Consider the following 230,686-nt stretch of genomic DNA (forward strand, 5'->3'; position numbering starts at 1 on the left):
CTCACCCGTTCGCCACTAATCAGGGATGCAAGCACCCCATCATCGTTCGACTTGCATGTGTAAAGCACGCCGCCAGCGTTCGTCCTGAGCCAGGATCAAACTCTCCGTCAAAAACAAACCCCAACCCGAAGGCGGGAATCCATACAACGGGAATGACCCCAACAAAAACCCCACACCACCCACTGACGAGAAGATGCGAGGCAAAACAATCAAAACCACGACCAACCAGACACAAAGATCCGACCAGCCGAATGGCATCACATTCACAAACACACTGTTGAGTTCTCAAACAACACACCACACCAGCAAGCCAACCCCCACCAGGAGAGCCAGCCCCACCGGGGCAACTTCTCAAACTTACACCCCCCAGACCAGACCGTCAAACCGAAGTCCGACCAGATCCAACCCGAACGAGTGACCCCGCGACAGTGGAACCGCATCAGCGGCTCTTCGCTTGGGATTCACGGTCAGCCCGTCCCTCTCGGTCCGGCTCGCTTCCCCGTGTGACAAGAACATTACGTCACCGGCGGCAGGCTGGCAAAACGTTGCAGTTCCGCCGATCGCCGGTCCGCGCCGGCGAGCTCGGCCGCTGTCGCGGGAGGCGGTTTGCCGCGTCGTTCCGCCGCTTCGAGGCGTCGCGCGACGGCGACGGCCGGTGCGCTGCGCCGTCGTCGGCGTGGCCACGACTTCCTGTGGCCTGCGTCACCGGTGCGCAGACGACGGCGGGCGTCGGCGCCAATGGCACCGACGCCCGCAGGACGCTGTCTGCTGGAGGCAGCGCGCCGGCCTACTCGAGGATCGCGCCTCGCGAGGCGGACTGGACGAGCTTGGCGTACTTCGCCAGGACACCGCGGGTGTACTTCGGCTTCAGCGGCTCCCACCCGACCTTGCGCGCCTCGAGCTCCTCTGCCGGCACCACCAGGTCGAGCGTCTTGTTCGCGACATCGAGCCGGATGCGGTCCCCGTCGTTCACGAACGCGATCGGTCCGGCGTCGACCGCCTCCGGAGCCACGTGCCCCACGCACAGGCCGGTGGTGCCACCGGAGAACCGACCGTCGGTCAGCAGCAGCACCGTCTTGCCGAGCCCGGCACCCTTGATCGCCCCCGTGATCGCCAGCATCTCCCGCATCCCGGGTCCGCCCTTGGGCCCCTCGTAGCGGATGACCACGACGTCGCCGTCCGTGATCGTGCCGTCCTCGAGGGCGTCGAGCGCCGCCCGCTCGCGCTCGAACACGCGCGCGGTGCCCTCGAAGACGTCGTCGTCGAAGCCGGCCGACTTCACCACCGCCCCCTCGGGCGCGAGCGACCCGTGGAGGATCGTGATGCCACCCGTGTGGTGGATCGGGTTGTCCATCGCCCGCAGGATCTTGCCGTCGGGATCGGGCGGGGCGATGTCCGCCAGGTTCTCCGCGACCGTGCGCCCCGTGACCGTCAGCGCGTCACCGTGCAGCAGCCCCGCGTCGAGCAGGGCCTTCATGATCACGGGAACGCCGCCGATGCGGTCGACGTCGTTCATCACGTAGCGGCCGAACGGCTTGAGGTCGCCCAGGTGCGGCACGCGCGCCGCGACCCTGTCGAAGTCCGCCAGCGTGAGCTCGACCTCCGCCTCGTGCGCGATCGCGAGCAGGTGCAGCACCGCGTTCGTCGAACCACCGAACGCCATCACCACGGCGATCGCGTTCTCGAACGCCTCCTTCGTCATGATCTGGCGCGCCGTGATGCCGCGGCGAAGCAGCTCCACCACGGCCTCGCCCGACTTGCGCGCGAACATGTCCCGGCGGCGGTCGGCCGACGGCGGCGCCGCCGACCCCGGCAGCGACATCCCCATGGCCTCGGCCACGGACGCCATGGTGTTGGCGGTGTACATCCCGCCGCAGGCACCCTCACCCGGGCAGATGGCGCGCTCGATGCGGTCGAGGTCGCCCTTGCTCATCAGTCCTCGCTGGCACGCGCCCACGGCCTCGAACGCGTCGATCAGCGTGACGTCCTTCTCGGTGCCGTCCTCGAGCTTGACCCAGCCCGGCATGATCGAGCCGGCGTACATGAACACCGAGGACAGGTCCAGCCTCGCGGCGGCCATCAGCATCCCGGGCAGCGACTTGTCGCAGCCCGCCAGGAGCACCGAGCCGTCGAGGCGCTCGGCCGAGATCACGGTCTCGACCGAGTCAGCGATGATGTCGCGCGAGACGAGGGAGAAGTGCATCCCCTCGTGGCCCATCGAGATCCCGTCGGAGACGGAGATCGTGCCGAACTCGAGCGGGTAGCCGCCCCCGGCGTGCACCCCCTCCTTGACCGCCTTGGCCAGCCGGTCGAGCGACAGGTTGCACGGCGTGATCTCGTTCCACGAGCTGGCCACGCCGATCTGCGGCTTGACCCAGTCGTCGTCGCCCATCCCGACCGCGCGGAGCATCCCGCGCGACGCCGTCGCCTCGATCCCGTCGGTCACCTGCCGCGACCGCGGCTTGATGTCTGGCTTGTTCTCGACCTCGTCACGCACCGTCTCGCTCATGACCCCACTCTAGGAACGCCGACGCCCCCGCGACAGCCCGTCTCGTCGGGCGTGTCTCGGGGGCGGGCGCGGGGGCGTCCGGGGCGAGCGGTCAGCGCCGGATCAGGGAGACGTCCCGCACCGCGCCGCGGTCGGCCGACGTGGCCATCGCGGCGTAGGCCTGCAGCGCGGGAGAGACGTAGCGCTCGCGGTCCACCGGCTGCCACGGGTGCTCGGAGGCCTCCATCCTGGCGCGGCGCTCGGCGATGACGGCGTCGGGCACGTTGAGGCGGATGAGCCGCGTGTCGACGTCGATCTCGATCTCGTCGCCGTCCTCGATCAGGGCGATCGTCCCGCCGGCCGCCGCCTCGGGCGAGACGTGCCCGATCGAGATGCCGCTGGAGCCGCCGGAGAACCGGCCGTCCGTGATGAGGGCGCAGACCTTGCCCAGGCCGCGGCCCTTGAGGAACGACGTCGGGTACAGCATCTCCTGCATGCCCGGACCGCCCGCGGGGCCCTCGTAGCGCACGACGACGACGTGTCCCGGCTTCACCTGCTTCGTCAGGATCTTCTCCACCGCCTCGTCCTGCGACTCGCACACCAGCGCGGTCCCCACGAAGTGGAAGACGTCGGGGTCGACACCGGCGGTCTTGAACACGGCGCCGTCGGGGGCGACGTTGCCGCGCAGCACGGCCAGGCCGCCCTCGATCGTGTACGCGTGCTCGAGGTCCCTGATGCAGCCGTCAGCCGCGTCCGTGTCGAGGGTCTCCCAGCGGTTCGACGTCGAGAACGCCTGCGTCGTGCGCACCCCGCCGGGCGCCGCGTGGAACAGCTCGACGGCGCGCTCGCTCGCCTTCCCGCCCCGGACGTCCCACTCGTCGAGCCAGGCCCGCAGCGTCGGGGTGTGAACCGAGGTGACGTCGTGGCTCAGCAGCCCGGCGCGATCGAGCTCGCCGAGCAGCGCGGGGATGCCCCCGGCGCGGTGGACGTCCTCCATGTGGAACTTCGGGTGGTTGGGCGCGACCTTGGACAGGCACGGCACACCGCGGCTGATGCGTTCGATGTCGGTGAGGTCGAAGTCGATCTCACCCTCCTGCGCCGCCGCGAGGATGTGCAGGACCGTGTTGGTCGAGCCGCCCATGGCGACGTCGAGGGCCATCGCGTTGCCGAAGGCCTCCTTGGTCGCGATGCCGCGCGGCGCGGCGGAGTCGTCTCCGTCGTCGTAGTAGCGGCGCGCGAGGTCGACGATCGTGCGGCCCGCCTCGAGGAACAGCTCCTTGCGCGCCGTGTGCGTCGCGAGGGTCGACCCGTTCCCCGGCAGCGAGAGGCCGAGCGCCTCGGTGAGGCAGTTCATGGAGTTCGCCGTGAACATGCCCGAGCACGAGCCGCACGTGGGGCAGGCGTTCTCCTCGACCTCGGCCAGCGCGGCGTCGCTCACGGCGTCGTCGGCCGCATAGTTGATCGCGTTGACGAGGTTGAGCGGGGTCTTCGCGACGCCGTCGGCCACCACGGCCTTGCCGGCCTCCATCGGGCCGCCGGAGACGAAGATGACGGGGATGTTCAGGCGCAGCGCGGCGTTCAGCATGCCGGGCGTGATCTTGTCGCAGTTGGAGATGCAGACGATGGCGTCGGCGCAGTGCGCGTTGACCATGTACTCCACCGAGTCCGCGATGAGGTCGCGGCTGGGCAGCGAGTAGAGCATGCCGCCGTGGCCCATCGCGATGCCGTCGTCGACGGCGATGGTGTTGAACTCCTTCGCCACTCCCCCGGCCTCGACGATCGCGGAGGCGACGAGGTCGCCCATGTCCTTGAGGTGGACGTGACCGGGGACGAACTGCGTGTAGGAGTTCGCGATGGCGATGATCGGTTTGCCGAAGTCGTCCGCTCCCATGCCCGTCGCACGCCAGAGGGCGCGTGCGCCCGCCATGTTGCGACCGTGGGTGGAGGTGCGCGAGCGCAGGGGACGGGACATGCGGTGCTCCTTCGGCAGCTCCGGGCGACGGGTGCAGACGTCGCTGCCGGACGCCGCCGGCCGAACCTACGCCTGCGTAGGTCCGACGGCGGACGACGTCCGCCACGTGGTCCGCGTCAGCGCGGACCGGTCGAGATCAGCCGGATCTCGGACAGCACGAGCATCGAGATCGGTGCGTAGACCGCGGTGTACAGCAGCGCCAGCAGCACGAAGTGCGTCAGCGTGAACCCGACGAGCTCGCCGACCTTGCCCGGCTGGCGCAGGTGCCTGCCCAGCTTGGCCAGGAGCCGCCACGGCAGCACGATGTCCCAGCTGTTCAGCCGGATCATCCGCCCCATCCACACACCGACGCACGCGAGAAGCAGGATCCCGGCCGCCACGGCCCAGGTCCACGCGGGAGGCGAGGTCGGGAGGCCACCCCGGAGGTCGAACCCGAACATCAGGAACGTCTGCACGAGCGACAGCGACACGATGGCGTTGAGGATCCCCGACATCGTCAGGGTGAGCGTCATGACGATGTCGAACCACATCGGGACGCCGTCGCCCTCCTTGCGGTGGGAGAAGTTCAGCTCGGTGATGAGGTAGGCCGCGTTGGGGAAGAACGCGACGAACACGATCGTCGCCAGGACGAAGGCCGTCGGTCCGACCCACGCCAGCCCCGGATCGTCGTTCACCGGGATCTGGGCCAGCAGGACCACGACGAATCCGATGATCGCGAGCGCGATGGGGACGTTCGAGAGCACGATGTTCAGCAGCATCGGCTTGTACAGCGGCGTCCTGAACCGCTTCGCGCGCAGCACGATCAGCAGCCCCGCGTAGAGGTTCACGCCCAGCACGCACAGCGCCCCGACGACGACGGCCTGGCCGGTCGCGAAGATCACCCCGGCACCACCCAGACGTGGTCGAGGGCGGCGAGACCGAACGGCACGGGGGCGGCGCCCGGACCTGCCGCGTCCTCGGGGTCGCCCGAGGCGTCCTCGTGCGGACGGGGCGCGACGAACATCAGGGCGGAGGCGCCGTCGCGGTCGGTCACCAGGACGTGCTCGCCCGGGACGACCCGCACCTGCGCGAGCCGCTGCAGGAGCTCGGGGTCGGCGTCGGACACGCGCGTCACGACGCCGCACTCCCCCGCCGCCAGGTCGCCGAGGTGGCGCGCGGCGGGGATGGAGATGACGCCGTCGACGGTCGGGATCGGGTCGCCGTGCGGATCGTGCGTGGGGTGACCGAGGTGGTCGTCGATGCGGCGCTCGAGCTCGTCGGAGATCGCGTGCTCGAGGACCTCGGCCTCGTCGTGCACCTCGTCCCACGAGTACCCGAAGGTCTCCACCAGCAGCGTCTCGACGAGCCGGTGCCGCCGCACGACGGCCAGGGCGGCGCGCCGCCCCTGCGGCGTGAGCGCGATCTGGCCGTACCGGGCGTGGTCGATCAGCCCGGCGTCGGCGAGCTTGCGCACGCCCTCCGAGACCGTGCCCGCCGTGACGCCCAGGCGCGCCGCCAGCTCCTTGACGCTCAGGGGTGTGGAGGACCACTCCTGCGCGTTCCAGACCACCTTGAGGTAGTCCTGGGCGACGGCGCTCAACGTCTCCAGCGGGGAGGCGTGCGAGTCGGTCATGCTCAGCCCTGCACCCGCTCCAGGACCAGCTCCCGCACGCGCCCGGCGTCGGCCTGGCCGCGCGTGGCCTTCATGACCGCGCCGATGACCGCACCGATCGGTCCGAGGTTGCCGCCCCGGATCTTCTCGGCGATGTCGGGCTGGGCCGCGAGCGCGGCGTCGATCGCCTCGAGCAGCGGGCCGTCGTCGGAGACGATCTCGAGGCCGCGCGCCGCGGCGACGGACTCGGGGTCCCCCTCGCCAGCCAGCACACCCTCGAGCGCCTGGCGCGCGAGCTTGTCGTTGAGCCGTCCGGAGTCCACCAGCGCCTGCAGCTGGGCGACCTGGGCCGGGGTGATCGCGAGGTCCTCGAACGCGACCTCGGCGGCGTTCGCGACCCGCGCGAGCTCACCCATCCACCACTTGCGAGCGGTGGCCGGGCTCGACCCCGCCAGCACGGTGGCCTCGATGAGGTCGAGGGCGCCGGCGTTGACGACGTCACGCATCTCGGCCTCGGCGAAGCCCCACTCGCCGTCGAGACGACGGCGGCGCGCGGCCGGCAGCTCGGGCAGCGTCGCGCGGATCTCCTCGACCCACTCGCGCGACGGCGCGATCGGGACGAGGTCCGGCTCGGGGAAGTAGCGGTAGTCCTCGGCGTCGGACTTCACGCGACCGGGCGAGGTGCTCGCGTCGCTCTCGTGGAAGTGACGCGTCTCCTGGACGACCAAGCCCCCGGCGTCGAGCACCGCGGCCTGTCGCGAGACCTCGTAGCGCACCGCGCGCTCGACGCTGCGGAAGGAGTTGACGTTCTTCGTCTCGGTGCGCGTGCCGAGCGGGCTGTCCGCACTCGCGCGCAGCGAGAGGTTGACGTCGGCGCGCACGTTGCCGCGCTCCATCCTGGCCTCGGAGACGTCCAGCGCCCGGAAGATGTCGCGCAGCGTGCGGACGTAGGCGGCCGCGACCTCGGGGGCGCGCTCACCGGTGCCCGGGATGGGGCGCGTGACGATCTCCACCAGCGGGATGCCGGCGCGGTTGTAGTCCACGAGCGAGTACTCGGCGCCCTGGAGGCGGCCGTCGTGCCCGCCGACGTGGGTGTTCTTGCCCGCGTCCTCCTCCATGTGCGCGCGCTCGATCTCGACGCGGACGACCTCGCCGTCGGACAGCTCGACGTCCAGCCAGCCGTCGAACGCGATCGGCTCGTCGTACTGCGACGTCTGGAAGTTCTTCGGCACGTCCGGGTAGAAGTAGTTCTTCCGGGCGAAGCGGCACAGCGGCGCGATCTCGCAGTTCAGCGCGAGACCGATCTTGATCGCCGACTCCACGGCCTTGCGGTTCACGGCCGGGAGAGCGCCGGGCAGGCCGAGCGAGACGGGCGTGACCTGCGTGTTCGGCTCGGCGCCGAAGGTGACGGGGGCGCCGTCGAACATCTTGGTGTTCGTGCCCAGCTCGACGTGGACCTCGATGCCGAGCACGGGGTCGTAGCGGCGCACGGCCTCGTCGAAGTCGACGAGGGCGACGGCGGTGCGGGACGGGCTGGTCATGAGGTCACCTCAGGGATGCGGTCGAGGATCGCGCCCTGCGACGCCTGGAAGTGGTGCTCGAGGGCGGCGCCGACGCGGTACAGGCGGTCGTCCGCGCGAGCGGGCGCGAGCACCTGGATGCCGATCGGGAGGCCGGCGTCGTCGAGACCGTTGGGCACCGAGATGCCGGGGACGCCGGCCAGGTTGGCCGGGATGGTCGCGACGTCGTTGAGGTACATCGCGAGCGGGTCGTCGAGCTTCTCGCCGAGCTTGAACGCGGTCGTCGGGGCCGTCGGGGAGACGAGCACGTCGACCTTCTCGTAGGCGGCGGCGAAGTCGCGCTGGATCAGCGTGCGGACCTTCTGCGCGCTGCCGTAGTAGGCGTCGTAGTAGCCCGCCGACAGCGCGTAGGTGCCGAGGATGATGCGTCGCTTCACCTCGGCTCCGAAGCCCTGGCCGCGCGTCGCGGCCATGACGCGCTCCGCCGTGACGGGACCCTCGGTCGGCTCCACCCGCAGGCCGAACCGCATGCCGTCGAACTTGGCCAGGTTGCTGGAGGCCTCGGCGGGCAGGATCAGGTAGTAGGCGGCGAGCGCGGCCTCGAAGGACGGGCAGGACACCTCCACGACCTCGGCACCGGCGGCCTCGAGGTCGCGCACGCTGCGCGCGAACGCCTCGCTGACCTCGCGCTGGTAGCCCTCCCCCGCCAGCTCCCTCACGACGCCGACGCGCACGCCCGTGAGATCACCCGTACCACCCAGGCGGGCGGCGTCGGCGTAACCCGTGGCCGCCTGCGGCAGCGACGTGGAGTCGCGCGGGTCGTGGCCGCCGATGACCTCGTGCAGCAGCGCCGCGTCGAGCACGGTGCGCGCGCACGGACCGGCCTGGTCGAGGCTGCTCGCGAGCGCGATCAGGCCGTAGCGCGAGACCGAGCCGTAGGTCGGCTTGACGCCGACCGTGCCCGTGACGGCCGCGGGCTGACGGATCGAGCCGCCCGTGTCCGTGCCGATCGAGAGCGGCGCCTCGAAGGCCGCGAGCGCCGCGGCGCTGCCGCCGCCCGAACCACCGGGGATGCGCGTGAGGTCCCACGGGTTGTGCGTGGGGCCGTAGCCGGAGTGCTCCGTGCTGGAGCCCATCGCGAACTCGTCCATGTTGGTCTTGCCGAGCATCGGCAGGCCGGCGGCCCGCAGCTTCTCGACCAGCGTCGCGTCGTACGGCGGGATCCAGCCCTCGAGGATGCGCGAGCCCGCCGTCGTCGGCGTGCCGCGCGTGACCACGACGTCCTTGACCGCGATCGGGACGCCCGCGAGGTGGTGCAGCGGGGTGCCGGCGGCGCGGGCGGCGTCGACGGCGCCGGCCTGGGCGAGCGTGTCGGCCGCGTCCACGTGCAGGAAGGCGTGGACGGCGCCGTCGACCTCGGCGATCCGGTCCAGGTGCGCCTGGGCGACCTCGACGGCGGAGACGTCACCGGCCGTCAGCAGGTCGGCGAGGCCGGCCGCCGTGGTGCGGGTGAGGTCGGTGTCGCGCGCGCTCATGCCTCCTCCCCCAGGATCTGCGGGACGAGGAACTTGCCGTCCTGCGACGCCGGTGCCGCCGCGAGCACGGCGTCGCGGTCGACGACGTCGGACACGACGTCCTCGCGGTAGACGTTCGTCAGCGGGATCGGGTGGCTGGTCGCGGGAACGTCGGCCGTGGCCAGCTCGCTGACCTTCTCGACGGCGTGGGCGATGACCTCGAGCTCGCCGGCGAACTGCGTGAGCTCGTCCGGGGTCAGGTCGATCCGGGCGAGTGCCGCGAGGCGCGCGACTTCCTCGGAGTTGAACGTGGGCATGGACAGGAGTCTAGAGGGGGCGGGGGTGCGGCACCCCGCGCGCCCGGCTGCGCTTCTCGTAGTCCGCCGCTCTGAGCGGCGGACGTCCCTCGGCACCTTCCGCCCTCCGTACCGCGACGCGGATCCGGGCCGCCGAACCGCTGCGGCCCGAGCTACCAGCCACTCACAGCGGTGAGCGAGTCACCACCGACCGCTCGTCCGATCCCGCGCGGGTCGTCCTGCCAGGCGATCAGCGCCCGCCGCCGCACGCGCGCGGCGGCCGTGGCCTCGGACGACGGCACGCTTCGTGCGGTGGCCAGAGGCTTCCACCCGACGGCGTCGAGCGCTCCGAGTGCCGATGCGACGACGAGCGCCGGTTGTGTCGCGTCCTCGTAGGCCAGGCGCACCGTGGGGAATCCCCGAGCGAGACCCGCGACGTCGCGGCGCCGGTCCCGGCGGTACTCGCCGCGACCGCTGTGGTAGGCGAACCCGTCGATCTCCATGATGAGCACCCCCTCCACGAGGAGGTCCACCTCCCCCACCCCGGCGATCGTCAGGCCCGCCCGCACCCGAAGCCCGTGGCGGCGAAGTGCCAGCCGCACGCTCGTCTCGATCCACGAGCGGCAGGCCGGGTCCACGAGGTCGAGCAGGAGGGCTGCTCGTCGCGGCGAGCGTGCCGAGACGATGCCGAGCACGTCGTCGACGTCCGCCTTGTCGAACCGGCCCGCGACGGCGTCGAGCGCCGCCACCGCGGGCTCGAGCGGCAGGCACTGCACCGCGCGTGCCGCAGCCCAGCGGGACGCCGCCGTGCGGGGACGATCCGCGAGACCGACGTCCTCGTGGTGACGCACGAGGCCGGCGCCCGGGATGCGTGCGGTACCGCGGTGCCGTGGGACCGAGCAGTGGATGATCGAGGCGTCGCCGGGGACGTCGACCCCGTCGGCTCGCAGGGCGCTCACGCACGACACGACCCCGGCCAGCCGAGCGGCCGCCAGCAGGTCGCGCGGTGCACCGGGGAGGGAGTACAGGCCCGTGCCCTCCCGGTTCAGCCGGCCTTCGCGCTCCAGACGCGCGAGCTGCGAGCGCTGCGCTCCGAGCTCCGAGAACCTGGCTGAGCCACCGAGGTCGGCGAGGCGGCTGAGGACGTGCACGAGAACGAGGGTGGCACCGGACGGCTCGCCCGTGCTGACGCCCTGTGGACAACACTGCGTCCGGGAGAGTCCGAGCGGGACAGCCGCTGGCGCACAAACGCCGCTGTGAGCGGCTGGCATGACGATCGGGACGTGTCGAGCGGCGACAACAGGCCGATCTTCCCCGGCCCTCGCCGCCGGACCGGTGGTCAGCCGCTCACAGCGGCGGTCCCGGTCGGCCCGGGCCTCGGGCGGTCGTCGGACCTCGGGCGGTCGCGCGTCAGCGGAGGCCGGTGCGGCGCTTGATGCGGCGCCGCTGCGCGAACCAGCCGACGACCACACCCACCACCACCAGGATCGTGTACACGAGCCACGCCGGCGCCGTGAACGTCCTGGTGAACAGGTAGATCGAGATGTCGGCCGTGTTCTGCACGATGAAGACGACCGCGAGCACCGCCAGCAGCGCCGGGAACCAGTACCTCCTCGCGATCGCCCCGATGCCGGGGCCGGAGTCGGGCTGCTGCTGGGTCATGGGTGGAGCCTCTCGACGTGGTGGCGGCGCTGCGACCTCATCGTGGCACCGGGGACCGGTGCGCGCCCGTGGACGGACCGACGGTCGTCGGCACGAGCCGGACGCGGGTACCCGGTCGCACCTGCGCCAGGCGATCGAGCGACGCGCGCGTGAGCGCCGCCACCACCGGGTAGCCGCCGGTCAGCGGGTGGTCGGGCCCCATCACGACCGGCTCGCCCGACGGCGGCACCTGGACCGCCCCGGCGACGAGTCCCTCCGACGGGAGCTCGGGCGACGGACGGTCGCCGGCAGGCCCGCCGACGCCGGTCGTGGCGCGGTGCACCCTCGCCCCCTCCAGCCGCACCGCGACGCGATCGCACCGATCGCTCACCGTCCAGACCTGCGAAGCGAGGTCCCCCAGAGCATCGGTCGCGAAGTCCTCCGGCCGGGGCCCCGGCAGAACCTCCAGGAGCACCTCCGTCGGCGGGCGCGCACCGGCGTCACCGGCCTCCGCCGACCCCACCTTCGCCACTCCCACCGTCGCCGCCCCCGCCGCCGGCACCGGCGGACGCAGCGGCGTCGCGACGTCGTCACCCACGGGCAGCTCGTCCCCCGACGCGAGCGGCGCAGGGCCGAGCTCGGCCAGCGTGTCGCGCGCCCGCGAGCCGAGCACGGGCTCGACCGCGAAGCCGCCCCGGACCGCGACGTACCGGCGCACGCCGTCGCGCGCCGCCCCCACGGTCAGGACCGCCCCCGGCACCAGCGTGAACGGTCGGCGGGGAGCGACCGCGAGACCGTCCACGCGCACGTCGCCGCCGGCGCCGGTGACCGCCAGGACGCACGCGCGCCGCGCCCGCAGCACGAGGGGCCCCAGCAGCAGCTCGATCGTGGCCGCCCCCGGCGCGTTGCCGACCGCCGCGTCGGCGGCCAGGTGCGCCCCGACGTCGAACGCGCCCGACGGCGCCACCCCCAGCCGTGCGTGGCCCGGCCGCCCCGGGTCCTGCAGGAGCGCCAGACCCGTGACCTGCTCGACGACGATCACGCGTGCCCCCGACCGACGTCCACGAACCGCACCGTGTCGCCCGGTTCGATCAGCGCCGGCCGCGGTCGCGCCAGGTCGAACAGCACCGCGCCGGTCCGTCCGAGCAGGTTCCAGCCGCCCGGGCTGCTGCGCGGGTAGACCGCCGTCATGTCGGCCGCGAGCGCCACCGACCCGGCCGGCACGCGCGTGCGCGGCACCGCGAGCCGCGGTGTCGCGAGCACGGGGTCGAGCCCCGCCAGGTAGACGAAGCCGGGCGCGAAGCCGGCGAACGCCGCGGTGTAGGCCGTCCCCGCGTGCCGGGCGACCACCTCGGCCGGCGTCAGCCCGGATGCCGCCGCGACGACGGCGAGGTCCGCGCCGTCGTAGACCACCTCGATCACGATCTCGCGACGCGACCCCGCCGTCGCCGCCCCGGCCTCCGGTGCGCCACGGGAGGACAGGTCGGCCGCGAGGGCAACGGCCACCCGCTCGTCCGCGCACCGCACGAGCAGCGTCCTCGCCGCGGGGACGACGTCGACCACCCCCGGCAGGCCCACCACCTGGGCCGCGAGGGCGTGCGCGACGGCGGCCGCGGGCACGTCCACGAGAACGTCGCGCTCCCCGTACCGACGACTACGCATCGATGAGGAAGGACCGCAGCGCGACCCCGGCGTCGGCCAGCCCCTCGCGCGCGGCTCGGGCGAGGAGCACGGCGTCCGGCGAGTCCCCGTGCACGCACAGCGTGCGCACGCGTCGGGCGAGCTGCGCCACCCGCCCCGCCACGGCGTCCGGATCGGTCAGCACGGCACCGGGCTCGGAGCGCGGCACCAGCGTGCCGTCGTCCGCGTAGGCCCGGTCGGCGAAGCCCTCGGCGACGAACGGCACGCCGTTCTCGACCGCGACCCGCTGCAGCGCCGACCCGGGCAGGCCCAGGACCGGCAGGACCTCGCCGAGCGCCGAGCGCGCGGTCCCGATCACGACGTGCGCGACGTCGTCGTCGATCATCGCGGTGGTGTAGAGCGCGCCGTGGGCCTTGAGGAAGCGCACACGCGTCCCGACGGCGTTCGCCTGGGCCTCGAGGTCGCGCACCTGCCCGAGGAGCTGGGTCAGCAGCGTCTCGGGCGCGACCTCGAGCCGGCGCCGGCCGAAACCGGCGTGGTCGACGTAGGAGGGGTGGGCGCCGATCACGACGCCGCGGGCGTGCGCGAGCCGCGCCGCCTCCCGCATCGAGGCCGCGTCGCCGCGGTGGCCGCAGCACGCGATCGAGGTGCTCGTGACGACGTCGAGGATCGCGGCGTCGTCACCGACCCCCTCCCCGAGATCGGCGTTGAGGTCGACGGACACCGCCGCGAGCGAGGTCACCCGGCCGCGTCCGCCTGCTCGAGCAGCGCGAGCAGCGCGTGCGCGTAGGCGTCCACCGGGCTGGCGGCGCTGAACGCGTCGTCCTCCCCGGTGACGGCGTCCACGACGTGCACCTCGTAGCTGGCGTCGTCGCGCGTGAGGGCGACGAACGTCTGGCCGAGGAGCTCGCGCAGCTGGTCCTCGCGGGGCAGCCAGAGGGTGTCCTCGACCGCGACGGAGTCGAGCGCCCACTCCGTGGTGCCGTTGAAGCCGAGGACCTGACCGCCGGGGTAGGAGTGCACCTCGACGGTCAGCTCGGAGATCGCGAACGACTGACCCTCGAAGGCGTCGCCGGGGATGGTGAAGGAGTCGCCCGACCGGGGCTGCCAGCGCAGCCCGGCCCGTTGCAGTCGCTGGGCAAGCGCGAGGGAGATCACCTCGCCAGTATGCCCGGGCGCGCCTGTGAGTGGACTGTCAGTGGCCCGCGACGGCCTCGCCGCGCGCGACCATCCCCGCCTCGTTCGAGAGCTTGACCTCCTTGAGGAACAGCGCGAACACGAAGCCGACCAGCACGAGCGGGATCAGGTACCAGAAGCTCGGCGCGAGCGCGTTGGTGTACGCGTCCACGACCTGGGCGCGCACGTCGTCGGGCAGGGCGGCGACGACCGACGGCGTCAGCCCGGCCTCGCTGCCGCCGCCCTCACCGATCCCGGTCGGGAAAGCGCCTGAGAGGTTCTCGGTCAGGCGCGAGGTGAAGATCGTGGCGAACAGCGCGGTGCCGACGGCGGCGCCGATCTCGCGGAAGAAGTTGTTGGAGCTGGTGGCGACGCCGATCTCGCTCGGGTCGACCGAGTTCTGCGTGGCGAGCACGATCGTCTGCATCACCAGACCCATGCCGGCGCCCATCACGAAGATCATCGTGCCGAACAGCACCATCGACATGTCGCCGGTGATGCGCGTCAGCCAGATCATGCCGAGCGCCGTCGTCGCGAGCCCGACCACGGGGAAGATCTTGTAGCGGCCGGTGCGCGTGATCGCGATGCCGGACCCGATCGCCGTCGCCATCACACCGACCATCATCGGCAGCAGCAGGAAGCCGGACTCCGTCACCCCGGCGCCGGTGGACATCTGCAGGAACGTCGGCAGGAACGCGAGCGCCGAGAACATCCCCATGCCGAGCACGAACCCGATGATCGTCGCGATGGTGAAGGTCGAGTTGCGGAACAGGCGCAGCGGGATCAGCGGATCGGGCACGCGCGTCTCGACCACCACGAAGGCGACGACGGCGGCGACCGTGGCGAGGGCCAGGGCGATCAGGCGTCCGTCGCCCCAGTCGTAACCGACCTCGGCCCCGACGATCGACTCCCAGCTGGTCAGCAGGACGATGCCCGACGTCGCGAGCACGATGAGGCCGCCACCCGCGTAGTCGAACGGCTTCGGGTTGCGCCGGCTCGGGAGCTTGAGCGCGATCCACGCCACGACGATCGCGGCGATGCCGATCGGGATGTTGATCCAGAACGCCCAGCGCCACCCCGGACCCTCGGTGAACCAGCCGCCGAGCAGCGGACCGATGACGGCCGAGACGCCGAACAGCGCACCCATCGGTCCCATGTACTTCCCGCGCTCCCGCGCCGGGACGATGTCGGCGATGATCGCCTGCGACAGGATCATCAGACCGCCGCCCCCGAGGCCCTGCACGCCGCGCCACGCGACGAGCTCGCCGAACGAGCCGGCGAAGCCGGCACCGGCCGAGCCCAGCGTGAACAGCGCGATGGCGACGATGAACGGCCAGCGGCGCCCGACGACGTCGCCCACCTTTCCGTACAGGGGCATCACGATGGCGATGGCCAGGATGTAGGCGGTGATGACCCAGCCCTGGTGCTGGACGCCGTCGAGCTCGCCGACGATCGTCGGCATCGCGGTCCCGACGATCGACTGGTCGAGCGAGGACAGGAACATCGAGGCCATCAGGGCCCCGAAGATCACCCAGACGGTCTTCTGGGTCAGGACGATCGGCGCCCGATCCGGGGAGGCCCCGGGTGAGGTGACGGTCTGGACGCTCTCAGACATGACGTGCTCCCTGCTTCGTGGTGCCGGTGCTGGTGGGGGTGGTGGGGGTCGCCAGCAGCCGGAGCTGGGCGACGACGTGGGTGAGGTGGTCGGTGGGATGACCGCGGCGGTCGTCCTCGATCCAGGCGATGGCCGCGGCGCGGAACAGGCTCATCAGCACGGTGGCCGCGACGCGGGCGTCGGTGCCGGAGGGGTGCTGCGCCTCGCGCTCGAGGATCAGGTCCTGCAGCTCGACGCGCTGGTTCTCGATCCAGAAGACGTGGCGCTCGAGCAGGCGCGGCTCGCGCTGCACCAGCGCCATCAGCGCGTCCAGCTCCTCCGAGGTGATCCGCGGGTCGTCGGCGACGGCGCGGAGCACCTCGGTCGCGTCCAGGAGCAGGTCACCGGTCGGTCCCCCTCCGACGAACGTCTCGCGCACGTGCGCCGTCACCCGGAGGTCGTCCAGCGCATGGCCGAGGACGGCGTCCTCCTTGGTGGCGAAGTAGTTGAAGAACGTGCGCGGGGAGACGCCGACGGCGGCGCAGATCTCCTCGACGGTCACGGCGTCCAGCCCGCGCTCGAGCACCTGGGCGCGCGTGCGCGCGACCAGCGCATCCCGGCGTTCGGTCTTCTTGCGCTCGCGCAGGCCCGTCTCCGTCATGGAGTAATTGTTGCAGTCGCTGCATAGTTGCAGCCAGTGCATATCCGGTGACATCGGTCACCGGCACGGGTGCGCCGCTAGTCTCGGGACATGACCAGCCCAGGGACGTACGGACCGGGCACGAGCGCCGTCACCGCCGTCAGCACCATGACGGATCCGCTGCACCACACCCGCACCCCCGGTGCGGGGCTGCGGCCCCTGACCGCGCTGATCGCCACGCTCACGCTCGTCGGCGCGTTCGTGGCCGTGGGCTGGCGCTGGTCGCAGGACGGTGCGGCGGCCTGGGAGCTGCTGTCGGCGTGCCCCGCGGCGGACGTCGCGTGTCCCGTGCAGCCCACGGTCCGGCAGGCGCTGCTGGACCCGCTGCTGCTCGGCGCGGGGATGGTCGCCCTGTCCGTGGGCGCCCTCGTCGACGCCCGACGGCGACCGGTCACCGGTCTGCTGCTCGCCGTCGGCGCCGTGGCGCTCGGCGCCCTGGCGGTGGGGTCGTGAGCGGCCAGCACCCCTACCGGCAGCAGCCGGGTCAGGGGCAGCAGCCGTACCGTCAGCAGCCGGGGCCGCAGCGGCCGCAGCAGCGGCCGGGCCAGAATCCGCAGCAGCAGCCCGGTCCCTACCGGCAGCAGCAGCCCGGTCCCTACCGGCAGCAGCCACCGTCGTCACCCCGACCCGCGCAGCCCTACCGCGGGCAGCCCGACCGCGTGCAGCCCAACCCCGCGCAGCCCACCCCGGTGCAGCCCATCCCCGCCCCGCAGCACCAGAGCACCTACGGCGTCGCACCACCCCTGGTGCAGAACGTGTCGCTGGGCGGCAGCACCGACCGTCGGGAGCCCTTCGGAGCGCTCGTGGCGCTCGGGGTCTTCCTGCTCGCGCTGAGCGTCGTCGTCCCGTTCCTGCTCTTCCTGCTGACGGCGAACGGTCCCTCCGGCTTCGAGGCCGACCCGGTGTGGACCCTCGCCGTCCCCGCCGCGACCGCGGTGCTGACGTTCGGGTTCGCGGCCCGCGCCGTCGCCAACGGCGGCACCCGGCGTCGACCGCTGCGGGCGCTCGTGCACCTCGTGCTCGGCTGCGCCGTGCTGGTGCTGGCGGTCTCGTCGACCGTCGACGCCACGGGCATCCAGTTCGTCAGCTACTGAGCCCGTCGACCGGCGGTCAGGCCAGCTGCTCGGCCATCGCCAGCGCCGCCTCGGCGGTGTCGCGCAGCGTCAGCCCCGCCGCCTCCGGTGACAACGTGCCGAGCCCCGGCCGCGCGGTCAGCGTGAGCGACAGGTCCGTCGTGGCGAGGCCGAGGGATCGCCACCGGTCGAGCACCCCGCGCGCGGCGGCGCCGGCGTCGGGCCGGACCTCGGCGCTCCGGTGCGGGACCGACGCCGCCCACACCCGGCCGCCGTCCTCGACGGTCTGGGCGAGCGCCTCCCAGCCCGGCCGGTCCAGCGCCGTGACGTCGAGCGCGAGGGCGTGCGGTCGCGCCGACGCGGCGGCGGTGATCGCACCCGCGTCGGGCGGCACGACCACGACGCACCGGTGCGGCGCCCACGCCGCCACCAGCAGCCCGAGCTGCGCCGTGACGCGCTCGACCTCGGGCGGCCGCAGCCGCCCCGAGCCCACGAAGGTGCGCACCCGACCGGTCAGCACGTCCGCCAGGAGCGGCTCGTGGAGCAGCACGGTGCCGACCCCGGCCTCGGCAGCCGCGTCCTGCTGCCGATCGCCCTGCTTCAGCGCCGTCGCCGCGGCGCGCGTGCCGCTCACGGCGGCGGCGATCGCCTCCAGGTGGCGCGCCACGCCGACCCCGAGGGACTCACCGATGTCGGAGGTCGCCTCGGCGTCGTCGATCACGCGCTCCCCCACCGGCAGCCAGAGCGACGCCGCGAGCGAGAACGGTCCCAGCACGGGCGCCGCGACCGGGCCCTCGTAGCCGGCCCCCGCGAGCGCGAACGACTCGACGTCGTCGGCCAGCACGCGCCCCGCCCGCACGAGCTCGGCCGACGGAGCGCCGGACAGCCGCCAGCCGTGCGGTTCGAGCGACGCGGGCAACGCCTCGAGCATGGACAGCGTGCGGCCGATCGGCGCGGCCCACGGACCGCGCGCGGGGAGCACCGCGAGGTGCGGCAGACCGGCGATGCCCGCCGGCGCCTCCGCCAGCGTGCCGAGGATCGTCTGGTGCGCGGCGAACGGGTCCTCGCCCGGCCAGGCGCCGAGCCCGGAGATCGTGAGCGTCATGCGGTCGCGCCGGAGCTGGACCCGAGGGCGGCAGCAACGGCGGCGGTCCCGCGCGTCCGCTCCGCCGCCCGCCGCCCGGTCAGGGCCACGGTCGCCTGCCCGAGCACGCGGTCGCCGTCGTAGACCACGATGCTCTGCCCGGGCGCCAAGCCGCGGAGCGGGGCGTGCAGCCGGACGAGCAGGTCGTCGCCGTCGCGGCGCACGGAGGCCGCCTGCGGCTCGCCGTGCGCCCGCACCTGGACCGTGACCTCGAGGTCACGGTCACCGTCGTCGGCCCCCTCGCCGTCGACCGCCGTCCCGGGAGCGAGCCAGACGACGTCGCCGCCGACGACGTCGCTCACCGAGAGCAGCTCGTCCGCCCCGACGATCACGCGGTTGGCGGACGTGTCGACCTCGAGCACGTAGCGCGGACGGCCGTCGGCCGCCGGGCGGGGCAGGTGGAGCCCCCTGCGCTGGCCGACCGTGAACGCGTAGGCGCCGTCGTGCGTGCCGACGACGTCGCCGCCCTCGTCCACGATCTCGCCCGGCTGCGACCCGAGGTGGGAGCGCAGGAAGCCCTGGGTGTCGCCGTCGGCCACGAAGCAGATGTCGTAGGAGTCGGGCTTCGCGCTGACGCTGAGCCCGCGCGCGGCGGCCTCGGCCCGCACCTGGTCCTTGCTGGTGACGTCGCCGAGCGGGAACAGCGAGCGCGCGAGCCGATCGCGACCCATCACCGCCAGCACGTAGGACTGGTCCTTGAGCGGGTCGTGGCTGCGGTGCAGCGACGGCGTGCCACCGGCGTCGTGGGTGATGCGCGCGTAGTGCCCCGTGGCCACGGCGTCGAACCCGAGCGCGAGACCGCGGTCCAGCAGCGCGGCGAACTTGATGTGCTCGTTGCAGCGCACGCACGGGTTGGGCGTGCGCCCGGCGGCGTACTCGGAGACGAAGTCGGCCACGACGGTCTCGGTGAACTCCTCCGAGAGGTCCCACACGTAGTACGGGATGCCGAGCACGTCGGCGGCGCGGCGGGCGTCGGAGGCGTCCTCGAGCGAGCAGCAGCCGCGACTGCCGTTGCGGTGCTGGGCGCGGCTGCGCGAGAGGGCCATGTGCACGCCGACGACGTCGTGGCCGGCGTCGACGGCGCGCGCGGCGGCGACCGCGGAGTCGACTCCCCCGGACAGGGCGGCAAGAACACGCATGGGAGCCAGTCTACGAATCGTTGTGACCTTGTGACCGGTCCGGACGCCCTCCGGGCGGGAGGCACCCCCGGGGCGCTGGAATCCTGGAGGCATGGCTCATCCCCTCGTCCGGCTGGCCGACGGCACCGTGGTGCAGGTCGGTCCGCTCACCGGCACCCAGGTCTGGACGATCCCGGGGCGGTCGCACCGGCCGCTGCCCGTCCAGGTGAGCGACGCCGTCGCCGTCGCCCCGGAGGACCACGGCCGGCTGTGTGCGTTCTGCCAGGACCGCTACCTGGAGACGACGCCGGAGAAGGCTCGCCTGGTGCGCCGGGGCGAGGAGGTGCTCGTCTCGGAGCGGCGCTCGGCGCAGCGCCTGTTCGACGACGTCGCCGACGTCCGCCGGTTCGCGAACCTGTTCGAGATCGTCCCGGCGTCCTCGTGGCGCACGAACCACGGCTTCGTGGCCTCGGCCGACGTCGCCGCCTGGGCGCGCGACTACCTCGCCGACCCGATCGGTCGCGATCACGTGCTGTCCCTGGCGCACGCGCGCGAGAGCGCGGGCGGGGTGCTGGCACCGGCCGCGCGCGACGAGGTGGCCCTGGTGCAGGTGACGGAGGACTTCATGTCCGGATCGCACGACGTCGTCGTCGCACGCCGCCACCTGCGCGAGGACGCGGTGACGACGGCCGACCTCGCCTCCGCCGGGACGCTCACGCCGACCGAGCACGCTGACCTCATCGACTTCACGGTCGAGGCGCTGCGCGACGTCTACGCGCGCCAGCCCGCCGCGCGCTACGTCTCGGTGTTCCAGAACTGGCTGCGGGCCGCCGGCGCCACGTTCGACCACCTCCACAAGCAGCTCGTCGGCATCGACGCCTACGGCCCCCAGACGCAGCGCGAGATCGCGATGCTGCGCCAGGACCCGCACCTGTACTCCCGCGCCGTCATCGATCTGGCCCGCGGCGAGCAGCTCGTCGTGGCGGCGAACGACGGCGCCGTCGCGGTGGCCGGGGTCGGGCACCGCCACCCGAGCATCGAGATCTACTCCACGGCGCCGGTCCAGCTGCCGTGGGAGCACGACGCCGGCCAGCGCCGCGCGGTCTCCGACCTGCTGCACGCCGTGCACGCCGCCACCGGCGCGCAGGTGGCGACCAACGAGGAGTGGCACCACCGACCGCCGGACGTCGTGGAGCCGATGCCGTGGCGCATCGTGCTGAAGTGGCGGCTCCAGGTGCCCGCCGGGTTCGAGGGCGGCACGAAGATCTACATCAACACCATCGACCCGTGGGCGCTGCGGCAGCGCGTGGTCGACGAGCTGCTCGCGCTGCGCGAGCGCGGCGCGATCGCGCCGGTGCGGATCGGCGCGGAGTGCTCGCGCGAGGACAGCCGGTTGCGCTACGCCGATGCCTGAGGCCGTCCCACCGCTGGTCCCGCACGCCCCCGACCCCCCGTTCGTGACAGGCTAGGACCATGCGCATCGTCCTCGTCGGAGCCACCGGCAACACCGGCACCGCCCTGCTCCGCGCGGTCGCCGACCGCGGCAGCGTCACCCACGTCGACGCGGTCTCGCGCCGCGGCCCCGGGCGGCTCCCGGCGTCCGACGGCGTCGCCCAGGTCGCGCACCACGCGCTCGACGCCGCCGCCCCCGCCGGATCGCCCGACGCCGAGCGGCTGGCCGAGCTCGCCGCCGGTGCCGACGCCGTCGTCCACCTCGCGTGGTCCGACGAGCGGCGCGCCTCGCGCGCGACGGCCGCCAACGTCGCACTGGCCCGCGGCGTGATGCGGGCCGCGCGCGGCGCCGCGCAGCTCGTCGTCGGCTCGTGCGCCACCGTCTACTCGGCCTCCTACTCCGACGACCCGCGCGACGAGGACTGGCCGAGGGACGGCGTCGCCGGCGTGTCCGTCTCGCAGGACAAGGTCGGGCTCGAGCGGCTCGCCGACGAGTTCGAGCGCCGCTCCCCCGGTGTCGTCCTGACCCGCCTGCGCCCTGGCGTCGTGCTCCAGGAGTCGGCGGGCGCCGAGCTCGTGCGCCGCCACCTCGGACCGCTCGTGCCACGATCCGGGCTCGGCCACGACGTCCCGTTCCTGCTCTGGCCGGAGGGCCTGCGGCTCCAGGTCAGCCACGCCGACGACGTCGCCGCGGCCTACCTCTCGGCCGTCGAGCGACGCGCCCCCGGTGCCTACAACCTCGCCTCGCGCGAGGTGCTGCACGGCGAGGAGGTCGCCTCTGCGATCGGCGCCGCCCGGGTGGTCACCGTCCCCGAGGCGATCGCTCGCGCCGGGCACGAGGCCGCGTGGTGGACCAGGCTCGTGCGCGCGCGCCCCGACTGGCTGACGGCGCTGCAAGCCGTCCCGGTGCTCGACGTCGCGCGCGCCGAGAAGCTGCTCGGCGTCGTGCCGCAGTGGTCGGCGCGCGACGTGCTGGAGACCGCGGCCCGGGGCATCGCCCACCGCCGCGAGGGGTGGACGCCGGCGCTCTCCCGTCGGCGCGCCCCGGGTCCCGACCACCTCTGACGCCGGAGCGTCCCTGCGGGCGGCGCCGCGGTCCCGCCGCGCGTCAGCGCCGGATGCCCGCCACGGCGCGCGCCCGCTCGACCGCCTCCGGCAGCACCGCCAGCACCCGCTCGACGTCGGCCGCGGTGCTCGTCCGCCCCAGTGTCAGCCGGAGCACACCGCGCGCGGCGCGCTCGTCGTCGCCCGCCGCGAGCAGGACGTGCGAGGGCTGCGTGACACCCGCGACGCACGCCGCCCCGGCTGACGCCGCCACCCCGGCGCTGTCCAGCGCGAACAGCAGCGCGTCGACGTCGACCCCCTCGATCGACAGGTGCACGTGACCGGGGAGCCTGGCCTCCCCGGCCGGACCGTTCAGGCGCGCCCCGGACACGCGGGCGAGCGCGCCGCCCGCGAGCGTGTCCCGCAGACCGGTGAGCCGCACGCGCTCGGACTCGAGTGTCGCCACCGCGTGCTCGACGGCCACGGCGAGCGCGGCCGCGAGCGCCACCGGGACCGTGCCCGAGCGCACACCCCGCTCCTGCCCGCTCCCCAGCACGATCGGGGAGAGCGGCAGCGTCCGCTGCACGAGCAGGGCGCCGATTCCCGCGGGGGCACCGAGCTTGTGACCCGAGAGGCTGAGCGCGTCGAGCCCGCTGCCGGCGAAGTCGACCGGGACGTGGCCGACGGCCTGCACGGCGTCGGAGTGCACGGCGACCGCGTGGCCCCCGTACCGCCGCACCAGGGCGACCACCTCGTCGATCGGCTGGATCGCACCCGTCTCGTTGTTGGCCCACATCACGCTGACCACGCTGGTGCGGCCGGCGTTCTCGGCGAGCTCGACCTCGAGCGCGCCCAGGTCCAGCACACCGGACCGGTCGACGCCGATCAGCGCGGTGCTCGCGCCGTCGTCGGCCAGGGCGTGCACCGCCTCGAGCACGGCGTGGTGCTCGACGGCGGACGCCACCGCCCGGTTCCGGCCGGGGTCGGCGCGGTGCGCGGCGCGGTGGCTTCCCACCACGGCGAGGGTGTTCGCCTCGCACCCGTTGCCCGTCAGGACCACCTCGGCGCTCTCGGCCCCCAGCGCGTGGGCGATCCGCTCGCGCGACGTCTCCAGGCTGGCCCGCGCGCGGCGGCCGTCCGCGTGCAGCGACGAGGGGTTGCCCAGGACCGCCGCCTCCCGGACGAACGCCTCGAGCGCGGCCGGCAGCACCGGCGTCGTCGCGGCGTGGTCGAGGTAGGTCACCAGTCGCCACCCCCGCCTCGTCCGGACCCGCCCTGCCGCCCCTTCTTGACGGCGCCCCGCTGCTTCTTGGCCGTGAGACGGCGCTCCTTCGAGCCGCGGGTCGCCCTCGTCGCCCGACGGCGCGGACCGGGCGGCGCCGCCGCGGCCTCGACCAGCGCCGACATCCGCAGGTGCGCCGATCGCCGGTTCGCGAGCTGGTTGCGGTGCTCGCTGGCCGTGACGACGAGGACGCCGTCCACGAGCCGGGCGGCCAGCCGCTCCAGCAGCCGCTCGCGCAGCACCGGGGTCAGCGACGGCGAACCCGCGACGTCGAACAGCAGCTCCACGCGGCTGTCAGCCGTGTTGACCCCCTGACCACCCGGGCCCGAGGACCGCGAGAACCGCTCGGTCAGCTCCCCGCCCGGGACGATCACGGACGCGGTCACCCGCAGGTTCTCGGCCACGGCGCGGGCTCAGCGCGCCCGGCGGGCGGCGATCTCGTCGGCGGCCTGCAGCAGCACGTCGGCCGCGCTCCCGACGACGGCGAAGTCGGCGATCTCCATGATCGGCGCGTCGGCGTCGATGTTGATCGCCACGATGACCTCGGACGCCTGCATGCCGAGCCGGTGGTGCGGCGCGCCGGAGATGCCCGCGCCGATGTACAGCCGCGGCGAGATGATCGTGCCGGTCTGGCCGACCATCGTCTCGTGGCCGATCCAGCCGTCCTCGACGATGTCGCGCGTGGCCCCGACGGCGCCGCCGAGCGCGTCCGCGAGCGCCTGGACGGGGGTGAGGTCGCCCTCGAGCCCGCGACCGCCCGCGACCACGACGGTGGCGTCGGCGAGGGCCGGTCGGCCGTCGCCCGCGTGCTCGGTGCGGCTCAGGACCTCGACGTCGCGCCCGACGACGTCGGCCTCGGGCAGCGGCACCAGCGTCAGCTCGACCTCGTCGGCGGGCGGCGGCTTGGCCAGGACGACGGCGGGTCCGACGACGGCGCACGAGACGTCCCACGTGCCGCCCAGCTCGCGCTTGTGACCGACGAGGCGGTCGCCCTCGCGCTCGAGGGCGTGCGCGTCGACGACGAGGCCGGCGCCACGCGCGTGCGCGACGAGCGCGGCGAGCTCCTTGGCCCGGTGGGAGGAGGCCAGGACGAGGGTGTCGGAACCGGCGGCGTCGAGGTGGGCCACCAGCGCGGCGGCCTGCCGGGCGGAGGTCCACGCGGCCTCGAGGGTGACGACGGCGACGTCGCCGGCCCGGGCCGCGAGCGCCACCAGCGCCGAGGTCTTGGCCCTGTCGATGCCGTCGATGCCGCCGACGACGGCCACGGTGATCGTGCTCATGCGGACACCTCCACGAGGCCGCGCGCGACGAGGAAGTCGACCAGCTCGGTGCCGGCGCTGCCCGTGTCGGTGACGACCTGCACGGGGGGCCGCGGCGGCCGGGGGCGGGCGTCGGCGATCGTGGCGCGCGCGCCGGCCACGCCGACGTCGTCGGTCGCGAGACCGAGGTCGGCCACGGTCAGCGTGCGCAGCGTGGCCTTGCGGGCGGCGAGCATCGTGGCGAAGCTCGGCACGCGCAGCGCGGCGATCGTGTCGGTGACGCTGACGACGGCGGGCAGCGACGTGCGCAGCTCCTCGCTGCCGTGGTCGGTGGCGCGGGTGATCGTGGCGTGGGCACCGCCCGCGCTGGCGAGGGTCCCGTCGCCCGCGTCGATCGCGACCGTCGCGGAGTAGGAGGCGATCGGCCAGCCGAGCTCGGCCGCCACCAGCGCGGGGACCACGGAACCGAGGCCGTCGAGCGCGGACATCCCCGCGACGACGAGCGCGACCGGATCCTGCGGATCCTCGCGCTCGAGCAGGCGGATCGCGGCGGCGAGCACGCGCGCCGTGCCGACGACGTCGGAGCCCGCGAGCGCGTCGTCGCACACGTGGATCCCGAGGGCGGCACCGACCTGGAGGGCCTTGCGCGCAGCGGCCGAGGCCTGCTCCGGCCCCATCGTGATCGCGACGAGGCTCGCGCCGAGCGCGTCCGCCGAGCGCAGCGCCGTCTCGAGGCCGCCCTCGTCCAGCTCGTTCAGGACGGCCGTGGTCGGCGTCCGCTCCAGCCGACCGTCGGAGGAGAGGCTCCGGTCGGAGGAGATGTCGGGAACCTGCTTCACGAGAACGACGACGCGCATCCCCCTAGCCTGCCACCCTGCACGCCCGGGTCGGCTGCGTGCGTCAGACTTCGGTCATGGAGAGCACCGCCACCGACGAGACACCCCTGGCCGACCGGGAGACAGCGACGACGGCGACGGCGACCGCTGCGACGGCCGGACCCGCCGCCCCGGCGGCGCAGGGCGCCGCGAGCCTCGCCCGACCGGGCACGCACGTCGTGGGTGACGGGATCGACGTCGTCGTGTCGGCGTCGCAGGCCTCGGCCGTGGACCTCGTGCTGCTGGGCGGGGACGGGACGGAGGTCGACGGCGAACGCCGGGTCGGCCTGCTGCGCGCCCGGCACGGCCTGTGGCACGCGCACGTCCCCGGCGTCGTGCCGGGCGACCGCTACGGGTTGCGCGTGCACGGCGAGTGGAACCCGGCCGCCGGCCAGTTCCACAACCCTGCCAAGCTGCTGCTCGACCCCTATGCGCGCGGCGTCGAGGGCGAGGTCGCCTACGTGCCGGAGATCTTCGGCCACCACGTCGACGACGCCCGCGCGACCCACGGCGGTCTCGAGGTCCGCGACGACCGCGACAGCGCCCCGTTCGTGCCGCACGGCGTCGTGCTCCCGCCGACCGATCCGGCCGAGAGCGCCGAACGGCTGCGACGCCGTCCCCGCGTGCCGTGGCAGCGCACCGTCGTCTACGAGGCGCACGTGCGCGGCTACACGCTGCTGCACCCCGACCTGCCCGAGGAGCTGCGCGGCACCTACGCCGGGCTGGCGCACCCCGCCGTCGTGGAGCACCTGGTGGCGCTCGGCGTCACGACACTCGAGCTGCTGCCGATCCAGTCCTTCGCGACCGAGCACGCCATCGCGGCCCGCGACCTGCCCAACTACTGGGGCTACTCCACGCTCGGCTACCTCGCGCCCGAGCCGAGCTACGCCACGGCCGCCGCGCGCGAGGCGGGGGCGGGCGCCGTCGTCGCCGAGGTCAGGGCCATGGTCGACGCGCTGCACGCGGCCGGGATCGAGGTCGTGCTCGACGTCGTCTACAACCACACGTGCGAGGGCGGCACGGACGGACCGGTGCTGAGCCTGCGGGGCCTGGACAACACCGGGTACTACCTGCACGACGGCGGCTCCCCCGCCCGCTACGCCGACGTCACCGGCACGGGCAACTCGCTGGACTTCCGTCGTCAGCGCGTGGTGCAGCTGACCCTGGACTCGTTGCGCTACTGGGCGGGCGAGATCGGCGTGGACGGCTTCCGGTTCGACCTCGCCGTCACGCTCGGGCGGCGCGCCGGGGAGTTCGACCCCGACCACCCGTTCCTGGTCGCGCTCGCGAGCGATCCGGTGCTGGCCGACGTCAAGCTCATCGCCGAGCCGTGGGACGTCGGCCCCTCGGGGTGGCGCACGGGGCAGTTCGCGCCGCCGATGCACGAGTGGAACGACCGCTTCCGCGACAGCCTGCGCCGGTTCTGGCTCGCCGACGCCCGCGCGCTCGCGCAGGGCGGCCACGGCACGCCGCACGACATGCGCGACCTGGCCACGCGTCTGTCCGGCTCCGCCGACATGTTCCACCGCCGGGACCGCGGCCCGACGGCGAGCATCAACTACGTCACGGCCCACGACGGGTTCACCCTGGCCGATCTCGTGGCCTACGACCACAAGCACAACGAGGCCAACCTCGAGGGCAACCGGGACGGCAGCGACAACAACCTGTCCTGGAACCACGGGGTCGAGGGGCGGATCGAGCCCGGCAGCCCGGGGTCGGAGGTGCGGCCGGTGCGCCGTCGCTCCATCCGCAACGTGCTGGGCACGCTCCTGGCCGCCTCGGGGACGCCGATGATCACGGCCGGCGACGAGTTCGGTCGCACGCAGCGCGGCAACAACAACGCCTACTGCCAGGACTCCGCGATCTCGTGGGTCGACTGGGACCTGGAGCCGTGGCAGCAGGAGCTGCTCGCGACCACGCGGTACCTGATCGAGCTGCGCCGCGAGCACCCCGTGCTCCGCCCGGCCAGGTTCGCGTACGGCCGCCCCCGGTCCAACGACCCCCTGACGGACCTGGCGTGGTTCAGCGAGGACGGCGGCGGCGTCGAGGGGGACGCGTGGCACGACCCCCACCGCCGGGTGCTGCAGATGCGGCGCGCGGCGGGCGCGGCCGTGGATCCGCGCTCGCTCGACGGCGTGGCGACCGACGGCGGACGCGACCTGCTCGTCGTCGTCAACGGCGCGCTGAACGACGTCGAGGTGGCGCTCGCCCCTTCCCGCACCGACGGCTGGTCGCTGGTCTGGGACTCCTCGTGGGACCACCCCGACGAGATCGCGGAGGCCGAGACGGCGGGGGTCGTGGACCTCGACGCCGGCACCGTCGTCGAGGTCGACGCCCTCAGCGTGCGGTACTACCTCTCGCGGTGAACCGATGAGCGAGCCGACCTCCGTCACCCACCTGAACCGCAAGCAGTGCGAGCGGTTCTTCCGGCGTCAGGGGCTGCCCCTGCTCGTGGACTCCCACAGCGTGGGGCGCGACGTCTTCGGACGGTCGGCGTCGTTCCTCGTCGTCGTCGTGCTCATGGAGACCGTCACGCTCGTGGACCGCCAGTGGGACTGGTGGGAGAACCTGCTCGCCGTGGTCGGCGGACTCGCGGCGGTGCTCGGGCTGTACGCGCTCCTGAACGTGGTCCGACGCCGCCACCCGCTGACCGCCCCGCAGTCGATCGGGTGGCCCGAGCTGGCGTTCTTCGTGCTCGCGCCGCCCGTGGTCGCCCTGGTGCTGGCGGCGGGGTGGCGCGTCGCCCTCGCCCTGGCGGTCGGCAACCTGGTGCTCCTGGCGGCCGTGCGCGTGCTGGTCGGCCTCGGTCTGCTGTCGACGCTCGGCTGGGGCCTCTCGCGCCTGGCCGACGAGCTCGGGTCCTCGCTCCGCCGCCTCGTCCGGCTGCTGCCGCTCGTGCTGATCTTCTCGATCGTGCTGTTCTTCAACACCGAGGTCTGGCAGGTGTTCGACCGGATCTCCGGTCAGGCGGACATCGCGCTCGCCCTCGTGTTCCTGGCCCTGATCGTCGCGCTGACGGCCGTCGGCGCGCGCCGCGAGGCCGATGCCGTCATCGCGGACGCCGCACCCCACGCCTCCGCCGCCGCGACGACGTTCACCGTTCCGCAGCGGCGCAACCTCGTGGCGATGGTGGCCGCGTCCCAGCTGCTCCAGGTGCTCGTAGTGAGCCTCGCGACCGGGGCGTTCTTCGTGCTGGTCGGGGTCCTCACCATCACGCCGGAGGTCAGGGAGGCGTGGTCGATCACGGGCGGCACCTGGCTGCGGCGCGACATCCCGTTCCTGGGCACCACGCTCATGATCGACCAGACCCTCGTGCGCGTCGCCGTCGCGCTCGCGACGTTCAACGGGCTCTACTACGCGATCAACGTCCAGGTCGACGCCGTCTACCGCACCGAGCTGATCGAGGACGTCACGGCCCAGCTGCACGACGTGGTGCGCGTCCGCGAGCACTACCTCACGCTGCTGCGACCCTGATCTCGCGAGGGCTTCGCGCTCCCGTCCTCGCGCGCGCTCGCGCGATCTGTGACTGAATGTTCAGCATGGCGGCGACGGCGTACCTGACCGGACTGGGCAGCTACCTGCCCGGAGAACCCGTCGAGAACGACCAGGTCGCGAGCCGGCTCGGGGGGGTGGACCGCCGCACCGAGGCGATCCGGCGCCGCATCCAGCGCGCCAACGGCATCCGCCTGCGCCACTACGCGATGGACTCGGACGGCCGCACCACCGAGCTCAACGAGGAGCTCGCCGTGAAGGCGCTGACCGCGGCCCTCGCCGACCGCGGGATCGGCGCCGAGCAGCTGGGCATGCTGGCGTGCGCGACCACCCAGGGCGACCTCCTCGTCCCCGGCTTCGCCTCGATGGTGCACGGCCGTCTCGGCGGCGGACCGATGCAGGTCCTGACGGCGACCGGCGTCTGCGCGTCCAGCATCGCGGCGCTCGACGCCGCCGTGGCCAAGGTGCGGCTCGGCGACCACGCCCGCGCCGCCGTCGTGGGATCGGAGCTGTCCAGCCGCTGGCTGCACCAGCGACGCTTCACCGGGGTGGCGGACCACCTCGACGCGCACTTCCTGCGCTGGATGCTGTCCGACGGTGCGGGCGCAGCGATCGTCGAGATGCAGCCGCGGCCCGACCGCCCCTCGCTGCGGGTCGACTGGGTCCGGCAGGTCTCGCTCGCCCATGAGCACGACGTCTGCATGCGCGCGGGACTCGCCGGCTCCGAGCTCGTGGCGGGGCAGACGTGGCAGGACTACGACGACGTCGCCACCGCCGAGCGCGAGGGCCTGCTCCAGATCCGGCAGGAGACGTCCGTGCTCGGCGCGCTCGCCGAGGCCGGGCTGCGGCAGTTCGAGGACCTCGTCGACCTCGGCCTGATCGACCTGCGCCGGCTCGACCACGTCATCTGCCACTACAGCACGAACGCGTTCCGCGACGTCGTGTTCGACGCGCTGCGCACCCGCGTCCCGGGTCTCGACGAGGACCGCTGGTTCTCCAACCTCGAGACCCGCGGGAACACGGGGGCGGCGTCGATCTTCGTCGCCCTCGAGGAGGCGTGGCGCACCGGCCGGCTGCAGCCGGGCCAGACCGTCCTGCTCGCCGTGCCCGAGTCCGGCAGGTTCTCGTTCGGATTCGCCCACCTGACCGTCGTCGCCCCCCGCACGCCCCGCCGATCGCCAAGGAGCCACGGATGACCGCCACGACCAGCACGAGCCTGAGCGGGTACGCCCCGCCGGCGCGCGACACCCGCCCCCTGCCGGAGCGCCTGGACGAGGTGTGGGCGGACCTCGAGCGGCGCCTCGCGGACGTCCCGATCCTGCGAGCGCTCGCCGCGGGGGACGTCACGCTGGAGGACTACCACCGGCTGCTGCACAACCTCCGCCAGCAGGTGGTGGACGGGTCGCTGTGGATCGCGCGCGCCGCGTCGAACTTCGACGTCGAGCACTTCGACCTCCGGTCCGCGGCGATGGCGCACGCGCAGGAGGAGCACCGCGACCACCTGCTGCTGCAGCGCGACTACCTCGCGATCGGCGGATCCCTGCAGGAGCTGCGCGCCGGCCGGAAGAACATCGGTTCGCAGGCGCTGTCGGGCTACATGTTCTCGATCGCGAGCGGGCCCAACCCCGTGGCCGCGCTCGGGGCGATGTTCGTCATCGAGGGCCTCGGTGCTCAGAAGGCCGGCGAGTGGGGCCGCAGGTTCGCCGACGTGCTCGGGCTGGCCGACAGCCAGGTCCACTTCATGATCTACCACGCCGAGGCGGACGTGGAGCACACCGGGACCATGGAGGGATTCCTGACCTCCGACCGGCTCGACGCCGACGCGCAGGACGCGATCGTGTCCTGCGCCAGGGTCGTGGCGCGGCTCTACGTCATGCAGCTCACCGAGCTCGACGAGATCTGAGGGCGACGCCGTGCCTCCCGAGTTCGTCAGGTCCGACCCGAGCATGTGGGAGGCGATCCACGCCGACCCCTCGATCCCGCTCGCCAAGCCCGTCGTCCGGATGATCATCGACGACCAGCGCCGCATCTCCCGCCGCTGGCTCTACCCCTACGCCCGGTTCTTCTCGCGCATCCTGGTCACGGCGCTGTCGCTGATCAAGCGGATCGCCCCGGGCCGCTGGATGTCGCTGACCACCATGGACCGCCTGTGCCTGTGGTTCCTGCGCCGGTTCGTGGCGCCGGACGCCGTCGAGCTCCTCATCCGACACTTCGTGGTCGAGACGAACCTCGTCAACTTCATCATCCGCAACACCGCCACGACGATGGAGCCCGTCACGCTGCGGCCGACGACGCTCGCCGGGCTCGGCGAGAACGCCGTCGTCGAGCACGACATCAACGTCTACGACGTGCTGATCTCGCTGGAGAAGGTGCGCGTGGACGCGCCCGACCAGATCGACTTCAGCCAGCTCGACGTCCCGACGCTCGATCCCGAGCGCCGGCAGCGCCGGATCATGCGCCTCGACATCCAGACGGCGCTCTGCTTCATGAACGTCCCGTTCTGCATCGCCCTGAGCCTGGAGGAGTTCCGCCGGGCGATCCACTCGCTGCGGTTCGACGACTCCTTCCTCGAGATCCTCGCGGTGATCACCGAGGACGAGACGTTCAAGCACTGGAAGATGGGCGGGCTGAGCCTCTGGATGGACACCAACGTCGACGTCCCGCACCTCGTCTACCGGCACGCGCTGGTGTGCGAGTACGCGCACGCGCACCTGGCCTCGATCGCGCGCCGGAACGGCGTCGACCCGGGCTGAGGGCGCGCGTCGTCCACAGGGGCAGAGAGGGGTCTTGCCCGGCGACGTCGTCGCTCGGCACCGTGGTCGCGTGGCCGCCACCCTCACCCCGGACCAGCGAGCCGTGCTGAACGCCCTCACCGCGGAGCAGTGCGGCGTCGTCTCGCGCTCGCAGCTCCTGGCTGCCGGGCTCCCCGGCGAGTTCGGGAGCAACCGTGTCGCCGCTCGTCGCTGGCGAGCCGTCCTCGACGGCGTCTACCTCACCCACACCGGCACGATCGGGTTCCGGGAGCGTTGCTGGGCCGCGCTCCTCCACTGCGGGCCGGGGTCCGCGCTCGCGCGGGGGACAGCCGCGCACCTGCACGGGATCGAGCGTTCGCCGTCGACGACCATCGCCGTCGTCGTTCCGCACGGCCGACGCATCGTCGCGCCCCCCTGGATCGCGGTCGTGCGCCAGCGCCGACCGATCGCCTGGGGCGGCCAGCCCGCGCGCACCACGGCCGAGGTCACGGCGCTGGACCTGTGCGACCTCACCGACGACGTCGACCGCGTCGTCGGTCTCGTCACGGCGACGGCCCGGCTGCAGCGCGGCACCGCGCACCTCCGGCGCGAGCTGGCCCGCCGGCGCGGTGTCCGCCACCGCGGGGTTCTGCGCGACCTCCTGGCGGAGCACGGTCTGGAGTCCGTGCTCGAGAACCGGTTCCTGCGCGACGTCGTGGGGGCGCACGGTCTGCCTCGTCCCGTGCTGCAGCGCGCCGACACCGTCGAGGGGCGCTCGATCCGGAGCGACGCCGTCGTGGAGGAGTACGGCGTACGGGTCGAGCTGGACGGGCGGATCCACGAGACGAGGACGGACGAGGACGTGTGGCGCGACGACTGGGTGGCCGTCGACTCCGGACACCTGACCCTGCGCCTGCGCTGGCGGCACGTGCTCGGTCGCCCGTGCCGCAGCGCCGCCCTGGTCGCGCGGGCCCTGCGACGTGGCGGGTGGACGGGGAACATCGGACCCTGCGGCCCGGACTGCCGGGCCGTCGACGCGGCCCCGTCACGCTGATGACTGCTCGTGGGGAGGTTCTGCGTGCTCCGAGCACGCAGAACCTCCCCACGACGGCGCACACGGGCGTTCTGCGCTGCCGGGCCGAGGCGCCGGCGGCGGCGCCGACCGCGCGCCGACGTCAGGATGGGTGACCGCAGGGACCCGCGCGACTAGGTTCGTGCTGTGACCTCGACGAACCCGACGACTCCGAAGCCCACACCCCACACCCCCATCGGACGCATCCCCGTGGTGGACGTCGCCCCGACGGCCGAGAACGGCAGATGGCCCACCAAGGCCGTGGTCGGGGAGGTGGTCCCGATCCGCGCGACCGTGTTCCGCGAGGGGCACGACGCCGTCGCCGCCACGATCGTCCTGACCCGCCCCGACGGGTCCGTCGCCTCCACCGCCCGCATGGCCTGCACCAACCCCGGCCTCGACCTGTGGGTCGGCAGCGTCGTCCCCGACGCCGAGGGTGACTGGACCTTCCACGTCGAGGGCTGGTCGGACCCGTGGGGCACGTGGACGCACGACGCCGACATCAAGGTCCCGGCCGGGATCGACGTCGAGCTCATGCTCACCGAGGGCGCCCTCCTGCTGGACCGCGCCGCCGCCGCCGGCGCCGGCACCACCGCTGCGGGCCCCCGCGTCCTGGCCGACGCCGCCGCCGCGCTGCGCGACCTCACCTCCCCCGCGCTCGCGCGGCTCGCCGTCGCCCGCAGCCGCGAGGTCACCGACACGCTGGCCGCGGCCCCGCTGCGCGACCTCGTCACCTCCGGCGCCGCCTACCCGCTCCGCGTCCACCGCGCCCGCGCCCTGGCCGGCGCCTGGTACGAGCTGTTCCCGCGCTCCGAGGGCGCGTGGCAGGACCCGGACACGGGCGAGTGGCGCTCCGGCACCTTCGCGACGGCGAGCGAGCGCCTGCCCGCGATCGCCGAGATGGGCTTCGACGTCGTCTACCTGACGCCGATCCACCCCATCGGCAGCACGAACCGCAAGGGGCCGAACAACACCCTGGTCACGACGCCGGGCGACCCCGGTTCGCCGTACGGCATCGGCGCCGCCGAGGGCGGCCACGACGCCATCCACCCCGACCTCGGCACGTTCGAGGACTTCGACGCCTTCGTGGCCACCGCCCGCGGGCTCGACCTCGAGATCGCGCTCGACATCGCGCTCCAGGCCTCCCCCGACCACCCGTGGGTCACCGAGCACCCGGAGTGGTTCACCACGCGCGCCGACGGCACGATCGCCTACGCCGAGAACCCGCCCAAGAAGTACCAGGACATCTACCCCCTGAACTTCGACAACGACCCCGAGGGCATCTACGTCGCCATCCGCGACATGCTGCTGCTCTGGATCGAGCACGGTGTGACGGCGTTCCGCGTGGACAACCCGCACACCAAGCCGCTGGACTTCTGGGAGCGGATCCTGCAGGAGATCCACGCCGCCCACCCCGACGTCATCTTCCTGTCCGAGGCGTTCACGCGCCCGGCGATGATGCGCACGCTGGCGGCCGTCGGGTTCCACCAGTCCTACACCTACTTCACGTGGCGCAACACGAAGGAGGAGGTCGAGGAGTACCTCGCGGAGGTCTCCGGCGACTCGGGCGCGCTCATGCGACCCTCGTTCTGGCCGACCACGCACGACATCCTCACGCCGTACATGCAGCAGGGCGGGACCGCGGCGTTCGCGATCCGCGCGGCGCTCGCGGCGCTCTCCAGCCCCACGTACGGCATCTACGCCGGCTACGAGCTCGTCGAGAACGTCCCGCGCCCCGGCGCGCAGGAGCAGATCGACAACGAGAAGTACCAGTACGTCAACCGCGACTGGGAGCAGGCCGACCGCCTCGGCATCGCGCGTCTGCTCGGCGTCCTCAACGACGTCCGCCGTCGGCACCCGGCGCTGCAGCAGCTGCGCAACCTCACGCTCCACCAGACCTCGGACTCCTCGATCGTCGCGTTCTCCAAGCACCTGAGCGCGCAGGACTCCCCCACCGGAGAGGCGGACACGGTTCTCGTGATCATCTCGCTCGACCCCTTCACCACCCGCGAGGGTGTCGTCACGCTCGACCTCGAGGCACTGGGCCTCGCGGGCGCCGACGCCGGAACCGGCTTCACCGTGCACGACGAGATCACGGGGGCCGAGTGGGAGTGGGGCAGGGAGAACTACGTCAGGCTCGACCCGCGCGGCGCCGTCGCCCACGCCCTGGTGGTGCACGCGTGAGCGCCGACGTGTCGCCCGTCTCCCTCGTGGACGCCCGCAGCGACGACAACGAGTGGTACCGCACCGCGGTCTTCTACGAGGTCGTGCTGCGCGCCTTCGACGACTCCGACGGCTCGGGGTCGGGTGACATCAAGGGCCTGATCCGCCGTCTGGACTACCTGCAGTGGCTGGGTGTGGACTGCCTCTGGCTCCCGCCGTTCTTCCCGTCCCCGCTGCGCGACGGCGGCTACGACGTCGCCGACTACACCTCGGTCGCCGGTCAGTACGGCACGATCGAGGACTTCGAGCTCCTGGTGAAGGAGATCCACGCGCGCGGCATGCGCATCGTGATCGACCTCGTCATGAACCACACGAGCGACGCGCACCCGTGGTTCCAGGCCTCGCGCAACGACCCGCAGGGTCCGTTCGGCGACTTCTACGTGTGGAGCGACGACAACACCGCCTACTCCGACGCGCGCATCATCTTCATCGACACCGAGACGTCGAACTGGACGTTCGACCCGGTGCGCAAGCAGTACTTCTGGCACCGCTTCTTCTCCCACCAGCCCGACCTGAACTTCGAGAACCAGGCCGTGCAGGACGCGATGTTCGACTCGGTGCGGTTCTGGCTGCGCACCGGCGTGGACGGCTTCCGCCTCGACGCGGTGCCCTACCTGTTCGAGGAGGAGGGCACCGACTGCGAGAACCTCCCGCGCACGCACGAGTTCCTGGCCGATCTGCGCGCGATGGTCGACGCCGAGGCCCCCGGCACGCTGCTGCTCGCCGAGGCCAACCAGTGGCCGCAGGACGTGGTGGCCTACTACGGCACGGCCGAGCGGCCCGAGTGCCACATGTGCTTCCACTTCCCCGTCATGCCGCGCATCTACTACGCGCTGCGCGACCAGCGGGCGACCAACATCCGCGAGATCCTCGCCGAGACGCCGGACATCCCGGTCGGTGCGCAGTGGGGCACCTTCCTGCGGAACCACGACGAGCTGACGCTCGAGATGGTCTCCACCAACGAGCGCGCGGCGATGTACGGCTGGTACGCCGAGGACCCGCGGATGCGCGCGAACGTCGGCATCCGCCGTCGCCTCGCCCCGCTGCTCAACAACAGCCGCGCGGAGATCGAGCTCGCGCACTCGCTGCTGATGTCGCTCCCGGGCAGCCCGTGCCTGTACTACGGCGACGAGATCGGGATGGGCGACAACATCTGGCTCCCGGACCGTGACGGCGTGCGCACGCCGATGCAGTGGACGCCGGACCGCAACGCGGGCTTCTCCCCCGCCGACCCCGGCAAGCTGTACCTGCCGCTCGTGCAGTCGCTCGTCTACCACTACAACTCTGTCAACGTGGAGGCCAACCAGGCGCAGCCGACCTCCCTGCTGCACTGGGTGCGCGGCCTGCTGGCCGTGCGCCGTCAGCACCCCGTCTTCGGCCGAGGCGAGTTCATCCCGCTGCCGTGCGACGAGGAGTCGGTGCTCGCCTTCCTGCGCCGCGACCCCGGACCCGGTGGCGAGACCGTCCTGTGCGTGGCGAACCTCGCCAACACCCCACGCACCGCGACCATCCGCATCCCCGACACGGCCAACGCCGTGCTGGTGGACCTGTTCGGGGGATCGACGTTCCCGCCCGTGGTCCCGACGCCGGAGGGTGGCGGCGCCGTCATGCTCACGTTCGGTTCGCGCGACTTCTTCTGGCTGGAGGTCACCCGTGGCTGAGGTCCACCGCACCACCATGGAACCGAGCCGCATCGAGCTCCTCACGGCCTGGATGCCGCAGCAGCGCTGGTACGCCGCGAAGGGCAGCACGCCGTCGCTACGCATCGTCGGCGGCTACCGGCTCGACGACCCCGCCGGCGAGGTGGGCGTGCACGTCGCGATCGTCGCCGACGACTCCGGTCCCGCGCCCGTCGTCTACCAGGTGCCGCTCACCTATCGCGGCGCCGAGGCGCCCGAGCTGGCGCACGCGCTGGTCGGCACGACCGAGCACGGCGTCCTGGGCACGCGCTGGGTCTACGACGGCGCGCACGACCCCGTGTTCGCGGCGACGTTCCTGGACCTGCTGACGAGCCGCGCGCACGCGCAGTCGCCGTCCCTCAGCGACACGCCGGAGCCCCGCGTGGCCGGGCACACGCCGGGCGACGCGTCGCACCTGCGCCTGTCCTCGCACGCGGTCCTGTCGGGTGAGCAGTCCAACACCTCGCTCATCTGCTCGCTCGTCTCCGACCCGACCGGCACCGTCATGCCGCCGGTGATGGTCAAGCTGTTCCGGGTGCTGGCGGCCGGGGACAACCCCGACGTCGTGGTCGCCGGGACGCTCAGCGGAGCGGGCTCGCCCTACGTCCCGGCCGTGTTCGGCCACGTCAGCGGCGTGTGGACCGATCCCTCGGTCGCCCCCGATGACTCCGACGACGGCGACGCGCCCGTCCTCGCGGGACACCTCGCCTTCGCACAGGAGTTCCTGCCGGGGGTCGAGGACGCGTGGCGCGTCGCGTCCCGCGCCGCCGCGGCGGGTGAGGACTTCACGGGTGCCGCGCGCGAGCTCGGCGTCGCGACGGCCGGCATCCACCGCGGACTGGCCGAGAGCCTGGGCACCCTGCCCACCGGCGAGCTCGAGCAGGAGCGCCTGGTCGCCGGCATCCGTGCGCGCGCGAGCGCCGCCGTCGCCGAGGTCCCTGCCCTGGCGACCCACCGCGACGCCGTCGACGCAGCGCTGACCGAGCTGGCCGAGCTGCGCACCTGGCCCCCGCTGCAGCGCGTCCACGGCGACTACCACCTGGGTCAGGTGCTGCACGCGGGCGACCGCTGGCTCGCCATCGACTTCGAGGGCGAGCCGCTGCGCCCGCTCGCCGAGCGCACGCTGCCCGACCTCGCGCTGCGCGACGTCGCGGGCATGCTGCGCTCGTTCGACTACGCCGGCGGCAGCGCCGAGCAGGCCGGCGGCGACTCCGCCCGTGCCTGGGTCGCCGCGGCCCGCGAGGCGTTCCTCGGGGGCTACTCGGGCGCCGCGGGGATCGACGTCGAGGAGACGCACGGTCCCCTGCTGCGGGCGCTCGAGCTCGACAAGGCGCTGTACGAGGCCGTCTACGAGCACCGCAACCGACCCGACTGGCTGGGCATCCCCCTGGCCGCGCTGAGGCGGCTGCTCGCTCCGGCCGAGGAGAGCGCACGGCACCACGGGTCCGAGGACGATCTCGGATCCGCTCCCCACCCGATCGACGGAGCTGACATGCCTGTGTCCGAGTCCCGCCCGCCCCAGCCGCAGCCCGTGGACCACGCGATCCTCGGGGCGATCGGCCGCGGTGAGCACCCCCTGCCGCACGACGTCCTCGGCGCGCACGTGCTCGACGGCGTCGTCACGTTCCGCACGCGCCGACCGCTCGCCGAGTCGGTCACCTACCGCGTGCTGCAGGCCGACGGGGACGTCGTCGACGTGCCCGCCGAGCACGAGCTCGACGGCACCTGGGTGGCGGCGGTCGCGTCGGAGACGGTGCCGGACTACCGGATCGAGGTCGTCTACGACGGCGCCGCGTCCGTCGTCGACGACCCCTACCGGTTCCTGCCCACGCTGGGCGACGTCGACCGGCACCTGCTGGCCGAGGGTCGGCACGAGCGCCTCTGGGAGGTGCTCGGCGCCCACGTCCGCACCTTCCCGAGCGCGCTCGGTGAGGTCCGTGGCGCGTCGTTCGCGGTGTGGGCCCCGAACGCGAGCGCGGTGCGCGTGATCGGAGACTTCAACGGCTGGGACGGCCCGTCCGGGTCGATGCGCTCGCTCGGCTCCACGGGCGTGTGGGAGATCTTCGTGCCCGACGCCGGCGAGGGTTCGCGCTACAAGTACGAGATCCGCTACGCCGACGGCTCGTGGCACCAGAAGGCCGACCCGATGGCGCGCGCGACGGAGGTTCCGCCGTCGACCGCCTCGGTCGTGGCGCACGACTCCTACGACTGGGAGGACGGCGCCTGGATGACCGCGCGCGCCGCCTCCGACCCGCACTCCGGCCCGATGTCCATCTACGAGCTGCACCTGGGCTCGTGGAAGAAGGACCTCACCTACGTCGACGCCGCCGACCAGCTGGTGGAGTACCTGACCTGGCTGAACTTCACGCACGTCGAGCTGATGCCGCTGGCCGAGCACCCGTTCGGTGGCTCGTGGGGCTACCAGGTGACGTCCTACTACGCGCCGACGTCGCGCTTCGGCAGCCCCGACGAGCTGCGCTACCTCATCGACCGCCTCCACCAGGCCGGCATCGGCGTGCTCCTGGACTGGGTGCCGGCCCACTTCCCCAAGGACTCCTGGGCGCTGGCGAACTTCGACGGCACGCCGCTGTACGAGCACCCCGACCCGCGCCGCGGCGAGCAGAAGGACTGGGGCACGCACGTCTTCAACTTCGGCCGGACCGAGGTGCGCAACTTCCTCGTGGCGAACGCGGCCTACTGGCTGCAGGAGTTCCACGTCGACGGGCTGCGCGTGGACGCCGTCGCCTCCATGCTCTACCTGGACTACTCGCGCGAGGCCGGCGAGTGGCTCCCCAACGTCTACGGCGGCCGGGAGAACCTCGAGGCGATCTCGCTGCTGCAGGAGGCCAACGCGGTCGCCTACCGCGTGGCCCCCGGCTCGGTCATGATCGCCGAGGAGTCGACCTCGTTCCCCGGCGTCACGACGCCGACCAGCGCGGGCGGTCTCGGCTTCGGCCTGAAGTGGAACATGGGGTGGATGAACGACACCCTGCACTACCTCTCCGAGGACCCGATCAACCGCCGCTACCACCACGGCGAGCTCACGTTCTCCCTGGTGTACGCGTTCTCCGAGCAGTTCCTGCTCCCGCTGAGCCACGACGAGGTCGTGCACGGCAAGGGGTCGCTCTACGGCAAGATGCCCGGCGACCACCGCCAGAAGCTCGCCGGCGTGCGCGGTCTGCTGTCCTACCAGTGGTCGCACCCGGGCAAGCAGCTCATCTTCATGGGCCAGGAGTTCGCGCAGAGCGCGGAGTGGAACGAGGAGCGCGGCCTCGACTGGTGGCACATGGACGACGGCGGCCACCGCGGCGTCGCCGAGCTCGTGCGGCGGCTGAACGAGGTCTACCGCGACCACCCGGCGCTGTGGGCGGACGACTTCTCCCCGGCCGGGTACCAGTGGCTCGACGCGAACGACGGCGACCACAACGTGCTCGCCTACCTGCGCACCGACGGTGACGACGTCGTCGTGGTGGTGCAGAGCTTCTCCGGCGAGACGCACGAGGGCTACCGCGTGGGGCTGCCGTTCGGCGGCCGGTGGACCGAGATCCTGAACACGGACGCCGAGCTGTACGGCGGCCACGGGGTCGGGAACCTCGGCGTCGTGGAGGCGGTCGAGGAGCCGTACCACGGCCGCTCGCACTCGGCCACGCTGCGCGTGCCCGCCCTCGGCGCGGTCTGGCTGACGCCGGAGCGCTGACGGTCACGCGGGCGAACGACGAACGCCCCGCCTCCTTCGGGAGGCGGGGCGTTCGTCGTACGGTCCGTCGGTGCCGGCGTCGGTGCCGAACGGTCAGAACAGCGCGAGCGCCAGGTTGCGCCGCGCGGCGCGGATCTCGTCGGCCTGCGGGTCCACCAGCTCGAAGAGCTCCAGGAGTCGCTTGCGGGCCGCCTCGCGGTCGGCCTCCCGCGTCGCGCGGACCACGGCCACGAGCCGGTCGAACGCCGCACCCACGCGTCCGGCCGCCATCTCGATGTCCGCGGCGTGCAGCTGCAGGTCGAGCGCGGTGGGACCCATCGCCTCGGCCTTCTCGAGGTCGGAGACCGGGTCCGTGACGCCGTCGAGCCGCTTCATGAGCGTGACCTGGCCCAGGCCGGCCTTGGCGTCCTTGTCGATCGGGTTCTCGTTCAGGACCTGCTGGTACGCGGCGGCCGCGGTGTCGTAGTCGCCCGCCTCGATCGCCTCGTAGGCCTTCGCGAACAGCGGCGGCAGCTCGGGCTCGGGCTCCGGCACGTCGGTCGGGTCCTGCTGGGCCGGGCCGGCACCGGCGACGACGCCGGTCACGCCGGCCTGCGCGGCCGCCGCGAGCACCTGGTCGAGCACCTGGTCGACCTGGTCGGGTGCCGGCGCGCCCTGGAACAGCGGGAGCGGCTGACCCTGGATCACGGCGACGGCGCACGGCACGCCCTCGATGCCGAACGCCTGCGCGATCTGCGGCTGGGTGTCGGCGTCGACGCGGGCCAGCACGAAGCGGCCCGCGTAGCGCACCGCGGCCGCCTCCAGCAGCGGCGTCATCTTCTCGCCGATCGCGGTCCGCGACGCGCCGATGGCGACGACGACGGGCACGGTCGCCGAGCTCTCGACGATGGTCTGGAAGGACTCGGTCGTCATGTCCACGATCAGGCCGTCGGGCGCCGACGCGCGCGTCGCCGCAGCGGCGGCCGCGGCCTTCTCCTGCGCCGGGGTCGGCTTCTGGAGCGAGGACAGGTCGATCGCACCGCGCGGGTCGAAGTGGGGCTGGGTCACGGCTGGGCCTCTCTCGGGGAACGACGGGACGGCGGGGGTGGCGTGCTACTCGGTGCGCGCGACGGACGCGAGCACGCGCTCCACGCCGAGGAACTGGAGCTGGGCGTCCGGGCTGCTGGCGGGCGGCACGTAGACGGTCACGAGGTGGCGGTAGGTGGCCGAGGCCGCAGCGTCGACCGGACCAGGCGCGTCCAGCACCGCCCAGGAGTCGGGCAGCGGGAGCGTGGAGCCCTCGACGGTCTTGCGCAGGGTCTGCGTGATCTCGACGGTGCCCATCACCAGGGCCCCGCCGTCGGCCGTGGCGATGGCGAAGTCGGGCCCGGCGGAGGTGGCGCTGGTCGACAGCTCACCGGCGACCGCCACCCCCTGGCGCAGGCCGTCGACCTCGGCGTTCAGGAACGCGCGGTAGGGGTCGTCCGCGAACTCGCCCGCGAACTCGCTCGCGGGGTTGGCCATGACGTCGGCGAGGCGGGCCAGGGCGTCGGCGGGGGTCACCTTCAGCTCGGCCTGGTCGTCGGCGATCGGAGCGGAACCGATCTCCGCGGTGGCGAACGTCGGTGTCGGGACACCCGGCAGCAGTCGCGACCACGACACGAGCTGGTACTCGGCGCGCGGGTCCTCCTGCACGAGGCCGTAGTAGTGGCGCACGGTGCTGTCGGCGACCGGCTCCGACACCGCGAGCACCGAGCGCGGCCACGAGTCGGTGGCCGTCACGACCAGCACGTCCGAGTCGGTCGTGAGCGAGAGGGGCAGCTCGGCGCCGCCCGTGGCCGTCTGCAGCGCGTACTGCGTCTGCCGGAAGTCGATCGCGGGCGACGCGACGCGCGCGCGCATCTGCTCGACGTCGCCCGAGGTGTCGGCGGCGGAGACCTGCTCCTCGACCTGGTCGAGGATCTCCTGCGCCCGCTCCTCCGACACGGCCGGTGGGGCGAACTCGGGTGCGGGCTCCGGCGTGAACGTGGGTGCCGGCTCCTCGGCGCAGCCCGCGAGCAGCGCGGTGGCGGCGAGCAGCGCGGCGCCGAGGATCGGGCGACGACGTCGTGACGTGCTCATCGGTGCTCCTCGTTGTCGTCGGTGGGCTCGGGCTCGGGCTCGGGCTCGGGCTCGGGCTCGGCCTCGGGCTCGGCGTCGGTCTCGGACTCGGTTTCTGTCGGCAGCGGCTCGGACGACGTCGTCACGCCCCACCGCTCGCTCCAGGTGACCTTGGCGACCGGGGCGACCGCGTCGTCCTCGGAGCGCGTCCCGCCGTCGGTCTCGGCAGCCTCGACGTCGGAGTCGGCGTCGGCGTCGGGGCTGCCGACGGACTCCCCGTCCGCCCGCAACCACGTCGGGTAGGACTCCGGGTCGTCCGGAGCCTTGCCCGTACCGTCGGCCGGCGCGATCTCTGAGGCGATGCGCTCGACGTCGACCGCGGCCAGGCGGTCCCGCAGACCGTCGTACGCGCCGGGCCCGTCGCCCACCTCGGCACCGGACTCGCGCAGCTCGCGGCGCTGGCGGCGCGTCAGCACGGCGGTCTCCGCCGTCGGCGGATCGCTCGGCTCGCCGACCAGCGGCTGCTCGGGTCGCACGGCCGCGAGCACGGTCGTGTCGGCATCGTCGTCGGTGCTCTCGCCCTCCACCACGGCGGGCTCGGCATCGCGACGGCGACCCGGCAGAGCGAAGAAAGACCAGAGGATCAGGCCCAGCCCGAGCACGACGCCGGCGATGCCACCCGTCAGCAGGGGCTGGTAGTAGGGCGTGGTCACCTCGCGCTGCCACGTCAGGGACACGGTCGGGGCGGGGCCGTCGGCGGCGTCGCGCACGATCAGGAGCGTCTGGCGACCCGTCGTGGGGACGTCGTAGGCGAAGGCCAGCTCACCCTCGCCCTCGCGCGTCTCGAGCCACATGTCGTTGCCGACGGGGCTGGGCAGGTCCGCCGTGACGCCGTCGACGTCCTGCGTCACCATCGTCTCCCAGTCCACGACGTCGACCAGGCGCTGCTGCGCGGCGTCCGCGAGCCAGCCGTCGACGTCGACGTCGCGACCCGTGATGACCGTCACCTGCTGCGCGGGGTCGGCCGCCGTCACGACGACGTCGACCCGGTCGTCCACGATGCCGGCGACGCCGGGCTCGAGGACGACGAACGGGACGTCGGCCGAGGGGGACGTCGCCGTGACCGTGTCGGAGGTGCGCCACGACGTCGCGGAGAGCACGCCGAGGACGATCGCCGTGGCCCCGAGAAGGGTCACCACGATGCCGATGATGCGACGGGCCATGGGTGCCACGTCCTTTCCGGACCTGCGCCGAGCAAGCACTGCTGGATGTCGGATGCGCACGCACCGGGGCGTGCGCGCGACCCAGGGTACCCGCGCCCCCTGGGCACCAGGCCTGTCGGGGGCGGCCGATAGGCTGGGGATCACGGTTCCTGCTCCCCACTCCTGCGAAGGACTCCTCCCATGACTGACGAGCACGCCGACTTCCCCGTGGTCCTGCGCGGGTACGACCGCGCCCAGGTGGACCAGCACGTGAGCGACCTCGCGCGGGCGCTGAACGAGGCCCGCCGCCAGGTCGAGGCGTCCGACGCCGAGTCGCTGCGACTCTCGGGCCAGCTCTCGGAGACGCAGCGCGCGCTGAGCGAGACGGAGGCGCCCACCTACGCCGGTCTGGGCTCGCGCATCGAGCAGCTCCTGCGCTCGGCGGAGGAGCAGAGCACCGACGTCGTGACGCAGGCCACCGGCAAGGCCTCCACCATCACGTCGCGCGCCGAGGGCGACGCCACGCAGCTGCTGGACCGCGCCGAGCGCGAGGCCGCCGACGTCCTGGCCGCCGCCCGCTCCGAGGCCGACCACCTCACCACCTCCGCCGCCGCCGAGTCGGAGTCCGTGCGCAGCGCCGCGGCGCTGACCGCCGGCGAGCTCGTCTCGTCCGCCGAGCGCGAGGCGCGCGGCATCCGCGGCGCCCTGGACACCGAGGTGGCCGAGCGCCGCGCCACCCTCGAGCGCGACCTGGCCGCCCGTGAGTCGCTCGTGCTCCGCGAGACGACCGAGCTCCGCGTCGCCGCCGAGGCCGAGGCCCGCGAGGTCGTCGCGACGGCGACCGCTGCGGCGCGCGTGCTGCGCACCGAGGCCGAGACGTACGCCCAGGTCACGCGCGACGGTGCCCGCGCCGAGGCCGACGACCTGCTGGCGCAGGCCCGTCGCGCCGCCGAGAGCGCGCTGACGCAGGCGCGTGACGAGGCCGACGTGCTCGTGGAGGTCACCGCGACCGCCAAGGCCGACGGCGACCTGGACATCGCCCGGCGCCGCGAGGCCGCCGAGGCGGAGAACGGCGCCATCCACGGCGCCGCGAAGGCCGCGGCGGACCAGCTGCTGGCCGACGCCGACGCCCGCGTGGCCGACGCCGAGCAGCGCGTGGTGGACGCGCTCGCCCGGGCCGAGGCCATCACGACGGCCTCGGAGGCGAGCGCTCGCACCACGCTGTCGACCGCCCGCGAGCAGGCGACCCGCATCGTCGAGGACGCCGACGACCAGGCCGACCGGACCACGGCCTCGGCCACCGAGGAGGCCGACCACCGCCTGAGCTCGGTGCGTTCGGAGGTTGCGGACCTCGAGCGCCAGCGCGAGGCCATCACGGCCTACCTCGACGAGCTGCGCGGTCTCCTCGGCTCGAGCACGGTGCCCGACGCCAGCCTCATCGCCAAGGCCGACGAGGCCGCCGCGGCGCTGGAGGAGGCGAAGGCCGAGGCCGGGAGCGACGAGACCGACCCCGACGAGTCCGACGAGGCCGACGACGACGAGTCCGACGCCGAGGTCACCGAGCACGCCGAGACCGACGAGTCCGTCACCTCCACGTCGCGCTGACGTGACCCCCGACGACGCCACCACCCCCTGGGCCCAGGGCCGCCGCGAGGCGGCCCTGGAGCTGGAGCGGCGGCTGAACGAGCGCAAGGCGGCGGAGTCCGCGAAGGCCCAGTCGATGATCGACGCCTTCCTCGCGACCGCCGGGACGTCCGCCACCGAGCCGGAGCCGCTCGCGGTCCAGGGCTACCGCGGCGGGCGCGCCCGTACGACGCTGCGCGGCTGGTACCTCAAGGCCGACCACTCGGTCGCCCTCGGCACCGACGGCGGGTTCTACGTGCTGCGGGCGGACCTCAGCCTGCGCGAGCGGCTGCGCGGCTACACGCCCTCGCCCGTGCCCCCGCCGCTGATCGTGGGCGAGGGTGGCGGCGACGGCGAGACCATCGACATGTCGGCCGCCCTGGAGCGGCACCGCCGGAGCTGACCGCTCGACCTCGCGGGCGGCCCGCCCGACGGCGACGAGGTCACACCAGGCAGCGCCGCCAGAAGGTGGCCAGCAGCTCCGCCGTCGTCGAGGGGTCCTCGGTGGCCGTCATGTGGCCCGCTAGCGGCACGACCACGAGCTCGACGTCCCCGCCTCCCGACCGGATCGCGCTCGCCATCGCCTCGGCGTCGGCCTGCGTGGCGATCTGGTCCTCGGCGCCCCGCACCACGAGGCCGGGCACCGCGAGCCGCTCGAGCACGTCGAAGCGGTCGGGACGCGCGGCCATGGCCCGCTGCGCCCAGGCGATACCGGCCGGCGGCGCGGCGGCGAGCCGCGCGCGGTGCTCCTCGACCACGTCGGGCTCGTGCTCGAGCGCGGTCTCGCCCAGCAGCGTCGTCAGCATGGGGGCGACGGCGTCGGCCCCCGCCTCGCCGAGCGCCGCCTCGGCCACCCGCAGCCGGTTGGCGCGCGCCTCGTCGGAGTCGGCCGAGGCCTTGGTGTCCAGGAGCGCCAGTCCAGCGATCCGACCCGGGTGCCGGTCGGCCACGGCCAGGGCGATGTAGCCGCCCATCGACAGCCCGACGAGCACCGCGCGGTCCACACCCAGCTCGTCCAGGGTCGCGACGACGGCGTCGGCCGCCAGCTCGAGGCCGGGTTCGCCGTCGGGCACCTCCGAGCGCCCGAACCCCGGGGCGTCGAGCGCGATCGAGGGCACGCCGTCGTCCACGAGGTCCTCGACGACCTCGTCCCACATGCTCCCGTCGAACGGGAACCCGTGCAGCAGCACGAGCGGGACGGGCGGGAGACCGTTCTCGACTGCGTCGGTCATCATGATCCTTCGGTGGCGGTGGACGCGGTGGTGACGCTGCCGTCCCACTCGCGCGGGAGCGGCAGGGCGTCGGGATTCACGACGGCGAGGATCTGCTCGAGCACCCACGTCACGGCGGACTCCCCCACCCACAGGTGCTTCATCCCCTCGCCGGCGATCACCGTCGCCTGCGGAACACGCGCGAACCGCTCGCGCGCCTCGTCCGGGCGGAGGTAGTCGTCGAGCTCGGGCACCAGCACGATCAGGGGCTTGCCGAACGCCGCCCAGGCGTCCAGATCGGCGTCGGTGGCCCGGTGCAGCGGCGGGGAGAGCAGGATCGCGCCCTCGATGCTCGGGTCGGCGCCGTGCTTGAGCACGAGCTCGGTCCCGAACGACCAGCCCACCAGCCAGCGGTGCGGCAGGTCGTGGAACTCGCCGTGCTCCAGCAGCGCGGCGACGTCGAAGCGTTCGGCGTCGCCGCCGTCGAACTCCCCCTCGCTCGTGCCGCGGGGGGAGGACGTGCCGCGCGTGTTGAAGCGGACGACGGCGACGTCGGCCAGCGCGGGCAGGCGCCACGACGCCTTGCGGTAGACGTGGCTGTCCATGTAGCCGCCGTGCGTGGGCAGCGGGTGGAGCGTCAGCAGGGTGGCCACGGGCGTCGCGGTCGCGGGTCGCGCGACCTCGCCCACCAGGGTGAGGCCGTCAGCGGTGTGGAGCTCGATGTCCTCGCGCGCGGCGGGCAGGATGCTCAGGGGTCCGATCGTGGTGCTCATCGCGCCCCAGCCTACGGCGCGCGCTCGAGGTCACGCAGGCCCACGGCGTCGGCGATCGTCGCGAGCTGGACGCGGGCGAAGACCTCGGGTTCACCAAGCGGGTCGCGACCGAGCTGCCCGAACACCTCGGAGCTCACCGCGCCGAGCAGGGCGGTCCAACCCGCGATCACCTGGGCGACCGCGGCGGGCGCCACATCCTCGTCGAGGCCCCCCTCGACGTCGCCGCCGATCACACGCAGCTCCGCGGCGAGCGCCGTCGGCAGCGCCGGACCACCGCTCAGCGGTCCCACGACGGCGGCCACCTCGCCGCGCGCGAGCGCGGCGCTCAGGATCGCGCCCAGGCGGAGCACGACCCGGGTGCCCTCCGGCGTCGTCTCCTGGGGCGGTGCGCTGTACCCGGGGACCGGGGAGCCGTACAGCAGCGACCACGCCGCGGGGCGACGGATCGCCCAGGAGCGCAGGGCGTGACTGGCGGTGAGCCACTGCACCCGCCCCGGGGCGGCCTCACCACCCGGCAGGTCCGCGAGCGCCCGCTCGACGTCGTCCGCCAGGTCCCGGTAGCCCTCCGTGATCAGCAGCGTGAGCAGGTCGTCGCGGCTGGGCACGTAGCGGTAGATCGCCGACGAGACGATGCCGAGCTCGCGCGCTATCGCGCGCAGGGACAGCGCCGCGGCCCCGTGCTGCTCGAGGTGCTCCCACGCGAGGCGGCGGATCTCGGCCAGGGTGCGGACGCGGGCGAGCTCGCGCGGTGTGCTCATGGACCCATGATGCCCAATGTGAGCAGTGCTCTTGCGCACCGGCTCGCCGCGGGCCTATCTTCCACATGAGAGCACTGCTCACATTCACGACAGGGAGACGCACATGTCCGCTTCGAGCACCCCCACCCCCGCACCCCGCACCACCCCCGATGCCGTCGTCATCGGCTACGGCCCCGTCGGCGCCGGACTCGTCGACCGGTTGCTCGAGTCGGGTGCGCGGGTCCGCGTCCTCACGCGGTCGGGCTCGGGGCCCGCGACCACCGAGCGCGTGCGGGCGGACGTCCTCGATCCCGACTCCGTCGCGCGCGCCGTCGGTGACGCCCCCGTCATCCACATGGCCTTCCACGCCCCGGCCTACTCCGCGAAGGTGTGGGCAGACACGCTTCCTGGCATGGAGCGGAACGTGCTCGACCACGCGCGGCGCACGGGCGCCACCGTGGTGGCGCCCGAGAGCCTGTACGCGTTCGACGCCGACGGCGGCCCCATCACGGCCGCGACGCCGCTGCGGCCGCGCAGCCGCAAGGGTGAGGTCAGGAAGGCGCTGCTGGCGGCCAGGACGGCGTCGAGCGTCCGCATCGTCTCGGTGGTCGCGGGCGACTTCACCGGACCGCGCGTGCTGGCGGCGCACGCGGGAGACCGGCTGCTCGAACCGCTGCTGGCCGGCCGGACGCTGCGGCCCGTCGGGGATCCCGACCTGCCCCACGCCTTCACGCACGTCCCCGACCTCGCGCGGGCGATGATCGCGGCCTCCGCGCTGGCGGGTGCCGGTCACGAGGTCGTCATGGCGCCGAGCGCCGGGTCGATCACGATGCGGGACCTCGCCGGTGCGATGGCGACGGCGGCCGGCGTCGAGATGCCTCGCGTCGCGCCGATGAGCCCGGCTCTCCTGCACGCCCTGGGACTCGTGGTGCCGAGCCTGCGCGAGATCGCCGAAGTGGCCTACCAGTTCACCCAGCCCTTCGAGGTGGACGCGAGTGCGGGCGAGGCGCGCCTCGGCGTCGTCGCGACGCCGTGGCCGCAGGCGGCGCGGGAGACCGTGGCGTGGTGGCGCGATCGACGCGCCGTCCTCGCGTCCTAGCCGCAGCGCCCGCCAGAAGGGTCGCTCAGCGCGCGACGCGCGCGACGTCCCACACGGGCTCGTCGCTCGCGGTCACCGTGCCGGCGCCGTCGAACACGAGGAACCGGTCGAGGCCGCGCGCGAACCAGCGGTCGTGCGTGACGGCCACGACCGTGCCCTCGAACGCCGCCAGCCCCGCCTCGAGCGCCTCGGCCGAGGCGAGGTCGAGGTTGTCCGTCGGCTCGTCGAGCAGCAGCATCGTGGCTCCGGAGAGCTCGAGCAGCAGGATCTGGAACCGTGCCTGCTGCCCGCCCGAGAGCGAGGCGAAGCGCTGCTCCGCCGACTTCGCGAGTCCGTAGCGGTCGAGGACGCGGGAGGCCTCCTCCCGGGCGCGGCCGTGCCGGTGCGCGTCCCCGCGGTGCAGGATCTCGAGCAGGGTCCGCTCCAGCAGCTCCGGGTGCTGGTGGGTCTGCGCGAACCAGCCCGGCCGCACGCGCGATCCGAGGCGGACGACGCCGGAGTGCGCCACGCGCTCCGGCTGCACGTCCCCCACGGGCCGGTGCTCGACGTCGGGGTCGGAGCCGCCCGCCGCGAGCAGACGCAGGAAGTGCGACTTGCCCGTGCCGTTCGCGCCCAGGATCCCGATGCGCTCGCCGTACCAGAGCTCGGCGTCGAACGGCCGGGCGAGGCCGGTCAGCTCGAGTCCCTCGACCACGACGGCGCGCTTGGCCGTGCGGCCGCCCCGCAGCCGCATCGTGACCTGCTGGACCTCCGGCACGGCCTCGGGCGGGCCGGCCTTCTCGAACCGCGCCAACCGGGTCTCGGCCGCCTGCAGCTTGGCCGCCATGGTGTCCATGACGGACGCCTTCGTGCGGTACATCAGCACCAGCGCCTTGAGCTTCGCGTGCTCCTCGTCCCAGCGACGGCGCAGCTCCTCCAGCCGCGCGTTCCGGTCCTCGCGCGCCTGCGGATAGGTGCGGAACGGCCCGGGGTGCACCCAGAGCGTCGCCCCTGCGGCGCCGGGCTCGAGCGTCGCGACGCGTGTGGCGACCTGGTCCAGCAGCTCGCGGTCGTGGCTGATGAGCAGCACCGTCTTGCCGCACTCGCGCAGGGCCCGCTCGAGCCAGCGCTTGCCGGGGACGTCCAGGTAGTTGTCCGGCTCGTCCAGCAGCAGGACCTCCTCCGGCCCGCGCAGCAGCGCCTCCAGCACCAGGCGCTTCTGCTCGCCACCCGAGAGCGTCGAGACCCGACGGTGCTCGGCGCGGTCGAACGGGAGGTGCATGGCCGCCGTCGTGCACATGTCCCAGAGCGTCTCCTGCTCGTAGCCCCCGGCGTCGGCCCAGTCGGCCAGGCCCTGCGCGTAGGCCATCTGGGCGGCCTCGTCGTCGATGGTGAGCATCAGCTCCTCCGCCGCGGCGAGCGCGGCCCCCGCGACCCGGATCCGTTCCGGCGAGACGCTGACGAGCAGGTCGCGCACGGTGGTGTCGTCGCGCACGGACCCGATGAACTGGCGCATGACGCCGAGCCCACCGGTGCGCACGACGGCGCCCTCGTCGGGGTCGAGGTCGCCCGCCAGGATGCGCGAGAGCGTGGTCTTGCCGGAGCCGTTCGGGCCGACGAGCGCCATCCGGTGGCCCTCGCCGACGCGCAGGTCGACGCCGCCGAGCAGCGGACGGCCGTCGGGGAGGGAGAAGGTGATCTGGCTGAGGTCGATGTGGCCCACCCGAGCACTGTGCCTGACGGCGGGGCTCGCCGTCACCTCGATTGCCAGGGCCGGCCCGTGGTGCTCAGCGCCGGGTCGGTCGTCGTCCCGCGCGCCAGCACGACGTGTGCCAGTGGCGCCGGTCCTCGAGACCGGCCTGCGCCCCGAGGAGGTGGTCGTCGGGCCAGGCCACGACGTGCGGCGTCGCGGGCGGGATCATCTGGTCGCACCCGGGGCAGCGGTAGGACTTCTCGCTCCCACCGACACTGCGGACCTTCCAGGCGTGGCCGTCGTCGGTGGTCTCACCGCGGGTCCAGCCGCGGGTGAGCTGGTCGACGTCGAGCGGCACGTGCTCGCTGCCGTACGCGCGCTTGCTCGACCGACGACCCATCCCCCGAGCCTACGCGGCACCCCACGACCGCGGCCCGCCGCCCGCCGCCCGCCGCCCGCCGAGAACGCTCCGTGCGACTCGAACGACACCGTCGAGCCGCACCCGCCGTTCTCACCGCCGCCTCCCGATGCCGAGAACGCTCGGCGCGGCTCCAGGGCAGACGTCGAGCCGCACCCGCCGTTCTCAGCGAGGGGTCCGACGTGTCGGCGGGTCCGCACGAGGGCGGCCGGGCGGCCGGGCGGCGCGCGCCGGCGCCGCTCAGAAGAGGCGCGAGTCGGGGTCGTCGACGCCGCGCATCGCGTCGTAGTCCAGCAGCAGGCAGTCGATGCCGCGGTCGGTCGCGAGGGTGCGCGCCTGCGGCGCGATGCTCTGCGCCGCGAGCACGCCGCGCACGGGCGCCAGGTGCGGGTCGCGGTTGAGGAGCTCGAGGTAGCGCGTGAGCTGCTCGACCGCGTCGATGGTCGCGCGCCGCTTGATCTCGACGGCGACGTGGCGGTGCGTGACGCCGGACGGCGTCGCGACCTCCACCTCGATCTCCACCACTCCCCCGGCGCCGGCCGATGCGGTGGCCGACGACGTCCCGGCCGACGACGGCACCCGCACCATCAGGTCGACGGGACCGATCGCCGTCGGGAACTCGCGGCGCACGAGCGTGTGGCCCGCGCCCACCAGCTCGACCTGCTCGGCCAGCAGCTTCTGCAGGTGCGCCTCGACGCCGTCCTTCTGCAGGCCGGGGTCGACGCCGAGCTCGTGCGCGGAGTCGTGCGCGACGTCGTGCAGCGAGACCACGAGCTTGTCGTCGGTCTTGGTGGCGGTCACGGTCCAGACGGCCGTGACGCCCTGGGCCGCCTGCTCCGGCGTCGGCTGCGACACCTTCAGCGTGCAGGGCGGGCTCATCCAGTTCAGCGGCTTGTACGACCCGCCGTCGGAGTGGACGAGGACGGAACCGTCGGCCTTCACCATGAGCACGCGAGGCGCGAGCGGCAGGTGGGCGGACAGCCGTCCGGAGTAGTCGACGGCGCAGGTGGCCACGACGATTCTCACAGCGGAAGCTCCCTGGGGGGTTGGGACTCGAGCCACGAGGACAGTCCCGAGTACTGACCGGCGCGCATGGCCAGCACGAACTCGTGGCCGTCGACCTCGCAGGCGACCTCGAAGATGCGCGTCGCGGTGACGGCGGCCTCGGGGTCGCGCGCGTCACGGCTCACGACGTGGAGCCGCGCCCGCGGCCATGACTGGCCGGGGCGCGGGTCCAGGGAGACGAGGCGGTACCAGTGCAGGGCGTCGGCACCGTAGTGCGCGATCCCCGAGGCCCATCCCGTCGGTGTGCGCAGGGCGCACTCGAACGATCCGACGCGCAGCCCGAGGGTGCGCAGCCGGAGGTAGAACGCTCCGGCGCCGATGAGCCCGATCGCGCCCGCCACGGCGAGCGCGATCACGAGGGCTTCCGGCACCGGCGAGGCTCAGTCCTGCGAGTCGACGACGACCGTCACCGCGTCGTCGTCGAAGGAGACGAACCCCGACGTGACGGCGAACTCCTCGGACGACCCTGCGGCGGAACGGACGCGGACCGTGCCCGCACGCAGCAGCGACAGGACCGACTCGTGACCGGGCAGCAGCCCCATGTCACCCTCGGCCGCCGGCACGCTGACACCCGCCGCCGTCCCGGACCACAGCGTGCGGTCCGGGGCGACGATCTCGACGGTCAGCTCTCCGCGTCCGGCCATCAGCGCAGCTCGGACTGGATGCGGGCCCAGTTGCGCTCGAGGTCCTCGAGGCCACCGATGTTGAAGAACGCCTGCTCGGAGATGTGGTCGAACTCGCCGTCGGCGATCTTGCCGAACGCCTCGACGGTCTCCGTCAGCGGCACCGTGGAGCCCACGACGCCGGTGAACTTCTCGGCCATGTACGTGTTCTGCGAGAGGAACTGCTCGATCCGGCGCGCACGCGCGACCGTGATCTTGTCCTCCTCCGAGAGCTCGTCGACACCGAGGATCGCGATGATGTCCTGCAGCTCCTTGTTCTTCTGCAGGATCGACTTCACGCGGGTCGCGGTGCGGTAGTGGTCCTCACCGACGTACTGCGGGTCGAGGATCCGGCTGGAGGAGGCCAGCGGGTCGACGGCCGGGTACAGACCACGCGACGCGATGTCGCGCGAGAGCTCGGTCGTGGCGTCCAGGTGCGCGAACGTCGTGGCCGGGGCCGGGTCGGTGTAGTCGTCCGCGGGGACGTAGATCGCCTGGAGCGACGTGATCGAGTGACCACGCGTCGAGGTGATGCGCTCCTGCAGCAGACCCATCTCGTCGGCCAGGTTCGGCTGGTAGCCCACGGCCGAGGGCATGCGGCCCAGCAGCGTGGAGACCTCGGAACCGGCCTGCGTGAAGCGGAAGATGTTGTCGATGAACAGCAGCACGTCCTGCTTCTGGACGTCGCGGAAGTACTCCGCCATCGTCAGGGCGGACAGCGCCACGCGCAGACGCGTGCCCGGCGGCTCGTCCATCTGACCGAAGACGAGGGCCGTCTTGTCGAAGACGCCCGCCTCCTCCATCTCGACGATGAGGTCGTTGCCCTCACGGGTGCGCTCGCCGACACCGGCGAACACCGACACACCACCGTGGTTGAGCGCGACGCGCTGGATCATCTCCTGGATCAGCACGGTCTTGCCGACGCCGGCGCCACCGAACAGACCGATCTTGCCGCCCTGGACGTACGGGGTCAGCAGGTCGATGACCTTGATGCCGGTCTCGAACATCGTGGTCTTCGACTCGAGCTGGTCGAAGTCGGGTGCCTTGCGGTGGATCGACCACCGCTCCTTGATCTCGAGGCTGTCGGCCGGCACGTTGAGCGGCTCGCCGATCACGTTGAACACGTGACCCTTGGTGACGTCGCCGACCGGGACCGTGATCGGGCCGCCGGTGTCGCGCACCTCGGCGCCACGGACGAGACCGTCCGTGGGCTTGAGGGCGACGGCGCGCACCAGGTTGTCACCGAGGTGCTGCTCCACCTCGAGGGTGAGCTCGACGGCGTCGCTCTCGCCCTCGCCCTGGCCGGCCAGGTCGATGGTCGTCTTGAGCATGTTGTAGATCCCGGGCAGCGTGCCCGAGGGGAACTCGATGTCGACGACGGGGCCGATCACCCGGGCGATACGTCCGGTACCGGCGCCGACAGTCGTGGGAGCCTCAGCGGCTTGCGCAGTCATGGTTGTCCTTGTCAGTTCTCAGCGTCGGTGGATCAGCCGGCGAGAGCGTCGGCCCCGGAGACGATCTCGCTGATCTCCTGGGTGATCTCCGCCTGCCTGGCCGAGTTGGCCAGTCGGGTGTAGTTGCGAATGATGTCTTCGGCGTTCTCGGTCGCCGTGTGCATGGCGCGCTGGCGCGAGGCCAGCTCCGAGGCGGCCGCCTGGTGCAGCGCCGTGAAGATCCTCGCGAGGATGTAGCGCGGCAGAAGGGCGTCCAGCACGACCTCGGGCGACGGCTCGAAGTCGTACAGCGGCAGCGGCTCCTCGCCCACCGGGGCCACCCCGTCCACGACCTCCAGCGGGAGGATGCGGACCACGCGCGGCTCCTGCGTCACCATCGACAGGAAGCGCGTGTAGACCAGGTGGATCTCGCTGACGCCGCCGGCGTCCGCGGGAGCCCGGAAGGCCTCGAGCAGGGTGTCCGCGATCTCCTCGGCACGCTCCAGCTGCGGGGCGTCGGAGTTGCCGAGCCAAGTCTCCTTGATGTCCCGGTTGCGGAACGTGAAGTACCCGACGCCACGGCGACCGGCCACGTACAGCTCGGGTTCCTTGCCCTCCTCCGTCAGACGCGTGATGAGGCGCTCGGCCTCACGCAGCACGCTGGCGTTGTAGGACCCGGCCATGCCCCGGTCCGCCGTCAGCACCAGGATCGCGACGCGGTTGGTGTCGGTGCGGTCCGAGGTGAGCGGGTGGTCGACGGACGCGTGGGTCGCGGCCGCCGACAGCGCCCGCGTGATCGCACGGGAGAACGGTGCAGCGGCCTGGGCCTGGTCACGGGCCTTGCCGATCCGCGAGGCAGCGATGAGCTCCATGGCGCGGAACATCTTCTTCAGCGTCTGGGTCGACTTGATCCGCTGCTTGTAGACGCGCTGCTGACCTGCCACGGCTCAGCCCCGCTTCTGGCGGACGATCTGCTCCTGCTCGACGTCCAGGCCCTCGTCGTCGACCGGCTCGTTGCTGCCGAGCAGGTCACCGTCGGAGGTCTGGAACGTCGGCGCGAAGGCCTCGATGGCGCTCTTCAGCGCCTCGACGGCGTCGTCGCCGAGCTTGCCCGTGGAGGCGATGGTGCCGAGCACGTCGGTGCTGCGACGGATGTGGTCGATGAGCTCGCGCTCGAACCGCAGCACGTCGGCGACGGGGACGTCGTCGAGGTAGCCGTTGGTGCCGGCCCAGATCGCGACGACCTGGTCCTCCACCGGGTACGGCGAGTACTGCGGCTGCTTGAGCAGCTCGGTCAGACGCTCACCGCGGGCCAGCGCCTGGCGCGAGGCCGGGTCGAGGTCCGAGGCGAACATCGCGAACGCGGCCAGCGAGCGGTACTGCGCGAGCGTCAGCTTCAGGGTTCCGGAGACACCCTTCATCGCCTTCACCTGGGCGGCACCACCGACGCGCGACACCGAGACGCCGACGTCGACGGCGGGGCGCTGGTTGGCGTTGAACAGGTCCGACTGCAGGAAGATCTGGCCGTCGGTGATCGAGATGACGTTCGTCGGGATGTAGGCCGACACGTCGTTGGCCTTGGTCTCGATGATCGGCAGCCCGGTCATCGAGCCGGCGCCCAGCTCGTCGGAGAGCTTGGCACACCTCTCGAGCAGACGGGAGTGCAGGTAGAAGACGTCACCCGGGTAGGCCTCGCGGCCCGGCGGACGGCGCAGCAGGAGCGACACGGCGCGGTACGCCTCGGCCTGCTTGGACAGGTCGTCGAAGACGATCAGGACGTGCTTGCCCTCGTACATCCAGTGCTGACCGATGGCCGAGCCGGTGTAGGGGGCGAGGTACTTGAAGCCGGCGGGGTCGGACGCGGGAGCGGCGACGATCGTCGTGTACTCCAGGGCACCGGACTCCTCGAGCGCGCCGCGCACGGCCGCGATGGTCGAACCCTTCTGACCGATGGCGACGTAGATGCAGCGCACCTGCTTCTCGGGGTCGCCCGAGTCCCAGTTCGCCTTCTGGTTCAGGATCGTGTCGAGCGCGATGGCCGTCTTGCCGGTCTTGCGGTCGCCGATGATGAGCTGACGCTGGCCGCGACCGATCGGGATCATCGAGTCGATGGCCTTGATGCCGGTCTGCAGGGGCTCGTGCACGCTCTTGCGGGCCATGACGCCGGGCGCCTGAAGCTCGAGGGCGCGGCGGCCCGTCGTCTCGATCTCGCCCAGACCGTCGATCGGAGCACCGAGCGGGTCGACGACGCGGCCCAGGTAGCCGTCACCGACGGGGACGGAGAGGACCTCACCCGTCCGGCGGACCTCCTGGCCCTCCTGGATGCCGGTGAACTCACCGAGGACGACCACACCGATGTGGCGGACGTCGAGGCTCAGCGCGAGCCCCAGCGTGCCGTCCTCGAAGGTGAGGAGCTCGTTGGCCATGGCGCCGGGAAGTCCCTCGACCTCGGCGATGCCGTCGGCGGCGAGCGTGACCCGACCCACCTCCTCGCGCGCGTCCGTCGTGGGCGTGTAGGAGCTGACGAACGTGTCGAGTGCAGCCCTGATCTCCTCGGGCCTGATCGTGAGCTCAGCCATCGGTTCCTTCTCTCGTCTTCGCGTCGGGCGCGGGGTGTCTGGGGTGAGCGCTCAGCCGGCGATGCGGCGTCGGGCTTCGGCAAGCTTGGACAGCACGGTGGCGTCGACGACCTCGGCACCCACCTGGATGCGCATGCCACCCACGATGCTGGGGTCGACGCCCACGTTGACGTGGACCTCGGTGGAGTAGATGCGCGAGAGCGTCGCGCTCAGGCGCTCGACCTGGGCCGTGGTGATCGGCGAGGCGACCAGCACCGAGGCGACGACCCGCTTGCGACGGGCGGCGGCGATCTCGGCGATGTGCGACAGGCGCGTGGTCACGGACCGCTGGCGCAGCGCGCCGACCGTCCGGCGCACGAGGACCTGCGACTCCGGGGCGACCTGGCCGTTGAGCAGCTGGTCGGCCAGTGCCGTGCGGCGCTCGGCCGCGACGTCCGTCGAGGCCAGGGCGACGCGCAGGTCGCGCTCGTTGCTGAGGATGCGGCCCAGACGGAACAGGTCGTCCTCGACGCGGAGCAGGTCGTCGCGCGACTCGGCGGCGACGAGCACCGCGGTGGTGCCGAGCTCCTCGAGCGCCTCGGCGAGGTCGGCGTCGGCCGACCAGCGAGCACGCGCGAGACCGGCGACCAGGTCGACGACGTCCGCGTGCACCTGCGTGCCCAGGAGCGTCGTGGCCAGCTGGGCCTTGGCCTCGCCGGACCGGGTGGGGTCGGTGAGCGCGCGACGCAGGGAGGTCGAGCCGTCGAGCGCGTCGACGACCGAGAAGATCTGCTCCCCGATCTCGCGTGCCCCGTCACCCGCGGCGTCCAGGATCGGCGCGAACCGCTCCCTGGCCGACGCGAGGGATGCCTCGCTGGTCGCCCGCATCACTTCCCCGTCTCTGTGGTGGTGGCGGCCGGCTGCGTGCCGGCGTCCACGGCCTCGGACGAGCGCGAGGTCTCCTCGAGCTCGGCCAGGAACCGGTCGATCACGCGCGACTGGCGCGCGTCGTCGGTGAGCGACTCGCCCACGATCCTGGAGGCCAGGTCGGTCGCGAGCGATCCGACGTCGGCCCGCAGCGAGACGAGCGCCTGCTGACGCTCGGCCTCGATCTGGCGGTGGGCGTTCTCGACGATGCGCTGGGCCTCGACCTGGGCCTTCGACTTCGCCTCGACGACGATCTCGTTGCCCTCGCCGTGCGCCTCCTCGCGGATGCGTCCCGCCTCCTGGCGGGCGGCGACGAGCTCGGCCTGACGCTCTGCCTTGGTGGCCTCGGCCTCCGCCTGGATCTTGGCGGCGTGCTCGAGCCCGCCCTCGATCTTGGCGGAGCGCTCGTCGAGCAGCGCCGTCATCTTCGGCATCAGGTACTTCAGGAAGAAGAACGCGATGACACCGGTGACGACGAGCGACCAGATGATGTCGTAGTCGGCCGGGATGAAGACGCCGATCCCCGCGGGGGCGCCACCCTCCTCCGCGGCCAGCAGCTGGACGCCGCCCATCAGATGAAGAGGAAGCCGGCGATCAGACCGAGAAGCGCGAGCACCTCGACGAACGCGACACCGATGAACATGTTGGTGCGGAGCGTGTTGGCGACCTCGGGCTGGCGAGCCATGCCCTCGAGCGCCTTGCCGATCAGGATGCCGAGGCCGATGCCCGGGCCGAGGGTGGCCAGGCCGTAGCCGATGGTCGCGATGTTGCCGGTGAGCTCGGCGTAGTTGTCCATGGGTGGTCCTTCCTTGGGCGGCGGGTCCGTGCCCGCCGTCGATGGGTGGTCAGTCGTTCGAGCTGGTGGAGCGTGGAGCTCAGTGCGCGTCGTCCTCGGACATCTGGATGTAGACGGCAGCGAGAAGAGTGAAGATGAACGCCTGGAGGAACCCGACGAAGATCTCGAAGAGCGTGATGCCGAACCCGCCGACGAGCGTCATCACGCCGGTGAGCGGGATCAGCCCCCCGCCCTCGAAGAAGAGGAAGTGGGTCGCGGCGAAGCACAGCACGAGCATCAGGTGCCCGGCCATCATGTTGGCCAGCAGTCGGAGCGCCAGCGTGAGCGGGCGCAGGACGAAGACCTGCAGGATCTCGATCGGCGTGATGAGCAGGTACATGATCGGCGGCACACCGCTGGGGAACAGGCTGATCTTGAGGTAGCCCGGACCGTGCTTGCGGAAGCCGGCGACGATGTAGGTCACGTAGACGATGATCGCCAGCACGACCGGCAGGCCGATCACCGAGGTTCCACCGATGTTGAGGAACGGGATCACGCCGGCGAAGTTCATCGCCAGGACGATGAAGAAGAGCGTCGTCAGGAGCGGCAGGTACCGACGCCCGGCCGTCTTGCCGAGGACCGACTCGACGATCTGCACGCGGACGAAGTCCAGCGCGAGCTCGACGATGCTCTGGGCGCGGCCCGGGACGAGCTTGGCGTGGCGGGTGGACAGCCACAGCCACAGGATCAGCAGCACGGTGACGATGACGCGCACCAGCTGGATCCGGTTGAACTCGAACGGCGTGCCGTCGAAGAAGATTGCCGGAGGGAAGAACTCGGAGATGCTCGGAGCGTGGAAGCCCGAACCAGAGTCGGTCTCGGCCATGAGAGGTCCAGCCGCGTTCAAAGGTCTCCCCGGGTCTTGTGATGGAGGCGCAAGGCCCAGCAGCGGTGCGGCGACGCACCGTGCCGTGCTGATTCCGTGATGGATTCGCAGGTCTGTCGACCACCCTACCGGATGTTCACGACCCCTTCACGCCCGCGCGGGCCTCGGGATCGACCACCGGCACCCTGGCCGTCATGACGGCTCGCATCTCGATCACCAGCGACGCCAGCACGATCGCGGCGAGCGTGCCGGCGAGCACGTACCGGTCGTAGAAGTCCAGGCCGCGCAGCACCGCGAGCATCGCGACGATGACGACCATCTTGGCGAGCCAGCCACCCAGCACGGCAACCGCGAGGAACTGCGGCGACCGCCCCTCGCTGACGAGCATCGTCACCACGGTGGTCGCGCAGAAGATGACGCCGACGACGCCGCCGAGGAGCGCCCCCCACAGGCCGGTGGACCCGACGGTCACCAGCCCCACGACCGCGGCCAGCACGGTCACGCCCACGGTCACGACGGCGACCTGGCGCAGGATGCGGGAGAGCACGCCCTTGAGCGTGGTGGGGACGGTCGAGACGGCGGGGGCAGGACTGGTCACTCCCCTACTCTCCCACGGGTCAGACGCGGGTCTCGGGGCGCGGGGACTCGGCCGGGGGCCGCTCGGCGGTGCGGACGTGACGCGAGGACGCCCGCGGCCGCGTCCGCCGCACCGGCAGCGGCACGATCGTGAGCACGATGCCGACGACCACCACGACGGTGAGCGCGATGACCACGGTCCGGAGCGGAAGAAAGGCCAGCGCGACCGCCCCGAAGGCGAACACCGTGGTCCAGGCGTAGAGGATCACGACCGTCCGGCGGTGCGAGTGCCCCCGCGCCATCAGGCGGTGGTGCAGGTGCAGACCGTCGGCGGCGAACGGCGACTTTCCGGCCGCCACGCGTCGCACGACGGCGAACACCAGGTCGATGAGCGGCACGACCATCACCGCCACGGGCAGCAGGATCGGCAGGAAGGCCGGGAACCCGACGAACTCGGTCAGCTGCTGCGACGCGCCGGGGTCGATGTTGCCGGTGACCACGATGCTCGCTGCGGACACCGTCAGGCCCAGGAACATGGCGCCGGAATCGCCCATGAAGATCGAGGCCCTGAAGAAGTTGTGGGGCAGGAAGCCGAGGCAGGCCCCGACCACCGCCGCGATCACGAGCGTGGCGAGGTTGGAGTAGTCCGACTCGGTCGAGCGCGTCAGCAGGTAGGTGTAGACGAAGAAGGCCGTGCCCCCGATCGCGATCAGGCCCGCGGCGAGACCGTCGAGCCCGTCGACGAAGTTCACCGCGTTGATCGCCACGAGCACGACCAGGAGCGTGATCGCCAGCAGCATCCGCGGCGACAGGATCGCGATCGAGTCGAACAGCGGCACCGTGATGAGCTGCACGCCCTGCCAGACCATCAGCCCCGCGCACAGGATCTGCCCGACCAGCTTCGTCATCCAGTCCAGGTCCCAGATGTCGTCGGCAGCGCCGAGCAGGCAGATGAGCCCGGCGGCCGCAAGGATCGCCCAGGCCTGGGACGAGATCGTGAACGCGTCGCCCAGGAAGTCCGTCCGCGACGCGATCAGCAGGGCGACGGCGAAGCCGGCGAACATCGCGATCCCGCCCATCCGCGGGGTCGGGACGGCGTGCACGTCGCGGTCGCGCAGCGGGGTCACGGCGTTGACGCGCCGCGCCAGCACACGCACCAGCGGCGTCGCGACGAACGTGACGGCCGCGGCGACGACGACGACCAGCAGGTAGATCCTCACCCGGCAGACCGCCCGGGGCCGGGGTCGGCGGCCGGTGACTCGTCAGCGAGGGACTCCCCGGCGACCGGCTGGTCGACGACGGCCTCCACCTCGACCGCCGGCTCCTCCTCGGCCACCACGCGCAGGTGCGGGACGACGGCGGCGAGCCGCTCGCGGTCGATCGCTCCCTCGCGCACGATCGTCAGGCTCGGACCGGTGGCGTCCACGATGGTGGACGCCTGGCCGCCGGGCGCCTCGCCGTCGTCGAGGTAGCGGGCGACCCTCGCGCCCAGCTGCGCGCTCGCCTCGGCGGCGTTGGTCGCCGCCGGCTTCCCGGTGCGGTTGGCGGAGGAGACCGCCAGCGGGCCGGTGGTGCGCAGCAGGTCCAGGGCCACCTCGTGGTCGGGCATCCGCAGCGCGACCGTGCCGGCGGTCTCGCCCAGGTCCCACGTCAGCGTCGGCTGCGCGCGCACGATGATCGTCAGCGCCCCGGGCCAGAACGCATCGGCCAGCGCCTTCGCGGCGGGCGGGACGTCGACGGCGAGCACCTCGAGCATGGTCGGCGACGCCACCAGCACCGGCGGCGGCATCTGCCGGCCTCTGCCCTTGGCTGCCAGGAGGGCGGCGACGGCGTCGGCGTCGAACGCGTCGGCGGCGATGCCGTAGACGGTGTCGGTGGGCAGGACGACGAGGCCACCGCTGGACAGCACGGCGGCTGCCTCGGCGATGCTGGCGGAGCGGTGCTCCGGGACGCACGACAGGTTGGTCACGGCCCCGATCCTGCCACGCCCGCAACGCCGGGACACGGTGACCTGGCAGGCTCGGGGCGTGCCAGACCCCACCCCGCTGACCCGCCCGAGCACGGGCGTCCGCCGCCTGCTGCTGACGGGAGCCCTCGCGCTCAACCTCGTCACGATGTACGCGCCGAGCCTCCCGGCGCAGGTCGAACCCGCCGTCGACCTGCGGCTGGACCTGCTGGGACACGCCGCGAGCTTCGCGGCGCTGACGTTCACCGGGCTGCTGGCGGGGGTCCCGCGCCGGCTCCTGCTCGTGCTCGTGGCGCTCAACGCCGTCGCGAGCGAGCTGATCCAGCACCTCCTGCTGCCGCGGCGCACGGGCGATGTCACCGACCTGGCGGCCGACGCCGTCGGGATCGCGCTGGGGCTGCTGGCGTGGCGGACGTGGGAGCGGATCAGGGCGCGACGGCGCGCACGCCGCGCGGCCGGGACGTCAGGTCCTCGAAGCTCGTCACCTCGGTGAACCCGGCGTCGGACGCGATCGCGCGGACCGCCTCCGCCTGCACCTCGGCGTGCTCCATCACGAACACTCCCCCGGGGCGCAGCAGCCGTCGCGCGGCGAGCACGACGGCGCGCGGCACCTCCAGGCCGTCCAGGCCCCCGCCGTAGAGCGCCAGGTCGGGATCGAAGTCGCGGACCTCCGGCTCGTTCGGGACGGCGTCGGGCGGGATGTACGGCGGGTTGGACACGACGACGTCGACCGTGCCGTCCAGATCGGCCAGCAGCGCCGGGTCGCGGACGTCACCGAGCTCGGTGCGGAGCGCGGAGGACCCCGCCAGCGTCTGCGCGTCGCCGTTGCGGCGGGTCAGCGCGACCGCCTCCGGCGAGGCGTCCACCGCGACCACCCGGCTGGCGGGCACCTCGACGTCGACCGACACCGCGATCCCGCCCGCGCCGCAGCACAGGTCGACGACCAGCGGGTCGCTCCCCCGGGCCGCCACGGCCAGCGCCGCGTCGATCGCGTGCTGGGCGACGACCTCGGTCTCCGGCCGCGGGACGAACACGCCGGCCTCGACCCGCAGCGTAATGTGCCGGAACACCGCGGAGCCGACGATGTGCTGGAGCGGTTCGCGCCGCCGTCGTCGATCGACGAGCTCGGCGAACTCCTGGCGCAGCGACGTTGGGAGCGCGGCGGGCGCGTAGGCGAGGTGCGGGACGCCGAGCGCGTACGCGGCAAGGGCGCGCGCGTCGTGCTCGGGCGAGGGGACGCCGGCCTCGGCGAGGATGGCCCCCGCCCCGCGCACCAGCGCGCGCAGCTCCGGGTTCACGCCTCGCCCGCGGCCGCGAGCTGCGCCGCCTCGTCCATCTCGATCGCGGAGGCGACGAGGGCGTCCAGGTCGCCGTCGAGCACCGTGTCGAGGTTGTACGCCTTGAAGGAGGTGCGGTGGTCGACGATGCGGTTCTCGGGGTAGTTGTAGGTCCGGATCCGCTCCGAGCGGTCGACCGTGCGCACCTGACTCCGGCGCGCCTCGCTCGCGGCCGCTGCCGCCTCCTCCTGCTGGGCGGCGAGGATGCGGGCGCGCAGCACGCGCATGCCGGCCTCGCGGTTCTGCAGCTGGCTCTTCTCGTTCTGCATCGAGACCACGATGCCGGTGGGCAGGTGGGTGATGCGGACGGCGGAGTCGGTGGTGTTGACGCTCTGGCCACCCGGGCCGGAGGAGCGGAAGACGTCGATGCGCAGGTCGTTCTGCTCGATCTCGACCTCGCCCTCGTCGTCCGCCTCGGGGAGCACGAGCACGCCGGCGGCCGAGGTGTGGATGCGGCCCTGCGACTCCGTCACGGGCACGCGCTGCACGCGGTGCACCCCGCCCTCGTACTTCAGGTGGGCCCACACGCCGTCCAGCTGGTCGGCACCGCCGGCGGCGCCGCGCGACTTCACGGCGAGCTGGACGTCCTTGTACCCACCCAGGGCGGAGTCCGTGGCCTCGATGATCTGCGTGGACCAGCCGCGCCGCTCGGCGTAGCGCATGTACATCCGCAGGAGGTCGCCGGCGAACAGCGCGGACTCCTCGCCGCCCTCGCCCGCCTTGATCTCGAGGATGACGTCGCGGCCGTCGTCGGGGTCGCGCGGGACCAGCACGCGGCGCAGGCGCTCGGCCGCGGCGGCGGCCTGCGCCAGCAGCGTCTCGTGCTCGGCGGCGAACTCCGGGTCCTCGTCGGCCAGCTCGGCCGCCGCCTCGGCGTCGGCGACGGCGGCGCTCCACGCCCGGTAGGCGCCCACCACCTGGCCGAGCTCGGCGTAGCGCCGACCGACCTTCCTGGCGCGGCCCGGGCTGGCGTGCAGCTCCGGGTCGGCGAGGTCCTGCTCGAGCTGGGCGTACTCCTGCAGCAGCCCGTGCACGACGGCGAAGTCCTCGCTCACGGCATCTCCTTGCGACGGGCGGCCTCGCGGCGGCGTCAACGGTCAGTCAGTCGGTCGGTCAGTCGGTCGGTCGCGGTGCGACACCGCGGGGGAAAGACAAAAGCGAGCGCCGGCACCCCAGGGGTGCCGGCGCTCGCCGAGGTCGCTAGTTGGCGGCCTTCTTGCCGAAGCGGCGCTCGAACGCCGCGACGCGACCACCCGTGTCGAGGATCTTCTGCTTGCCCGTGTAGAACGGGTGGCAGGCGCTGCACACGTCGGAGCTGATCTTGCCCGACTTCTCGGTGCTGCGGGTGGTGAAGGTGCTGCCGCACGTGCACGTCACCTCGGTGACGACGTACTCGGGGTGAATACCGCTCTTCATGGTGTCCTCCTGTTAGGGGTGCTGCCGGGTCGCCACGTCGGGTGCGCGGGGCGTGAACCGGGAGCCAACGGTCTATCTTGCCAGATGTTGCGTGCGGATCCGTCCCTGTTCGCCAGGGGAGGATTCAGCCGACCAGCTCGTTGGTCTGGTTGGCCACCGACGGCGTGGTCTTCTGCACGGTCATGAGGAACTCGGCGTTCGTCGGGAGCTCACGGACCTTGCCCAGCAACAGCTCGAGCGCGGGCTGCTGCTCGAGACCACCCATGATGCGGCGGAGCTTCCAGATGATCTTGAGCTCGTCGGCGGCCACGAGGATCTCCTCGCGGCGCGTGCTGGAGGCGTTGACGTCGATCGCCGGGAAGATCCGCTTGTCCGACAGGTGCCGCGACAGACGCAGCTCCATGTTGCCGGTGCCCTTGAACTCCTCGAAGATGACCTCGTCCATCTTGGAACCGGTCTCGACCAGGGCCGTGGCCAGGATCGTGAGCGAACCGCCGTGCTCGATGTTGCGCGCCGCCCCGAAGAACTTCTTCGGCGGGTACAGCGCCGAGGCGTCCACACCACCGGAGAGGATCTTGCCCGACGTCGGCGCCGCGAGGTTGTAGGCCCGCGACAGACGCGTGAGCGAGTCGAGCAGCACGACGACGTCCTGGCCCAGCTCCACGAGACGCTTGGCGCGCTCGATCGCGAGCTCGGCGACGATCGTGTGGTCGGACGGCGGACGGTCGAACGTCGAGGCGATGACCTCGCCCTTGACCGTGCGCTCCCAGTCGGTGACCTCCTCGGGACGCTCGTCCGCGAGGACGATCATCAGGTGGACCTCGGGGTTGTTCGTGGTGATCGCGTTCGCGATCTGCTGCATCACGATCGTCTTGCCGGCCTTGGGCGGCGCCACGATGAGACCGCGCTGACCCTTGCCGATCGGTGACACGAGGTCGATGATCCGCGCCGTGATGGCCTGGGGCTGCGTCTCGAGCCGCAGGCGGTGCTGCGGGTAGAGCGGCGTCAGCTTGCTGAACTCGGGACGCTGGCGCGCGCGGTCGGCCGGCAGGCCGTTGACCGTGTCCAGACGGACCAGCGCGTTGAACTTCTGCCGGTTGCCCTGGCCGCTCTGGTTGTTCTGCTGCTCACCCTCGCGCGGTGCGCGGATGGCGCCCGTGACGGCGTCGCCGCGGCGCAGTCCGCTCTTCTTGACCTGGGTCAGCGGCACGTAGACGTCGTCGGAGCCCGGCAGGTAGCCGGAGGTCCGGACGAAGGCGTGGTTGTCGTTGACGTCCAGGACGCCGGCGACCGACACGAGCACGTCGTCGTCGGAGAGCTCGACCTCGTCGTACGTCAGCGGGGCCTCGCCGCGGCCGCCGCGGCGCTTGGTGGTGCGGTCACGATCGCGGTCGCGGAAGCGGTCGCGGCCCCGACGGCGACGGCCACCCTGCTCGTCGTCGTAGATCTCGACCGTGCGCTGCTCGGCCTGACGCTGGCGGTTGCCGTTCTGGTTGCCATTCTGCTGACCGCGCTGGCCCTGCTGCCCCTGGCCACCCTGCTGTCCACCCTGGGGGGCGTCCTCGCTGCGGGGCTCGGGCAGCTTGATGTCGTCGAGGGCCGGACGGCGGTTGCCACCCTGGCCGTTCTGGTTCCCCTGGCGACGGCCACCCTGGCGTCCGCCGTCGGGCTGCTGCTCGGAGCGCGCCGGCTGGTCCGCGCGGTCGCTGCGGTCGGTGCGCTCGCTCGCCTGCGCGGGCGCGCCACCGCCGTCGGCGACGCGCTCCCGACGGGAGCGGCCGCGGCGGGGCTCGCCGTCGGACTGCTCGGTGCGGGGCTGCTCGCTGCGCGCGGGCTCGCTGCCCGATGCGGCCTGCGGGGCCGCGGCTGCGGGGGCCGACGCGGCGGGCGCCTGCTCGACGGCCGGGCTCTCCGCGGCGGCGGAACGAGCCGTGCGCGGTGCGCGACCGGCCGCGGGCGCCGAGGCGGCGCCGTCGCCGCCCCTGGCCGAGCGGATCGCGGTGACGAGGTCGCCCTTGCGCATCTTGGAGGTGCCGGCGATGCCGAGGCCGCCCGCGAGCTGCTGCAGCTCGGCGAGACGGAGGGTGCTGAGGGACCCACCGCGCGAGGCGGCGGTGTCGGTGGTGTCTGTCACGAGTGTCCTTTGCGGGTGCGTCGCGGTGACGCGGTGTCGTGGAGAGGTGGGACCGGTGTGCCGCAGGTTCGGGGCATCAGGTCGTCCGCACAGCACGGTGCTTGAGAGGGCGTGTCGGCGCCATCCGGGAGCGGCCACGGGCGGTCACGACCTCGTTCGTCAGCTCTGATTCATCAGATCTGTGACGACACGTCGAGGGTGCGACCACGGTGGAGATGCGGTGGGATGCCGCGCGGTGCAGTCCCGAGACTACACCGCGGTGGCGCCCGTGCGGTCGACCGGCAGCCGCACGGCGCGCCACCCGCGTGCGACGACGGCCGCCTCCAGCCGCTCGGGCACCGTCCCGAGCACCAGCACGGTCGGACCCGCCCCCGAGATCACGGCGGGGTGGCCGGCGGCACGGAGCGCGTCCAGCAGCTCCGAGGAGTCCGCGAGCACCTCCCGTCGGTAGGGCTGGTGCAGCCGGTCCTGCGTCGCGGTCATCAGCAGATCGCTCCGGCCGCCGAGCGCCAGCACGAGCAGCGCGGTGCGGGCACCGGTGAACGCGGCGTCGGCGTGCGGCACGACGGCGGGCAGCACGCCGCGGGCCACGGTGGTGGCGAGCGCCGTCGTCGGGATGAAGGCCGTGCACACGAGGGTCGGGTCGACCTCGAGCCGGACGGCGTCGACGGCGCGCGTGACGTCCCCGTCCCCCGCCGCGCCCCGGTCCGGCGTCCACGCCAGCGTCGCCCCGCCGAGCACGGCGGCGGCGGCGTTGTCGGGATGGCCCTCGAACTCGGTCGCGACGTCGAGGACGACCTCGTCCGCGAGCGCCTCCGGCTCGGAGATGAGGCCGCGGGCCGCGACCAGCCCCGCCACCACGGCCGCGGCCGAGGACCCGAGCCCGCGGCCGTGCGGGATCCGGTTGAACGCGGTCAGGTCGAGACCGACCTGCGGCGCCCCCGCGAGCTCGAGCCCGGTGCGGATCGCCCGCACCACGAGGTGCGCCTCGCCGTCGGGCACCGTGTCGGCGCCCTCGCCGCGGACCGTGGTGCGGGTGGCGCCGGTGGTGGCGTGCACCTCGACGACGTCGTGCAGCCCGAGCGCGAGGCCGAGCACGTCGAAGCCCGGGCCCAGGTTGGCGCTCGTGGCGGGCACCCGCACCCGCACCGAGTCGGTCGCGATCCGCATGCTCAGACCAGCTGCAGCGCGTCCGCGACCGCGGCGGTCGTGGACGCCACGACGACGGGGTCGATGACGGTCTCGCCCAGGGCGGTGGCCGTGTCCTTGAGGCCGTTGCCGGTCACGGTGCACACGATCGTGGCGCCCGCGGGGACGTCGCCCGCGGCGGCGCGCGCCAGGAGCCCGGCGACCGAGGCGGCCGAGGCCGGCTCGACGAACACGCCCACCTCGCGCGCGATGAGCGCCTGCGCGTCGAGGATCTCGGCGTCGCTGACCGCGTCGATCCGACCACCGGAGTCGTCGCGCGCGGCGACGGCGAGCGACCAGGACGCCGGGTTGCCGATGCGGATCGCGGTGGCGATGGTCTCGGGGTTCTCGACCGGCTCGCCCTTGACGAAGGGGGCGGCGCCGTCGGCCTGCACGCCCCACATGCGCGGCGTGCGGGTCGCGTACCCGGCGGCCGCGTACTCGCGGTAGCCCATCCAGTACGCCGAGATGTTCCCGGCGTTGCCGACGGGGAGGACGTGGATGTCCGGGGCGTCCCCGAGCGCGTCGACGATCTCGAACGCCGCCGTCTTCTGCCCCTGGAGGCGGTAGGGGTTGACCGAGTTCACGAGCGCGACGTCGGGGCGCTGACCGAGCTCGCGCACCACGCGCAGCCCGTCGTCGAAGTTGCCCTCGAGCGTCACCAGGGTCGCACCGTGCACGATCGCCTGCGCGAGCTTGCCCGCGGCGATCTTCCCCGCCGGCAGCACGACGGCGCAGGGCAGCCCGGCGTGCGCGGCGTACGCGGCCGCCGAGGCGGAGGTGTTGCCGGTGGAGGCGCACAGCACGAGCGCCCCGCCCGCGGCGGCCACCTTGGAGACGGCCATCGTCATGCCGCGGTCCTTGAACGACCCCGTCGGGTTGGCGCCCTCGACCTTGAGGTGCACGCGGGCGCCGACGCGCTCGGACAGGGCCGGCGACTCCACGAGGGGTGTCCCGCCCTCGCCGAGCGTGATGACCGGCTCACCCGGTTCGACGGGCAGGAAGTCGGCGTACTCGGCGATCAGACCTCGCCACTGGTGGGCCATCAGGTGTCTCCTCGGTGGGGTTCGACGATGTCTCAGGGACGTTCGACGCGGTACGCGGCCAGCAGCTGCTTCACGCCGTCGGTGTGGCGCAGCGCCTCGACCGTCCGGCTCAGCGAGGCCTCGTCGGCCTCGTGCGTCACGACGGCCAGGGTCGCCGTGCCGGCGTGCCCGACCTGCTGGCGGACCGACTCGATCGAGACGCCGTGGTCGGCGACCGTCGTCGAGACGTGCGCGAGCACACCGGGCCGGTCGTCGACCAGCAGCCGGATCTGCAGGCGCGCCACGACGTCGGCGTCGCTCGCCAGCGGCAGCGCCGCGTGCGCGCTCTCGGCCGGGGCGCGGCCGCCGTGCGTGCGGTGACGCGCGGCGGCGACGACGTCGCCCAGCACCGCGCTCGCCGTCGGGGCGCCGCCGGCACCGGCGCCGTAGAACATCAGGCGGCCGGCGGCCTCGGCCTCGACGACGACGGCGTTGTACGCCCCGCCGACGCCGGCCAGCGGGTGCGCGAACGGCAGGATCGCGGGGTTGACCCTGACCGAGACCGACTCCGCGGGCTCGCCGGCGGCGTCGGTCGTCACGATGCGCTCGGCGATCGCGAGGAGCTTGATCACTCCCCCGGTCTCGCGCGCGGCGACGATGTCGGCCGCGCTGACGGCGGTGATGCCCTCGCACGCGACGTCGGCGAGCGCCACGCGCGTGTGGAAAGCGAGCGAGGCGAGGATCGCGGCCTTCGCGGCGGCGTCGTGCCCCTCGACGTCGGCCGTCGGGTCGGCCTCGGCGTAGCCGAGCTCCTGCGCCTGCTTCAGCGCGACGTCGAAGTCGAGGCCGCCGGTGGTCATCTCGTCGAGGATGAAGTTGGTGGTGCCGTTGACGATGCCGAGGATCCGCTGCACGCGATCGCCCGCGAGCGACTCCCGCACGCCGCGCACGACGGGGACGGCACCGGCCACGGCGGCCTCGAACAGCAGGTCGACGCCGGCCGCGTCGGCCGCGGCGTAGAGCTCGGGTCCGGAGGTGGCCAGCAGGGCCTTGTTGGCGGTGACGACCGAGGCGCCCGCGGTGAGGGCGGCGAGCACGAGGTCGCGCGCCGTCGTCGTGCCGCCGAGGAGCTCGACCACGAGGTCGGCGTCGGCGAGCAGCGCGTCGGCGTCGGTCGTCAGCAGTCCGGTCGGCACGGCGGGGTCGCGCGGGGCGTCGACGTCGCGCACGAGGATGCCCGTGAGGCGCAGCCGCCGGCCGACGCGCTGGCCGAGGTCGTCGGCCTGCTCGGTCAGGAGTCGCACGACCTGCGTGCCGACGGTGCCGCACCCGAGGATCGCGACCCGGAGGTCGGGGCGCTGCGGGGCGCTGTCGGGCGCGTCGGACACTTCGAACTCCTCGAGCAGGGGTGGACGGGAGGCTCACGATACGACCTCGTCCGCGGGCGGTGCCCGGCCGTCTCAGCCCAGGTCGAGGGCGAGCAGGTCCGCCACGCTCTCGCGGCGCACGATCGGTGTCGCGACACCGCCGGCGACCGCCACCACGCCGGGACGCGGCACGAGGTTGTAGGTGCTGGCCATCGAGCGGCCGTAGGCGCCCGTCACGGCGACGGCGAGCAGGTCGCCGGCCGCGACGTCGCCGGGGAGCGCGACGTCGTGCACCACGATGTCACCGCTCTCGCAGTGCTTGCCCACCACGCGGCAGCGCACGGCCGGGGCGGTCGAGGACCGCGAGACGATCTCGGCGTGGTAGCTCGCGCCGTACAGCGCCGGGCGGATGTTGTCGCTCATGCCGCCGTCGACCGAGACGTAGGTGCGGGTGCTGCCGTCCTCCGTGCGGACGGGTTTGACGGTGCCCACCGTGTAGAGCGTGACGCCGGCGGGTCCGATGACGGACCGGCCCGGCTCGATCGAGAGTCGCGGCAGGGGCGCGTCGCCCTCGCCGAGCTCGCGGGCGGCGTCCGCGAGCGCCGACACCATCTCCTTCGCGGCGCGGTCGGGGTCCAGCGGGACCTCGCCGGGCAGATAGGCGACGCCGAAGCCCCCGCCCAGGTCGAGCTCCGGCACGAGCACGCCGGTGCGCCGGGCGACGGCGGCGCGCAGCCCCATCACGGCGCGCGCGGCGACCCCGAAGCCCGCGGGGTCGAGGATCTGCGAACCGATGTGGGAGTGCAGCCCGAGCAGCTCCAGCTCGGGACGCTCCAGGACCGCCAGCACCGCGACCAGCGCGGGCGAGTCACCGCCGTCGGGCGCGGCCAGCGACAGCCCGAACTTCTGGTCCTCGTGCGCGGTGGAGATGTACTCGTGACCGCCGGCGTGCACCCCGGTGGTCACGCGCACCATGACGGGGGCGCGCACGCCCAGCGCCCGGGCGGCGTCGGCGACCCGGGTCACCTCGGGCAGCGAGTCGAGCACGAGGCGCCCGATGCCGCTGCGGAGCGCCAGGTCGATCTCCGGCTCGGACTTGTTGTTGCCGTGCAGCCCGATGTCGCGCGGTGCGACGTCCGCGCGCAGCGCCGTGGTGAGCTCGCCCAGGCTCGCGGTGTCGATCCGGAGCCCCTCGGCCGTCATCCAGCGGGCGACGGCGACGCTCAGGAACGCCTTGCCGGCGTAGTAGACGTCGACCTCGGTCCCGGCCTCGGCGCACGCGGCCGCGAAGGCGTCGCGATAGGCGCGGGCGCGTTCGCGGGCGTCGAGCTCGTCGAGCACGTACACGGGCGTCCCGCCGGAGGCGGCCAGCTCGGTGAGCGCGACGCCGCCGATCTCGACGGATCCGTCGGACGTGCGGCGTGCCGTGGCGGGCCAGGGGGTCGGCATCGCCGTCATTCAGAAGTCCAGACCGTTGTAGAACCCGAGCGCGTCCTCCGCGTCCTCGGAGACGACGACGTACACGCCGTCGGTGCCGGCGTGCCAGACGACGGTCACGAGGCCGTCGTTGTTGTACGTCCAGTACGTGCCGAGCCCCGTGTCGGGGAAGACGACACCCGTGTCCACCGCTGTCCCCAGCTGGCTCGAGATCGCGGTCGCCGCGGCGAGCGCCTCGTCGGCCGTGGCGAAGGTCGAGGCGGTCAGGGTGACGTCCGCCGTCCCGCCGGTGTAGAGCGCGGTGAGGGACTCCGCGGCGCCGGCCGGCGGGAGCGGGTTCTCGACGAGACCCTGCTCGTCCAGCAGGTACGTCACTCCCGTGGGGCCGCTCTCGGAGAACTCGCCTCCGTTGACGGAGGCGGGGATCAGCGCGGCCAGGCCGGTCGCGGCCGACTCGGTCGCGGACGTGGCCGGGGCGGTCGGGGTGTCCTCGCCGCGGTTGACCAGCAGCAGCACGGCGACGGCGATCGCGGCGGCCACGACCAGGCCGAGGACGACCCAGAGCAGGCGACGGCGGCCGCGCTCACGCGTGCGAGCCCCGGGGTCGTGCCAGCCGGGGGCGAGGGCGGTGGGATCGCCGGGGTCGGTGGACGCGGCGACCACGTCGTCGCCGGAGACGTCGTCGGCGTCGTTCGCTGCGGGCGCGACGCTGTCGTCGAGCGATCGGGAGGCTGCCGACGTGCCCCACGACAGGACCGGCGCGGTCGCGGCGGCGGGGGCGACGCCGTCGACCCGGGTCCCGTCGGTGGCGGACTCATCGCCGTCCTCGGGCTTCGGGGTCCACGCGACGTCGGACCCGTCGGCGCGGGACTCGACATCGCGGGGCTCGGCGGCGTCGGACTCGGCAGGGGTGGTCGGCACCGAGGCGGCGGCCGCCGCACGCTCGGCGCGTCGCGCGCGACGTTCGCGCAGCTCGCGGCGAGTCATGCCGACCGTGACGTCGTCGTCCTCCGGACCCTCCTTCGGCGCTGCCGGTGCGGCGGGGTCGTCGGTCTCGGTGGGCGCCGTGGGCTCGGCCCCGGCACCGTCGACCGCGCCCGGCAGGTAGGAGGACTCCTCCCCCTCGCCGGCCGTCAGGTACCCGTAGGGATCGGACGTCGACCTCGTCGTCCGATCGTCCTCTCGCGGTCTCTCGCTCACGGTCGTCCTCCAGCGCTCATCGGAGCCACCCTAGGCGATGGGGGACGTCCGGGGCCGTTCAGCGTCGACGCGAACCGCTGGTAGGCTCGATCGTCGTCGTCGGAGTACCGTTCGACGCCGGTTCGCCTCCGTAGCTCAGTGGATAGAGCGTCTGCCTCCGGAGCAGAAGGTCGCTGGTTCGAATCCAGTCGGGGGTACCACCATCGGGCCCGGTCGCACGCGACCGGGCCCGTCTCCGTCCCTCGGCGTCGAGCGGCCGTGCCGCCTAGGCTGGTGCCATGCCCACCCCCCTCCCCACCGGTTTCCAGCACGTCCTGCACGACCCCGTCGCGGGGTCGACAGCCGTCGTCACCGAGGTCGGCGCCTCGCTGCGCCACTTCGACGTGGCGGGTCGCGACGTGATCGTCTCCTACCCGCAGGAGGACCTCTCGCCCGCCGGGCACGGGGCGATCCTGGCCCCGTGGCCGAACCGCCTCGCCGACGGCGCCTACAGCTTCGACGGGACCGACTACCAGGTGCCGATCACCGAGCCCGCGCGCTCGACGGCGCTGCACGGTCTGGCCATGCACGAGCGCTGGACCCTGGCGCACCTCACCACGACCGAGATCGTCCTGACGCTGAGCACCGTCCCGATCGCGGGCTACCCCTGGCCGCTGCTGCTGTCGGCACGCTACGAGCTGCGCGGTGCCGAGCTGACGATCACGGTGAGCGCGACGAACCTGGGCGAGACCGACGCGCCCTACGGCATCGGGTTCCACCCCTGGCTCTCCCCCGGCGACGGCGGCCTCGACGCCGCGACCCTGCGCCTGGACGCGAGCCGGTGGGTCCGTCCGGACGAGCGGCTGCTCCCGGCTGGTGTCGAGGACCTGCCCGAGGCGTTCGACTTCCGCAGCGAGCGCGTCGTGGGCGCCACCGACCTCGACGACGCGTTCCTCGCGCCCGTCCGCGACGCCGACGGTCTCTCGTGGATCCGCCTGACCGGGACGGACGGCCGCACGTCCGCCGTCTGGATGGACGAGTCGATGGACTCCTGGCAGGTCTGCTCGGGTGACCACATCGGCGCGGTCGACTACCGCCGCCGCGGGCTGGCCGCCGAGCCCATGAGCTGCATCGCCGACGCCTTCAACACCGGGGAGAGCCTGGTGCGGCTGGCCGCTGGCGGCGGCTCCGATCCCGCCGCGAGCACGCACACCGTCCGCTGGGGCCTGTCGCTGCTCTGACGGCCGGCCGTCGGACACCGACGCGAGAACGAGCGAGGCCCGCACCCCCCCGGGGGGTGCGGGCCTCGCTCGTGGCTGCTGCGGTCAGGCGCAGACGGCGCCGGTGGTCGTGACCGGGGTGGCGTCGTTGGCGCGCAGCCACGCCAGCGGGTCGACCGCGCTGCCGTTGGGGTCCTCGACGTTGCCGATGTGGATCTCGAGGTGCAGGTGGGGGCCGGTCGAGTTGCCGTTGTTGCCGACCTCGCCGATCACGTCACCGACCTGGACGACGTCGCCCTCGGAGACGAAGACGCCGTCGTCGAACATGTGGTTGTACCAGATCTCGACGGTCTCGCCGTCGATCTCCGAGCGGATGGCGACCAGGTTCGGGCTGCGGCCGGCGAGACCGCCGCCGGCGTGCACGACCTCGCCACCGACGACGGCGCGGATCGGGGTGCCGAGCGGGGCGGCGAAGTCGGTCGCGTAGTGGAACGCGCCCCAGCGCGCACCGAAGCCGGAGCTGACGCGGTAGACGCCCTCCTGCACCGGCATGCTGAGCGTGAGGTGCTCGGTGGACTCCATGGCCGCGAGCGTGCCGTTGGGCAGGTCCGTCGCCGGCTCACCGCACTGCGGGAGACCGGTGCGGCCCTCGCTGCGGCTCGCGGCGGCGGCGCCGCGGACGTCGGCGAGCGAGTCGGCGGCGAGGAGCGTGGCGGTCTCGTCGACCGGGGCGGCGGCCACGGTGGCGGCCGAGGCGTCCGCGAGCGGATCCTCCGCGACGACGGCGGCGCCGGCGACCTCGAGCGCGGCCGCGCCGTCGGCGACGACGAGCGTGTCGAGCGCGCTGCTGTCGGCCAGCGGAGCCTCGACGACCTCGGGCTCGTTCGAGCCCTGGGCGATCGCGTGGATCGGGGTGACGACGGTGGCCACGCCGAGCGCGGAGAGCACCGCGAGGCGGGGCACCCACTGGCGGGGGCCGTGCGACGCGGCGGCCTGCGGCGTCCGCGTGCCGACGCCGGCTCCGCCACCACCGGCGAGGCTGGTGGGGACGGGGGGTGCGCCCTCGACGACGGCGCGCGGGGCGGGCTCCGTGAGCGAGGCGGGCTTCGGCGTCGAGACGACCGCGACCGGCGCCGTGACGGCGGCGCTGCTCACCGTCGAGGACTGCGTCAACGAGCTGAGGGTGAGGGCGACCGACGCGAAGTCGAACTCGAGGTCGACGGGCTGCTCGGCGGGCTCGGGTCCCTCGGACGCGTCCTGCTGCAACGAGACGGCGGCGCTCGACGGCGCCTCGACGTCGGCGTCCAGCCCGGCCTCGCGACGCGTGGCGGCGCGCAGCTCGCGACGGGTCAGCGATCCGCCGCGGGCGGTGAGCACGGCGGCGGCGAGGACCTCGCCGGCCGTCTGGCGCTCGACGGGGGCGGCGGAGCTGACGGCGATGCCGAACGCCTCACCCTGACGACGGCGCAGCTCGCGACGCGTGAGCGGCCGCGTGGTCGCGCCTGCGGGATCCGCGGGGGTGAACACCGTCTGGACGATTACGGGCTGGAAGGACTCGGCCGCGGCGTCGGCGACGACGACCGAGGCGATGTGCGGGCCGTAGCCCGGGATCCCGGCCTGCACCGGCGTGGCGGAGGACGCGAGGGGGGAGGCTGACCGGTCCGCGCCGGCGGAGGCGAGTCGTCGGGCGCGTCGAGTGGTCGGGGACGGGGTCCCGGGCTCGGCGACTTCCACTGACGACACGCTCACTCGTCCTCCGGTTGCTCAGCTGCTCTGGGGGGCCGTGCACACTTCGGTCACGGCGGGACGTCCCTCGTCCAGGTCACGGGCGGCGCGGGGGACGCGCCCGGTGGGTCCGGGGGACGGCTTGATCACGAAACCATAACGCGCCGTCGCGCTCCTGCCAAACGGGTGCGGCTCACCTCACAGGCGTCCCCAGGGCCTGCGCGAAGCGTCCACATCACGCCCCGCCCGTCCCCTCGTCCGGGTGGGGGCCGTGTGCCAGTCTGGGTCGATGACCACTCCCAGCCCCGCCAGCGGTTCCAGCAGCAGCGCCTCCAGCGGCGGCGAGAGCGGGGTGCGCGTCCTCGTGGTGGAGGACTCCCCCGAGATCGCCACGCAGGTGTCCCGACGCTTCACGGCGGAGGGCTGGGAGGTCCGCGTGGCGACGGACGGGCCCGGCGGCGTCGCCGGCGCCCACGACTTCGCACCCCACGCGATCGTGCTCGACGTGATGCTGCCGGGCTTCGACGGGCTCGAGGTCTGCCGCCGCATCCAGGCGGACGACACGCGCGCCGTCCCCATCCTCATGCTCACGGCGCGCGACGACGAGACCGACCTGCTGGTGGGCCTCGGCGTCGGGGCCGACGACTACATGACCAAACCGTTCTCGATGCGGGAGCTGGTCGCGCGCGTCAAGGCGCTGCTGCGCCGGCACGAGCGCACCGCGCGCGTCGCCGTCGCCGACACCTCCACCGCCGGCGGACCGCCGCCGCTCGAGCTCGGCGACCTCGTGATCGACCGCGCGCAGCGGCGTGTGAGCCGTGCCGGTGAGGAGGCGCACCTGACGCCCACCGAGTTCGACCTGCTGGTCTGCCTGGCGACGTCGCCGCGGACCGTGCTCACGCGCGAACGCCTGCTGGAGGAGGTGTGGGACTGGGTCGACGCGAGCGGCACGCGCACCGTCGACTCCCACATCAAGGCGCTGCGCCGCAAGCTCGGGTCCGACCTCGTGCGCACCGTGCACGGGGTCGGCTACTCCCTCGAGCCCCCGACCGAGTGATCGTGGCGACGACGACTCCGCCGTCGCGCGCGGGCGCGCTCGCGTGAGGGAACGGACGAGCGTGCGGCACGCGCGCGAGGTGCCGGCGCTGCGCTACGCCGTCGACGTACGGCCGCTGGACCGCCTGACGTCGATCCGGATCAAGCTGGGCGTCGTCATCGCCGCCTCGGTGCTGGTCTCGGCGATCCTCGTGTGGGCCGGGCGCAGCTACGGGGCGCGCTGGTACATGACCTTCCCCGTGGCGATCCTGCTCTCCCTGGTCGTGACGCAGCTCCTCGCCCGCGGCATGACCTCGCCGCTGCGCGAGATGACCGCGGCCGCCCGCGCGATGTCGGCGGGCGACTACGACATCAGGGTGCGCACCACGAGCCGCGACGAGGTGGGGCAGCTCGGTCTGGCGTTCAACGCCATGGCCGCCGACCTCGCCTCGCTCGCCGAGGCGCAGCGCGCCATCGTCGCCAACGTCTCGCACGAGCTGCGGACGCCGATCGCGGCGCTGCGGGCGCAGCTGGAGAACATGGTCGACGGCGTCACGCAGCCCGACGAGGAGGCGCTCACCTCGGCGCTGGACCAGACCGAACGACTCACCAGGCTCGTGACCTACCTGCTCGACCTCTCACGCCTCGAGGCGGGCGCCGCGGGCCTGCACCTGCAGCGCGCGGGGGTGCTCGACGTCGTCGAGGAGGTCGTGGCCGCCGCCTCGCACGCGGCGCGCGCCGCCGGCCGCACCGTGACGTGGGACGTGCAGGTCCCCGAGGACCTGTCCTTCCGCGTCGACACCGAGCGGCTGCACCAGGTGCTGCTGAACCTGCTGTCCAACGCCTCGCGGCACTCCCCCGCCGGCGGCACCGTGGTGGTCGCCGCCCGCGCGTCCGGGACCGACGTCGTGATCGACGTCGTGGACGAGGGGCCCGGCATCCCGGCGGCCGAGCGGGCGCGCATCTTCGACCGGTTCGAGCAGGGCAGCAACCGGCTCGCCGTCGACGGCACGACGTCCGGCGGCACCGGCCTCGGGCTGGCCATCGCACGCTGGGCGGTGGGGCTGCACGGCGGGACGCTCGACGCCGTCGCCCCGGCGCCGCCGAGCACGGGGGCGACGCTGCGCCTCGTGCTGCCCGCCGACGGTCCGCCCTCTCCACGGCGCGAGTCCGCGGCGGCCTGACCTGCGCGTTGGGCAACTTTGCCCCAGCCTTGCCCGCCGTATGCCAACCTGGGACGAAAGTCCTGGTCAGAGGCGTGATCGATGGCCGAAACTGCCCCCTCGTGGCACCTGCGGACACCTCCGAGGGCCTACCCTGGAAGGCGGCTCGAACAGACGACGGCGATGGAGTGAGCGAGCGTGGCAACCGATTCCCAGACAACCCCGACGACGGCCGATTTCGGCGCGAACGAGTGGTTGATCGACGAGCTGCGCGATGCGTACGCCGCCGATCCCTCCTCGGTCGACCCGAAGTGGCGCGAGTTCTTCGCAGCCGAGGGCGGGTCGACGACGGGAGCCCCCGCCGCGAAGCCGGCGGCGACGCCGGTGGTGACCCCCGCCGAGGCGACCGCGAAGGCAGCGGCGCAGGCACCGGCCCCCGCTGCGGCCCCGGAGCCCGCTGCGGCCCCGGAGCCCGCGTCGGCCCCGAAGCCCGCTGCGGCTCCCCAGGCCGTCGCCGACCCGCACACCGACCCCCGCGCCCAGCTCGACCCGCAGGACGTGCGCGCGGACCTGCCGCCCGCCTACCCGCAGCCGGCCACCGCCCCGTACGTGCCGGGCGACGACCGCCCCGCGACGAGCCCGCTGGGTGACGGTCAGACGACGAAGCTGCGCGGACCCGCCGCCCGCGTCGTGGTGAACATGGAGTCCTCCCTCGAGGTCCCCACGGCCACGAGCGTGCGCGCCGTGCCCGCCAAGCTGCTGGTCGACAACCGCATCGTCATCAACAACCACCTGGCCCGCACGCGCGGCGGCAAGGTCTCCTTCACGCACCTCATCGGCTTCGCCGTCGTCGAGGCGCTGGCGGACCTGCCCGAGATGAACGCGAGCTACCGCGAGATCGACGGCAAGCCCGGCGTCTACCGGTCCGAGCACATCAACTTCGGCCTGGCGATCGACCTCGCCAAGCCCGACGGCACGCGCCAGCTCCTGGTCCCCTCGGTCAAGCACGCCGAGTCCCAGGACTTCGCGCAGTTCTGGTCCGCCTACGAGCAGCTGGTCAAGAAGGCCCGCGGCGGCAAGCTCGCGGTCGAGGACTTCGCCGACACGACGATCTCGTTGACGAACCCCGGCACCATCGGCACGGTGCACTCCGTCCCGCGCCTGATGCAGGGGCAGGGCACGATCGTCGGCGTCGGCGCGATGGACTACCCCGCCGAGTTCCAGGGCGCCTCGCCCGAGACGCTCGCGAACCTCGGCATCTCCAAGGTGCTGACGCTGACGTCCACCTACGACCACCGCATCATCCAGGGCGCGCAGAGCGGTGACTTCCTCCGCCTCATCCACACCAAGCTGATCGGTGAGGACGGGTTCTACGACCGCGTCTTCTCGGCCCTGCGCGTGCCGTACGAGCCCGTCCGCTGGCGCACCGACATCGTCGAGGACCCGACGACGGCGCTCGGCAAGCCCGCCCGCATCGCCGAGCTGATCCACGCCTACCGCTCGCGCGGCCACCTGATGGCCGACACGGACCCCCTGGCCTACCGCCAGCGCCGTCACCCCGACCTCGACGTCGCCAACCACTCCCTCACGCTGTGGGACCTGGACCGCACGTTCCCCACGGGTGGCTTCACCGGCAGGCCCACCGCGCCGCTGCGCGACATCCTGGCGCGGCTGCGCGACTCCTACTGCCGCACCATCGGTGCCGAGTACATGCACCTGCACGACCCGGTCCAGCGCCGCTGGCTGCAGCAGAAGCTCGAGGGCGGGTGGCCCAAGCAGTCGCCCGAGGCGATCCGACGGATCATCTACAAGCTCAACCAGGCCGAGGCGTTCGAGACCTTCCTGCAGACGAAGTTCGTCGGGCAGAAGCGCTTCAGCCTCGAGGGTGGCGAGGCGCTGATCCCGCTGCTCGACACGATCCTGGGCGGCGCGGCCGACGCCGGGCTCGAGGGCGTCGGCATCGGCATGGCGCACCGCGGTCGCCTCAACGTGCTGGCCAACATCGCCGGCAAGTCCTACGGGCAGATCTTCAACGAGTTCGAGGGCAACGCCGATCCCAAGACCGTCCAGGGTTCGGGCGACGTGAAGTACCACCTCGGCACCGTGGGCGAGTACACCGCCGCCACCGGGGCGACGACGTCGGTCTACCTCGCCGCCAACCCGAGCCACCTCGAGGCCGTCGACGGCGTGCTCGAAGGTGTCGTGCGCGCCAAGCAGGACCGCATCGACCTCGGTGGCGACGGCTTCTCCTGGCTGCCGATCCTCATCCACGGCGACGCGGCCTTCGCCGGCCAGGGCGTCGTCGTCGAGACGCTGAACCTGTCCCAGCTGCGCGGCTACCGCACCGGCGGCACGGTGCACGTGATCATCAACAACCAGGTCGGCTTCACGACGGGCGCCTCGAGCTCGCGCTCGACGCTCTACCCGACCGACGTGGCCAAGGGTCTGCAGATCCCGATCTTCCACGTCAACGGGGACGACCCGGAGGCCGTGGCGCGGGTCGCCCGCCTCGCGTTCGAGTACCGCGAGGAGTTCCACAAGGACGTCGTCATCGACATGGTCTGCTACCGCCGCCGCGGTCACAACGAGGGTGACGACCCCTCGATGACCCAGCCGGTGATGTACAGCCTGATCGAGGGCAAGCAGAGCGTCCGCACGCTCTACACGCAGTCGCTCATCGGCCGCGGCGAGCTCTCGGCCGAGGAGGCCGAGCAGGCGCTGGCGGAGTACCAGGGCGAGCTCGAGCGGGCCTTCCGCGAGACGAAGGAGGGCTCGGCCGCGGCGTCGGGCGACGACGAGGGCCGGCGCGGCCTCGAGGTTCCGGAGTCGCAGCGCGAGGACGCCGGCACGATGGTCGGCTGGAGCACGGCCGTTCCAGAGAGCGTGCTGACCCGGATCGGCGAGGCGCACCTGTCCCCGCCCGAGGGCTTCGCCGTCCACCCCAAGCTCGCGCAGCTGCTCGAGCGTCGCGCCACGGCCTCGCAGGCCGGCGGCATCGACTGGGGCTTCGGCGAGCTGCTGGCGTTCGGCTCGCTGGTGATCGAGGGCACCCCGGTGCGTCTCGCCGGTCAGGACTCGCGCCGCGGCACGTTCGTGCAGCGCCACTCGGTGCTGCACGACCACCGCACGGGCGCCGAGTGGACCCCGCTGTCCTACCTCTCGGCCGACCAGGCCAAGTTCATGGTCTACGACTCCTCGCTGTCGGAGTTCGCGGCGGTCGGGTTCGAGTACGGCTACTCGGTCGAGCGACCCGACGCGCTCGTGCTCTGGGAGGCGCAGTTCGGGGACTTCACCAACGGTGCGCAGACGATCGTGGACGAGTTCCTGTCGGCGTCCGAGCAGAAGTGGGGCCAGCGCTCCTCCGTCGTGATGCTGCTGCCGCACGGCTACGAGCACCAGGGCCCCGACCACTCCTCGGCACGCATCGAGCGGTTCCTGCAGCTCTGCGCGGAGAACAACATGACGGTCGCGCAGCCCTCGACGCCGGCGAACTACTTCCACCTGCTGCGCCGCCAGGCCTACGACCGTCCGCGCAAGCCGCTGATCGTCTTCACACCCAAGCAGCTGCTGCGCCTGCGCGCGGCGACGTCGGCGGTCGAGGACTTCACGACCGGCACGTTCCGCACGTCGATCGGCGACACGGTGGACCCCGGCAAGGTCGACCGTGTGCTGATGTGCTCCGGGCGGGTCTACTACGACCTTCTCGCCGCTCGCACCAAGGGTGAGCACGGCGCGGACGAGCGCACCGCGATCGTCAGGCTCGAGCAGCTCTACCCGCTCGACTCCGACACGCTGCGCGAGGTCATCGCGCCGTACGACGGCGCCGAGCTCGTCTGGGTGCAGGACGAGCCCGCCAACCAGGGCGTCTGGCCCTACCTGGCCGGTATCACGTCGCGCAAGATGGACGGTGTCCCGGTCCGCCGGGTCTCGCGCCCGTCGTCGGCCGCGCCGTCGACCGGATCGGCCAAGGTCAGCCAGGCCGAGGCGCTGCAGCTGGTGAAGGACGCCTTCGCCCGCTGACCACCGCGTCACCGCACGCGCGGCCGCCTCACCCCTCGGGGTGGGGCGGCCGTTCGCGTCGCCGGTTGCCGTGGCCGCGTCGCTCGGGGGCGGACGACGACGGCGGGCGCGCGTCAGACCCCGCGGAACCGGGCCCGGTAGGCGCGAGGCGACAGCCCGAGCGTGCGGGAGAAGTGCTGGCGCAGCAGCGCCGCGTCGCTGAACCCTGCGAGCCTGGCCACGTCGTCCAGGCCCTCCTCCCCCTGCTCGAGGATCTCCTGCGCCCGCGCGAGCCGCATCCGGCCCACCCAGGCCGCCGGCGTCGTGCCGGTCTCGGCCCGGAACCGCCGAGCGAACGTGCGCGGCGTCAGGAGCACGCGGCGGGCCAGCGCCTCCACCGAGAGGTCGGTCGCCGGATTCTCGCTCGCCCACCCCAGCAGCGCCGCGAAGCTGTCGCTGGAGCACTCCGGCACCGCGTGGTCGATGTACTGCGCCTGGCCGCCGTCACGGTGCGGCGGCACGACCATGCGGCGGGCGATGTTCGCCGTCGGGGACGCGCCCAGCTCGGAGCGCACGAGGTGCAGGCAGGCGTCGATGCTCGCCGCCGTCCCGGCCGAGGTGATGATGCGGTCGTGCTCGACGTAGAGCACGTCGGGGTCGACCTCGACGTCGGGGTGGCGGGCGGCGAGCGCGGCCGTGTAGAGCCAGTGCGTCGTCGCCCGCCGACCGTCCAGCAGCCCCGCGAGGGCGAGCGCGAAGGCGCCGCTGCACAGGCTGACGATCCACGCGCCGCGGGCGTGCGCGGCCCGGAGCGCCTCCAGCACGGACTCCGGGACCTCGGTGCCGGCCGCGTACGGGGCCATCACGACGGCGTCCGCCCCGTCCAGGTCCTCCAGGCCGTGCTCGACGAGGACGTCGAACCCCACCTTCGTGGCCAGCCGTCCGGGCGTCGGGGTCACCACCCCGAAGTCGAAGACCGGTCCCCCGGTGTCGCGTCGGTCGATGCCGAAGACCTCGGCCGCGGCGGAGAGCTCGAACGGCGAGACGGTCGGGAGCGCGATGACGCGCACCTTCAGGAGGCTCATGCCCCGATCGTCACACGCGGCATGGCAGAGATCAAGCGTTCTGTGTCAGTTCTGCCACTGGTGACTTGAATCGCGCGAGAGGAGCATTACTGCCATGACTACTGCACTGATTCTCCTCGTCCTCCTCGGCCTGCTCTCGCTCGTCGGCATCGTCACCCACCTGGTGCACGAGGTCCGCCTCGACGGTTACGGCATCCGCCCCGCTCCGCCGTCGCACCACGCCTGGGACGACGGCCTGCGGCCCCGCCTCCCCTGACCCGTCGGCAGGCCGGCAGCGCCGGTGGGGCGGCGAGCGTGACGGCAGATGGCACGATGGGCTGGTGGTGGACCTGACGCAGGACGTGCGGCGACTCTTCGTCGTCGGGGACGAGCTCGTGGCCGGCTTCGGCGACCCGCGGGCGCTGGGCTGGGTCGGTCGGGTGGTCGCGCGGTCGAGCCCGCAGCAGCTGCTGACCTTCACCCTCCCGGTCGCCGGCGAGACCACGACGGCCCTCAGCGCGCGCTGGGAGGGCGAGGTCGCCCGACGTCGCGGCAACGCCGAGGGCGCGCTCGTCATCGCCCCGGGTGCGCACGACCTGGTGGTCGGCACCTCGATGGCCCGCAGCCGTCTCAACCTCGCCAACGTGCTGGACAAGGCCGATGCGCTGCACCTGCCGGCGTTCGTCGTGGGGCCGCCGCCCCGCACCGACCTCCCGGGAGACGCTCAGGCGGCGCTGTCGACGGCGTTTGCCGACGTCTGCCTGCGACGGCGGGTCCCCTACGTCGAGACCTACCAGCCGCTCGCGAACCACGAGCAGTGGCTCGCCGACCTCGCCTCGACCGACGGCGTCCACCCCGCGCAGGCCGGACACGGACTGCTGGCGTGGCTGGTGCTGCACCACGACTGGGCCGGGTGGATCGGGACGGTCGTCGAGGAGGTCTGAGCCGGCCGACTCACGCGGCAGCCCTCAGGCCACGCGCACCACGATCTTTCCCCTGACCCGGCCCTCGGCCAGGTCGCCCAGGGCGTCCGGCACGTCCTCGAGCCCGACGACCCGGTCGACGAGCGGACGCACCCCCGTGGTGACGAGCAGCCGCTGGACCCGCTCCAGCTCCCCCCAGGTGCCCATCGTGGAACCGACGACCCGCAGCCCGCGGAAGAACATCCGGTTGAGGTCGGCATCCGCCGACGCGCCGGTCGTCGCCCCCGCGACGGCCACGACGCCACCGGGCCGGAGCGACCGCAGCGAGTGCGCCCACGTCGCCTCCCCCACGGTCTCCACGACGGCGTCGACCTGCTCCGGGAGCCGCTCCCCCGCGGCGAAGCTCGCGTGCGCCCCGAGCGCGACGGCGGCCGCGCCCCGTTCCGGCTCGCGCGCCGTCACCCAGACCCGCAACCCCGCGGCCCGCGCAAGCAGGATGCTCGCCGTCGCGACACCACCGCCGCTGCCCTGCACCAGGACCGTCTGACCGGGCCGCAGGTCGGCGGCCGTGAACAGCAGGCGGTAGGCCGTGAGGTAGGCGGTCGGCAGGCACGCCGCGTGCTCCACCGACAGGTCGGGGTGCCGCGGCAGCGTGTTGCGGGCCGGTACCCACACCTCCTGCGCCAGGGTTCCCGGGTGCTTCTCGGAGAGCAGCGTGCGGCGGGGGTCCAGCGTCTCGTCGCCGTGCCAGTCGTCGGCCGACACGACGCCGTGCACGATCACGGGGCTGTCGTCGTCGAGCAGCCCGGTCGCATCGGTGCCCAGCACCATCGGGAGCCTGTCGGCCGGCAGACCGACGCCGCGCAGCGACCACACGTCGTGGTGGTTGAGGCTCGCCGCCTGGACGCGGACGCGGACCCATCCCGACGGCGCCGACGGTGGCGCCAGGTCGACCACGGCGGCGCCGGAACGGGGGTCGGAGGCGTTCTGGTCACGGACGACGACGGCTCTCATCGGGCCACCGTACCCACCGTCCGCCCGTCTCCCGCGCTGCAGGCCGACCGGCCCGCCCGAGGACGGGTCCGGATGCACGAACGGCCACCCGAGGGTGGCCGTTCGATCGCGATCACGTGTGATCAGGCGTTGGGGCGCTTGCCGTGGTTGGCCGCGCTGCCCTTGCGAGACTTGCGCTTGCGTCCGCGCTTGCTCATGAGAACTCCTCGGATACGTCGGTTGTGACGGACCATCGTCCCACACCGGGGGCGAGGTTCCCGACCGGCGGTCAGATGCTGCGGCGCACCGTGATCTGGCTGACGATGCGCAGCCGCAGCTCGTCGGGAGCCCGGGACGAGCAGGCGCGGCGAACCAGGAGGCGGACGTGCTCCTCGACGTCGGCGGCCTCGAGGCACGGTTCGCACGTCTCGATGTGGGCCCGGACGATCTCGGCGTCGGGCTCGGACATCGCGTGGTCCAGGAGCTCGGCGAGGTGCCCGAGCGCGTCCCGGCACTCGTCGCTCAGCGGCTCGCCGGCGCCCTGGTCCACGCGGGGAAGAGTGGTGTCGCTCATGATCCGACCCTCATCCCGAGATCGCGTGCGTGGTCGGCGAGCAGCGTGCGCAGCTGGCCGCGTCCGCGGTGGAGGCGGGACATGACCGTCCCGATGGGGGTGCCCATGATCTCGGCGATCTCCTTGTAGGCGAAGCCCTCGACGTCGGCCAGGTAGACCACGAGCCGGAAGTCGTCGGACAGCTGGGCGAGCGCGTCGCGCACGACCGAGTCACCGAGGCGGTCGAGCGCCTCGACCTCGGCCGAACGCAGCCCGTTGCCCGTGTGGGAGGCCGCTCGCGCGATCTCCCAGTCCTCCACGCCGTCGGAGTCCGACTGCAGCGGCTCGCGCTGCTTCTTGCGGTAGGAGTTGATGTACGTGTTCGTGAGGATGCGGTAGAGCCACGCCTTGAGGTTCGTCCCCGGGCGGAACTGGTGGAAGGACCCGTACGCCTTCGCGAACGCCTCCTGCACCAGGTCCTCGGCGTCCGAGGGGTTGCGCGTCATGCGCATCGCGGCGCTGTAGAGCTGATCGAGGTGCGGGAGCGCATCCGTCTCGAACCGCAGCGTGCGCTCGGCGTCCGTCTCGGTCTCCCGGACGTCCTTCTCGGCAGGGGCTTCCGCTGCGTCGGCGTCGGTGGCGGGAACGGCCGTCTCGTCGGCCACGACGGGCGGTGCCACGCGGTCGTTGGCGACGTCGACGGCGTCCGACGCGTTCAGCGCGCCGACGGCACCGTTCGCGGCGTCGGTCCCGGGGTCGTTCGAGGTGGCGTTCATCATCCACCAGCCTACGGCGGCGAGGTCGTCGACGGCGGCACCGGCGGCGGCGGCGCCCCCGAGCGCACCCCTGGTCGGCGGGGACGGTCTCGTCATGGTCTGCTCGCTCACACCTGGGCCAACGCGGCACCGACGGCGGTCATTCCCCGGGCCCGCCCCGACGAGCATCGGACCGCCGCGCCGCCGCTCGTCCTCGACACCACGACGATGCCGGGACGACGCCGGGAGGCTCGCCTTTGACGTCGTCGTGCGGTAGGCATGTTCCATGATGCTGCGACGCGTTGCGCGACCCCTGCTGGCCTCCGTCTTCGTCGCGGACGGATGGCGCGCCGTGCGCCACCCCTCGGCCGAGGTCGAGCACCTCCCCCAGGCGCACGCCACCCTGACGTCCCTGGCCGACAGGGCCCCGCTCCCCCTGAGCGCCGACCTCATCGTGCGTGCCGCCGGTGCCGCCAAGATCGTCGCGGGCGGTCTGCTCGGTCTCGGCGTCGCCCCGCGCGCCGCGGCCACCGTGCTCTCGGTGCTCCACCTCCCGACGGTCGCCGCCGCCAACCCGTTCTGGAACTCGCACGGCGAGCAGCGCAAGGAGCAGCTCGTCGGTTTCCTCCGCGACTCCGCCGTCCTCGGCGGTCTGCTGCTCGCCGCGGCGGACACGGCCGGCAAGCCGTCGCTGGGCTACCGCCTCGACACGGCCCGCCACCACGCCGCGGACAAGGCCACGACGTCGGCCAAGCACGCCCGGCGCACCGCCAAGATCGCGAAGGTCGCCGCTCGCCAGACCGTCGCTCGCGTACCCGACAAGGCGAAGCTCGCCCTGCACGAGGTGACCGACCGCGGCTGAGTCGGCCGACGCCCCCGGCCGCGACGCGACTACCCTGGCTCGCGTGACCGATCAGCCCTGGGCAGCCCCGCACGCCGACCGACCCCTCGACGCCCTCGTCGCGGTCCCCGGGTCGAAGTCGCTGACCAACCGCTACCTCCTGCTCGCGGCCGTGGCCTCCGAGCCGACGCGTCTGGTCGCGCCCCTGCACTCGCGGGACAGCGCGCTGATGATCGAGGCGCTGCGCGCCCTGGGGGCCGGCATCGTGGTGGAGCCGGGGGGCGACGTCGACGTCGCCCCGGCCGGGACGATCCGTGGCGGCGCCAGGATCGACTGCGGGCTCGCCGGAACCGTGATGCGGTTCGTCCCGCCGCTGACCGCGTTCGCCGACGGCGACGTGCACCTCGACGGCGACGAGCGCGCCCGCGAGCGCCCGATGGACGGCGTGATCGACGGCCTCACCGGCCTGGGCGTCCGGGTCAGCCACGACGGCGCCCCCACCCGGACGCTGCCGTTCACCGTGCACGGACAGGGCGCGGTGACCGGCGGTGACGTCACGATCGACGCGTCCGTCTCCAGCCAGTTCGTCTCCGCCCTGCTCCTGGTCGCGCCCCGGATGCTCACCGGCCTCGACCTGCGCCACGTCGGCGATCGACTGCCGAGCAAGCCCCACATCGACATGACGCTGGAGGTCCTGCGCGCCCGCGGCGTCGACGCGCGCGAGGTTGGGCCGGGGCACTGGCGCGTCGAGCCGGGCCCCGTCGCGGGCGGCCGGATCCTCGTCGAGCCCGACCTGTCCAACGCCGGCCCGTTCCTGGCGGCCGCGCTCGCGGCCGGCGGCACGGTCCGTGTACCGCACTGGCCCGCACGGACGACCCAGCCCGGTGACGACCTGCGCGAGATCCTGGCCAGGATGGGCGCCGTCGTCGACCTCGCCGCGGACGGCACGCTGAGCGTGACGGGGACCGGCGTCGTGCACGGCCTCGACCTCGACCTGACGCGCGCGGGCGAGCTCGCCCCGACGATCGCCGCCCTCGCGGCCCTGGCCGACTCCCCCACGCGACTGCGCGGCATCGGCCACCTGCGCGGCCACGAGACCGACCGGCTCGCGGCGCTCGTCACCGAGATCACCCGCCTGGGCGGGGAGGCGCGCGAGCTCCCCGACGGCCTCGAGATCATGCCAGCGACGCTGCACGGCGGTGTCGTGGAGACCTACCACGACCACCGGATGGCGACCTTCGGGGCCGTCATCGGCCTCGCCGTGCCGGGCGTCGAGGTGCGCGACGTCGCCACCACCGCCAAGACCCTCCCCAACTTCCCGGGCATGTGGCGGCGCATGCTCGGCTCGGGCGAGGTCGCCGCGGCGTGAGGGCGGCCGACTACGACGAGTCCGACGTCCGGGTCCGACCCGCCCGCGGCGGCAGCCGTCCACGCACCAAGCAGCGGCCCGCGTACAAGCAGGCCGTGGACGGGTTCGTCACCGGGGTCAACCGCGGCCGGTACGACGTGCTCGTGGCCGGTCGCGCCGTCACGGCCGTGGCAGCCCGCGAGCTCGGACGCGGTGGCGTCGTGGTCGGCGACGACGTCGCCGTCGTCGGGGACACCACCGGTGGGCCGGGTTCCCTGGCCCGCATCGTGCGCGTCGCCGAGCGGCGGACGCTGCTGCGCCGATCCTCGGAGGACGTCGGCGGCATCGAGCGGGTGCTGGTGGCCAACGCCGACCAGCTCGTCGTCGTGACGGCGCTCGCCGACCCCGAACCGCGGACCCGGATGGTCGACCGCTGCCTCGTGGCGGCGTTCGAGGCCGGGATGGACACGCTGCTGTGCCTGACCAAGTCCGACCTCGCCGATCCCGACGTGTTCCTCGCCCACTACTCACCGCTCGACGTCCCCGCGGTGGTCACCCGGCGTCGGGACGGGGAGATCCTCGGCCAGGACGAGGTCGCCGCGCTGCTGCGGGACCGCGTCTCCGTGCTGGTCGGTCACTCCGGGGTCGGCAAGTCCACGCTCGTGAACGCCCTGGTGCCGGACGCGTCGCGCGCCGTCGGCCACGTCAACGCGGTGACCGGACGCGGCCGCCACACCTCGACGTCAGCCGTCGCCCTCGCCCTCCCCGACGGCGGGTGGGTGATCGACACCCCCGGCGTGCGCTCGTTCGGGCTCGGCCACGTGCACGTCGACGACGTGATCGCCTCGTTCGCCGACCTCGCCGAGGTCGTGACGGCCTGCCCGCCCGGGTGCACCCACCTCGCGGGCACGGCCGGCTGCGCGCTGGACACCTGGCTCGCCCGACCGGAGGTCACCGAGCGCGAGATCGCGCGGGCCGAGTCCCTGCGGCGCCTGCTCGTCTCCCGGCTCGGCGACGCCGAGCCCGAACCCACCGCCTACGACGGGATGCACCAGCGATGACGACCCCGTACGAACCCGCCACCGAGTTTGACGCGCCTGCGCCTGCGCCCGCGCCCGAGCCCGCGCACGCGTCGGTCGCTGACGACCTGACGCTCGCCCTGCTGATCGCCGACGCGCTCGACGCCGTCACCCTCGACCGGTTCGGCGCGCTCGACCTGCGGGTGGACGCCAAGCCCGACACCTCCCCGGTCTCCGACGCCGACCTCGCCGCCGAGCGCACCGCGCGCGAAATGCTGGCGCGTCACCGTCCCGACGACGTGATCCTCGGCGAGGAGTTCGGCGGCGCGGTGGCCGCCGCGGGGCGGCAGTGGATCATCGACCCGATCGACGGCACCAAGAACTTCGTCCGCGGCGTCCCCGTGTGGGCCAGCCTCATCGCGCTCGCGGTCGACGGCGAGGTCGTCGTCGGCGTCGTCAGCGCCCCCGCGCTGCACCGGCGCTGGTACGCCGCCACGGGCTCCGGAGCCCACCTCGTCGTGGCCGGTGGCGCGCCGCGCCGTCTCGGGGTGTCCGGCGTGGCCGAGCTCGGCGACGCGTCGCTCTCCTACGCCAGCCTGGGCGGCTGGGCGGCCCGCGGCGAGCTCGACGCGTTCGTCGCCCTCCTGGGCGAGTGCTGGCGCACCCGCGGCTACGGCGACTTCTGGTCGTACATGATGGTCGCCGAGGGCAGCGTGGACGTGGCGTGCGAGCCGGAGCTCGAGGTGTACGACATGGCGGCGCTGGTGCCGATCGTGATCGAGGCAGGCGGGACCTTCACCTCGCGGGCCGGCGCGGTCGGTCCCTGGGACGGCGACGCCGTCGCCACCAACGGCGTGCTGCACGCCGCCGTGCTGGAACGGATCGGTCGGTCCTAGCCCTGCGTCCTCGACGAGGCGACCAGGGACGCGCGCTCGGAGGGGTCGAACCACAGCAGGTCGATCTCGGCCAGCTCCTCGAACGCCGTCTCGTCGGTCAGCGCCGCCCGGACGGCGTCGGCCGCCTCCGGCTCGTCGACGTGGAGGCTGACGAGCGCCGACCACGGCGTGGCCGGGATCTCTCCGACGACGCAGCCGAGATCGGCGGCGTCCTGGCCCGCGTCCGCGGACGGCACCGTGAACGGGGTGGACGCCGGCAGCTCCAGGGCGAGAACGACCCGGCGGTGCGGACCGGAGCCGGCTGACAGCCGCAGCGCGGCGAGGTCGGCCGCGGACAGGAACGCCGACAGCTCCAGCCCCTCCTCGTCCTCCTCGGGCAGCGCGGCCCGCAGCGCGGGGGTCACGGCGCACGCGAGCCTGGGCCCGATCTCGGGCAGCTCGAGATCGGCGAGGACGGCGGGCACGTAGAGGCGCATCAGGCCAGTCTGGCACCACGACGGCGGCGCGGCCGCGGCGCCGTCGCCGGATCGGGCGAGAGGTGGTCGGCGAGGGCGACGTAGGCCCGGCGGGCCGCCGACCGGGCAGCCACCTCGCGCAGGCTGACGCCGGCCAGCAGCGCGTCGTCGAACACCGCGTCCTGCGGCACCCGCGCAACCGGCGACGCCCCGAGGAACCGTTCCAGCGCCTGCGCGACGGCGTCGCCACCGCTGCCGGAGCGGCCGCCGCGCACCCGCGTGGCGAGAAGATGGCGCGGCGCGTCCACCCCCGCCTCCTCCAGCTCCGCCACGGCCTGGACGGCGCGCCGCACCCCCACCGGGTCCGAGGCCACGGTGAGCACGACGTCGTCCGCCGCGTGCAGGGCCGACCTCGTCGCCGCCCACCGGTCCGCGCCGCGCGGCGGTGGCGGCTCGAGCCCACCCCCGACGTCGACGACCACCCACGCGGCGCACCGTCGCAACGTGCGCCAGACCAGGTCGAGATGGTCGGGGGCGAGCTCACGCCAGCGATCGGCGCGCGTCAGCCCCGAGACCAGCACCACCCCCGACGGGAGCCGGCGCGCCCGGTCGCGCACGGTCGACGCCTCGAGCGTGCCGTGCCCGGCCGCCCGGCACAGCGCCGCCAGCGCGGCCGTCTCCTCCACGACGCCGAGCGCCTGGGTCAGGCTGGGCGCGAAGGAGTCGGCGTCCACGAGCATCGTCGGCGCGCGCGTGGCCAGCTCGCTCGCGAGGTTGACGGCGGAGGTGCTGCGCCCGGGGGCGCCGTGCGCCCCCCACACGACGACGAGGCGCGCGTCCGGGGCGAGGAGGTCGCCCGGGTCGTCGGGAACGCTCGTGGCCCGACCGGCCCGCCAGCCGAGCTCGCTGCCGCGACCGACCGGATCGGTGGCGACGGCGGTCTCCTCCGCACGCCGCGAGCACCTCCGTGACCACGGCCACCAGCCGGTCGCCCAGGCCCTCGCCGTCCGGGACGACGGCGTCCGCACCGATCGCGAGGGCCCGGGGTGCGTCGCGGCTCGGGACCACGAGCACGGTCGCGAGCCCGCAGCGCCGCAGGTGGGAGGTTTTCGACGCATCGACCCCGCGCCCGAGGTGAAGCACCGCGAGGTCACCGATCCCGGCCTCGGCCGCGGCGGAGAGCTCCGCGAGATCCGCGCACCGCCGCACCACGCGCGCCGGGCTGCCGGGTGCCTCGAGGCGTGCGACGACGGTGGGCTCGTCGGGTCCCGGCAGCCAGACCAGCGCGCCCGCGCCCACGATCAGCTGCCCGGACGTTCGACGAGGGTCACGCTGCCGCCGTCGGCCTGCGCCGCCAGCACGGCGGCCACGGCGTCGACGTCGACCAGGACGCGCGCGACCGTGCCGCTGCCGGACCGCAGCATCCCCGAGTCCTCCTCGATCCCCAGCACGAGAACCCCGTCGGCGAGCTGGCTCGGAGGAGCGTCGTCGAGCCGCGGAACCGCCCAGAGGTCGACCAGGACACCCGGTTCGAGACTCACCCCCGCCGGGACGGGCACCGTGACGGGTCGGCCGTCGACGTCGGCGGCCACGCCGAGCGCGGCGGCCGGGACGAGCTCGCCCGCCCCCACGAACGACGTCACGACGGCGTCCCGCGGCAGGTCACCCGCCCTCAGGTAGACCTCGGCCCCGCCCTCCCAACCGACGGCGACGGCCCGCAGGTCGTCGGCCGTCAGCACCGCCCCCGGGGCGAGGTCGTGCCGCGCGACCCACATCTCCTCGCCCGAGGCGGCTCGCTCCAGCGCCCAGCTCCCGAGGGCCACGGAGGCTGCGACGAGCACGACCCCGACACCGAAGCGCGGACTGCGCCACGCGGGCGGACGGCGCGAGGTGACCGCCGCCTGGATCTGCTGCTCCGTGCCCGGGCGGTCACCGGGGCGGTCGACGCGACGCACCACGTGCTTCTCCCTGCTGCTGGCCTCGTGAGTCCGACATGGTCCCACGAGGAGGTCCACCCCGTGGGACTTTTCCACAGACGTTCTCCGTCGGCGCGCACGGCGAGACGGCAGGTGCGATGCTTGGGTCATGCCCGAACGGATGCTGACCCTTGCCGATGTCGCCGAGATCCTCGACATCACCGTGCCCACGGCGCGCTCGCTCGTCCGTCAGGGAGAGATCCAGGGTTTCCAGGTCGGCGGACGCGGCATGTGGCGTGTGGAGTCCAAGGAGCTCGACGCCTACATCGAGCGCGAGAAGGCGGCAGCGGCAGCTCGCCGCACCACCTCCTAGCATCACCCGTCAGCAGCCCGACCCGGCGCCGGCTCCTGCGACCGCCGTCATCTGCTCGCTCAGAGCGCGACCGACGTGACCGCCGGGAACGGAACGGCGATCGTGGTGCCGTCGTCCTGGGCCACCTCGAGGTGATCGAGGCCGACCGCCTCGACCCTGCCCACCACCGTTCGCCCCGCGACGACCACGCGCACGGGCACCTCCTGGGACGCCAGTCGCCGCAGCACGTGGGCGAGCGAGAGGCGTGACTCCGCCGCACCCGGATCGGGTGCCGTGCGACCGGCACCGTCGACCCACCTGATCGCCCCCGACGGCACCAGGACGTCGCGGACGTCCGTCCGCAGCACGCACCAGGAGCGCGTCGCCTCGATCACGGTGCCGGTGTGGCTGCCCCCGTCGACGCCGACGACGAGCCGGTGACCGACGCAGCCTCGGAGGCGATCGGCCAGCAGGATGCGCCCGCGCTCCGCCTCGCCCAGCTCCGCGACCTCCTCCTCCTCGCGCCACCGGTCCTCGGCCTCCGCCTGGGACTCGAGGTCGTCGAAGAGCTCCTGCCACCGCATCGCTGCACTCTTCCACAGCCCTTGACTCGGTGGTGAACGGTTTGACATCGTGACGCAGTACCAAACGGCCTCAAACACCCGGAGACACGATGCCTCACCCCCGTCTCGTCGTCGCACGCACCCGGCCGACCCTCGCCCGCACCCTGCGAGTCCTGCTGAGCCTGGTCGTCGCCGGCATCGGCACCGGTGTCGGTCTCGCGATCGCTCTCACCTGGGATCCCGCAGCAGCCACCGTCGAGGCGCTCGTGGTCCAGGCGATCCGCGTCGCGGGCATCGGAGCCTGCGCCTGGTACGCCCTCGCGGCACTCGTCTCGACCGTCACGCTGCTCGTCGAGGGCGCGGGCGGGACGTGGCGGACGGGCAGACGGGTGCTGGCACGGTGGGGTCCGCGCCTGGTGCGGCACGTGGCCGGCGCCGGCGCGGTCGCGGGACTCACCCTCGTCGCACTCGTCGCACCCTCGAGCGCCGTCGTGCCCGACAACCTCACCGTGCCGCCGGCTCAGGACGCGCAGGCCTCGCGCGAGACGTCCGGCGGCGGGAGCGAGCGTCCGACGTCGTCACCCCAGGGCGGTCCGGAGGCCGTCGAGGACCGGTCCGTCCGCCAGCTCGACGACCACGTCGTCGAGGTCGGACAGCACGGCGTCGCACCGCTCGCCGTCGCGGCCGTGGAACCGAGCTCCGAGACCGTTGCAGCATCGGAGCCCCGGCCGATCAAGGCCACACCGTCGGTCACACCCGCTCCGCCCGCCCCGGCGCCGCTCGACGCGCCCTCGGACCCGCCCCGGGCAGCCGCACCCGTGCCGACCGACCTCGTGGTCGACATTCCCACCGTGAACGCCCCCGCCGCGGGGTCCGACGGTCACCCCTACACCGTTCGCCCCGGCGACTCGCTGTGGCGCATCGCGGCGGAGCACGACCGGGCAGGTGAGCCGGGCGCCGGTGCCTCGTGGCGCGACTGGTACGACGCCAACGCCGACGTGATCGGGCCCGATCCCGACCTCATCCATCCCGGGGCGGTGCTGACGAGCCCGACCGCCGGCCCCGTCGCCCCTCTCGACACGACCTCGCCCCACGAGTAGGAGCAGCCATGTCCGCACTTCCGCTCGACCCCGACGTCGCCGCCCAGCGCGTCCCCGCCCCGCCCCCGCTGCCCCTGCACCCTCGCCCCGTGCGACGACCGGCGACCGCGACCGACACCTCCGAGCCGGCACCGACGGCAGAGGCAACGCCCTCGCCGCCCACGACGGCCGCCGTCGAGCTCGCGGATCCGGACCGGTGGTTCGGCGCGATCGCCCTGGCGGTGGTCGAGGTGCTGGCGGGCGGGCGGGCCGCGCAGCAGCTCGTCCGCTGGGTCACCCCCGAGATCTACGGCGCCGTGGCACGCCGCGCCGGCCTCCGGGTGCGCCTGCACGGTCGACCGGCGCGACCGGCGCACGGCCGCGTGCTCTCGGCGCGCGCCACCATCACGGAGAGCGGTGCGGTGGAGGTGTGCGCCGTCATCCACGACGGCCGCCGCGTCCGCGCCGTCGCCGGGCGCCTCGAGCTGTTCCGCGACCGCTGGCGCGTGATCGAGCTCCAGGTCGGCTGACCGGTCGCCGCCGCCACCGTCGCGCGCCGGAACGAGCGACGGCCGGATCTCGAGAGGTCTCGAGATCCGGCCGTCGGTGCGCGCGAGGCGCCGGGGATCAGCGCTTCTTGGCCTGCTTCGCGGCGCGGCGCCGCTCCTCGCGGTTCACCGAACCGTCCGCGGAGTCGTCACCCGGCTCGGCGGCCGCGGCGGGTCGGCGAGCCGCACCGCGCGACGAGCCGGACACGAAGGCCGACCCGTCCTCCGACGGCGCCGAGTACTGCAGGTTCGAGGGCCGCTGCGGCGCCTCGAGGCCGAGGTCGTCGAGCTGGGCCGCCGGCGCCGGAGCGGCCTGCCGAGCAGCGGTGCGCGTGGCGGTCGCCGGTGCCGCAGCGGCCGGGCCGTCGGCGTCGGCGGGGGTCGCCTGCTCCGACGGCGAGGCGCCCGAGGCGTCCTCCGCGCCCTCGACGACGTCGACCGACTCCACCGGCGCGCCGGTCGTCGTCGTGACGGCCGCGGGCTCCGGGGCCTTCACCTCGAGGTGGAAGACGTAACCGACGGCCTCCTCCTTCACGGCCTCGTTCATGGCGTTGAACATCACGAAGCCCTCGCGCTGGTACTCCACCAGGGGGTCGCGCTGCGCCATCGCGCGCAGTCCGATGCCCTCCTTGAGGTAGTCCATCTCGTAGAGGTGCTCGCGCCACTTGCGGTCCATGACCGAGAGCACGACCCGACGCTCGACCTGGCGCATGACGTCGGAGGTCAGCTCCTCCTCGCGACGCTCGTAGGCGAGCCTCGCGTCGGAGAGCACCTCGCGCAGCAGCGCCTCGCGCGTGAGGCGGTTCTTCCCGCCGGCCGACTCCACGATCTCGTCCACGGTCAGCGAGACCGGGTACAGCGGCTTGAGGAGGTTCCACAGCTCGTCGAGGTCCCACGTCGCCGCGTCGTTGTCCGCGGTCGCGGAGTTGACGGTGTCGGTGATGACGTCGTCGATGAAGCCCTCGACCTGGTCCTCGAGGTTCTCGCCCTCGAGCACCCGGCGGCGCGTGCCGTAGATCGCGGCGCGCTGGCGCGACAGGACGTCGTCGTACTTCAGGACGTTCTTGCGGATCTCGAAGTTGCGGGCCTCGACCTGGCCCTGCGCGCTGGCGATGCCGCGCGAGACGATCTTGGACTCCAGCGGCACGTCCTCGGGGTAGGACGACGAGCTCATGAAACGCTCGGCGAGACCCGAGTTGAACAGGCGCATCAGATCGTCCTGCATCGAGAGGTAGAACCGCGACTCGCCGGGGTCGCCCTGACGGCCGGAGCGACCGCGGAGCTGGTTGTCGATGCGGCGCGACTCGTGACGCTCCGTGCCGAGGACGTACAGACCACCGAGCTCGACGACCTCGTCGTGCTCGGCCGCGACCGAGGCCTTGGCCTCCTCGAGCGCGTCGGTCCAGGCCGCCTCGTACTCCTCCGGGGTCTCGGACGGGCTGAGTCCGCGGTCGGCGAGAGCGTCGACGGCGAGGTGCTCGGCGTTGCCGCCGAGCATGATGTCCGTGCCTCGCCCGGCCATGTTGGTCGCGACGGTGACCGCGCCCTTGCGGCCCGCCATCGCGACGATCGCGGCCTCGCGTGCGTGGTTCTTGGCGTTCAGCACCTCGTGCGGCACGCCCTGGCGCTTGAGGCGCACCGCGAGCACCTCGGACTTCTCCACCGACGTCGTGCCGACCAGGACGGGCTGGCCCGCCGCGTGCCGCTCGACGATGTCCTCGACGACCGCGTTGATCTTGGCGTCCTCGGTCGTGAAGACCAGGTCGGGCTGATCGATGCGCTGCATCCCCCGGTTGGTGGGGATCGGCACCACACCCATCTCGTAGGTGTTCTGGAACTCGGCCGCCTCGGTCATGGCCGTACCCGTCATGCCCGAGATGCGGTCGTAGAGACGGAAGTAGTTCTGGAGGGTGATCGTGGCGAGCGTCTGGTTCTCTGCCTTGATCTGCACGCCCTCCTTGGCCTCGATCGCCTGGTGCATGCCGTCGTTGTAGCGACGCCCGGCCAGCACGCGACCGGTGTGCTCGTCGACGATGAGGACCTCGCCCTTCAGGACCACGTAGTCCTTGTCGCGCTTGAACAGCTCCTTGGCCTTGATCGCGTTGTTGAGGAACCCGATTAGGGGGGTGTTCAGGGACTCGTAGAGGTTCTCGATGCCGAGGTGGTCCTCGACCTTCTCGATCCCGGGCTCGAGCACGCCGACGGTGCGCTTCTTCTCGTCGACCTCGTAGTCCTCCTCGCGGTCCATCCGTCGCACGACCCTGGCGAACTCGGCGAACCACTTGTTGGTGTCGCCCGAGGACGGCCCCGAGATGATGAGCGGCGTCCGCGCCTCGTCGATGAGGATCGAGTCGACCTCGTCGACGACGACGAAGTTGTGACCGCGCTGCACGAGCTCGTCCGTCGACCACGCCATGTTGTCGCGCAGGTAGTCGAACCCGAGCTCGTTGTTCGTGCCGTAGGTGATGTCGGCCGCGTAGTGGGCGCGGCGCTCCTCGGGCTTCTGGCCCGAGAGGATGACGGCGGACGTCATTCCCAGGAAGCGGTAGACGCGCCCCATCAGCTCGCTCTGGTAGCTCGCGAGGTAGTCGTTGACCGTGACGACGTGGACGCCCTTGCCCGAGATCGCGTTCAGGTACGCGGGCAGCGTCGCGGTGATGGTCTTGCCCTCACCGGTCTTCATCTCGGCGATGTTGCCGAGGTGCAGCGCCGCGCCACCCATGACCTGGACGTCGAACGGTCGCTGACCGAGGGTGCGCTTGGCGGCCTCGCGAACGACCGCGAAGGCCTCCGGGAGCAGCGCGTCGAGGCTCTCGCCGTCGGCGTGCCGCGAGCGGAAGACGTCGGTCTCCTCGCGCAGCTCCGCGTCGGTCAGGTCCGAGAACGAGTCCTCGAGCGTGTTCACCTGGGCAGCGATCCCGTGCAGCTTCTTGAGGATGCGGCCCTCGCCCATGCGAAGGACCCGGTCGAGGATGGAGGCCACGCTTTGCTCCCAGGTTGGTGTCAGGCCCACGGCGGCGGGCCTCGCGCCCCCGACACCGGAGACGCCCACCCATCGTAGGCGTCCTCGCCCGCCCCGGCAGCACGCGACGACGGGCGCCGGATGTCTCCGGCGCCCGTCGTCGTCCAGCACTGCTCGCTCTCTCGCTCGAGCGAGAGAGCGAGGGCGGCCTAGCTGTTGGCCTCGGCCTGGGCGTCCAGGCGGATCACGCCGTAGGTCCAGCCGTGCCGGTGGTAGACCACGGCGGGCTGGCGCGTCTCGGTGTCGATGAACAGGTAGAACGGGTGACCCGCCGCCTCCATCTCCTCGATGGCGTCCTCGACGGTCACCGGCGACGTGCGGTGCACCTTCTGGCGCACCACGACCGGCGAGTCGCCGAGCTGGCTCTCGACGGCGACGTCGGTCTCCGTCGGTGCGACGATGCGGTCCTCGGCCTCCTCCTCGACGGCGGCGTCCAGCGCCTCGAGCGCCTCCAGACCGTCGTCGGCGGCCGGGATCGCCCGGCTGTCCCGACGGGCGGCCTTGCCCTTCTTGCGGTCGTGCGAGCGGCGGAGCCGCTCGAGCAGCTTGGTGGCGGCGGCGTCCAGCGCCGCGTACCGGTCGGAGGCACTCGCCTCGGCGCGGACCACCGGCCCCTTGTCGCGCACCGTCAGCTCGATGCGCTCGCTCGAGGCGGCCTGCCTCGGGTTGGGCTCGTGGGTGATCTCGACGTCGACCCGCTGGGCGTACGGCGCCAGCTGAGTGACCTTGGACAGCTTGTCCTCGACGTGCTCGCGGAACCGGGGTGCAACCTCGGTGTGCCGACCGACAACGACGATTTCCATGGCTTACCTCCGTGGATCGCCTGGCTCGCTGGCCAGGGCGTGTGTGCGTGGATCCACCCTCACGGGTGGAGGACGACGGGCATCACCCCCAGCCCGGGCGCTGCTCGCCGACCGCCGCGTCGTCGCGATGTGGTCGTGGTGCGCTCCATGAATCGACGTTAGTCCACCCGCGGCCGAGATGGCATGCGCGACGGCCCGCCCGGGCTCCCGGCGGCGGCGAGGACGACCGCACCGAGCACCTCCCCGCCGGCCCGGGCGACCGCAGATCGGCACCGTGCCAACGTCTCGCCGGTCGTGAGGACGTCGTCGACCAGCACGATCCCGCGGACGGCCATCTCGAGGAGTGGGACGACGCGGGCGTGTCGCCCCCGTCCCGGACCGGGACCCGTCGCTCGCCCTGACCCGCCACCGACGTGGTGGGTCGAGCGGCCGCGGCTCGCCAGCGCGGTCACCACGCGGGACGGCGTCCCCCGCTCCGCGAGGCGGCGCGCGACGGCGTCGGCCAGACCCGTGACCGAGGGCCGCCCGCGCAGCGCGCGGCCCACGCGCGAGGGCGCCGGCACCACCCAGACCTCCTCGACCGGGGCACGGCCGACGGAGGTCGTCCCTGACCACCCGCCGGCGTCGAGCCAGGCGTCCACGACCCCCGCCAGGGCGGCGCTCAGCACCGGGTCGAGGTCGCGGCGGCCACCCAGCTTCCACGCCAGCACCGTCCGCCGCAGCTCCTCGCGATAGACGCCGAGCCCCCAGACCGGCAGGCCGTCCGGCAGCGCGGGCGCGGCGCCGTCGAGGCGCCGGGGCGGACCCAGGGCGGAGCGGCAGCGCCGGCACAGCGTCACGTCCCACGCGTCGCAGCCTGCGCACGCGAGCGGGACCAGCAGGCGCGCGACCTCGGCGGCGAGCGCCCCGGCGGCGGCGGTGGCGACGCGGAGGCCGTCGGGAGGACGGGGACGGGCACGCGTGGTGGGCACGGGACCAGGGTGCTCGGCGAGGTCGCCGACGAGCCGTGGCCCGCGACGAGCCCGGTGATCGGGCCCGCCCGCGTGCCCGGGGGACAGCCGATCCGGCCGCCGGCGCGTCAGCCGGCGAACGCCGGGTCGGTCACCCCCGCGACGATCTCCTCCCACCGGAGCGAGACGCGCAGCAGGAGACGCCCCTCCGCCGTCGCCAGGTAGAGCTCGCCGAGCCCGTTGCCGGCGGCGATGGAGACGGCCTGGGCCGTCGTGGAGACGGGGGCGACGGGGCCGGTCACGAGCGCCGTGCGCACGCTGGGGGCCGAGCCCGGCTCCTGCGAGGCCAGGACGGCGACCTCGGTCGCCCCGGTCCAGACCACGCCGAGGCCGCTCGCCAGGTCGCCCACGAGCACCGGACCGGGGACGAGACGCAGCGGCACGCCGTCGCCGTCGCGCACGACGGCCACGATCTGCACCTGGGCGGCACCGTCGCGCTCGCTCATCACGACGGCGCGCGCGCCGTCGCGCGAGACGCGGACCTCGGTCACGCGGCCGGTCAGCACCTCGGCGTCGACCTGGACCACGGCTCCCTCGGGCGTCACGGCCGTCAGGACGCCCGCGTTGTCGCGCTCCCCCGTCAGGATCCAGCCGAACCGGTCCTGGCTCGGCGGCAGCAGCTCCCGACCGCTGGTGAGCACCGTGAACGTGCCGTCCGGCGCGATGTGGAGGAGCCGGCCGTCGCCCTGGAGGACCGCGACGCCCGCGTCCTCGTCGTAGGCGGGGGCCGGGCGGCGCAGATCGGCCAGCCCCGGGGGTGGCGCCTGCGGGGGCTCCTCCGGTGCGGTGCCGGTGTCGGCCGGGTCGGGGGCATCGGTGGCCTCGGGCGACGCCGGAGCGTCCGGGCCGGCCGGGTCGGCCGCGTCGCCGTCGGGCGCGACCCCGACGTACGCCTCGACGTCGTCCCCGTCCACCCGCACCAGGACCCCGTCCGCGAGCGCGACGAGACGGTCGGGGACCCGGGCGACGAGCGCGGGCGCCACGGCACCGGTCGACGGCTCGTACGGATTGCCGTCCAGCCAGAGCGAGACGCCGAGGATGCCGGGGATCGAGGTGAGGGTGGCCTTGACCTGGGCGAACAGCAGATCGCGGTCGGCCGCCGACAGCCCCGCCGCGCCCGTCAGGCGGACCTCGGCCTGGGCGTCGTCCTCGGTCACCACGACGCCCGCACCGAGCTGCTCGAGCGTGGTCCCGAGCGGGACGCGCGTCGAGACGCCGGACTCCAGCCAGTCGGCGGGTCCGGCCAGCAGGCGGTCGAGCGCGTGCGAGACGGCGTTGCGGGTGGGGACGAAGCGGACGTCCGGCACCAGGGCGCTGAGGTCGGGCGTCAGGAACATCACCGGGACGGGCCGGAACACGTTCCCGAAGGCGACCTCCGGGAGCAGCAGACCGCTGGGGACCGAGTCGATGCGCCACTGGCCCGACACCCTCACCAGCTCGTAGCTCAGCTCCGACTCCGCCCGCGAGGTCGAGGCGGTGTAGACACCGCGGTCGTCGACGTCCGCGACGGCGTCGATGCCGAGCCGGACCTGCACGCGGTCGAGGCCCTCGAGCTCGTCCGACCCCAGCGTCGCCGGTCCGTCCGACGGCGTCGCCTCCTGCGGCGTCCCGGCGGCCGGATCGTCCGACGACGGCGCGGCCCCCTCGGGCAGGGTCACGACGGGCAGCTGGGGAGACTCGTTCGCGGACACGACGACCTGGGCCAGCGGCGTCCACCCGCTGCTGGCGGCCTCGGTGAGGAACGATCGCGCGACCTCGAAGTCGTTGTCCCCCGACAGGCCGGCGGCCCCGGCCTGGAGGAACCCCTCGATGATCTCGGTCGGACCCGCGCCGAGCACCGGACCGCTCGCTTCGTAGCGGATGGTGCCGTCCGTCGGGGACTCGGTCAGGCCGACCTCGACCGGTCCGGAGGTCGGCAGCGACGTGCAGCCGGCGAGCGCCAGGGCCAGGGCCACCGCGAACGCCCCGGCCCGCGGGGTGCGACGCCGTCGGGGTGACGGTCTCATCGTGCCTCCTCCGGCGTTCCCGCGAGGTCCGGCACCGAGGCCGGGGACGGGCCCAGCAGCTGGTTGGGCAGCTCCGGCACGACCTCCTCGCGCACGAGCGGTCCGGGTGAGTGGACGACCCGGACACCGGCGCGGCGGGGCAGGGTCAGGCGGAAGGTGGCGCCGACGCCGGGGCTCCCCCACGCCTCGAGGTCGCCGCCGTGCAGCCGCGCGTCCTCGAGCGCGATCGCGAGGCCGAGCCCCGTCCCCCCGATCGTGCGGGCGCGCGAGGGGTCGCCGCGCCAGAACCGGTCGAAGACCTGCTCGCTCTGGCGCGTCGTCATGCCCACGCCGTGGTCGACGACGCTGATCGCGACCGCGCGCGCGTCGGCGCGGACCACGACCTCGATGCCGCGCCCCTCGGCGTGCTCGATCGCGTTGGCCAGGAGGTTGCGCAGCACGCGTTCGACGCGGCGCGGGTCGATGTCGGCGCGGCACGCCTCCTCGGGCTGCTCGACGCTCAGGTGCGACCCCGTGCGCTCGGCGAGCGGTGCCGCGAGGTCGACGGCGCGCCGCACCACCGTGCGGACGTCGAGGTGCTCGACGTCGAGGATGGCGGCCCCGGCGTCGAACCGCGAGATCTCCAGGAGGTCGGCGAGCAGCGCCTCGAACCGGTCGACCTGCGTGTGCAGGAGCTCGGCCGAGCGGCGCGTGACGGCGTCGAAGTCGCCACGCGCGTCGTAGATCATCTCCGACGCCATCCGGATCGTCGTGAGCGGTGTGCGCAGCTCGTGCGAGACGTCGGAGACGAACTGCTGCTGCACCACGGACAGCCCGGCGAGCCGCTCGAACTGCTCCTGCAGGCTGTCGGCCATCTCGTTGAAGCTGCGCCCGAGCAGCGCGAGCTCGTCGCGGCCCTTCGTGGTCATGCGCTCGTCCAGGTGCCCCGAGGCGAGCCGCTCGGCGGTGCGGGCGGCGAGCTGCACGGGTCCGAGCACCTGCCGGGTGAGGTAGAGCGCCATCGCGGCCAGCAGCCCGAGCAGGACGAGCGCCGCGAGGGCGAGCGTCTGCTGGATGAGGACGACGGTGGCCTCCTCCGGCTCGAGGCTGTAGACGAAGTACAGCTCGTACGGCCCGACGACGGGCGGGGCGACGACAGAGCCGACGACGATGCCGGGGCGGTCGCTGCCCGCGGGTCCGAGCTCCACCGCCTGCCAGTGCTGCGCCCCCGTCTCCCGCACGGCCGCGCGCAGGTCGGGGCTGAGGTCGACGCTCGTCCCGACCGTGAACGTGATGAGCGAGGTCACCGGGGTCTCGGTCGGGCTGCGGCGCAGCAGGGTCCCGACGGCGCCGGAGCCCGAGCTCTGCGTCCGCCGCACGATGTCGTTGGCGACCGTCTGCACGAGCGCGGGGGTCGAGGCCGTGGAGGCGTCGAACTGCTGCTGCACCAGGCCGGTCCGGGTGGCGGCGTCGGCCAGCGCCTCGTCCACGCGCTGCTCGTACAGCGTGTCCCGCACGCGCTCGGAGAGGTAGGCGCTGATCAGCACGAGCGCGACGATCCCGACGACCGTGGTCACCGCGAGCACCCGCAGACGCAGCGAGCTGCCCCACGCCACGCGCAGGCGACGCAGGCGCTGCCCGAGCGCGCCGCGCCGCCACCAGCGCCGCACCCCCGCCGTGAGCGCCGTCGGGCCCCGGCGGCCGGGGGCGGGCGTCGCGACCGGCGCGCCCCCGGCCGTCACGAGGTGGGCGTCCCCGCCCGGTAGCCGACACCGCGGACGGTGACGACCACCTCGGGGTGCTCGGCGTCGCGCTCGATCTTGGCGCGCAGGCGCTGCACGTGGACGTTGACGAGCCGCGTGTCGGCCTGGTGGCGGTAGCCCCAGACCTGCTCCAGCAGGGCCTCGCGGCTGAACACCTGCCACGGCTTGCGCGCGAGCGCGACCACGAGGTCGAACTCCAGCGGCGTCAGCGCGATCGTCTCGCTGCCGCGCATCACCCGGTGGCCGGCGACGTCGATCGTCAGGTCGCCGATCTGGAGGCGCTCGGAGGCGTCGTGATCCTGCCGGCGCAGGCGGGCCCTGACCCGCGCGACGAGCTCCTGCGGCTTGAAGGGCTTGACCATGTAGTCGTCGGCGCCGGCCTCGAGCCCACGCACGACGTCGACCGTGTCGGAGCGCGCGGTCAGCATCACGACGGGTGTGTCGGCCAGGCGACGGATCTCGCGGCAGACCTCGATGCCGTCCTTGCCCGGCAGCATCAGGTCGAGCAGCACGAGATCGGGGTTGGACTCGTTGAACACCTCGATGGCGTGCTCGCCGTCGGGGCAGAAGGCCGCCTCGAACCCCTCCGAGGCGAGCACGATGCCGATCATCTCGGAGATGGCGGGGTCGTCGTCGACCACGAGGATGGTGGAGGTCATGCCCCCTATCGTGGCACCCATGAGCTCACCTCGCGGCTGGGGAGAACCGGCGCGCCCCTCGCCCCCTCCCTCGGAGCCGGCGGGCGTCGCCCCGACGGCGCCCCGCGCGATGGGTCTGGGCGACCTGATGGAGCGCGTGATCGGCAGCATCCGGACCGTGCCGCGCTCCACCTGGCTCGTCGGCGCCGCCGTCGTCGCGGTCGTCGGGGCCCTCGAGCTCCTCGCCGCGCGCGTGCTCCCGTTCGGAAGCCTCACGGACGTCGTCCTGGGCGAGCGGTTCGGCGACCAGGAGTGGTACGAGCAGACGGGCCAGGAGGTGCGGCTGCTGGCTGCCTCGGCCCTGACCTCGGCGCTGACGGCCGTCCTGGGGACCGTCGCCACGACGCTCGTGGTCGGCTGGACCGCCCGCGCCCTCGTGCTGCACGACGCCGGCGCCCCCGCCCGGATCCGGGACGTCTGGCGCGGGCTGCGCCCCCGTGTGGCCGGCCTGCTCGGTCTGGTGCTGCTGCTCGCCGTCGTGGTCGTCCTCGCGCTGGCCGTGCCGGTCCTCCTCGCCGTGCTCGTCGGGGCGGCCGCGGGCTCGCCCGGTGCCGCGGTCGGCGCGGGGCTCGTGGGCCTGGCGGTCGCCGTCGCGCTCCTGGTCCGCTTCGTGCCCGCGCTCGTGGTGAGCCTGCCCGCGCACGCGAGCGCCGACCGCACCGGCGCCGGGACGTCGCTGCGCCGCGCCGTCGCGCTGACGGCGGGCGAGCGCTGGCGCCTGGTCGGCATCTGGCTGCTGACCGTGATCGTGCTCGGCATCACCGCCGGCGTGATCGGTTCGCCGTTCGCGGGCATCGGTGCCGCGGTGGGTGGGGACGACGCCGCGACGTGGAGCCTGCTCGGCTCCGTCGTCGCGTCAGCCGTGACCGCCCCGCTCGGCGCGCTCGTCCTCGCCCTGGTGCACGGGGAGCTGGCGCAGCGCCGCGGCACCGAGCCCGGCCGCCAGGACTGAGGCCACCAGCACCGCGATCACGACCTCGGCCGTCCGGTCGCCGTCACCGAACGCCAGCGAGCCGATCAGCAGCGACACCGTGAAGCCGATGCCCGCCAGGCACGAGACGGACCCGATCGCGCGCCACGTCACTCCCGGGGCCAGCGATGCGCCCGTGAACCGGCACAGGAGCCACGTGGAGGCCGTGATCCCCAGCGGCTTGCCCACCACGAGCCCGAGCACGATCCCCCACGCGACGGGGTCGCGCAGCGTCGCGCCCAGGAGCGCGGGATCGATCCGCACACCGGCGGCGAACAGCGCGAAGAGAGGGACCGCGAGCCCGGCGGAGATCGGACGCCACACGTGCTCGTAGCGCTCGGCGAGGCTGCCCGCACCGTCGTCCGCCGGCACGTCGGGGGCAGCGCCCGGCGAGCGCGCCGGCACCGCGAGTCCGATCGCCACCCCCGCCAGCGTGGCGTGCAACCCCGCGTTGAGGGTGGCGACCCAGGTCGCGACGCCCAGCACCACGAGCACCGGTGGCAGCCACGGCGCCCGTGCGACGCGTGAGCGCAGCAGCAGCGCGACGAGCGCGACGCCGGCCACCGCGCCGAGCAGCCACGTCCAGGAGACGCCGTCGGAGAACCCGACCGCGATGATGAGGATCGCCAGCAGGTCGTCGACGACCGCGAGCGTCAGCAGGAAGGCGCGGATCGCGAGCGGCAGCCCGGGCGCCACCAGCGCGAGGACGGCGACGGCGAAGGCGATGTCGGTCGCCGTGGGGATCGCCCAGCCGGCCACGTCGCCCCCGGGTGCCACCAGGTTGGCGCCGAGGTAGATCAGCGCCGGGGCCGCCATCCCGCCGATCGCGCCGACGACCGGCACGACGGCGGTGCGCAGGCGCCTCAGCTCCCCCACCTGGATCTCGCGCGTCAGCTCGAGCCCGACCACGAGGAAGAAGATCGCCAGCAGGCCCTCCGAGGCCCAGTGGGCGACGTCGAGCGTGACCGGGCCCGCGGTGAGCTCGGTGCCGGCGAGCCTGGCGAACCAGGTCCGCGTGGGGCCGTTGGCGAGGACCAGGCCGAGGAGCGCGGCCGCGACGAGGAGGATGCCGCCCGTCCGCTCGGCACGCAGGGTGTCGAGCAGGTTGCGGCGACCCCCGGGACCGGGCGGGGCGAACGGGGTCGGCTGCTGCGGGGGGTGCGAGTGGTTCACGGGTGCTCCAGGGGTCGGGGACGTCGTTGCCGACCAGACTTCCCGGCGCACCGGGGACCATCCTAGTAGCGGTAGTGATCGCTCTTGTACGGCCCGGCGACGTCGACGTCGATGTACTCCGCCTGCTCCTTGGTGAGCTCGGTGAGGTCGGCGCCGAGCGCCTCGAGGTGCATCCGGGCGACCTTCTCGTCCAGCTCCTTGGGCAGCCGGTGGACGTCGGGCGTGCCGCCCACGGCGACCTGCAGGTACTCGGCGTCGGTGTGCAGCTCGATCTGCGCCAGGACCTGGTTGGCGAACGACGCGCTCATGACGAAGCTCGGGTGGCCGGTCGCGTTGCCCAGGTTGAGCAGCCGTCCCTCGGACAGCACGATGACGCTGCGCTCGGTACGCTCGGTGCCGTCGGGGGCGACGTCGGCCGGGAGGGTCCACTCGTGGACCTGCGGCTTGATCTCGGTGCGCACCACACCGGGGAGCGCCTCGAGCCCGGCCATGTCGATCTCGTTGTCGAAGTGACCGATGTTGCCGAGCACGGCCTTGTTCTTCATCGCCGCGACGTCCTGCGCGGTGACGACCGCGACGTTGCCCGTCGTCGTGATGACGAAGTCGACCTGGCCGATGACGTCGGCCAGGCGCGCGACCTGGTAGCCGTCCATCGCCGCCTGCAGGGCGCAGATCGGGTCGATCTCGGAGACGATCACGCGGGCGCCCTGGCCGCGCAGCGACTCGGCCGCACCCTTGCCGACGTCGCCGTAGCCGACGACGAACGCGACCTTGCCGCCGATCAGGACGTCCGTGGCGCGGTTGAGGCCGTCGGGCAGGGAGTGACGGATGCCGTACCGGTTGTCGAACTTCGACTTCGTGACGGAGTCGTTGACGTTGATCGCCGGGAAGAGCAGGTCGCCGGTCGCGGCGAGCTGGGCGAGGCGGTGGACCCCCGTGGTGGTCTCCTCGCTGACCCCGCGGATCGAGGCCGCGAGCCGCGTGAAGCGCTGGGCGTCCTGCTCGAGCGAGCGGCGCAGCGTGGCGAGGAAGACGAGCTTCTCGTGCGAGAACCCGCGGTCCCCGGGGACGGGGTCGGACTCCACGGCGCCGCGGCGCTCGGCCACCACGCCCTCGTGGACCAGCATGGTGGCGTCCCCGCCGTCGTCCAGGATCAGGGTGGGGCCGACGTCCTGCCCCGTCTCGTCGTCGATCCACCGCAGGATCTCGTCGGTGCACTCCCAGTACTCCGGGAGGGTCTCGCCCTTCCACGCGAACACGGAGACGCCGCGCGGGTCCTCGGCCGTGCCGCCGGTCTCGGGGCGTCCGACGACGACGGCCGCCGCCGCCTCGTCCTGCGTGGAGAAGATGTTGCAGCTCGCCCACCGCACCTGAGCGCCCAGCGCCGTCAGCGTCTCGATGAGGACGGCGGTCTGGACCGTCATGTGCAGCGATCCCGCGATGCGGGCACCGCGCAGCGGCTGGGCGTGCCCGAACTCCTCCCGCAGCGCCATCAGGCCGGGCATCTCGTGCTCGGCGAGGCGGATCTGGTGCCGCCCGGCCTCGGCCAGGGACAGGTCACGGACACGGTGCGCGAGGGGGAAGGTCACGGCTCACGAGCCTACTGCGCCGCGCCCCGGGGCATTCCGGCGGGCTTGCATAACGAAGGCGTAACGATCGTCACAACGCTTCGCCGCAGGTCAGCGGGGGTGCGCGTGAGATCGATCTCGTCAAAGGGCACCATTCACCACAATGCTGCCTTTGCGCATTCTTGGTTCATGGTTCACGGTGGATGCAGACCACAAGGGACCAGCCCGGCGCACGACGTCGGGCTCGCTTGGCACGCCCGCTTCACGGAATCCAGCACGCAGAAGCGACCCGCAGGGGTCAGGGCTGTGTCCGGAAGGACGCAACACATGACCGAGAACCACACGGAGATCCGCGCCGACGGCGCGTACAAGGTGTTCGGACGGCGAGGGGCCGAGGCGGTCCGCCGTCTCCGCTCCGGCAGCACCCGCGACGAGGTCAAGCCGCTCGGCACCGCCGCGGTGATCGACGCCTCCTTCGAGGTGCGCAAGGGCGAGATCTTCGTCGTCATGGGGCTGTCGGGCTCCGGCAAGTCGACGCTGATCCGCATGCTCAACGGGCTCTGGCGACCGACCGCCGGCTCGATCCACCTCGGCGACGACGACCTCGCCACCGTCTCCCCCGCCCGGCTGCGGGAGATCCGCCGCACCAAGGTGTCGATGGTGTTCCAGCACTTCGCGCTGCTGCCGCACCGCACCGTGCTCGAGAACGCCGCCTACCCCCTGGAGATCCAGGGGGTGCCGAAGGAGCAGCGACGGGAGCGCGCCCTGGAGGCGCTGCGACTGGTCGGCCTCGCCGGCTGGGAGGACTCCGTGCCCGGGGCCCTGTCCGGCGGCATGCGCCAGCGCGTCGGGCTCGCCCGCGCCCTGGCCGCCGACACGGACGTGCTGCTCATGGACGAGGCGTTCTCCGCCCTCGACCCCCTGATCCGCCGGGAGATGCAGGAGCAGCTGCTCGAGCTGCAGAGCTCGCTCGGCAAGACGATCGTCTTCATCACGCACGACCTCAACGAGGCGATGTTCCTCGGCGACCGCATCGCCATGATGCGCGACGGCCGGATCGTCCAGATCGGCACCGCCGAGCAGATCCTGTCCGAGCCGGCGGACGACTACGTCGCGCAGTTCGTCGCCGACGTCGACCGCACCCGTGTGCTGACGGCCTCGTCGGTGATGCGCCCCTCGCGCGTGGTCGTCTCGATCTCGGGCGGTCCGCGGCTCGCGCTGCGCACCATGGAGGAGAACGCCGCCTCGGCCGCGTTCGTCACCGACCGCAACCGCGTCTTCCACGGCACCGTCACCGACACGGCGGTGCTGGACGCGCAGCGTCGGGGGGACGCGGACCTGAGCGCCGTCGTCGAACCGGACACGCGCCAGGTCCACCCCGACGCCCCGATGTCGGAGATCTTCGCTCCCGCGGCCGAGTCGGTGCTGCCGGTCCCGGTGGTCGACGACGGCGGCCGGCTCGTCGGCGTCGTCCCGCGCGTCCGCCTGCTCGAGGCGATGTCGCAGACCACCTCCCTCGACGCCACGCCCAGCACGGAGGACTCCCTGTGAACGACCCGATCATCCGCATCCCCGTCGGCTCCTGGGCCGAGTCCGCCGTCGACTGGCTCACGTCGACCTTCTCAGGGCTGTTCGCGTTCATCAAGACCGTGCTCGGTAGCGCCTACGAGGGCCTGGACCAGATCCTGACCGCGCCGCCGTTCTGGGTCGTCGTGCTCGTGCTGGCCGGACTCGCCTGGTGGGTCAAGAGCTGGAAGATGGCGCTGGGCACCGTGATCGGGCTCGTGCTGATCCAGACCATGAACCAGTGGGACAACGCGATGCACACGCTCGCGCTCGTCCTCATCGCGACCGTCATCGCGCTGGCGATCGCCGTTCCTGTCGGGATCCTGGCGGCCCGCAACGACGCTGTCTCGCGGGTGATCCGCCCGGTGCTCGACCTCATGCAGACGCTGCCGGCGCTCGTCTACCTCGTGCCGATGGTGCTCATCTTCCTCACGGGCGCCGTACCCGGGCTCGTCGCCACGATCATCTTCGCCATGGCCCCCGGCGTCCGGTTCACCGAGCTGGGCATCCGGCAGGTGGACCGCGAGGTCGTCGAGGCCGGCGAGGCGTTCGGCGCCTCCTCCGGTCGCATCCTGCGCCAGATCCAGCTGCCGCTGGCCACCCGCACGATCATGGCCGGCGTCAACCAGGTCATCATGCTGGCCCTGTCCATGGTCGTGATCGCCGGTTTCGTCGGCGCCGCGGGACTGGGCTCCGACGTCACCCGCGCCCTGTCGAGCATCAACATCGGGCTCGGCTTCGAGGCGGGCCTCGCCGTCGTCATTCTCGCGGTCTACCTCGACCGCGTCACCTCCGCCCTCGGCACGCGCTCCGCCGTCGCCAAGGCACAGACCGCGGCGTCCTGACCGACGCCGACCGCCGCGCACCCCTCGGGTGCGCGTCCCCAACCAGAGCTGACGGCAACGTCAGCCGAAGGAAGGTAGCAACCATGACCGTCTCCACCCGCCGCCGCACCCTCGCGGCCGTGGCCGCAGCGGCCCTCGGCCTCACCCTGGCCGCCTGCTCCACCGACGACGCGGGCTCCGGCTCGACGTCGGACGGCTCCGGCTCGGCCTCCTCCGAGGACGAGACCACCGTCCGCATCGGCATCCCGTCCGGCTGGGACGAGGGCATCGCCGTCTCCCACCTGTGGAAGGCCGTGCTCGAGGACGAGGGCTACACCGTCGAGACCCAGACCGCCGACATCGGCATCCTGTTCACCGGGCTCGCCGGTGGCGACTTCGACCTGATGTTCGACGGCTGGCTGCCGCTGACGCACGCCTCCTACTGGGAGCGCTACAGCGAGGACCTCACCGACCTGGGCGTCTGGTACGACGACGCCAAGCTGACGATCGCCGTCAACGAGGACTCCCCCGCGCAGTCGCTCGAGGACCTGGCCGCGATGGCCGACGAGTACGACAACCGGCTCGTCGGCATCGAGCCGGGCGCCGGTCTGACCGAGACCACGATCGACGCCGTCATCCCCGAGTACGGCCTCGAGGGCATGGACTACATCACGTCCTCCACGCCCGCGATGCTCGCCGAGCTCTCGGCCAAGGCCGACAGCGGCGAGAACATCGCCGTCACGCTGTGGCGCCCGCACTGGGCCTACGACGCGTTCCCGGTCCGCGACCTCGAGGACCCGGCCGGCACGCTCGGCGAGGCCGAGGAGATCCACACGTTCGGCGCGGCCGACGTGATGGAGCGGTTCCCGGAGCTGTCGACCTGGGTCGAGGCGTTCGAGCTGTCCGACGAGCAGCTCTTCGAGCTCGAGAACATGATGTTCAACGACGACGCGTACGCCGACGACCTCGACGGCGCGGCCGCCGCGTGGCTCGACGCCAACCCGGACTTCGTGACGGACCTCAAGGAGGCGGCGCAGGCCTGACCTTCGCCGCGCCGCGCTCCACCAGCACCACCAGCACGACCAGCACCACCTGACGCCGAGTTCGGGCTCTTGTCGCGAGTTCGGGGATCTGATCCCCGAACTCGCCCGCAGAGCCCGAACTCGGCGTTCGTGCGCCACCGAACTGTCCCCAGTGGACGACGGCGGCACTCCCGCAGGCTGGCCGATGACCCGCTGACACGCGCGGGGCGAGGACCACCACGCTGACGGACATGGAGCCTCGTGACTCGTGGGACGGACTCGCCTCGCCCAGCCGTGGCCTGACCATGCAACCCCGGCACCTTCCCGACCTCGTGCGGGCGCGCGATCTGCGGCAGCTCGTGTCGGAAGGTCGCGATGACGCCGGCCCCCTGGTCCGCGTGCGCCGAGGGGTGCTCGCTCCGGCGACCCCGCCCTCAGCGCCGAGCACGACTGAGAGCCCGGCCGCGCGGGGGGTCGACGACGTGCTGAGACATGCTCGGGCGTTCGAGAGGGTGGCGGGGGCGAGGTTCGCGTTCAGCCGCACCACCGCAGCCACGTTGCTGGGCTGCTGGGTGCTGCGCCCGGGCCTGCCGGTGCACGTCACGCAGGAGACGCGGTCGAGCACGTCCGCGGAGGATCGCCGTCTGGTGGTCCGACACCGGCAGCACGTCCCCGACCGTGACCTGCGGGTGCACGACGACGTCGTCGTGACCAGCATCGAGCGCACGGTGGTCGAGTGTGCCGCGACCCTGCCGTTCACGGCGGCGGTCGTGCTCGCGGACTCGGGACTGAGACTGGGGGCCGACCGCGCGGTCATCGAGGACCTTCTCGCCTCCCTCGCGGGACACCGGGGCATCCGCAACGCCCGCGCGGCGATCGAGGCCGCGACGAGCGTCGTGCACTCGCCGGGCGAGTCGATGGTCCGGGCCGTCGCGCTTCGCGCCGGGCTCCCCGCGCCGACACCGCTGCACGTGGTCGACACCGACCTCGGCCCCCAGGAGCTCGACATCGCCTGGGTGCACGAGCGCGTCGCCGTCGAGATGGATGGGGCAGTCAAGCTCGTGGGGCTCGGCGAGGCTGACCTGACGCGCCGGCTGCACGCAGCGATGGAGCGGCACGACGCGCTCACCCGCGCGGGCTGGGTGATCCTTCGCGTGACGTGGGCGATGGTGCTGCGCGAGGCCGAGCTGGCGAGACGCCTCACCCGCCTCGTCCGTCACCGGCTGGTCTGAGACTCACCCTCGACTCCGCCGGTCTCCAACCCGGTCACCGCCGAGTTCGGGACTTGTCGCCGAGGTCGGGCCTTCCTCGAGCCCACCAACGCCGAGTTCGGGACTTGTTGCCGAGTTCGGGGCGCTAACGCCCGAACTCGGCAGTAAACCCCGAACTCGGCGGATCGAGCCGTTGCCGGCGCGGCCGCAGCGGTGCCACAGCGCGGCGCCGGGGCGGCGCCAGGGCCGCCGGCGCGCGGGCGTCAGCCGGCGACGGCGTGGCGCAGGTCCGGCTCCAGGTAGATGACCCGCGCGATCGGAACGGCTTCGCGGACGCGCCGCTCCGCGCCGTCGATCGCCTCGGCGACGTCGGCCGCCGTGGCTGCGGACGGCACCTCGATCTTCGCCACCACGAGCAGCTCCTCCGGACCGAGATGCAGCGTCTTGAGGTGGATGATCGACGTCACCCCGCCACCCACGAGCGCCTCCCGCACCGCCGCGACGACGCCGGGTCCAGCGCTCTCGCCGAGCAGCAGCGACGCCGTCTCGCGCGCCAGGATCGCGGCGATCGCCACCAGCAGGAGCCCGATCGCGGCCGACCCGATCGCGTCCCACCTGCCGTCACCCGTCACGAGCGTCATCGAGACGCCGAACCCCGCCAGCACCAGGCCGACCAGCGCCCCGAGGTCCTCCAGCAGGATGACCGGCAGCTCGGGCGACTTCGACGTCGTGATGAAGGACCACCAGGACTGCTCGCCCTTGCTCGGCCGCGACTCGTGCACCGCGGTCCGCAGCGAGAAGCCCTCCATGACGATGGCGAGGGCGAGCACGGCGAGCGGCACCCACCACCAGCGACCCTCGATGGGGTGGGGGTCGGAGAACTTGTGCCACGCCTCGTACAGCGCGAAGAGCCCACCGAGGGTGAAGAGCACGATCGAGACGACGAACGCGTAGAAGTAGCGTGCCCGGCCGTAGCCGAACGGGTGCTCGGCATCGGCGGCGCGTACCGCCCGACGCCCGCCGAGCAGCAGCAGGAGCTGGTTGCCGGAGTCGGCCACCGAGTGAACGCCCTCGGCGAGCATCGAGGACGAACCCGTCAGCGCCCAGGCGACGAACTTCGTGACGGCGATACCGAGATTCGCTGCCAGGGCCGCGATGATCGCCCTGTTTCCACCCTTGGTCGACATGTCGATCCCTCCCGAAGGCGCACCGTGCGCCGTCGAGGATCGTAGACCTCGCTGGGCGAGATCCCGCCGACCCGCCCGGCCGACCGGGCCGGGTCGCCTCGGGACGAGCCGCGGCTCAGGCCTGGAGGGTGCGCGCCTCGTCCGCGAGCAGGACGGGGACGCCGTCGCGCACCGGGTACGCCAGCGGCGACTCGGCGGAGGTGTTGCGCAGCTCGGGGGTGCCGTCGGGGGACGTGCCGTCGACGAGCTCGGTGCCGGTCACGGGGCAGCGCAGCGACTGCCTGACCCAGTCGTTCGTGGTCATGGTCACTCTCCTCCGTCCAGCACGCGCAGGTGACCGCGGCGCCGGGGGGTGCTCGAGGCGGGCGGCTCCTCGATCGGGGGCCGTCCCTGGGCGGGGGGTGTCGCGCGGCGCGGGACGCTGCGCGAGGCCTCGCGGACGGCGTCGGCCAGCGCCACGAGGTCGTCGGACGTCGGCGCTGCCGGCGTCAGGTCGACGTCGAGACGCACGACCTCCCAGCCGCGGGGAACGGTCAGGCGACCGGCGTGCGCACCGCACAGGTCGTAGGAGTGCGGTTCGGCGTGCGTGGCCAGCGGGCCGAGCACCGCCGTGGAGTCCGCGTAGACGTACGTCAGCGTGGCGACGGCGGGCTGCGCGCACGTGGCTCGGGTGCACTGACGGGCGGGTCTCACACGTGCCAACCTACCCCGTGGGTGCGCCGACGTCGCACCGCCGCCACCGGGCTACCGTGAGGTCATGGCCTCCCCCGCACCACGTCCCACCGGTGGCACCGACGTCGGGGACCTCGCCATCCCGTCCCGCCGCGGCGCCCGACGGCGCGACCGCCGCGGTCGTGGCGTGCGCGGCCCGCTCCTGCCGCCCGGCATGCCCGCCGCGCGCAGCCGCGCGGAACGGTTCGACGACGCCGTCCTCGAGGTCGTCGAGGCGCTCGAGCGACGCTGGGAGCAGCAGCTGCGCGGCGTGGAGTACGCCGTGGAGGACGTGCCGCCGTCGGATCCCTCGCCCTGGGAGCACGGGGTCCCGCTCGGCCGCTACTTCGCGGCGGACCCGGTGGCCGGCCTGACCCACCGGATCGTGCTGTACCGGCGCGTGGTCGAGGAGCGGGTGGACGACCCCGAGATGCTGCGCTCGCTCGTGCGGGAGGTCATCGTGGAGCAGGTGGCGCAGCTGCTCAACCGGCGGCCCGAGGAGGTCGACCCGGGCTACCGGGGCGACTGAGCGCGACCCGTCAGCTCCCCGAGATCGTGATCGCGGCGGAGCGTTCCACCTGCGGATCGGCCTGCGCGGCGACGACGGCGATGAGCTCGCCGAGCACGTCGCCCCAGGACAGGACGGTCGAGGAGCTCACCGGGCCGGTCGAGTCGAGCAGCACGCCGGCGACGCCCGAGCCCAGCCCCGACACCTCCAGCGCGGTGCTGCCCCCCGCCGCGACGGCGATCTCCCGGGCCGAGACCACCTCGCCCGTGCCGTTCACCGCCGTCACCGTGACGTCGGCGTCCGTGTCCTCGCCGTTGCCGACCACGAGCACGGCGCGGTCCACGAGAGAACCGAGTCCGGGCACCGCGACGGCGGCGGCGGTCGCGCTCGGCACGGCCGGCAACCACGCCCTGTCGACGACGGGCACGTCGGGGTCCTCGGGCGCGGGGTCGCCGCGACGCACCAGCATCGCGCCGGCGACGACGGGGTCCTGCGCCGTCACCTGCAGCGTGAACGTCCCGGCCGGCGAACCGGCGAGCGAGACGTCGGCGACCGCTCCGGGCTCGATCACGAGCCCGGCCTCGTCGGTGAGGGACGTGGCACCCTCGGCACCGAGCAGGTCGAGCTGCACCGTGGTGGGCTCGTCGTTCGGGTTGAGGATGCGGACGAGGCTGGGGTCCTCCTCGTCGACCGTGGTGGTGGTCAGCACGACGCCGGGCAGCAGCTGCGTGAGCGCCGGGGCCGCCGTCGGGGCGACGACGTCGGTCCCCGCCGGCGTGAGCCCGGTCAGCTGGGACGTCTGGACCGTGGGGCTGACCTGACCACCCGTGGCGGTCACGAGGATCGCGAGACGCTCGACGTCGGGCACGGTGGCCTCGAGCGCCTGCGTCACCTCCTGACCGGCAGGCACGAGGATGCTCGTGCCCCCGACCGCCACCTCGCCGACGGCGTCCCACGCCCTGATCGTGACCGTGGCCGCCGTGGCGCCGACGTTGCGCAGGCTGAGGACGGCGGAGGCACCCACCAGCGTCGTGCCGCCGACGAGCCAGGACGAGGTCGCCGCCGCCGGGCACGTGGCCGCCGCGAGTCCGCGCAGGTCGCCGGAGTCGGCGCGCGAGACGCTCGCGGCCGCGGCGAACGCGGCCGCCGTGGCGGTGGGCTCGGCGCGCAGCACGCTGGAGCCGGTGGGGGCGACGAGCTCGCCGACGAGGGCGTCGGCGCTGCCCGACAGCTCCAGCGGGGCGGCGCCGTCCGAGACGAGCGGGGCGAGCGTGGCGGCGGCGGGGTCGTCGGCGCGCGGGACGACGAGCCCGCGCACGGCGGCCGTGGTCGCCGACGCACCACCGAGCTCGGTGTCGGTCCCCCCGGTCGCGCCGCCGGGGAGAACCCCGGGTCCGGGGCACGCCAGCGCGACCTGGGTCGGCGGGACGGCGACGGCGAGCGGGTCGGACGACGCCGGGGCCGCGCGATCGAACAGACCGCCCCCGAACGCGACACCACCGGCGAGGGCGAGCACGAGGCCGCCCGTGAGGATCGATCCGGCGCGGCGCAGCGCCGAACGGTCGCGGGGCGCGCGAGCGGCCCTGGCGGCCCTGGCCTCGCGCGGCGTGCGCGCCGGGCGAGGCGCGGGCTTCTGCTTCTCCTCGGTCCCCGGAGAGGCCACTGCGGTCGCGGCGGCGCCGGGCTCGTCCGCGGCAGGTGCGGGAGCGGGCCCCTCGAGCTCGCCGGGCTCGGCCTCGACCGACTCCTTCGGCTCCGGGTCCGACTCGGGGTCGGCCTCCGTGGCCTCGGGCTCGGGCTCGGGCTCGATGGCCTCGGGCTCGGCTGCCTCGGGCTCCATCTCAGGCTCCGGCTCGGGCGGCGTGGCCGGCGGCGTCAACCGGTAGGGCGACGCCAGGGACACCGCGTCCTCCCCCGGGCCGGACCCGGGCTCGCGCCCCTCGTCGTCGCGCTCGTCGCGCTCGTCGCGCTCGTCGCGCTCGTCGTTCTGGTGCGTGTCGCGGGTCATGCGTCCTCCCCCGGGCTGCGGCGGCGGGTCGGCAGGGCGAGCAGCCCGGCCAGTCCCAGCACCACGATCTGGCCGACGGTCCAGAGCATCCGCAGCGGGTCGACGTAGCTGATCGTCAGGGTTCCCTCGGCGCCGGCCGGCAGGGTGAACGCCTGCCGCCAGTCGAGGTCGGTGGTCTCGAGGCGTCGCCCCTCCAGCGTGGCGCGCCACCCCGGGTGGGCGCGCTCGGCGAGGACGACGAGACGGTCGGCGTCGGCCACCCGCACCTCGCCGCCCGCCCGGACGGTGCCGGACGTCAGCCCGCCGACCGGGAGGTCGCGGCTCGTGACGTCCACGTCGGGCGACGGCGTGACGCCGTCGGCCAGCAGCACGCGAGCCCGCGCCACGCCCGAGTCTGCCGTGACGCGCCAGATCGTCCCGGAGGCGTTGGAGGTCACGCGCTCGAGACCGGCCGTGCCGTCGAGGCTCGAGACGAGCTCGGCGCGCGCCGTCGGATCGACGCCGGGGCGCCACGAGGCGTCCTCCGGTGGGACGACGACGACGGCGATGCCGTGCTCGACGAGCGCGGGTGCAGCCTCGTCCGCCGCGACGGACAGGCGCGCGACGGCGACGGCGAGCGCCTCGTCGGCGGCGTCCGGCACCGTGACCGTGGGGCGCAGGAGGTCTCCCTCGAGCGAGAACGGCGCGACGCTGGTCTCCAGCAGCTGCGGTCCGTCGCTGCGCCAGACCTGGAGGTCGTAACCGGTCGTGGTGGGCGCGAGCGAGAGCACGCGGGCCGAGGCGGCGGACGCCTGCACCTGGCGTCCCAGAGCCGGTACCGGCGAGTCTCCGCGCGGCTGGACCTCCAGGACGGCGGGGTCGCTGCGCACCGACCAGGTCCACGCGGTCGCGGCGGCGGCGGGGGCGATCGCGACGACGACGGCCACCACCGCGAGCACCGGCTGGCGCCAGCCGAAGGTGTTCTCGCCGAGCACGCCCTGCAGCCCCTCGGCCGCGACCACGGCGGCCACGAGGAGTGCGAGCAGCAGGAGCGAGACGGCGGGGCCCGACCAGGCCGTCACGGCGATCTCGGTGCCCGTGAGCAGATCCAGGCTGACGCCGACGGGCACGTGCGTGACGGCGACGGCTCCGGCGAGGGCGACGGCGGCGAGCACCCAGGCGATGCGGATGGCCCGCGCCCGGGCTCCGCCGCGCAGCAGCGCCAGCACCGCGCCGAGGACGACCGGTCCGGTGAGCAGGAGCGGTCCGACGGCGCCGAGCGCGTCCAGCTGGGACGGCAGCAGGTCGCTGCCGCCGGGCCAGAGCAGCAACTGCTGCCACGGCGCGACGTCGTCGCCCGGCAGCGGGCGGCCGGGCTCGGAGAGGAGCAGACGAAGCACCGACTCCCACGACGACGCCTGGGCGTCGGACCCGACGGCTCCGAAGGGCGCGGTGAGCCAGGGGCCGACCAGGGCGATCGCGGGCAGCAGGACGAGCACGAGGCGGCCGCGACCGGCCTGGGTGCCGCGCGAGGCGCGCGGGAGCGTGAGGACCAGCACGAGGACGACCACGACGCCCAGCGGCAGCAGCAGCGGCGCACCGGCGCACGCGATCGCGAACGCGAGACCGGCCGCGGCGGCGGCTCCGATCGAGCCCTGGGCCCGAGCGGGGCGGCGCCCGGGACGGGGCGGCGCGACGGCGGCGCGCGGCGAGGCGCCGTCCGCATCGTCGTCGTCGTCGACCTCACCGGGTACGGCGTGGACGCGTCGCGCGCCGACCATCCCGCCGAGCACGACGTCGCGGCGCTGCACCCCGAGCGCGCGGGCGACGCCGAGCGCCACCCATGGCAGGGCGAGGTGGGCGAGGATCGACCCGATCCGGCCCTGCGCGAGGGAGATCAGGAGCGTCGGCGTGAACGCCCAGACGGTGGCGGCCCAGGCGCGCGCCGCGAGGCCGCGGGTGGCGGCGCCGGCGGCGAACCACGCGCCGAGCGCGGCCAGCGGGATCGCCCCGACGGTCAGCACCGCGACGGTCGCCGAGACGGGCGTGCCCCAGAGCCCGCCGATCAGCGTGGTGAGGAACGCGAGCACCAGGGCGAGCGGTTGCGGCAGCACCGCGTGCCCGTCGCCGACGGCGAGCCAGGGCGACGTCGCCAGGGTCCAGAGCTGCGACGCCCCCGCGTCCACGGGCAGGAGCGCGCCGCCGATGAGGGCGCCGTCCAGAGCCCAGCGGCCGACCGTCACGGCCGCCACCCCCACGGTGATCACGAGGACGGCGAGCAGCGCGAGACGACGGCGACGGTTGAGCGAGGCGACCTCGGCCTTCTCCAGCTCGCTGCGGGCTCGGCGCGAACGGCGCAGCGCCGAACGCTGCAGCCGGGTGTCGCGCCACGCGGCCAGCTGCGTGCCGACACCGACCTGCAGCGGCGCGAGGACACGACGCGGGACGACGGCGGTGCGCGTCGCCTGCGCGCGGGCGCGGCTCACGGCCGACAGGTGTGCCGCCGTCGCGAACGGGGCGCGCAGCTCGCCGCCGATGAGCGCGAACTCCTTCGTCGCCACGCGCGCGAGGGCGCGCACCGGGGCGAGCAGGAACATGCCGAGGAAGGCGAGGACGGCGCCGACCGGCGAGGCGCCGACCAGGCGGGCGTGCAGCACGGCGCGGCGGCGTGCCGGCCAGCTGCGCACGGGTTCGTGCGGGGCGTCGACGGCGGCCTCGCCGTCCTCCGGGTGGCGCAGCCAGGCGTAGCTCGCGCGGGCGTGACGCACGACAGCGGCGGGGACCACGACGGCGCGGTGCCCCGCGAGGCGGGCTCGGCGGGCGAGGTCGGCGCCGTCGCCGTAGGGGCCGAGGGCCGGGTCGGGTCCCTGCAGCGCGTCCCACACGTCGCGACGGACGAGCATGCCGGCGGTCCCGATGGCCAGGACGTCGAGGCGGTCGTCGTACTGACCCTGGTCGATCTCGCTCTCCTCGAGCGCCGTGAACCGGCGCCCGGACCGCGTCAGACCGACGCCGACGGAGATGAGCTCGTCCGGGGCGGTCCACTCGACCTGCTTGGCTCCGGCGACGACGATCGAGGAACCCTGCTCGACGGCGCGCAGCTGGGCCGCGAGGGCGGTGCGGGCGGGGGCGCTGTCGTCGTGCAGCAGCCAGAGCCACTGGCCGTCGACGGCCGGGTGGTCCCGGACCGCCGAGCGGACCGCGGCGCCGAACGTGGCGGCCCCCGCGGTGGCGACGACGTCGACGTGGGCGAGCCCCGCCGTCGTGGCGGCCTCACGGACGTCGGACAGGGCGGTCGGGTCCCAGACCGCGAGCACGAGGCGCTCCGGCGCGACCTCCTGCGAGGCGAGGGCCTCGAGGGTCTCCGGCAGCCAGGGGGTGACCCCACGGGTCACGAGAACCGTGAGCACCGAGCGGGGCTCACGCACGGGGGCGACTGACGACACGGCGACCGTTCGTCAGACCGCGCGGCGCTTCAGCTTGCGGCGCTCCCGCTCAGAGAGGCCACCCCAGATGCCGAAGCGCTCGTCCTTCTCCAGCGCGTACTCGAGGCACTCGCCCCGGACGTCGCACGACACGCAGACCTTCTTGGCCTCGCGCGTCGAACCGCCCTTCTCCGGGAAGAAGGCCTCGGGGTCGGTCTGTGCGCACAGCGCACGCTCCTGCCACCCGAGGGCGCCTTCGCCCTCGAACGGTCCGGAGTTGATCTCGCTCCAGGCGGACGGAGAGGACAGCGGTCCCTCACCGAGGATGTTCCACATCCGCGCCTCCTTAAGATTGTGTTCGCAACCGCACCCCCTGCGCGGCGCTCGTTGAATTACACGCGTGTCATCCCCACTGCGTCAAGCCGGTTGGTGGTATCTATCACGACTCGCTCGGCGTGTCGGGCGGGGATCGCCGTAGGTTCGGACGTATGAGCATCGAACCCACGACCCTGTACCGCCGGCTCCTTGACGACGGCGCCTCCCCCCGCCTCGCGTGGTCCTCGTCCGACGGCGAGGCCCTCGAGCTCTCCGGACGCGTGCTGGCCAACTGGACGGCCAAGATCGCCAACCTCCTGGTCGAGGAGGCGGACGCCGAACCCGGCACGCGCGTGCTGCTCGACGTCCCGGTGCACTGGCGCAGCCTGGTGTGGGCGCTGGGAGCGTGGGTGGCGGGAGCGACCGTGGTGACGGACGTGGCCGGTGCGGATGTGGACGACGACGCGCCCCACCACGTCGACGTCGTCGTGACGACGCGGCCGGAGGCGTGGTCGGGTCGCGCCGACCTGGTGGTCGCCGTGACGCTCCCCTCGTTCGCGCTGCGCTGGACGGGCGCGCCGCTGGGTGAGGCGATCGACGGGTCCGCCGACGTCGCCGCCCAGCCCGACGCCCTCGGACCGGTCGCGCCGGGCGAGCTGGACGCCGTCGCGCTGCGCTTTGGCGGGGTCGAGGTGACCTTCGCCGAGCTGGCGGCCGGGGACGGGGCGGGGCCGGAGGACTCCCTCGGCGGTGTGCTTCTGCGGGCGGCGCGCGCGCTCGGGGGCGACGGCGTCGTCCCCCTCCGGGGGTGACTGCGGTCGTTGCCTAGACTCGGGGGCGGTGCGCCCCGCCCGGGTCGGACCGCCCCCGCCGTGGAAGGTCGTCGCATGAGAGTTCTCGTCACCGGAGCCGCAGGGATGCTCGGTCAGGACCTGTGCGCTCGGCTGGCGGGCGAGCACGACGTCGTCGCGGCTGATCGCGACACGCTCGACATCACCTCAGAGCGTGCGGTCGACGCTGCGGTCCGCGACGTCGACGTCGTCGTCAACTGCGCCGCCTGGACCGCCGTGGACGACGCGGAGACGCGCGAGGCAGACGCCTTCCTCCTGAACGCCGTCGGCCCGCACCTGCTCGCGCGCGCCGCGAGCGCCGCCGGGGCACGGCTCGTGCAGATCTCCACGGACTACGTCTTCGACGGCGCCGCGACCGAGCCCTACGCGGCCGACGCTCCGGTGCGCCCCGCCTCCGCCTACGGCCGCACCAAGGCCGCGGGCGAGTGGGCGGCGCTCCAGGCCGACGCGCTCGTCGTGCGGACCGCGTGGCTCTACGGCGCCGGCGGACCGAACTTCCCGCGCACGATGGCGCGGCTCGCGTCCGAGCGCGACCGGCTCACCGTGGTGTCCGACCAGGTCGGTCAGCCGACGTGGACGGTCGACGTGGCCGACGTCGTGACGCAGCTGCTGGAGACCGAGGCGCCGCGCGGGGTCTACCACGCGACGTCGTCGGGGAAGGCCTCGTGGTTCGAGTTCGCCCAGGAGGTCGTGGCCGCCGTCGGGAAGGACCGCTCCATGGTCGCGCCCGTGACGAGCGCCGAGTTCGTCCGGCCGGCGCCACGTCCCGCCAGCTCCGTGCTCGCGCACGACTCGCTCGTCGCGGCCGGTGTCGAACCGATCGGCGACTGGCGCGGGCGCTGGGCGCTCGCGGCACCCTCGATCGTCGGGTGACCGCCGCGCGCGGACCGGCGCCGGGCGCGCACCCGCCCGCATGGGCCAGACTGTCCTCATGAAGGGCATCATCCTGGCCGGTGGATCCGGCACCCGACTCCACCCGATCACGCAGGGCGTGAGCAAGCAGCTCGTCCCCGTGTACGACAAGCCGATGATCTACTACCCGCTGACGACGCTGATGCTGGCAGGCATCAGGGACGTGCTGATCATCACGACCCCGCACGACGCGGAGTCCTTCCGCCGGCTGCTCGGTGACGGCTCGCAGTTCGGCATCTCGATCAGCTACACCGTCCAGGCCGAGCCCAACGGACTGGCACAGGCCTTCGTCCTCGGCGCCGACTTCGTCGGCATCGACTCGGTGTCGCTCGTGCTCGGCGACAACATCTTCTACGGTCCCGGACTGGGCTCGCAGCTCCAGCGGTTCTCCGACATCGACGGTGCCTCGGTGTTCGCCTACCAGGTGGCCGACCCGACGGCGTACGGAGTGGTCGAGTTCGATGCGGACAACCGCGCGATCTCCCTCGAGGAGAAGCCCGCCCACCCGAAGAGCGACTACGCGATCCCCGGCCTGTACTTCTACGACAACGACGTCGTGGCGATCGCCCGTGACCTCGAGCCCTCCGCGCGCGGGGAGTACGAGATCACCGACGTGAATCGCGCCTACCTCGAGCAGGGACGCCTGGGGGTGGAGGTCCTGCCCCGCGGCACGGCCTGGCTCGACACGGGGACCTTCGACTCGCTCGCCGACGCCACCAGCTTCGTCCGCACGGTCGAGGCCCGGCAGGGCATGAAGATCGGCTGCCCGGAGGAGGTCGCCTGGCGTCGTGGTTTCCTCGACGACGACGGTCTGCGCGAGCGGGCCGAGAAGCTCGTCAAGTCCGGCTACGGCGAGTACCTGCTCAAGCTCCTCGCGTGAGCGCCACCACGAGTCCGACCTCGCTGCGCCCCGGTGCTGCGACTGCACCCGGACGCGCCTGGCTCCGACCCGTGGCGTTCGACCCCCGCAACAACAGTCTCAACCTGATCCGGTTGGTGCTGGCGCTCCTCGTCCTGGTCTCGCACACCTTCCCGATCGCCGGGTGGGGTGACGGACCGATGTACGCGGACGAGAACCTCGGCGGCTGGGCCGTCATCGGGTTCTTCGTCCTCTCCGGCTACCTGATCATGGGCAGCCGGGTGCGGACCGACGCCGGCACGTACCTGATGCACCGGGTCGCGCGCATCTTCCCGGCCTTCCTCGTGTGCCTCGTCGTCACGGCGCTCGCTTTCGCGCCCATCGGGTACTGGCGGCTGAACGGGACTCTGTCGGGCTTCCTCACCACGGCGAACACTCCAGCCAACTACGTCTTCGCGAACTCCTTCCTGCGCATGTCGGACTACAGCGTCGCCGGTACGCCCGGGGCGGTGCCCTACCCCGGTGCCTGGAACGGGTCCCTGTGGAGCCTGTACTTCGAGTTCCTGTGCTACATCGTCGTGGGCCTGCTCGCCTTCGTCCCGCTGGTCCGCCGGTCCGCGTGGGGGATCGCGGTCGCCTTCGTCCTCAGTGTCGTCGCACAGATCAGGGTCGGCGACGTGGTGGCACTCTTCGGCGGCAACGGTGAGATTCCGCTCCTCGCCAAGCTCCTCCCCTACTTCCTGGGTGGCGCGCTGCTGTACATGCTCAAGGACAGGATCCGGTTCTCTGCACCGTTCGGGCTCCTCGCCGCCGGTGTCTCGTTCGCGACGATCTCGCTGGTGCCGTCCTGGGGTGGCCAGCTGGTGGCCCCGCTCGTGGCCTACGCCCTGCTGTGGGTCTCCCTCGTGCTGCCGGCACCGCGCGTGATCCTGCGCAACGACGTCTCCTACGGGGCGTACATCTACGCGTTCCCCGTCCAGCAGATGGTCGTGATCTTCGGTGGGCACACGCTCGGTCTCGTGCCCTACGTCCTGATCTGCACCGCCTTCACCGCCGTTCTCGCCACCGCCAGCTGGCTGCTCGTGGAGCGGCCGGTGATGCGTCGGGTGCGCCGCGGGACGCCTTCCCCCGCGCCGACGGCGGCTCAGGCCGCCGTGACTCCGGGCTGAGCGTCGATCCAGCGAGCCAGTCGCTCGACACCCTCCTCGAGGGAGAACCGGGGGCGCCATCCGAGCGCCGCCGTGGCCGGCGCGGTCTCCGCCCAGGCGTGCCGGACGTCCCCGTGCCGGAACTGACCAGTGACGTGAGGTGCCGGAGCGCCGTACCGACGCGCGATCAGGTCGGCGGCGGCCCCGATCGTCTGGGTCTCACCCGAACCGATGTCGAGGGGTGCCGCAGCGACCTCCTGCGCCGTCACCGCCGCAACGACCGCGTCGACGACGTCGTCGATCAGCACGAAGTCGCGACGCACTCGTCCGTCCTCGAAGAGCGGGATCGACCGGCCGCCCATCGCCATCCGGCAGAAGAGGGACATGATCCCGGTGTACGGGTTGGTCAGCGACTGCCCCGGTCCGTAGACGTTCTGCAGTCGCAGCACGGCGACCTCGACGCCGAGTGCCCGGCCCCAGACGCCGAGGAGCTGCTCCTGAGCGAGCTTGGTCGCCCCGTACACGCTGACGGGTAAGGGCGCGACGCTGCGGGCGTCCATCGCCGTCGGGCGGAGGCCGGGGAAGTCCCACTCCCCCTCCGTCAGCATGGTGTCGCCCCGCTGGCCCGGGTACGTCGTGGATCCGTCGGCGTCGATCCACGCACCCTCGCCGTAGACGGCCCGCGAGCTCGTCAGCACGATCCGCGAGGGCCCCGCGCCGGCTCGGCCGAAGGCGTCGAGCATCTGGGTGGTGCCCACCACGTTCACCGACGCGTGCCTCGTCGCCTCGTCGAGGGACTGTCCTGTGCCCGTCTCTGCGGCCAGGTGCAGGACGACGTCGGGCGCCACGTCCTGCAGGAGGTGGTCCCAGACCGACGCGACCGTGACGTCGCCGGTGACGAGGCGCACGCCCTCGGGCAGGGCGGCGGGCCGATCACGGGTCGAATGGACCTGGGGGTGCAGGTTGTCCAGGGCGACGACGTCGTACGTCCGAAGGAGCTCCGGTGCCGCGGCCGCACCGATGAACCCGGCACCCCCGGTGACCAGGAGGGTGGGTCGGACGCTCATGCCGCTGCTCGCGCGTCGCCACGGCCGAGCGCGTGGGCAGCGAGCCCACGAAGCGCGGCGCCGTCCCGCAGCGCCAGCGCCCGCGGGGCGAGAGCCACCGCGTGGAGACGCGACGTGAGGTGCAGTCGAGCGGCGCGCTCGGCCCTGCGCCACCCCAGCGCCCGCATCTGCGCGGCCGCCAGCGCGAAGTAGCGCCGCTCCCCCGCGAACCGACGCCCGTCGATCAGCGTCGCCGACGAGGCGCTGGCGGAGTGGCGCCGGTAGCGGAAGGAATCGGTCGTGTCGAGCACGAGGCTTCCCCCGTCCCTGACGATGTCCACGACAAGGGCCAAATCCTGGATCAGCGGGAAGTCGTCCCGGAACGGGGTCCGCAGGAGTCGTTCGCGTGCGAACGCCAGGGACGGCCAGTACATCCAGTCGGCGCGCAGCAGACTGGCCGCGAGCTCCTCGCCCGCCAGCAGTCGGCGTCCGCGAGCTCGGGGCATCGTGAGCCGTTGCTTGACCGTGTCGGCGAGAGTCGTGCGCAGCTCTCCGGCCTCGTCGATCACCCGCACGCCGGGCTGGATCACGTCGGCGTGCGGGAAGGCGGCGTGCGCCGCGCGGATCGTGTCGACGTAGTTCGGGAGCATCACGTCGTCGCAGCCCATGAACACCACGACGTCCTCGGTCGCGTGGGAGAGGCAGACCCGGTAGTTCTCAGTGATCCCGCGGTTGGTCTCGTTCCGGTGGAACACGATTCGGCCGTCCGCGAGCGAGTCGAGCCACGGCTCGAGCCACGGGTCGGGGTAGCAGTCGTCGACCACGGTCATGCGCCAGTCCCGGTCCGTCTGGGCGATCACGCTCCCGACAGCGGCACGCATGTGGTCGGGGTCGCCCCAGTACGGCATCAGGATGTCGATCGTCACGGTCCAGGATCTCCTCTGGCAGCTCGTCGGCGTCTGCCCGCCGCACACCTCGTGCTCGGGCCAGATCGACTCTAGACCAGCGGCCCGGCCGCGCCGCGGGCTCGGCGCCCGGCGCCCGGCGCGGTGCGGCAGACTGCTGGACATGCGCGCGAGCACCCCACCCCCTCGATCCGACGCCGTGATCGGACGTCGCCAGGGCGCACAGGTCGGACTCGCCTCGGCGGTCGCCGCGGGCGTCGGCATGCTGGTGCTGCTCGCGTCGGCCCGTCTCCTGCCACTGACGGAGTCGACGGACTTCCAGACGTTCTGGGCCGCCCTGTTCGCCTGCTTCGGTGTGCTCAGCGGACTCTCGATCGAGGTGACACGGTCGGCGGCCACGGCCTCCGCCACACCTGCGCGCGGTCCGAGACTCGCCGTGGTCGCTCTCGTGGCCACCGTGGCTTGCCTGACCCTGCTGGCCGTCTCGTCGGCGTTGTGGGCCCCCTTCGTCTTCCCGCAGCACACGGTGATGTTCGCCGCCCTGCTCGTCCTGGGGGCGTCGGCCTACGCGGGTCACTCGACGCTCGTGGGCGCGCTGGCGGGCTCCGGGCGCTGGTCGACCTACGCCGCGACCATCACCCTCGAGAGCGCGGTGCGGGCCGCTCTCGTCGGTCTCGCGCTCCTCGTCGGTACCGGTCTGTTCGGCATGGCGGTCGGAGCGACGGTCGCTGCGGCGACGTGGCTGGCGGTCTGGCTGACCCGCCCGGCGGCGCGGGCCGCCCTCGCCGCGCGGGCCGACGTCGCCGCACCCGCACTCACCAGACGGATCGGCGCAGCTCTGGCAGCGCAGGGGTCCTCTGCGCTGCTGGTCGTCGGCTTCCCCGTCCTCCTGCGACTGACGACCGACGCGTCGGAGTTCGCCGCGGCCGCGCCGCTCCTGCTCGCCATCACGCTGACTCGCGCTCCCCTCCTCGTGCCCCTGAACGCCTACCAGGGCGTCGCCGTCGCGCACTTCGTCGCGCAGCGGGAGCGGGGACTCGCTGCGGCAGCCCGCCCCCTGGCCGCCGTCGCCGGTGTCGGTGCGGTCGGAGCGGGGCTCGCGCTCCTCGTCGGCAGCCCCCTCCTGCGCCTGCTCGGCGGGCCGGACTTCGTCGTCCCGGGCACCGTGCTGGCGGGTCTGGTTCTGGCCGCCACGGCCATCGCGCTGCTCACGCTGACCGGCGCTCTCACCCAGGCGCTGGAGCAGCACGCCTGGTATCTCGCGGGGTGGCTCGTAGCCACGGCCACCGCCGTCGCACTCCTGCTCACGCCGGGAACGATGGCGGGCCGCACGCTGCTCGCGCTGACGGTCGGCCCCCTCGCGGGCATCCTCGTCCACCTCGTCCGAGCCGCGAGGCGGTGAGGCCGCGTCGCGTCAGCGGGTCGGCTCGGGGCGTCTCCCGGTTTTGCCGCGCAACCCGTCCACGAGTCCGGCGCGCAGCTCGGCCAGGCGTGCGCGACGCCCCGGGGCGAGGAGGGTCGTGATCGCGACGTGCCGCACGTGCTTGGCCACGGCCGTGGCGGCCCATCCCGGACGCCGTCGCGCCCATCGCCGGAGCAGGATCACCAGGTTGCGCTGCTGGTAGTAGTACCGGAACGTCGACGCGACCGTCACGGGAACGGACCGCCCCAGCACCTCGACCGCCAGGGTCCCCCCGAGCTGGTGCCCCGTCGCCAGACCGGGAGCGACGAGACAGCGGGCACCCTCCTGGGTCGTCCGGAGGAAGTACTCGGTGTCGACGCCGTCGATGAACAGCGCCTCGTCGAGAAGTCCCAGCTTCTCGAGCACGTCCCGGGGGACGAGGAGACCCGACTGGATCGGCTCGCGGGCGAGGACGAAACCGGACAGCTCGCCGCTGCGGTTCGAACGCAGGCCTCCCGCGAACTCCGGTGCCACGCTGCCGACGCGGATACCGGCTGTCCGCGCCTCGTCGGCGAGGGACACGAGGATCGCGACGTAGCCGGCCGGAAGCGTGGAGTCCTGGTCCATCGTGAGGACGTAGGAGGTGTCGGGGTCGGCGAGCGCGTCGCGGATACCCGCGTTGAGCGCCGCGCCGATGCCGGAGTTCCGTGGCAGACGGACGACGCGTGCACCGAGACCCTCGACCGCGTCCAGCGTCGCGTCCACGGATCCGTCGGCGGGTGAGCCGTCGTCGACCACGACGACACTCGACTGGCCGATCGCGGAGCGCACCGCCTCCACGAGGGACGACCCCGGCGCGAAGGCGGAGACGACGGTCACGACAGCGGCGTCGGACGGCGAGTTGTCAGCGTTTTCGGGCATCCCGGGAGCGTACACTCGGGCTTCCGACATCCCGACCCATTGGAGTGTGGATGCCCCACGCTGCGCGCAGCGCCGTGTCCGTGTGCATGGCTGCGTACAACGGAGAGCGTCACATCGAGGAGCAGATCGGGTCGATCCTGGCCCAGCTCGGTGCTGACGACGAGCTCATCATCGTCGACGACCGGTCCACCGACGGAACCCGCGACGTGGTCCGAGGGATCGACGACGAGCGGATCCGCCTGGTGGCGCGAGACGTCAACCTCGGGTACGTGCGGACGTTCGAGGAGGCCGTGGGCCTCGCGACCCGGCCACACATCCTGCTCACCGACCAGGACGACGTCTGGCTCCCCGGGCGGGTGGAGGCGATGTCGGCGGCTCTCGAGCTCACCGACGTCGTCGCGACCAACCTCGGCACGCTGGGCGGACCCGAGAAGCTCCGCGGACCGTTCGGTCAGAACGACTGGCGCCTGCGCGCCGACGACTCGCGCCACCACGGGCGCAACATCCTCGGCATCCTCCTCGGAGACCGGCCCTACTACGGCTGCGCCATGGGCCTGCGTCGATCCGTTCTCCCCCTGGTCCTGCCGCTCCCCTCCTTCCTGCACGAGTCGCACGACCTCTGGCTCGCCCTGGCGGGGAACGTCCAGGGCTCGATCACCCACCTCGAGATCCGGTCGCTCGAACGACGACTCCACGACTCGAACCAGACCCCGGAACGCCCCAGGGGACCCGGCGCCGTCGTGCGCTCACGTCTCGTCCTCGTCCAGTGCCTGCGCGTCCTTCGCACCCGTCGCCGTGTGCTCCGCGACCGCGCCAACGAAGGGATCCACCCGTGATCGTTCGATCTTCCCTCCGCATCGTGCGGGCCGTGGGGGTGGCGGGCCTGGCGCTCGCCCTCGTCGCCGGTTGCACGGCACCCCAGCCGACGTCGGGCGAGCCGGCGAACCCGGACGCCTCGGCCACCTCGTCGGCGAGCCCGTCAGGCCCGGCGTCCGACTACCCGAGCCCGACACCGACCTCCGCCGAACCGACGTCGTCGGCCCCCACGGCCGACCCCACCCAGAGCTCGTCGCCGGACGACCCGTCGGCGACGCCGACGGAGACCGCCGGGGAGGAGGGCAGCTCCGGTTCCTCACCGTCGCAGGAGCCGACGCAGTCTCCTCCGCCCACCGGGGACGCCACACCCACGGTGGCTCCGGTCGTCTCCTTCGCGGAGGTGTCGTCCGGCACGCTCGTGGTCAACGCCCACGTCCCCGTCGTCGAGACCGGTGGGACGTGCGTCCTGACTGCGACTCGCGGGACGAACGAGGTGTTCCGGACGGTCTCGTCGTTCGCCGACGCGACGACCACGCTGTGCGACCCCTTCTCGCTCCCGCTCCCCTCCCCCTCGCGTGGCACGTGGACCGTCCAGATCGCCTACTCCTCCCCGCAGTCGACGGGGAGCACGTCCGTGGAGGTGACGGCCCCGTGACCGCGATCCGACGCGTGCTCACCGCGCTCGCCGCGGCCGTCGTCGCCGCCGTGGTGGTGGTGGCGGCACCCTCCGCTCCCGTGGCCGAGGCGGCGACCGGCTCCGACTTCCGCGCCGGAAACATCATCTCCGACGCGATGTTCTACGACTCGGGCTCGATGGGCGTGGCCGAGATCCAGCAGTTCCTGAACCAACGGGGCGCGAACTGCGTGGCTGGCGAGATGCCGTGCCTGAAGGACTTCCGGGAGAACACACGCACGTCGTACGCCCAGGCCGGGCTGTGCGACGGGTACCTCGGGCAGCCCAACGAGTCGGCCGCCCAGATCATCTACACGATCGCGAGATCGTGCCGCATCAATCCTCAGACGCTCCTCGTTCTCCTGGAGAAGGAGCAGAGTCTGGTGGCGCGCAGCCGTCCGACCGCCCGCTCCTACCAGATCGCGATGGGTTACGGCTGCCCCGACACCGCACCGTGCGACGCGGAGTACTACGGGTTCCAGAACCAGACCTACCGCGCCGCGCGGCAGTTCCAGGTGTACAAGGCCAACCCCACCCGGTACGGCTACCAGGCCGGACGCGTGAACTCGATCCAGTGGCACCCGAACGCGGCGTGCGGGAGCTCGCCGGTCTACATCGAGAACCAGGCCACGGCGGCGCTGTACATCTACACCCCGTACCAGCCCAACGCGGCAGCGCTGAACAACCTGTACGGCACGGGTGACTCGTGCTCCTCCTACGGCAACCGCAACTTCTGGCGCATCTACACCGACTGGTTCGGGAACACCGGTTTCCCCGTGATCGGTGCCATCCGCGCGGACTGGCAGGCGGAGGGCGGCGCCACGGGCTACTTCGGATCACCGCGGACCGCGGAGATCTGTCGGGCGGACGGTACGTGCGCCCAGCGCTTCGAGCGCGGCACCATCACCTACCGTCCCGGCAGCGGCATCACCCGCGTGATCGGATCGATGCACGCGAACTGGTGGACCGACAACGGGCCCACGGGGTACTTCGGGTACCCGCTGGGGAACGAGGTCTGCCGCGCCGACGGCTCCTGCGCCCAGCGCTTCGAGCGAGGCACCATCACGTTCCGGCCCGGTGTCGGAATCGTCAGGGCCATCGGTTCGATGAACGGGAACTGGTGGCTGGAGAACGGACCCACCGGGTACTTCGGCTACCCGCTGGGCAACGAGACCTGCCGCGCCGACGGCGCGTGCGCGCAACGTTTCGAGCGTGGCACCATCACCTTCAGGCCGGGCGGTGGCATCGTCCGTGTGATCGGCGCCACCAACAACAACTGGTCGCTCGAGAACGGACCTACCGGATACTTCGGCTACCCCCTGAGCAGCGAGGTCTGCCGCGCCGACGGCGCGTGCGCCCAGCGCTTCGAGCGCGGCACCATCGCCTACCGCCCCAGCACGGGCGTCGTCAGGGTCATCGGTGCCACCAACAACAACTGGTGGCTCGAGAACGGCCCGACCGGGTACTTCGGCCAACCCCTCAGCAGCGAGGTCTGCCGCGCCGACGGCGCGTGCGCCCAGCGCTTCGAACGCGGCACCATCGCCTACCGCCCCAGCACGGGCATCGTCAGGGTCATCGGTTCGATGCACGGGACGTGGTGGAGCGACAACGGGCCGACCGGCACCTTCGGGTACCCCGTCTCCCCCGAGGAGGGCGGCCCTGCGGCAAGCACCCTGCAGAGGTTCGACGGCGGTGCCTACTCCTTCACCGGCAGCCCCCAGGCCACCCGGGTGCGCGACGTCATCGCGAGCACGTGGCTGCAGAACATCGCCCGCCTGGGCTCCCCGACCGGCGAGGAGGTCGTGACGTCGGGGTCTCGTGTCCAGCGCTTCCAGACCGGAACGATCACGGTCGCGGCGGACGGCTCGGTCCGCGTGAGCTGACGCGGCCCCGCCGGTACGACGGAGGGCGGTGCACCCACCTCGGTGGGTGCACCGCCCTTCGTGTCGGGTGCGAGCGGTCCCTACTGCCCCTGGCTCGCGTAGGAGGCCTCGACCCGTGCCTTCTCCGGCCGCCACCAGTCCTCGTTGCTCCGGTACCAGTCCACGGTGTGCGCCAGACCGTCCTGGAAGTCGGTGTGCTGCGGCCGCCAACCCAGCTCGTCCCTCAGCTTCGAGGCATCGATGGCGTACCGCAGGTCGTGACCGGGTCGGTCGGTGACGTGATCGAAGTCGTCCTCCGGTCGCCCGAACGCCGCGAGAAGCTCCTGAACGACCTCGAGGTTCGACTTCTCACCGTCCGCCCCGATCAGATACGTCTCGCCGATGCGGCCGCCGTCGATGATGGCCCACACGGCTCGGTTGTGGTCGTCGACGTGGATCCAGTCGCGCACGTTGGCGCCGGCGCCGTAGAGGCGGGGCCTGATCCCGTCGATCAGGTTGGTGATCTGTCGGGGGATGAACTTCTCGATGTGCTGGTAGGGACCGTAGTTGTTGGAGCAGTTCGAGATGGTCGCGCGAAGACCGAACGAGCGGACCCAGGCGCGCACCAGGAGGTCGCTGCCGGCCTTCGTCGAGGAGTACGGGCTCGAGGGGTTGTACGGGGTGCTCGCCGTGAACTTGGCAGGATCGTCCAGCTCGAGGTCGCCGTAGACCTCGTCCGTCGAGATGTGGTGGAAACGGACGTCGTTGCGTCGCGCGGCCTCCAGCAGCGTGAATGTTCCCACGATGTTCGTCCGGACGAACGGTGAGGGGTCGTTCAGGGAGTTGTCGTTGTGCGACTCGGCCGCGAAGTGGACCACGAGGTCGGACTCCGCCACCAGCGGGTCCACGACGCCGGCGTCGGCGATGTCCCCCTCCACGAGTGACACGGACGCCAGATCCTGGATGGACCGGGCGTCGCCCGCGTAGGTGAGCGCGTCGAGAACGGTGATGTCCACATCCGGTCGCTCGTTCGCTGTCAGTCGGACGAAATTCGCCCCGATGAACCCGGCTCCGCCGGTCACTAGCACCTTCATCGCACATCCTTCGCAGTCTTCGGAGATGCTCACGATACTGGAGCACGTCCCGCCACCACGGCGTCGAGCATTCTGGCTCGCTGACGTCGGACGGCTACTATTGCCGGCATGCCCTCACCTCAGGCGGACTCGCTTCTCGTCATCGTCCCCGCCTGGAACGAGGAAGAGACCCTTCCGGCCGTGATCCGCGAGATTCGTGACTGCGCCCCCTGGGCTGACGTCCTGGTCGTGAGTGACGGATCCACCGACTCGACGGTTCGCGCCGCGGTGGCCGCCGGCACCCGGGTCCTCGACCTGCCGTTGAACCTCGGCGTGGGCGGAGCGATGCGCGCCGGGTACAAGTACGCGCTGCGCCACGGCTACTCCTACGCGGTGCAGGTCGACGCGGACGGACAGCACAACCCCAACGACCTGTCCCGGCTGCTCGACGCCGCGAAGGACCTCGGAGCAGACGTCGTGATCGGCGCTCGGTTCGCGGGACGGGGCGAGTACAGCGTGCGCGGACCTCGCAAGTGGTCCATGAAGCTCCTGTCGGTGGTTCTCTCCCGAGTCAACCGGACGAAGCTGACCGACACCACCTCGGGCTTCAAGCTGAGCAACCGCCGCGCGATCAGCGTGTTCTCCGCCAACTACCCCGCCGAGTACCTCGGAGACACGGTCGAGGCGCTCGTGATCGCGGCTCGGTCCGGACTGGTGGTCAGGCAGGTGGGGGTGGAGATGAGGGAACGCGCGGGCGGAACGCCGTCGCACAGTCCGCTCAAGGCCGCCGTCTTCCTGGGGCGGGCCGCGCTCGCACTTCTCATCGCCCTCACCCGGCCGAGCTCGGGCGACCGGGAAGGACACGACCTGTGACCGGCTACCTGTTCGCGATCGCGCTCTGCCTGATCCTCATCGCCTTCCTCGTCCACCTTCTGAGGACACGACGGCTCAGGGAGAAGTACGCGGGCCTGTGGATCGTGGTGTCTCTCGCCGTCGCGGTGATCGCCGCGTTCCCGGGGATCCCGGTGAGACTCGCCACCCTCGTGGGCGTGGAGCTGCCCGTCAACCTGTTGTTCGCGGTGGCTCTGCTCGTGCTCCTCGTGGTCTGCATCCAGCTCAGCATCGGCGTTTCGAGCCTCGACGAGCGAGTCAGAACCCTGACCGAGGAGCTGGCGCTGCTGCGTCTCGAAGCTGTCCCGGAAGAGGTGACGACCGCCGAGGGGGACGAGCCCTCTCAGCGCGGGGGCCCCGGAGAACACCGGCCCTAGCAGCCGGTGACCCCCCAGAGCTTGGCGTCGCCCACCTGGTCGACGAGCGTCAGGACGTCGGAGTCGGAGACATCGGTGAGCCCGTGGAAGCCGTTGTCGCCGCCGTGGATCTCGACGCGTCCGAAGTCCAGCACGTGCGTGACGCCCTCCCGCTCGACCGCCGCGCAGACCTCGGAACCGGGCTCGGCCGTCTGGAGCCCGTCGTTGATCAGGCGCATGTCCTGCGTGAAGGTCGTCATCGTGTGCGGGGCCGTCGTCGGGACGTCGGAGATGGCGTAGGCCAGCGACCCGCCGGTGAAGGGGTTGACGGCGATCCGGGAGCCGTCAGGAACGACCTCCGGCAGCTCCTCGATGAGGGCCAGCTCGTCCGACGTGACGAAGACCGAGTCGGGCTGGACCGCGTACCTCTCGCGCATGCTCGCGACGGCGACGCCGACAGCCGATCCCTGGGTTCCCGCGACGACCAGACCCAGGACGACGGCGCTCACCGCGTACGACACGACCACGCCCCAGCGGTCAAGGGTGAGGGATCGCAGCACGTCCGCCAGCCACAGCACCCCGGCCACCACGAGTGCGCCGGTGACCAGGGGCAGCGCTGAGGCGATGCGGTTGGAATCGTTGTACCAGACGCTCGTGATCGTGTCGCGGAGCCAGTTCGGCTGCATTCCCGAGACGATGATCCACAGCAGCCCCACGACGGCGACGCTCCCGAGGAACCAGACGGTCACAGCGCGCCGGCGCACGATCACCGCTGCACCGGCGACGGCCAGCACCGCGAGCACGACGGCCACGGGTCGCTGCATCCCCGTGGCCATCACGGCTTCGCCGATGGCCTGGGCAGCGGTCTGGTAGGGCTTCCAGAAGCGAGGATCGAAACCGGGGTTGATGGCTTGCCACAGGATCGGGTAACCGACCACCGCGATCGCGGTGACGCCCACCGCGGTGCCCCACGCGGCGATCCGTCGGACCGGGGTGGGTGAGATCCGAGGCGAGTCGGACCCCGACCGGGCACGTCCTCCGAGCCCCGCGCTCACGCAGCGGACGACGACCACCACGATGAGCGGGATCGCCAGCGCTGCCACCATCATCGCGGCGGAGGGGTGCGCCAGACCCGCGCCGAGAGCGACCGGGACGAGGAGGAGGGCGGCGGAGCCCGCGGCCGGCACCTGAGGCACGGCAGCTCGAACGAGGACGGCGGCGACCGACAGCGTGGCAGGAACGAGGGCGTAGCCGAGGAAGTTGGGGTACAGGACCCCGAAGTCGACCAGGAGGTACGGGAACGTCGCGAAGCCGGCCAGGCACGCGGCTGCCGCGACCACGGCCCACCGACGGATCTCGACCAGCACACCGGCCAGCGCCAGGAGGCCGAGCGGCCAGGCGACGGCGCCGATGGCGATGGTGACGGCGTTCGCGCTCGCCGGCACGCTGGCCGACGTGATGCTCTGGGTGAGGGAGACCACGCCGTGCCACGCGGCGGGGTAGAAGGACGCGGGCCCGCCCGCCGACGTCATCGTCCCGATGGTGAGGGAGGAGGCGTCACCCGTGTCGGCGATCCACTGGACGGCGTTCAGGTGGAAGTTGTTGTCGTAGGTCTGCGAGAACGCCTCGGGCGAACCGATGCCTTCGGCGAGCCGCCACGAGAGCAGCAGTGCCGCGAGCAGGACACCCGCCAGCACCGGCGCGTCCCGTCGGAGCGACCCTCGCCACGAGGTCACGGTCGCTGACGGGGACGGCGCTGCGATCAGGCCCCGGCTCCTGAGGAGCACGCGGATCCCGAGGACCGCTCCAGCCACGAGGACGGTCAGTCCGACAGGTGGCAGCACTCCCCAGGGAATGCCTGCCACCGAGGCGATGACGGCGCTCGTCGCCACGAGACCGACCGAGGCGGCCGGCGCCCAGACGAGGGACCAGTGCCCTCGCACCCCCGCCGCCCGGGTCATCGCCAGTCCGGGAAGGATCAGGATCGCCGTCGCCACGACGACGGTCGGGAGGAGCCCCATCCAGCTAGTCACGGTCGTCGATCCTCTTCTCGGTTCGGATGGGCAGGAGTCCCACGGGCTGTTCGATCGTGCATCAAGCGTCGATGGCGGGGCCGACGGTCGTCCACAGCGCCTGGCTCAGCGTGGTCGCATACGTGTCGGTCAGGTGGTTGTCACGGTAGACCAGGACGTTTCCCACCACCGAGTCGCACGACGTCGGACCACAGACGTGGTTCGTGAGATCCGCCACCACCGCCCCCTGCACCTCGAGGGCCGCCTCGACCAGAGGGTCGCGCTGGGACGCGGCCGCCGACCTGGTGAGCGAGCAAGCTCGCCCGGCGGCGACGCAGTCGGGTGGGCTGAACGGCATGTAGGGCGTGTCGCGCACCACCACGACCGGGATGGCTGCGTCGACCAGAATCTCCACCGTCTCCGTGTAGCCGGCGACCGCCGCGTCGAAGCTCTCCCAGTCCCAGCCGAGCGCCTCGCGGTAACCGAACGGCGTCATCGACGTGACCACGACGACGTCGGGAGGGTCGGCTGTCAGCAGGTTGAGGACGCGGTCGTTCTGGGCCTCGCAGTCACCGAGACCCACGGGCGCACGGACGGTGAAGGGACAGCCGTTGCGGAGGTATGCCGTGACCTCGAAGTGCTCCTGGTCCGCGAGAGCTGCGAGCGGGGTGCTGAGCACAGCCGCGTGGGAGTCCCCGACGAGGACGACCTGCACGGTGCTGCCGTCGTCACCGTAGTGACACGTCCGTGGGTCACGCCCGGGGTCGACCGTCGTGATGTCCTCGCTGATGCAGCCGTCGCGGAAGACGAGGGGAACGTCCTGGAGGGCGATCCTCGGGTCCGGGGCGACCGGCACCCCGCTGGGGACCGGGGCGCCGCCGAGAGCGAGCGCGCCCGGATGGTCGGAGGCGACGGTGGAGACCGAGGACGTCTGCATCTCGACGACGACGAGAGGTATCGCCCCCATCGCCGTGACGGACGCCGTGACGGCACCGCCGAGGAGCAGGACGTGACGCCTCTGACGCCGTCGCGCCGGCGTCGGGATCGCGAGTGTCGGACGTCGGAAGGGTCGCTCCACGAAACGCTCGGAGGCCCACGCCGCAATCAGGCTGGCCGCGATGACGACGGGGCCGCCCAGGAGTCCGAGCGTCGGCCCGGACACCGCGAGAGCCCCTACGACGATCGGCCAGTGCCAGAGGTAGAGGCTGTAGGAGACGTCCCCCAGCCACGTCAGCGGTCGCACACCGAGGACGACGGTCACTCCCCCGGCTCGCTCGACGGTACCCGCCGCCAGGAGCAGGATCGTGCCCACCACCGGGACCAGCGCCAGCACCCCGGGGAACGGCATCGACGTCGTCATCGTCGTCGCCGACGCCAGGACGAGCAGCACACCGACCACCCCGATCGACGTCGAGGCTGCACGGGTGAGCACCAGGCGCCGGAGCGCGAGCGCAGCCAGCCCGCCGAGGAGCAGCTCCCAGGCCCGGGTCACCGTGGAGTAGTAGGCGATCGACGCCGCCTGGGACGTCAGGACGACCGACAGGGTGAGAGACGCCGCCCCGAGGAGGGCCAGGACGGTGGCGACGGTCGGCAGCAGCGCCAGCCCGGACGATCTCACGAGGAGGGCGACGGCGATCATGACCACGGGCACGACGAGGTAGAACTGCTCCTCGACCGCGAGCGACCAGAAGTGCTGGAACGGTGACACGCTGGCGGTGGCCTGCGCGTAGGCGTCTGGTCCGAGCGCAAAACGCCAGTTCGCCACCTGCAGCGACGCCGCGATCGCGTCCCCGAGGTTCCGGCGGAGCTGGGAGTCCTCCAGGACGACGAGGCTGAGCACGACCGTCGCCACGATGGCGGCGCTCGCGGCAGGGAGCAGCCGGCGCACCCGGCGCACGTAGAAGCCCGGGATGTCGACGGTCCCCCTGCGCTCGACCTCGCGCGTCAGCGAGTCGATGATGAGGTATCCGGAGATGACGAAGAAGACGTCGACGCCGACGAAACCCCCGGGGAGCACACCCGGCCAGACGTGGTAGACGACCACGAGGCCGACGGCGAGCGCACGCAGCCCCTGGATGTCGGGGCGACGGCGGTCCCCGGGCCCGTCTCCCGGCACTGCTGTCCGACGTGCCGCGTGACGGGCGGACGACGTCATTCGCCTCATTCCCCCCGCATCTGCCGCACGACGTCCGACGTCGGTCCGTCTGCGACCATGCGCCCGTGCTCGAGGAGCACCGCCCTCCGGCACAGCTTCTCGACCATGTCGAGCTGGTGGCTGACGATGACGAGGGTGCGTCCCTCGTCGCGCAGCTCCTTGATCCGGGTGATGCACTTCTCCTGGAACGGCTCGTCACCGACCGCCAGGATCTCGTCCACCAGGAACACCTCGGGGTCCGTGTGGACGGCGACCGAGAACGCGAGGCGCAGGAACATGCCGGAGGAGTAGAACTTCACCTCCGTGTCGATGAACTTCTCGATCTCGGAGAAGGCGACGATCTCGTCGAAACGCGCCGTGATCTGCTTCTCGGTCATCCCGAGGATCGCGCCGTTGAGGAAGACGTTCTCGCGACCCGTCAGATCGGGGTGGAACCCGGCACCCACCTCGATGAGCCCGGCGAGACGGCCGCGCACGCCGACCGTGCCGCGGTCGGGCGTCAGGACACCCGAGATGCACTTGAGGAGCGTCGACTTTCCGGAGCCGTTGAAGCCGAGCAGGGCGAGGGTCTCCCCCTCCGCCACGCGCAGGTCGATGCTGTCCAGCGCGGTGAACTCGTCGACCTCGGCCTGTCGGCCCCGGACCGCCCGAGACGCCATCTCCTTGAGGGAGTGGACGTGCTTGAGACGGAACGTCTTGGTCAGGTCGTCGACGATGATCGTCGCGGAGTCGGCCACGTCACAGCTCCTGGGCGAAGTTGCGGGACAGCTTGCGGAACACCCGGTCGCCGATCACGAGGAGGACCGCGCACACAGCGAGGGCCACCAGACCGCGGTTCATCACGTGGTCGACGATCGCACCCTCACGGGCCGCCGCATCGGCCGCCGGCCACCAGAAGGCGCGGTGGAAGAGCTCCACCGCGATGGTGAGGGGGTTGTTCTCGTAGATCCGCATGAGCACGCTGTCGGCACCGAACGTGTCGCGCACCGTCGCGATCGGGTAGAGCACGGGCGAGAACCAGATGGCGACCATCAGGATGAGGTCCACGATGTTCTCGATGTCGCGATAGGCCACGTTGATCGCCCCGAAGGCGAGACCGAGACCGAGCGCCAGGCACAGCACGATCATCACCGCCAGCAGCGCTGCCGCGAGCTCGACGGGTCCGGGTCGCCATCCCGCCACCAGCGCTCCGATCAGGAGCACGACCAGCTGCGGGACGAAGTGGACCAGTGCCACGAGGACCGACGAGACCGGGAACATCTGCCGCGGCAGGTAGATCTTGTTGACGAGGGCGCCGTTGGCGACCACCGACCGCGTCGCGTTGCCGAGGATCTCGGAGAAGAGGTTGATGATGACGATGCCGCTGAAGAGGTAGACCGCGAACGGCGGCAGCATGCCGCGCATCCCGAGGAAGTTCCCCATCACGAAGAAGAAGACGACGAACTGCACGCCGGGCTTCACGTAGGACCAGGCGAGTCCGAGGAAGGACGCCTGGTACCGGACGCGCAGCTCCTTGCGCACGATCAGGCGCAGGAGGTACCGCTGCCCGAAGACGTCGACGAGCCCACGGCTGCGACCGGGCCGCTCGAAGCCGGGCGGGAGGGGTGCTGCGGAAGGCGTCGCGACGCGATCAGTCACGGGGCTGGGCGGGGTTGTCCGCGAAGGTCTTCTCCCACGCCTCGAACGACGTCACGTCGGTCAGGGCGTCCTTGTACTCGGCGCTGAGGGACGACCAGCGTCGCTGCAGCTCGAGGTGGAGCGACGCGACCTCGGCGAGCTGCGACCGCAACCGGGCCGGGTTCCGGCGGTACCACGCCACGCCCGTGCCTTCGGCGTTGGTCACCAGGGCGCTGTCGTACTGCGCGAGGCGCCACCAGCGGGCGTCCTGGAACGCGATCTCGTCCTGGGGCGCGGAGCGGGCCCGGTCGGTGATCGGCTCCGCCAACTGGCGCAGCGTGGTCCGAGCGGTGAACGGGATCAACGAGCGGATCGACGGCGGCCGCAGGCCACGCCCGCGGTTCTTCGGCTTGCCGCGATCGACGGCGGGGAAGTCGTCGGCGTCCTGCTTGTAGACGGCGTCGTCGAACTCCTTCGCCATCGCACGGATCTCGGGGAGGACCGTGCCGATCTGGCCGTGGAGGGCGCGCGGGCCCTTGAGGAGGTCCCGCATGCCTCGGATGCGGCCGGCCTGCGTGTAGTACTGCATCGAGAGCAGGTGCTTGACGTCGTTCATGGCCGCCTCCTTGAAGGCGCCGCCCCCCTTGGCGTACTGCGAGTAGAGGAGCGCCACGATCAGACGGTTCTTCGTGTGGAAGTAGGCCTGCCAGCCGACCAGGTCGTCCTTGTCGATCCACGACATGTGCCAGACGGCGGCACCGGGGAGCGAGACCGTCGGATACCCGGCAGCCTTGGCACGGAGGCCGTACTCGGAGTCGTCCCACTTGATGAAGATCGGGAGCGACAGTCCCAGCTCGCGCACGACCTCGACGGGGATGAGGGTGCTCCACCAGCCGTTGTAGTCGACGTCGGCGCGTCGGTGGAGCCACGGCGTGGAGCGCAGGCCCGAGGCTGCGAAGTCGTGGCCGTTGGTCAGATCACCGTGCGCCACGACCGGCTGCACCCGCCACGGGTCCACGCGCTCCCCGAACGTGTGCAGGACCGAACGGTTGTTCAGGTCGAACATGTGCGCGCCCACCAGGGTGGGCTTCTTGGCGAAGTCGGCGAACGTGACGAGGCGGACGAGCGTCTCAGGCTCGACGTCGATGTCGTCGTCCATCAGGACGACGTAGTCCGAGCGTCCCCGGGTGGCCACCTCGTACATGCCGCGGGAGAAGCCTCCGGAGCCACCGATGTTGCCCTGCTCGACGATGCGCAGCTGGTCGCCCATCGCTGCCGCCAGGTCGTCGAAGCCCTCGGCGTCGGCCACGCGCGAGGAGCCCTGGTCGACGATGATCATCTCGTCGAGCACGCCTCGGACCGACTCGTCGCGCGAGATGGTGGCGATGTTGCACAGCACGTCGGTGTTCTTGTTGAGCGTGGTCATGGCGAGGGAGATGCGCCCCTCCCGCCGAGCGAGCGACCCGGGGGCGGTCCACACGGCCGAGTGGATCTGTGCGGCCTTGCCGAGACCCTCGACGTCGAACCAGTACCAACCGCCGTCGCCGAACTGCTTCAGGGGCAGGTCGAACTCGACGACGCTGCGGCCCGTGACCGCACGAGTGGCGACGCGCTGCTGAGCGCCACGGGCGTTCGAGCGGTACACGATGACGTTGGCGGGGCCGGCGATGTCGACGGCAAGGCGAACGGCCTCGAGGGTCGTCCACTTCTTCCAGTAGGACGCCGGGAACGCGTTGAAGTAGGTCCCGAACGACGTCCGGTGCCCCGTCCGCACCCGGATGGACGTGCGGCTCTGCACGTCCGTGGTCGAGGCTCGGTCGCCGCTGCCGCTGGCATCCGCGTGGTGCTCGTCGGCTCGACCGGAGCGCGCGTCCGTCGACTGTGACACCACGCGGGTGCCCTCCTCGACGTAGAGCACGAGCGAGTCGGACTCGGCGTCGGGAGGGAGGATGACCCGCTGGACGACCCGGTGGCCCTCAGGGACCAGGACTGCAGCGGGCTCCGCCGTCGGTGCGTCCTGCGCGTGCGAGGTGTCGGTGGTCATGTCAGACGTCCTTCGTGCCGCTGAACAGCGGGCTGAGCTTGTTGTCGACCAGGCTGAGGGCCGCCCCGATCGCCATGTGCATGTCGAGGTACTGGTAGGTGCCGAGTCGACCCCCGAAGAACACGTTCGGCTCGCCCTCGGTCAGGCCGCGGTAGGTGAGCAGGCGCTCACGGTCGGCGGCGGTGTTCACCGGGTAGTACGGCTCGTCGCTGCGCTCGGCGAAGCGCGAGAACTCGCGCATGATGACGGTCTTGTCCGTCGGGTACTCCCGCTCGGGGTGGAAGTGGCGGAACTCGTGGATCCGCGTGTACGGGATGTCGGCGTCCGGGTAGTTCATCACCGGGGTGCCCTGGAAGTCGCCGACCTGGAGCACCTCCTGCTCGAAGTCGAGGGTGCGCCAGGAGAGCTCGCCCTCCGCGTAGTCGAAGTAGCGGTCGACCGCACCGGTGTAGAGCACCGGAACCTGCCCGACGACGGCCGCCTTGTTGATCGGCTGCGACGTGTCGAAGAAGTCCGTGTCCAGCTGGACGGTGATGTTGGGGTGGTCGGCCATCCGCTCGAGCCACGCGGTGTAGCCGTCGACCGGCAGGCCCTCGTGGGTGTCGTTGAAGTAGCGGTTGTCGTACGTGTAGCGCACCGGCAGGCGGGAGATGATCGACGCCGGGAGCTCGCGCGGATCGGTCTGCCACTGCTTGGCCGTGTACTCACGGATGAAGGCTTCGTAGAGGGGACGACCGATGAGGTTGACGCCCTGCTCGTCGAGGTTCTCGGGCGTCTTCCCGCCGAGCTCGGCGGCCTGCTCCTTGATGAGCGCACGCGCCGCGTCGGGCCCGTGGGCGCTGCGGAAGAACTGGTTGATCGTCCCGAGGTTGATCGGCATCGGGTACACCTCGCCTTTGTGGGAGGTGTACACGCGGTGCACGTACGAGGTGAACGCCGTGAAGCGGTTGACGTACTCCCAGACGCGCTCGTTGGAGGTGTGGAAGAGGTGGGCGCCGTACTGGTGCACCTCGATCCCGGTCTCGGGCTCGTTCGCGCTGTAGGCGTTGCCACCGATGTGGGAACGCCGGTCGATGATGAGGACCTTCAGCCCCCGCTCCGTCGCGAGACGCTCGGCCACCGTCAGCCCGTAGAACCCGGAACCCACCACAACAAGATCGGTCATCCACCCACTCCTAGCGGTCTACTACCCGGAAATGACAGATTCCGGGCGGCCACCACACTAGCCGCCCGTGCTCCAAGCGCCGCACCGCTACACCGGTCGCGCACGGTATCCACTCAATCACGGCCACCACGAGACCTCGGCGAGCTCCCGAGCCAGGGCCGGGGCCAGGGTCCGCGCGAAGGTCGCCGTCAGGTGGTTGTCGTCGATGTAGGCGAGGACGTTCCCGACGACCGGGCGGCACACCTCCTCCTCGCACAGCACGTCGCTCAGGTCGATGGCCGCGAACCCCTCACCGGCGAGGGCCGCAGCGAGCGGGTTCTCTCCCAACGCTGCGCGTCGTTCGACGGCACAGTCGTCGCTGGTCGGTCCCTCGCGGTCGACGCACGGCAGCGGATCGCTCGGGAACCAGGGGTTGTCCCGGATCGCCGCGACACCGATGCCCCGGTCCCCCAGCCACACCCAGGCGTCCGCGTACGGACCGGGGAGGTAGTCGCCGTCGTCCCAGTCCTCCAGCTCGAAGCCCGATCGCGTTCCCGTCGTGATCACCCCGGCCACGCCCAGGTCGGCGACGTGCTGGAGCACCGACTCGTTCCAGTCGGCGCACGTCTGGGTCTGCTCGTCGAACGGGCCATCGCCCCAGCGCGCCAACGGGCACCCCTGCTTGAAGTAGCCCTCGATGCGGACCCCGTTCTCCAGCGCCACGGCGTCGAGCGGTTCGGCGAACGTGACGGCGTGCGACCCGCCGACCAGAGCGACGGTGATGGCTCCGGCCGGGTCGCCGAGGACACAGAGGCGGACGTCGGTCTCCAGCACCCCGGTCGTGTCGCACTCCTCGCGTCCCACCAGCGGCCAGTCCGACTTGGCGTCGGCGAGGTCGGGAACGTAGGGCTGACCCGAGGCGTCCGGCCAGCGGTCGGGATCCATGAGACTGAGGGCGCCGGGATGGCTCGAGGCGTCGAGGTCCCCTCCCCCGGTCCACGGGCTCGCCGCCCGGTAGGAGAGCCAGCCGGAAGGAACGGCGAGGACGACCGCGAGACAGGCCACCAGGACGAACCGACGGGCACCGCCCCCTCGCACGGCCTGACTGGAGCGTCCCGCGACCGCGGCGTCCGTCACCCGCCGCGCCAGCCACGCCGCGCCACCGGACACGACCAGCACGACGCTGCCCGCCAGCCACCCGAACGTCTCCCGCCCGGTCGCGGCGAGCGCGAGCACCAGCACGACCCAGTGCCACAGGTAGAACTCGTAGGCGTACCCGCCCGCCACCGCCAGCGGCCGCCAGCCCAGCACCCTGCCCACCCCGTGATCCCGAGGAGCGGCCGCTCCGAGCCCGGCGACGATGACGAGCACAGCACCCCCGATCGGCAGCAGCGCTGCGGGACCGGGGAACGTGGCGCGGGCGTCGACCGCGAGACCGGTGGCGAGGATCATCGCCAGGCCGACCCACCCGAGCGCGACGGCGGCGACCCGCGGGAGGCGGACGGACGAGGCGGCCGCGGCCACCAGCGTCCCGGCCAGGTACTCCCACGCGCGGGCCCCGGTGTCGAAGTAGGCCACGTTCTGGTTGACCTGGACGCCGATGATCGCCCAGACGAAGGACGCGACGGCCAGCACGGCGACGGCAGCGATCAGACCCCGGCGAGCGGCCTCGGCAGCCAGCCCCGCCCGACGCAGCACGAACCGGATCGCCAGCAGCAGCAGCGGAAGCGCGACGAAGAGCTGACCCTGCACCGAAAGTGACCAGATGTGCTGGACCGGGGAGGACATCGGGTCGGCGGCGGCATAGGCCTGGCCGGCGAGCGCCATCCGCCAGTTCTCGACGTAGGTCGCCGAGGCGAGCACGCCACCCGACACGTCGGACCACTCCGACCGCGGGAGCCAGAGCCAGGTCCCGACCACGACGGCCGCGAGCGCCAGCAGCAGCGGCGGGACGAGGCGGCGGCCGAGCTTGGCGACGTAGGCGCCGAACGCGAACGGCTGGCCACCGCCGACGCGCCGCAGCAGTCCGCCACCCACGAAGAATCCGGAGATGAGGAGGAAGACGTCGACGCCGCCCGAGACCCGTCCGTCACCCCACACGTGGAAGCCGGCGACGAGCAGGATGGCGACGGCGCGCAGCCCCTCGACGTCGTACCGGTGACCGGGGCGCGGAGCCGCAGGACCTCCCGGGCGCGGGGCGGCCGACGCCGCGGCGGCCGGATCACCGGGGGTCGACCGGACCTGCCCGGGGGGCATCCGGTGACGCATGCAGCGGTCTCCTGATCGTGGGGGAACGGTCCAGGGGTGAACAGCAGTGGCCGATCCTACCGGCGGGCACCCCGCCCGCCCCGCGCGATGAGGATGCGATAGGCCACCCTGCGCACCCCCTCGGGCACGAAGCGGTAGGTGCCGCGCACCACGATGTTGCGCACGTACTGCCCGCGCGAGGTGAACCCGATGCGCAGCATGGCTCTCTGCAGCGCGACCTCCGTGCGCCACTGCTCACGCCCGCCGCGCCGGGCGTAGGCCCCCTCCCCCACGCGGTAGCGCACGAGCGGTTCGACGACGTTGTCGACCCGCGCCCCGGCCTCGAGCATCCGCACGAACAGCCAGTAGTCCTCCATGCGCCCGAGCGGTTCGTACCCGCCCGCGGCCTCGACGGCGCTGCGCCGGTAGACCACCGTGGGGTGGGAGAACGGGTCGTGGAAGCGCGCGTAGGCCTCGATCGCCGCCTGGCCCGTCCTCGGGACGCGGGTGCCGACGGCGACGTCCTCGTCGTCCTCGAACTCCACCATTCCGGATCCCACCAGGTCGAGGCCGCCGGCGACGAGCGGGACCTGCGTCGCGAAGCGGTGCGGCAGGGAGACGTCGTCGGCGTCGATCCGCCCGACGATCTCGTGGCTGCAGCGCGCGAGGCCGAGCGTCAGGGCCTGCGCGAGCCCGACGTTGGTCGGGCTGGTGACCCGGACGACCGGGACCGGACTGCCGTCGGCGAGCAGCTCGAGGGTCGCGGCGAGCGCCTCGCCCACGGGGCCGTCCTGCACCAGGACCACCTCGGCGGGCGGCAGCGTCTGCTCCTGGACCGAGGAGGTGAAGGCCCGCACGACGTGCGCGGGGTCGTCCGCACGGTAGACGGGGATCAGGAGCGAGAACGCCGTCGTCGGCTCAGCCACGCGCGGCCTCCGCACGCTCGACGGCCGTCGTCGTGGCACCGAGACCGGCGAGGGAGCGCACGTTGGCGCGCGGCGCCGTCGTGACGCCGTCGCGCAGGCCCCGCAGCAGGCAGCGCAGCAGAAGTGCGCGGTCGTTCGACCGCGCCACCGTGCGCACCCAGCGGCGCAGCGTGGAGCCGCCGTAGACGATCTTCTCGCGCGGGGTCAGCGATCGCGACCGCGCGAAGAGCCACACCTTGTTGCGCACCTCGTGGAAGAACCGCTCCCCCGGGTCGACGTCCGTCGAGGCGGGCGCCTTCGTCTTGTGCACGACGACGCTGGACGGCACGTGGATGCCGCGCGCACCCCGGATGAGGCGCGTGGAGTACTCGAAGTCGTCGTTCCAGATGAAGTAGTCGGCGACGGGAAGACCGCGACGTCGGACGGCGGCGGTTCGCGCCAGCATCGAGACGAACGACGTGCTGCGGACGTCGAGGCCCCCGGCGACGCGCGCCGCCTCGCGCTGCGGCGACGGCGCGAACGGGTTCTCGCGCGGCGTGTTCATCGGGTGCTCGGAGCCGTCGGTCCACACCACGCGCGATCCGGCGACGACGGCGTGCGCCTGCGTGGCCACCCGCACGAGCTCGGCCAGCGCCGCCGGCTCGGGCACGGTGTCGTCGTCCATCAACCAGACCCACGTGGGGTCCTGCTCGAGCGCGTGCGCCAGGCCGGCCGCGAACCCGCCTGCGCCCCCCGTGTTCCGGGTCAGGCGGACGACGTCGACCTCGGGGTGGGAGGCCGCCACGTCGGCCGAGTCGTCGTCGGAGTCGTTGTCGACGACGACGACACGCGCCGGCCGGAGGGTCTGCGTCCGCAGGGCCGCGAGCACCTCCGCGAGGAGGTCGCGACGGTTGTAGGCGACGACGACGGCGCACACGTTCGGCACGGCCTCGGGGTCCTGGTCGGTCACCGCCTCACCGTACCGGCCGCGCCACGGGTGTCCGCGGCCGACCCGCGTGCACGAACCCTTCACAGGAACCCCGCCCAGCGCCCCGGGGAGGGCGGCCCCCACGCCCTACGATCAGTGGCGATGCCATCGACACGCCCGCCCGCCGCCAGGGTCCCGCGCCACTCCCGCCGCACACGCCGACACGGCGTGCTGCGGCTCGTGGCGACCGTCCTGGTCGGCGCGCTGACCTTCGTGGGCGGCGGTGCCTTCGCGGTCTACAGCAACTTCGCCTCGAACGTCGGCGGTGGGCTGGACATCGACGCGCTGCGCTCCGAGGCCCCGCAGGACCCCGAGCAGACGGCCGAGCCGCAGCAGGAGCAGGCGGCCGACCCGCGCGCCGGTCAGGCCCTGAACATCCTGCTCGTCGGCTCCGACTCGCGCGGCGGCGACGAGAACCAGGCCATCGGCGGCGGCGACGTCGGCGGCGCCCGGTCCGACACCACGCTCCTCATGCACATCCCCGCCGACCGCAGCCGCGTCGAGGCCGTGTCGATCCCGCGCGACCTCCTCACCGACATCCCGGCCTGCCCCCGCACCGCGGACGACCTGACGGACACGTACGCGAGCGAACGCTCCCAGATGTTCAACAAGGCGTTCTTCAACGGCTCCGGCCAGGGCGACGTTCACATGGGCGCGTACTGCACGCTGCTGACCGTGGAGAGCCTCACCGGGCTCACGGTCGACGAGTACGCGGTCGTCGACTTCGCCGGGTTCCAGCGCATGGTGGACTCGATCGGCGGGGTCCCGATGTGCATCCCCGAGCCGATCGTCGACCCGCGCTCGGACCTCGACCTGGCCGCCGGGCAGCAGACCCTGAACGGGCAGCAGGCCCTCGGACTCGCTCGCGCCCGCAAGATCGCCGGCAGCGACGGCAGCGACATCCAGCGCATCGACCGGCAGCAGGAGCTGCTCGCCGCAGTGGCCCGCCAGGTGCTCTCGAAGAACCTGGTCACGGACCTCCCCGCGCTGCTGTCGTTCTTCGACGCCGTCACCGACTCGCTGTCGGTCAGCACGGGTCTCGCGAGCCCCATGAACCTCGCGGGGATTGCGACGTCGCTCGGCTCCGTCGGGGCCTCCGGCATCACGTTCGTCACGATGCCGTTCGACTACTCCGGGGCACGGGTGGTGGAGAACGACCTCAGCGAGCAGCTGTGGGACCGGCTGCGCACCGACGAGCCGATCGTGACGCCCGAGCCCCCGATCGTCGCCGACCCCGCCACCGAGGCCCCGCCGGCGGGCGAGGAGACCACGGACCCCGCGGTCGAGACCCCCGCGCCGGAGGAGACCCCCGTCGAGACGCCGGCCCCCGACCCGTGGACCGTCGTGACGGGAACCGATCAGGCCGTCTGCTGATCGCCACCCTGTCCGACCCGGTGGTCACCGGGCGCGCCCCGAGCACGACGGTGCCGGTGCGTCCTACCCTGACCTCAGCCAGCACCTCGCCGGACCGATCGTCCGCGCGACACCGACAGGAGAGCCGATGACCGACGACGCGCCTCCCCCGTCGTTCGAACCCGGCACCGGCCGGCCGATCCAGCGGCGGCCCGCCGCACCGCCGAGCGCGCCGCCCGCGAACGCGCCTGCACCGGGCAGCCCGCAGCGCCGTCCGATCCCCCGCACCACGGCCACGCCCCCCGGGCGGGCCGCGTCGCCCGGTCGCTCCGCGCCGCCGCGACCCGGTTCGCGGCCGCCCGCGCCGCGCACGGCCGCTGCTCCCCCCGCTGCCGCGCCGTCGTCGGCCGCTCCCCGAGCGATCCCGGTCCGCGAGTCCTCGCGCACCTCCGGTGAGGTCGGCGCGACCCGGGCGATGCCGCTGTCCGCGGCGCCCGGAGCGCTCGGACCCGGCCGTAACGCCGCCCCGCAGCGCGGCGCGTCCGGTCCGCAGGGTCCTCGGGGTCCGCAGACGCCGTCCGGCCCCGCCTCGCTGCCCCCGGGCGGCCCCCGACGACCGTCGCGCTCGACCTTCCGCCGTCGCCGGCTCCTGCTGATCGCCTCCGTGCTCGTGCTGCTCCTGGTCTGGCCCATCGGCCTGGTCGTGTGGGCGGACGGCCGGGTGCAGCACACCGACGCGCTGTCGGAGGCACCGAACACCCCCGGCACGACCTATCTCCTGGCCGGATCGGACTCGCGTGCCGACGGCACGCTCGTCGGCGACCCCACCCAGGGCGCCCGGACCGACACGATCATGCTGCTGACGGCGCCGGGGGACGGCACGTCCTCGCTCGTCTCGCTGCCTCGCGACACCCTCGTGGAGATCCCGGGGTACGGGCAGAACAAGCTCAACGCCGCGTACTCCTTCGGCGGCGCGCCCCTCCTGGTGCAGACCGTCGAGGGTCTGACCGGCGTGACCGTCGACCACTACGTCGAGATCGGCATGGGCGGCGTGGCGTCGATCGTCGACGCGGTGGGCGGGGTCAACCTGTGCTGGGACTCCGACGTCGACGACCCCGAGTCGGGGATGGTGTGGGCCGCCGGCTGCCACGACACCGACGGCGCCGGTGCCCTCGCGTTCGCGCGCATGCGCAAGTCCGACCCCACCGGCGACATCGGCCGTGGCCTGCGCCAGCAGCAGGTCATCCAGGGCGTCACGACCCAGCTCCGGGGCCCGCAGCTCCTGCTGCCGTGGGAGCAGGTCCCGCTGATTACCGCCGGCACCGACGCCCTCGTGACCGACCCGGGCACCGGCGTCGTCCCGCTCGGCCGGATGGCGCTCGCCTTCCGCGGCGCCACCGGCCCCGACGGGTTCCGCGGCACCCCGCCGATCGCCGACCCCGACTACCGTCCGGGGAACCTCGGTTCGACCGTGCTGCTCGACGAGGCCGCCGGAGCCCTCTTCTGGCAGCAGGTGCTCGACGGCACGCTGGCCACCCAGGCCGAGCAGGACGCCGCAGCGGGCGGAGCCGAGGGGTGACGGACGTATGACCGAGCACGAGGACGTCGCACCGACGACGGGCACCCTGAACGACGACGCCGTGATCCGGCACCTGCTGACCACCCCCGCGCGCTGGGCGGTCGTCGGTCTCTCGACGAACACGGCTCGCGCGGCCTACGGCGTCGCCGCGCTCCTGCAGCGCCTGGGGATGGAGATCGTCCCGGTGCACCCGAGCGCACCCACGGTGCACGGCGCCGCCGGCGTCGTCGACCTGCACGAGGCCGCCGCCGACCGGAGCGGTGGGATCGACGTCGTGGACGTGTTCGTCAACAGCGCGCTGGCAGGTGCCGTGGTCGACGACGCGATCACCGTCGGCGCCTCGGCCGTGTGGCTGCAGCTCGGTGTCATCGACGACGCCGCCGCGGACCGTGCGCGCGCCGCGGGTGTGAACGTCGTGATGGACCGCTGCCCGGCGATCGAGGCCGGACGCCTAGGGTTGCGGGCATGAGCGTACGCATCGACGACTTCCGTACCGAGACCACCGCGATCGACGGGCTCGTGGTCATCCGGGTCAAGCAGATCCACGACGAGCGCGGCACGATCCGCGAGTTCTTCCGGGCCTCCGCCATGGCCGAGGCCGGGCTCCACGCCGGACCGTGGCAGCAGCTCAACCTGACCGAGACCTCGCACGGCGCAGTCCGCGGTCTGCACGGCGAGGCCATGACCAAGCTCGTCTCGGTCGTCCGAGGCACGGTGTTCGGCGCCTACGTCGACGCGCGTCCGGAGTCCCCCACGGTCGGAGCGGTCGTCACCGTGCCGATCGAGCTCGGCGTCCAGGTCCTCGTTCCCCGGGGTGTGCTGAACGGGTTCCAGTCGACCAGCGCCGAGCCGTCGCAGTACCTGTACTGCTTCGACCAGGAGTGGCGGCCCGGGATGGCCGGCGTGGGTGTGACCCCGGTCGACCCGTCGCTCGGCATCACGTGGCCGGTGCCGATCGATCTCGGTGACCGCGCCCAGCTGTCGGCCAAGGACCACGATGCTCCGACGCTCGAGCAGGTCCTCGAGCAGCTGCGCCAGAGCTGATCCCCGGGGCGTCCCGGTCGGTGCTCACGGCACGCCGGCGCGCACCAGCCGTCCGTGACCGCGCACGACCGGGTCCTCACCGTCGGCCAGGAACATCGCCGACCCGCGGCTCAGCGTCTCGACGCGGTCGCCCAGGCAGATCTCCAGCTCGCCCTCGATCGCGAGGACGATGCGCGGACCACCGCCGTCGATCGCGACCGGGACGTCAGGTCCCGTCACCGTGATCACGGCCAGCTCGAAGTCCTCGACCGGGGCGTAGAAGACCTCGACCCCGGTGCGGGCGTGCTCCGGGGCGAGCCGGATCGGCGGCGCGGGTCGGACGTCGACGATGTCCAGCAGCGCCCGGGCGTCCACGTGCTTGCGGGTCATCGCGGCGCGCACGACGTTGTCCGAGCTCGCCATCACCTCCACGCCGACCCCCGAGACGTAGGCGTGCACGGCGCCCGCCGGCACGAACATCGCCTCACCCGGCCGCAGCGTGACGGGGTTGAGGAGGAGCGAGGCCAGCACCCCGCGGTCTCCCGGGTGCTCCCGGGCGATCTCGAGCGCGATCTCGTCCGCGTGCAGCGACGGGCTGCTGCCCTCCTGGAGCCGACGTGCGATCTGCTCCACGACGTCGTCCACGTCCGCGTCCCGGTCCCGCGCCCCCAGGAGCACGTACTCGAACGCCGAGCGCACGCCCTGCGCGGAGTGTCCGTAGCGCAGCCGCTCGATCGTGTTCGCGATCAGCGGTGCCTCGAGGCCCGCGAAGATCTCGATCGCGCGGCGCGGGGTCCGGAAGCCGCTCAGCGCCTCGAACGTCGTCAGGGCGTAGAGCATCTCGGGCTTGTGGTTCGTGTCGCGGTACGTGCGGCCCGGGTCGTGCGCCGAGACGCCGGAGCGCTCCTCGCGCACCCAGCCCACCGCGGCCTGCTCGAGCGAGGGGTGCACCTGCAGCGACAGCGGCGCCACGGGGGCGATCAGCTTCAGCAGGAACGGGAGCTCGGCCCCGAACCGCTCCACGACGTCGTCGCCCAGGAGACCGCGCGGATCGGTGGCCACGACCTGCGACAGCGTCAGCGTCGGGAAGTCGCGGTGCTCCACGAGGCTGGAGCCCTGGGCGTGGGCCCCGAACCAGGCCTCGGCGACGGCTCGACCGTCGGCTGCGCGGCCGAGGATCTCGGGGATCGCTGTCGTGGAGCCCCAGTCGTAGTGACGGAGCGCGGGCGTGAGTCGGTACACGGGCTCTCCCCAGGTCAGGACCGGACACCGAGAGCCTACGGGTCCGTCGCTCGGTAGGCTGAACCACCATGACCTCCCCCCGCGTCGCCGTCGTCGGTGGCGGCCAGCTCGCCCGCATGATGGCCCAGGCCGCCGTCGGTCTCCAGGTGCACGTCACCGCCCTCGTGGAGTCCGCCACGTCCTCGACGGCACAGGTCGTCCCCGACTCCGTCGTGGGGGTCGCGAGCGACGCCGACGCGCTGCGAGGGCTCGCCGAGAACGCCGACGTCCTGACCTTCGAGCACGAGCACGTGTCGAACGAGGTGCTGCGCGACCTGCGGGCCGCCGGCCACGCCGTCGAGCCGGGTCCCGACGCCCTGATCGCGGCGCAGGACAAGATCGTCATGCGACGTCGGCTCGGCGAGCTGGGCGTGCCGTGCCCGCGCTGGCGCGAGGCGGCGGAGGTCGCGGACGTCCTGGCGTTCGGCGACGAGACCGGCTGGCCGATCATCGCCAAGACGCCGCGCGGCGGCTACGACGGCAAGGGCGTCCGCGTCCTGTCCCGCGAGGACGCGGAGCGCTGGGACCTCGACTGGTCCTGGCCCGTGCTGCTGGAGGAGAAGGTGCCCTTCACGCGCGAGCTCGCCGTGCTGGTCGCGCGCCGCCCGAGCGGCGAGATCCGCTCGTGGCCGGTGCTGCAGACGATCCAGCGCGACGGGGTCTGTGCCGAGGTCCTCTCCCCCGCGCCCGGTCTGAGCCCGACGGCGGCACGTCAGGCCGAGGGCGTGGGCCGCCTCGTCGCCGAGGGCCTCGGCGTCACGGGCGTGCTGGCGGTGGAGATGTTCGAGGTCGACGGCGATCTCGTGGTCAACGAGCTGGCGATGCGCCCGCACAACTCCGGCCACGTCACGATCGACGGGCACACGACGTCGCAGTTCGAGCAGCACCTGCGCGCGGTCCTCGACCTGCCGCTGGGCGCCACCGACCAGCGCGAGCCGTTCGCCGTCATGGCCAACCTGCTCGGCAGCGGTCTGGCGGACCCCACGAGCGCCTACCCGCGGCTGCTCGCCGAGCTGCCGCACGTCAAGGTCCACCTGTACGGCAAGGAGGTGCGGCCGGGGCGCAAGCTCGGCCACGTCACCGTCGTCGGGACCGACCTCGACGCGCTGCGCCGCGACGCCGCCCGGGCGATCGCGATCCTGGACGGAGACCCCCGATGACCGCAAGCACGACCGCCGCGACCGTCGCCGACCCCGTCGTCGGCATCGTCATGGGTTCCGACTCCGACTGGCCCACGATGGAGGCTGCCGCACTGGCGCTGACGGAGTTCGGCGTCGCGGTCGAGGTCGACGTCGTCTCCGCGCACCGCATGCCGACCGAGATGATCGAGTACGGCCGGACCGCGGCCGACCGCGGCCTGCGCGTGATCGTGGCGGGAGCCGGCGGCGCCGCGCACCTCCCCGGGATGCTCGCGGCCGTCACCCCGCTGCCCGTGATCGGCGTCCCGGTGCCGCTGAAGCACCTGGACGGCATGGACTCGCTGCTCTCGATCGTGCAGATGCCCGCCGGGGTGCCCGTCGCGACGGTCTCGATCGGGGGTGCCCGCAACGCCGGCCTGCTGGCGGCGCGCATTCTCGCGGCCGGGACCGACGACGAGGCCACGCGGCTGCGCGCGGCGATGGTCGCCTACCAGGCGGAGCTGGGCGACATCGCGCGCGCCAAGGGCGAGCGGCTGCGCCGCTCCCGCGCGTGAGCCGGGGGGAGGCGACTCCTCCGCCCCGGACGGCGCCCCAGGACGTCGGCGCGCCTCGCCGGGTGTGGCGTGCCCTCGTCGCCGAGCTGGCGAAGTTCGGGGTGGTCGGCGCCGTCGCCTACGTCGTCGACGTCGGGCTCTTCAACCTGCTCAGGTACGGCCCGGGTGAGGTCCTCGGTGAGAAGCCGCTGACGGCGAAGATCATCGCCGCGGTGGTCGCCACCGTCGTGGCGTGGGTCGGGAACCGCCAGTGGACGTTCGCCGACCGGCGGATGACGTCCAAGACGCGCGAGTTCATCGCCTACGCGATCGTCAACGTCGCCGGGATGGGTGTGGCCGTCGCGAGCCTGTGGGTCTCGCACTACGTTCTGGGCTTCACCAGCCCGTTCGCCGACAACCTCTCGGCGAACGTGATCGGCGTCGGCCTCGGGACGATCGTGCGCTACCTCGGGTACAGGCTGCTCGTGTTCCGCGGAGAGCCCGTGCCCGCCGGGAAGGCCGGGGTCAGCTCCGCTCCGCGGCCATGATCTGACGGATCCGGGTCGCATCGCCCCACACGCCCGGTGAGTCGTACGGGCGATCGGGGAAGGCTCCGTACTCCAGGGCGATACTGAAACCCCGCTCGGCGATGAAGGACTCGACCTGGTCCGCGAGCGACACGGGCGTTCCGGAGCAGCAGTTGATCACCCCGGTGACGGTGGTCTGCACCACGACGGCGGCGATCTGGTCGCCGAGCTCGTCGACCTCGAGGAAGTCGTACCGGTTCGCGCCGGTCGTGAACGGGAACGTCGTCGCACCCTCGCGAGCCGCCCGGGCGATCTTCGCGAAGATCGACTGGCCGCGCTCGTCGTCGCCGTAGACGTAGAAGCAGCGGAGCCACTGGAAAACTGTCGGAGACGCGTCGAACCGCAGCTCCAGCGCCTGACGCAGGGCGTTCTTGGCCACCCCGTAGAGGGAGCTCGGCCGGGCAGCGGTCGTCTCGTCGATCGGCCCTTCGTGGTACCCGATCTCGTGCATCGAACCGAGGACCGCGATCTGACCGACACCCGCCGCAGCGAGCTCGTCGAGAAAACGAAAGTGGTCGGAGAGGTTGAGGACGTGAACCGGGTCGTTGTGGACGAAACCGGCACGCCACGCGAGGTGGACGCACGCGTCCACGTCGGACACCTGGGCCGCGGCTCCCGGGGCGAAGATGTCGATCTCGAGCCACGTGACGCCCGCTGCTGGCTCGGGCAGCGCCTGTCCGGGGAGGTGCGTGGCCAGGACGTCGGCGCCGCGGGCGAGGAGGGCCCGCACCACGTGGACACCGATGTACCCCGCCGCACCCGTCACCAGGATGCGCTTACGTGTCGTCACTGATCGTTCTCCCTCTCGCTACGTGCGCGTGCCGAGCGCCCGCTTCCGCGCAGCGGAGCAGGTCGACGTCGTTCGCTGTGCCCCTCAGGGTACCGGCGAGCCGGTCACGGCCGGCGCCGACGGCGGCCCACGGCCACCAGCGACCCCGGCGGCAGCACGCGGTCGGGGTCGAGCTGCGTCGGCACGGCGCTGAGGAAGATCTGGAACGTGGCGGGCACGGCCCTGGCAAGCTCGAGCTTGCCGCCGTCGGCCGCGACGAGGTCGCGCGCCAGCGCCAGCCCCAGACCCGTGCTCGAGCCGCCGGAGACCGAACGCTCGAAGATGCGCGGCGCGAGGTCGGCCGGCACGCCCTCACCCTCGTCGCTGACCTCGATGACCACGGACTGCCGCGTGGAGGCGGGGCGGCACACCACCCGGGTCGTGCCGTCGCCGTACTTCAGCGAGTTCTCCAGGAGCGTGGCCAGCACCTGCGCGAGCGCGCCGGGGCTGGCGAGCACCGACGTCGACCCTGCCGCCTCGAACACCAGCGCACGGCCGGCCTTGGCGTAGGTCGGGCGCCACTCCTTCTCCTGCTGGCTGAAGGTGTCGCGCAGGTGCACCACCTCGGTCGTGCCACCGGCGCCCTTGCGCGAGGTCTTGAGGAGGTCGTCCACGACGCCGACGAGGCGCTCGACCTGCTCGAGGGCGACCTTCGCCTCGGTGCGCACCTCCTCGTCGGCCGACATCAGCTCGATCTCCTCGAGCCGCATCGACAGCGCCGTCAGCGGCGTGCGGAGCTGGTGGGAGGCGTCGGCGCTGAACTGCCGCTCGGCGGCGAGCCGCGCCGCGAGCCGGTCGGAGGTCCGGCCGAGCTCGGCCGCCACGAGGTCGATCTCCTCGATGCCGGACTCCTCGGTGCGGGGCCGGACCTGGCCGGAGCCCAGCTGCTCGGCGCTGGCCGCGAGGTAGATGAGCGGGGCGGCCAGACGTCTGGCCTGGAAGCGGGCGACGGCGACCGCCGCCGCCGTCGCGACGATCGCCGCCAGCGCCACGAAGATGACCACCTGGGCCATCCGGAACGCCATCGCGTCACCCGAGATCGCGACCCGGACCTCCGCGCCCGATGCCGTCGGGACGATGTTGACCACGGCGCGGTCGGGCGTCGGCGCCCCGACCTCGACGACTGACCCGCGCGCGGGTGTCACCGTGATGCTGAGCGGGAGCTGGCTGTCCTCCGCGATCCACGGTTCGAGCAGGTCCTCCGTGATCGGCTCGTTGATCGCGGCGCGACGCTCGACGGCGCGTGCGATCGCCTCGGTGCGCACCCGCAGGTTCTCCTCGATGGAGTTGCGCACCGTGACGGCGCTCAGGATCGCGACCGGCGTGCCGATGAGGACGACGGCGACCAGCACCGCCGCGATCGTCGCCTGCAGGAGTCGACGCTGCACGTCTCAGCCCTCGCTGCGCGGGTGGCGCGACGTGCGCGACGAGAGCACGGACACGGCTACGCCGTCGTCGCCTCGAACCGGAAGCCCATGCCGCGCACGGTGGCGATGTAGCGGGGCGATCCGGCGTCGTCCCCCAGCTTGCGACGCAGCCAGGAGACGTGCATGTCGAGGGTCTTGGTGGAGCCGGACGGGTCTGAGGCCCAGACCTCGCGCATCAGCGACTCGCGCGAGACGACCGTGCCGGACTCGCGCACGAGCACGCGCAGCAGGTCGAACTCCTTGGCGGTGAGCTGGAGCTCGCGGTCGCCCTGGAACGCACGGTGGGCCGAGACGTCCACGCGGACGTTCTGCGCGACGAGCTCGTCGCTCTCCTCGCCCTCGACGCCGGCGCGGCGCAGCAGCGCCCGGACCCGCGCGAGGAGCTCGGCCAGCCGGAACGGCTTGGTGACGTAGTCGTCGGCGCCGGCGTCGAGGCCGACGACGAGGTCGACCTCGTCGGCGCGAGCGGTGAGCACGAGGATCGGCGTCGTCATGCCCTGGCTCCGGATCCAGCGGGCGACGTCGAGGCCGTCCATGTCCGGGAGCCCGAGGTCGAGCACGAACAGATCGGCCGTGGGCGCGCCGTCGATGGCGCCCCGACCGGTGCCGTGCACGGAGACCTCGTAGCCCTCGCGCGTCAGGGCGCGGGCCAGGGGCTCGGCGATGGCCGGGTCGTCTTCAGCAAGCAGAACCTTGGTCACCCGTGCATGCTAACGCCATCGGCTCGTCAAGACCGCATATCCCCCCGGCTAACAGCGGCCCCTCGCCCCGATCAGGAGTCGGGACGGCCCAGGAGCACCGGCTCGACCGGTCCGATGCCCGGGACCTGCGCCGTCGGGAGCGACGTCGCCACGACGGTCGAGCGCACGCCGGCGTCAGCCTCGGCCAGCGCCCAGGTGATCTCGTCGGTCAGGATCTGGCCGGCGCTGGCGATGTCGGCCAGCCGCGCGGCGAGGTTGACGGTGGGTCCGAAGACGTCCCCCGAGCGCGACAGCACGCGCCCCCAGGTCACCGCGCCGTGCACCTCGAGCGGCACGGGGGCCCGCGCGTAGGAGTCCACGAGCTCGAGCGCGACCTCCAGGCCGGTCGGCAGGTCGTCCGCGACGAAGAGGACGCCGTCGCCCATCGTCTTCACGACGCGCGCGCCCGCCTCCGTGACGACGTCGCGTGCGCGCTCCTCGAAGGTCGCGACGAGCTCGCCGAGACCGGCGGCGCCGAGCCGGGCCGAGCGCTGCGTGTAGGAGACCACGTCGACGAACCCGGTCGCGCGCTCGAGCGGCAGCTCGTCGCGCGCCTCGGCGGTGCCCGCCTGCCCGACCGACTGCTCGGTCCGGGTGAGCAGCGCGAGCAGATGGCGGCGCCACGCGTGCGCACTGAGCGCCTCGAGCGCCGGGACCGCCTCCCCCACCGTGTCGAGCACGACCAGGCGCGCCGAGATGTCGTCGAGCACCCACCGGCGCTCGGCGTCCTCCACGAGCGTCTCGAGCTGCCACACCGCGAGGCGGTCGGCCGAGTGTGCGGCGGCGCGCACGACGGCGCGCCACGCCGTCTCCGTCAGCCCCGTGTCCTCCACCAGGCTGAGTGCGGCGCGCAGGGCGTCGGCGTCGGCGGGCGTGAACGCCTTCTCGGAGGCGGCGATGCCGGCGAAGCCGAGTGCGCGCCAGAACTGCAGGACCCGCGCGGCACTGGTGCCAGCGAGGCGGGCGACCTCGTACGCGTCCAGGCTCGGGAGCGCCCCGAGCAGGAGGCGCGTCTGGCGCTCGAGCGTCTGGGAGTCCGTCCGCCTCGACGTCGCGCTGCCGGTGTGGTCCACGTCACGCCATGTTACGCGCCGGAGCGGGCCACCGCCCGGTCCGGCCGCTCGCGGCTCGTGCGGCGGGCGCGGCGCCTCAGGCACGTCGCGCGTGCACGACGTCGCCCGCGGCCACCGGGTGCGCCGCGCCGTCGGGCGTCACGACGACGAGCCGACCGTCCGGCTCGATCCCGCTCGCCCGGCCCGCCAGGACGACGCCGTCGCCCAGGTCGACCGCGACGTCGCGGCCGATCGTGTCGGTGGCGGCCGCGACGACGTCGTGCAGCGCGGCCAGACCTCCGGCCTCCCAGGTCGCCGTGAGGGTGGCCAGCTCGCGGCCGACGGCGAACGCGACCTCGCGGGGCGTGCACGCCACGCCCGCGAGCGCCAGCGACGTCGCCCACGGCACCGGCAGGTCGGCGACCTCGCGCTGGGCGACGTTGATGCCGATGCCGACCACGACGGCGTCGCGGCCCGGGACCGTCTCGGCCAGGACCCCGGCGATCTTGCGGGTGGTGCCCCAGCCGGGGACGTCGGCCGCGTCGGCGTCGGCGTCGGCTCTCACGGTCCGCAGCACGACGTCGTTGGGCCACTTCAGTGCGGCGTCCAGCACCGCGCCGCGCACGGGGCCCAGATCCCGCAGCGCCCGGACGACGGCCAGACCGGCGACCAGGGACAGCGTCGCCCACTCCGCGCGCGGCCGGCCCGGACGCAGCACGACGGAGAACGTCGCCGACGTGCCGGGCGGGGTCGTCCAGGTGCGTCCGGCGCGCCCGCGTCCCGCCACCTGGTGCTCGGTCCGCAGCGCGGCCAGGTGGGGCCAGGCGCCGTCGTCGGCCAGGATCGCGGCGACGAGGTCGGAGCTGGTCGACCCCGTCTCGGCGACCTCGACGAGGGTGGTGAAGGGGCTGGCGGCAGGCTCTCGACTCACGCCGCCAGCCTGCCACCGGTAGCCTCGCCTGCGTGAGTGACACCAGTGCGAACCCGACCGGCCCGGCCGACCAGATCGACCTGACCACGACGGCGGGGAAGCTCGCCGACCTGCACGCCCGCGTGGCCGAGGGCATCGACGCCCCGGCCGAGGCGGCCGTCGCCAAGCAGGGCGCGCGGGGCAAGGGCTCAGCTCGCTCCCGCATCGACGCGCTGCTGGACGAGGGCTCCTTCACCGAGATCGACGCGTTCACGCGCCACCGCGCGACCGCGTTCGGGCTGGCCGCGCGCCGACCCTACGGCGACGGCGTCGTGATCGGCCACGGCACGATCGACGGCCGGCGCGTCTGCGTCTACAGCCAGGACTTCTCGGTGTTCGGCGGCTCCCTCGGCGAGGTGCACGGCGCCAAGATCGCCAAGATCCAGGACTTCGCCCTCCGCACCGGCGTCCCCCTCGTGGGGATCAGCGACGGCGGCGGCGCGCGCATCCAGGAGGGGGTCGCGGCGCTGACGCAGTTCGCCGAGATCTTCCGCCGCAACGTCGCGGCCTCCGGCGTGATCCCCCAGATCTCGCTGATCCTCGGCCCGTCCGCGGGCGGGGCCGTCTACTCCCCCGCGCTGACCGACTTCATCGTGATGGCCGACAAGACGTCGAACATGTTCATCACCGGCCCCGACGTCATCCGCGCCGTCACGGGCGAGGACGTCGGCTTCGAGGAGCTCGGCGGCGGACTCACGCACAACGAGCGCTCCGGCGTCGCGCACTACCTGGCGGCCGACGAGGAGGAGGCGTTCGACTACGTCCGCGCCCTGCTGACCTACCTGCCCTCGAACAACCTGGCCGACCCGCCGACGTACGAGGAGGAGGCCTCGCTCGAGACGACCGAGACCGACGTCGCCCTCGACACCCTCGTGCCGGACTCGGACAACCAGCCGTACGACATGCGTGCCGTCGTGGAGGCCGTGCTGGACGAGGGCGTGCTGCTGGAGGTCCAGCCGCTGTTCGCCAAGAACGTGCTGATCGGGTTCGGGCACGTCGAGGGCAACGCGGTCGGGATCGTGGCGAACCAACCGCAGGTGATGGCGGGCACGCTCGACATCAACGCGGCCGAGAAGGCGGCGCGGTTCGTGCGCACGTGCGACGCGTTCAACATCCCCGTGCTCACGTTCGTGGACGTGCCCGGCTTCCTGCCGGGCACCGACCAGGAGTGGAACGGCATCATCCGGCGCGGGGCGAAGCTCATCTACGCCTACGCCGAGGCGACCGTCCCGCTGGTCACGGTCATCACGCGCAAGGCGTACGGCGGCGCGTACATCGTCATGGGCTCCAAGCAGCTCGGCGCCGACGTCAACCTCGCGTGGCCGACGGCGCAGATCGCCGTCATGGGCGCGTCCGGGGCGGTCAACATCCTGCAGCGCGGCGCGCTGAAGAAGGTCGCCGACGCCGGCGGCGACGTCGAGGCGGAGCGCACGCGGCTCGTGGACGAGTACAACGACGCGATCGTCAACCCGTGGGAGGCCGCCGACCGCGGCTACGTGGACGCGGTCATCGCCCCGTCCCAGACCCGCGTCCAGGTGACGCAGGCGCTGCGCGCGCTGCGCACCAAGCGCGCGTCCCTGCCCGCGAAGAAGCACGGGAACATCCCGCTGTGAGCGACGACGGCGGGGCGGGGCTCGGGGGCTCGGGGCTGGGTGGTTCTGGGCTCGGAGGCGCCGCGGGTGCCGACGCTCCGGGGGCGACCGAGCGCACGCGGCTGGGCGAGCTGTACGGCGAGGTGCCGGAGGCGGCGACCCACGCCGTCGGCACGCCCCCGGTCACCGTGACGCAGCCGACGACGTCGGCCCAACCGCTCGTCCGCGTGGTCAGGGGCGAACCGGACGCGATCGAGCTGGCGGCGCTGATCGCCGGACTCAGCGCGGCGGCCGCGGCCTCCGGCGGGGAGGAGAGCCCCGAGGTGGTGCGTCACCGCTGGCAGGACCGCTCGCACGCCCTGCGCGGCGGCGCCCGCGGCCTCCCGGCCCGCGGCGACAACGCCTGGCGCTGGTCGCTGCACCCGTAGCCGCGGCGACACGCGGGGCCGGCCCCGTCCCGCCGGGGCGCGGTCGTAGGGTTGGCGGGTGACCCAGACCCCCCGCACCCCCACCGAGATCGACGCCGTTGCCGACGCCTACGTCGACACCCTCGCGAGCCTCAGCCCGCTCCTGCGCACGAGCCTCGGCCTGCCGGGTGACCAGACCACGTTCGACGACGTCTCCCCCGCCGGGCTGGCGACGCTCGACGCCGAGCGCACCGCGGTTCTCGGACGCCTGTCCAAGCTCACCCCCGCCGACGACGTCGACGTCGTCACGAAGGCCGCGATGCTCGAGCGCATCGGCCTGGAGAGCGAGCTGTACGACTCCGGCGAGAGCTTCGCGACGCTGAACGTCATCCACTCCCCGCTCCAGACCACGCGCGACATCTTCGACCTCATGCCGACCGACACCGCGCAGGACTGGGAGGTCGTCGCGGCCCGCATGGGCAACGTCCCCGACTCCCTCGCCGGCTACGTCGAGTCGCTGCGCGAGGGTGCGGCCACCGGGATCGTCGCCGCCCGCCGCCAGGTGGAGGCCGGCATCGCCCAGGCCGAGGAGCTCGCGGGCGAGTCCTCCTTCTGGTCCAGCCTCGCGCGCACCGGATCGGGCGGCGAGGGCACCCACCACGCGTCGGCCCTCGAGGCCGGCGCCACCCGCGCCCGGGCCGCCTACGCCGACCTCGCCGAGTTCCTGCGCTCGGAGCTCATCCACCGCGCGCCGGAGGAGGACGCCGTCGGCCGTGACCGCTACGAGCTCTTCAGCCAGCAGTTCCTCGGCGCGCGGATCGATCTGGACGAGACCTACGAGTGGGGTCGCGAGGAGCTCGCGCGCGTCGTCGCCGAGCAGGAGGCTACGGCCGCCGAGCTCTACGGCGCCGGGACCTCGCCGCAGGAGGCGATGGAGCGCCTCGACGCCGACCCCGCCCGCCAGCTCCACGGCACCGACGCGCTGCAGCGCTGGATGCAGGAGACGTCCGACGCCGCCGTCGCCGCCCTGGCCGACACGCAGTTCGACATCCCCGAGCCGGTGCGCCGCCTGGAGTGCTGCATCGCCCCCACCCAGTCGGGGGGCATCTACTACACCGAGCCCACCGCCGACTTCTCCCGGCCCGGCCGCATGTGGTGGTCCGTCCCCGCGGGCGTGACCGAGTTCGGCACCTGGCGCGAGAAGACGACCGTCTACCACGAGGGCGTCCCCGGCCACCACCTGCAGATCGGTCAGACGACCTACCGCAGCGGCCTGCTCAACTCCTGGCGTCGGCTCGCGTGCTGGGTCAGCGGCCACGGCGAGGGCTGGGCCCTGTACGCCGAGCGGCTCATGGCCGACCTCGGGTTCCTCGACGACCCGGCCGACCGCCTCGGCATGCTCGACGGTCAGCGCCTGCGCGCCGCGCGCGTGGTCCTCGACATCGGTGTGCACCTGCGCAAGGACGCCCCGGCCGACCTCGGCGGCGGCACGTGGGACGCCGAGAAGGCGCGGACCTTCCTGTTCGCGAACGCCAACATGGCTCCGGGCTTCCTGAACTTCGAGCTCGACCGCTACCTCGGCTGGCCGGGGCAGGCGCCGTCCTACAAGGTCGGACAGCGCCTCTGGGAGCAGATCCGCGACGAGACCGCGGTCCGCGAGGGCGCCGCGTTCGACCTCAAGGCGTTCCACCGCCGCGCGCTCGACGTCGGGTCGGTCGGCCTCGACGTGCTCGCGCAGGCCCTGCGCTGACCACCGTGACGACTCCCGCCCGACGACGTCGCGACCGCGTGCGCCCGGCCACCCACCCGCACGTGCGCCTGGTCCTGGCCTCGGCCTCGCCCGCGCGGCACGCCCTGCTGGTGGCGGCCGGCATCGTGCCGCAGGTGGTGGTCTCCGACGTGGACGAGGACGCCGCCCTCGCGGCCGCGACCGCGGCGGCCGGATCGGTGGGTCGTCCGTTCCCGGTCTCCGAGCAGGTGGGCGTGCTGGCGCGCGCCAAGGCGGAGGCCGTCGCGGCCACGCTCCCGCCCGAGAGCGCGCCGCGCCTCGTGCTCGGGTGCGACTCGCTCCTCGAGCTCGACGGCGTCGCGCACGGCAAGCCGGGCACGCCCGAGAGAGCGAGCGCCGCCTGGGCGTCGATGCGCGGCCGGTCAGGGGTGCTCCACAGCGGTCACCACGTGATCCTGACCGGGGCGCTGCCCTCCGACGGCGGAGCCGGCGACGAACGCACCTGCACTGCCGTCAGCTCCACGACCGTGCACTTCGCCGAGGTCTCCGACGAGGAGATCGCCGCCTACGTCGCGACCGGTGAGCCGCTGCAGGTCGCCGGTGCATTCACGATCGACGGCCTCGGCGGGGCGTTCGTGACGGGCGTCGACGGCGACCACCACGGCGTGCTCGGACTCAGCCTCCCGCTGCTGCGCAGCCTGCTGACCGATCTGGGCATCCCCTACCCCGCGCTCTGGGCCTGACTGGAGACTCTCCACGACCGACGCGCCGCTACACCCACGAGCGTCGGCCCCGCGTTGGAGGATTCCTACAATCGATCCCCGGCGCGCCTTGCCGCCCCTGACAGACTTCCCGGCGCACCGCGGGGCGCGGAGGGGACGCCCGGCCCACGGGTCTACCGTGGCTCGAACTGGAAGCGCCGACCGAGCAAGACGCCATCAGCAACAGGAGAGTGGATGACGCCCGACGCCAGCGTGCCCGGATCGCCGACGATCCCCGTTCGGAGCACCGACCAGGCGGGCGAGACCACGGCCCGACCCGCCGTCGAACGCCTCACCCGCCCCGTGACCCGGGTCCTGATCGCCAACCGCGGCGAGATCGCCGTCCGTGTGGTCCGCGCCGTGCGCGACGCCGGGCTGATCTCGATCGCCGTGTACTCCGACACCGACCGGGACGCACCCTTCGTCCGGTTCGCCGACGAGGCGTTCGCGCTCGGCGGCGTCCGCGCCGCGGAGACCTACCTCGACCCGGCCAAGATCCTCGACGTCGCGCGCCGCTCCGGCGCCGACGCGGTCCACCCCGGCTACGGCTTCCTGTCCGAGAACGCCGACTTCGCCCGCGCCGTCGCGGCCGCCGGACTCACCTGGATCGGCCCCAGCCCGGCCGCGATCGACGCGCTCGGCGACAAGGTCTCCGCGCGTCACATCGCCCAGGCCGCCGGCGCCCCCCTCGTCGCGGGCACGCCCGACCCCGTCCGGAACGCCGACGAGGTCGTCGCGTTCGCCCGCGAGAACGGTCTCCCCGTCGCGATCAAGGCCGCCTTCGGCGGCGGTGGTCGCGGCCTCAAGGTCGCCACCACGCTCGAGGAGATCCCCGAGCTGTTCGAGTCCGCCACGCGCGAGGCCGTCGCCGCCTTCGGGCGGGGCGAGTGCTTCGTCGAGCGGTTCCTCGACCGCCCCCGCCACGTCGAGACCCAGTGCCTCGCCGACGCCTACGGCGGCGTCGTCGTCGTCTCCACCCGTGACTGCTCGCTCCAGCGTCGACACCAGAAGCTCGTGGAGGAGGCGCCGGCGCCCTTCCTCACCGACGAGCAGAACGCCGAGCTCGTCCGGGCCTCGCAGGCGATCCTGCGCGAGGCGCGCTACGAGGGCGCCGGGACGTGCGAGTTCCTCATCGGGTCCGACGGCACGCTGTCCTTCCTCGAGGTCAACACGCGCCTCCAGGTCGAGCACTGCGTGACCGAGGAGGTCTCGGGCATCGACCTGGTCCGCGAGCAGCTGCGCATCGCCGCCGGTGAGCCGCTGGGCTACGACACGGTCGCCACGCGCGGCCACAGCATCGAGTTCCGCATCAACGGCGAGGACCCCGCCGCGGGCTTCCTGCCCTCCCCCGGCACCCCGACGACGATCACGTGGCCCGGTGGCCCCGGCGTCCGCATCGACGCCGGCATCACCGCCGGCGAGAGCGTGACGGGCAACTTCGACTCGATGCTCGCCAAGATCATCGTCACGGGCGCGACGCGCCAGCAGGCGATCGAGCGTGCGCGTCGGGCTCTGGCGGAGGCCGACATCGTCGGCATCCCGACGGTCCTGCCGTTCCACCGCGCCGTCCTGCAGGAGCCCGCGTTCGTGGGCGAGCCCGGTGCGCCGCTGACCGACCTCGGCATCTGGACCACCTGGATCGAGTCCGAGATGGCACCCCGGCTCAAGACGCTGGCCCCCGCCAGCACCGCCGCCCCGGCCGAGAGCGCCCCCGAGCTCGAGGTCGAGCGGGTCGTGGTCGAGGTCGGTGGGAAGCGCCTCGAGGTCGTCCTGCCCGCCAGCCTGGGCGGGCTCGGCGGTCTCATGGGCGGCCGGGCGCGCGCGGCCAGGCCGACGCGTCCGCGCGCCGTCGGCCGCTCCTCGGCGTCGGCCGCGGGCAACGGCGCCGCACTCACCTCGCCCATGCAGGGCACCATCGTCAAGGTGGCCGTCGCCGAGGGCGACACGGTCGCCGCGGGCGACCTCGTCGTCGTGCTCGAGGCCATGAAGATGGAGCAGCCTCTCGTGGCGCACCGCGACGGCGTCGTGACGGGCCTGCGCGCGAGCGCGGGTGCCGGCGTCACCGCCGGTGAGGTCCTCTGCGAGATCACCGCCGCGTCCTGACCGTGGCCGACCCCGTCCGGCGCGACCCGAACGACGCGTGGGTCGAGTGCACCTGCGGGTCCCGCCACTGGGGCCTGGCCGGCGCCGCCGGCCTCGCCCTCGTCGACCGCGCCACGCGCACGGTCGCCCTGCAGCTCCGCTCCGCCCGCAGCCACCAGGGCAGCACGTGGGCGCTGCCGGGCGGCGCGATCGGCACCGGGGAGACCCCGCTGCAGGGCGCGCTCCGCGAGGCCTCGGAGGAGGCCGACATCCGCGCGGACGACGTCGTCCCCGACGTCGTCTCGGTGCTGGACCACGAGGTGTGGTCGTACACGACCGTCGTGGCGCACGTCGCCCGCGACGCCTCCGCCACCTCGCGGCCGGTGCTGCGGCCGCTCGACGGCGAGTCCGCCGACCTGCGATGGGTCGACCTCGACGAGGTCACCGACCTCCCGCTGCACCCGGCCTTCGCCACGGCCTGGCCCCGCCTGCGCGTCCTGGCCGACGCCGGACCCACGCTGGTCGTGGACGTCTCGAACGTGCTGGGCGCCCGCCCCGACGGCTGGTGGCGCGACCGGGCCGGCGCGTCGAGCCGCCTCCTCGCGGAGATCGGGACCGCCGTGTCGCCGTCGGGCCCCGGCGTCCCGGCGGCCTGGTTCGGCCTCGACGCCGCGACCGCCTGGCCTCGCACCGTCGCGGTCCTCGAGGGCGCCGCACGCGATGCGACCACCACCGTCCCCGCCCCCGGGGCTCGGTTCGAGGTGGTGCGCGCCCCGGGTTCGGGCGACGACGCGATCGTCGCCGCGGTCGAGGCCGTCACCGCCGACGGGAGCGGCCCGGTCGTCGTCGCGACGGCCGACCGCGGGCTGCAGGGCCGCCTACCGCCCGGGGTGCGGACCCTGGGACCCGGCACGCTGCGGAAACGTATCCTGGAGGCATGACGCGCGCAGCCTGGGGCATCGGACTGGCCACCATCTCCGACATCGACGGGGCGGTGCTGGACACCTGGTTCCCCTCGCCCCAGCTGGGCGAGGCCGCCCCGGCCAGCCCGTGGGACGTCCCCGCGGAGATCGGCGCGCTGGAGGCCGTCGACCCCGTCCGGCGCGTGCGCCGCACCGTCGTGCGCACCGACGTCGACCTCGACGCCGCCCCGACCTCCGCCTCGGACGCCTACCTGCGCCTGCACCTGCTCTCCCACCGGCTCGTGACGCCCAACTCGATCAACCTCGACGGGATCTTCGGCGCGCTCGCGAACGTCGCGTGGACCTCGCTCGGGCCGTGCTCGACGCTGGACTTCGAGGTCACGCGCGCTCGCCTGCAGGCCAAGCACCCCGGCGTCAGCATCGACGGCGTCGACAAGTTCCCCCGCATGACCGACTACGTGCTGCCCGAGGGCGTCCGCATCGCCGACGCGTCCCGCGTCCGGCTGGGCGCCCACCTGGCTGCCGGCACCACCGTCATGCACGAGGGGTTCGTCAACTTCAACGCGGGCTCGCTGGGCGTCGCGATGATCGAGGGCCGGGTCTCGCAGGGCGTCGTGATCGGGGACGGCACCGACATCGGCGGCGGCGCCTCGATCATGGGCACGCTCTCGGGCGGCGGGACCGAGCACGTCAGCATCGGCCGGCGCACCCTGCTCGGCGCGAACGCCGGCCTGGGCATCAGCCTGGGCGACGACTGCGTGGTGGAGGCCGGGCTGTACGTCACGGCGGGGACCAAGGTCAGCCTGCTGGGCGACGCCGCGAGCTACGGGATCGACCTCTCCGGCGCCCGGGCCGACGCCGACGGCCGCCCGGTCGTCCCGGCGCGGGCGCTGTCGGGTCTGGACGGGCTCCTGCTGCGCCGGCACTCGCTCACCGGCGGCGTCGAGGTGCTCCCGCGCGCCGCGCGCGCCGTCGAGCTCAACGCCGCGCTGCACACGCAGTAGTGGTGGCACGTCGTCGGGCGGCCCGCGCCCTCGCCTGGACCGCCGTCGTGGGGCTGGTCGCCGCCGTCGGGGTGGGCGGTGTCGTCGTCCTCCTGCGGTCGGTCGACGGCGCGCGCCCGCTCGTGCAGGGCTGCACCGCGGACGGGCACTGGCTCGCCCCGGACCAGACCGAGAACGCCGCCCTCATCGTCGGCACGACGGTGCGACGCGAGCTGCCCGCACGGGCCGGCACCATCGGCATCGCCACCGCGATGCAGGAGTCGCGCATGCGCGCCATCGACTACGGCGACCGGGACTCCCTCGGCATGTTCCAGCAGCGGCCGTCGCAGGGCTGGGGCACGCCCGAGCAGGTCATGGACCTCGTCTACTCGACGTCGATCTTCTTCGACACGCTCGTGGAGGTGCCCGGGTACACCGAGATGGCCGTGACCGAGGCGGCGCAGGCCGTGCAGCGCAGCGGCTTCCCCGACGCCTACGCGCAGCACGAGGATCTCGCGCGCGCGTTCGCCTCCTCCCTCACCGGGTGGACGGAGGCGGGGCTCTCGTGCACGCTCCTCGACGTCGAGGACACCTCCGGCGTGCCGGAGGCGGTGACGGCCAGGCTCGAGCGCGACCTCGGCCTGGGGACGGCGACCACCGTGCGGGTGGGTGCTGACGGTGGGCGCGAGGTCGTCGTCGACCTGCCCATGACGGATCCCGCCAGCGGGGACGGCGACCGGCTGGCCTGGGCGGTGGCCTCCTCGGCCGTCGCCTCGGCGAGCAGCACCGGGGCCGGGCGGGTCGCCGTCGGATCCTCGGTGTGGGACCGCGCGGGCGCGGAGTCCGGCTGGCGCGCGCGGACCGGGGCAGACCCCGTGCCCGCGCGCGGTCAGGTGCTGATCAGCGCCGCTCGCTGAGAGCGACGAAGTCGCGCTCGTCCGGGCCGGTGTAGACCTGGCGCGGACGCGCGATCTTCGTGGCAGGGTCGTGCATCATCTCGCGCCACTGCGCGATCCAGCCGGGGGTCCGGCCCACCGCGAACAGCGGCGTGAACATCGAGGTCGGGAAGCCCATGGCGCGGTAGATCAGACCCGTGTAGAAGTCCACGTTGGGGTAGAGCTTCCGCTGCACGAAGTACTCGTCCGAGAGGGCGATCTCCTCGAGACCCATCGCCAGGTCGAGCAGCTCGTCGCGTGCACCGAGAGCCTTCAGGACGCTGTCGGTGGCCTCCTTGACGATGGCCGCGCGCGGGTCGTAGTTCTTGTAGACCCGGTGGCCGAAGCCCATCAGACGCGCACCGCTGGCCTTGTCCTTGACCTTGGTCACGAACGAGCCGGCGTCACCGTGCGTGTCGCGGATCTCCTCGAGCATCGACAGGACGGCCTCGTTGGCGCCGCCGTGCTTGGGGCCCGAGAGCGCGTTGATGCCGGCGGCCACCGAGAGGAACAGGTTGGTGTCGGCGGAGCCGACGGCGCGCACGGTGGCCGTGGAGCAGTTCTGCTCGTGGTCGGCGTGCAGCACGAACAGCATGTCCATCGCCGCGACCACCTCGGGACCGAACTCGCCCTCGCGGGACTGGCCCAGGGCCAGGCGCAGGAAGTCCTCGATGAAGCCGTGGGAGGGCTCGGCGTCGAGCATCTCCTCGCCGTTGACGTGGTTGAGGACGTAGGCGACGATCGTCGGCGTCTTGGCGAGCAGCAGGATCGAGGCCAGCTCCTCGGCCTCGTCGTCGGACGTCTCGAACACCTCGGGGTAGAAGCCCGGCAGCGCGGAGATCGCGCTCGAGACGATCGCCATCGGGTGCGCCGTGCGGGGGAACGCGCGGATCAGCGCGCGGAAGCCCTCGTGCACGTGCGTGTGGCGCAGGACGCGCGTCTCGAACGCCTCGTACTGCGCGGGTGTGGGCAGCTCGCCCTTCGCCAGCAGGTAGGAGACCTCGAGGTAGGTCGAGCGGGCGGCGAGCTGCTCGATCGGGTAGCCGCGGTAGCGCAGGATGCCGGCGTCGCCGTCGATGTAGGTGATCTCCGACCGGCACGCGGCGGTGTTCATGAAGCCCGGGTCGTAGGTGACCACGCCGGTGTCGGACAGCAGCGAGGAGATCGCCAGCCCGTCGTTGCCGACCACGGCAGGGACGCGCTCGAACTCCAGCGTCGTCTCGTCCAGCGTCAGGCTGCCTGCCGATGTGCTCGCCGTCATCGGATCTCCGTTCCTCCGGTGGCGCGACCGGTACCCGGGACCGCGCTGTTCATGGGTGTTCACTGTTCATGGGGATCGCCTCGTTCCACCAGGAACGGGCAAAGAACCTCGGTGATCCTCTCACGTCCAGGAGGACAGGCGCACGGCCGCTGCGGCGATCCGCTCGTCCGACGCGGTGAGCGAGACCCGCACGTGGTCGGCGGCCGCGGGGCCGTAGAAGACGCCGGGTCCGGCGACGATCCCGTGCTCCGCGAGCAGGCGCATGAGCGGCCAGCAGCCGGGCTCGTCGGGCTCGGCCGAGCGGTTCGGCTCGGCCGTGTCGAGCCGCGTGCGCAGCGCCGCCCCCGCACGCACCCACAGGTACAGACCGGCGTCGGAGTGGTCGACCTCGAATCCGGCCGCCACCAGCGCGGGCAGCAGCACGGCGCGCCGCGCGCGGTAGCGCTCCACCTGCGCGTCGACGTGCGCGTCGTCCGCCAGCGCCGCGGCCATCGCCTGCTGGACGGGCCACGGGAGCATCATCCCGAGGTGACGCCGCTGCTGGAGCAGCTGGTCGACGAGGTCGGGGTCGCCCGCCGCGAAGGCGGCGCGGTATCCGGCCAGGTTGGACTGCTTGGACAGCGAGTAGACCGCGAGGAGCCCGCGCGGGTCGCCGCCGCTGACGCGGGCGTCCAGGATGCTCGGCACTCCCCCGCCGTGCGCGACGTCGTCGCTCCACGGCGTGGTCCACGGCAGCAGCGCGTAGCACTCGTCGCTCGCGACGACGGCGTCGACCTCGCGCGCCGCGCGCACGATCGCCGCCAGGCGGTCGTGCCCGAGCACCTCACCCGTGGGGTTGGACGGCGAGTTCACCCAGACGAGGGCGATCTCCTCGCGTCCGGCCCACTCGGCCGGGTCGTCGCTGGCGAGCACCTCGGCGCCCGCCAACCGCGCCCCGACCTCGTAGGTGGGGTAGGCCGCCGTCGGGATGACGACGACGTCGCCCGGGCCCAGCCCGAGCTGGCTCGGCAGCAGCGCCACGAGCTCCTTGGAGCCGATGGTCGGCAGCACGGCCTCGGGACCGAGGCCGTGGACGTTCCGGCGTCGCGCGAAGAAGTCGACGACGGCGGTGCGCAGCGCGGTGGTCCCGGCGACCGTCGGGTAGCCGTGCGCGTCGGACGCGGCGGCGAGCGCCTGCCGCACGACGTCGGGCGTCGGGTCGACGGGCGTGCCGATGGACAGGTCCACCACCCCGCCGTCGTGCCGCGCCGCGCGCTCGCGCAGGGGCGTCACGGCGTCCCAGGGATAGGCGGCGTCGAGGTGGTGGAAGCCCACGGCCCGCTACTCGCCCTGGGGCGGGAGCGCGGCGATCAGGGCGTGGTCGGTGGGGATCAGGCCCATCTTGGCGGCGCCGCCGGGCGAGCCGACCGCGTCGAAGAACTCGACGTTGGCGAGCGTGAACGCCGACCACTGGTTCGGGACGTCGTCCTCGTAGTAGATCGCCTCGACGGGGCAGACGGGCTCGCAGGCCGCGCAGTCCACGCACTCGTCGGGGTGGATGTACAGCGAGCGTTCACCCTCGTAGATGCAGTCGACGGGGCACTCGTCGATGCACGCCTTGTCCTTGACGTCGACACAGGGCTGTGCGATCACGTACGTCACGAAGCGACTCCTCCTCCTGCTGATGCTGGCTGAGCACCTAGTATCTCTCGCGATGAGCGATGCCCGCGCGAACGCGCTGCAGATCGGGACGCGCGTGACCGTGCGCCACCGGATCGACGACGACTCCCACTCCCTCACCGACGCCCTCGGCGAGGTCGTGGCGCTGGACGACGCCGCCGTTATGGTGCGGACGAGGCGGGGTGACGTGAGGATCTCGCTGGCGGCCGTCGTGGCCGTGCGGCAGGTGCCGCCGGCCCCGCCGCGCCGCGCGCCGCGTCAGCCGCCCCAGCCCTGACCTGCCCCCACCCGGCCGAGAACGTCGCAGGTCGCGGCATCCGTCGGGATACCGCGACCTGCGATGTTCTCGTCGGGGGTGGTCCGGGGCCTCAGCCCTCCGCGGCCGGGGGCTCCGGCGTCGGCTCGGGGCTGGGCGGCGGGAGCGTGGCCGGGTCCGGGCCGCAGACCACACGGTTCCAAGGGACGTACGTCGTGGAGTAGGTCCGGTCCTCGACCGGGGTTCCGTCCAGCCGCGTCACCGTGCGGGTGACGTCGACGGAGAAGCCACCCTGTCCGCCACCCTCGGGGGTGCAGTCGGAGCGCGTGTTGTACACGGTCGACGAGCTGCGGAGCGCGTACCGCGACCCGGTCGAGATGGTGGTCTCGTACGTGGGCGTGCCCCACACCCGCGCCCACGTGCGGCCGCCGTCGACGAACGCCTGCACGAGCACGCCGTGCTCGGTGCGGTTGGTGAACTGCATGTCGATGGAGCCCTCGAACAGCGTCGCCTCGCGACCCTCCGGGTAGCGGGCGAACCAACGCGTGTGCGGCTTGTGCTCGACGTCCTCCAGGCCGGCCTCGAAGGCGGCGTTGAAGAGCGTCGTGGACAGCTGGGAGAGCCCGCCGCCGTAGGCGGTCGAGACGTTCCCGTTCTCCACGACCCCGGAGGGCCGGTAGCCCGTCGCCGCGTTGATCGGCCCCACGTGGTCGATGAGGCTGAACGTCTCACCCGGCTTGAGCAGCACGCCGGTGACCCTGCCGGCCCCGGTGACGATGTTGCCGGTCCGGGGGGCGTCGTTGCCCGGGGGCAGCGGCGTGGAGAACTCGCCGATGACCTCGGTGACGCCGAGCGCCTCGGCGTCGGCGGTGGAGAACTCCGCCTCGGCGCCGACGAGCTCGACGGCGGCGGTGCGCTCGGTCGGCGAGAGGGCGGCGGCCTGCACCACGCCGACGAGCTGGGCCGGATCGATCCCCGTGCCGTCCTGCGACGGCACGATCGAGGGTCGGCCGTCGGTGAACGTGAAGGATGCGTCCTTCGGGGCCGCGCCCGCCTCGGGCAGGGCCGCCGAGACCGTCTCCGCCAGGGCGTCGGCGTCGAGCTGCAGCGTGAAGGCGCCGTCCGCGCCCACGATGCTCGCGACGGAGGTCAGCGTGGCCGTGTCCAGCTCGGTGGTCAGCTCACCGGTGTTGATCGTCACGGGACCGGCGAGCAGCGGGTCGACGATCTCGGTCATCGCGGTGTCGAGGGCGGCCTGGTCGAGCGACGGGGTCAGCACGGTGACGGGAAGGTCGATGGCCGACTGAGCACTGAGCCACGTCTGGCTCAGGACGTCGACGGCGCCCGGCACGTCGAGCTCGGTGCCGTCGACCGGATCGCCGACGACGGCGGCCCCGTCGGCCAGCGCGATCGTCGCGTCCACCGGCGGGACCTGCACGAACGCCGCGGCGTCCGCGAGCGCGGTCGTCAGCGCGGCGTCGTCGACGGCGGTGACCGCGGGCGCCTCGACGCTGCCGAACAGGCGCTCGGCCAGGTCGGAGGGGTTCCAGGCGGGTCCGGTGACGGCGGCGACGCTCGCGTCGGCGTCGAACGTCAGCCCGGCGTCGGCCGGGTCGATCGAGGCCTCGAGATCGCCGACCGTGACCGGGATGGGCTGCGCGGTCCGGTCGCCGAGCTCGGAGGTCAGGGTCGCCACGGCGTCCTCCCTGCTCTGCCCGCTCACGTCGACACCGGCCACGACGGCCTCGCGGGGCACGGAGTCCTGCGTCGTCAGCACCGCGGCGACGTAGGCGCCGGCCAGCACCACCACACCGATGCCACACCCGATCGCGACGGCGCGACCTCGGCGTGACGGCTTCTCCCCCTCGAGCTCGTCGAGCGGCGAACCCTCCACCTCGGTGGAATCAGACACGCACTTCTCCTCGTCGCTGCCGGTGCGGGACGGTCAAGTGTATGGAGCGAACGAGGCCGAACCGGCCTCGAACATGCTCTCCCGTGTAACGATCTCGTACAGATCGGGTCAGGACGCCCGCTCAGGGAAGGTCGCGCACGCGGCCCAGCCGGTGCACGAGCGCGCCGTCCGCGCTCCCCCGCCCGGCCTGGGTCACCCGGCCGACCACCACGAGGTGGTCGCCCGCCTCGTGCACCTGCTCGGTGACGCACTCGATCCACGCCGTGCCGCCCGCCAGCAGGGCGGCACCGCTCGTCTCGCCCCGGTCGTGGTCGACGCCCCTCAGCTGCCCGAGGTCGGGCCTGCCCGGTTCGGCGAGCCAGGTCACGGCGGGTGCGCTGCCCGCGCCCATGACGGTGGCGGCCCAGCGGCTGCCGACGTCGAGCGTCTCGCCCAGCCTGCTCGCGCCGTGCACGACGACGAGCGCCATCGGCGGGTCGAGCGAGACGGAGACGAGGGACGTCACGACCGAGACGACGTCGCGCCCACCGGCGCGGCCGGCGAGCACCGCGACGCCGCCCGGCAGCCGTGCCATGGCGGCGCGGTAGCGGCGGGTGAGGTCCTCGGACTCGTCGGTCATCGCGCGTCGGGCCTCATCGGGTGCGCGTGCGCCCCACCCAGCGCTCCGGCAGGAACGCCGCGACCCCGACCGCCACGACGGAGCCGAGCAGCCAGACCATCCCGAGGGTGTCACCGGGCACCAGGACGTCGCCGCCGGCGACGACGAACGCCATCGCCTGGATCATGCCGACCGCGCCGACGGCGAAGCCGAGCAGCCCGGCGCCGCGCCCCCACGACCGGGCGGTCAGCCCGCCGACGACCACGGTGACGAAGGCCAGCACCAGACCCAGCGGCAGGTCGACCACGCGCCAGCGGTGCACCACGGTGGCGGTGAGCCCGACGACGAGGCCGAGCACGAGGCACCCCAGCACGGCGGCGATGCGGCCGCGCGACGGCGGTGTCACCAGCGGGCGCACGTCCGCGGGACCGGCCGCCTCGCCCGCACGGGGCAGATCGCCCAGCGCGGCGCGCAGATCGGCGACGTCGCCGCGCACGGCCGTCAGCCCGACGACGGGGAGGAGGGGCTGGGCGACGCCGTTGCTCATCGCGTACCAGCCGATCGCGGCCTGGTCGGTGGCAAGGGCGGCGAGCGCCCGGGTGGCGGCGCCTCCGCGGGCGCCGGTGCGCACGCCGTCGAGCGCCGGGACGGTGACCCCCTGCACCTGGGAGGGGTAGGACCGCAGCGCGGCCAGGACCTGCGGGGCGACGCCGGTCGTGTCGAGCTCGACGTCGACGTCCGCGAGCGGACGCGCGAGCGTCGGCAGCGGCGTGCCGGCGCCGGGGGGCGGCAGGAGCGGCAGGCCCGTGACGGTCAGGGTCTCCTCGACCGACAGACGGACGGCGACCGCCTCGTTCGCGGCGCGCTGGCGGTCCTGCGCGACGGCGAGCGCGGCGTGCACGGGGCGTGCGCCGTCGGCACGGCCGTCCTCGCCCCTCGCCGCGAGCACGAGGGCGCGCGCCAGGATGGTGTGCGCACGGCTGTGGTCGGGGTGGCCGTAGGAGCCGCCGGCCTCGTCGCCCACGACGACGGCGGGCCGCACGTCGCGGATCAGTCGCGCGAGAGCGGCGGCCTGGACCTCGAGGTCGCCCGACGTCAGGGCGGTGCCCGGGGCGTCCGGTGCCGGACCGGCGATGCCCGGGGCGACCCAGGTCATGCCGGAGTCGGTCCAGCCGTATCCGGCCCCGTCGACGAGGTCGCCGAGCCAGTGGTGCTCGCGCACGCCCAGCGCCTCGAGCGCGGCGGCGACCTCCTGCTCCCTGACCCGGGGGACGGCGTCGGTCCCCTCGAGGTCGGGACGACCGATCATCTCCCCGCGCTCACCGCGCGTCGCCGTGACGACGACGACCCGTCGTCCGCGGGACGCGGCGAGCGCGAGGAGACCGCCGGCGAGGAGCGTCTCGTCGTCGGGGTGGGCGAAGACGGCGAGCACCGGCCCGAGGAGGAGTTCCTCGGCCGGGCCGCCGCCGTCGACCGACGCCACCCGCGGAACCTCAGCCCTTCTTGGCGCGCGAGGCCGCGCGGGCCCGGTCGGTCTGGTTGAGCTGGACCTTGCGGATGCGGACGACCTCGGGCGTGACCTCGACGCACTCGTCGTCACCGGCCCACTCGAGCGACTCCTCGAGCGTGAGCAGGCGCGGCGGGGACGTGCGCTCGAGCTCGTCACCCGTGGCGGAGCGGATGTTGTTGAGCTTCTTCTCGCGCGTGATGTTGACGTCCATGTCGTCGGCGCGGCTGTTCTCGCCGACGACCATGCCCTCGTAGACCTCCTCGGTGGGCCGCACGAAGAACGTGCCGCGGTCCTGGAGGAGCATCAGGGCGTTCGTGGTCACGACGCCGGTGCGGTCGGACACCAGCGAGCCGGAGACCCGGAACTCGATGTTGCCGGCCCACGGCTCGAAGCCGTGCGCGATGGACGAGGCGATGCCGGTGCCGCGCGTGTCCGTGAGGAACTGCGTGCGGAAGCCGATGAGGCCACGGGCGGGGACGATGAACTCCATGCGCACCCAGCCGGTGCCGTGGTTGCTCATGGTCTCCATGCGGCCCTTGCGGGCGGCGAGGAGCTGGGTCACGGCGCCGAGGTACTCCTCGGGCACGTCGATGGTCATGTGCTCCATCGGCTCGTGGACCTTGCCGTCGACCTCCTTCGTGACGACCTGCGGCTTGCCGACGGTCAGCTCGAAGCCCTCGCGACGCATCTGCTCCACGAGGATGGCCAGGGCCAGCTCACCGCGGCCCTGGACCTCCCACGCGTCGGGGCGCTCGGTCGGGAGGACCTTGAGGGAGACGTTGCCGATGAGCTCGCGGTCGAGACGGTCCTTCACCTGGCGGGCGGTGACCTTGTGGCCCTTGCCGCCCTTGCCCGCGAGCGGGGAGGTGTTGATCCCGATCGTCATGGAGATGGCGGGGTCGTCGACCGTGATGAGCGGCAGCGGGTGCGGGTTGTCGATGTCGACGAGGGACTCACCGATGGTGATGTCCTCGATGCCGGCGACGGCGACGATGTCGCCGGGGCCCGCGCTCTCGGCCGGGACGCGCTCGAGCGCCTCGGTGCGCAGCAGCTCCGAGATGCGGACGCTCGACAGGGTGCCGTCCTTCTTGGCCCACGCGACCGTCTGACCCTTGCGGATCGTGCCGTTGAAGACGCGCAGCAGCGCGAGACGGCCGAGGAACGGCGAGGCGTCGAGGTTGGTGACGTGCGCCTGGAGCGGGGCGTCGACCGTGTAGCTCGGGGCCGGGATCCGCTCGAGGATGGTCTTGAAGAGCGGCTCGAGGTTCGGGGAGTCGGGCAGCTCGCCGTCGCCCGGCTGCTCGGTGCTCGCGCGACCGGCCTTGGCGGAGGCGTACAGGACGGGGAGGTCGAGGATCGCGTCCAGGTCGATCTCGACGCCGTCCGCCTCGCCGTCCATGTCGCTCGCCAGGGCGAGGAGGAGGTCCGTCGCCTCGTGCACGACCTCGGAGATGCGGGAGTCGGGGCGGTCGACCTTGTTGACCACGAGCACGACGGGGAGCTTCGCGGCGAGCGCCTTGCGCAGCACGAAGCGCGTCTGGGGCAGCGGGCCCTCGGAGGCGTCCACGAGCAGGACGACGCCGTCGACCATCGACAGGCCGCGCTCGACCTCGCCGCCGAAGTCGGCGTGACCCGGGGTGTCGATCACGTTGATCGTGATGCCCTCGGGGTGACCGGCCGCCGCGGCCGCGGGGCCGGAGTAGTGGATCGCCGTGTTCTTGGCGAGGATCGTGATGCCCTTCTCACGCTCCAGGTCGCCGGAGTCCATGGCGCGCTCGTCCACGTGGGCGTGCTCACCGAACGCCCCGGACTGCCACAGCATGGCGTCCACGAGCGTGGTCTTTCCGTGGTCGACGTGCGCGACGATCGCAACGTTGCGCAGGTCGGAGCGCAGGGCGGTCGTGGCGTCTTGCTGCGTAGCAGCGGGCATGCGGGGACTCATCTCATCGGCGGTGGTGGTGCGGCTGGTGCACCGGCGCCGGTGTCCTGTGGTGGACCGGGTGGTCCGCCGGTGGAGCCGCGCGGTGTGCGGCGCCGGCCAGACGTGGCGCGGTGCCATCGTACCCGCCGCCGACCGGGTGGCCGAAGAGATGCGTGCAAGGTCACCCCCGCCCGTCTAGCGTGAGCGGTCGAGGGGCCGACCGACGGCCCCGACGGAAGGGATCGACATGTCCAGGAGTGCACGCATCGGAGGGCCCATCGCCCTCGCCGTCATCGGGGCGATCCTCTACTTCGCCGTCGCCGACATGGTCGAGGGTGTCGACCTGACGATGATCGGACTCATCCTCATGGTCGCCGGCGCCGCGTGGCTGCTGATCGAGCTGATCGTCAACCGACGCCGCAGCGCCGTCACGAGCGAGCGCACCGCGGTCCGCGACCCGAACGCCCCCGGCGGCGTGACGCGCACCGAGCGCGAGGTCCGCCGCGACGAGCTCTGACTCCCACCTGCCCCACCAACACCCGCCGAGCAAGCCTCAGGGGTCGTTCTGACGCTCAGAACGACCCCTGAGGCTTGCTCGGTCGGGGTGGGGCGGCGCGAGAGCGAGGGGGCGGGCGGGTGTCAGGCCGGACGCAGGCGGCCGTCGTGCAGCTCCAGGACCCTGTCGGCGCGCGCCATCAGCGCCGGGTCGTGCGTGGCGACGACGGCGGCCACCCCGGCGGAGTGCACCAGGTCGGCGATGAGCGCCATCACCTGCTCCGCCGTTCCGCTGTCGAGCTGACCCGTCGGTTCGTCGGCGACGAGGACGGCGGGGCGCGTCACGAGGGCTCGTGCCACGCCCACGCGCTGCTGCTGCCCGCCGGACAGCTCGTACGGCCGCTGCCGCGCGTGGCGCGCGAGGCCGACCCGTTCCAGGACCTCGGCGACGCGGGCGGCCCGCTCCCCCGGCTCCGTACCGATCAGTCTCAGCGGCACCTCGACGTTCTCGGCGGCCGACAGCACCGGCAGCAGCCCGAACGACTGGAACACGTAGCCGACGCTCGCGGCGCGCAGGTCGGCCAGGGCGTCGTCGCCCATCCCGGCCACGTCGCGTCCGGCGAGCTCGACCGAACCCGACGTCGGTGCGTCGATGGTCGCCGCGATGTTCAGCAGCGTCGTCTTGCCCGAGCCCGACGGACCGCGCACGACGACGAGCTCCCCCGACCCCACCTCCAGGTCGAGCCCGCGCAGCACGTGGACCGGCCCCGCCGCCGTCGTGAAGCTCCGGTGGACGTCGCGCAGCCTGACGCGCAGGCCGTCCGGCTCGCGGTGCGTCATCGTTCGCCCTCCTGCTTCCCCTGCGGAACGTCGCGGAACACCTCGACGTGGTCGGTCTCGAGGTCCAGCCGCACGCGGTCGCGCAGGTCCAGAGCCTCGAGGTAGCTCTCGGGCAGCTGCATCCGCCCGACCCGGTCCAGCACGGCGAACTCCTCGATCACGCGCCGCTGCGCGCCGTGCTCGTCCGTCTCGGTGCGGCGCAGCACCTCGCGGGACGTCCGGCCGTCCCGGATCTGGATGGTGCGGTCGACGTGCTCGGACACCTCCGGATCGTGCGTGACGATGACGACCGTGACCCCGAGCTCGGCGTTGACCGCCTCCATCGCGCGCAGCACGTCGACCGACGCCGCCTCGTCCAGCTCGCCCGTGGGCTCGTCCGCCAGCAGCAGCCGGGGGGCGTTCGCGATGGCGACGGCGATCGCCGTGCGCTGCTGCTGGCCGCCCGAGAGCTGGGCCGGCCACCGGTCGGCGCAGTCGCCGAGGTCCAGCAGCTCGATCAGCTCGGACACGCGCGCGTCGCCACCGTTCGACCGGCCACCCCGTCTCCCGGCCAGCGCGCGGGGCAGAGCCACGTTCTCGCGCGCCGTCAGGTAGGGCAGCAGGTTGCGGGAGGCCTGCTGCCACACGAACCCGACGATCTCCCGCTGGAACGTCACCCGCTGCCGCGACGTCAGGGTGGTGAGGTCGAGACCGGCCACGCGGGCCGATCCGCCGGTCGGACGGTCGAGCCCCGACAGGATCGTCAGGAGGGTCGACTTCCCGGAGCCGGACGCTCCGACGATCGCGACCAGCTCGCCCTCGTCGATGCGGAGGTTCAGGCCCTGCAGCGCCTGCACCTCGAGCCCGTCGACCGAGAAGATGCGCACCAGGTCCTCGCACTGCACGAACGGTCCGGCTGTCATGGGTCCTCCTGCGCGGTGGGCGTTCTCGCCCGGCGGATGGTGGGAAGGATCGAGCAGGCGACGACGGCGAGGAGCACCCCGACCGCCGTCGCCGCGAGCGCCACGGGCGGCAGCACCGGCTGCGGCTGGTCGGCGCCGGTGAAGGCACGCAGGTCGAGCGTGCGCAGCAGGAGGTGGGAGGTGACCAGGCCGAGACCGTAGGCGGCCGTGGCGCCGAGCACCACCCAGGGCGTCAGGTCCCACCACGCGAGCGAACGCTGGGCGGAGCGCCGCAGCCCGAGCAGGCGCAGCGTCGCGAGCATGCGAGCACGGCGCGGGGCGGCGGCCGCCTGCACCGCGACGAGCGACCCGAGGGCGAGCAGGGCTGCGGCCACGACGCTGCCCGCGAGCGTGCCCGTGAGCAGCCGCAGCACGGGCGTGCCGGTCGCGGCCTCGCGCGCCGCCGCGGCGTTCTCCACCCCCGCCGGCCCGACCACCCCGACGACGGCCTCGGCGACGGCGTCGCCGTCCGCCCCCGGCACGAGCCGCACGAGCAGGAGCCGCGCCGGCGTGCTCGCGGCCACGTCGGGCAGCGCGGCGGCGTCGGCGAGCACCCAGGTCGCGCCGGCATCGGCGACCCCCGGCAGCACGTTGCCCGACGCGACCACGCGGACGTCGACGCTCTCCCCCGTGCTCAGCCGGACGCCGTCGGCGCCCGGGGCGAGGTCGAGCCTCGGGGAGACCATGAGAGGCACCGCGCCGCCAGCGCCACCGCCGTCGCCGAGGAGATCGGCCACCGGCGCGGCGCCGACCGACGGCGGGACGTCGGCGAGCACGTCGGCGTACGCCGCGCCGTCGACGAGGTGGAGCGTGGCCCGGACCGACGCGCTCGGCGAGCTGAGGATCGCCGGCGAGACCGTCGCGACGGTCGCGGCCGCCGCGACGCCGTCGAGCGAGCGCACCTGCTCGAGCTGGGCGGCATCGATCCGGGGCCCGGAGATGCGGAGGTCGGACCCCGAGGTGACCCACACGGTGCGCTCCACGCCCTCGCGCAGCGTCGCGAGCGTGACCACCGAGAACACCGCGACGCTCACGCCGACCACGACGGCGAGCACCGACGTGAGCGTCGCGCCCGGGTCGCGCACCGCACGCGCCGATCCGAGGAAGCCGGTCAGGCTGCGACCGCGGCGCAGCACGGTGTGCGCGGCGCGCGCCAGCCAGGGGTAGAGGCGCAGCACGAGCACCGTGACCGCGAGCGCGAGGACCAGCGGCGCGACGACGAGGAGCGGATCGCCGGTCCCGGCGACCGCCCCGGGCGCCACGGACAGCACCTGGGACAGCACGAGTCCGGCCGCGGCGAGCACGACGACGTCGCGCGCGAGGCCGCCGACGGCGAGGTCGCGCCGTCGCCCCCGCAGCCCGGTCGGCAGCGGCGGGGAGAGCAGGACGACGGCGGGCACCACCCCGAGCACGACGGCCGGCAGCCAGCCGCGCCAGCCGGGTGAGGTGCCGAGCAGGGACGTCGCGACGCCCCACCCGACCGCCGCTGCCGGGAGCCCCAGCAGCAGCCCCTCGAGGCCGAGCACGGTGCGCAACCGCGCCGGGGACGCGCCCCTGGCCCGCACGATCGCGAGCGCGGGCCGCCGTCGCTCCAGGAGGAGCTGCGTCAGCAGCGCGAGCACGGCCACGGCCACCCCGAGCGGGCCGACCACCACGAGCGCCACGATGTTCGAGGCGGCCGCGTTCTCGCCCGCGACGGCGTCGACGCGAACCGCGAGCTCGCTCGCGAAACCGATCGAGACGGACCGTTCGCCACCACCACCACCACCACCACCACCGCTCGCGGTGAGCTCCACCTGCTGGGCGGTGAGGCCGCGGAGCTGGGCCGCCAGCAGCGCGGGGTCGCCCCCCCGGATCGCGGCGACGTCGACCGGGTACCAGAGCGAGACCTGCGCCGGCTGGCCCAGCGCGGCCAGCGTGCTCCACCAGCCGTCGCTCGCGACGTAGGCCCGGCCGTTGACGGCCGTCCCGAGGTTCAGGTCCTCCACGACGCGCGGCTGCGCGCCGTTCGTCTCGTGCGCCCAGTAGCCGTCGTCCGGATCGAGCACCCGGTAGGTGCCGCTGAGCACGAGGGTGAGGTCGTGGTAGAGGTTCCCGACCGTGATGCGGTCGCCGGTGGCCAGCCCGAGGCGGTCGGCGCTCGCGTCCAGCAGCATCACCTCGATCTCGAGATCGGGCAGCTCCTCGGCCCCGCCACCGCCACCCGCGGCCGGGTCCCAGGACACCGGGGCGGGCGGGGCGCCGTCGACCATCTCGACGCGCTCGGCGATGCGCTGGTCGGCGGCCAGCGACAGCGTGGGAAGTCGGACGTCGCTGCCCGGGCCGAGCGGGATCGCGTACCCGTCCGTGGTGGCGGTGACCTCACCGGCGCCCAGCGCGTCCCGCAGCGGCGGAGAGACCTCCGTCCGGGTCGCCTCGAACGACTCGGCGATCGCGGCCCACCGTCGTCGGTTGTCCTCGGGGGTGACCGGGAGGCTCGGGTCGAGCGCGCTCAGCGCGTCGGCGCTCGTGACCGCCGACAGGTCGCGCAGCTGCGGCGAGACGTCCGCCAGACGGTGGCGCACCTGGTCGGCCCTGGCCGTCGCCTCGATCCTCGGCAGCGCCGTGACCGCGAGCGAGAGCACCGTGATCACCAGCACGACGAGCGCGACGGCACCGCGCTGGTCGGCCAGGGCGCGGCGCGAGAGCCGCCACCACGTCATCGGGTCTCCTCGCGGTGCTCGGTGTCGGCGTGCTGCCGCCGGACGCGTCCCGCGGACAGCACGGCTGCGGCCACGACACCGGCGACGGCGAGGAGCAGCCCCGCGCCGAGCGCCGGCCACGCGAGGCGCAGCGGCGAGGTGTCGTCCGCCAGGCCGACCACGCTGAGGCGGACCAGCGTCGGCATCGTCAGGCTCGCGACGACGCCGCCCACCACGAGTCCCGCGGGCAGCGCCGCCGCGCCGAGGACGAGCGTCTCCAGCAGCCGGCTGCGTCCCTGCACGCGACCGGGGACGCCGATCGCGCGGAGCGCGACCACCTCGCCGCGCCGGGTGCGGGTGAGCACGTCGACCGCCGCGAGCGTGCCGACGGCGGCCAGCAGCGTGGCGACCGCGGCGACCGCGAGGAACACGGGCTGGGCGACGGCGGTCCCCGCCGAGGCGCCGGTCCCCGAGGCCGTCACGATGCCGCCGCCGTCGCGCACGAGCGCCCGCAGCGCGGGTACCGCGTCCGCCGCCGCGGCTCCGTCCGCGAGCGCCACCCAGATCTCGTCGGCGTCGCTGACGGGGCGACGCTGGAGCGCGTCGGTGCGTTGCAGCGCGACGAGGTCCACGAGCGCGGCCGGGGCATCCAGCGCGCCGGGCAGGAGATCGGCGACGGCGGCGACCTCGACGTCGACGTCCGCACCACCGAGGGTCAGAGCGACCCCGTCACCGACCCGGACGGCGAGCCGGTCCGCCAGCGCCGTCGTCACCACGACGGGCAACCGGTCGGGGACGGGCGGGGTGAAGCGCGCGCCGGGGCTGTCGATGCTCCCACCGGACGCTCGGACCCCCGATCCGACCAGACCGGCGGCGTCGAGGTGGGACCACTCGAGCTGCAGCGGCGCCCCGCCCACCTCGACGCCGTCGAGCACGACGTCGAGCAGCCCGCGCCAGGGGGCGAGCCCCGGCCCGGAGGCGGCGACGTCGACCCCCAGGAGCGTCCACGCACCTTCCGGCACGTCGGCCGTGATCGCGACGGTGGTGTCCACGCCGGTGACAGGTGCGGGCACGCCCTCGAGCCGGAGGACCCGCCCTCCGTCGTCGACGAGCCACAGCACGGACTCGAGCGTCCCCGTCAGGGCGTCGGGCAGGAGCTCGGGTGCGAAGCTCACAGCGGCGTCGTTCCCGGTCAGCCGCGCGGACACCACCGCGGCGCCGGCGGGCACGGCGACGCCGGGCGCGACCGCGATCGCGTCGGCGAGCTCACCGGCCGGCACCGTCCCGCCGCGGAGCACCGCGCGTGCCCCGTCGGCGGGCAGCGCCTCGACCGCGACGTCGAGCTCGCCCGCGCGGCCGTCGACGGTCCGGACGAGCGCGGCCGCCTCGACCCCGTCCACGGCCAGCACGTCCGCGGTGCCCCGCCCGGACCGGACCGCCGTGACGACGGCGCCACCGGACGGCGCGACGCGCGCGTCGGCACCCACGCGGGTGTCCTCCACCAGGGCGCGTGCGGTCGCCGTCGACCCCGCATAGCCGGCCCCCACCACGGAGGTCGCCACCGCCACCACGAGGAGGAGCAGCGGGACGCTCAGCACGGCGCGGCGTCGAGCGACCGAGCGCAGCGCGAGGGTCGTCGTGAGCCTGCGGGCGCGGCCCGCGACCGCCTCGAGGAGCCCCCAAACCGGGACGAGCGCCAGCAGGGCGAGCACGGCCAGGGCGAGCGTGAGGAGACCTGGCGCGACGACGGCGATCGCCTGGTCCGTCGCGGTGCGGTCCGCGGGCGGTCCGGCGAACGTCGTGGTGTACCGCCACAGGCTCGTGCCCGCCGCGAGGAGCAGCAGCACCGCGACGCCCGACCTGGCCAGCGCCCGGCCTCGTCCCGAGCGGTCAGCGGTGCGGGCGCCCTGGGCGTCGCGCAGCGCACCCGCCCCCGGGACGCCGAGCACGAGCGCCCACGCCGCGGTCAGCAGCACGACGGCGAGCAGCCACCCGGCGGTGACGGCGGCGGCGGTGCGCATCGCCGCGCCCAGGGCGATTGCGAGCGCGGCACCGACCACCGTGCCGACGATCGCGACGCCGGCCGCCTCTCCCCACACCAGCCGTCGCAGGTGGGTGGGGGCGGCGCCGCGCGCGGCGAGGATGGCCGTCTCCCCGGAACGCGCCTGCGCCAGGAGCCGCGCCACCTGGGAGACCGTCGCGGCACCGACGACGCCGAGGAGCACGAGGGCGACGCCGCACACGGTCCGGGCGGCCTCGGCGGCCACGCGGAGCTCCGCGAGCGTCGCCCCCAGCAGCCCGGCGCTCGTGACACCCTGCGGCGCGAGGTCCTCGTCGGCGGCGAGGACGTCGGGCAGCCGCGCGACCCCGTCGGCCGCCCGCGTCAGCGCGGCGAGGTCGAGCGGGGCCCCCGAGCCGAGCACGCTCCACCGGACGAAGGGCCGCCCGCCCGCGACCGCGACGTCCGTCACGACGACCGGTCCGGCGGCGGCCGCGCTGCCCGAGACGTCGGCGGAGGCGAACCCCGCCCAGCGCGGGTCGCTCGGCACGCGCGGGGTCCAGACGCCGACCACCTCGACCACGGTGTCCGCGTCGCGTCCGAGCAGCAGCACGTCGCCGACCGCGACACCGAGCTCGGCGGCGGCGGACTCGGGCAGGGTGCCGGCGACCCTTCCGTCCCCGGGGGCCGCAGCGTCCTCGGCCCAGGACCCGGCCACGAGGTCGGCGTGCTCGACCAGCCAGTCGACCTGCACGAGGGAGGTGCGGCCGGTCGGGAACGCCTCGTCGGGCGACGTGAGCGTCAGCGGCTCGCCGACGAGGGTCGTGACCGGGGCGACGGCGTCGCCCGCCTCGCGACGCAGCAGCGCCTGGAAGGCGTCCGCCTGCGCGGCGGGGTCGGCCCCCAGACGGGTCTGCAGGACCAGCGCGCCCGCGGGGCCGTCGGCCGACTGCAGCTCGACGGCCGAGACGGCCGCCGAGCGGTCACCGACGAACGAGAACGACGCCAGCAGCGTCGCCGTGACCAGCGCGACCAGCGCGGCGAGGGCGGCGAGCATCGCCACCCTCGCCCGGCTGCGCTGCCACGCGAACCTCATCCCGTCTCCGGCCGCCCCCGCCGAGACGTCGACCTAGGCGATGTTGAGCTCGTGCGACTTCTCGCCGAGCTCCTTCATCAGCTCGTACCGGGCCTCGCGGCGCGCGCGCTGCTCGGCCGGGTCGGGTACCGGAGCGGCGGCGAGCAGGCGCCGCGTGTACTCCTTCGTCGGGTGCTGCAGCACCTGGGTGCGTTCGCCCTGCTCGACGATCTCGCCGTTCTGCAGCACGACGACCCGGTCGGCGAGCATGTCGATCACGGCGAGGTCGTGGCTGACGAAGAGGCACGCGAACTGGTACTCGCGCTGCAGCGTGGTGAACATCTCCAGCACGCTCGCCTGCACGGACACGTCCAGGGCCGACGTCGGCTCGTCCGCCACCAGCAGCTCGGGATCGAGCGTGAGCGCGCGGGCGATGCTGACGCGCTGGCGCTGGCCGCCGGAGAGCTCGTGCGGGTAGCGGTTGAACACGCTCCGGGGCAGCTCGACCGCGTCCAGCAGCTCCATCACGCGTGCCTGGCGGGACCGGGCGTCCCCGACCTTGTGAACGTCCAGCGGCTCCGCGATGCAGTCGCCGATGGGGAGCCGGGGGTTCAGGGAGCTGGCGGGGTCCTGGAACACGACTCCCATCCGGCGCCGGACGCCCTTGAGCTCCTTGCCCCGCAGCGAGAGCAGGTCGGTCCCGAGGATCTCGATGGTTCCGGACTTGGCCGGGATCAGGCCGAGCGCGCAGCGCGCGATGGTCGACTTCCCCGAGCCGGACTCACCCACGAGACCGACGATCTCGCCCTTGTTCACCGAGATGGAGACGTCGTCGACGGCTCGGAACGGCGCCTTGCCGACGCGCTGGTACTCGATGACGAGATTGTCGACCCTGACGGCCGGTGCGGCGCTCTCGCGGATCGACTCCGGCGGGGCGCTGTCACGAGCACCGAGGTGCGGGACCGCGGCCAGCAGCCTCTTGGTGTACTCGTGGGTCGGGCGGGTCAGGACCTCGGAGGCCGGGCCGGTCTCGACCAGGTCACCCTTGTACATGACGGCCACGCGGTCGGCCATGTCCGCCACCACACCCATGTTGTGGGTGATGAGGAGGATGCCCGTGTTGAGCTCGGTCTTGAGCGACCGCAGCAGGTCGAGGATCTCGGCCTGGACCGTGACGTCGAGCGCCGTGGTCGGCTCGTCGGCGATGATCACCTTGGGGCTGCAGCTGATCGCCATCGCGATGACGACGCGCTGACGCTGCCCTCCGGAGTACTCGTGGGGGTACTGCTTGAGCCTCCGCTCAGCGTCGGGGATCCCCACCATGGTGAGGAGCTCGGCCGCGCGCTTCTCGGCGTCCCGACCGTACGCGACGCCGTGGAGCTCGAGCGCCTCGGTCAGCTGCGTGCCGACCGTCAGGACGGGGTTCAGCGCCGTCATCGGCTCCTGGAACACCATGGCGACGTCGTTGCCGCGCATGCGGCGCAGCGCCGTCGGGCTCAGCTCACGCACCTTCTTGCCCGCGACGGTGATGTCGCCGGAGATCCGGGCGTTGCCCGGCAGCAGACCGAGCGCCGTCATCGAGGTGACCGACTTGCCGGAGCCCGACTCCCCCACCAGGGCGAGCACCTCACCGGGCCGCACCTCGATGTCGATGCCCTTGACGGCGTGGACGGTCCCGAACTCCGTACCGAACTTCACGTCCAGACCGGAGAAGGACAGCACCGGGGCCGCGAGGTCCGCGGGCTCCGTGTCGGCCGCCGCGTGGGTCTTGGACCGCTTCCCGAAGAGGGCCATCAGTCGCCCTTCCTGTTCTGACGAGGATCGAACGCGTCCCGCAGACCGTCGCCGATGAAGCTGACGCACAGCGCGATCGCGAGGATGAACATGCCGGGGAACCAGAACAGCCAGGGGCGCACGGTGAACGCGTTCTGGTACTCGCTGATGAGCAGACCGAGCGAGACGTCCGGGGGTCGGACACCGAACCCGAGGAAGCTCAGCGAGCTCTCGAGGAGGATGGCGGCGGAGATCGAGAACGTCGTCGAGACGATGATGACCCCGATCGTGTTCGGCAGGATGTGCCGGAACAGGATCCGCGCCGGGTGGGTGCCGATCGCCCGGGCCGCGGAGACGAACTCCCGCTCGCGCAGCGACAGCACCTCGCCGCGCACCAGGCGGGCGAGCGACGTCCAGGTCACCGCGGCGAGGACCAGCGCGAGCGCCCAGATGCCCGAGCCACCGGCGCGGGCCGAGATCACCGCGGCGAGGACGAGCAGCGGGATGATGATCAGCAGGTCGGTGAGGCGCATCAGGATGGCCTCGATGATCCCGCGGAAGTACCCCGCGATGCTTCCCACGACGGTCCCGATGATCGTCGAACCGATGCCGACCACGAACGCGATGATGAGGGAGATCTGCGTCCCTCGCATCGTGCGGGCGAAGAAGTCTCGGCCGACCGTGTCCTGACCGAACGGGTGCTCCCCGATCGTGAACCAGCCCAGCGTCGGACGACCGCCGTCGATCGCGGATCCGGTGCTGGTGTAGTTCTTGCCCCACCAGCCCGGGATCGGACCGATCCCGATGGAGGTGAAGGCCAGGAGCGTGATGAACACGAGCACCACGAGGGCGACCATCGCGCCCTTGTGGCGGAAGAACCGACGCCGGACCAGCTGGCCCTGGCTGTAGGACTTCTGGGGCTTGTCCGGCATCAGGCCGACCATGCCGCCGGGCATGGGGCTCGGCGCGTTGCGCTCGTCACCCGGCATGAGGCTCTCGGCCCTGGGCGGGTTCACCTCGTTGGGCTGGTCAGTCATCGGTCGCTCCGATCTGCGGTCCCTGCACGGACGGGGGTGCGGTCGTGGTCATGGCCGCTCACCTCCGGATCCGCGGGTCGAGGAAGGCGTAGGCGATGTCCGCCAGCATGTTCATGACGATCGCCGCGAGCCCGGTCACCAGGAAGAACGCCATGACGGGTGCGGGGTCGACGGCGTCCAGGCCGGTGCGGAACAGCTCGCCCATGCCCTTCCATCCGAAGACCGTCTCCGTGATGACCGCGCCGCCGATGAGGGCCGCGAAGTCGAACGCCACGATGGTCGTGATCGGGATGAGGGCGTTGCGGAACGCGTGCTTGACGATGACCACGCGCTCGGAGAGACCCTTCGAGCGAGCCGTGCGGACGAAGTCCTGGTTCATCGTCTCGAGCATCGACGCCCGGGTGTACCGGGAGTAGCTCGCGATGGAGATCAGCGTGAGCAGCACCGTCGGCAGGAGGAGCTGCGTGCCGTTGTCCAGGATCGTCTCCCAGTAGTCACCCCGGAAGTTCGGCGTGTTGGAGCCGATGGTCGAGATCGGCCGCGACTTCAGCCCCAGGAAGCCGGCCCACGCGTAGACGATCCTGTCGAGCAGGATCAGCAGCCCCATGATGACGCCGGTGACGGCGGACAGGCCCATGGCCGTGCGCCGGCTGGAGTAGCCACCCCAGAAGTACCCCGAGGCCAGGCTCACCACGATGGTGATCGCGAGCAGGAGCAGGAGGATGAGCAGGTTCGGCTCGGCGAGGAGCGGCCCGACCGCGTAGTAGGCGACGAGTCCCACGCCCACGGTGGTCAGCGTCGAGTACAGGACGCGCCTGTTCCCGAGTCCGGCGAAGATCGCGGTGAGCCCGACGGCGGCGGCGATCGCGACGACGGCGACGATCCCGATGCCGAGGGCGGGTGCGCGCCACCAGCCGACGCTGGTGAAGTACGTCAGGGCGGCGAAGACGAACACGGCGGTGACGCCGGCGGTGACGAGGCGTCGTCGCCACGACCCGCCGAGCACGGCCTGCAGGATGACCGCGAGGACCACACCGATCACGATCGCCTGCACCGAGGAGATCTGCGGATCGGCGATCCAGTCGTTGTACCGAATGGCCCCGAACTCCTTCAGCAGCACCGCGGCCCAGAAGACCGGCAGCGAGAAGAAGAGGAAGGTCAGGAAGGTCACGACGTAGTCGAAGCCGGAGTACTGGCGGATGGCGGTCACGATGCCGACGGTGATGCCCACGAGGATGGCCAGCACGGTCGCGAGGGTCACCAGTCGCAGCGTGGAGACGGCTGCGTTGCCGAGGAGGGATCCGACCTCGACGCCGTTGATGTTCTGGCCGAGGTCGCAGACGCCGGGCCCGATGCAGCCCGCGACTCCTGTCAACCAGTCCCAGTACCGCGCGATCCACGGCTGGTCGAGCATCAGTCGCTGGGTGATGCTCGCGATGATCTGGTCGCGGTTCGGGTCGTTGGACTCGTAGTAGTCCTGGAGCGGATCACCCGAGCTGACCGTCAGGTAGAACATCAGCAAGGATCCGCCCAGCAGCACGAGGAACGAGATCCCCAGCCGCTTGAGGATGAACTTGATCACGGGTGGTGGCCCTTCAGCATTGGGGTCGCACGCGACAGGCGCTGGACCACTCTAGACCTGCCGCCTCGGCACCCTTGCCTGGTCGGACGGTCCGGCTGGTGCAGCGCGAAGGGGCAGGGGCTCCACGAGCCCCTGCCCCATCGCGTGTCACGGTGCGGGGATGTGACTAACTCCGGGCGTCACCGCCCTGTGGAATCAGTTGGCGCGGACCCACTGCTCCGCGTTCCAGGCGACCGTGCTCTGCGTGGCAGTGTCACGGACGTTCTGGATCGTGCTGTCGAACGCGGTCACACCCGGGTGGGCGAAGACCGGGATGCCGTACAGGTCGTCCCAGAGGTTGGTCTCGATCGTGACGATCTCGGCCTGCTGCTCGGCCGGGTCGAGCGTCGAGCTCAGCGCCTGCCACGCGGCGTCGACGTCGGCGTTGGAGTAGCCGCCGTAGTTCTGGCCGCCACCGGTGGAGTAGATGCTCAGGCCGGAAGCGATCTGGCCGGAACCGGCCCACGCGAAGAGCGCGACCTCGTAGTCACCGTTCGGCAGCGTCTGGTCGAAGAACGCGTCGTTGCCGACGTCCGTGACGTTGAAGCCGGCCTGGTCGCAGCTGTCCTTGATCAGGGCGACCTGCTCGGTGCGGCGGGCGTTCGGCGCGGAGTAGCCGATGCGGACGTCGATCGGGCCGGCGACGCCGGACTCGGCGATCTTGGCCTGCGCACCCGCGATGTCGACCTCGTCGTAGCGGCCGTCGTAGGACTGCGAGACGACGTCCTCGTAGTTGTCCTGGAACGGGAAGACCTCGCGGGCGTTCATGACGACGGCCTCGGGGTCGATCGGGGCGATCAGGTTGTCCACGATGAGCTGGCGCGGCACGCACATGGCGAACGCCTCACGCAGCGGCAGGCTCGTGGCGAACGGGCCGTTGTTGAAGTTGAAGTCGAGGTGCTCCCAAGTCAGGCTCGGGCCGGTGAGCAGCGTGACGCTGTCGCCGATGGCCTCGATCTGGCTGACGGTGTCGACCGTGGCCTGCGGCTCGATGATGTTGAGGTCACCGTTGGCGAGCGCCTGCACCTGGGTCTCGGCGGCCGCGAAGCGGTAGACGAGGGTGCTGGTGGCGGGCGGGGTGCCCCACCACTCGGGGTTGGCCTCCAGCGTGATGCTCTGGCCGGCCTCCCACGAGGAGAGCACGTACGGGCCGGAGCTCAGCGCGATCGCCTCGTCGGGCAGGGTGCCCGGCGTCGGGGAGAGCCAGCCGGTGTTGTAGAACTCGGCGACGGGGCGCAGCGCCTCGACGTCGGCGGCCTCGATGGCGGCGATGACGTCCTCGGACGTCGTGCCGGCCTGCTCGGCGGCGACGTGCAGCGGGAACTGCATCAGCGTCGAGATCATGTAGTCCGGGTACGGGTTGGTGTACTCGAGCGTGAAGGTCTTGCCGCCGGGCTCGCCGACCGGCGCCGTCGTGCGGCTGCCGAGGTCGAGGCCACCGACGTAGTTGAACAGCGGGACGTCGGCGCCGTCGGCGTCCTGACCGTCCGCGATCGCCTGGGTGGCCCAGGAGAAGAGCGCGTCGTCGTAGGTGATCGGCGTGCCGTCGGACCACACGGCGTCGTCGGCGATCGTGTACTCGACGACCATCGGGTCCTCGGACACGAGCTCGACGTTGCCGAGGTCCTCGTTGACGTAGATGGTGCCGTCGGTGCCGAAGTAGGTGAAGCCGCTCTGGATGCGGTCGTTCACCACGGAGTTGTACGTGGAGTAGGTCTCAGGCGTGTTGCCGTTGTAGCCGAGCCACTCGTCCTCGCCCAGGGAGTAGGAGATCTGGTCGTCGACCGTGGTCACGTCGCCCAGGTCCTGCTTGTCGGTGCCCTCGTAGGCCTCGGTCGGCTCGGCGCTGGGGTCAGCGGTGTCCGAGCTGGACTCGCCCGTCGTCGGGTCGTCGCCACCAGGGCTGCTGGTGCAGGCGCTCAGCACGAGTGCGGTCGCCGCGACCGCGGCGAAGCCCGCGGTCATTCTCCGGATGCTCAATGTTCCTCCAGTGGGGATGGCCCCTGGACTGCCTGGCGGGAAAGGGTTCCGGCCAGGACGTTGACCTCACCTCGTGGGTGGGGCGCCCGGGGACACGCTTAGGACGGTGTGAGCGTAACCACAGGTGGCGCACGGGTCATCCCCTCGTGGCGTGCTACCAGGTCAATCGTTACCCAATAGATACCGGGTGCCGGAGGCAGGACACACGCCCGTAACCCTGGGCCCGTCCTGGCCCCTCGGGGAGGTGCCGGACCTATCGTGGATCGATGAGCTCCGTCGCGCACCTGCGCCTCGTCCTGCCCCACCAGCTCTTCGAGGAGCACCTGGCCGCGCCCGCCGGGACGACGTTCGCGATCGTCGAGCACGACCTGCTGCACCGGCAGTACTCCTTCCACTCCCACAAGCTCGTGCTGCACCGCGCGTCGACGCAGCGCTTCGCGCGTCGGCTGCGGGACAGCGGCCACGACGTCGTCGTCCTGGCGAGCGAGCGCGGGCGCACCTCGCGCGACCAGCTCACCGACCTCGTCCGACGAACGGCACCCGAGGAGGTGACGTTCTTCGACGTCGTGGACGACTGGTTGGAGCGCGACCTGCGAGCCGCGCTCGCCGACGGCGGCTACCAGCTCGCGGAGGCCGACGTCCTGGAGACCCCCAACTTCCTCACCACGCGCGAGCAGGTCGACTCGTGGTTCGGCAACCACGCCGCCCGGATGCACGACTTCTACGTGTGGCAGCGCCGTCGGCTCGGCATCCTGCTCGACGGCGACGGCGGCCCCGTCGGCGGGAAGTGGTCCTTCGACGCGGACAACCGCAAGAAGCTGCCGAAGGGGTACGAGCCGCCGGTGGTGTCGCGGTTCGCCGGTCGTCCCGTCCTGGCGGTCGACGACGACGCCCTCGACCTCGACGGGCTCACGGCCGACCGTGGGACCGAGCGTGCGGCCGATCAGGACCCCGACGTGCGCGACGCCGTCGCATGGGTGCTGGCGGAGTTCCCCGACAACCCCGGCGACCCGCGCACCTTCGCGTGGCCCACGAGCCACGCGGAGGCGCAGGAGCACCTGGCGGAGTTCGTCCGCGAGCGCCTGGCCGAGTTCGGGCCGTACGAGGACGCGATCTCCGCCACTCACCCGTTCATCAACCACGGCCTGCTGACCGCCTCGCTCAACGTCGGGCTGCTGGCGCCGGAGGAGATCCTCGAGGCCGTGTTCGAGCGGGCAGGCGAGGACGTCCCGCTCGCCTCCCTCGAGGGGTTCGTCCGCCAGATCATCGGCTGGCGCGAGTACATGCGCGCGACCTACCGGACCCGTGGCCGACAGCTGCGCACCTCCAACCACCTCCGGCACACGAACGCGCTCGGGGACGGCTGGTGGGACGCCACCACGGGACTCGCACCCGTGGACCTCGTGATCGCGCGCGCCCTCGAGACGGGCTATGCGCACCACATCGAGCGGCTGATGGTGCTCGGCAACGCGATGTCGCTCCTGCGCATCCACCCCGATGCTGTCTACGAGTGGTTCATGGAGCTGTTCATCGACGCCTACGACTGGGTGATGGTGCCCAACGTCTACGCCATGAGCCAGTTCGCGGCGGGGAGCGCCGTCACGACCAAGCCCTACGTCTCGGGCAGCAACTACCTGCGCACGATGTCCGACCTGCCCCGCGGCGAGTGGTCCGACGACTGGGACGCGCTGTACTGGACGTTCGTCGACGACCATCGCGAGGTGTTCGAGAGCAACCCGCGGGCGCGGATGATCGTCTCGCTGCTGGAGAGGCTGGACCCGGACAAGCGGGAGACGCACCTCGTCCGGGCGAGGGCGCTGCTCGACCCCGCGGGCGGGGAGTCACGTCTCGTGCGCCGTCCCGACGAGCGCGGCCCGGCGTACCCTCCGAACAGGAGCTGACCTCGGTTCCCCAACGTTGGGAGTCCGGATGTCCGGCACCGCTGCATCCTCGTCCGCCGCCACCGACCCGACGACGCACCCGCCCCTGCTCAGCCTCGGGCTGCTCGCCGGCTCGTCGATGGAGAACGAGAAGCGGCTCCCGATCCACCCCGCTCACCTCGACCGGATCGACGCCGATCTGCGCGCGCGGATGATCGTCGAGCGCGGGTACGGCGACGACTTCCAGCTCGCGCCCGGCTTCGTGGAGTCCCGTGTGGGCCGGGTCGCTGACCGCGCGGAGGTCATCGCCGACGCCGACGTCCTCCTGCTGCCGAAGCCCCAGGCGGCCGACGTCGCGGAGATGCCCGAGGGTCGCGTGCTGTGGGGCTGGCCGCACTGCGTCCAGGACGCCGAGATGACGCAGACGGCGATCGACCGTCGTCTCACGCTCGTCGCCTTCGAGGCCATGAACCACTGGAACCGCGACGGCGGCTTCGGCCTGCACGTCTTCCACAAGAACAACGAGCTCGCGGGCTACTGCTCCGTGCTCCACGCGATGACCCTGATGGGCTCGACCGGGGGCTTCGGACCTCGCCTGTCCGCCGTGGTCATCGGCTTCGGCGCGACGGCGCGGGGGGCCGTCACGGCGCTGCAGGCCCTGGGCGTCCACGACGTCCAGGTGCTCACCCAGCGCGGGGTCGCGGCCGTCAGCTCCCCCATCCACGGCGTGAACATCGCCCAGCTCAACACCGACGGGGGCGCCACCCACACCAGCGAGGTGCTGACCGAGGACGGTGACGTGCTCCTGCCGACGTTCCTCACCTCCCACGACATCGTCGTGAACTGCACGCTGCAGGACGTCGCGGCGCCGCTGACGTACCTGCGCACCGAGGACCTCGCGGGCTTCGCCCCGGGCGCCCTCGTGGTCGACGTCTCGTGCGACGAGGGCATGGGCTTCGAGTGGGCCCGGCCGACGACGTTCGACGAGCCGACGTTCACCGTCGGGTCGGGGGTGACGTACTACGCCGTCGACCACACGCCGTCCTACCTGTGGAACTCGGCGACGTGGGAGATCAGCGAGGCGATCCTGCCGTTCCTGCGCACGGTGCTGGAGGGGCCCGCCGCGTGGGCCGAGGACCTCACCCTCACCCGCGCGACCGAGATCCGCGACGGCGTCGTGGTCAATCCCAGCATCCTGAGCTTCCAGGGGCGGCGGGCCGACCACCCGCACGCGCTGGTCGGCTAGGCGGGCGCGCCGTCGGCGGGTCCGAGCACGGTGACGCGGTCGGACCCGCCGTGCGTTCCCGGCTCGGTGAGCGTGGTGGCCTCGTCCACGATGCAGCGTCGGACGTGGACGCCGGGGCCCACGCGCACGCCGTCGAGCAGCACGGAGTCCTCCACCACGGCGCCGGCCTCGACGACGGCGCCCGGTCCCACGACGCTGCGTCGCACCTCCCCCGCCACCGTGCACCCGGCGGACAGGAGCGCGTCAACCACCTCGGCACCTCGCTCGACCCGGGCGGGCGGCAGCTGCGGCTGGGCGGAGAGCACCGGGCGCGCGGGGTCGTCGAGCCGCGCGCCGTCGCCGTCGATCAGCTGCATGTGGGCGCGCCAGTACGTCTCGGGCGTGCCCATGTCCATCCAGTAGCCCTCGAGGCGGTGCTCGACGGTCCGCCCGCGGGCGACGAACCACGGGACGAGGTCCTCGCCGTAGTCCCCCAGTCCGTCCTCGCGCTCGTGCAGCTCCTCGAGCGCGTCGACGAGGAGGGCGGCGTCGAAGCAGAAGACCTCCGCCGCGACGAGATCACCGGCGGGGTCCTCGGGCTTGTAGGCGAAATCGGTCACGACACCGTCGGGGGCCGCCTCGACGACGCTGTAGCTGGAGGGGTCCTCATCGGTCCGCGTGGTGACCATCGTGAGCTCGGCGTCGTGCCGGGCGTGGGTGGCCACGACCTCCAGGAGGTCCAGCGTGTAGAGGTGGTCGGCGCTGAGCACGATGACGCACTCGGCGCCGAACTCCCGCAGCCGCTCGTGGTGGCGCCAGAGGGTGTCGCTGTTGCCGTGGGCGAACCCCTCGCCCTCGCCACCCTCGAACGGCGCCAGGATCTGCAGACCGCCGCGGGCGCGATCGAGGTCCCACGGCCGGCCGTTGGCGAGGTGCGCGTTCAGCGAGTGCGGGAGGTACTGCTCGGCGATCCACACGTCGTCGAGGCCGCTGTGCGCGATCGTCGAGAGTGCGACGTCGATGAGCCGGTAGCTCCCGGCCACGCGGAGGGCCGGCTTCACGCGGGTCTCGGTGAGCGCGCCCAGGCGTGAGCCCTGGCCGCCTGCCAGGATGAGACAGAGGGTGCGGGGCGGGCGCACGGGCGAGTCCATCCCCCCACACTCTCGCGCGGGACGTGCGGTGTCACGGTTCGGACCCAGGCCACCGATGAGTCGGCCCGTCCCCGACGGTCAGAAGGTCGACGGCGGCTCGACCGCCCGTCCACGATCCCGACGCACGAGAAGAGAGCACCATGACGGCACCCACCCTCTACCTCTGGTTCCCCGGCACGGCGGCCGAGGCGCTCGGCTCCTACCGCGACACGTTCGGCGGCGACCTCGAGCTGCACACCCTGGGCGAGATGGGCCGCACCGACGGGCCCGTCGACGCCGTCGGGCACGGCGTGCTCACGGGACCCGTCACGCTCTACGGGAGCGACGTCGTGGGCGGCGAGGATCCGCTGTCGATGACCGGGCTCAGCATCGCCCTCCTCGGCACGGCAGACGGTCCCACCCTGACGCGGTGGTTCGCCTCGCTCGCCGAGGGCGGCACCGTGCTGGACGACCTTCAGGAGCGGCCCTGGGGCGCGTGCGACGGACAGGTCGTGGACCGGTTCGGTGTGCGCTGGTTGATCGGGTACGAGCTCGACGCCCAGTAGGTCGGGCGCCGAAGCGCGCCCCGGCCCGGCGTCGGCCGTCACGCACCGACGCCGGGCAGCTGCCGTGCGTCACGGGCGAGGCGGGACCGAGCTCCTTCCCCTGGCCGCGATGCCGCGGGCCCGCAGCACGATCCCGAGCAGCAGTGCACCGATCGCGGCGACCAGCAGGACGGTCACGCCGGAGGCACCGGTCGAGGCCAGGGGGCCGCCGTCCGACTCCTCTGCTGTGCCGCCGCCGGCCCCGGGATCGGTCGGCTCGGGGCTGGTCGGATCCGGCGTGCCCGGGTCTCCCGCCCCTGCGCCGTCACCCACGACGAGCAGCCGGACGTCGGAGACGTCGACCCCGCCGAACGGGTCGGAGGTGCGGACGTACCAGCCGTAGGTGCCCGGGTCGGGCAGGGACCAGGTACCGGTGACGACCGAGCCGCTGGCGACGTCGTCGAACGAGGCGATCTCCCTGGTGGAGAGCACCTCGGCCGTGAAGTCGGTGGTGCCGAGCTCGCGGACGCGGGGCTCGATCCTCAGGTCCTCGTAGGAGATCTCGAACTCCTGCCAGGAGTACGGGTCCTCCGCCGGGCCGAGCAGGCTCGGTTCGTCGGAGTTGTAGCGGTCCAGCGACGGCGAGAACGTGCGGACCAGCATCTGCTCGCCCTCGTTGTCGAAGTGCAGCAGCCGCAGGTATCCCTGACCGCCCTCGGGTAGGCCCTGGTAGTCGAACAGCATCGAGTAGACGGTGCGGTCCTGCGCACCGTCGCCGTCGTCGTCGAAGGTGTCGGTCCGGGTGAAGGCGTCGTGGTAGTGGCCCGACAGCACCATCCGCACGTTCGGGTTCGTGGTCACGACCTCGTCGAGGATCTGCTGCGGGATCGGTCCGAGCCCGCCGGTGGTCAGCATGTACTCGTGCAGGTTGATGATCGCCACGCGCTCCGGGTACCGCGCCAGCACATCGTTCATCCACGCGATGGCGTCCTCGCCCGGGTCCCAGCCCTGGTAGAGCATGAGGAAGTCGATCCCCCCGGCGGAGACGAGGTCGTAGTGGCCACGGTTGTCCTGGAAGCTGCCCCCGTACCAGGGGTTGTCCGCGAAGCGCGCCTCACCGAAGTACCGGCTGTACTCGGAGTAGTCCGACAGCCCGCTGCCCACGTCGTGGTTGCCGGCCAGGACGCCGTACGGCAGCCCCGCCTCGTCGAACCGCGCGTACTGCGGGTCGGCGTTCTCCCACTGGTAGGGCTGGTCGAAGTCGTCCACGATGTCGCCGGTGTGGATGACGTAGCGCAGGTCCATCTCCTCGCGCCGGTCCAGCAGGTAGTCGTGGATGGCGACCTGGTGCTGGGTGAACTCCTCGTTGTAGTACTGCGTGTCCGACTCCCACCCGAACGTGAAGTCGTACGACGAGCGCTCGACGTCGTCGGGGTGGTGGGGCTCCACCGCGGTGTCGCGGGTGGACTGGGGCACCTGCGCGTAGCCCTCGGTGTGCTGCACGAGCACGCTCACGACGCCGTCGCGCGCGTGGTCGCCCACGCGCACGGTGCCGGAGAGCGTGAACGCCTCGCCGTCGGTGCGGTGGCGGTCCACCTCCACCCACGACGTCCCGTCGGCGGTCAGCGCGTGGAGCATCACCTGGGCGTCGGCCTCGGCCTCGCCGTCCCACGTGAGCCGCAGGTCGTCGTCGGGCGCGGAGCCCTGCGGGACCTCGACGTCGAAGGTGTAGTAGGGCAGCTGGTCGGCCGAGGTGACCCCGCCGTCCGCGGTGACGTCGGTGACCACCGACCCGGTCGTGGCGCGCTCCAGCGCCGCGGCGTCGGAGGTGAGGCCGGAGGTGGTCGTCACCTCCGGGTCCTCGTCGGTGAACCGGTATCCCTGCAGCATCTCGACCCGGAGGTCGTCACCGGTCGGGTCGGTGACCCGGGCGCGCAGCTCGACGTCGCCCGGCGCCACGACGGCGCCGTCCGCGGGTGAGAACTCGGTGCCGACCGGGAGCTCGTCGGGCACCAGGAAGGTCACGGCCGAGACCGCCTCGTTGCCGAGGACGTCGCGTGCCACGACGCGCAGCTCGTGCTCACCCTCGCCCAGCTCGACCGAGCTGGTGACGTCACCGAGCTCGACCGGCTCGCCGTTCAGGGTGGCGACGACCTCGCCCACGCCGGCACCCTCACCGTCGCCGACCTCGGCGTCCAGGACGATCTCGCCCTGGTAGGTGCGGCCGTCGGTCAGCCCGGGCGTGATGACCGGGGCGGTGTTGTCGACCTGCACGGTGGCGGAGGCGGTGTCGGTGCCGTCGGTCGCGCTGACCTCATGCGCACCGTCGGCCACGGCCGTGGTGTCCCAGTCGTGGGAGAGCGCCGTGAAGGCGTCGGGCGGGAGCGTGAAGGCAGCGTCGTAGAAGTCGAGCTTGCCCGCGCTGTCCCCCATCTGCAGGATCTGCGTCGGGTCGTCGTACCCGGCGGGCGTGAGCGTGCGGCCGTCCGGTAGCACGAGGCGCATCCCGGAGATGACGAAGTCGTCGTTGTTCTCGTCGAGGTCGATCTCGGGCGCGGCCTTGGTGCCGGCCCAGACGCTCACCACGAGGTCCTCGCCGTCGACGTAGGTCAGCGGGACCTCGGTGGACATGGTGACCGTGTCGGCGTACGTGCCCTCGTCGAAGATCATCAGCACGTCCTCGCCGACGCGCACGCCGTTGCGGAAGTAGAAGTCGGTCTGCGAGACCTCGAACACGAACAGCGGTGCGGCCTCCAGCGACGGTGCGGTCTCGACCGCCTCGCCGTCGATCCGCAGGTCCAGCTCCGGTGGGTGGACGTCCGCGGCCGCGGAGACGGTGGTGGTGCCCGAGACGAAGTCGCCGTCGGCGACGTTGAGCCGCACCGGGTCGTTCGAGACGCCGGCGATCGGGACGCGCACGGTAGGCGTCGTGACGGTGTTCGAGCCGTCGTTGACCGTGACGGCGTAGGAGAACCAGGACTTGCCGACCAGGTCGGCGCGGTTCACGACGGCGCGGTAGACGTCGTCGCCGTCGGCCGAGCGAAGGAGGTTGATCGTCCGGGAAGCGGTGTCGACGTCGTTGCCCAGCTCCAGCGTGGCGGTGCGCACCTGCACGTCGTCGGTGATCTCGAGCTCGACGACGAAGTCCTGCGACGGGTCGATCTCGCCGACCGTGAGGTCGGTGACGACCGGGTCCACCTCGTCCGGTGCCACGACCATCAGGCCGGACGGCACCTGCTCGGGCTGCACGCGGCCGGGTGAGGCGGGCGCCGTGTCCAGGAGGTCCTGCACGAGGACGTTCTCGGGATCCTGGACGTACCGGATGCCCTGGTTCGCGTCGACGTCGTCGGCACCGGCCATGTTGTAGTAGGCCCGGTTGACGTCGAACCCCGTGTTGGTGCGGATCGCGATGCCGCGCGCGGAGCCGTTGGCCATCCCGGCCGAGAAGATCTCCAGGAGGTCCTCCCCGAGCGTCAGGTCCGACCCCATCTGCGCGTTGAAGTCGGCGGCGCCGAGGCCGTCGTTCTGACCGTTCTTGATCCACAGGACGACGGTCTCTCCGGCCCGCACGACGGCATCGTGCGGGACGGTGGGCCAGAGCGCCTCGTTCGTGTTGATCTGCTCGTCCTGGGGATAGAGGTAGTGGATCGCGTAGTCGGCCAGGTCGATCGGCTCGGTGGTGGCGTTGTAGATCTCGATGAACTCGAACCCGTCGGCCGTGCCGACGTTGGTGCTGTCGGGGAGGAGCTCGGTCACCTGCAGCGGTGCGGTGACCAGGTCGGGGTCGGGCTCGAGCTCCGGTTCGGGCTCGGGCTCGGGCTCCGGCTCGGGCTCGGGGTCCGTGACGGGCGGGACGAGCGCCGCCGGGTCGACCACACCGGCGCTGCGCGCGGCGGGGCCGGCGAGCAGGTCCAGGCCGAGGTCGGCCGGGTCGGCGGGCACCCGGAAGTGCGCGGCCTGGTCGGTGCCGACCGATCCCGCGGGGTAGTACGAGAAGGAGGTGGTCTCGCCGCCGTCGAGCACGCGGATCCCGCGGTCGCCCCCGTTGGCCATGCCGGGCTGGCCGGTGAGGCGCGCGATGGCGACGCCGTCGGGCACGGCGTGGTGGGCGCGGAAGTCCTCAACGGTGCGCGCGAAGGAGTTGACCGTGGTGGTCTCGTAGCTGAGCCACAGCAGAGCCGTCTCGCCCGCCGCGAGGACGACGTCCGCCTCCGGCGCGAGCGGGACGTCGTTGGTCCCGGCGGCGGCGGCGTCGGTGAACGTGTAGGCGAGCGAGATCGCGCCCTCACCGAGGGTGAGGGGGCCCGCCGTCGGGTTGTGGACCTCGACGTACTCGTAGTCGTCGTAGCCGACGTTGTCGGCGACGATCTCGGTGACGAGCAGGGACTCCTCGACGGCGGCGGTGGCCGGCGGGGCCAGGAGCAGCCCGAGGGCCAGCGTGCCGGCCACGGCGGCCGCGAGCGAGGTTGTCGTGCGGGAACGTGCCACAGTCATGTGGAGCCTTCGGTCGAGGGCGGCGTGGGATCGCTCTCGACCGTAGGAAGGCGGATCGAACGCCCGGCGACCTGCAGGTGACGCCACGGCGTCCGGCGCGTGGCTGTTGGCTCGACGGCGACGCCTCCTGTGCACGCACTCGCCGCCGAGCGGCAGGGGATGGCTACGCTGACCGGATGGCCACTGTTCTCCTCGTCCGGCACGGTCGCACCACCGCGAACGCGAGCGGGGTCCTTGCCGGCCGAACCGTCGGTGTCGCCCTGGACGAGGTCGGGCGCGACCAGGCGGCCTCGACCGGTGAGCGGATCGCGGCCGTTCCCGTCGTCGCCGTGGTCTCGAGCCCGCTGGAGCGGTGCCGTCAGACGACCCAGCACATCCTCGAGGCGCAGTCGCGGACGCCGACCTTCACGCTGGACCCCGAGCTCACGGAGTGCGACTACGGGCGGTGGCAGGGACGCACGCTGGCCGAGCTGGCGACCGAGGACCTGTGGTCGCGGGTGCAGTCGCAGCCGTCCGCCGTCGTCTTCCCGGGCGGGGAGTCGATGACCGGGATGCAGGCGCGCTCCGTGGAGGCGATCCGGCGTCGCGACGCAGCGATCGAGGCCGAGCACGGTCCCCAGGCCGTGTGGGTCGCGGTCAGCCACGGCGACATCATCAAGTCGATCCTCGCCGACGCCCTCGGCATGCACCTCGACCTGTTCCAGCGCATCGACGTCGGCCCCGCCTCCGTGTCGATCGTGCGCTACGGGACCAACCGCCCGACGGTGCACGCGACCAACACCCACGCGGGCGACCTCTCGTGGCTGGCGAGGGGCGTCGGACCCGGTGATGCGCCGGTGGGTGGTGGCGCGGGGCACGAGGCGCCCTGAACCGGGGCGTCCCGAGCCGGGGCGCCTACGATGGGACCATGCCTCGACGCGTCCACGAGTTCGACTGGCCCGATCGAGCGGTCGTCGGCACCATCGGTCCTCCGGGCGCACGCACGTTCTACCTCCAGGTGCGCTCGGGGACGCGGCTGGCGAGCGTCGTCCTGGAGAAGCAGCAGTCGGCCCTGCTCGCGGAGAAGATCGACGAGATCCTCGACCAGCTCATCACCGTCGAGGGCAACCCGTTCAGCGTTCCCGCGAGCACGCCTCCTGAGCTCGTGGACAACGACCAGCTCGAGGGAGTCGAGGAGCTCTTCCGCGCCGGCGCCATGGGGCTGGGCTGGGATCCGGCGACGGCCCAGCTGGTGATCGAGGCGTACCCCGTGACGGACGTCGATCCCGAGGACGACGCGACCGCGGCGTCGGTCGTGGACGAGGACTCCGACATCGACGTGCTGCTGCTGCGCCTGCCCGTGGGTGCCGCCCGCGCCTTCGCTCGGCGCACCCGCGAGGTCGTGGGCGCCGGGCGCCCGGCGTGCCCGATCTGCGGCTACCCCGTGGATCCCGACGGACACACCTGCACCGTCCCCGAGGACTGATGTCGGGAGGCGACCTCGTCACGGCCGAGCTGACGCTCACCGGACGGATCAGGACGGCGTCGAACGCCACGTTCCTGGGCACGATCGACGACGTGGTCGTCGTCTACAAGCCGATCGCCGGTGAGAGCCCGCTGTGGGACTTCCCCGACGGCGCCCTGGCGCACCGCGAGGTCGCCGCCCACCTGGTCTCGCAGACCCTCGGCTGGGGCGTGGTCCCGCACACGTGGCTGCGCGACGGTCCCCTCGGCCCGGGGATGGTGCAGCTCTGGCAGGAGCAGGACCCCGAGCACCGCGCCGTCGACCTGATCGCGGCGGACGAGATGCCGGAGACCGGTTGGCTGCCGGTGCTGCAGGGGCGCGACGAAACCGGCAGGATCGTCACGCTCGTCCACGAGGACTCCCCGGCGCTGCGGCGCACGGCCGTGTTCGACGTCGTGGTCAACAACGCCGACCGCAAGGGTGACCACGTGCTGGCCATGACGGACGGTCGCCGGCACGGCGTGGACCACGGGCTCACATTCCACACCGAGCACAAGCTGCGCACGGTGCTGTGGGGGTGGCTGGGCGAGGAGCTGACCGCGGAGGAGCTCGACGGCGTGGATCGCGTCCTCGAGGGGCTGGGCGGGGACCTCGGACGCGAGCTGGCGGACCTGCTCACCGCGGACGAGATCGCGGCGCTGGCCGCTCGGTGCTCGACGCTGCGCGCGGCGGGGCGGTTTCCCGCCCCCGCCGGTGACGCGTCGGCCGTGCCCTGGCCGCTGTTCTGAGGACGATGCCGACTAGACGTTGAAGCGGAACTCCACCACGTCGCCGTCGGCCATCACGTACTCCTTGCCCTCCATGCGGGCCTTGCCCGCGGCGCGCGCCGCGGCCACCGAACCCACCTCGACGAGGTCGTCGAAGCCGATGACCTCCGCCTTGATGAAGCCCTTCTGGAAGTCGGTGTGGATGACACCGGCGGCCTGCGGCGCGGTCCAGCCGCGACGGATGGTCCAGGCGCGCGCCTCCTTCGGACCGGCCGTGAGGTAGGTCTGCAGCCCGAGGGTGTGGAAGCCGACGCGTGCGAGCTGGTCGAGGCCGGGCTCGTCCTGGCCGGAGTCGGCGAGCATCTCGGCCGCGTCCTCCGGGTCGAGCTCGACGAGCTCGGACTCGAACTTGGCGTCGAGGAAGATGACGTCGGCGGGCGCGAGCTGCTCGCGGACCTTCGCCTGGAACGCCGTATCGGCGAGGCCGGCGTCGTCGGTGTTGACCGCGTAGATGAACGGCTTCGCGGTCATGAGCCCGAACTGTGCGAGGGCGTCGGCGTCGAAGTCGTCCCGGTGCGCCGCGACCGACTCGCCGGTGAGGAGCAGCGCGAGCGCCTGCTTCGCCGTCTCGAGCACGATCGCCTCGGCCTTCTTGCCCCGCACCTCCTTCTCCAGGCGCGGCACCGCCTTCTCCAGCGTCTGCACGTCGGACAGGATCAGCTCGGTGATGATGACCTCGACGTCGGCGAGCGCGTCGACGCGGCCGTCGACGTGCACGACGTCCGGGTCGGCGAACGCACGCGTCACGAGGCAGATCGCATCGGCCTCGCGAATGTTCGCCAGGAACTGGTTGCCCAGGCCCTCACCCTCGCTCGCGCCCTTGACGATCCCGGCGATGTCGACGAAGGACACGGTCGCCGGGACGATGCGCTCGGAGGAGAACACCTCGGCGAGCGTGTCGAGGCGCGGATCCGGCAGCGGGACGACGCCCACGTTCGGCTCGATCGTCGCGAACGGGTAGTTCGCCGCGAGCACCTGCGCACGGGTCAGGGCGTTGAACAGGGTGGACTTGCCGACGTTGGGCAGGCCGACGATGCCGATAGTGAGAGCCACGGGGAGCCAGTCTAGTTGCCACCCCGCGCGGCGCGACCGACGTGCCGTTCCGTGGCCCGCGGCCCGTCACGGACCGCGATGTCGGCGGTCTGTGATCGACTGGCGCCATGGACATCGCAAGCCTGCTCCTGGCCCTCCTCGCCCTCGCCGTCGGCGCGGTCGTGGGGTTCCTGATCGCCCAGAGCCGCGCCGCCTCGACCGCCTCGGCGGCGGGAGCCGAGATCAGCGCGCTCACCTCGCGCCTGGAGGGGACGACGGCGCAGCTCGAGCAGGCGCGTGACGCCTCCGCCACCGCGCTCGAGCAGGCGCGTGGCGCGCACGAGGCGGCGCTGGCGCAGGTGAGGGACGACGCCGCGGCCCGTCTCGGTGAGGCCGAGCGTCGCGGTGCGCGCGCCGTCGCCGAGGCCGAGGAGCGGCACGCCGGTGCGGTCGAGGTGCTGGAGCGTCGGCACGCCGAGGGCGAGGCGAGGCTGCGCGCCGACGCCGAGGCGCGCATCGCCGAGCTGCGCGGTGACACCAAGCGCCTGGCGGACGAGTTCGACGCGCTGTCGAAGAAGGCCCTCGCCGCCAACACCGAGGCCTTCCTGGCGCACGCCGAGGAGCGCCTCAAGCGCACGCACGGCGAGGGTGCCGCGGAGCTCGCCAAGCGCGAGGAGGCCGTCAAGCAGCTCGTCGCCCCGCTGTCCCAGACGCTCACCCAGGTGCGGGACGAGATGACGACGTCGGAGAAGGCCCGCCTCGAGGCGCACGCCGCGCTCGCGCAGCAGGTCCGCGGGATGCAGGAGTCCTCCGAGATGCTGCGCACCGAGACGTCGGCACTGGTCAACGCGCTGCGCGCCCCGCAGGTGCGCGGGCAGTGGGGCGAGATGCAGCTGCGCCGCACCGTCGAGGCGGCCGGCATGGTCGAGCACGTCTCGTTCGAGGAGCAGGTGCAGCTCGAGGGCGGCAAGCTGCGCCCCGACCTGGTGGTCTCCCTGCCGGACGGCAAGCAGATCATCGTCGACTCCAAGGTCGCCTTCAGCGGCTACCTGGAGGCCATGGAGGCCCGCGACGATGCCACTCGCGCCAAGCGGCTCGAGGCGCACGCCCGCCACATGCGCACCCACGTGGACCAGCTCTCCGGCAAGGAGTACTGGAGCCACCTCGAGTCGACCCCCGAGTTCACGGTGATGTTCGTGCCGTCCGAGGTCTTCCTGAACGCGGCGCTCGAGCAGGACCCGACGCTGCAGGAGTACGCGTTCTCGCGCAACGTCGTCCCGGCCACGCCCGCGACGCTCGTCGCGCTGCTGCGGACCGTGGCCTACACGTGGCGCCAGGAGAAGCTGGCGGCCGAGGCCAGCCAGGTCTTCACCGTCGGCCGCGAGCTCCACAAGCGGCTCGCGACGTTCGGCACGCACCTCGAGCAGCTGGCCAAGCGCCTCAACGGCACCGTGGACCAGTTCAACAAGATGACGTCCTCGCTCGACGCGCGGGTCGTTCCCCAGGTGCGGAAGTTCAGCGCACTCCAGGGGCTGGAGCCCGCGCTCGAGGTGCCACCGCCGCTCGAGGTCCTCGCCGTCCCGGCGCAGAAGGCCGACCTCCACACCGTGGAGCTGACCGACGCCGAGATCGAGCGTGACCGCGCCGAGCAGCAGGCGGCGCTCGAGGCGGCCGGCGTGCAGGACGACCTGCTCGGCACGATCGCCGCCGGACCGGGCGGTGGCCGCGAGCGCCAGCAGCGCGGCCGCGCCTCCGCGTGAGGCAGCGCGGCGGGGAGATCTCGTCCACACCCGCGTCGTCCTCGTCGTCCCCACCCGTGTCGACCACACCCGCGTGCGTGCCGTCCACATGCGACCCGACGCGCTCCCCGGGTGGGGCAGGCTTGACCCCGTGACGTCCACCCCCGCGCAGCCGCCGCGACCGCAGCCGCTGCCCGAGCGCGCGCTGGACACGACCGCCGAGCGGCCGTGGCCGCTGCGCCTCCTCTCGGCCAAGATGGCCGACTACATCGGCAAGATGTCGCCCGTCTGGGTCGAGGGGCAGATCGTCGAGGCGAACCGCCGGTCGGGCATGAGCTTCTTCACGCTGCGCGACACCGCGGCGGACATGTCGCTGCGCCTGACGGCGTTCTCCGAGGTGCTCGACCGGGTGACGGCCCCGCTGACGCCGGGTACGCACGTGGTCGTGCAGGCCAAGCCGTCGTTCTACGCCAAGCGCGGCGACCTCTCCCTGCAGGCCCGCGACATCCGGCCCGTCGGGCTCGGCGAGCTGCTGGCCCGGATCGAGCAGCTACGTCGCGTGCTCGCGGCCGAGGGCCTGTTCGACTCGGCCCGGAAGCGTCCGCTGCCGTTCCTGCCCGCCTGCATCGGCCTGGTGTGCGGCCGCGAGGCCAAGGCGATGGACGACGTCCTCGTCAACGCCCGCAAGCGGTTCCCCGAGGTCCGCTTCGAGGTGCGCCAGGTCGCCGTCCAGGGCGTCAAGGCCGTCGGCGAGGTCAGCCGCGCGATCGAGCAGCTCGACGCCGACCCCGAGGTCGACGTCATCGTCGTCACGCGCGGCGGCGGCTCGGTGGAGGATCTCCTGCCCTTCTCCAACGAGGCCCTCGTCCGCGTCGTCGCGGGCGCGAGGACGCCCATCGTCTCCGCGATCGGCCACGAGGGGGACGCCCCGCTGCTCGACCTCGTCGCGGACTACCGCGCCTCCACCCCGACCGACGCGGCCAAGCGGATCGTGCCGGACGTCGTCGCCGAGCGTCAGGGGCTCGACGTCGCTCGCCGCCGCCTCGAGCACGCCGTGGGGGCCCGGCTGCGCGCCGAGCAGGACCGTCTGACCGCGCTGCGCACCCGTCCCGTGATGGCCGATCCGCTCGTCATGGTGACCACCCGCGAGGAGTCCCTGGCCCGCGAGGTCCGCGCCATGCGCCAGACGCTCGACGTCCGGCTCGAGCGGGCCGCCCTCGGGATCGCGTCCCTGGCCACCCAGGTGCGCGCCCTCTCCCCCGCCTCGACGCTGCAGCGCGGCTACGCCGTGCTGCGCACGGCCGACGGGCACGTGGTCGCCGACCCCGCCGAGGTGGGTGCCGGGCAGACGCTCGAGGCCGTGGTGGCCCAGGGCCGGTTCATGGTCACCGTCGAGGCGGGCCACCTGCCGACGCCCGGTCGCGCGACCGTTTCTGATTGACTTGAGGATGTGAGCGCACCGGTGCAGATCGACGTGACGACCCTGACGTACGAGCAGGCCAGAGCCGAGCTCGTCGACGTCGTGCAACGCCTCGAGCAGGGCTCGTCCTCGCTCGAGGACTCGATGAACCTGTGGGAGCGGGGCGAGGCCCTCGCCGCCCACTGCCAGACCTGGCTCGACGGCGCCCGCACCCGGCTGCGCGCCGTCGCCGCCGAGCGGGATGCCGCGGCGAGCGCCGGCTCGCCGGCCGACACCGCCCCCCACGACAGCAAGGACGCGTGATGCAGGCTCTCGTCGTCGGAGAGGCGCTGGTCGACATCGTCGAGCGCCCCGGCACCCCTCCCCTGGCCTACCCCGGCGGATCGCCCGCGAACGTGGCCATCGGCCTCGCCCGCCTCGGGCGCGACGCCCAGCTCCTGACGTGGCTGGGTGAGGACCCGAACGGCGACCTCGTCCGCGACCACCTCGAGGCCAGCCGCGTCCGGATCGCCTCGGGCTCGCAGCGCGCGGCGCGCACGTCCACGGCACGCGCGCTCATCGACGCCGACGGGTCCGCCACCTACGAGTTCGACCTCGAGATCGACTACCCCGAGCACCAGGTCGCCGAGGACACGGTCGTCGTCCACGTCGGATCCATCGGTGCCGTCCTCGAACCCGGGGCCGCCAAGATCGCCGCTCTGCTCGGAAGCGCGCGTCGTCGCGCCGTCCTGACGTACGACCCCAACCTCCGCCCGAGCATCATGGGCGACCGGGACGACGTCCGGCCAGCCGTGCTGGCCCTCGTCGCCGGCAGCGACGTCGTGAAGGTCTCCGACGAGGATCTTGAGTGGCTCGAGCCCGGAACCGCCCCCCAGGACGTGGCCCGCACCTGGGCCGCCGCCGGACCGGCGCTCGTGGTCGTCACGCTCGGGGCCGAGGGGTCGTTCGCGGTCACGGCCGACGGCGTCGAGGTCGCCGTCCCGGCGCCCCGCGTCGACGTCGCCGACACGGTCGGGGCGGGTGACTCCTTCATGGGCGGCCTCATCGACGGGCTCTGGACCAACGGTCTCGTCGGCAGCGGGCGGCACGACGCCATCGCCGCGCTCCCCGTCGACGAGCTGACCTCGCTGCTCGAGCAGTCGGCACGCATCGCCGCCATCACCGTCTCCCGCCCCGGTGCCAACCCGCCCACGCGCCAGGAGCTCGACCAGGCCTGATCCGCCCCTCGGGCGGCTCGGGAGCCCGAGCCGTCGCGGTGGCAGGATGGGCGCCGTGAGCACCCCGATCACCGCCCCACGCCCCACCACCCCGGCCGAGGCCTGGGCGGCCCTGGTCGCCGGCAACGAGCGATTCCTGTCCGAGACCGCGACGCACCCCGCGCAGGACCTGCAGCACCGGCGCGAGATCGCCGCCGCGCAGCACCCGTTCGCCGTGATCTTCGGCTGCTCGGACTCGCGCCTGGCGGCCGAGATCATCTTCGACCAGGGGCTCGGTGACGCCTTCGTCGTGCGCACGGCGGGCCACGTCATCGACACCACCGTCATCGGGTCGATCGAGTACGGCGTCGAGATCCTGCACACGCCGCTCGTCGTCGTCCTCGGCCACGACAGCTGCGGAGCCGTGCAGGCCGCCGTCGACGCCCTCGAGTCCGGCATCATGCCCCCCGGTTTCGTCCGCGCCATCGTCGACCGCGTGATCCCGAGCATCATCACGCAGCGCTCGCTCGCCGCGGCCATCGCCGACGGCAAGGCGCACCTGCCCGACGCCGACGTGCTGCTGCGCGAGCACGTCATCACCACGACGAACACCCTCACGGCCTACTCCGCCACGCTGGCGCAGCGGATCGCCGAGGGCAGCCTCGCCGTCGTCGGCGTGGAGTACGCGCTGGCCGACGGCCGGGCCCGCCTCGTCGCGGTCCAGGGCGACGTCGGCGCGCAGCCCGACGTCACCGACTGACCCCTCGCACGCGACCCGCGCGTCACGGACCGCGCCCGCTGAGCCGAGGACCCGACGGCCCGCCGGGGTCCCGAAACTCGCGCGCTCGCGGTTGCTCCGCCGAGTTCGGGCTCTTTCGCCGAGGTCGGGACCTGAACCACCGAACTCGCTGAAGAAGCGCGAACTCGGCGGCCTGGGGGGTGTGAGCCCGCGTGGAAGCCTCGAACTCGGCAGCAAGCCCCGAACTCGGTAGGCCGTGGAGCGCGGGGCCGGAGCGCAGCGCCCGAACTCGGCGCGAGAGCCCGAACTCGGCGGATTGCCCCGGGGGCTACGCACCGGGGCCGCCCTCGCCCCGCCGGGCACCAGGTGGGAGGATCGGTCATGGTCTCCCGCCGGTTCCCCCAGCCGCGCACCGCGATCGTCGTCGGTGCCGGCATCGTCGGGCTCTCCACGGCCCACCACCTGCGTCGGGCCGGGCTCGACGTACGGGTCCTGGACGCCGAGCACGTCGCCGCGGGGGCCTCGTGGGGCAACGCCGGGTGGCTCACGCCGACGCTCACCATCCCGCTCCCCGACCCCTCGATCCTGGCGGCCGGGCTGCGGGCCCTCGCCTCGCCGTCGTCCCCCGTCTACATCCCGCCGCGCGCCGATCCGAACCTGTTGCGGTTCCTCGTCGGCTTCCTGCGGCACTGCACGTGGGACGCGTGGCGTCGCAGCATGGCCGCGCTCGTGCCGCTGAACGCGCGCGCCCTGGACGCCTACGACGCGCTCACCGCCCACGGCATGACCGAGCCCACGCGGTCCGACGCGCCGTTCGTCGCCGCGTACGCCCGCGAGTCCGAGCGCGAGACGCTGCTGCACGAGCTGCGCATCATCGCCGAGTCGGGCCAGCAAGCGCCTTTCGACCTGCTCGACGGCGACGGCGTCCGCGCCCTCGTGCCCGCCGCCTCCGACCGCGTCACGGCCGGGCTCGCGCTGCACGGGACGCGCTACATCGACCCGCCGCGCTACCTCGAGGCCCTCGCGGACCTCGTGCGGGCCGACGGGGTCGAGATCCTCGAGGGGCTGCGGGTGACATCGGTGTCCGGTGGCGATCCGCGCCGTCCGGCGGGGGTGCGCGTCGTGGACCACGAGGGCGTCCCGCCCCGCGGTCGCACCGCCAGGGGCGACCACGAGAGCGACCACCTGAGCGCCGACGTCGTCGTCCTCGCCTCCGGTGCGCGCCTCGGCGAGCTGGCTCGCACGCTCGGGGTGCGGCGCGTGGTGCAGGCCGGGCGCGGGTACTCCTTCACCGTCCCGGTGGAGCACCTCCCCGCGGGACCCTTCTACCTCCCCGCCCAGCGCGTGGCGTGCACCCCGCTCCGGGGCCGTCTGCGGGTCGCCGGGATGATGGAGTTCCGGCGTCCGGGCGAACCGCTGGACCCTCGCCGCATCGCGGCGATCCGCGCGGCCGCCGAACCCATGATCGCGGGCGCCGACTTCACCGATCGGCGCGAGGAGTGGGTCGGGTCGCGGCCGTGCACGGTCGACGGTCTGCCGCTGGTCGGGCCGACGCGCTCCCCGCGCGTGCACGTGGCCGGCGGTCACGGCATGTGGGGCGTCACGCTCGGCCCCCTCACGGGCGAGCTCGTGGCGGAGTCGATCGTGACCGGTGTCGTACCGGCGCTGCTGCGCCCGCTCGATCCGCTGCGCTGAGGACTCAGCCCGCCGACGGCACCGCCACGGACGCCTCGCCGCGCTCGGCCTTCTCCCTGGCGCGCTCGATCGCGCGCTTGCGCGCCTTCGCCCCGTGCTCGTCGAGCTTCGAGGCCCGCTCGGCGTCCCGCGTGAGGTTGTCGCCGGTCTCGGGGTCGAACACGTGCGCCGAGGCGGGGTCGAACCAGAGCGTCGCGTCGTCGCCGTCGGTCAGCGTGCTCATCGCGTCGAGCGAGACGACGAGCTGGGTGCGCATCCCCTCACCGTCGAGGTCGCGGTCGAGCTCCTCGAGCTTGGCGGCGACGTCGTCGTGGCTCGTGAACGGCACGTAGGCGTACAGCTCCGACCCGAGCCACTCGGTCACGTCGATCTCGGCCTCGAACCGGACCGCCTCGTCCGGGACGTCGCTCTCGTCGACGTCGTGGAACGCGTCGGGTCGGATCCCGACGATGACGATCTCGCGCCCGTCGACCGCCGAGCGCAGCCGGTCCGTGAGCGGCAGGTCGCCGAACGGCGTCGAGATGCTGGACTCCCCCACGGTGCCGGGCAGGAAGTTCATGGGCGGCGAGCCGATGAAGCCGGCGACGAAGAGGTTCACGGGCTGCTCGTAGAGCGAGCGCGGGCTCGCGACCTGCTGCAGCACGCCGCGGCGCAGGACGGCGACGCGGTCGCCCAGCGTCAGCGCCTCGGTCTGGTCGTGGGTGACGTAGACGGTGGTGGTGCCGAGCGTGCGCTGCATCCGGGCGATCTCGGTGCGCATCTGGCCCCGCAGCTTGGCGTCGAGGTTCGACAGCGGCTCGTCGAACAGGAACGCGCGCGCCTCGCGCACGATGGCCCGACCCATCGCGACGCGCTGACGCTGGCCGCCCGAGAGGTTGGCCGGCTTGCGGTCGAGGTGCTCGTCGAGCTCGAGGAGCGTGGAGGCGCGGCGCACGCGCGCGTCGATCTCGTCGTCGCTCAGCGCGCCCTTGGTCAGGCGCAGCGGGAACGCGATGTTCTCGAACACGGTCAGGTGCGGGTAGAGCGCGTAGTTCTGGAACACCATCGCCAGGTCGCGGTCGCGCGGCGCCTTATCGTTGACGAGGTCGTCGTCGATCCGCAGCTCCCCCGAGGTGATGTCCTCGAGTCCGACGATCATGCGCAGGAGCGTCGACTTCCCGCAGCCGGACGGGCCCACGAGGATGACGAACTCGCCGTCGGCGATGTCCAGGCTGACGTCGTTGACGGCCGCGTAGCCGTCCCCGTACTCCTTGACGATGTTCTTCAGCGTGATGGCGGACATGGCCTTCTCCTTCCGGGCGCTCAGCCCTTGACGGCGCCCTGGGTGAGACCGGAGACGATCTGGCGCTGGAACAGCAGGACCAGCACGACGACGGGGATGGTGACGACGACGGCGGCAGCGGAGATCGCCCCCGTCGGCTCCTCGAACTGCGAGGAGCCGGTGAAGAACGCGAGAGCGGCGGGCACGGGGCGCGCGGCCGAGGTGGAGGTGAGAGAGATGCCGTAGACGAAGTCGTTCCACGCGATGAAGAACGCGATCAGCGCCGTCGTGAACACCCCTGGGGCCGCGAGCGGCACGATCGCGCGGCGGAAGGCCTGATACGTCGTCGCACCGTCGACCTGGGCGGCCTGCTCCAGCTCCCAGGGGATCTGGCGGAAGAACGCCGTCAGGGTCCAGATCGAGATCGGGAGCGTGAGCGACATGTACGGGATGATCAGGCCCGGCCAGGTGTCGTACAGGCCGATCGTCCGCCACAGGTTGAACAGCGGCGTGACGATCGAGATGACAGGGAAGATCGAGACCGCGAGGGACGTCATCAGCACGAGCTTCTTGCCGGGGAAGTCCAGCCGCGCGATCGCGTAGGCGGCGAGCGTGGCCAGGATCGAGGCCAGCACCGTGGAGATCACGGAGATGCCGATCGAGTTCCTCAGCGAGGACAGGAACAGCTCCTGGGCGTCGCCCGCGAGGATCGACTCGTAGTTGGACAACGTCGGGCTCGAGGGCAGGAACGTTCCGGAGGTGAGCTCGCTGGACGGTTTGAACGAGGTCGCGAAGATCGCGGCCACCGGGAACAGGGCGTAGACCAGGACGGCGACGGTCCCGAGCGCCCACCACACCTTCTGCTTCGTGGTCAGCACGTCACTTCCCTCCCTGGGCCGGGGCGAGGTCGACCTTGAACACCTTGATCGCGATGAAGCAGATGACGATCACGCACAGGAACAGCAGGACCGAGATGGCGGAACCCATGCCGATCTGCAGCTGGCCGATCGAGGTGCGGTAGGCCAGGAGCGCCAGCACCTCGGTACCCGCGGACCCCTGCGTCATGATGAAGACGTTGTCGAAGATGCGGAAGGCGTCGAGCGCCCGGAACAGGACCGCCACCATGATCGCGGCCTTCATGTTGGGGACGATCACGCGCTTGAACACCTGCCACGGCGTCGCACCGTCGACCTTGGCGGCCTCCTCGAGGTCGCCCGGCACCTGCGCCAGGCCCGCGAGCAGGAGCAGCGAGATGAACGGCGTCGTCTTCCAGATCTCCGACGCCATGATGACGATCAGTGCCGTGGGCGTCTCGGCGAACCAGTTGAGGTCGCTGCTGATCCCCGGCACCCAGTCGAACCAGGAGTTGACGAAGCCGCTCGTGGTGTCGAACGCGTAGAACCACGCGAAGGCGGAGACGACCGTGATGATGCCGTACGGCACGAGGATCGCCGTGCGCAGAAGACCGCGCAGGCGCCTGAGCGCGCGGTGCATGACCATCGCCAGACCGAACCCGATGACCAGCTCGACGGCGACGGTGATGACCATGATCAGCGTCGTCACGCCCATCGCTCGCCAGAAGATCGAGTCGGTCAGGATCACGAGGTAGTTGTTCAGCCCGACGAACGTCCGGTCGTCGGGCGCCGTGAGCTGGTAGTTGAACAGCGACTCCCAGACCGCCTGCAGGATCGGGTAGAGGGTGACCGCGAGCATCACGACGAACGCGGGTCCCGCGAGGATCCATCCGAGCCTCGCCTCGGCGCGGCGACGCGCGCTGCGGCGAGGCTTGCGGGAGGACGTCGCGTTCGCGTTCCTGGCCGAGGACGACGACGGCGCGGCGGTGGGCGACGACGTCGCGCCGGGACCGGTCGTGGCGCTCACAGCAGGTCCTCCCCCGCCAGGATGGCCCGGAGCAGCTCGGTCGACCGCTCCGGCGTCGACTCGGGGTCGATCTGGTCCAACGGGTGCCACGTGCGCTGAAGTCCCAGGGTCACGGTCGTGTAGAACGGCGTGAGAGGACGCGGCGCACCGGCCTCGAGGCTCTCGCGCAGGACGTCGGCCATCGGGAAGGCCTCCTGGACGGCCGGGTCGTCGAACGCCTCGGTGGCCGAGGGCGGGTTGCCGTTGGTGACGAAGTACTCCGCCTGCTTGGCCGGGTCGGTGATGCAGGCGATCGCGGCGAACGACTCCTCGACGTGCTCGCTGAACGCGCTCACCCCGAGGTTGATCCCGCCGACCGGCGGCCGGGACTCCTGACCCTCGACGACCTGCGGGTACATCGCCCACCCGACGTCGTCGAACACCTCCTGGGACAGCGAGCCGTCCTCGACCGCACCCGACATCGCCGGCCAGACGAACGGCCAGTTGACCATGAACGATCCGCGGTCCCCCTCGAAGGTCGAGAGGTTGCCGTTCTCGTCCGAGGTCGGCAGCCCGGGGCCGCCGAGACCGTCCTCGCCGATCTCCGACAGGATGCGCGCGGCCTCCGCCCCGGCCTCGCTGTCGATCGTCACCTCCACCTCGTCGGCGTTGGAGGCTTCGCCGGAGATGACCTCACCACCGGCGGACTGGACCAGGGAGTTGATCCACACCGTCAGCGCCTCGGCCCGTCCGCCCTGGACGCCGAGGTAGAGCTCCTGCTCCCGTGTGGCATCGATGATCTGGTCCCACGTGACGGGCTGCGTCATGTCCAGACCGGCCGCCTCGGCGACCGACGTGCGGTACCAGAGGAGCTGCGTGTTGGCCCAGAACGGGACCGTGACCAGCTCGTCCTGCCACGTGGCGGTGTCGAGCGCGCCCTGCACCGCCTGCGCCTCGGCCGTCTCCTGCAGCTCCTGGGGTACCGGAGCGAGGAACCCCGCGCGGGAGAGCTCCGGCACGAACGGCGGGTCGATGCTCATGAGGTCGATCGAGGCGTCGTTGGCCGCCAGGCGGCGGGCCAGCTGCTCGCGCTGCGAGCTCGACTCGCGGGGCAGCAGCGAGGTCGAGATCGCGTACGCGCCGTCGGCCTCGGTCGTGCACTGCGCCGCGATGGCGGCCTGACCGCCGTCGTCGGGGTTGATGTACCAGGTGAGCTCGACGTCGTCGCCGTCCCCGCCCCCGCACGCCGCCAGACCCAACGTCGCCACCAGTGCGACCGCTGCGGCCGCGCCCGTCCGTCTCATGCCGTCCTCCGAACGTCACCGTCGTCGTCCGCTTGGACAAACCTTGGCAACTACAAAACCAAACGCGTCCGGCGAACGCAACATCGGCGACGGCGGCGCGCCGCCTCGTCAGGGGCAGTCCGACGGCGGCGCCGCGCACACGAACGGCCGGCCACCACGGGGGTGACCGGCCGCCGCGAGCGCCACCCGCTCAGAGGTCGATGCCCTCCAGCAGCTCGGTGACCAGCGCCGCCACGGGCGAGCGCTCGGAGCGCGTGAGCGTCACGTGGGCGAACAGCGGGTGGCCCTTGAGCGCCTCGATGACGGCCGCGACGCCGTCGTGCCGCCCCACCCGGAGGTTGTCGCGCTGCGCGACGTCGTGCGTGAGCACCACGCGCGAGCTCTGGCCGATGCGCGAGAGCATCGTCAGCAGCACGTTGCGCTCGAGCGACTGGGCCTCGTCCACGATCACGAACGCGTCGTGCAGCGAGCGGCCGCGGATGTGGGTCAGCGGGAGCACCTCGAGCATGCCGCGGTCCATGACCTCCTCGACGACCTCGGTGGAGACCATCGCGCCGAGCGTGTCGAACACGGCCTGCGCCCACGGGTTCATCTTGTCGTCGGCACTGCCCGGCAGGTAGCCGAGGTCCTGACCGCCGACGGCGTACAGCGGTCGGAACACCATGATCTTGCGGTGCTCGCGGCGCTCCATCACGGCCTCGAGCCCGGCGCACAGGGCGAGCGCCGACTTCCCCGTCCCGGCCCGCCCCCCGATCGAGACGATGCCGATCTCCTTGTCGAGCAGCAGGTCGATCGCGACGCGCTGCTCGGCGCTGCGGCCGTGCACGCCGAACACGTCGCGATCGCCCCGCACGAGCTGGATCTGCTTGTCGGCCGTCACGCGGCCGAGCGCCGAGCCACGCGTGGAGTGCAGCACCAGCCCCGTGTGCACGGGCAGGTCCTGCACCGGAGCGGGGTCGCGCAGGTCGGCGATCGAGACCCGCTCGCTCCCCCACAGCGCCGCCAGCTCGCCCTCGTCCAGGTCCACGCTCGCCATGCCGCTCCAGCCGACCTCGACGGCCTGCTGCGCCCGGTACTCCTGCGCGGCGAGCCCGACCGAGGAGGCCTTGACCCGCATCGGCAGGTCCTTGCTCACCACGACGACGTTCTTGCCCTCCGCCGCGAGGCTCGCCGCCACCGACAGGATGCGCGTGTCGTTGTCGCCCAGGCGCAGCCCCGACGGCAGCACCGTGGGGTCGGAGTGGTTGAGCTCGACGCGCAGCGTTCCCTCACCCGCCGGGACGGGCGCGTCCAGCCTGCCGTGCTTGACCCGCAGGTCGTCGAGCGCCCGCAGCGCGCTCCGTGCGAAGAACCCCAGCTCGGGGTGGTGACGCTTGGCCTCCAGCTCGGTGACGACCACGACCGGCAGGACGACGTCGTGCTCCGCGAACCGGAACAGCGCCCGCGGATCCGACAGCAGGACGGAGGTGTCGAGCACGTACGTGGTGCGAGGCGCCTCCTCCCCCGACGGCTCGTGCTCGGCCTGATCTGCCGGCTGGGGGACGATCTCGGTGCCTTCGCTCACGGTGGCTCCCTCCGACGCCGAAGCGCCTGGTGGTCAGTCCGTCAGGGCGCTCGCGCGCCGGTGCGGACCGTGCGAGGTGGGGGCGGTCGACCGATGGGGCCGACGGCCCCTCCTGACGAAGCGATGCTCCACAGTGGCCTTCCGGCGAGTGGCTGGGTGCCGCTCACGAGCCAGACGCTACGTCCGGCTCGTGGCAAAGATGTGCGACACGCCACACCGCGGGGGCGCCGCAGGAAGAGTTCACACGCTCGCAACCTGGCGCTCACCGAACACCACGGTCGGGCGGGTCCTCAGCGACCGAGGCGACGCTCGCGCCGCGAGTACGCGCGCACCGCGCGGAGGAAGTCGACGCGCCGGAAGTCGGGCCAGAACGCCTCGGCGAAGTAGAACTCCGTGTGCACGCTCTGCCACAGCAGGAACCCGCCGATGCGCTGCTCGCCGGAGGTGCGGATGACCAGGTCGGGGTCGGGCTGCCCCTTGGTGTAGAGGTGGTCGGCGATCTGCTCGACGGTGATCTCGTCGGCGACCTGCTCGATGCCGGCGCCGTGGGCCGCGCGCTCGCGCAGCAGCGACCGGATGGCGTCGGCGATCTCCTGCCGTCCGCCGTAGCCGACGGCCACGTTGACGACCATGCCCTCGACGTCCCTCGTCAGCTCCTGCGCCGCGCGCAGCCGCCGCGCCGTGGACTCCGGGAGCAGGTCCAGCGCGCCGAGCGCGTGGATGCGCCACCGTCGCGAGGCCGCGAGGTCGGAGACGGCCTCCTCGATGATGGCCACGAGCTCGCCGAGCTCGGCGGGGTCGCGCCGGAGGTTGTCGGTCGAGAGCATCCACAGCGTCACGATCTTCACGCCGATGGCGTCGGACCATCCCAGGACGTCGACGATCTTGTCGGCCCCGGCGCGATGGCCGTGCGACGGCGGGGCCGCGACCTGGCGCGCCCAGCGGCGGTTGCCGTCCATCATGATGCCGATGTGGTGCGGCACGTCCTCGGACCGCAGCTCACGGGCCAGACGCCGCTCGTAGAGCCCGTACAGGCCCTGGGTCGGGCTGAATCCGGCCATGCTCCACCACCCTCGCATCCGTCGCGGAGCCGGCTCCACCGGCGCGGCTGCGCCCGGTCGACTGCTCCGCCGGGCCACGCTACCGCGCGCACCGGCCCCCCGTCCGACTGGGCGCGGGGTGTCCGTTCGACCCCTCACAACCCCGCCGCACGGTGCTCACGGAGCCTGCACGACGACGGTGACGGCGTGCTCCACGTCCCCGGATCCGCACGCTGCGCTGGGGTAACCTACGGTGACGTAACCACGAGCGAGGACCGCATGCGCAGCACTTCCCCCGGTACGAGCCCCGACTCCCCCCAGCCCGCCCGCCAGCCCGCCCGGCCGACCGTGGAGTCCGCCGTCGAGCAGCTCGCCACCGCGGTCAAGCCGCTGCTGCGCGGCTGGATCCATGCGGGCATGTTCCCGTTCGTGCTGATCGCGGGGATCGTGCTCGTGGTGATCTCCCCGACGCCGACGGCGCGCTGGAGCACCCTGGTCTTCGCCGTCGCCACGGCCCTGCTCTTCGGGGCGAGCGCGGTCTACCACCGGGGGACGTGGGAGCCGCGCACCCTGGCGATCCTGCGACGCATCGACCACTCCAACATCTTCCTCGTGATCGCCGGCACCTACACGCCGCTGGCCGCGCTCCTGCTGCCGCCCGCCCAGTCGCGCACGCTCCTGCTCGTCGTGTGGGGCGGCGCCGTCGCCGGGATCCTGGCCAGGGTCTTCTGGCTGGGCGCGCCGCGCTGGCTGTACGTGCCCATCTACCTGGCCCTGAGCTGGGTGGCGGTGTGGTTCCTGCCGTCCTTCGGGCGCTCCGGCGGCGACGCCGTGATGTGGCTCGTGATCGCCGGCGGCATCGGCTACACCGTCGGAGCGGTCGTGTACGCGCTCAAGCGCCCCAACCCCTCACCGCGCTGGTTCGGCTTCCACGAGATCTTCCACGTCGGCACGCTCATCGGCTACACGTGCCACGCGATCGCGATCTACGTGGTCGTGCTCTCCCTGCGCTGACGCGCCCCCGGCTAGGCTCGCGGCACCCGTCCAAGGAGCCAGCGTGAGCAGCAAGAAGAAGTCCAAGAAGTCGACGAGGTCCGCCGAGCCGACGGCCGCGTTCGACGCACCGCTCGCCGACCTCCTGCGCCCGGAGCCGGGATCCTCGCTCGCCGACGTCGACACCCGGGCCACCCCCGGCTGGGACGCCGGTCGCTCGGCGGCCGAGGCCCGCACCCTGGAGCTGGGCGAGACGCTGTCGGAGCTGCAGGAGAGGCTGTTCGCGGAGGGGCGCTCCGGCGGCACCCGCTCGGTGCTGCTCGTGCTGCAGGGGCTCGACACGTCGGGCAAGGGCGGCATCGTCCGGCACGTGCTCGGCATGGTCGACCCGCAGGGCGTGACCATCCGCTCGTTCGGCGTGCCGACCGAGAAGGAGCGCTCGCACAGCTTCCTGTGGCGCATCCGGCGCGCGCTGCCGTCGGCCGGGCGGATCGGGGTGTTCGACCGCTCGCACTACGAGGACGTGCTCGTCGCGCGGGTCGACGCCCTGGCCGACCCCGAGACCATCGAGCGCCGCTACCGCGACATCGTCCGGTTCGAGAAGAAGCTGGCGGCCGCGGGCACCACGATCGTCAAGGTGGCCCTCGTGATCTCCCCGGCCGAGCAGTACGAGCGGCTGAGCAAGCGCCTGGCGCGCCCGGACAAGCACTGGAAGTTCGCCGTCAGCGACCTCGACACGCGCGCCAAGTGGCCCCGCTACACCGAGGCCTACGACATCGCGATCGAGCGCACGTCCACGGAGACCGCCCCCTGGCACGTCGTCCCGGCCGACCGCAAGTGGTTCGCTCGCCTCGCGGTCACCCAGCTGCTGGTCGACGCGCTGACGGGACTGGACCTCGCGTGGCCGGAGGCCACCTTCGACGTCGAGGCCGCGATCGAGGCCCTGGACGCGACGCAGGACGATCCGCTGGCCCTCACCCCGGCCGAGATCGAGGAGCGCGCCGAGCAGATCGAGCGCACGGAGTCCTAGCTGCCGTTCCCCGCGAGCGGGTGCACGCCGTACCGGCGGTGGGCGAGCACGGGGCTCGCCTCGCGCACGGCGGCGAGGCGAGCGGGATCGACGTCGGCGACCGCGAACGCCGGACCGTCGGCGGTGGGATCGCCGGCCTCGGCCAGCACCGCCCCCGCCGGGTCGACGACGAGGGAACCGCCCGTGCGCCCGTCACCGGGCTGGGAGGCGATCGCCAGGTAGACCGTGTTCTCGATCGCCCGGGCACGGGCGAGCACGCGCAGCTGCTCGGCCTTGCCCTCCCCCGCCGCCCAGGCCGCGCCGAGGACGACGACATCGGGCCGCGGGTCGCCCTCACCGCCCATCAGGGCGCGGAACGGTTCGGGGAAGCGCAGGTCGTAGCAGGTCAGGACGCCCAGGGTGACCGGGCCCGCCGCCGTCGGCAGCTGCACCGTCAGCGGCGCGCCGTCGCCGGCGGGATCGCCCGCCTCGAGGAGGTCGCTCTCACGGCTGCCGTAGGCGTCGTAGAGGTGGGCCTTCGTGTACCGACCGAGCTCGGCGCCGTCCGGGCCGACGACGACCGTCACGTTCCGCGCGCGGCCGGCTCGCCCCCCGCCCCCGGCGAGCCCCGGGAGCACGACGCCAACCACCACGCTCACGCCGTGCGCCGCCGCGGCCGCGCGGACGGCGGTCAGGAAGGGACCGTCGTCGGGCTGGACGAGATCACGGGTGAGCGGGCTCGACCAGCCCGAGGCGTACTCGGGCAGGAGCACGACGTCGGCGGCGTGCTCGCGGGCGGCGCGAGCGATCGCGTCAGCGGCCGCCGCACCGTCGCGCACCCCGGGGAGGCCCAGGGCGGCGTCGAGCTGCGCGGCCGCGATCCTCACCCGCGCTGACCGGCCTCGGGTGCCGGGGCGTCGCCGTCGACCGGACGGGTCTCGTCGGCACGCCCCTCGGGCACCTCGATCACCTGGGCCACCTCGGCGTCGGTCGGCTCTGTCGCGGCCTCCCGCGCCGTCGTCTCCTCGGCCTCGGCCTGCGCCGCGGCGGCGGCCTCCGTCTGGCGGTGGCGCTCGTTGGCGTTGACCCTGCGCATGTTCTTGTTGAACGAGCGGATCAGGAGCAGGAAGACGATGAGGACGGCGAACGTCGCCAGGAAGCCCGGAAGCCCCGGCGTGACCTCGTACTGGTCGGGGACCTCGGTCGCCAGCGTCGCCGCGAGCAGGGCACCGGTGCCGGTCACGGACGGACCCCGGCGAACAGGTCGTCCTCCATCGGCTCGGTCGGGACGGTGGAGGAGACGAGCTCGAACTCCTCCCACGGCCAGATCTCACCCTCGAGGTCGCGCGGCACCGCGAAGAAGAACCCGTCGGGGTCGATCTGGGTGGCGTGCGAGAGCAGTGCCTGGTCGCGCTGGCCGAAGTGGGCCGAGGCGTCCACGCGGCACGTGACGTTGCGGCCGCCCTCGCCGTCCCACTCCGCCAGCCACGCCCCGAACGGGGACTCGAGGCCGCGGTCGGTGAGCGCGTCGTGCACGGCCGCCATCCGGCGTCGGGAGAAGGACGCGTGGTAGTAGACCTTCGGCACCTGCCAGGGCTCACCGAGCTCCGGGTGCTGCTCCGGGTCGGCCGCCGCCTCGACCGCGGCCATCGAGACCACGTGGGTCATGATGTGGTCGGGGTGGGGGTAGCCGCCGTTCTCGTCGTAGGTGAGCAGGACCTGGGGACGCTGCTGCCGGATCTGGGCGACGAGCGCCGGCACGGTCTCCGTCAGCGGCGCGAGCGCGAAGCAGCCCTCGGGCAGCGGGGGCAGCGGGTCGCCCTCGGGCAGCCCGGAGTCGACGAAGCCGAGCCACGTCTGGCGCACGCCCAGGGCCGCGGCCGCCGCGTCCATCTCGCGCCGACGGCGCGCGGGCAGGTCCACCAGGACCTCGGGGTCGTGCTGGAGCCGGGGGTTGAGCACGTCCCCGCGCTCGCCACCGGTGCAGGTGACGACGAGGACGTCGACGCCGTCGGCCGCGTAGCGCGCCATGGTGGCGGCGCCCTTGCTGGACTCGTCGTCGGGGTGTGCGTGCACGGCCATGAGCCGGAGCGGGGCCACGGGCCCTCCTTGCGTGCTGGGATCTGTCGGTGACCATCATCCCACCTGGGGCAGACTGGTCGGGTGAGCACCACGGACGCCGAGCAGCGCGCGAGGCTCGAGCGCCGCTACGGCGCCCGCCCCGCCGCGGGTGGCAGGTCACCCGGAAGGCTGGCGGCGGTCGCCGCCGCCGTCATCGGCGTGGTGGGGACCGCCATCGTGCTGTGGCTGGTCTTCGGCGGCCCGGGGACCGGGGCGAGCGTCACCGGCTCGAGCTACCGCGTCGTCTCGGACTCGCAGGTCACGGTCTCCTTCTCCGTCCTCCGGGAGGATCCCGAGGTGCCGCTGCGCTGCACGGTCCAGGCCCTCGACGTGAGCCACGCCCAGGTCGGCGTGACCCTGGTGGACGTCCCCGCGGGCGGACCCCGCGTGGTGCCGCTGACGGTCGACGTGACCACGTTCGCCCGCGCCGAGCAGGCCGACGCCGTGAGCAACGGTTGCGTCGCGGTCCCGGAGTAGCGGTCCGGGAGTAGCCGCCACCGGCCCCGCTCGCACTACACTGGTCGTTTCGCCGTCCCTTCCGGGGGCGGCGTTCGTGTCATCGTGACGCGTCGGACCACCGGCGCACGTCCGGACCGGAGACGGACGATCCCGTCGCCGTCGGACGGGCGTCATCACGCATCGAGGAGAGCACCGTGCCCGACACCACCTGGCTCACGCAGGAAGCCTTCGACCGGCTCAAGGCTGAGCTCGACCACCTGACCGGCCCCGGTCGCACCGAGATCACGGAGCGCATCGAGCAGGCCCGTTCCGAGGGCGACCTCAAGGAGAACGGTGGCTACCACGCCGCGCGCGAGGAGCAGGGCAAGGCCGAGGGCCGCATCCGCCAGCTCACCGAGCTGCTGCGCACCGCCGAGGTCGGGGAGATCCCGAAGGACGACGGCGTCGTCGAGCCCGGCATGGTCGTCACCGCCGACGTGGGCGGCGAGAGCATGACGTTCCTCTTCGGCTCGCGCGAGGTCGGCGACACCACGGACCTGGAGGTGTTCTCCCCGTCCTCGCTGCTCGGTGCCGCGATCAACGGCAAGAAGGTCGGCGAGAAGACCAGCTACCTCACGCCCAGGGACGTCAAGGTCGAGGTCGCCATCACGGCGGCCACGCCGTTCCACGGCTGAGTCGCTCCACGGCTGAGTCCGCCGAACCATCGCCGACGGCGGTCACCCCCACCGGGGTGGCCGCCGTCAGCGCTCCACGGCGTCGAAGCCCGCAGCGCGGACGTGCTCGAGCACCTCGCGACTGTGACGGGAGCCCTTCGTGACCACCTCGACGTCGACGGCGGTCTCGTCCACCCCGAGGCCGGCACCGGTGCGCACGTGGCCGATCGTGACGACGTCGGCGTGCACCTGGGCGATCGCGTCCAGCAGCCCGACGAGGCTGCCGGGGCGGTCGGACAGGCTGCACCGCAGGTGCAGGTAGCGCCCGGCCGCGGACATGCCGTGGCGGAACACCTTGCGCAGCACGATCGGGTCGACGTTCCCGCCGGACAGCACCACCACCACGCTGCGGCCCGGTTCGACGAGCCCGTCGAGCGTCTCGCCCCGGTGCGCGATGATCGCGGCGATGCCGGCGGCACCCGCCGGCTCCACCACCTGCTTGGCACGCTCCGCGAGCGAGAGCACGGCGCGGGACAGGTCGTCCTCGCTGACCGTGAGCACCCGCGTGTCGCGGGCGGCGAGCACGCCGAACGGCACGTCACCGGGCCGGGCGACGGCGATCCCGTCCGCCATGGTCCGGGTGGTCGTGATCGAGGTGGGCGACCCCTGGGCCAGGGACGGCCCGTAGGCGGAGGCGCGTTCGGACTGCACCGCCACGACGCGGACGTCCTCCGGCACGGCCGCCGCGATCCCGGCCGCCAGCCCCCCGCCGCCGGTGGGAACGAGGATCGTGCCGACGTCGGGCACCTGCTCCAGGATCTCCAGGCCCACGGTCCCCTGCCCCGCGACGACGTCGACGTGGTCGAACGGGTGGATGAAGGTGCGTCCCTGCGCCTCCGCCTCCAGGACCGCGCGCGCGACGGCGTCCTCGACGCGGTCGCCGCCCAGCACCACCCGCGCACCGTAGGAGCGCGTCGCCTCGACCTTGGGGATGGCGGCGTCGGCGGGCATGTGGACGACGGCGTCGATCCCCAGCCGTCGCGCGGCCCAGGCCACGCCCTGGGCGTGGTTGCCGGCGCTGGCCGCGACGACGCCCCGGCGTCGTTCGTCGGGGCTCAGCCCGGCCAGCCGCACGAGCGCACCGCGCACCTTGAACGATCCGGTCCGCTGGAGGTGCTCGCACTTGAGGCGGAGCGGCGCGCCGGCGATCTCGGCGAACGCGTCGCTGCTCTCGACCGGGGTGCGGTGCAGGAGGCCCTCGAGCACCTCGCGGGCTCGCAGGACGTCGTCAAGGGTCACGAGGGGCTTGCTGTCCACTCCCCCACCCTGCCACCGCACGCGGCCGCGCGACAGCGAGCACCCGGGAGGAACACCGCGCGCCGCCCCGACGTTGACCCAGGTGGCGAAAGGAGCCCCCATGTTCTTCAAGCAGGCCCCCACCATGGTCACCGCCTCCGAGGCGCTGCCCGGTCGCGAGCAGCCGACCTTCTCCGTGCCCGGCACGCACCGCGTGCTCGGCACGCCGCTGCGCGGCCCCTGGCCCGAGGGCACGCAGGTGCTGCACGTCGCGATGGGCTGCTTCTGGGGCGAGGAGAAGCACTTCTGGCAGATCCCGGGCGTGGTCACCACGGCGGTCGGCTACATGGGCGGGTTCACGCCGAACCCGACCTACGAGGAGACGTGCACCGGGCGCACCGGTCACACGGAGACCGTGATGATCGCCTACGACCCGGCGGTCGTCACGATCGACCAGCTGCTCGAGGTCTTCTGGACCCAGCACGACCCGACCCAGGTGCACCGCCAGGGCAACGACCGCGGCACCCAGTACCGCTCCGCGATCTTCTGGACCACCGAGGAGCAGCGCGAGGCGATCGAGCGCTCGCGCGCGGCCTACCAGCCGCGCCTGACCCAGGCCGGCTACGGCGAGATCACGACGGACGCCCGATCGTCCGACGCCGCCGGGCCGTTCTGGTACGCCGAGGGCTACCACCAGCAGTACCTCGTGATGAACCCGAACGGGTACTGCCCGCTGCACGCCACGGGCGTCACCTTCTAGGTCCGGCGGCGCCGCGGCCGGCGGTGGGGCGGGCGACCCCGCCCCACCGCCGGTAACCTCGGGCGGGTGGCACGACTCGATCGGGCGAAGCTCGCCCCCAACGGACTCAACGTCCGCATCCAACGGCTGCGCGTCGACGGCGAGTACCTGCGCGTCTGGCGCCTGAGCGTCGACGCGGACGACCCCGAGGCCACCCCCACCCAGCCGCTGCGCACCTTCGTCCTGCTGCACGGGCTCGGCGTCTCCTCGTACTACTTCGAGCCCCTCGCGGCCCGGCTGGCGCGCTCCGGCGTCGTCTACCTCCTGGACCTGCCGGGGTTCGACGGCGTCCCGCACGCCGGACAACCGCTCGGCATCGGCGGGTTCGCCGACGTCGTGGCCTCCTGGGTCCGCCGCGAGGGCCTGATCGACCCGATCCTGGTGGGGCACTCGATGGGTGCCCAGGTCGTCGTCGAGACGCTCGCCCGCCACCGGGACCTCTCGTCCAGGGCCGTGCTGGTCGGTCCGCCCGTCAACGCGTCCGAGCGCAGCCCGTGGTGGCAGGCCTTCCGCCTGGCCCAGAGCTCGCTGCACGAGTCCTTCGGCACCCGCCGCGCCGCCGTCGCGGGCTACCTGCGCTGCGGCCCGCACTGGATGATGCGCGTGCTGCCGGCGCTCCTGGACTACCCGATCGAGGAGCGGATCACCCGCCTGCGCGCGCGCACGCTGGTGCTGCGCGGCACGTGGGACGGCGTCGCCCCGCAGGCGTGGGCGCACGAGCTCGTCGAGGCCTGCCCCGACGCCTCCTACGCCGAGATCGCCGGCGCCTCGCACGCCGTCGTCTACGCGCACTACGCCGAGACCGCGGCCCTGGTCCTGGCGCACGCCGAGGGCGAGGACGTCGACGGCGCCCACGTCGACGGGCGCGAGCCCGTCGCCGACCCCGACGGGCTCGCGGTGGGCACGGTCGAGGAGGCCGAGGCGGTCGACCAGGTCATCGACGAGGAGATCGGGATCGCGCCCGGCGAGACGCGCACCGGGGATCGCTCGGACGCATGACCCTCGCGCGACGGTCGTCGCGCCTCGTGCGGCGCGCGTTCGGGTGGCTCGACGACTACCGGTACATCCTCGGCATCCAGCTCGGTGCCCGGCTGCGCCCCCACCCGCCGCGGGAGTTCGCCCGGGGCGACCGCGTGCCGATCCTGCTGCTGCCGGGCATCTACGAGCCGTGGCACTCCCTCGCGGGCGTGGCGCGCGACCTCAACCGTCGCGGTCACCCCGTCCTCGTCGCGCCGGGGCTCGGGAACAACCTCGGGGCGTTGCGCGCCTCCGCCCGGATCGTGGCGAGGCAGCTGCGCCGCACGGGCACGCGGGAGCTCGTCGTCGTGGCGCACTCCAAGGGCGGCCTCATCGGCAAGGCCCTGATGATCGGCCCGCTCGGCCCGCGCGTGCTGGGGATGGTCGCGATCGCGACGCCGTTCGCCGGGTCGAGGTACGCGCGCTGGTTCCCCGACCCCGGCGTCCGGATCCTCAGCGACCGCGACCCCCACGTCGGGTCGCTGGGCCGCAGCCGCGGCGTCGACGCCCGGATCGTGTCGGTCTACGCGAGCTTCGACCCCCACATCCCCGGGGGCAGCGAGCTGGCGGGCGCCACGAACGTCGTGGTCGACACGGTGGGCCACTTCAGGGTCGTGGACCACCCGGACGTGCGACGCACGGTGCGCGACGCCGTCACGCGCTTCGAGGACGCCCGACCGGACGGGGCGCCGCCGGCCACCGGGCGGCCCCCGACCGCCTGATCAGATCGAGGGCGGCGTGCCCCAGATGCGCTCGATGTAGTCGCGCATCGAGCGGTCGGAGGAGAAGAAGCCCGAGCGCGCCACGTTCAGGATGGCGGACCGCGTCCAGCCCTCGACGTCGGAGTAGGCCGCGTCGACCCTGGCCTGGGCCTCGATGTAGGCGGCGTAGTCCGCGAGCACCATGAAGCGGTCCTCGTAGAGCAGGTTCGACACGACGGGCTCGAACACCGACCGGTCCCCGCCCGAGAACGCCCCGGAGGAGATGAGGTCGATCGCACGGCGCAGGCCGGCGTCCGCCTCGTAGAACGAGCTCGGGACGTAGCCGCGGGTCTGCAGCTCCTCGACCTGGGGCTCGAGCATCCCGAACAGGAAGAAGTTGTCGTTGCCGACGAGCTCGCGGATCTCGACGTTCGCGCCGTCGTCGGTCCCGATCGTGAGCGCCCCGTTGAGGGCGAACTTCATGTTGCCCGTGCCGGAGGCCTCCTTGCCGGCGAGCGAGATCTGCTCGGACAGGTCGGCGGCCGGGATGACCTTCTCCGCCAGCGTCACGTTGTAGTTGGGCGGGAAGATCACCTTGAGACGGTCCTCGACGCGCGGGTCGGCGTTGACGACCGAGCCGACCGCGTTGATGAGGTGGATGATCTCCTTCGCCATCTTGTAGCCCGGCGCTGCCTTGGCCCCGAAGATGAACGTGCGCGGCGTGACGTCGGCCGCGGCGACCTCGCCGGAGATGATCCTGTCGTAGGTCGTGACGATGTGCAGGAGCTTGAGCGACTGGCGCTTGTACTCGTGCAGGCGCTTGACCATGACGTCGAGCAGGTGGTCGTCGTGCACCGTGAAGCCGTCGCGCTCGCGCAGCACGGCGTCGAGGCGACGCTTGTTGGCGGCCTTGACGTCGCGGAAGCGCTCGCGGAACTCCTCGTCCTCGGCGTAGGACTCCAGCCCACGCAGCCGCTCCAGGTCCGTGAGCCAGCCGACGCCGATCGCATCGGTGATGAGCTCGGACAGGGCGGGGTTGGCCAGGCGCAGGAACCGGCGCGGCGTGATGCCGTTGGTGACGTTGGTGAACTTGCCCGGGTAGAACTCGTCGAAGTCGGGCAGCACCTTGTCGCGCAGCAGCTGGCTGTGCAGGGCGGCGACGCCGTTCACCTTCGAGCCGGCGACCGTGGCCAGGTAGGCCATCCGGACGGAGCGCTCGGGGTGCTCGGCGATGATCGACATGCGGCGGATGCGCAGCTCGTCGTCGCCGAACCGCTCGCGGACCTCGGCGAGGAAGTCGTCGTTGATGCGGTAGATGATCTCGAGGTGGCGCGGGAGCAGCTTGCCGAGCAGGTCGACCGACCAGACCTCGAGCGCCTCCGGCAGGAGCGTGTGGCAGGTGTAGGCGAAGCACTTCTGGGTGATCGCCCACGCGGCGTCCCACTCCAGGCCCCGCTCGTCCACGAGCACGCGCATGAGCTCGGGCACCCCGATCACGGGGTGGGTGTCGTTGAGCTGGAAGATGATCCGCTCGGGCAGCTTGGTGAGGTCGAAGTCCTCGGGGAGCTGCTGGTCGAGGAAGTCACCGATCGACGCGGCCACGAAGAAGTACTGCTGCTGCAGCCGCAGCTCCTTGCCCTGGGGCGTGGAGTCCTCGGGGTACAGCACCTTGGAGATGTTCTCCGCGAACGTCTGCGCGCGCACGGCCTCCTCGTAG

The 230,686-nt window shown here is 72.9% G+C and carries 205 protein-coding genes, 1 tRNA gene and 1 rRNA gene (1 of these 207 cut by a window edge); 83 read left to right on the forward strand and 124 right to left on the reverse strand.

Annotated features, from left to right (window positions below; translation table 11 throughout):
* The 16 genes from SERN_RS12910 to SERN_RS15595 form a co-directional block, all read right to left on the reverse strand.
* Positions 1-111, reverse strand: a 16S ribosomal RNA gene (locus tag SERN_RS12910); the annotation flags it as partial.
* A 676-nt stretch (positions 112-787) separates the two neighbouring features.
* On the reverse strand, positions 788-2,509 hold the full coding sequence (ilvD, locus tag SERN_RS12915; protein ID WP_135850577.1) for a dihydroxy-acid dehydratase: 1,722 nt from the start codon (positions 2,507-2,509) through the stop codon (positions 788-790).
* 91 nt (positions 2,510-2,600) lie between these two features.
* Positions 2,601-4,460 (reverse strand): dihydroxy-acid dehydratase, encoded by a 1,860-nt coding sequence (gene ilvD, locus SERN_RS12920; protein ID WP_135850578.1) that lies wholly within the window; start codon positions 4,458-4,460, stop codon positions 2,601-2,603.
* Positions 4,461-4,576: 116 nt separating this feature from the next.
* The gene (locus tag SERN_RS12925) at positions 4,577-5,341 is read right to left on the reverse strand and encodes a DUF1361 domain-containing protein (RefSeq protein ID WP_135850579.1); all 765 of its coding nucleotides are present in this window, start codon (positions 5,339-5,341) and stop codon (positions 4,577-4,579) included.
* Entirely contained in the window at positions 5,338-6,072 is a 735-nt protein-coding gene (locus SERN_RS12930; RefSeq protein ID WP_135850580.1) for a metal-dependent transcriptional regulator, read from the reverse strand. Before SERN_RS12930 ends, SERN_RS12925 begins: the two co-directional genes overlap by 4 nt.
* 2 nt (positions 6,073-6,074) lie before the next feature.
* On the reverse strand, positions 6,075-7,592 hold the full coding sequence (gene gatB / locus SERN_RS12935) for an Asp-tRNA(Asn)/Glu-tRNA(Gln) amidotransferase subunit GatB (RefSeq protein WP_135850581.1): 1,518 nt from the start codon (positions 7,590-7,592) through the stop codon (positions 6,075-6,077).
* Positions 7,589-9,106 carry an Asp-tRNA(Asn)/Glu-tRNA(Gln) amidotransferase subunit GatA gene (gatA, locus tag SERN_RS12940; protein WP_135850582.1) on the reverse strand — a complete coding sequence of 506 codons (1,518 nt, stop codon included), beginning with the start codon at positions 9,104-9,106 and terminating at the stop codon, positions 7,589-7,591. The genes gatB and gatA overlap by 4 nt, the downstream gene beginning before the upstream one ends.
* Positions 9,103-9,402 carry an Asp-tRNA(Asn)/Glu-tRNA(Gln) amidotransferase subunit GatC gene (gatC, locus tag SERN_RS12945; RefSeq protein ID WP_135850583.1) on the reverse strand — a complete coding sequence of 100 codons (300 nt, stop codon included), beginning with the start codon at positions 9,400-9,402 and terminating at the stop codon, positions 9,103-9,105. The genes gatA and gatC overlap by 4 nt, the downstream gene beginning before the upstream one ends.
* 152 nt (positions 9,403-9,554) lie before the next feature.
* Complete coding sequence (locus SERN_RS12950; RefSeq protein ID WP_135850584.1) at positions 9,555-10,532, reverse strand: hypothetical protein; 978 nt, start codon at positions 10,530-10,532, stop codon at positions 9,555-9,557.
* Between the two features lie 259 nt (positions 10,533-10,791).
* Positions 10,792-11,043 carry a LapA family protein gene (locus tag SERN_RS12955; protein WP_135850585.1) on the reverse strand — a complete coding sequence of 84 codons (252 nt, stop codon included), beginning with the start codon at positions 11,041-11,043 and terminating at the stop codon, positions 10,792-10,794.
* A gap of 37 nt (positions 11,044-11,080) precedes the next feature.
* On the reverse strand, positions 11,081-12,064 hold the full coding sequence (locus tag SERN_RS12960) for a 5-oxoprolinase subunit C family protein (RefSeq protein ID WP_135850586.1): 984 nt from the start codon (positions 12,062-12,064) through the stop codon (positions 11,081-11,083).
* Entirely contained in the window at positions 12,061-12,684 is a 624-nt protein-coding gene (gene pxpB, locus SERN_RS12965; protein WP_135850587.1) for a 5-oxoprolinase subunit PxpB, read from the reverse strand. The genes SERN_RS12960 and pxpB overlap by 4 nt, the downstream gene beginning before the upstream one ends.
* Positions 12,677-13,405, reverse strand: coding sequence for a 5-oxoprolinase subunit PxpA (locus SERN_RS12970; protein ID WP_135850588.1), 729 nt, complete (start codon positions 13,403-13,405; stop codon positions 12,677-12,679). The genes pxpB and SERN_RS12970 overlap by 8 nt, the downstream gene beginning before the upstream one ends.
* Entirely contained in the window at positions 13,402-13,821 is a 420-nt protein-coding gene (locus SERN_RS12975) for a pilus assembly protein CpaE (protein ID WP_135850589.1), read from the reverse strand. Before SERN_RS12975 ends, SERN_RS12970 begins: the two co-directional genes overlap by 4 nt.
* Positions 13,822-13,858: 37 nt before the next feature.
* Positions 13,859-15,454, reverse strand: coding sequence for an MDR family MFS transporter (locus SERN_RS12980; RefSeq protein WP_135850590.1), 1,596 nt, complete (start codon positions 15,452-15,454; stop codon positions 13,859-13,861).
* On the reverse strand, positions 15,447-16,094 hold the full coding sequence (locus tag SERN_RS15595; protein ID WP_233251692.1) for a TetR/AcrR family transcriptional regulator: 648 nt from the start codon (positions 16,092-16,094) through the stop codon (positions 15,447-15,449). The genes SERN_RS12980 and SERN_RS15595 overlap by 8 nt, the downstream gene beginning before the upstream one ends.
* Before the next feature lie 90 nt (positions 16,095-16,184).
* Here SERN_RS15595 and SERN_RS12990 point away from each other — a divergent pair, with 90 nt between their 5' ends.
* Together SERN_RS12990 and SERN_RS12995 are read left to right on the forward strand one after the other, a co-directional pair.
* Positions 16,185-16,586, forward strand: a complete 402-nt coding sequence (locus tag SERN_RS12990; RefSeq protein ID WP_135850591.1) for a hypothetical protein — start codon at positions 16,185-16,187, stop codon at positions 16,584-16,586.
* Positions 16,583-17,227, forward strand: a complete 645-nt coding sequence (locus tag SERN_RS12995) for a hypothetical protein (protein ID WP_135850592.1) — start codon at positions 16,583-16,585, stop codon at positions 17,225-17,227. Before SERN_RS12990 ends, SERN_RS12995 begins: the two co-directional genes overlap by 4 nt.
* Positions 17,228-17,243: 16 nt before the next feature.
* On the opposite strand, the gene SERN_RS13000 is transcribed toward SERN_RS12995, so the two are convergent.
* Both SERN_RS13000 and mnmA read right to left on the reverse strand, forming a co-directional pair.
* A complete protein-coding gene (locus tag SERN_RS13000) occupies positions 17,244-18,311 on the reverse strand; it encodes a uroporphyrinogen decarboxylase/cobalamine-independent methonine synthase family protein (RefSeq protein WP_135850593.1) in 1,068 nt (355 codons plus the stop codon).
* Positions 18,308-19,489: a tRNA 2-thiouridine(34) synthase MnmA gene (gene mnmA, locus SERN_RS13005; protein ID WP_135850594.1), complete on the reverse strand. Its 1,182-nt coding sequence runs from the start codon at positions 19,487-19,489 to the stop codon at positions 18,308-18,310. Before mnmA ends, SERN_RS13000 begins: the two co-directional genes overlap by 4 nt.
* Before the next feature lie 91 nt (positions 19,490-19,580).
* Here mnmA and SERN_RS13010 point away from each other — a divergent pair, with 91 nt between their 5' ends.
* Together SERN_RS13010 and SERN_RS13015 are read left to right on the forward strand one after the other, a co-directional pair.
* Entirely contained in the window at positions 19,581-20,882 is a 1,302-nt protein-coding gene (locus SERN_RS13010) for a DUF4921 family protein (RefSeq protein WP_135850595.1), read from the forward strand.
* A gap of 59 nt (positions 20,883-20,941) precedes the next feature.
* Complete coding sequence (locus SERN_RS13015) at positions 20,942-21,985, forward strand: NAD-dependent epimerase/dehydratase family protein (protein ID WP_135850596.1); 1,044 nt, start codon at positions 20,942-20,944, stop codon at positions 21,983-21,985.
* A gap of 43 nt (positions 21,986-22,028) precedes the next feature.
* Here the strand turns inward: SERN_RS13015 and SERN_RS13020 are convergent, their stop codons facing one another.
* From SERN_RS13020 to SERN_RS13035, 4 genes are read right to left on the reverse strand one after another with little or no spacing between them, the layout of a single operon-like run.
* On the reverse strand, positions 22,029-23,207 hold the full coding sequence (locus SERN_RS13020; RefSeq protein ID WP_332888470.1) for a cysteine desulfurase family protein: 1,179 nt from the start codon (positions 23,205-23,207) through the stop codon (positions 22,029-22,031).
* Complete coding sequence (gene arfB, locus SERN_RS13025) at positions 23,204-23,638, reverse strand: alternative ribosome rescue aminoacyl-tRNA hydrolase ArfB (RefSeq protein ID WP_233251717.1); 435 nt, start codon at positions 23,636-23,638, stop codon at positions 23,204-23,206. Before arfB ends, SERN_RS13020 begins: the two co-directional genes overlap by 4 nt.
* Before the next feature lie 21 nt (positions 23,639-23,659).
* The gene (locus SERN_RS13030) at positions 23,660-24,526 is read right to left on the reverse strand and encodes an electron transfer flavoprotein subunit alpha/FixB family protein (RefSeq protein ID WP_135850599.1); all 867 of its coding nucleotides are present in this window, start codon (positions 24,524-24,526) and stop codon (positions 23,660-23,662) included.
* Positions 24,523-25,362, reverse strand: coding sequence for an electron transfer flavoprotein subunit beta/FixA family protein (locus tag SERN_RS13035; protein WP_135850600.1), 840 nt, complete (start codon positions 25,360-25,362; stop codon positions 24,523-24,525). Before SERN_RS13035 ends, SERN_RS13030 begins: the two co-directional genes overlap by 4 nt.
* 56 nt (positions 25,363-25,418) lie before the next feature.
* Here SERN_RS13035 and glgX point away from each other — a divergent pair, with 56 nt between their 5' ends.
* The 9 genes from glgX (at position 25,419) to glgB (ending at position 40,275) form a co-directional block, all read left to right on the forward strand.
* Positions 25,419-27,746 carry a glycogen debranching protein GlgX gene (gene glgX, locus SERN_RS13040; protein WP_135850601.1) on the forward strand — a complete coding sequence of 776 codons (2,328 nt, stop codon included), beginning with the start codon at positions 25,419-25,421 and terminating at the stop codon, positions 27,744-27,746.
* Between the two features lie 4 nt (positions 27,747-27,750).
* Complete coding sequence (locus tag SERN_RS13045; RefSeq protein ID WP_135850602.1) at positions 27,751-28,854, forward strand: hypothetical protein; 1,104 nt, start codon at positions 27,751-27,753, stop codon at positions 28,852-28,854.
* A 65-nt stretch (positions 28,855-28,919) separates the two neighbouring features.
* Positions 28,920-30,068 (forward strand): 3-oxoacyl-[acyl-carrier-protein] synthase III C-terminal domain-containing protein, encoded by a 1,149-nt coding sequence (locus SERN_RS13050; protein ID WP_158292660.1) that lies wholly within the window; start codon positions 28,920-28,922, stop codon positions 30,066-30,068.
* Positions 30,065-30,775 carry an iron-containing redox enzyme family protein gene (locus tag SERN_RS13055; protein WP_135850604.1) on the forward strand — a complete coding sequence of 237 codons (711 nt, stop codon included), beginning with the start codon at positions 30,065-30,067 and terminating at the stop codon, positions 30,773-30,775. The genes SERN_RS13050 and SERN_RS13055 overlap by 4 nt, the downstream gene beginning before the upstream one ends.
* A gap of 10 nt (positions 30,776-30,785) precedes the next feature.
* A complete protein-coding gene (locus SERN_RS13060) occupies positions 30,786-31,625 on the forward strand; it encodes a DUF6999 family protein (RefSeq protein WP_233251693.1) in 840 nt (279 codons plus the stop codon).
* 70 nt (positions 31,626-31,695) lie between these two features.
* Entirely contained in the window at positions 31,696-32,658 is a 963-nt protein-coding gene (locus SERN_RS13065; RefSeq protein ID WP_135850605.1) for a hypothetical protein, read from the forward strand.
* Between the two features lie 165 nt (positions 32,659-32,823).
* Positions 32,824-34,860: a maltotransferase domain-containing protein gene (locus SERN_RS13070; protein WP_135850606.1), complete on the forward strand. Its 2,037-nt coding sequence runs from the start codon at positions 32,824-32,826 to the stop codon at positions 34,858-34,860.
* Positions 34,857-36,560, forward strand: a complete 1,704-nt coding sequence (treS, locus tag SERN_RS13075; RefSeq protein ID WP_233251694.1) for a maltose alpha-D-glucosyltransferase — start codon at positions 34,857-34,859, stop codon at positions 36,558-36,560. The genes SERN_RS13070 and treS overlap by 4 nt, the downstream gene beginning before the upstream one ends.
* The gene (gene glgB, locus SERN_RS13080) at positions 36,553-40,275 is read left to right on the forward strand and encodes a 1,4-alpha-glucan branching protein GlgB (protein WP_233251695.1); all 3,723 of its coding nucleotides are present in this window, start codon (positions 36,553-36,555) and stop codon (positions 40,273-40,275) included. The genes treS and glgB overlap by 8 nt, the downstream gene beginning before the upstream one ends.
* A 93-nt stretch (positions 40,276-40,368) precedes the next feature.
* Here glgB and SERN_RS13085 read toward each other — a convergent pair whose 3' ends face one another.
* The 3 genes from SERN_RS13085 to SERN_RS13095 are packed head-to-tail and all read right to left on the reverse strand — an operon-like array spanning position 40,369 to position 43,577.
* Complete coding sequence (locus tag SERN_RS13085; RefSeq protein ID WP_135850607.1) at positions 40,369-41,322, reverse strand: tetratricopeptide repeat protein; 954 nt, start codon at positions 41,320-41,322, stop codon at positions 40,369-40,371.
* Between the two features lie 45 nt (positions 41,323-41,367).
* The gene (locus SERN_RS13090) at positions 41,368-42,375 is read right to left on the reverse strand and encodes a hypothetical protein (RefSeq protein WP_135850608.1); all 1,008 of its coding nucleotides are present in this window, start codon (positions 42,373-42,375) and stop codon (positions 41,368-41,370) included.
* Positions 42,372-43,577 (reverse strand): hypothetical protein, encoded by a 1,206-nt coding sequence (locus SERN_RS13095; protein ID WP_135850609.1) that lies wholly within the window; start codon positions 43,575-43,577, stop codon positions 42,372-42,374. The genes SERN_RS13090 and SERN_RS13095 overlap by 4 nt, the downstream gene beginning before the upstream one ends.
* 180 nt (positions 43,578-43,757) lie before the next feature.
* Here SERN_RS13095 and SERN_RS13100 point away from each other — a divergent pair, with 180 nt between their 5' ends.
* Together SERN_RS13100 and SERN_RS13105 are read left to right on the forward strand one after the other, a co-directional pair.
* A complete protein-coding gene (locus SERN_RS13100) occupies positions 43,758-45,161 on the forward strand; it encodes a DivIVA domain-containing protein (RefSeq protein WP_135850610.1) in 1,404 nt (467 codons plus the stop codon).
* Position 45,162: 1 nt separating this feature from the next.
* On the forward strand, positions 45,163-45,582 hold the full coding sequence (locus tag SERN_RS13105) for a hypothetical protein (RefSeq protein ID WP_135850611.1): 420 nt from the start codon (positions 45,163-45,165) through the stop codon (positions 45,580-45,582).
* A gap of 40 nt (positions 45,583-45,622) precedes the next feature.
* On the opposite strand, the gene SERN_RS13110 is transcribed toward SERN_RS13105, so the two are convergent.
* From SERN_RS13110 to SERN_RS13120, 3 genes are read right to left on the reverse strand one after another with little or no spacing between them, the layout of a single operon-like run.
* The gene (locus SERN_RS13110; protein WP_233251696.1) at positions 45,623-46,411 is read right to left on the reverse strand and encodes an alpha/beta fold hydrolase; all 789 of its coding nucleotides are present in this window, start codon (positions 46,409-46,411) and stop codon (positions 45,623-45,625) included.
* Positions 46,411-47,163, reverse strand: a complete 753-nt coding sequence (locus SERN_RS13115; RefSeq protein ID WP_135850613.1) for an alpha/beta hydrolase — start codon at positions 47,161-47,163, stop codon at positions 46,411-46,413. The genes SERN_RS13110 and SERN_RS13115 overlap by 1 nt, the downstream gene beginning before the upstream one ends.
* An 11-nt stretch (positions 47,164-47,174) precedes the next feature.
* Positions 47,175-47,921, reverse strand: coding sequence for a TetR/AcrR family transcriptional regulator (locus SERN_RS13120; RefSeq protein ID WP_135850614.1), 747 nt, complete (start codon positions 47,919-47,921; stop codon positions 47,175-47,177).
* Positions 47,922-48,024: 103 nt separating this feature from the next.
* Here SERN_RS13120 and SERN_RS13125 point away from each other — a divergent pair, with 103 nt between their 5' ends.
* Positions 48,025-48,999, forward strand: a complete 975-nt coding sequence (locus SERN_RS13125) for an NAD-dependent epimerase/dehydratase family protein (protein ID WP_135850615.1) — start codon at positions 48,025-48,027, stop codon at positions 48,997-48,999.
* A gap of 25 nt (positions 49,000-49,024) precedes the next feature.
* Here the strand turns inward: SERN_RS13125 and SERN_RS13130 are convergent, their stop codons facing one another.
* The 15 genes from SERN_RS13130 to SERN_RS13200 all read right to left on the reverse strand — a co-directional run bounded on the left by SERN_RS13130 (position 49,025) and on the right by SERN_RS13200 (position 61,940).
* On the reverse strand, positions 49,025-50,701 hold the full coding sequence (locus tag SERN_RS13130; protein WP_135850616.1) for an ABC-F family ATP-binding cassette domain-containing protein: 1,677 nt from the start codon (positions 50,699-50,701) through the stop codon (positions 49,025-49,027).
* 64 nt (positions 50,702-50,765) lie between these two features.
* Complete coding sequence (locus SERN_RS13135) at positions 50,766-51,071, reverse strand: hypothetical protein (RefSeq protein ID WP_135850617.1); 306 nt, start codon at positions 51,069-51,071, stop codon at positions 50,766-50,768.
* Between the two features lie 258 nt (positions 51,072-51,329).
* A complete protein-coding gene (nucS, locus tag SERN_RS13140; RefSeq protein WP_135850618.1) occupies positions 51,330-52,115 on the reverse strand; it encodes an endonuclease NucS in 786 nt (261 codons plus the stop codon).
* Positions 52,112-52,525 carry a DUF2550 domain-containing protein gene (locus tag SERN_RS13145; protein WP_135850619.1) on the reverse strand — a complete coding sequence of 138 codons (414 nt, stop codon included), beginning with the start codon at positions 52,523-52,525 and terminating at the stop codon, positions 52,112-52,114. Before SERN_RS13145 ends, nucS begins: the two co-directional genes overlap by 4 nt.
* Positions 52,526-52,534: 9 nt before the next feature.
* A complete protein-coding gene (locus SERN_RS13150) occupies positions 52,535-52,798 on the reverse strand; it encodes a F0F1 ATP synthase subunit epsilon (protein ID WP_135850620.1) in 264 nt (87 codons plus the stop codon).
* Positions 52,798-54,270, reverse strand: coding sequence for a F0F1 ATP synthase subunit beta (atpD, locus tag SERN_RS13155; protein WP_199241619.1), 1,473 nt, complete (start codon positions 54,268-54,270; stop codon positions 52,798-52,800). The genes SERN_RS13150 and atpD overlap by 1 nt, the downstream gene beginning before the upstream one ends.
* A gap of 32 nt (positions 54,271-54,302) precedes the next feature.
* Entirely contained in the window at positions 54,303-55,193 is an 891-nt protein-coding gene (locus SERN_RS13160) for a F0F1 ATP synthase subunit gamma (protein ID WP_135850622.1), read from the reverse strand.
* Between the two features lie 3 nt (positions 55,194-55,196).
* Entirely contained in the window at positions 55,197-56,828 is a 1,632-nt protein-coding gene (atpA, locus tag SERN_RS13165; protein ID WP_135850623.1) for a F0F1 ATP synthase subunit alpha, read from the reverse strand.
* Positions 56,829-56,879: 51 nt separating this feature from the next.
* On the reverse strand, positions 56,880-57,695 hold the full coding sequence (locus SERN_RS13170) for a F0F1 ATP synthase subunit delta (protein ID WP_135850624.1): 816 nt from the start codon (positions 57,693-57,695) through the stop codon (positions 56,880-56,882).
* Entirely contained in the window at positions 57,695-58,306 is a 612-nt protein-coding gene (locus tag SERN_RS13175) for a F0F1 ATP synthase subunit B (RefSeq protein WP_135850625.1), read from the reverse strand. Before SERN_RS13175 ends, SERN_RS13170 begins: the two co-directional genes overlap by 1 nt.
* The gene (gene atpE / locus SERN_RS13180) at positions 58,306-58,530 is read right to left on the reverse strand and encodes an ATP synthase F0 subunit C (RefSeq protein WP_135850626.1); all 225 of its coding nucleotides are present in this window, start codon (positions 58,528-58,530) and stop codon (positions 58,306-58,308) included. Before atpE ends, SERN_RS13175 begins: the two co-directional genes overlap by 1 nt.
* Positions 58,531-58,609: 79 nt before the next feature.
* Entirely contained in the window at positions 58,610-59,395 is a 786-nt protein-coding gene (gene atpB / locus SERN_RS13185; protein WP_135850627.1) for a F0F1 ATP synthase subunit A, read from the reverse strand.
* 136 nt (positions 59,396-59,531) lie between these two features.
* Positions 59,532-59,993: a hypothetical protein gene (locus SERN_RS13190; RefSeq protein WP_135850628.1), complete on the reverse strand. Its 462-nt coding sequence runs from the start codon at positions 59,991-59,993 to the stop codon at positions 59,532-59,534.
* Between the two features lie 19 nt (positions 59,994-60,012).
* On the reverse strand, positions 60,013-61,191 hold the full coding sequence (locus SERN_RS13195; protein WP_135850629.1) for an MraY family glycosyltransferase: 1,179 nt from the start codon (positions 61,189-61,191) through the stop codon (positions 60,013-60,015).
* On the reverse strand, positions 61,188-61,940 hold the full coding sequence (locus tag SERN_RS13200; protein WP_135850630.1) for an L-threonylcarbamoyladenylate synthase: 753 nt from the start codon (positions 61,938-61,940) through the stop codon (positions 61,188-61,190). The genes SERN_RS13195 and SERN_RS13200 overlap by 4 nt, the downstream gene beginning before the upstream one ends.
* A 58-nt stretch (positions 61,941-61,998) precedes the next feature.
* Here SERN_RS13200 and SERN_RS13205 point away from each other — a divergent pair, with 58 nt between their 5' ends.
* On the forward strand, positions 61,999-62,430 hold the full coding sequence (locus SERN_RS13205) for a VanZ family protein (protein WP_135850631.1): 432 nt from the start codon (positions 61,999-62,001) through the stop codon (positions 62,428-62,430).
* On the opposite strand, the gene prmC is transcribed toward SERN_RS13205, so the two are convergent.
* From prmC to SERN_RS13250, 9 genes are all read right to left on the reverse strand, one after another.
* Positions 62,363-63,235, reverse strand: coding sequence for a peptide chain release factor N(5)-glutamine methyltransferase (gene prmC / locus SERN_RS13210; protein ID WP_135850632.1), 873 nt, complete (start codon positions 63,233-63,235; stop codon positions 62,363-62,365). The genes SERN_RS13205 and prmC overlap by 68 nt on opposite strands.
* Complete coding sequence (gene prfA, locus SERN_RS13215; RefSeq protein WP_135850633.1) at positions 63,232-64,329, reverse strand: peptide chain release factor 1; 1,098 nt, start codon at positions 64,327-64,329, stop codon at positions 63,232-63,234. The genes prmC and prfA overlap by 4 nt, the downstream gene beginning before the upstream one ends.
* Positions 64,330-64,474: 145 nt before the next feature.
* Positions 64,475-64,690 (reverse strand): 50S ribosomal protein L31, encoded by a 216-nt coding sequence (gene rpmE / locus SERN_RS13220; protein WP_135850634.1) that lies wholly within the window; start codon positions 64,688-64,690, stop codon positions 64,475-64,477.
* A gap of 124 nt (positions 64,691-64,814) precedes the next feature.
* On the reverse strand, positions 64,815-66,824 hold the full coding sequence (rho, locus tag SERN_RS13225; RefSeq protein ID WP_135850635.1) for a transcription termination factor Rho: 2,010 nt from the start codon (positions 66,822-66,824) through the stop codon (positions 64,815-64,817).
* A gap of 249 nt (positions 66,825-67,073) precedes the next feature.
* Positions 67,074-67,994, reverse strand: coding sequence for a homoserine kinase (gene thrB, locus SERN_RS13230; RefSeq protein WP_135850636.1), 921 nt, complete (start codon positions 67,992-67,994; stop codon positions 67,074-67,076).
* 2 nt (positions 67,995-67,996) lie between these two features.
* On the reverse strand, positions 67,997-69,058 hold the full coding sequence (thrC, locus tag SERN_RS13235; RefSeq protein ID WP_135850637.1) for a threonine synthase: 1,062 nt from the start codon (positions 69,056-69,058) through the stop codon (positions 67,997-67,999).
* A 32-nt stretch (positions 69,059-69,090) separates the two neighbouring features.
* Positions 69,091-70,425: a homoserine dehydrogenase gene (locus SERN_RS13240; protein ID WP_135850638.1), complete on the reverse strand. Its 1,335-nt coding sequence runs from the start codon at positions 70,423-70,425 to the stop codon at positions 69,091-69,093.
* 72 nt (positions 70,426-70,497) lie between these two features.
* The gene (gene lysA / locus SERN_RS13245; RefSeq protein WP_135850639.1) at positions 70,498-71,862 is read right to left on the reverse strand and encodes a diaminopimelate decarboxylase; all 1,365 of its coding nucleotides are present in this window, start codon (positions 71,860-71,862) and stop codon (positions 70,498-70,500) included.
* Entirely contained in the window at positions 71,863-73,041 is a 1,179-nt protein-coding gene (locus SERN_RS13250) for a hypothetical protein (RefSeq protein ID WP_135850640.1), read from the reverse strand.
* Between the two features lie 124 nt (positions 73,042-73,165).
* Between SERN_RS13250 and SERN_RS13255 the strand changes: the two genes are divergently transcribed.
* Together SERN_RS13255 and SERN_RS13260 are read left to right on the forward strand one after the other, a co-directional pair.
* Positions 73,166-73,241 (forward strand) — tRNA-Arg (locus SERN_RS13255).
* A gap of 78 nt (positions 73,242-73,319) precedes the next feature.
* The gene (locus SERN_RS13260; RefSeq protein WP_135850641.1) at positions 73,320-74,261 is read left to right on the forward strand and encodes an aldose 1-epimerase family protein; all 942 of its coding nucleotides are present in this window, start codon (positions 73,320-73,322) and stop codon (positions 74,259-74,261) included.
* Positions 74,262-74,345: 84 nt separating this feature from the next.
* Here SERN_RS13260 and SERN_RS13265 read toward each other — a convergent pair whose 3' ends face one another.
* On the reverse strand, positions 74,346-75,983 hold the full coding sequence (locus SERN_RS13265; RefSeq protein ID WP_158292661.1) for a M23 family metallopeptidase: 1,638 nt from the start codon (positions 75,981-75,983) through the stop codon (positions 74,346-74,348).
* A 271-nt stretch (positions 75,984-76,254) separates the two neighbouring features.
* On the opposite strand from SERN_RS13265, the gene SERN_RS13270 reads away from it, so the two are divergent.
* From SERN_RS13270 to SERN_RS13280, 3 genes are all read left to right on the forward strand, one after another.
* Entirely contained in the window at positions 76,255-77,022 is a 768-nt protein-coding gene (locus SERN_RS13270) for a response regulator transcription factor (protein WP_135850643.1), read from the forward strand.
* Between the two features lie 61 nt (positions 77,023-77,083).
* Positions 77,084-78,184, forward strand: coding sequence for a HAMP domain-containing sensor histidine kinase (locus SERN_RS13275; RefSeq protein ID WP_199241620.1), 1,101 nt, complete (start codon positions 77,084-77,086; stop codon positions 78,182-78,184).
* 177 nt (positions 78,185-78,361) lie between these two features.
* Complete coding sequence (locus SERN_RS13280; protein ID WP_135850645.1) at positions 78,362-82,183, forward strand: multifunctional oxoglutarate decarboxylase/oxoglutarate dehydrogenase thiamine pyrophosphate-binding subunit/dihydrolipoyllysine-residue succinyltransferase subunit; 3,822 nt, start codon at positions 78,362-78,364, stop codon at positions 82,181-82,183.
* A gap of 113 nt (positions 82,184-82,296) precedes the next feature.
* Here the strand turns inward: SERN_RS13280 and SERN_RS13285 are convergent, their stop codons facing one another.
* Positions 82,297-83,247, reverse strand: coding sequence for a GlxA family transcriptional regulator (locus SERN_RS13285; RefSeq protein WP_135850646.1), 951 nt, complete (start codon positions 83,245-83,247; stop codon positions 82,297-82,299).
* 94 nt (positions 83,248-83,341) lie between these two features.
* Here SERN_RS13285 and SERN_RS15600 point away from each other — a divergent pair, with 94 nt between their 5' ends.
* A complete protein-coding gene (locus SERN_RS15600) occupies positions 83,342-83,503 on the forward strand; it encodes a hypothetical protein (protein ID WP_199241621.1) in 162 nt (53 codons plus the stop codon).
* A 64-nt stretch (positions 83,504-83,567) separates the two neighbouring features.
* Positions 83,568-84,170: a GDSL-type esterase/lipase family protein gene (locus tag SERN_RS13290; protein WP_408640875.1), complete on the forward strand. Its 603-nt coding sequence runs from the start codon at positions 83,568-83,570 to the stop codon at positions 84,168-84,170.
* A 24-nt stretch (positions 84,171-84,194) separates the two neighbouring features.
* On the opposite strand, the gene SERN_RS13295 is transcribed toward SERN_RS13290, so the two are convergent.
* The 4 genes from SERN_RS13295 to SERN_RS16015 all read right to left on the reverse strand — a co-directional run bounded on the left by SERN_RS13295 (position 84,195) and on the right by SERN_RS16015 (position 86,474).
* The gene (locus SERN_RS13295; RefSeq protein ID WP_135850647.1) at positions 84,195-85,163 is read right to left on the reverse strand and encodes a zinc-binding dehydrogenase; all 969 of its coding nucleotides are present in this window, start codon (positions 85,161-85,163) and stop codon (positions 84,195-84,197) included.
* A 122-nt stretch (positions 85,164-85,285) separates the two neighbouring features.
* Entirely contained in the window at positions 85,286-85,360 is a 75-nt protein-coding gene (locus tag SERN_RS16060; protein WP_109231027.1) for a 50S ribosomal protein bL37, read from the reverse strand.
* 71 nt (positions 85,361-85,431) lie between these two features.
* Entirely contained in the window at positions 85,432-85,716 is a 285-nt protein-coding gene (gene rsrA, locus SERN_RS13300; RefSeq protein ID WP_135850648.1) for a mycothiol system anti-sigma-R factor, read from the reverse strand.
* Entirely contained in the window at positions 85,713-86,474 is a 762-nt protein-coding gene (locus SERN_RS16015) for a sigma-70 family RNA polymerase sigma factor (RefSeq protein WP_408640877.1), read from the reverse strand. The genes rsrA and SERN_RS16015 overlap by 4 nt, the downstream gene beginning before the upstream one ends.
* A 262-nt stretch (positions 86,475-86,736) precedes the next feature.
* Here SERN_RS16015 and SERN_RS13310 point away from each other — a divergent pair, with 262 nt between their 5' ends.
* Genes SERN_RS13310 through SERN_RS13325 form a run of 4 tightly spaced genes read left to right on the forward strand, consistent with a single transcriptional unit; the run spans position 86,737 to position 90,554 of the window.
* A complete protein-coding gene (locus SERN_RS13310) occupies positions 86,737-87,312 on the forward strand; it encodes a DoxX family protein (RefSeq protein WP_135850649.1) in 576 nt (191 codons plus the stop codon).
* A gap of 43 nt (positions 87,313-87,355) precedes the next feature.
* Positions 87,356-88,660 (forward strand): 3-phosphoshikimate 1-carboxyvinyltransferase, encoded by a 1,305-nt coding sequence (aroA, locus tag SERN_RS13315; RefSeq protein ID WP_233251697.1) that lies wholly within the window; start codon positions 87,356-87,358, stop codon positions 88,658-88,660.
* Positions 88,657-89,700, forward strand: coding sequence for a ribosome small subunit-dependent GTPase A (gene rsgA / locus SERN_RS13320; protein ID WP_135850651.1), 1,044 nt, complete (start codon positions 88,657-88,659; stop codon positions 89,698-89,700). Before aroA ends, rsgA begins: the two co-directional genes overlap by 4 nt.
* Positions 89,697-90,554, forward strand: a complete 858-nt coding sequence (locus tag SERN_RS13325) for an inositol monophosphatase family protein (RefSeq protein WP_135850652.1) — start codon at positions 89,697-89,699, stop codon at positions 90,552-90,554. The genes rsgA and SERN_RS13325 overlap by 4 nt, the downstream gene beginning before the upstream one ends.
* Here the strand turns inward: SERN_RS13325 and SERN_RS13330 are convergent.
* From SERN_RS13330 to SERN_RS13340, 3 genes are all read right to left on the reverse strand, one after another.
* Positions 90,551-91,030 carry a DUF6912 family protein gene (locus tag SERN_RS13330; RefSeq protein WP_135850653.1) on the reverse strand — a complete coding sequence of 160 codons (480 nt, stop codon included), beginning with the start codon at positions 91,028-91,030 and terminating at the stop codon, positions 90,551-90,553. The two genes, SERN_RS13325 and SERN_RS13330, sit on opposite strands and share 4 nt — an antisense overlap.
* The gene (locus SERN_RS13335; RefSeq protein WP_135850654.1) at positions 91,030-92,037 is read right to left on the reverse strand and encodes an AAA family ATPase; all 1,008 of its coding nucleotides are present in this window, start codon (positions 92,035-92,037) and stop codon (positions 91,030-91,032) included. The genes SERN_RS13330 and SERN_RS13335 overlap by 1 nt, the downstream gene beginning before the upstream one ends.
* A gap of 273 nt (positions 92,038-92,310) precedes the next feature.
* Entirely contained in the window at positions 92,311-92,964 is a 654-nt protein-coding gene (locus SERN_RS13340) for a CpaB family protein (protein ID WP_135850655.1), read from the reverse strand.
* Between the two features lie 130 nt (positions 92,965-93,094).
* Here SERN_RS13340 and SERN_RS13345 point away from each other — a divergent pair, with 130 nt between their 5' ends.
* Complete coding sequence (locus tag SERN_RS13345) at positions 93,095-93,298, forward strand: helix-turn-helix domain-containing protein (RefSeq protein WP_135850656.1); 204 nt, start codon at positions 93,095-93,097, stop codon at positions 93,296-93,298.
* A gap of 59 nt (positions 93,299-93,357) precedes the next feature.
* Here SERN_RS13345 and SERN_RS13350 read toward each other — a convergent pair whose 3' ends face one another.
* A complete protein-coding gene (locus SERN_RS13350; RefSeq protein WP_135850657.1) occupies positions 93,358-93,861 on the reverse strand; it encodes a hypothetical protein in 504 nt (167 codons plus the stop codon).
* 89 nt (positions 93,862-93,950) lie between these two features.
* Here SERN_RS13350 and SERN_RS13355 point away from each other — a divergent pair, with 89 nt between their 5' ends.
* Together SERN_RS13355 and SERN_RS13360 are read left to right on the forward strand one after the other, a co-directional pair.
* Entirely contained in the window at positions 93,951-94,940 is a 990-nt protein-coding gene (locus tag SERN_RS13355) for a LysM peptidoglycan-binding domain-containing protein (RefSeq protein ID WP_135850658.1), read from the forward strand.
* Positions 94,941-94,948: 8 nt separating this feature from the next.
* Positions 94,949-95,449 (forward strand): Rv3235 family protein, encoded by a 501-nt coding sequence (locus SERN_RS13360; RefSeq protein WP_135850659.1) that lies wholly within the window; start codon positions 94,949-94,951, stop codon positions 95,447-95,449.
* A 97-nt stretch (positions 95,450-95,546) separates the two neighbouring features.
* On the opposite strand, the gene secA is transcribed toward SERN_RS13360, so the two are convergent.
* From secA to mtrA, 6 genes are all read right to left on the reverse strand, one after another.
* Positions 95,547-98,450: a preprotein translocase subunit SecA gene (secA, locus tag SERN_RS13365; protein ID WP_135850660.1), complete on the reverse strand. Its 2,904-nt coding sequence runs from the start codon at positions 98,448-98,450 to the stop codon at positions 95,547-95,549.
* Positions 98,451-98,638: 188 nt separating this feature from the next.
* The gene (gene hpf / locus SERN_RS13370; protein ID WP_135850661.1) at positions 98,639-99,292 is read right to left on the reverse strand and encodes a ribosome hibernation-promoting factor, HPF/YfiA family; all 654 of its coding nucleotides are present in this window, start codon (positions 99,290-99,292) and stop codon (positions 98,639-98,641) included.
* Positions 99,293-99,450: 158 nt separating this feature from the next.
* On the reverse strand, positions 99,451-100,263 hold the full coding sequence (locus SERN_RS13375; RefSeq protein WP_135850662.1) for a ComF family protein: 813 nt from the start codon (positions 100,261-100,263) through the stop codon (positions 99,451-99,453).
* Positions 100,264-100,370: 107 nt separating this feature from the next.
* The gene (locus SERN_RS13380) at positions 100,371-102,308 is read right to left on the reverse strand and encodes an LpqB family beta-propeller domain-containing protein (RefSeq protein ID WP_135850663.1); all 1,938 of its coding nucleotides are present in this window, start codon (positions 102,306-102,308) and stop codon (positions 100,371-100,373) included.
* Entirely contained in the window at positions 102,305-104,029 is a 1,725-nt protein-coding gene (mtrB, locus tag SERN_RS13385; protein ID WP_135850664.1) for an MtrAB system histidine kinase MtrB, read from the reverse strand. The genes SERN_RS13380 and mtrB overlap by 4 nt, the downstream gene beginning before the upstream one ends.
* Positions 104,026-104,709, reverse strand: a complete 684-nt coding sequence (mtrA, locus tag SERN_RS13390) for an MtrAB system response regulator MtrA (protein ID WP_135850665.1) — start codon at positions 104,707-104,709, stop codon at positions 104,026-104,028. The genes mtrB and mtrA overlap by 4 nt, the downstream gene beginning before the upstream one ends.
* A gap of 19 nt (positions 104,710-104,728) precedes the next feature.
* Between mtrA and SERN_RS13395 the strand changes: the two genes are divergently transcribed.
* On the forward strand, positions 104,729-105,700 hold the full coding sequence (locus SERN_RS13395) for a hypothetical protein (RefSeq protein WP_135850666.1): 972 nt from the start codon (positions 104,729-104,731) through the stop codon (positions 105,698-105,700).
* On the opposite strand, the gene nhaA is transcribed toward SERN_RS13395, so the two are convergent.
* Both nhaA and ahcY read right to left on the reverse strand, forming a co-directional pair.
* Entirely contained in the window at positions 105,605-106,891 is a 1,287-nt protein-coding gene (nhaA, locus tag SERN_RS13400; protein ID WP_135850667.1) for a Na+/H+ antiporter NhaA, read from the reverse strand. The two genes, SERN_RS13395 and nhaA, sit on opposite strands and share 96 nt — an antisense overlap.
* 62 nt (positions 106,892-106,953) lie before the next feature.
* Positions 106,954-108,480, reverse strand: coding sequence for an adenosylhomocysteinase (gene ahcY / locus SERN_RS13405; RefSeq protein WP_135850668.1), 1,527 nt, complete (start codon positions 108,478-108,480; stop codon positions 106,954-106,956).
* A gap of 306 nt (positions 108,481-108,786) precedes the next feature.
* Here ahcY and SERN_RS13410 point away from each other — a divergent pair, with 306 nt between their 5' ends.
* The 4 genes from SERN_RS13410 (at position 108,787) to SERN_RS13425 (ending at position 113,103) form a co-directional block, all read left to right on the forward strand.
* Positions 108,787-110,010 (forward strand): quaternary amine ABC transporter ATP-binding protein, encoded by a 1,224-nt coding sequence (locus SERN_RS13410; protein WP_135850669.1) that lies wholly within the window; start codon positions 108,787-108,789, stop codon positions 110,008-110,010.
* The gene (locus SERN_RS13415) at positions 110,007-110,870 is read left to right on the forward strand and encodes an ABC transporter permease (RefSeq protein ID WP_135850670.1); all 864 of its coding nucleotides are present in this window, start codon (positions 110,007-110,009) and stop codon (positions 110,868-110,870) included. The genes SERN_RS13410 and SERN_RS13415 overlap by 4 nt, the downstream gene beginning before the upstream one ends.
* 83 nt (positions 110,871-110,953) lie before the next feature.
* Positions 110,954-111,892, forward strand: coding sequence for a glycine betaine ABC transporter substrate-binding protein (locus tag SERN_RS13420; RefSeq protein WP_135850671.1), 939 nt, complete (start codon positions 110,954-110,956; stop codon positions 111,890-111,892).
* 551 nt (positions 111,893-112,443) lie between these two features.
* On the forward strand, positions 112,444-113,103 hold the full coding sequence (locus tag SERN_RS13425) for a hypothetical protein (RefSeq protein ID WP_135850672.1): 660 nt from the start codon (positions 112,444-112,446) through the stop codon (positions 113,101-113,103).
* Between the two features lie 242 nt (positions 113,104-113,345).
* Here the strand turns inward: SERN_RS13425 and SERN_RS13430 are convergent, their stop codons facing one another.
* The 3 genes from SERN_RS13430 to SERN_RS13440 form a co-directional block, all read right to left on the reverse strand.
* Positions 113,346-114,269, reverse strand: coding sequence for a cation diffusion facilitator family transporter (locus tag SERN_RS13430; protein ID WP_135850673.1), 924 nt, complete (start codon positions 114,267-114,269; stop codon positions 113,346-113,348).
* Positions 114,270-114,384: 115 nt separating this feature from the next.
* A complete protein-coding gene (locus SERN_RS13435; protein WP_135850674.1) occupies positions 114,385-114,573 on the reverse strand; it encodes a Trm112 family protein in 189 nt (62 codons plus the stop codon).
* A 2-nt stretch (positions 114,574-114,575) separates the two neighbouring features.
* Positions 114,576-114,962, reverse strand: coding sequence for a DUF3499 domain-containing protein (locus SERN_RS13440; protein WP_135850675.1), 387 nt, complete (start codon positions 114,960-114,962; stop codon positions 114,576-114,578).
* Positions 114,963-115,026: 64 nt separating this feature from the next.
* Between SERN_RS13440 and SERN_RS13445 the strand changes: the two genes are divergently transcribed.
* The gene (locus tag SERN_RS13445) at positions 115,027-115,509 is read left to right on the forward strand and encodes a metallopeptidase family protein (protein WP_135850676.1); all 483 of its coding nucleotides are present in this window, start codon (positions 115,027-115,029) and stop codon (positions 115,507-115,509) included.
* Between the two features lie 10 nt (positions 115,510-115,519).
* Here SERN_RS13445 and SERN_RS15365 read toward each other — a convergent pair whose 3' ends face one another.
* Genes SERN_RS15365 through SERN_RS13460 form a run of 3 tightly spaced genes read right to left on the reverse strand, consistent with a single transcriptional unit; the run spans position 115,520 to position 121,236 of the window.
* Positions 115,520-117,496, reverse strand: coding sequence for a DUF5719 family protein (locus SERN_RS15365; RefSeq protein WP_158292662.1), 1,977 nt, complete (start codon positions 117,494-117,496; stop codon positions 115,520-115,522).
* Positions 117,493-120,903, reverse strand: coding sequence for a glycosyltransferase (locus tag SERN_RS13455; RefSeq protein ID WP_158292663.1), 3,411 nt, complete (start codon positions 120,901-120,903; stop codon positions 117,493-117,495). The genes SERN_RS15365 and SERN_RS13455 overlap by 4 nt, the downstream gene beginning before the upstream one ends.
* A gap of 30 nt (positions 120,904-120,933) precedes the next feature.
* Positions 120,934-121,236: a WhiB family transcriptional regulator gene (locus SERN_RS13460; protein WP_135850678.1), complete on the reverse strand. Its 303-nt coding sequence runs from the start codon at positions 121,234-121,236 to the stop codon at positions 120,934-120,936.
* Between the two features lie 152 nt (positions 121,237-121,388).
* Here SERN_RS13460 and SERN_RS13465 point away from each other — a divergent pair, with 152 nt between their 5' ends.
* The 4 genes from SERN_RS13465 to SERN_RS13480 all read left to right on the forward strand — a co-directional run bounded on the left by SERN_RS13465 (position 121,389) and on the right by SERN_RS13480 (position 125,006).
* On the forward strand, positions 121,389-122,027 hold the full coding sequence (locus SERN_RS13465; protein WP_135850679.1) for a TIGR03089 family protein: 639 nt from the start codon (positions 121,389-121,391) through the stop codon (positions 122,025-122,027).
* 75 nt (positions 122,028-122,102) lie between these two features.
* Positions 122,103-122,939, forward strand: coding sequence for a dTDP-4-dehydrorhamnose reductase (gene rfbD, locus SERN_RS13470; protein WP_135850680.1), 837 nt, complete (start codon positions 122,103-122,105; stop codon positions 122,937-122,939).
* A 58-nt stretch (positions 122,940-122,997) separates the two neighbouring features.
* A complete protein-coding gene (gene rfbA, locus SERN_RS13475; RefSeq protein WP_135850681.1) occupies positions 122,998-123,858 on the forward strand; it encodes a glucose-1-phosphate thymidylyltransferase RfbA in 861 nt (286 codons plus the stop codon).
* Complete coding sequence (locus SERN_RS13480) at positions 123,855-125,006, forward strand: acyltransferase family protein (RefSeq protein WP_158292664.1); 1,152 nt, start codon at positions 123,855-123,857, stop codon at positions 125,004-125,006. The genes rfbA and SERN_RS13480 overlap by 4 nt, the downstream gene beginning before the upstream one ends.
* Here the strand turns inward: SERN_RS13480 and SERN_RS13485 are convergent.
* Both SERN_RS13485 and SERN_RS13490 read right to left on the reverse strand, forming a co-directional pair.
* A complete protein-coding gene (locus tag SERN_RS13485; RefSeq protein ID WP_135850683.1) occupies positions 124,982-126,052 on the reverse strand; it encodes an NAD-dependent epimerase/dehydratase family protein in 1,071 nt (356 codons plus the stop codon). The two genes, SERN_RS13480 and SERN_RS13485, sit on opposite strands and share 25 nt — an antisense overlap.
* On the reverse strand, positions 126,049-126,957 hold the full coding sequence (locus SERN_RS13490; RefSeq protein ID WP_233251698.1) for a glycosyltransferase: 909 nt from the start codon (positions 126,955-126,957) through the stop codon (positions 126,049-126,051). Before SERN_RS13490 ends, SERN_RS13485 begins: the two co-directional genes overlap by 4 nt.
* On the opposite strand from SERN_RS13490, the gene SERN_RS13495 reads away from it, so the two are divergent.
* Positions 126,944-128,338, forward strand: coding sequence for a polysaccharide biosynthesis protein (locus SERN_RS13495; protein WP_135850684.1), 1,395 nt, complete (start codon positions 126,944-126,946; stop codon positions 128,336-128,338). The genes SERN_RS13490 and SERN_RS13495 overlap by 14 nt on opposite strands.
* A gap of 12 nt (positions 128,339-128,350) precedes the next feature.
* Here SERN_RS13495 and SERN_RS13500 read toward each other — a convergent pair whose 3' ends face one another.
* Positions 128,351-129,259, reverse strand: a complete 909-nt coding sequence (locus SERN_RS13500; RefSeq protein ID WP_158292665.1) for a glycosyltransferase — start codon at positions 129,257-129,259, stop codon at positions 128,351-128,353.
* A 50-nt stretch (positions 129,260-129,309) separates the two neighbouring features.
* Here SERN_RS13500 and SERN_RS13505 point away from each other — a divergent pair, with 50 nt between their 5' ends.
* Genes SERN_RS13505 through SERN_RS13515 form a run of 3 tightly spaced genes read left to right on the forward strand, consistent with a single transcriptional unit; the run spans position 129,310 to position 132,631 of the window.
* Positions 129,310-130,095, forward strand: coding sequence for a glycosyltransferase (locus tag SERN_RS13505; protein WP_233251699.1), 786 nt, complete (start codon positions 129,310-129,312; stop codon positions 130,093-130,095).
* A complete protein-coding gene (locus SERN_RS13510; RefSeq protein ID WP_135850686.1) occupies positions 130,092-130,730 on the forward strand; it encodes a hypothetical protein in 639 nt (212 codons plus the stop codon). The genes SERN_RS13505 and SERN_RS13510 overlap by 4 nt, the downstream gene beginning before the upstream one ends.
* Complete coding sequence (locus SERN_RS13515) at positions 130,727-132,631, forward strand: LGFP repeat-containing protein (RefSeq protein ID WP_135850687.1); 1,905 nt, start codon at positions 130,727-130,729, stop codon at positions 132,629-132,631. The genes SERN_RS13510 and SERN_RS13515 overlap by 4 nt, the downstream gene beginning before the upstream one ends.
* A gap of 80 nt (positions 132,632-132,711) precedes the next feature.
* Here the strand turns inward: SERN_RS13515 and rfbB are convergent, their stop codons facing one another.
* Positions 132,712-133,704 (reverse strand): dTDP-glucose 4,6-dehydratase, encoded by a 993-nt coding sequence (rfbB, locus tag SERN_RS13520; RefSeq protein WP_135850688.1) that lies wholly within the window; start codon positions 133,702-133,704, stop codon positions 132,712-132,714.
* 108 nt (positions 133,705-133,812) lie between these two features.
* Here rfbB and SERN_RS13525 point away from each other — a divergent pair, with 108 nt between their 5' ends.
* Positions 133,813-134,556, forward strand: a complete 744-nt coding sequence (locus SERN_RS13525) for a glycosyltransferase family 2 protein (protein ID WP_135850689.1) — start codon at positions 133,813-133,815, stop codon at positions 134,554-134,556.
* The gene (locus SERN_RS13530; RefSeq protein WP_135850690.1) at positions 134,553-134,951 is read left to right on the forward strand and encodes a DUF2304 domain-containing protein; all 399 of its coding nucleotides are present in this window, start codon (positions 134,553-134,555) and stop codon (positions 134,949-134,951) included. Before SERN_RS13525 ends, SERN_RS13530 begins: the two co-directional genes overlap by 4 nt.
* Here SERN_RS13530 and SERN_RS13535 read toward each other — a convergent pair.
* The 9 genes from SERN_RS13535 to SERN_RS13575 form a co-directional block, all read right to left on the reverse strand.
* Positions 134,948-136,963, reverse strand: a complete 2,016-nt coding sequence (locus tag SERN_RS13535) for a DUF6541 family protein (protein ID WP_135850691.1) — start codon at positions 136,961-136,963, stop codon at positions 134,948-134,950. The two genes, SERN_RS13530 and SERN_RS13535, sit on opposite strands and share 4 nt — an antisense overlap.
* A gap of 61 nt (positions 136,964-137,024) precedes the next feature.
* On the reverse strand, positions 137,025-139,058 hold the full coding sequence (locus SERN_RS13540) for an acyltransferase family protein (protein WP_158292666.1): 2,034 nt from the start codon (positions 139,056-139,058) through the stop codon (positions 137,025-137,027).
* Between the two features lie 44 nt (positions 139,059-139,102).
* Positions 139,103-139,834, reverse strand: coding sequence for an ABC transporter ATP-binding protein (locus tag SERN_RS13545; RefSeq protein ID WP_233251700.1), 732 nt, complete (start codon positions 139,832-139,834; stop codon positions 139,103-139,105).
* A gap of 1 nt (position 139,835) precedes the next feature.
* Entirely contained in the window at positions 139,836-140,735 is a 900-nt protein-coding gene (locus tag SERN_RS13550) for an ABC transporter permease (protein WP_135850693.1), read from the reverse strand.
* Positions 140,728-142,758, reverse strand: a complete 2,031-nt coding sequence (locus SERN_RS13555) for a glycosyltransferase (protein ID WP_135850694.1) — start codon at positions 142,756-142,758, stop codon at positions 140,728-140,730. The genes SERN_RS13550 and SERN_RS13555 overlap by 8 nt, the downstream gene beginning before the upstream one ends.
* Position 142,759: 1 nt before the next feature.
* Positions 142,760-143,923, reverse strand: coding sequence for a UDP-galactopyranose mutase (gene glf, locus SERN_RS13560; RefSeq protein WP_135850695.1), 1,164 nt, complete (start codon positions 143,921-143,923; stop codon positions 142,760-142,762).
* A 117-nt stretch (positions 143,924-144,040) separates the two neighbouring features.
* On the reverse strand, positions 144,041-146,158 hold the full coding sequence (locus SERN_RS13565; RefSeq protein ID WP_158292667.1) for an acyltransferase family protein: 2,118 nt from the start codon (positions 146,156-146,158) through the stop codon (positions 144,041-144,043).
* 68 nt (positions 146,159-146,226) lie between these two features.
* Positions 146,227-147,075, reverse strand: coding sequence for a glycosyltransferase (locus SERN_RS13570; RefSeq protein WP_135850697.1), 849 nt, complete (start codon positions 147,073-147,075; stop codon positions 146,227-146,229).
* The gene (locus SERN_RS13575; RefSeq protein WP_233251701.1) at positions 147,068-148,024 is read right to left on the reverse strand and encodes a glycosyltransferase; all 957 of its coding nucleotides are present in this window, start codon (positions 148,022-148,024) and stop codon (positions 147,068-147,070) included. The genes SERN_RS13570 and SERN_RS13575 overlap by 8 nt, the downstream gene beginning before the upstream one ends.
* A gap of 120 nt (positions 148,025-148,144) precedes the next feature.
* Between SERN_RS13575 and SERN_RS13580 the strand changes: the two genes are divergently transcribed.
* The 4 genes from SERN_RS13580 to SERN_RS13595 all read left to right on the forward strand — a co-directional run bounded on the left by SERN_RS13580 (position 148,145) and on the right by SERN_RS13595 (position 152,018).
* The gene (locus SERN_RS13580; protein WP_135850698.1) at positions 148,145-149,416 is read left to right on the forward strand and encodes an LCP family protein; all 1,272 of its coding nucleotides are present in this window, start codon (positions 148,145-148,147) and stop codon (positions 149,414-149,416) included.
* A gap of 127 nt (positions 149,417-149,543) precedes the next feature.
* Complete coding sequence (locus SERN_RS13585) at positions 149,544-150,974, forward strand: LCP family protein (protein ID WP_233251702.1); 1,431 nt, start codon at positions 149,544-149,546, stop codon at positions 150,972-150,974.
* A gap of 7 nt (positions 150,975-150,981) precedes the next feature.
* Complete coding sequence (locus tag SERN_RS13590; RefSeq protein WP_135850699.1) at positions 150,982-151,443, forward strand: CoA-binding protein; 462 nt, start codon at positions 150,982-150,984, stop codon at positions 151,441-151,443.
* Positions 151,440-152,018: a dTDP-4-dehydrorhamnose 3,5-epimerase family protein gene (locus SERN_RS13595; protein ID WP_135850700.1), complete on the forward strand. Its 579-nt coding sequence runs from the start codon at positions 151,440-151,442 to the stop codon at positions 152,016-152,018. Before SERN_RS13590 ends, SERN_RS13595 begins: the two co-directional genes overlap by 4 nt.
* 24 nt (positions 152,019-152,042) lie before the next feature.
* On the opposite strand, the gene manA is transcribed toward SERN_RS13595, so the two are convergent.
* Positions 152,043-153,239, reverse strand: coding sequence for a mannose-6-phosphate isomerase, class I (gene manA / locus SERN_RS13600; protein ID WP_135850701.1), 1,197 nt, complete (start codon positions 153,237-153,239; stop codon positions 152,043-152,045).
* 68 nt (positions 153,240-153,307) lie between these two features.
* Between manA and SERN_RS13605 the strand changes: the two genes are divergently transcribed.
* The 3 genes from SERN_RS13605 (at position 153,308) to SERN_RS13615 (ending at position 155,498) form a co-directional block, all read left to right on the forward strand.
* Positions 153,308-154,438, forward strand: a complete 1,131-nt coding sequence (locus SERN_RS13605) for a 5-(carboxyamino)imidazole ribonucleotide synthase (RefSeq protein WP_135850702.1) — start codon at positions 153,308-153,310, stop codon at positions 154,436-154,438.
* Positions 154,435-154,971, forward strand: coding sequence for a 5-(carboxyamino)imidazole ribonucleotide mutase (purE, locus tag SERN_RS13610; protein ID WP_135850703.1), 537 nt, complete (start codon positions 154,435-154,437; stop codon positions 154,969-154,971). The genes SERN_RS13605 and purE overlap by 4 nt, the downstream gene beginning before the upstream one ends.
* 62 nt (positions 154,972-155,033) lie before the next feature.
* Positions 155,034-155,498, forward strand: a complete 465-nt coding sequence (locus SERN_RS13615) for a GtrA family protein (RefSeq protein ID WP_135850704.1) — start codon at positions 155,034-155,036, stop codon at positions 155,496-155,498.
* Here SERN_RS13615 and SERN_RS13620 read toward each other — a convergent pair.
* From SERN_RS13620 to SERN_RS13640, 5 genes are all read right to left on the reverse strand, one after another.
* Positions 155,476-156,327 carry an NAD-dependent epimerase/dehydratase family protein gene (locus tag SERN_RS13620; RefSeq protein ID WP_135850705.1) on the reverse strand — a complete coding sequence of 284 codons (852 nt, stop codon included), beginning with the start codon at positions 156,325-156,327 and terminating at the stop codon, positions 155,476-155,478. The genes SERN_RS13615 and SERN_RS13620 overlap by 23 nt on opposite strands.
* Before the next feature lie 104 nt (positions 156,328-156,431).
* A complete protein-coding gene (locus tag SERN_RS13625) occupies positions 156,432-157,754 on the reverse strand; it encodes an ATP-binding protein (protein ID WP_135850706.1) in 1,323 nt (440 codons plus the stop codon).
* Positions 157,755-157,810: 56 nt separating this feature from the next.
* Positions 157,811-158,494 (reverse strand): response regulator transcription factor, encoded by a 684-nt coding sequence (locus tag SERN_RS13630; protein WP_135850707.1) that lies wholly within the window; start codon positions 158,492-158,494, stop codon positions 157,811-157,813.
* A gap of 71 nt (positions 158,495-158,565) precedes the next feature.
* Positions 158,566-159,606, reverse strand: coding sequence for an adenylate/guanylate cyclase domain-containing protein (locus SERN_RS13635; RefSeq protein ID WP_158292668.1), 1,041 nt, complete (start codon positions 159,604-159,606; stop codon positions 158,566-158,568).
* Between the two features lie 76 nt (positions 159,607-159,682).
* Positions 159,683-160,516 carry a biotin--[acetyl-CoA-carboxylase] ligase gene (locus SERN_RS13640; protein WP_135850709.1) on the reverse strand — a complete coding sequence of 278 codons (834 nt, stop codon included), beginning with the start codon at positions 160,514-160,516 and terminating at the stop codon, positions 159,683-159,685.
* Positions 160,517-160,548: 32 nt separating this feature from the next.
* On the opposite strand from SERN_RS13640, the gene SERN_RS13645 reads away from it, so the two are divergent.
* From SERN_RS13645 to SERN_RS13680, 8 genes are all read left to right on the forward strand, one after another.
* Positions 160,549-162,168, forward strand: coding sequence for an acyl-CoA carboxylase subunit beta (locus tag SERN_RS13645; protein WP_135850710.1), 1,620 nt, complete (start codon positions 160,549-160,551; stop codon positions 162,166-162,168).
* Positions 162,165-162,575: an acyl-CoA carboxylase epsilon subunit gene (locus SERN_RS13650; protein ID WP_135850711.1), complete on the forward strand. Its 411-nt coding sequence runs from the start codon at positions 162,165-162,167 to the stop codon at positions 162,573-162,575. Before SERN_RS13645 ends, SERN_RS13650 begins: the two co-directional genes overlap by 4 nt.
* Before the next feature lie 58 nt (positions 162,576-162,633).
* Complete coding sequence (locus SERN_RS13655) at positions 162,634-164,304, forward strand: DUF885 domain-containing protein (protein ID WP_135850712.1); 1,671 nt, start codon at positions 162,634-162,636, stop codon at positions 164,302-164,304.
* Positions 164,305-164,309: 5 nt separating this feature from the next.
* Positions 164,310-165,026, forward strand: a complete 717-nt coding sequence (locus SERN_RS13660; protein ID WP_233251703.1) for a Maf family protein — start codon at positions 164,310-164,312, stop codon at positions 165,024-165,026.
* A 213-nt stretch (positions 165,027-165,239) separates the two neighbouring features.
* The gene (locus SERN_RS13665; RefSeq protein ID WP_135850713.1) at positions 165,240-167,147 is read left to right on the forward strand and encodes an acetyl/propionyl/methylcrotonyl-CoA carboxylase subunit alpha; all 1,908 of its coding nucleotides are present in this window, start codon (positions 165,240-165,242) and stop codon (positions 167,145-167,147) included.
* Between the two features lie 2 nt (positions 167,148-167,149).
* On the forward strand, positions 167,150-168,067 hold the full coding sequence (locus tag SERN_RS13670) for an NUDIX domain-containing protein (RefSeq protein ID WP_135850714.1): 918 nt from the start codon (positions 167,150-167,152) through the stop codon (positions 168,065-168,067).
* Complete coding sequence (dapD, locus tag SERN_RS13675; RefSeq protein ID WP_135850715.1) at positions 168,064-169,053, forward strand: 2,3,4,5-tetrahydropyridine-2,6-dicarboxylate N-succinyltransferase; 990 nt, start codon at positions 168,064-168,066, stop codon at positions 169,051-169,053. Before SERN_RS13670 ends, dapD begins: the two co-directional genes overlap by 4 nt.
* 2 nt (positions 169,054-169,055) lie before the next feature.
* The gene (locus SERN_RS13680) at positions 169,056-169,949 is read left to right on the forward strand and encodes a hypothetical protein (RefSeq protein ID WP_135850716.1); all 894 of its coding nucleotides are present in this window, start codon (positions 169,056-169,058) and stop codon (positions 169,947-169,949) included.
* Here SERN_RS13680 and SERN_RS13685 read toward each other — a convergent pair.
* The 3 genes from SERN_RS13685 to fdxA all read right to left on the reverse strand — a co-directional run bounded on the left by SERN_RS13685 (position 169,933) and on the right by fdxA (position 172,869).
* Positions 169,933-171,228: a citrate synthase gene (locus tag SERN_RS13685; RefSeq protein ID WP_135850717.1), complete on the reverse strand. Its 1,296-nt coding sequence runs from the start codon at positions 171,226-171,228 to the stop codon at positions 169,933-169,935. The genes SERN_RS13680 and SERN_RS13685 overlap by 17 nt on opposite strands.
* 120 nt (positions 171,229-171,348) lie before the next feature.
* Positions 171,349-172,542: a succinyldiaminopimelate transaminase gene (gene dapC / locus SERN_RS13690; RefSeq protein ID WP_135850718.1), complete on the reverse strand. Its 1,194-nt coding sequence runs from the start codon at positions 172,540-172,542 to the stop codon at positions 171,349-171,351.
* A 6-nt stretch (positions 172,543-172,548) separates the two neighbouring features.
* Positions 172,549-172,869 carry a ferredoxin gene (fdxA, locus tag SERN_RS13695; RefSeq protein ID WP_135850719.1) on the reverse strand — a complete coding sequence of 107 codons (321 nt, stop codon included), beginning with the start codon at positions 172,867-172,869 and terminating at the stop codon, positions 172,549-172,551.
* 52 nt (positions 172,870-172,921) lie between these two features.
* On the opposite strand from fdxA, the gene SERN_RS13700 reads away from it, so the two are divergent.
* Positions 172,922-173,164, forward strand: a complete 243-nt coding sequence (locus SERN_RS13700) for a putative acetyltransferase (RefSeq protein WP_135850720.1) — start codon at positions 172,922-172,924, stop codon at positions 173,162-173,164.
* 91 nt (positions 173,165-173,255) lie between these two features.
* Here the strand turns inward: SERN_RS13700 and SERN_RS13705 are convergent, their stop codons facing one another.
* From SERN_RS13705 to typA, 4 genes are all read right to left on the reverse strand, one after another.
* Complete coding sequence (locus SERN_RS13705; RefSeq protein WP_135850721.1) at positions 173,256-175,055, reverse strand: VanW family protein; 1,800 nt, start codon at positions 175,053-175,055, stop codon at positions 173,256-173,258.
* A gap of 121 nt (positions 175,056-175,176) precedes the next feature.
* A complete protein-coding gene (locus SERN_RS13710; RefSeq protein ID WP_135850722.1) occupies positions 175,177-175,674 on the reverse strand; it encodes a flavin reductase family protein in 498 nt (165 codons plus the stop codon).
* Between the two features lie 13 nt (positions 175,675-175,687).
* The gene (locus SERN_RS13715) at positions 175,688-177,136 is read right to left on the reverse strand and encodes a PIG-L family deacetylase (protein ID WP_158292669.1); all 1,449 of its coding nucleotides are present in this window, start codon (positions 177,134-177,136) and stop codon (positions 175,688-175,690) included.
* A gap of 10 nt (positions 177,137-177,146) precedes the next feature.
* On the reverse strand, positions 177,147-179,093 hold the full coding sequence (gene typA, locus SERN_RS13720) for a translational GTPase TypA (protein WP_135850724.1): 1,947 nt from the start codon (positions 179,091-179,093) through the stop codon (positions 177,147-177,149).
* A 238-nt stretch (positions 179,094-179,331) separates the two neighbouring features.
* Between typA and SERN_RS13725 the strand changes: the two genes are divergently transcribed.
* Positions 179,332-179,601 carry a DUF6458 family protein gene (locus tag SERN_RS13725; RefSeq protein ID WP_135850725.1) on the forward strand — a complete coding sequence of 90 codons (270 nt, stop codon included), beginning with the start codon at positions 179,332-179,334 and terminating at the stop codon, positions 179,599-179,601.
* A 122-nt stretch (positions 179,602-179,723) separates the two neighbouring features.
* Here the strand turns inward: SERN_RS13725 and SERN_RS13730 are convergent, their stop codons facing one another.
* The 8 genes from SERN_RS13730 to SERN_RS13765 all read right to left on the reverse strand — a co-directional run bounded on the left by SERN_RS13730 (position 179,724) and on the right by SERN_RS13765 (position 193,511).
* Positions 179,724-180,419, reverse strand: coding sequence for an ABC transporter ATP-binding protein (locus SERN_RS13730; RefSeq protein ID WP_135850726.1), 696 nt, complete (start codon positions 180,417-180,419; stop codon positions 179,724-179,726).
* Positions 180,416-181,321 carry an ABC transporter ATP-binding protein gene (locus SERN_RS13735; protein WP_135850727.1) on the reverse strand — a complete coding sequence of 302 codons (906 nt, stop codon included), beginning with the start codon at positions 181,319-181,321 and terminating at the stop codon, positions 180,416-180,418. Before SERN_RS13735 ends, SERN_RS13730 begins: the two co-directional genes overlap by 4 nt.
* Complete coding sequence (locus tag SERN_RS13740) at positions 181,318-184,062, reverse strand: ABC transporter permease (protein WP_135850728.1); 2,745 nt, start codon at positions 184,060-184,062, stop codon at positions 181,318-181,320. Before SERN_RS13740 ends, SERN_RS13735 begins: the two co-directional genes overlap by 4 nt.
* Positions 184,059-187,097, reverse strand: coding sequence for an FtsX-like permease family protein (locus tag SERN_RS13745; RefSeq protein WP_135850729.1), 3,039 nt, complete (start codon positions 187,095-187,097; stop codon positions 184,059-184,061). Before SERN_RS13745 ends, SERN_RS13740 begins: the two co-directional genes overlap by 4 nt.
* 72 nt (positions 187,098-187,169) lie before the next feature.
* On the reverse strand, positions 187,170-188,909 hold the full coding sequence (locus SERN_RS13750) for an ABC transporter ATP-binding protein (RefSeq protein ID WP_135850730.1): 1,740 nt from the start codon (positions 188,907-188,909) through the stop codon (positions 187,170-187,172).
* Entirely contained in the window at positions 188,909-189,844 is a 936-nt protein-coding gene (locus SERN_RS13755) for an ABC transporter permease (RefSeq protein ID WP_233251720.1), read from the reverse strand. The genes SERN_RS13750 and SERN_RS13755 overlap by 1 nt, the downstream gene beginning before the upstream one ends.
* Positions 189,845-189,983: 139 nt before the next feature.
* Complete coding sequence (locus tag SERN_RS13760; RefSeq protein WP_135850731.1) at positions 189,984-191,507, reverse strand: ABC transporter permease; 1,524 nt, start codon at positions 191,505-191,507, stop codon at positions 189,984-189,986.
* A 195-nt stretch (positions 191,508-191,702) separates the two neighbouring features.
* Complete coding sequence (locus tag SERN_RS13765) at positions 191,703-193,511, reverse strand: ABC transporter substrate-binding protein (RefSeq protein ID WP_233251704.1); 1,809 nt, start codon at positions 193,509-193,511, stop codon at positions 191,703-191,705.
* A 281-nt stretch (positions 193,512-193,792) separates the two neighbouring features.
* On the opposite strand from SERN_RS13765, the gene SERN_RS13770 reads away from it, so the two are divergent.
* The gene (locus SERN_RS13770; RefSeq protein ID WP_135850733.1) at positions 193,793-195,427 is read left to right on the forward strand and encodes a cryptochrome/photolyase family protein; all 1,635 of its coding nucleotides are present in this window, start codon (positions 193,793-193,795) and stop codon (positions 195,425-195,427) included.
* 28 nt (positions 195,428-195,455) lie between these two features.
* A complete protein-coding gene (locus SERN_RS13775; protein ID WP_135850734.1) occupies positions 195,456-196,652 on the forward strand; it encodes a N(5)-(carboxyethyl)ornithine synthase in 1,197 nt (398 codons plus the stop codon).
* Here the strand turns inward: SERN_RS13775 and SERN_RS13780 are convergent.
* A complete protein-coding gene (locus SERN_RS13780) occupies positions 196,649-197,782 on the reverse strand; it encodes a glucose-1-phosphate adenylyltransferase family protein (protein WP_233251705.1) in 1,134 nt (377 codons plus the stop codon). The genes SERN_RS13775 and SERN_RS13780 overlap by 4 nt on opposite strands.
* Positions 197,783-197,922: 140 nt before the next feature.
* Here SERN_RS13780 and SERN_RS13785 point away from each other — a divergent pair, with 140 nt between their 5' ends.
* A complete protein-coding gene (locus SERN_RS13785; RefSeq protein ID WP_135850735.1) occupies positions 197,923-198,327 on the forward strand; it encodes a VOC family protein in 405 nt (134 codons plus the stop codon).
* A gap of 69 nt (positions 198,328-198,396) precedes the next feature.
* Here SERN_RS13785 and SERN_RS13790 read toward each other — a convergent pair whose 3' ends face one another.
* Positions 198,397-202,800, reverse strand: coding sequence for a lamin tail domain-containing protein (locus SERN_RS13790; RefSeq protein WP_135850736.1), 4,404 nt, complete (start codon positions 202,798-202,800; stop codon positions 198,397-198,399).
* 176 nt (positions 202,801-202,976) lie between these two features.
* On the opposite strand from SERN_RS13790, the gene SERN_RS13795 reads away from it, so the two are divergent.
* From SERN_RS13795 to SERN_RS13805, 3 genes are read left to right on the forward strand one after another with little or no spacing between them, the layout of a single operon-like run.
* On the forward strand, positions 202,977-203,669 hold the full coding sequence (locus tag SERN_RS13795) for an MSMEG_4193 family putative phosphomutase (RefSeq protein ID WP_135850737.1): 693 nt from the start codon (positions 202,977-202,979) through the stop codon (positions 203,667-203,669).
* A 38-nt stretch (positions 203,670-203,707) separates the two neighbouring features.
* Complete coding sequence (locus SERN_RS13800; protein WP_135850738.1) at positions 203,708-204,265, forward strand: DUF3090 family protein; 558 nt, start codon at positions 203,708-203,710, stop codon at positions 204,263-204,265.
* Positions 204,265-205,032 (forward strand): SCO1664 family protein, encoded by a 768-nt coding sequence (locus tag SERN_RS13805; protein ID WP_135850739.1) that lies wholly within the window; start codon positions 204,265-204,267, stop codon positions 205,030-205,032. The genes SERN_RS13800 and SERN_RS13805 overlap by 1 nt, the downstream gene beginning before the upstream one ends.
* 12 nt (positions 205,033-205,044) lie before the next feature.
* Here SERN_RS13805 and ychF read toward each other — a convergent pair whose 3' ends face one another.
* Positions 205,045-206,124 carry a redox-regulated ATPase YchF gene (gene ychF / locus SERN_RS13810; protein WP_135850740.1) on the reverse strand — a complete coding sequence of 360 codons (1,080 nt, stop codon included), beginning with the start codon at positions 206,122-206,124 and terminating at the stop codon, positions 205,045-205,047.
* 107 nt (positions 206,125-206,231) lie between these two features.
* On the opposite strand from ychF, the gene rmuC reads away from it, so the two are divergent.
* From rmuC to SERN_RS13840, 6 genes are all read left to right on the forward strand, one after another.
* The gene (gene rmuC, locus SERN_RS13815; protein WP_135850741.1) at positions 206,232-207,863 is read left to right on the forward strand and encodes a DNA recombination protein RmuC; all 1,632 of its coding nucleotides are present in this window, start codon (positions 206,232-206,234) and stop codon (positions 207,861-207,863) included.
* 130 nt (positions 207,864-207,993) lie between these two features.
* Positions 207,994-209,283, forward strand: coding sequence for an exodeoxyribonuclease VII large subunit (gene xseA / locus SERN_RS13820; protein ID WP_233251706.1), 1,290 nt, complete (start codon positions 207,994-207,996; stop codon positions 209,281-209,283).
* Between the two features lie 9 nt (positions 209,284-209,292).
* Entirely contained in the window at positions 209,293-209,565 is a 273-nt protein-coding gene (locus tag SERN_RS13825; protein ID WP_135850742.1) for an exodeoxyribonuclease VII small subunit, read from the forward strand.
* Positions 209,565-210,479, forward strand: coding sequence for a carbohydrate kinase family protein (locus SERN_RS13830; protein WP_135850743.1), 915 nt, complete (start codon positions 209,565-209,567; stop codon positions 210,477-210,479). Before SERN_RS13825 ends, SERN_RS13830 begins: the two co-directional genes overlap by 1 nt.
* 46 nt (positions 210,480-210,525) lie before the next feature.
* Positions 210,526-211,218: a carbonic anhydrase gene (locus SERN_RS13835; RefSeq protein ID WP_135850744.1), complete on the forward strand. Its 693-nt coding sequence runs from the start codon at positions 210,526-210,528 to the stop codon at positions 211,216-211,218.
* Positions 211,219-211,578: 360 nt separating this feature from the next.
* Positions 211,579-212,892 (forward strand): NAD(P)/FAD-dependent oxidoreductase, encoded by a 1,314-nt coding sequence (locus tag SERN_RS13840; RefSeq protein WP_135850745.1) that lies wholly within the window; start codon positions 211,579-211,581, stop codon positions 212,890-212,892.
* A 4-nt stretch (positions 212,893-212,896) separates the two neighbouring features.
* Here the strand turns inward: SERN_RS13840 and SERN_RS13845 are convergent, their stop codons facing one another.
* From SERN_RS13845 to SERN_RS13870, 6 genes are all read right to left on the reverse strand, one after another.
* Positions 212,897-214,174, reverse strand: coding sequence for an ABC transporter ATP-binding protein (locus SERN_RS13845; RefSeq protein ID WP_135850746.1), 1,278 nt, complete (start codon positions 214,172-214,174; stop codon positions 212,897-212,899).
* 20 nt (positions 214,175-214,194) lie between these two features.
* Positions 214,195-215,031 (reverse strand): carbohydrate ABC transporter permease, encoded by an 837-nt coding sequence (locus SERN_RS13850; RefSeq protein ID WP_135850747.1) that lies wholly within the window; start codon positions 215,029-215,031, stop codon positions 214,195-214,197.
* Between the two features lies 1 nt (position 215,032).
* Positions 215,033-216,034, reverse strand: coding sequence for a carbohydrate ABC transporter permease (locus tag SERN_RS13855; protein ID WP_135850748.1), 1,002 nt, complete (start codon positions 216,032-216,034; stop codon positions 215,033-215,035).
* A complete protein-coding gene (locus SERN_RS13860) occupies positions 216,031-217,317 on the reverse strand; it encodes an extracellular solute-binding protein (protein WP_135850749.1) in 1,287 nt (428 codons plus the stop codon). The genes SERN_RS13855 and SERN_RS13860 overlap by 4 nt, the downstream gene beginning before the upstream one ends.
* Before the next feature lie 190 nt (positions 217,318-217,507).
* Positions 217,508-218,863: a PhoH family protein gene (locus SERN_RS13865; protein ID WP_135850816.1), complete on the reverse strand. Its 1,356-nt coding sequence runs from the start codon at positions 218,861-218,863 to the stop codon at positions 217,508-217,510.
* Between the two features lie 308 nt (positions 218,864-219,171).
* Entirely contained in the window at positions 219,172-219,942 is a 771-nt protein-coding gene (locus SERN_RS13870; protein ID WP_135850750.1) for an isoprenyl transferase, read from the reverse strand.
* A gap of 258 nt (positions 219,943-220,200) precedes the next feature.
* On the opposite strand from SERN_RS13870, the gene trhA reads away from it, so the two are divergent.
* Both trhA and SERN_RS13880 read left to right on the forward strand, forming a co-directional pair.
* Positions 220,201-220,935, forward strand: coding sequence for a PAQR family membrane homeostasis protein TrhA (gene trhA / locus SERN_RS13875; RefSeq protein WP_135850751.1), 735 nt, complete (start codon positions 220,201-220,203; stop codon positions 220,933-220,935).
* A gap of 43 nt (positions 220,936-220,978) precedes the next feature.
* Positions 220,979-221,944: a PPK2 family polyphosphate kinase gene (locus SERN_RS13880; protein WP_135850752.1), complete on the forward strand. Its 966-nt coding sequence runs from the start codon at positions 220,979-220,981 to the stop codon at positions 221,942-221,944.
* On the opposite strand, the gene SERN_RS13885 is transcribed toward SERN_RS13880, so the two are convergent.
* Genes SERN_RS13885 through mca form a run of 3 tightly spaced genes read right to left on the reverse strand, consistent with a single transcriptional unit; the run spans position 221,941 to position 224,005 of the window.
* Entirely contained in the window at positions 221,941-222,810 is an 870-nt protein-coding gene (locus tag SERN_RS13885; protein ID WP_135850753.1) for a nitrilase-related carbon-nitrogen hydrolase, read from the reverse strand. The genes SERN_RS13880 and SERN_RS13885 overlap by 4 nt on opposite strands.
* The gene (locus SERN_RS13890) at positions 222,807-223,166 is read right to left on the reverse strand and encodes a hypothetical protein (RefSeq protein WP_158292670.1); all 360 of its coding nucleotides are present in this window, start codon (positions 223,164-223,166) and stop codon (positions 222,807-222,809) included. The genes SERN_RS13885 and SERN_RS13890 overlap by 4 nt, the downstream gene beginning before the upstream one ends.
* The gene (mca, locus tag SERN_RS13895) at positions 223,163-224,005 is read right to left on the reverse strand and encodes a mycothiol conjugate amidase Mca (protein ID WP_135850817.1); all 843 of its coding nucleotides are present in this window, start codon (positions 224,003-224,005) and stop codon (positions 223,163-223,165) included. The genes SERN_RS13890 and mca overlap by 4 nt, the downstream gene beginning before the upstream one ends.
* 81 nt (positions 224,006-224,086) lie before the next feature.
* Between mca and SERN_RS13900 the strand changes: the two genes are divergently transcribed.
* Both SERN_RS13900 and greA read left to right on the forward strand, forming a co-directional pair.
* Positions 224,087-224,521: a DUF4307 domain-containing protein gene (locus tag SERN_RS13900; protein WP_158292671.1), complete on the forward strand. Its 435-nt coding sequence runs from the start codon at positions 224,087-224,089 to the stop codon at positions 224,519-224,521.
* 161 nt (positions 224,522-224,682) lie between these two features.
* Positions 224,683-225,177, forward strand: coding sequence for a transcription elongation factor GreA (gene greA / locus SERN_RS13905; RefSeq protein WP_408640878.1), 495 nt, complete (start codon positions 224,683-224,685; stop codon positions 225,175-225,177).
* Positions 225,178-225,243: 66 nt separating this feature from the next.
* On the opposite strand, the gene ilvA is transcribed toward greA, so the two are convergent.
* On the reverse strand, positions 225,244-226,473 hold the full coding sequence (gene ilvA / locus SERN_RS13910; RefSeq protein ID WP_233251707.1) for a threonine ammonia-lyase: 1,230 nt from the start codon (positions 226,471-226,473) through the stop codon (positions 225,244-225,246).
* Positions 226,474-226,573: 100 nt separating this feature from the next.
* Between ilvA and msrA the strand changes: the two genes are divergently transcribed.
* The 3 genes from msrA to SERN_RS13925 all read left to right on the forward strand — a co-directional run bounded on the left by msrA (position 226,574) and on the right by SERN_RS13925 (position 228,990).
* Positions 226,574-227,212: a peptide-methionine (S)-S-oxide reductase MsrA gene (gene msrA / locus SERN_RS13915; RefSeq protein WP_135850758.1), complete on the forward strand. Its 639-nt coding sequence runs from the start codon at positions 226,574-226,576 to the stop codon at positions 227,210-227,212.
* A gap of 66 nt (positions 227,213-227,278) precedes the next feature.
* The gene (locus SERN_RS13920; protein ID WP_135850759.1) at positions 227,279-228,250 is read left to right on the forward strand and encodes an alpha/beta fold hydrolase; all 972 of its coding nucleotides are present in this window, start codon (positions 227,279-227,281) and stop codon (positions 228,248-228,250) included.
* On the forward strand, positions 228,247-228,990 hold the full coding sequence (locus SERN_RS13925; RefSeq protein ID WP_135850760.1) for an esterase/lipase family protein: 744 nt from the start codon (positions 228,247-228,249) through the stop codon (positions 228,988-228,990). The genes SERN_RS13920 and SERN_RS13925 overlap by 4 nt, the downstream gene beginning before the upstream one ends.
* Here the strand turns inward: SERN_RS13925 and SERN_RS13930 are convergent, their stop codons facing one another.
* On the reverse strand, positions 228,991-230,686 hold the 3' portion of the coding sequence (locus SERN_RS13930) for a glycogen/starch/alpha-glucan phosphorylase (protein WP_233251722.1). Its footprint extends 779 nt past the window's final position; the window shows 1,696 of its 2,475 coding nt (coding positions 780-2,475); its start codon lies off the right edge, out of view — the gene reads right to left on this strand; it ends in the stop codon at positions 228,991-228,993. It lies immediately after the preceding gene.

It is taken from the genome of Serinibacter arcticus (assembly GCF_004786095.1).
Taxonomy (GTDB): domain Bacteria; phylum Actinomycetota; class Actinomycetes; order Actinomycetales; family Beutenbergiaceae; genus Litorihabitans; species Litorihabitans arcticus.

Coding starts and splice junctions, on each gene's coding strand:
- glgX (WP_135850601.1), top strand. CDS start 25,419: ATGGAGAGCACCGCCACCGACGAGACACCCCTGGCCGACCGGGAGACA.
- SERN_RS13350 (WP_135850657.1), bottom strand. CDS start 93,861: ATGCGGTGGCAGGAGCTCTTCGACGACCTCGAGTCCCAGGCGGAGGCC.
- SERN_RS13830 (WP_135850743.1), top strand. CDS start 209,565: ATGCAGGCTCTCGTCGTCGGAGAGGCGCTGGTCGACATCGTCGAGCGC.
- SERN_RS12980 (WP_135850590.1), bottom strand. CDS start 15,454: ATGTCTGAGAGCGTCCAGACCGTCACCTCACCCGGGGCCTCCCCGGAT.
- SERN_RS13095 (WP_135850609.1), bottom strand. CDS start 43,577: ATGGCCCGTCGCATCATCGGCATCGTGGTGACCCTTCTCGGGGCCACG.
- purE (WP_135850703.1), top strand. CDS start 154,435: ATGACCGCAAGCACGACCGCCGCGACCGTCGCCGACCCCGTCGTCGGC.
- SERN_RS13525 (WP_135850689.1), top strand. CDS start 133,813: ATGCCCTCACCTCAGGCGGACTCGCTTCTCGTCATCGTCCCCGCCTGG.
- rfbD (WP_135850680.1), top strand. CDS start 122,103: ATGAGAGTTCTCGTCACCGGAGCCGCAGGGATGCTCGGTCAGGACCTG.
- SERN_RS13685 (WP_135850717.1), bottom strand. CDS start 171,228: ATGACGGCGAGCACATCGGCAGGCAGCCTGACGCTGGACGAGACGACG.
- SERN_RS13505 (WP_233251699.1), top strand. CDS start 129,310: ATGCCCCACGCTGCGCGCAGCGCCGTGTCCGTGTGCATGGCTGCGTAC.
- rfbB (WP_135850688.1), bottom strand. CDS start 133,704: ATGAAGGTGCTAGTGACCGGCGGAGCCGGGTTCATCGGGGCGAATTTC.
- glf (WP_135850695.1), bottom strand. CDS start 143,923: ATGACCGATCTTGTTGTGGTGGGTTCCGGGTTCTACGGGCTGACGGTG.
- ilvD (WP_135850577.1), bottom strand. CDS start 2,509: ATGAGCGAGACGGTGCGTGACGAGGTCGAGAACAAGCCAGACATCAAG.
- SERN_RS13380 (WP_135850663.1), bottom strand. CDS start 102,308: ATGAGACCGTCACCCCGACGGCGTCGCACCCCGCGGGCCGGGGCGTTC.
- SERN_RS13150 (WP_135850620.1), bottom strand. CDS start 52,798: ATGGCCGGACGCGGAGAGCTGACCGTCGAGATCGTCGCCCCGGACCGC.
- SERN_RS13845 (WP_135850746.1), bottom strand. CDS start 214,174: ATGTCCGCCATCACGCTGAAGAACATCGTCAAGGAGTACGGGGACGGC.
- rfbA (WP_135850681.1), top strand. CDS start 122,998: ATGAAGGGCATCATCCTGGCCGGTGGATCCGGCACCCGACTCCACCCG.
- SERN_RS13430 (WP_135850673.1), bottom strand. CDS start 114,269: ATGTCGACCAAGGGTGGAAACAGGGCGATCATCGCGGCCCTGGCAGCG.
- SERN_RS13015 (WP_135850596.1), top strand. CDS start 20,942: ATGCGCATCGTCCTCGTCGGAGCCACCGGCAACACCGGCACCGCCCTG.
- SERN_RS13785 (WP_135850735.1), top strand. CDS start 197,923: ATGACGGCACCCACCCTCTACCTCTGGTTCCCCGGCACGGCGGCCGAG.
- SERN_RS13460 (WP_135850678.1), bottom strand. CDS start 121,236: ATGTGGAACATCCTCGGTGAGGGACCGCTGTCCTCTCCGTCCGCCTGG.
- atpE (WP_135850626.1), bottom strand. CDS start 58,530: ATGGACAACTACGCCGAGCTCACCGGCAACATCGCGACCATCGGCTAC.
- SERN_RS13555 (WP_135850694.1), bottom strand. CDS start 142,758: ATGACCACCGACACCTCGCACGCGCAGGACGCACCGACGGCGGAGCCC.
- SERN_RS13580 (WP_135850698.1), top strand. CDS start 148,145: ATGCCATCGACACGCCCGCCCGCCGCCAGGGTCCCGCGCCACTCCCGC.
- SERN_RS13115 (WP_135850613.1), bottom strand. CDS start 47,163: ATGAGCACCACGATCGGACCCCTGAGCATCCTGCCCGCCGCGCGCGAG.
- SERN_RS13665 (WP_135850713.1), top strand. CDS start 165,240: ATGACGCCCGACGCCAGCGTGCCCGGATCGCCGACGATCCCCGTTCGG.
- SERN_RS13035 (WP_135850600.1), bottom strand. CDS start 25,362: ATGCGCGTCGTCGTTCTCGTGAAGCAGGTTCCCGACATCTCCTCCGAC.
- thrB (WP_135850636.1), bottom strand. CDS start 67,994: ATGCGGATCGCGACCGACTCGGTGCGGGTGCGGGTGCCCGCCACGAGC.
- SERN_RS13465 (WP_135850679.1), top strand. CDS start 121,389: ATGAGCATCGAACCCACGACCCTGTACCGCCGGCTCCTTGACGACGGC.
- mnmA (WP_135850594.1), bottom strand. CDS start 19,489: ATGCGTGTTCTTGCCGCCCTGTCCGGGGGAGTCGACTCCGCGGTCGCC.
- SERN_RS13725 (WP_135850725.1), top strand. CDS start 179,332: ATGTCCAGGAGTGCACGCATCGGAGGGCCCATCGCCCTCGCCGTCATC.
- SERN_RS13770 (WP_135850733.1), top strand. CDS start 193,793: ATGAGCTCCGTCGCGCACCTGCGCCTCGTCCTGCCCCACCAGCTCTTC.
- SERN_RS13030 (WP_135850599.1), bottom strand. CDS start 24,526: ATGAGCACGATCACCGTGGCCGTCGTCGGCGGCATCGACGGCATCGAC.
- ilvD (WP_135850578.1), bottom strand. CDS start 4,460: ATGTCCCGTCCCCTGCGCTCGCGCACCTCCACCCACGGTCGCAACATG.
- SERN_RS13870 (WP_135850750.1), bottom strand. CDS start 219,942: ATGGCCGGATTCAGCCCGACCCAGGGCCTGTACGGGCTCTACGAGCGG.
- SERN_RS13420 (WP_135850671.1), top strand. CDS start 110,954: ATGACCGTCTCCACCCGCCGCCGCACCCTCGCGGCCGTGGCCGCAGCG.
- SERN_RS13355 (WP_135850658.1), top strand. CDS start 93,951: ATGCCTCACCCCCGTCTCGTCGTCGCACGCACCCGGCCGACCCTCGCC.
- SERN_RS13410 (WP_135850669.1), top strand. CDS start 108,787: ATGACCGAGAACCACACGGAGATCCGCGCCGACGGCGCGTACAAGGTG.
- SERN_RS13805 (WP_135850739.1), top strand. CDS start 204,265: ATGTCGGGAGGCGACCTCGTCACGGCCGAGCTGACGCTCACCGGACGG.
- hpf (WP_135850661.1), bottom strand. CDS start 99,292: ATGGAAATCGTCGTTGTCGGTCGGCACACCGAGGTTGCACCCCGGTTC.
- gatC (WP_135850583.1), bottom strand. CDS start 9,402: ATGCCCACGTTCAACTCCGAGGAAGTCGCGCGCCTCGCGGCACTCGCC.
- SERN_RS13730 (WP_135850726.1), bottom strand. CDS start 180,419: ATGACGCACCGCGAGCCGGACGGCCTGCGCGTCAGGCTGCGCGACGTC.
- SERN_RS13585 (WP_233251702.1), top strand. CDS start 149,544: ATGACCGACGACGCGCCTCCCCCGTCGTTCGAACCCGGCACCGGCCGG.
- SERN_RS13605 (WP_135850702.1), top strand. CDS start 153,308: ATGACCTCCCCCCGCGTCGCCGTCGTCGGTGGCGGCCAGCTCGCCCGC.
- SERN_RS13485 (WP_135850683.1), bottom strand. CDS start 126,052: ATGAGCGTCCGACCCACCCTCCTGGTCACCGGGGGTGCCGGGTTCATC.
- rpmE (WP_135850634.1), bottom strand. CDS start 64,690: ATGAAGAGCGGTATTCACCCCGAGTACGTCGTCACCGAGGTGACGTGC.
- typA (WP_135850724.1), bottom strand. CDS start 179,093: ATGCCCGCTGCTACGCAGCAAGACGCCACGACCGCCCTGCGCTCCGAC.
- SERN_RS13310 (WP_135850649.1), top strand. CDS start 86,737: ATGATGCTGCGACGCGTTGCGCGACCCCTGCTGGCCTCCGTCTTCGTC.
- SERN_RS13590 (WP_135850699.1), top strand. CDS start 150,982: ATGACCGAGCACGAGGACGTCGCACCGACGACGGGCACCCTGAACGAC.
- gatA (WP_135850582.1), bottom strand. CDS start 9,106: ATGAGCGCGCGCGACACCGACCTCACCCGCACCACGGCGGCCGGCCTC.
- SERN_RS13135 (WP_135850617.1), bottom strand. CDS start 51,071: ATGGGTCGTCGGTCGAGCAAGCGCGCGTACGGCAGCGAGCACGTGCCG.
- SERN_RS13775 (WP_135850734.1), top strand. CDS start 195,456: ATGTCCGGCACCGCTGCATCCTCGTCCGCCGCCACCGACCCGACGACG.
- atpB (WP_135850627.1), bottom strand. CDS start 59,395: ATGGCCGAGACCGACTCTGGTTCGGGCTTCCACGCTCCGAGCATCTCC.
- SERN_RS13495 (WP_135850684.1), top strand. CDS start 126,944: ATGTCGATCGTCACGGTCCAGGATCTCCTCTGGCAGCTCGTCGGCGTC.
- SERN_RS13050 (WP_158292660.1), top strand. CDS start 28,920: ATGGCGGCGACGGCGTACCTGACCGGACTGGGCAGCTACCTGCCCGGA.
- SERN_RS13860 (WP_135850749.1), bottom strand. CDS start 217,317: ATGAGACGGACGGGCGCGGCCGCAGCGGTCGCACTGGTGGCGACGTTG.
- SERN_RS13700 (WP_135850720.1), top strand. CDS start 172,922: ATGAGCGATGCCCGCGCGAACGCGCTGCAGATCGGGACGCGCGTGACC.
- trhA (WP_135850751.1), top strand. CDS start 220,201: ATGCGCAGCACTTCCCCCGGTACGAGCCCCGACTCCCCCCAGCCCGCC.
- SERN_RS13120 (WP_135850614.1), bottom strand. CDS start 47,921: ATGAGCACACCGCGCGAGCTCGCCCGCGTCCGCACCCTGGCCGAGATC.
- pxpB (WP_135850587.1), bottom strand. CDS start 12,684: ATGCGTAGTCGTCGGTACGGGGAGCGCGACGTTCTCGTGGACGTGCCC.
- msrA (WP_135850758.1), top strand. CDS start 226,574: ATGTTCTTCAAGCAGGCCCCCACCATGGTCACCGCCTCCGAGGCGCTG.
- SERN_RS13125 (WP_135850615.1), top strand. CDS start 48,025: ATGTCCGCTTCGAGCACCCCCACCCCCGCACCCCGCACCACCCCCGAT.
- SERN_RS13835 (WP_135850744.1), top strand. CDS start 210,526: ATGGGCGCCGTGAGCACCCCGATCACCGCCCCACGCCCCACCACCCCG.
- SERN_RS15365 (WP_158292662.1), bottom strand. CDS start 117,496: ATGACCCGCGACACGCACCAGAACGACGAGCGCGACGAGCGCGACGAG.
- SERN_RS13285 (WP_135850646.1), bottom strand. CDS start 83,247: ATGAGCCTCCTGAAGGTGCGCGTCATCGCGCTCCCGACCGTCTCGCCG.
- SERN_RS13110 (WP_233251696.1), bottom strand. CDS start 46,411: ATGACCGACGCAGTCGAGAACGGTCTCCCGCCCGTCCCGCTCGTGCTG.
- SERN_RS13395 (WP_135850666.1), top strand. CDS start 104,729: ATGAGCTCACCTCGCGGCTGGGGAGAACCGGCGCGCCCCTCGCCCCCT.
- SERN_RS16015 (WP_408640877.1), bottom strand. CDS start 86,474: ATGATGAACGCCACCTCGAACGACCCCGGGACCGACGCCGCGAACGGT.
- SERN_RS13840 (WP_135850745.1), top strand. CDS start 211,579: ATGGTCTCCCGCCGGTTCCCCCAGCCGCGCACCGCGATCGTCGTCGGT.
- SERN_RS13100 (WP_135850610.1), top strand. CDS start 43,758: ATGACTGACGAGCACGCCGACTTCCCCGTGGTCCTGCGCGGGTACGAC.
- SERN_RS13330 (WP_135850653.1), bottom strand. CDS start 91,030: ATGCGCCTCTACGTGCCCGCCGTCCTCGCCGATCTCGAGCTGCCCGAG.
- SERN_RS13045 (WP_135850602.1), top strand. CDS start 27,751: ATGAGCGAGCCGACCTCCGTCACCCACCTGAACCGCAAGCAGTGCGAG.
- SERN_RS13360 (WP_135850659.1), top strand. CDS start 94,949: ATGTCCGCACTTCCGCTCGACCCCGACGTCGCCGCCCAGCGCGTCCCC.
- SERN_RS13345 (WP_135850656.1), top strand. CDS start 93,095: ATGCCCGAACGGATGCTGACCCTTGCCGATGTCGCCGAGATCCTCGAC.
- SERN_RS12930 (WP_135850580.1), bottom strand. CDS start 6,072: ATGACCGACTCGCACGCCTCCCCGCTGGAGACGTTGAGCGCCGTCGCC.
- SERN_RS13745 (WP_135850729.1), bottom strand. CDS start 187,097: ATGCTCGCCGCCCTCGCCGCGCTGGTCGCGCTGGTCACGGCGACGCTG.
- SERN_RS12955 (WP_135850585.1), bottom strand. CDS start 11,043: ATGACCCAGCAGCAGCCCGACTCCGGCCCCGGCATCGGGGCGATCGCG.
- mca (WP_135850817.1), bottom strand. CDS start 224,005: ATGGCCGTGCACGCACACCCCGACGACGAGTCCAGCAAGGGCGCCGCC.
- SERN_RS13750 (WP_135850730.1), bottom strand. CDS start 188,909: ATGGCCCTCTTCGGGAAGCGGTCCAAGACCCACGCGGCGGCCGACACG.
- dapD (WP_135850715.1), top strand. CDS start 168,064: ATGACGCGCGCAGCCTGGGGCATCGGACTGGCCACCATCTCCGACATC.
- SERN_RS13800 (WP_135850738.1), top strand. CDS start 203,708: ATGCCTCGACGCGTCCACGAGTTCGACTGGCCCGATCGAGCGGTCGTC.
- SERN_RS13735 (WP_135850727.1), bottom strand. CDS start 181,321: ATGACAGCCGGACCGTTCGTGCAGTGCGAGGACCTGGTGCGCATCTTC.
- SERN_RS13500 (WP_158292665.1), bottom strand. CDS start 129,259: ATGCCCGAAAACGCTGACAACTCGCCGTCCGACGCCGCTGTCGTGACC.
- SERN_RS13170 (WP_135850624.1), bottom strand. CDS start 57,695: ATGCGGGCGACCAGCGAGGCATCCCTCGCGTCGGCCAGGGAGCGGTTC.
- SERN_RS13790 (WP_135850736.1), bottom strand. CDS start 202,800: ATGACTGTGGCACGTTCCCGCACGACAACCTCGCTCGCGGCCGCCGTG.
- SERN_RS13755 (WP_233251720.1), bottom strand. CDS start 189,844: ATGCCCGGCGGCATGGTCGGCCTGATGCCGGACAAGCCCCAGAAGTCC.
- SERN_RS13435 (WP_135850674.1), bottom strand. CDS start 114,573: ATGACCACGAACGACTGGGTCAGGCAGTCGCTGCGCTGCCCCGTGACC.
- thrC (WP_135850637.1), bottom strand. CDS start 69,058: ATGGCCCACCAGTGGCGAGGTCTGATCGCCGAGTACGCCGACTTCCTG.
- rsrA (WP_135850648.1), bottom strand. CDS start 85,716: ATGAGCGACACCACTCTTCCCCGCGTGGACCAGGGCGCCGGCGAGCCG.
- atpD (WP_199241619.1), bottom strand. CDS start 54,270: ATGACTGCGCAAGCCGCTGAGGCTCCCACGACTGTCGGCGCCGGTACC.
- SERN_RS13055 (WP_135850604.1), top strand. CDS start 30,065: ATGACCGCCACGACCAGCACGAGCCTGAGCGGGTACGCCCCGCCGGCG.
- SERN_RS13795 (WP_135850737.1), top strand. CDS start 202,977: ATGGCCACTGTTCTCCTCGTCCGGCACGGTCGCACCACCGCGAACGCG.
- SERN_RS13780 (WP_233251705.1), bottom strand. CDS start 197,782: ATGGACTCGCCCGTGCGCCCGCCCCGCACCCTCTGTCTCATCCTGGCA.
- SERN_RS13765 (WP_233251704.1), bottom strand. CDS start 193,511: ATGACCGCGGGCTTCGCCGCGGTCGCGGCGACCGCACTCGTGCTGAGC.
- SERN_RS13710 (WP_135850722.1), bottom strand. CDS start 175,674: ATGACCGACGAGTCCGAGGACCTCACCCGCCGCTACCGCGCCGCCATG.
- gatB (WP_135850581.1), bottom strand. CDS start 7,592: ATGACCAGCCCGTCCCGCACCGCCGTCGCCCTCGTCGACTTCGACGAG.
- SERN_RS13740 (WP_135850728.1), bottom strand. CDS start 184,062: ATGACGTGGTGGCGGCTCTCGCGCCGCGCCCTGGCCGACCAGCGCGGT.
- rmuC (WP_135850741.1), top strand. CDS start 206,232: ATGGACATCGCAAGCCTGCTCCTGGCCCTCCTCGCCCTCGCCGTCGGC.
- SERN_RS13270 (WP_135850643.1), top strand. CDS start 76,255: ATGACCACTCCCAGCCCCGCCAGCGGTTCCAGCAGCAGCGCCTCCAGC.
- lysA (WP_135850639.1), bottom strand. CDS start 71,862: ATGACGGCGATGCCGACCCCCTGGCCCGCCACGGCACGCCGCACGTCC.
- SERN_RS13925 (WP_135850760.1), top strand. CDS start 228,247: ATGACCCTCGCGCGACGGTCGTCGCGCCTCGTGCGGCGCGCGTTCGGG.
- SERN_RS13010 (WP_135850595.1), top strand. CDS start 19,581: ATGGCTCATCCCCTCGTCCGGCTGGCCGACGGCACCGTGGTGCAGGTC.
- SERN_RS13595 (WP_135850700.1), top strand. CDS start 151,440: ATGAGCGTACGCATCGACGACTTCCGTACCGAGACCACCGCGATCGAC.
- SERN_RS13090 (WP_135850608.1), bottom strand. CDS start 42,375: ATGAGCACGTCACGACGTCGTCGCCCGATCCTCGGCGCCGCGCTGCTC.
- SERN_RS13295 (WP_135850647.1), bottom strand. CDS start 85,163: ATGAGAGCCGTCGTCGTCCGTGACCAGAACGCCTCCGACCCCCGTTCC.
- SERN_RS13000 (WP_135850593.1), bottom strand. CDS start 18,311: ATGACGCTCACGATCTCCGGGCTCGGCGCCTGGCCGGGCGAGGACCCG.
- atpA (WP_135850623.1), bottom strand. CDS start 56,828: ATGGCTGAGCTCACGATCAGGCCCGAGGAGATCAGGGCTGCACTCGAC.
- SERN_RS12990 (WP_135850591.1), top strand. CDS start 16,185: ATGACCAGCCCAGGGACGTACGGACCGGGCACGAGCGCCGTCACCGCC.
- SERN_RS13175 (WP_135850625.1), bottom strand. CDS start 58,306: ATGGGCGGCGTCCAGCTGCTGGCCGCGGAGGAGGGTGGCGCCCCCGCG.
- mtrA (WP_135850665.1), bottom strand. CDS start 104,709: ATGACCTCCACCATCCTCGTGGTCGACGACGACCCCGCCATCTCCGAG.
- SERN_RS13445 (WP_135850676.1), top strand. CDS start 115,027: ATGGCCTCCCCCGCACCACGTCCCACCGGTGGCACCGACGTCGGGGAC.
- SERN_RS13325 (WP_135850652.1), top strand. CDS start 89,697: ATGACGACCCCGTACGAACCCGCCACCGAGTTTGACGCGCCTGCGCCT.
- SERN_RS13565 (WP_158292667.1), bottom strand. CDS start 146,158: ATGCCCCCCGGGCAGGTCCGGTCGACCCCCGGTGATCCGGCCGCCGCG.
- SERN_RS13260 (WP_135850641.1), top strand. CDS start 73,320: ATGCCCACCCCCCTCCCCACCGGTTTCCAGCACGTCCTGCACGACCCC.
- SERN_RS15600 (WP_199241621.1), top strand. CDS start 83,342: ATGACTACTGCACTGATTCTCCTCGTCCTCCTCGGCCTGCTCTCGCTC.
- SERN_RS15595 (WP_233251692.1), bottom strand. CDS start 16,094: ATGACGGAGACGGGCCTGCGCGAGCGCAAGAAGACCGAACGCCGGGAT.